196 protein-coding genes, 7 tRNA genes and 8 pseudogenes are annotated in these 228843 nt (G+C 71.6%); 90 read left to right on the top strand and 121 right to left on the bottom strand.

What is annotated here, in order from left to right; genetic code table 11:
* Positions 1–33 precede the first annotated feature (33 nt).
* The 4 genes from LIU39_RS05435 to LIU39_RS05420 form a co-directional block, all read right to left on the bottom strand.
* Positions 34–978 carry a trypsin-like serine peptidase gene (locus LIU39_RS05435; RefSeq protein WP_227045169.1) on the bottom strand — a complete coding sequence of 315 codons (945 nt, stop codon included), beginning with the start codon at positions 976–978 and terminating at the stop codon, positions 34–36.
* Positions 979–1948: 970 nt separating this feature from the next.
* A tRNA-Ile gene (locus LIU39_RS05430) sits at positions 1949–2022 on the bottom strand.
* 180 nt (positions 2023–2202) lie between these two features.
* A tRNA-Asn gene (locus LIU39_RS05425) sits at positions 2203–2275 on the bottom strand.
* A gap of 5 nt (positions 2276–2280) precedes the next feature.
* Positions 2281–2353 (bottom strand) — tRNA-Asn (locus LIU39_RS05420).
* Between the two features lie 271 nt (positions 2354–2624).
* Here LIU39_RS05420 and LIU39_RS05415 point away from each other — a divergent pair.
* Complete coding sequence (locus LIU39_RS05415) at positions 2625–2924, top strand: YtxH domain-containing protein (protein WP_227045167.1); 300 nt, start codon at positions 2625–2627, stop codon at positions 2922–2924.
* A gap of 80 nt (positions 2925–3004) precedes the next feature.
* The gene (locus LIU39_RS05410; RefSeq protein WP_227045165.1) at positions 3005–4459 is read left to right on the top strand and encodes an FGGY family carbohydrate kinase; all 1455 of its coding nucleotides are present in this window, start codon (positions 3005–3007) and stop codon (positions 4457–4459) included.
* 37 nt (positions 4460–4496) lie between these two features.
* On the opposite strand, the gene LIU39_RS05405 is transcribed toward LIU39_RS05410, so the two are convergent.
* The 5 genes from LIU39_RS05405 to LIU39_RS05385 all read right to left on the bottom strand — a co-directional run bounded on the left by LIU39_RS05405 (position 4497) and on the right by LIU39_RS05385 (position 11857).
* Positions 4497–5708 (bottom strand): RNA polymerase sigma factor, encoded by a 1212-nt coding sequence (locus LIU39_RS05405; RefSeq protein WP_372463811.1) that lies wholly within the window; start codon positions 5706–5708, stop codon positions 4497–4499.
* A 190-nt stretch (positions 5709–5898) separates the two neighbouring features.
* A complete protein-coding gene (dnaG, locus tag LIU39_RS05400) occupies positions 5899–7815 on the bottom strand; it encodes a DNA primase (protein ID WP_227045163.1) in 1917 nt (638 codons plus the stop codon).
* Positions 7816–7863: 48 nt separating this feature from the next.
* Positions 7864–8889, bottom strand: a complete 1026-nt coding sequence (locus tag LIU39_RS05395; protein ID WP_227045160.1) for a threo-3-hydroxy-L-aspartate ammonia-lyase — start codon at positions 8887–8889, stop codon at positions 7864–7866.
* A 9-nt stretch (positions 8890–8898) separates the two neighbouring features.
* Positions 8899–10161 (bottom strand): NAD(P)/FAD-dependent oxidoreductase, encoded by a 1263-nt coding sequence (locus tag LIU39_RS05390; protein ID WP_227045158.1) that lies wholly within the window; start codon positions 10159–10161, stop codon positions 8899–8901.
* Between the two features lie 265 nt (positions 10162–10426).
* Entirely contained in the window at positions 10427–11857 is a 1431-nt protein-coding gene (locus tag LIU39_RS05385) for a deoxyguanosinetriphosphate triphosphohydrolase (RefSeq protein ID WP_227045156.1), read from the bottom strand.
* A gap of 68 nt (positions 11858–11925) precedes the next feature.
* On the opposite strand from LIU39_RS05385, the gene LIU39_RS34805 reads away from it, so the two are divergent.
* On the top strand, positions 11926–12120 hold the full coding sequence (locus LIU39_RS34805) for a hypothetical protein (RefSeq protein ID WP_264482394.1): 195 nt from the start codon (positions 11926–11928) through the stop codon (positions 12118–12120).
* Between the two features lie 356 nt (positions 12121–12476).
* Here LIU39_RS34805 and LIU39_RS05375 read toward each other — a convergent pair whose 3' ends face one another.
* Together LIU39_RS05375 and LIU39_RS05370 are read right to left on the bottom strand one after the other, a co-directional pair.
* The gene (locus tag LIU39_RS05375) at positions 12477–13505 is read right to left on the bottom strand and encodes an adenosine deaminase (RefSeq protein ID WP_227045153.1); all 1029 of its coding nucleotides are present in this window, start codon (positions 13503–13505) and stop codon (positions 12477–12479) included.
* Positions 13506–13636: 131 nt separating this feature from the next.
* Positions 13637–14071 (bottom strand): annotated as a pseudogene (locus LIU39_RS05370) (gamma-glutamylcyclotransferase family protein); the annotation flags it as partial.
* Positions 14072–14249: 178 nt separating this feature from the next.
* On the opposite strand from LIU39_RS05370, the gene LIU39_RS05365 reads away from it, so the two are divergent.
* The gene (locus LIU39_RS05365) at positions 14250–14930 is read left to right on the top strand and encodes a SanA/YdcF family protein (protein WP_227045152.1); all 681 of its coding nucleotides are present in this window, start codon (positions 14250–14252) and stop codon (positions 14928–14930) included.
* 98 nt (positions 14931–15028) lie between these two features.
* Here the strand turns inward: LIU39_RS05365 and LIU39_RS05360 are convergent, their stop codons facing one another.
* Positions 15029–16135 carry a trypsin-like serine peptidase gene (locus tag LIU39_RS05360; RefSeq protein WP_227045149.1) on the bottom strand — a complete coding sequence of 369 codons (1107 nt, stop codon included), beginning with the start codon at positions 16133–16135 and terminating at the stop codon, positions 15029–15031.
* A 1-nt stretch (position 16136) separates the two neighbouring features.
* On the bottom strand, positions 16137–16508 hold the full coding sequence (cutA, locus tag LIU39_RS05355) for a divalent-cation tolerance protein CutA (protein ID WP_372463808.1): 372 nt from the start codon (positions 16506–16508) through the stop codon (positions 16137–16139).
* A 397-nt stretch (positions 16509–16905) separates the two neighbouring features.
* On the opposite strand from cutA, the gene LIU39_RS05350 reads away from it, so the two are divergent.
* Together LIU39_RS05350 and LIU39_RS05345 are read left to right on the top strand one after the other, a co-directional pair.
* On the top strand, positions 16906–17283 hold the full coding sequence (locus tag LIU39_RS05350) for a cupin domain-containing protein (protein ID WP_227045147.1): 378 nt from the start codon (positions 16906–16908) through the stop codon (positions 17281–17283).
* 158 nt (positions 17284–17441) lie between these two features.
* A complete protein-coding gene (locus LIU39_RS05345; RefSeq protein ID WP_227045144.1) occupies positions 17442–18134 on the top strand; it encodes a class I SAM-dependent methyltransferase in 693 nt (230 codons plus the stop codon).
* 73 nt (positions 18135–18207) lie between these two features.
* Here LIU39_RS05345 and LIU39_RS05340 read toward each other — a convergent pair whose 3' ends face one another.
* Entirely contained in the window at positions 18208–18996 is a 789-nt protein-coding gene (locus LIU39_RS05340; protein ID WP_227045143.1) for a sulfite exporter TauE/SafE family protein, read from the bottom strand.
* Positions 18997–19368: 372 nt separating this feature from the next.
* Here LIU39_RS05340 and LIU39_RS05335 point away from each other — a divergent pair, with 372 nt between their 5' ends.
* Both LIU39_RS05335 and LIU39_RS05330 read left to right on the top strand, forming a co-directional pair.
* The gene (locus LIU39_RS05335; protein WP_227045141.1) at positions 19369–20679 is read left to right on the top strand and encodes an MFS transporter; all 1311 of its coding nucleotides are present in this window, start codon (positions 19369–19371) and stop codon (positions 20677–20679) included.
* Positions 20680–20887: 208 nt separating this feature from the next.
* The gene (locus LIU39_RS05330) at positions 20888–22090 is read left to right on the top strand and encodes a M20 metallopeptidase family protein (RefSeq protein ID WP_227045139.1); all 1203 of its coding nucleotides are present in this window, start codon (positions 20888–20890) and stop codon (positions 22088–22090) included.
* A gap of 332 nt (positions 22091–22422) precedes the next feature.
* Here LIU39_RS05330 and LIU39_RS05325 read toward each other — a convergent pair.
* A protein-coding gene (locus LIU39_RS05325; protein ID WP_227045137.1) for an IS5 family transposase occupies positions 22423–23243 on the bottom strand; the annotation gives its coding sequence in 2 pieces (ribosomal slippage) (positions 22423–22883 and positions 22883–23243; 822 coding nt in all).
* A 101-nt stretch (positions 23244–23344) separates the two neighbouring features.
* On the opposite strand from LIU39_RS05325, the gene LIU39_RS05320 reads away from it, so the two are divergent.
* Entirely contained in the window at positions 23345–25423 is a 2079-nt protein-coding gene (locus LIU39_RS05320; protein WP_227045136.1) for a glycoside hydrolase, read from the top strand.
* Positions 25424–25544: 121 nt separating this feature from the next.
* Here the strand turns inward: LIU39_RS05320 and LIU39_RS35490 are convergent.
* Positions 25545–25667 (bottom strand): annotated as a pseudogene (locus LIU39_RS35490) (LuxR C-terminal-related transcriptional regulator); the annotation flags it as partial.
* An 8-nt stretch (positions 25668–25675) separates the two neighbouring features.
* Here LIU39_RS35490 and LIU39_RS05310 point away from each other — a divergent pair.
* The 11 genes and pseudogenes from LIU39_RS05310 to LIU39_RS05260 all read left to right on the top strand — a co-directional run.
* Positions 25676–26083: pseudogene (locus LIU39_RS05310) on the top strand (nitrite reductase (NAD(P)H)); the annotation flags it as partial.
* A gap of 1 nt (position 26084) precedes the next feature.
* Positions 26085–26204: pseudogene (locus LIU39_RS05305) on the top strand (nitrite reductase (NAD(P)H) small subunit); the annotation flags it as partial.
* A gap of 113 nt (positions 26205–26317) precedes the next feature.
* On the top strand, positions 26318–26776 hold the full coding sequence (locus tag LIU39_RS05300; RefSeq protein ID WP_227045223.1) for an SRPBCC family protein: 459 nt from the start codon (positions 26318–26320) through the stop codon (positions 26774–26776).
* Positions 26773–27171 carry an ArsR/SmtB family transcription factor gene (locus LIU39_RS05295; protein ID WP_227045133.1) on the top strand — a complete coding sequence of 133 codons (399 nt, stop codon included), beginning with the start codon at positions 26773–26775 and terminating at the stop codon, positions 27169–27171. The genes LIU39_RS05300 and LIU39_RS05295 overlap by 4 nt, the downstream gene beginning before the upstream one ends.
* A 109-nt stretch (positions 27172–27280) precedes the next feature.
* Complete coding sequence (locus tag LIU39_RS05290; protein WP_227045131.1) at positions 27281–28222, top strand: oxidoreductase; 942 nt, start codon at positions 27281–27283, stop codon at positions 28220–28222.
* Positions 28223–28504: 282 nt separating this feature from the next.
* Positions 28505–29383, top strand: a complete 879-nt coding sequence (locus tag LIU39_RS05285; protein WP_227045129.1) for a putative protein N(5)-glutamine methyltransferase — start codon at positions 28505–28507, stop codon at positions 29381–29383.
* Between the two features lie 124 nt (positions 29384–29507).
* Positions 29508–30782: an ABC transporter substrate-binding protein gene (locus LIU39_RS05280; RefSeq protein ID WP_227045126.1), complete on the top strand. Its 1275-nt coding sequence runs from the start codon at positions 29508–29510 to the stop codon at positions 30780–30782.
* Positions 30779–31768 carry a carbohydrate ABC transporter permease gene (locus LIU39_RS05275; RefSeq protein ID WP_372463807.1) on the top strand — a complete coding sequence of 330 codons (990 nt, stop codon included), beginning with the start codon at positions 30779–30781 and terminating at the stop codon, positions 31766–31768. Before LIU39_RS05280 ends, LIU39_RS05275 begins: the two co-directional genes overlap by 4 nt.
* A gap of 5 nt (positions 31769–31773) precedes the next feature.
* Positions 31774–32610 (top strand): carbohydrate ABC transporter permease, encoded by an 837-nt coding sequence (locus LIU39_RS05270; protein WP_227045124.1) that lies wholly within the window; start codon positions 31774–31776, stop codon positions 32608–32610.
* Positions 32611–32680: 70 nt separating this feature from the next.
* Complete coding sequence (locus tag LIU39_RS05265; RefSeq protein WP_227045123.1) at positions 32681–32818, top strand: hypothetical protein; 138 nt, start codon at positions 32681–32683, stop codon at positions 32816–32818.
* Positions 32819–32925: 107 nt separating this feature from the next.
* Entirely contained in the window at positions 32926–33876 is a 951-nt protein-coding gene (locus tag LIU39_RS05260) for a TauD/TfdA dioxygenase family protein (protein WP_227045120.1), read from the top strand.
* 54 nt (positions 33877–33930) lie between these two features.
* Here the strand turns inward: LIU39_RS05260 and LIU39_RS05255 are convergent, their stop codons facing one another.
* Entirely contained in the window at positions 33931–34776 is an 846-nt protein-coding gene (locus LIU39_RS05255) for an ArsR/SmtB family transcription factor (protein ID WP_227045118.1), read from the bottom strand.
* A 585-nt stretch (positions 34777–35361) separates the two neighbouring features.
* Positions 35362–38142: a pyruvate, phosphate dikinase gene (ppdK, locus tag LIU39_RS05250; protein WP_372463810.1), complete on the bottom strand. Its 2781-nt coding sequence runs from the start codon at positions 38140–38142 to the stop codon at positions 35362–35364.
* Between the two features lie 572 nt (positions 38143–38714).
* Between ppdK and LIU39_RS05245 the strand changes: the two genes are divergently transcribed.
* The gene (locus LIU39_RS05245) at positions 38715–39809 is read left to right on the top strand and encodes a glutathione S-transferase family protein (RefSeq protein ID WP_227045115.1); all 1095 of its coding nucleotides are present in this window, start codon (positions 38715–38717) and stop codon (positions 39807–39809) included.
* 20 nt (positions 39810–39829) lie between these two features.
* Here LIU39_RS05245 and dusB read toward each other — a convergent pair whose 3' ends face one another.
* Entirely contained in the window at positions 39830–40957 is a 1128-nt protein-coding gene (gene dusB, locus LIU39_RS05240) for a tRNA dihydrouridine synthase DusB (protein WP_227045111.1), read from the bottom strand.
* Between the two features lie 139 nt (positions 40958–41096).
* Here dusB and LIU39_RS05235 point away from each other — a divergent pair, with 139 nt between their 5' ends.
* Positions 41097–42572: an MFS transporter gene (locus LIU39_RS05235; protein ID WP_227045108.1), complete on the top strand. Its 1476-nt coding sequence runs from the start codon at positions 41097–41099 to the stop codon at positions 42570–42572.
* Positions 42573–42610: 38 nt separating this feature from the next.
* On the opposite strand, the gene LIU39_RS05230 is transcribed toward LIU39_RS05235, so the two are convergent.
* Positions 42611–43543, bottom strand: a complete 933-nt coding sequence (locus tag LIU39_RS05230; protein WP_227045106.1) for a helix-turn-helix transcriptional regulator — start codon at positions 43541–43543, stop codon at positions 42611–42613.
* Positions 43544–43644: 101 nt separating this feature from the next.
* On the opposite strand from LIU39_RS05230, the pseudogene LIU39_RS05225 reads away from it, so the two are divergent.
* The 3 genes and pseudogenes from LIU39_RS05225 (at position 43645) to LIU39_RS05215 (ending at position 47037) form a co-directional block, all read left to right on the top strand.
* A pseudogene (locus LIU39_RS05225) lies at positions 43645–45127 on the top strand (MFS transporter).
* A gap of 134 nt (positions 45128–45261) precedes the next feature.
* On the top strand, positions 45262–46266 hold the full coding sequence (locus LIU39_RS05220) for an aldo/keto reductase (protein WP_227045105.1): 1005 nt from the start codon (positions 45262–45264) through the stop codon (positions 46264–46266).
* Between the two features lie 189 nt (positions 46267–46455).
* Entirely contained in the window at positions 46456–47037 is a 582-nt protein-coding gene (locus tag LIU39_RS05215) for a TetR/AcrR family transcriptional regulator (RefSeq protein ID WP_227045103.1), read from the top strand.
* Between the two features lie 74 nt (positions 47038–47111).
* Here LIU39_RS05215 and LIU39_RS05210 read toward each other — a convergent pair whose 3' ends face one another.
* A complete protein-coding gene (locus LIU39_RS05210) occupies positions 47112–47747 on the bottom strand; it encodes a response regulator (RefSeq protein WP_227045101.1) in 636 nt (211 codons plus the stop codon).
* Positions 47748–47788: 41 nt separating this feature from the next.
* The gene (locus tag LIU39_RS05205; RefSeq protein WP_227045099.1) at positions 47789–49000 is read right to left on the bottom strand and encodes a sensor histidine kinase; all 1212 of its coding nucleotides are present in this window, start codon (positions 48998–49000) and stop codon (positions 47789–47791) included.
* Positions 49001–49177: 177 nt separating this feature from the next.
* Between LIU39_RS05205 and LIU39_RS05200 the strand changes: the two genes are divergently transcribed.
* Complete coding sequence (locus tag LIU39_RS05200; RefSeq protein WP_227045097.1) at positions 49178–49600, top strand: hypothetical protein; 423 nt, start codon at positions 49178–49180, stop codon at positions 49598–49600.
* A 130-nt stretch (positions 49601–49730) separates the two neighbouring features.
* On the opposite strand, the gene LIU39_RS05195 is transcribed toward LIU39_RS05200, so the two are convergent.
* Complete coding sequence (locus LIU39_RS05195; RefSeq protein WP_227045095.1) at positions 49731–51113, bottom strand: glycine--tRNA ligase; 1383 nt, start codon at positions 51111–51113, stop codon at positions 49731–49733.
* Between the two features lie 244 nt (positions 51114–51357).
* On the opposite strand from LIU39_RS05195, the gene LIU39_RS05190 reads away from it, so the two are divergent.
* The 4 genes from LIU39_RS05190 (at position 51358) to LIU39_RS05175 (ending at position 54710) form a co-directional block, all read left to right on the top strand.
* The gene (locus LIU39_RS05190; RefSeq protein ID WP_227045093.1) at positions 51358–52326 is read left to right on the top strand and encodes a metal ABC transporter substrate-binding protein; all 969 of its coding nucleotides are present in this window, start codon (positions 51358–51360) and stop codon (positions 52324–52326) included.
* Between the two features lie 50 nt (positions 52327–52376).
* A complete protein-coding gene (locus LIU39_RS05185; protein WP_227045219.1) occupies positions 52377–53213 on the top strand; it encodes a metal ABC transporter ATP-binding protein in 837 nt (278 codons plus the stop codon).
* 1 nt (position 53214) lies between these two features.
* Positions 53215–54123: a metal ABC transporter permease gene (locus LIU39_RS05180; protein WP_227045091.1), complete on the top strand. Its 909-nt coding sequence runs from the start codon at positions 53215–53217 to the stop codon at positions 54121–54123.
* Between the two features lie 152 nt (positions 54124–54275).
* Positions 54276–54710 (top strand): Fur family transcriptional regulator, encoded by a 435-nt coding sequence (locus LIU39_RS05175; protein ID WP_227045089.1) that lies wholly within the window; start codon positions 54276–54278, stop codon positions 54708–54710.
* A gap of 73 nt (positions 54711–54783) precedes the next feature.
* Here LIU39_RS05175 and LIU39_RS05170 read toward each other — a convergent pair whose 3' ends face one another.
* The 5 genes from LIU39_RS05170 to LIU39_RS05150 all read right to left on the bottom strand — a co-directional run bounded on the left by LIU39_RS05170 (position 54784) and on the right by LIU39_RS05150 (position 57693).
* Positions 54784–55602, bottom strand: a complete 819-nt coding sequence (locus LIU39_RS05170; RefSeq protein ID WP_227045088.1) for an isoprenyl transferase — start codon at positions 55600–55602, stop codon at positions 54784–54786.
* A 124-nt stretch (positions 55603–55726) separates the two neighbouring features.
* Positions 55727–56473 (bottom strand): DNA repair protein RecO, encoded by a 747-nt coding sequence (gene recO / locus LIU39_RS05165; protein ID WP_227045085.1) that lies wholly within the window; start codon positions 56471–56473, stop codon positions 55727–55729.
* Positions 56474–56521: 48 nt separating this feature from the next.
* Complete coding sequence (locus LIU39_RS05160) at positions 56522–57091, bottom strand: hypothetical protein (protein ID WP_227045084.1); 570 nt, start codon at positions 57089–57091, stop codon at positions 56522–56524.
* 183 nt (positions 57092–57274) lie between these two features.
* Positions 57275–57499, bottom strand: a complete 225-nt coding sequence (locus LIU39_RS05155) for a hypothetical protein (protein WP_227045081.1) — start codon at positions 57497–57499, stop codon at positions 57275–57277.
* Positions 57496–57693 carry a hypothetical protein gene (locus LIU39_RS05150; RefSeq protein ID WP_227045080.1) on the bottom strand — a complete coding sequence of 66 codons (198 nt, stop codon included), beginning with the start codon at positions 57691–57693 and terminating at the stop codon, positions 57496–57498. Before LIU39_RS05150 ends, LIU39_RS05155 begins: the two co-directional genes overlap by 4 nt.
* 119 nt (positions 57694–57812) lie before the next feature.
* On the opposite strand from LIU39_RS05150, the gene LIU39_RS05145 reads away from it, so the two are divergent.
* The 8 genes from LIU39_RS05145 (at position 57813) to LIU39_RS05110 (ending at position 64664) form a co-directional block, all read left to right on the top strand.
* Positions 57813–58658, top strand: coding sequence for a helix-turn-helix domain-containing protein (locus LIU39_RS05145; protein WP_227045078.1), 846 nt, complete (start codon positions 57813–57815; stop codon positions 58656–58658).
* Positions 58640–58852, top strand: a complete 213-nt coding sequence (locus tag LIU39_RS05140) for a DUF397 domain-containing protein (RefSeq protein WP_227045076.1) — start codon at positions 58640–58642, stop codon at positions 58850–58852. The genes LIU39_RS05145 and LIU39_RS05140 overlap by 19 nt, the downstream gene beginning before the upstream one ends.
* Positions 58853–59123: 271 nt before the next feature.
* Positions 59124–60659 carry an ATP-binding protein gene (locus LIU39_RS05135; RefSeq protein ID WP_227045074.1) on the top strand — a complete coding sequence of 512 codons (1536 nt, stop codon included), beginning with the start codon at positions 59124–59126 and terminating at the stop codon, positions 60657–60659.
* Positions 60656–61084, top strand: a complete 429-nt coding sequence (locus LIU39_RS05130; protein ID WP_227045071.1) for a roadblock/LC7 domain-containing protein — start codon at positions 60656–60658, stop codon at positions 61082–61084. Before LIU39_RS05135 ends, LIU39_RS05130 begins: the two co-directional genes overlap by 4 nt.
* A complete protein-coding gene (locus tag LIU39_RS05125; protein ID WP_227045069.1) occupies positions 61081–61440 on the top strand; it encodes a DUF742 domain-containing protein in 360 nt (119 codons plus the stop codon). The genes LIU39_RS05130 and LIU39_RS05125 overlap by 4 nt, the downstream gene beginning before the upstream one ends.
* 22 nt (positions 61441–61462) lie before the next feature.
* Positions 61463–62041, top strand: coding sequence for a GTP-binding protein (locus tag LIU39_RS05120; RefSeq protein WP_227045067.1), 579 nt, complete (start codon positions 61463–61465; stop codon positions 62039–62041).
* A complete protein-coding gene (locus tag LIU39_RS05115; protein ID WP_227045065.1) occupies positions 62038–63516 on the top strand; it encodes a cytochrome P450 in 1479 nt (492 codons plus the stop codon). The genes LIU39_RS05120 and LIU39_RS05115 overlap by 4 nt, the downstream gene beginning before the upstream one ends.
* Positions 63441–64664 (top strand): cytochrome P450 family protein, encoded by a 1224-nt coding sequence (locus LIU39_RS05110; RefSeq protein WP_227045062.1) that lies wholly within the window; start codon positions 63441–63443, stop codon positions 64662–64664. Before LIU39_RS05115 ends, LIU39_RS05110 begins: the two co-directional genes overlap by 76 nt.
* Positions 64665–64740: 76 nt before the next feature.
* On the opposite strand, the gene LIU39_RS05105 is transcribed toward LIU39_RS05110, so the two are convergent.
* The gene (locus LIU39_RS05105) at positions 64741–65442 is read right to left on the bottom strand and encodes a TerB family tellurite resistance protein (protein WP_227045217.1); all 702 of its coding nucleotides are present in this window, start codon (positions 65440–65442) and stop codon (positions 64741–64743) included.
* A 370-nt stretch (positions 65443–65812) separates the two neighbouring features.
* Positions 65813–67591 carry a 2-isopropylmalate synthase gene (gene leuA, locus LIU39_RS05100; protein ID WP_227045060.1) on the bottom strand — a complete coding sequence of 593 codons (1779 nt, stop codon included), beginning with the start codon at positions 67589–67591 and terminating at the stop codon, positions 65813–65815.
* Between the two features lie 296 nt (positions 67592–67887).
* On the opposite strand from leuA, the gene LIU39_RS05095 reads away from it, so the two are divergent.
* From LIU39_RS05095 to LIU39_RS05075, 5 genes are all read left to right on the top strand, one after another.
* Entirely contained in the window at positions 67888–68967 is a 1080-nt protein-coding gene (locus tag LIU39_RS05095) for a M4 family metallopeptidase (protein WP_227045058.1), read from the top strand.
* Between the two features lie 46 nt (positions 68968–69013).
* Positions 69014–69280 (top strand): protealysin inhibitor emfourin, encoded by a 267-nt coding sequence (locus LIU39_RS05090; protein WP_227045057.1) that lies wholly within the window; start codon positions 69014–69016, stop codon positions 69278–69280.
* 336 nt (positions 69281–69616) lie between these two features.
* Positions 69617–70996 carry a GH1 family beta-glucosidase gene (locus tag LIU39_RS05085; RefSeq protein ID WP_227045055.1) on the top strand — a complete coding sequence of 460 codons (1380 nt, stop codon included), beginning with the start codon at positions 69617–69619 and terminating at the stop codon, positions 70994–70996.
* Positions 70993–72246 (top strand): MFS transporter, encoded by a 1254-nt coding sequence (locus tag LIU39_RS05080; protein WP_227045052.1) that lies wholly within the window; start codon positions 70993–70995, stop codon positions 72244–72246. Before LIU39_RS05085 ends, LIU39_RS05080 begins: the two co-directional genes overlap by 4 nt.
* Before the next feature lie 139 nt (positions 72247–72385).
* Positions 72386–73375, top strand: coding sequence for a CPBP family intramembrane glutamic endopeptidase (locus LIU39_RS05075; RefSeq protein WP_227045050.1), 990 nt, complete (start codon positions 72386–72388; stop codon positions 73373–73375).
* Here LIU39_RS05075 and era read toward each other — a convergent pair.
* From era to LIU39_RS05040, 7 genes are all read right to left on the bottom strand, one after another.
* The gene (gene era, locus LIU39_RS05070) at positions 73372–74310 is read right to left on the bottom strand and encodes a GTPase Era (RefSeq protein WP_227045049.1); all 939 of its coding nucleotides are present in this window, start codon (positions 74308–74310) and stop codon (positions 73372–73374) included. The genes LIU39_RS05075 and era overlap by 4 nt on opposite strands.
* A 164-nt stretch (positions 74311–74474) precedes the next feature.
* On the bottom strand, positions 74475–74852 hold the full coding sequence (locus LIU39_RS05065) for a cytidine deaminase-like protein (RefSeq protein WP_227045045.1): 378 nt from the start codon (positions 74850–74852) through the stop codon (positions 74475–74477).
* A gap of 62 nt (positions 74853–74914) precedes the next feature.
* Positions 74915–75709, bottom strand: a complete 795-nt coding sequence (locus LIU39_RS05060) for an AAA family ATPase (RefSeq protein WP_227045043.1) — start codon at positions 75707–75709, stop codon at positions 74915–74917.
* Between the two features lie 108 nt (positions 75710–75817).
* Complete coding sequence (locus tag LIU39_RS05055) at positions 75818–77155, bottom strand: hemolysin family protein (RefSeq protein WP_227045041.1); 1338 nt, start codon at positions 77153–77155, stop codon at positions 75818–75820.
* 13 nt (positions 77156–77168) lie between these two features.
* On the bottom strand, positions 77169–77666 hold the full coding sequence (gene ybeY / locus LIU39_RS05050; protein ID WP_227045039.1) for an rRNA maturation RNase YbeY: 498 nt from the start codon (positions 77664–77666) through the stop codon (positions 77169–77171).
* 50 nt (positions 77667–77716) lie between these two features.
* Positions 77717–78724: a PhoH family protein gene (locus LIU39_RS05045; RefSeq protein ID WP_227045037.1), complete on the bottom strand. Its 1008-nt coding sequence runs from the start codon at positions 78722–78724 to the stop codon at positions 77717–77719.
* A gap of 152 nt (positions 78725–78876) precedes the next feature.
* Complete coding sequence (locus LIU39_RS05040) at positions 78877–80025, bottom strand: carbohydrate kinase family protein (protein WP_227045035.1); 1149 nt, start codon at positions 80023–80025, stop codon at positions 78877–78879.
* 66 nt (positions 80026–80091) lie between these two features.
* Here LIU39_RS05040 and LIU39_RS05035 point away from each other — a divergent pair, with 66 nt between their 5' ends.
* Positions 80092–81429: a 6-phospho-beta-glucosidase gene (locus LIU39_RS05035; RefSeq protein ID WP_227045032.1), complete on the top strand. Its 1338-nt coding sequence runs from the start codon at positions 80092–80094 to the stop codon at positions 81427–81429.
* 26 nt (positions 81430–81455) lie between these two features.
* Here LIU39_RS05035 and LIU39_RS05030 read toward each other — a convergent pair whose 3' ends face one another.
* The 4 genes from LIU39_RS05030 to bla all read right to left on the bottom strand — a co-directional run bounded on the left by LIU39_RS05030 (position 81456) and on the right by bla (position 85724).
* Positions 81456–82085 carry an MBL fold metallo-hydrolase gene (locus tag LIU39_RS05030; RefSeq protein ID WP_227045029.1) on the bottom strand — a complete coding sequence of 210 codons (630 nt, stop codon included), beginning with the start codon at positions 82083–82085 and terminating at the stop codon, positions 81456–81458.
* A complete protein-coding gene (locus LIU39_RS05025) occupies positions 82085–83170 on the bottom strand; it encodes an S-(hydroxymethyl)mycothiol dehydrogenase (RefSeq protein ID WP_227045027.1) in 1086 nt (361 codons plus the stop codon). Before LIU39_RS05025 ends, LIU39_RS05030 begins: the two co-directional genes overlap by 1 nt.
* A gap of 136 nt (positions 83171–83306) precedes the next feature.
* Positions 83307–84665 carry an enolase C-terminal domain-like protein gene (locus tag LIU39_RS05020; protein ID WP_227045026.1) on the bottom strand — a complete coding sequence of 453 codons (1359 nt, stop codon included), beginning with the start codon at positions 84663–84665 and terminating at the stop codon, positions 83307–83309.
* Positions 84666–84803: 138 nt separating this feature from the next.
* Entirely contained in the window at positions 84804–85724 is a 921-nt protein-coding gene (bla, locus tag LIU39_RS05015) for a class A beta-lactamase (protein ID WP_227045024.1), read from the bottom strand.
* 232 nt (positions 85725–85956) lie between these two features.
* Here bla and LIU39_RS05010 point away from each other — a divergent pair, with 232 nt between their 5' ends.
* Positions 85957–86799 carry an HAD family acid phosphatase gene (locus tag LIU39_RS05010; RefSeq protein ID WP_227045022.1) on the top strand — a complete coding sequence of 281 codons (843 nt, stop codon included), beginning with the start codon at positions 85957–85959 and terminating at the stop codon, positions 86797–86799.
* A 36-nt stretch (positions 86800–86835) separates the two neighbouring features.
* Here the strand turns inward: LIU39_RS05010 and LIU39_RS05005 are convergent, their stop codons facing one another.
* From LIU39_RS05005 to LIU39_RS04995, 3 genes are all read right to left on the bottom strand, one after another.
* Complete coding sequence (locus LIU39_RS05005) at positions 86836–87135, bottom strand: hypothetical protein (RefSeq protein WP_227045020.1); 300 nt, start codon at positions 87133–87135, stop codon at positions 86836–86838.
* 339 nt (positions 87136–87474) lie between these two features.
* Positions 87475–88380, bottom strand: a complete 906-nt coding sequence (locus LIU39_RS05000; protein ID WP_227045018.1) for a ribonuclease Z — start codon at positions 88378–88380, stop codon at positions 87475–87477.
* An 18-nt stretch (positions 88381–88398) separates the two neighbouring features.
* A complete protein-coding gene (locus LIU39_RS04995; protein WP_227045017.1) occupies positions 88399–88755 on the bottom strand; it encodes a histidine triad nucleotide-binding protein in 357 nt (118 codons plus the stop codon).
* A 221-nt stretch (positions 88756–88976) separates the two neighbouring features.
* Between LIU39_RS04995 and LIU39_RS04990 the strand changes: the two genes are divergently transcribed.
* A complete protein-coding gene (locus LIU39_RS04990; protein ID WP_227045015.1) occupies positions 88977–89405 on the top strand; it encodes an OsmC family protein in 429 nt (142 codons plus the stop codon).
* Positions 89406–89489: 84 nt separating this feature from the next.
* On the opposite strand, the gene LIU39_RS04985 is transcribed toward LIU39_RS04990, so the two are convergent.
* The 4 genes from LIU39_RS04985 to hrcA all read right to left on the bottom strand — a co-directional run bounded on the left by LIU39_RS04985 (position 89490) and on the right by hrcA (position 93555).
* Positions 89490–90233 (bottom strand): 16S rRNA (uracil(1498)-N(3))-methyltransferase, encoded by a 744-nt coding sequence (locus LIU39_RS04985; protein ID WP_227045013.1) that lies wholly within the window; start codon positions 90231–90233, stop codon positions 89490–89492.
* The gene (locus LIU39_RS04980; RefSeq protein WP_227045011.1) at positions 90230–91324 is read right to left on the bottom strand and encodes a nitronate monooxygenase; all 1095 of its coding nucleotides are present in this window, start codon (positions 91322–91324) and stop codon (positions 90230–90232) included. Before LIU39_RS04980 ends, LIU39_RS04985 begins: the two co-directional genes overlap by 4 nt.
* A 77-nt stretch (positions 91325–91401) precedes the next feature.
* Positions 91402–92538 carry a molecular chaperone DnaJ gene (dnaJ, locus tag LIU39_RS04975; RefSeq protein WP_227045010.1) on the bottom strand — a complete coding sequence of 379 codons (1137 nt, stop codon included), beginning with the start codon at positions 92536–92538 and terminating at the stop codon, positions 91402–91404.
* The gene (gene hrcA / locus LIU39_RS04970; protein WP_227045007.1) at positions 92539–93555 is read right to left on the bottom strand and encodes a heat-inducible transcriptional repressor HrcA; all 1017 of its coding nucleotides are present in this window, start codon (positions 93553–93555) and stop codon (positions 92539–92541) included.
* Positions 93556–93741: 186 nt separating this feature from the next.
* Between hrcA and LIU39_RS04965 the strand changes: the two genes are divergently transcribed.
* Together LIU39_RS04965 and LIU39_RS04960 are read left to right on the top strand one after the other, a co-directional pair.
* Positions 93742–94476 carry an MBL fold metallo-hydrolase gene (locus LIU39_RS04965; RefSeq protein ID WP_227045005.1) on the top strand — a complete coding sequence of 245 codons (735 nt, stop codon included), beginning with the start codon at positions 93742–93744 and terminating at the stop codon, positions 94474–94476.
* 118 nt (positions 94477–94594) lie between these two features.
* Positions 94595–95428 carry a DUF3097 domain-containing protein gene (locus LIU39_RS04960; protein ID WP_227045003.1) on the top strand — a complete coding sequence of 278 codons (834 nt, stop codon included), beginning with the start codon at positions 94595–94597 and terminating at the stop codon, positions 95426–95428.
* Here LIU39_RS04960 and LIU39_RS04955 read toward each other — a convergent pair.
* The 5 genes from LIU39_RS04955 to lepA all read right to left on the bottom strand — a co-directional run bounded on the left by LIU39_RS04955 (position 95406) and on the right by lepA (position 104097).
* A complete protein-coding gene (locus tag LIU39_RS04955; protein ID WP_227045001.1) occupies positions 95406–95993 on the bottom strand; it encodes a Uma2 family endonuclease in 588 nt (195 codons plus the stop codon). The genes LIU39_RS04960 and LIU39_RS04955 overlap by 23 nt on opposite strands.
* A gap of 110 nt (positions 95994–96103) precedes the next feature.
* Positions 96104–97336 (bottom strand): radical SAM family heme chaperone HemW, encoded by a 1233-nt coding sequence (gene hemW, locus LIU39_RS04950; RefSeq protein ID WP_227044999.1) that lies wholly within the window; start codon positions 97334–97336, stop codon positions 96104–96106.
* 57 nt (positions 97337–97393) lie between these two features.
* The gene (locus LIU39_RS04945) at positions 97394–99553 is read right to left on the bottom strand and encodes a SpoIIE family protein phosphatase (protein WP_227044997.1); all 2160 of its coding nucleotides are present in this window, start codon (positions 99551–99553) and stop codon (positions 97394–97396) included.
* Positions 99554–99920: 367 nt separating this feature from the next.
* Complete coding sequence (locus tag LIU39_RS04940; protein WP_227044996.1) at positions 99921–101810, bottom strand: AMP-dependent synthetase/ligase; 1890 nt, start codon at positions 101808–101810, stop codon at positions 99921–99923.
* 415 nt (positions 101811–102225) lie between these two features.
* On the bottom strand, positions 102226–104097 hold the full coding sequence (gene lepA / locus LIU39_RS04935; protein ID WP_227044993.1) for a translation elongation factor 4: 1872 nt from the start codon (positions 104095–104097) through the stop codon (positions 102226–102228).
* Positions 104098–104320: 223 nt separating this feature from the next.
* Here lepA and rpsT point away from each other — a divergent pair, with 223 nt between their 5' ends.
* Together rpsT and LIU39_RS04925 are read left to right on the top strand one after the other, a co-directional pair.
* Positions 104321–104587: a 30S ribosomal protein S20 gene (gene rpsT, locus LIU39_RS04930; protein ID WP_030283819.1), complete on the top strand. Its 267-nt coding sequence runs from the start codon at positions 104321–104323 to the stop codon at positions 104585–104587.
* A gap of 376 nt (positions 104588–104963) precedes the next feature.
* On the top strand, positions 104964–105812 hold the full coding sequence (locus LIU39_RS04925) for a hypothetical protein (RefSeq protein ID WP_227044991.1): 849 nt from the start codon (positions 104964–104966) through the stop codon (positions 105810–105812).
* Between the two features lie 105 nt (positions 105813–105917).
* Here the strand turns inward: LIU39_RS04925 and holA are convergent, their stop codons facing one another.
* Positions 105918–106901: a DNA polymerase III subunit delta gene (gene holA, locus LIU39_RS04920; protein WP_227044989.1), complete on the bottom strand. Its 984-nt coding sequence runs from the start codon at positions 106899–106901 to the stop codon at positions 105918–105920.
* Between the two features lie 129 nt (positions 106902–107030).
* Here holA and LIU39_RS04915 point away from each other — a divergent pair, with 129 nt between their 5' ends.
* Complete coding sequence (locus tag LIU39_RS04915; protein ID WP_227044987.1) at positions 107031–107276, top strand: hypothetical protein; 246 nt, start codon at positions 107031–107033, stop codon at positions 107274–107276.
* A 77-nt stretch (positions 107277–107353) separates the two neighbouring features.
* Here the strand turns inward: LIU39_RS04915 and LIU39_RS04910 are convergent.
* The 8 genes and pseudogenes from LIU39_RS04910 to LIU39_RS04875 form a co-directional block, all read right to left on the bottom strand.
* Positions 107354–108176: pseudogene (locus LIU39_RS04910) on the bottom strand (arylamine N-acetyltransferase family protein).
* A gap of 25 nt (positions 108177–108201) precedes the next feature.
* Positions 108202–111066, bottom strand: a complete 2865-nt coding sequence (locus LIU39_RS04905) for a ComEC/Rec2 family competence protein (protein ID WP_227044984.1) — start codon at positions 111064–111066, stop codon at positions 108202–108204.
* Positions 111063–111917, bottom strand: coding sequence for a ComEA family DNA-binding protein (locus LIU39_RS04900; protein WP_227044982.1), 855 nt, complete (start codon positions 111915–111917; stop codon positions 111063–111065). The genes LIU39_RS04905 and LIU39_RS04900 overlap by 4 nt, the downstream gene beginning before the upstream one ends.
* Positions 111918–112708: 791 nt before the next feature.
* Positions 112709–113554, bottom strand: a complete 846-nt coding sequence (locus LIU39_RS04895) for a DegV family protein (protein WP_227044980.1) — start codon at positions 113552–113554, stop codon at positions 112709–112711.
* Between the two features lie 99 nt (positions 113555–113653).
* The gene (locus LIU39_RS04890) at positions 113654–114406 is read right to left on the bottom strand and encodes a hypothetical protein (protein ID WP_227044978.1); all 753 of its coding nucleotides are present in this window, start codon (positions 114404–114406) and stop codon (positions 113654–113656) included.
* Between the two features lie 256 nt (positions 114407–114662).
* Complete coding sequence (gene leuS / locus LIU39_RS04885) at positions 114663–117578, bottom strand: leucine--tRNA ligase (RefSeq protein WP_227044976.1); 2916 nt, start codon at positions 117576–117578, stop codon at positions 114663–114665.
* 254 nt (positions 117579–117832) lie between these two features.
* Entirely contained in the window at positions 117833–119791 is a 1959-nt protein-coding gene (locus LIU39_RS04880) for a S53 family peptidase (RefSeq protein ID WP_227044973.1), read from the bottom strand.
* Between the two features lie 654 nt (positions 119792–120445).
* Positions 120446–120518 (bottom strand) — tRNA-Ala (locus LIU39_RS04875).
* 152 nt (positions 120519–120670) lie between these two features.
* Here LIU39_RS04875 and LIU39_RS04870 point away from each other — a divergent pair.
* Positions 120671–122038 carry a glycosyltransferase 87 family protein gene (locus LIU39_RS04870; RefSeq protein WP_227044971.1) on the top strand — a complete coding sequence of 456 codons (1368 nt, stop codon included), beginning with the start codon at positions 120671–120673 and terminating at the stop codon, positions 122036–122038.
* 382 nt (positions 122039–122420) lie between these two features.
* Here LIU39_RS04870 and LIU39_RS04865 read toward each other — a convergent pair whose 3' ends face one another.
* The 9 genes from LIU39_RS04865 to LIU39_RS04825 form a co-directional block, all read right to left on the bottom strand.
* Positions 122421–122654: a hypothetical protein gene (locus LIU39_RS04865; RefSeq protein ID WP_227044969.1), complete on the bottom strand. Its 234-nt coding sequence runs from the start codon at positions 122652–122654 to the stop codon at positions 122421–122423.
* A 3-nt stretch (positions 122655–122657) separates the two neighbouring features.
* Positions 122658–122903, bottom strand: a complete 246-nt coding sequence (locus LIU39_RS04860) for a hypothetical protein (protein ID WP_227044968.1) — start codon at positions 122901–122903, stop codon at positions 122658–122660.
* Between the two features lie 351 nt (positions 122904–123254).
* A tRNA-Ala gene (locus tag LIU39_RS04855) sits at positions 123255–123327 on the bottom strand.
* 112 nt (positions 123328–123439) lie between these two features.
* Positions 123440–124093: a histidine phosphatase family protein gene (locus LIU39_RS04850; RefSeq protein ID WP_227045214.1), complete on the bottom strand. Its 654-nt coding sequence runs from the start codon at positions 124091–124093 to the stop codon at positions 123440–123442.
* A complete protein-coding gene (gene rsfS, locus LIU39_RS04845; RefSeq protein ID WP_227044966.1) occupies positions 124090–124524 on the bottom strand; it encodes a ribosome silencing factor in 435 nt (144 codons plus the stop codon). The genes LIU39_RS04850 and rsfS overlap by 4 nt, the downstream gene beginning before the upstream one ends.
* A gap of 186 nt (positions 124525–124710) precedes the next feature.
* On the bottom strand, positions 124711–126564 hold the full coding sequence (locus LIU39_RS04840) for an LCP family protein (protein WP_227044964.1): 1854 nt from the start codon (positions 126562–126564) through the stop codon (positions 124711–124713).
* A 24-nt stretch (positions 126565–126588) separates the two neighbouring features.
* Entirely contained in the window at positions 126589–127200 is a 612-nt protein-coding gene (nadD, locus tag LIU39_RS04835; RefSeq protein ID WP_227044962.1) for a nicotinate-nucleotide adenylyltransferase, read from the bottom strand.
* A gap of 45 nt (positions 127201–127245) precedes the next feature.
* Positions 127246–127395 (bottom strand): hypothetical protein, encoded by a 150-nt coding sequence (locus tag LIU39_RS04830; protein ID WP_227044960.1) that lies wholly within the window; start codon positions 127393–127395, stop codon positions 127246–127248.
* A gap of 115 nt (positions 127396–127510) precedes the next feature.
* Complete coding sequence (locus tag LIU39_RS04825) at positions 127511–127654, bottom strand: hypothetical protein (RefSeq protein WP_227044957.1); 144 nt, start codon at positions 127652–127654, stop codon at positions 127511–127513.
* Positions 127655–127784: 130 nt separating this feature from the next.
* Here LIU39_RS04825 and LIU39_RS04820 point away from each other — a divergent pair, with 130 nt between their 5' ends.
* A complete protein-coding gene (locus tag LIU39_RS04820) occupies positions 127785–128900 on the top strand; it encodes a M48 family metallopeptidase (protein WP_227044955.1) in 1116 nt (371 codons plus the stop codon).
* Here the strand turns inward: LIU39_RS04820 and LIU39_RS04815 are convergent.
* The 5 genes from LIU39_RS04815 to proB all read right to left on the bottom strand — a co-directional run bounded on the left by LIU39_RS04815 (position 128863) and on the right by proB (position 134179).
* Positions 128863–129978: an SCO2583 family membrane protein gene (locus LIU39_RS04815; protein ID WP_227044951.1), complete on the bottom strand. Its 1116-nt coding sequence runs from the start codon at positions 129976–129978 to the stop codon at positions 128863–128865. The genes LIU39_RS04820 and LIU39_RS04815 overlap by 38 nt on opposite strands.
* A 156-nt stretch (positions 129979–130134) precedes the next feature.
* Complete coding sequence (locus tag LIU39_RS04810; RefSeq protein WP_227044950.1) at positions 130135–130785, bottom strand: SCO2584 family spore wall biosynthesis protein; 651 nt, start codon at positions 130783–130785, stop codon at positions 130135–130137.
* Between the two features lie 61 nt (positions 130786–130846).
* Entirely contained in the window at positions 130847–132115 is a 1269-nt protein-coding gene (locus LIU39_RS04805) for a glutamate-5-semialdehyde dehydrogenase (protein ID WP_227044948.1), read from the bottom strand.
* Positions 132116–132346: 231 nt separating this feature from the next.
* On the bottom strand, positions 132347–132844 hold the full coding sequence (locus tag LIU39_RS04800; protein WP_227044946.1) for a DUF8830 family protein: 498 nt from the start codon (positions 132842–132844) through the stop codon (positions 132347–132349).
* A 237-nt stretch (positions 132845–133081) separates the two neighbouring features.
* Complete coding sequence (gene proB, locus LIU39_RS04795; protein WP_227045213.1) at positions 133082–134179, bottom strand: glutamate 5-kinase; 1098 nt, start codon at positions 134177–134179, stop codon at positions 133082–133084.
* Between the two features lie 496 nt (positions 134180–134675).
* Here proB and LIU39_RS04790 point away from each other — a divergent pair, with 496 nt between their 5' ends.
* From LIU39_RS04790 to LIU39_RS04770, 5 genes are all read left to right on the top strand, one after another.
* Positions 134676–136754: a CDP-glycerol glycerophosphotransferase family protein gene (locus tag LIU39_RS04790; RefSeq protein WP_227044943.1), complete on the top strand. Its 2079-nt coding sequence runs from the start codon at positions 134676–134678 to the stop codon at positions 136752–136754.
* 180 nt (positions 136755–136934) lie between these two features.
* Complete coding sequence (locus LIU39_RS04785) at positions 136935–137678, top strand: FadR/GntR family transcriptional regulator (RefSeq protein WP_227044940.1); 744 nt, start codon at positions 136935–136937, stop codon at positions 137676–137678.
* A 185-nt stretch (positions 137679–137863) separates the two neighbouring features.
* Positions 137864–138631, top strand: coding sequence for a (Fe-S)-binding protein (locus LIU39_RS04780; RefSeq protein WP_227044939.1), 768 nt, complete (start codon positions 137864–137866; stop codon positions 138629–138631).
* The gene (locus tag LIU39_RS04775; protein WP_227044936.1) at positions 138628–140184 is read left to right on the top strand and encodes a lactate utilization protein B; all 1557 of its coding nucleotides are present in this window, start codon (positions 138628–138630) and stop codon (positions 140182–140184) included. Before LIU39_RS04780 ends, LIU39_RS04775 begins: the two co-directional genes overlap by 4 nt.
* Positions 140181–140822: a LutC/YkgG family protein gene (locus tag LIU39_RS04770; RefSeq protein WP_227044934.1), complete on the top strand. Its 642-nt coding sequence runs from the start codon at positions 140181–140183 to the stop codon at positions 140820–140822. Before LIU39_RS04775 ends, LIU39_RS04770 begins: the two co-directional genes overlap by 4 nt.
* A gap of 72 nt (positions 140823–140894) precedes the next feature.
* Here the strand turns inward: LIU39_RS04770 and obgE are convergent, their stop codons facing one another.
* The 9 genes from obgE to LIU39_RS04725 form a co-directional block, all read right to left on the bottom strand.
* Positions 140895–142331 carry a GTPase ObgE gene (gene obgE, locus LIU39_RS04765; protein WP_227044932.1) on the bottom strand — a complete coding sequence of 479 codons (1437 nt, stop codon included), beginning with the start codon at positions 142329–142331 and terminating at the stop codon, positions 140895–140897.
* Between the two features lie 136 nt (positions 142332–142467).
* Positions 142468–142725, bottom strand: coding sequence for a 50S ribosomal protein L27 (gene rpmA, locus LIU39_RS04760; protein WP_227044930.1), 258 nt, complete (start codon positions 142723–142725; stop codon positions 142468–142470).
* A gap of 14 nt (positions 142726–142739) precedes the next feature.
* On the bottom strand, positions 142740–143060 hold the full coding sequence (rplU, locus tag LIU39_RS04755) for a 50S ribosomal protein L21 (RefSeq protein ID WP_227044928.1): 321 nt from the start codon (positions 143058–143060) through the stop codon (positions 142740–142742).
* A 238-nt stretch (positions 143061–143298) separates the two neighbouring features.
* Positions 143299–147072 (bottom strand): Rne/Rng family ribonuclease, encoded by a 3774-nt coding sequence (locus LIU39_RS04750; protein WP_227044927.1) that lies wholly within the window; start codon positions 147070–147072, stop codon positions 143299–143301.
* Positions 147073–147291: 219 nt separating this feature from the next.
* Complete coding sequence (locus tag LIU39_RS04745; RefSeq protein WP_227044925.1) at positions 147292–148095, bottom strand: TIGR03936 family radical SAM-associated protein; 804 nt, start codon at positions 148093–148095, stop codon at positions 147292–147294.
* Positions 148096–148322: 227 nt separating this feature from the next.
* The gene (locus tag LIU39_RS04740) at positions 148323–149087 is read right to left on the bottom strand and encodes a hypothetical protein (protein ID WP_227044923.1); all 765 of its coding nucleotides are present in this window, start codon (positions 149085–149087) and stop codon (positions 148323–148325) included.
* 42 nt (positions 149088–149129) lie between these two features.
* The gene (locus LIU39_RS04735) at positions 149130–149693 is read right to left on the bottom strand and encodes a GNAT family N-acetyltransferase (protein WP_227044920.1); all 564 of its coding nucleotides are present in this window, start codon (positions 149691–149693) and stop codon (positions 149130–149132) included.
* Between the two features lie 104 nt (positions 149694–149797).
* A complete protein-coding gene (locus LIU39_RS04730; protein WP_227044918.1) occupies positions 149798–151720 on the bottom strand; it encodes a TIGR03960 family B12-binding radical SAM protein in 1923 nt (640 codons plus the stop codon).
* A 130-nt stretch (positions 151721–151850) separates the two neighbouring features.
* Positions 151851–153380, bottom strand: a complete 1530-nt coding sequence (locus tag LIU39_RS04725; protein WP_227044916.1) for a CYTH and CHAD domain-containing protein — start codon at positions 153378–153380, stop codon at positions 151851–151853.
* 199 nt (positions 153381–153579) lie between these two features.
* Here LIU39_RS04725 and LIU39_RS04720 point away from each other — a divergent pair, with 199 nt between their 5' ends.
* Positions 153580–154044: an ATP-binding protein gene (locus tag LIU39_RS04720; protein WP_227044914.1), complete on the top strand. Its 465-nt coding sequence runs from the start codon at positions 153580–153582 to the stop codon at positions 154042–154044.
* Between the two features lie 54 nt (positions 154045–154098).
* On the opposite strand, the gene rodA is transcribed toward LIU39_RS04720, so the two are convergent.
* The 9 genes from rodA to LIU39_RS04675 form a co-directional block, all read right to left on the bottom strand.
* A complete protein-coding gene (gene rodA, locus LIU39_RS04715; RefSeq protein WP_227045211.1) occupies positions 154099–155289 on the bottom strand; it encodes a rod shape-determining protein RodA in 1191 nt (396 codons plus the stop codon).
* 20 nt (positions 155290–155309) lie between these two features.
* Positions 155310–157454 carry a penicillin-binding protein 2 gene (gene mrdA, locus LIU39_RS04710; protein ID WP_227044912.1) on the bottom strand — a complete coding sequence of 715 codons (2145 nt, stop codon included), beginning with the start codon at positions 157452–157454 and terminating at the stop codon, positions 155310–155312.
* Positions 157455–157496: 42 nt separating this feature from the next.
* Positions 157497–158219 carry a rod shape-determining protein MreD gene (gene mreD / locus LIU39_RS04705; RefSeq protein ID WP_227044911.1) on the bottom strand — a complete coding sequence of 241 codons (723 nt, stop codon included), beginning with the start codon at positions 158217–158219 and terminating at the stop codon, positions 157497–157499.
* Between the two features lie 3 nt (positions 158220–158222).
* Positions 158223–159155 (bottom strand): rod shape-determining protein MreC, encoded by a 933-nt coding sequence (gene mreC, locus LIU39_RS04700; RefSeq protein ID WP_227044909.1) that lies wholly within the window; start codon positions 159153–159155, stop codon positions 158223–158225.
* A gap of 236 nt (positions 159156–159391) precedes the next feature.
* Complete coding sequence (locus LIU39_RS04695) at positions 159392–160411, bottom strand: rod shape-determining protein (RefSeq protein ID WP_227045210.1); 1020 nt, start codon at positions 160409–160411, stop codon at positions 159392–159394.
* A gap of 294 nt (positions 160412–160705) precedes the next feature.
* The gene (gene ndk, locus LIU39_RS04690) at positions 160706–161119 is read right to left on the bottom strand and encodes a nucleoside-diphosphate kinase (RefSeq protein ID WP_227044907.1); all 414 of its coding nucleotides are present in this window, start codon (positions 161117–161119) and stop codon (positions 160706–160708) included.
* A 102-nt stretch (positions 161120–161221) separates the two neighbouring features.
* Positions 161222–161569 (bottom strand): DUF4233 domain-containing protein, encoded by a 348-nt coding sequence (locus tag LIU39_RS04685; RefSeq protein WP_227044906.1) that lies wholly within the window; start codon positions 161567–161569, stop codon positions 161222–161224.
* A gap of 2 nt (positions 161570–161571) precedes the next feature.
* A complete protein-coding gene (gene folC, locus LIU39_RS04680; RefSeq protein WP_227044904.1) occupies positions 161572–163086 on the bottom strand; it encodes a bifunctional tetrahydrofolate synthase/dihydrofolate synthase in 1515 nt (504 codons plus the stop codon).
* Between the two features lie 125 nt (positions 163087–163211).
* Entirely contained in the window at positions 163212–164660 is a 1449-nt protein-coding gene (locus tag LIU39_RS04675; protein WP_227044903.1) for a peptidoglycan D,D-transpeptidase FtsI family protein, read from the bottom strand.
* Positions 164661–164886: 226 nt separating this feature from the next.
* Here LIU39_RS04675 and LIU39_RS04670 point away from each other — a divergent pair, with 226 nt between their 5' ends.
* Positions 164887–166083, top strand: coding sequence for a hypothetical protein (locus LIU39_RS04670; protein WP_227045208.1), 1197 nt, complete (start codon positions 164887–164889; stop codon positions 166081–166083).
* Here LIU39_RS04670 and LIU39_RS04665 read toward each other — a convergent pair.
* Positions 166049–168667 carry a valine--tRNA ligase gene (locus LIU39_RS04665; RefSeq protein ID WP_227044901.1) on the bottom strand — a complete coding sequence of 873 codons (2619 nt, stop codon included), beginning with the start codon at positions 168665–168667 and terminating at the stop codon, positions 166049–166051. The two genes, LIU39_RS04670 and LIU39_RS04665, sit on opposite strands and share 35 nt — an antisense overlap.
* A 139-nt stretch (positions 168668–168806) precedes the next feature.
* On the opposite strand from LIU39_RS04665, the gene LIU39_RS04660 reads away from it, so the two are divergent.
* A complete protein-coding gene (locus LIU39_RS04660) occupies positions 168807–169754 on the top strand; it encodes a hypothetical protein (RefSeq protein WP_227044899.1) in 948 nt (315 codons plus the stop codon).
* Between the two features lie 78 nt (positions 169755–169832).
* Here LIU39_RS04660 and clpX read toward each other — a convergent pair whose 3' ends face one another.
* The 5 genes from clpX to LIU39_RS04635 all read right to left on the bottom strand — a co-directional run bounded on the left by clpX (position 169833) and on the right by LIU39_RS04635 (position 174588).
* Positions 169833–171116 carry an ATP-dependent Clp protease ATP-binding subunit ClpX gene (gene clpX, locus LIU39_RS04655; protein ID WP_227044897.1) on the bottom strand — a complete coding sequence of 428 codons (1284 nt, stop codon included), beginning with the start codon at positions 171114–171116 and terminating at the stop codon, positions 169833–169835.
* Between the two features lie 160 nt (positions 171117–171276).
* Positions 171277–171954, bottom strand: coding sequence for an ATP-dependent Clp protease proteolytic subunit (locus LIU39_RS04650; RefSeq protein WP_227045206.1), 678 nt, complete (start codon positions 171952–171954; stop codon positions 171277–171279).
* A 64-nt stretch (positions 171955–172018) separates the two neighbouring features.
* The gene (locus tag LIU39_RS04645) at positions 172019–172621 is read right to left on the bottom strand and encodes an ATP-dependent Clp protease proteolytic subunit (RefSeq protein WP_227045204.1); all 603 of its coding nucleotides are present in this window, start codon (positions 172619–172621) and stop codon (positions 172019–172021) included.
* A gap of 283 nt (positions 172622–172904) precedes the next feature.
* Positions 172905–174293: a trigger factor gene (tig, locus tag LIU39_RS04640; RefSeq protein WP_227044895.1), complete on the bottom strand. Its 1389-nt coding sequence runs from the start codon at positions 174291–174293 to the stop codon at positions 172905–172907.
* A gap of 218 nt (positions 174294–174511) precedes the next feature.
* Positions 174512–174588: transfer RNA gene (locus tag LIU39_RS04635), tRNA-Pro, on the bottom strand.
* Between the two features lie 137 nt (positions 174589–174725).
* On the opposite strand from LIU39_RS04635, the gene LIU39_RS04630 reads away from it, so the two are divergent.
* A tRNA-Gly gene (locus LIU39_RS04630) sits at positions 174726–174796 on the top strand.
* A gap of 134 nt (positions 174797–174930) precedes the next feature.
* Complete coding sequence (locus LIU39_RS04625) at positions 174931–175317, top strand: arsenate reductase family protein (protein WP_227044892.1); 387 nt, start codon at positions 174931–174933, stop codon at positions 175315–175317.
* Between the two features lie 87 nt (positions 175318–175404).
* Here LIU39_RS04625 and LIU39_RS04620 read toward each other — a convergent pair whose 3' ends face one another.
* Complete coding sequence (locus LIU39_RS04620; protein ID WP_030283919.1) at positions 175405–175599, bottom strand: hypothetical protein; 195 nt, start codon at positions 175597–175599, stop codon at positions 175405–175407.
* Positions 175600–176298: 699 nt separating this feature from the next.
* Here LIU39_RS04620 and LIU39_RS04615 point away from each other — a divergent pair.
* The 3 genes from LIU39_RS04615 (at position 176299) to LIU39_RS04605 (ending at position 179550) form a co-directional block, all read left to right on the top strand.
* Positions 176299–177456 (top strand): acyltransferase family protein, encoded by a 1158-nt coding sequence (locus LIU39_RS04615; protein ID WP_227044891.1) that lies wholly within the window; start codon positions 176299–176301, stop codon positions 177454–177456.
* Positions 177457–177565: 109 nt separating this feature from the next.
* Positions 177566–178129, top strand: a complete 564-nt coding sequence (locus tag LIU39_RS04610) for an AAA family ATPase (RefSeq protein ID WP_227044889.1) — start codon at positions 177566–177568, stop codon at positions 178127–178129.
* Between the two features lie 197 nt (positions 178130–178326).
* Complete coding sequence (locus LIU39_RS04605; protein WP_227044887.1) at positions 178327–179550, top strand: cation:proton antiporter; 1224 nt, start codon at positions 178327–178329, stop codon at positions 179548–179550.
* A gap of 13 nt (positions 179551–179563) precedes the next feature.
* Here the strand turns inward: LIU39_RS04605 and LIU39_RS04600 are convergent, their stop codons facing one another.
* Complete coding sequence (locus LIU39_RS04600; RefSeq protein WP_227044881.1) at positions 179564–180709, bottom strand: PP2C family protein-serine/threonine phosphatase; 1146 nt, start codon at positions 180707–180709, stop codon at positions 179564–179566.
* Positions 180710–180837: 128 nt separating this feature from the next.
* Here LIU39_RS04600 and LIU39_RS04595 point away from each other — a divergent pair, with 128 nt between their 5' ends.
* Complete coding sequence (locus LIU39_RS04595) at positions 180838–182067, top strand: GNAT family N-acetyltransferase (protein ID WP_227044878.1); 1230 nt, start codon at positions 180838–180840, stop codon at positions 182065–182067.
* 36 nt (positions 182068–182103) lie between these two features.
* On the opposite strand, the gene LIU39_RS04590 is transcribed toward LIU39_RS04595, so the two are convergent.
* Positions 182104–182928 (bottom strand): Fpg/Nei family DNA glycosylase, encoded by an 825-nt coding sequence (locus LIU39_RS04590; RefSeq protein WP_227044876.1) that lies wholly within the window; start codon positions 182926–182928, stop codon positions 182104–182106.
* A 74-nt stretch (positions 182929–183002) separates the two neighbouring features.
* Positions 183003–183488: a ribose-5-phosphate isomerase gene (locus LIU39_RS04585; protein WP_227044874.1), complete on the bottom strand. Its 486-nt coding sequence runs from the start codon at positions 183486–183488 to the stop codon at positions 183003–183005.
* A 190-nt stretch (positions 183489–183678) separates the two neighbouring features.
* Between LIU39_RS04585 and LIU39_RS04580 the strand changes: the two genes are divergently transcribed.
* On the top strand, positions 183679–185157 hold the full coding sequence (locus tag LIU39_RS04580) for an amino acid permease (RefSeq protein ID WP_227044873.1): 1479 nt from the start codon (positions 183679–183681) through the stop codon (positions 185155–185157).
* Positions 185158–185276: 119 nt separating this feature from the next.
* On the opposite strand, the gene LIU39_RS04575 is transcribed toward LIU39_RS04580, so the two are convergent.
* Positions 185277–185873 (bottom strand): biotin transporter BioY, encoded by a 597-nt coding sequence (locus LIU39_RS04575; RefSeq protein WP_227044871.1) that lies wholly within the window; start codon positions 185871–185873, stop codon positions 185277–185279.
* Between the two features lie 323 nt (positions 185874–186196).
* Here LIU39_RS04575 and LIU39_RS04570 point away from each other — a divergent pair, with 323 nt between their 5' ends.
* The 3 genes from LIU39_RS04570 (at position 186197) to LIU39_RS04560 (ending at position 190142) form a co-directional block, all read left to right on the top strand.
* Positions 186197–187606, top strand: a complete 1410-nt coding sequence (locus LIU39_RS04570) for an amino acid permease (protein ID WP_227044870.1) — start codon at positions 186197–186199, stop codon at positions 187604–187606.
* Positions 187607–187890: 284 nt separating this feature from the next.
* Complete coding sequence (locus LIU39_RS04565; protein ID WP_227044868.1) at positions 187891–189339, top strand: amino acid permease; 1449 nt, start codon at positions 187891–187893, stop codon at positions 189337–189339.
* A 161-nt stretch (positions 189340–189500) separates the two neighbouring features.
* Positions 189501–190142 (top strand): superoxide dismutase, encoded by a 642-nt coding sequence (locus tag LIU39_RS04560; protein ID WP_227044867.1) that lies wholly within the window; start codon positions 189501–189503, stop codon positions 190140–190142.
* Between the two features lie 122 nt (positions 190143–190264).
* Here LIU39_RS04560 and LIU39_RS04555 read toward each other — a convergent pair whose 3' ends face one another.
* Entirely contained in the window at positions 190265–190909 is a 645-nt protein-coding gene (locus LIU39_RS04555; protein WP_227044865.1) for a DsbA family protein, read from the bottom strand.
* Positions 190910–191019: 110 nt separating this feature from the next.
* Between LIU39_RS04555 and pepN (LIU39_RS04550) the strand changes: the two genes are divergently transcribed.
* Together pepN (LIU39_RS04550) and LIU39_RS04545 are read left to right on the top strand one after the other, a co-directional pair.
* The gene (gene pepN / locus LIU39_RS04550; protein ID WP_227044863.1) at positions 191020–193644 is read left to right on the top strand and encodes an aminopeptidase N; all 2625 of its coding nucleotides are present in this window, start codon (positions 191020–191022) and stop codon (positions 193642–193644) included.
* A gap of 123 nt (positions 193645–193767) precedes the next feature.
* Positions 193768–194781 carry a hypothetical protein gene (locus tag LIU39_RS04545; RefSeq protein WP_227044861.1) on the top strand — a complete coding sequence of 338 codons (1014 nt, stop codon included), beginning with the start codon at positions 193768–193770 and terminating at the stop codon, positions 194779–194781.
* A gap of 25 nt (positions 194782–194806) precedes the next feature.
* Here LIU39_RS04545 and LIU39_RS04540 read toward each other — a convergent pair whose 3' ends face one another.
* The 3 genes from LIU39_RS04540 to LIU39_RS04530 form a co-directional block, all read right to left on the bottom strand.
* Complete coding sequence (locus LIU39_RS04540) at positions 194807–195334, bottom strand: GNAT family N-acetyltransferase (RefSeq protein ID WP_227044859.1); 528 nt, start codon at positions 195332–195334, stop codon at positions 194807–194809.
* A 77-nt stretch (positions 195335–195411) separates the two neighbouring features.
* Complete coding sequence (locus LIU39_RS04535; protein WP_227044857.1) at positions 195412–197154, bottom strand: TIGR03767 family metallophosphoesterase; 1743 nt, start codon at positions 197152–197154, stop codon at positions 195412–195414.
* A 270-nt stretch (positions 197155–197424) separates the two neighbouring features.
* On the bottom strand, positions 197425–198306 hold the full coding sequence (locus tag LIU39_RS04530) for a pyridoxamine 5'-phosphate oxidase family protein (RefSeq protein ID WP_227044854.1): 882 nt from the start codon (positions 198304–198306) through the stop codon (positions 197425–197427).
* A gap of 294 nt (positions 198307–198600) precedes the next feature.
* On the opposite strand from LIU39_RS04530, the gene LIU39_RS04525 reads away from it, so the two are divergent.
* Positions 198601–199632, top strand: coding sequence for an aspartate-semialdehyde dehydrogenase (locus LIU39_RS04525; RefSeq protein WP_227044853.1), 1032 nt, complete (start codon positions 198601–198603; stop codon positions 199630–199632).
* Positions 199633–199706: 74 nt separating this feature from the next.
* Here LIU39_RS04525 and LIU39_RS34800 read toward each other — a convergent pair whose 3' ends face one another.
* Together LIU39_RS34800 and LIU39_RS04520 are read right to left on the bottom strand one after the other, a co-directional pair.
* Positions 199707–199913 carry a type II toxin-antitoxin system PemK/MazF family toxin gene (locus LIU39_RS34800; protein ID WP_308409343.1) on the bottom strand — a complete coding sequence of 69 codons (207 nt, stop codon included), beginning with the start codon at positions 199911–199913 and terminating at the stop codon, positions 199707–199709.
* Entirely contained in the window at positions 199816–200055 is a 240-nt protein-coding gene (locus LIU39_RS04520) for a type II toxin-antitoxin system PemK/MazF family toxin (protein WP_264482389.1), read from the bottom strand. Before LIU39_RS04520 ends, LIU39_RS34800 begins: the two co-directional genes overlap by 98 nt.
* Before the next feature lie 100 nt (positions 200056–200155).
* Between LIU39_RS04520 and pepN (LIU39_RS04515) the strand changes: the two genes are divergently transcribed.
* Entirely contained in the window at positions 200156–202726 is a 2571-nt protein-coding gene (pepN, locus tag LIU39_RS04515; protein WP_227044851.1) for an aminopeptidase N, read from the top strand.
* Between the two features lie 127 nt (positions 202727–202853).
* Here pepN (LIU39_RS04515) and alc read toward each other — a convergent pair whose 3' ends face one another.
* The 8 genes from alc to LIU39_RS04475 form a co-directional block, all read right to left on the bottom strand.
* Positions 202854–203996, bottom strand: a complete 1143-nt coding sequence (gene alc / locus LIU39_RS04510; RefSeq protein WP_227044848.1) for an allantoicase — start codon at positions 203994–203996, stop codon at positions 202854–202856.
* 92 nt (positions 203997–204088) lie between these two features.
* On the bottom strand, positions 204089–205033 hold the full coding sequence (locus tag LIU39_RS04505; protein ID WP_227044846.1) for a LysR family transcriptional regulator: 945 nt from the start codon (positions 205031–205033) through the stop codon (positions 204089–204091).
* Positions 205034–205062: 29 nt separating this feature from the next.
* Positions 205063–206004 (bottom strand): DMT family transporter, encoded by a 942-nt coding sequence (locus LIU39_RS04500; RefSeq protein ID WP_372463806.1) that lies wholly within the window; start codon positions 206002–206004, stop codon positions 205063–205065.
* Positions 206005–206125: 121 nt separating this feature from the next.
* Positions 206126–207100 carry an acyl-ACP desaturase gene (locus LIU39_RS04495; protein WP_227044844.1) on the bottom strand — a complete coding sequence of 325 codons (975 nt, stop codon included), beginning with the start codon at positions 207098–207100 and terminating at the stop codon, positions 206126–206128.
* A gap of 211 nt (positions 207101–207311) precedes the next feature.
* Positions 207312–207560 carry a hypothetical protein gene (locus LIU39_RS04490; RefSeq protein ID WP_227044842.1) on the bottom strand — a complete coding sequence of 83 codons (249 nt, stop codon included), beginning with the start codon at positions 207558–207560 and terminating at the stop codon, positions 207312–207314.
* A 185-nt stretch (positions 207561–207745) separates the two neighbouring features.
* Positions 207746–208360: a nuclease/transposase family protein gene (locus tag LIU39_RS04485; protein ID WP_505016419.1), complete on the bottom strand. Its 615-nt coding sequence runs from the start codon at positions 208358–208360 to the stop codon at positions 207746–207748.
* Between the two features lie 373 nt (positions 208361–208733).
* Positions 208734–209006, bottom strand: a complete 273-nt coding sequence (locus LIU39_RS04480; RefSeq protein ID WP_227044840.1) for a hypothetical protein — start codon at positions 209004–209006, stop codon at positions 208734–208736.
* Positions 209007–209361: 355 nt separating this feature from the next.
* Positions 209362–209898, bottom strand: a complete 537-nt coding sequence (locus LIU39_RS04475) for an HNH endonuclease (RefSeq protein WP_227044839.1) — start codon at positions 209896–209898, stop codon at positions 209362–209364.
* Between the two features lie 300 nt (positions 209899–210198).
* Between LIU39_RS04475 and LIU39_RS04470 the strand changes: the two genes are divergently transcribed.
* From LIU39_RS04470 to LIU39_RS04430, 9 genes are all read left to right on the top strand, one after another.
* Positions 210199–211284, top strand: a complete 1086-nt coding sequence (locus LIU39_RS04470) for a mechanosensitive ion channel family protein (RefSeq protein ID WP_227044837.1) — start codon at positions 210199–210201, stop codon at positions 211282–211284.
* A 160-nt stretch (positions 211285–211444) separates the two neighbouring features.
* On the top strand, positions 211445–212275 hold the full coding sequence (locus tag LIU39_RS04465) for a helix-turn-helix domain-containing protein (protein ID WP_227044835.1): 831 nt from the start codon (positions 211445–211447) through the stop codon (positions 212273–212275).
* Positions 212272–212481 carry a DUF397 domain-containing protein gene (locus tag LIU39_RS04460; RefSeq protein ID WP_227044834.1) on the top strand — a complete coding sequence of 70 codons (210 nt, stop codon included), beginning with the start codon at positions 212272–212274 and terminating at the stop codon, positions 212479–212481. Before LIU39_RS04465 ends, LIU39_RS04460 begins: the two co-directional genes overlap by 4 nt.
* A gap of 267 nt (positions 212482–212748) precedes the next feature.
* Positions 212749–213885 carry an ROK family transcriptional regulator gene (locus tag LIU39_RS04455; protein ID WP_227045199.1) on the top strand — a complete coding sequence of 379 codons (1137 nt, stop codon included), beginning with the start codon at positions 212749–212751 and terminating at the stop codon, positions 213883–213885.
* Between the two features lie 116 nt (positions 213886–214001).
* Positions 214002–215342, top strand: a complete 1341-nt coding sequence (locus LIU39_RS04450) for an ABC transporter substrate-binding protein (RefSeq protein WP_227044831.1) — start codon at positions 214002–214004, stop codon at positions 215340–215342.
* Between the two features lie 12 nt (positions 215343–215354).
* Positions 215355–216305, top strand: coding sequence for a carbohydrate ABC transporter permease (locus LIU39_RS04445; RefSeq protein WP_227044830.1), 951 nt, complete (start codon positions 215355–215357; stop codon positions 216303–216305).
* 6 nt (positions 216306–216311) lie between these two features.
* Positions 216312–217217, top strand: coding sequence for a carbohydrate ABC transporter permease (locus LIU39_RS04440; RefSeq protein ID WP_227044827.1), 906 nt, complete (start codon positions 216312–216314; stop codon positions 217215–217217).
* 6 nt (positions 217218–217223) lie between these two features.
* Positions 217224–218477 (top strand): 6-phospho-beta-glucosidase, encoded by a 1254-nt coding sequence (locus tag LIU39_RS04435; protein WP_227044826.1) that lies wholly within the window; start codon positions 217224–217226, stop codon positions 218475–218477.
* Complete coding sequence (locus tag LIU39_RS04430) at positions 218468–219448, top strand: N-acetylglucosamine kinase (protein WP_227044823.1); 981 nt, start codon at positions 218468–218470, stop codon at positions 219446–219448. Before LIU39_RS04435 ends, LIU39_RS04430 begins: the two co-directional genes overlap by 10 nt.
* Before the next feature lie 80 nt (positions 219449–219528).
* Here LIU39_RS04430 and LIU39_RS35195 read toward each other — a convergent pair whose 3' ends face one another.
* Together LIU39_RS35195 and LIU39_RS35190 are read right to left on the bottom strand one after the other, a co-directional pair.
* The gene (locus tag LIU39_RS35195) at positions 219529–219741 is read right to left on the bottom strand and encodes a hypothetical protein (RefSeq protein ID WP_227045227.1); all 213 of its coding nucleotides are present in this window, start codon (positions 219739–219741) and stop codon (positions 219529–219531) included.
* An 83-nt stretch (positions 219742–219824) separates the two neighbouring features.
* Positions 219825–220148, bottom strand: a pseudogene (locus tag LIU39_RS35190) (FadR/GntR family transcriptional regulator); the annotation flags it as partial.
* Positions 220149–220339: 191 nt separating this feature from the next.
* Between LIU39_RS35190 and LIU39_RS04415 the strand changes: the two are divergent.
* The 6 genes and pseudogenes from LIU39_RS04415 to LIU39_RS04390 all read left to right on the top strand — a co-directional run.
* Positions 220340–221812 carry a GlnX family signal transduction membrane protein gene (locus tag LIU39_RS04415; protein WP_264482388.1) on the top strand — a complete coding sequence of 491 codons (1473 nt, stop codon included), beginning with the start codon at positions 220340–220342 and terminating at the stop codon, positions 221810–221812.
* Between the two features lie 20 nt (positions 221813–221832).
* On the top strand, positions 221833–222840 hold the full coding sequence (locus LIU39_RS04410; protein WP_227044819.1) for a glutamate ABC transporter substrate-binding protein: 1008 nt from the start codon (positions 221833–221835) through the stop codon (positions 222838–222840).
* Positions 222841–222958: 118 nt separating this feature from the next.
* Positions 222959–224248, top strand: coding sequence for a hypothetical protein (locus LIU39_RS04405; RefSeq protein WP_227044817.1), 1290 nt, complete (start codon positions 222959–222961; stop codon positions 224246–224248).
* Entirely contained in the window at positions 224245–226764 is a 2520-nt protein-coding gene (locus LIU39_RS04400; RefSeq protein ID WP_227044814.1) for a serine/threonine-protein kinase, read from the top strand. Before LIU39_RS04405 ends, LIU39_RS04400 begins: the two co-directional genes overlap by 4 nt.
* Before the next feature lies 1 nt (position 226765).
* A complete protein-coding gene (locus tag LIU39_RS04395; protein ID WP_227044811.1) occupies positions 226766–228148 on the top strand; it encodes a protein phosphatase 2C domain-containing protein in 1383 nt (460 codons plus the stop codon).
* A gap of 305 nt (positions 228149–228453) precedes the next feature.
* Positions 228454–228843, top strand: a pseudogene (locus LIU39_RS04390) (FHA domain-containing protein); the annotation flags it as partial.

Below are 228843 nucleotides of genomic sequence, written 5' to 3'. Positions count from 1 at the left end.
CCAGGACTGCGGGCTACCTCGCCCGGGGCCGGGTCACGGCGTCCGCTGGGCGCGTTCGTAGAGCGGCTTGGTGATGGCCGAGGTGAACTGCGGGCCGACGAGGTGACGAGTGCAGGCCGGGTCGTCGTGGCCGCAGGCATGGCCGGCGCTGTTGAGGTAGCCGCTCGTGGCGTTGTCGCCGACCACCGTGCCCAGCCCTGACTTGGGATCGACGTCAGCTATCCGCGGGCCTCCGCTGGAGCCGCCTCCCATCACACACGCGGTGCCCCACTGTCCCTTCGGCTCCGGCCAGTCCGGGGTGCCCGGGTACTCCTCGGCCTGACCGGTGCAGTACGCGAGCCGCGCTCCGGTGTACTCCGCGAGCCCTTCGCGCGCCGGGTCCGAGGCCGCGCGGGGATATCCGAACTGGTGGACCGGACGATCGCCGGGCTGGTCGAACCCGATCTGCTGAGCGGCACCGACCGCGCTCCGGAGTCGTCCGCCCTGCGCATCCGGATTCAGCACCACGAATGCCTGGTCGTACGCGTCGAACTTCTCGGAGTGCTGCGCGTCGTTCTTCAGCCAGGTGGCAGCCGCGACCCCGAGGCGGCCGACGAACTTCCCGTAGGGCGCCTCACCGTCGTGGTACCCGGGGACGAACATCACGTTCGCCGACCACTGGTTGTCCTCGCCGAGGAGGTTGCCGCTGTTCACGCAGTGCCCCGCCGTCACCACGGTGCTGCCGTTGGCACTGTCCACAACAGTGGCGGTGCAGCTGCTGTCCTCACCGTGGTCGGTGAAGAAGAGCCGGCCCACCGTCCGGGGCAGGGCGTTCTGGTTGGTCCACGGCGCACCGTCGGGCCCGCTCTTGGGCGGCTTGTCCGCCGACGGCCCGGTCAACGCCGCGATCCGCTGCGGAGTCCAGTAGTCGAGGACAGCCTTCTGCTCGGCCTTGCTGACCGCCTGCTGATGGACGGCCACTTCCGCGGGGGCGGTCAAGGGCCCAGCTCCCGAAGGCGCAGCCGAGGCGGGAGCCGACAGCGGGATCCCGATGGCGAACATCGCCGCGGCCAGGGCAACCGTGCCTCGTAGGCGCCTACCTGCCGGGCTCCGCGGACCGCCTGCGCGGTCGAATGATGTGGTCATGCCCGGAACCGTACGGAACGGAGGTCAGAAAGCTGTCAGACGACGATCAGCAAACCTTGAGCTACGGAACGGACTTGCGAAGAACGACCCCGGGGGAACGTCGGTACGGCCGGGTGCCCGTACCGGGTCGACGGGCGAGTGCGGACGGCGCACAGGGTCGAATCACGCAAGACAGGACGCGCATCTACGGCCGCCGAGAGGACGCTGAAGAGCAAGCCGTGAAAGTTGGCGATCAAGTCGGCAATCGCCTTCGGGGCGTATGGCCGACGCACGGTTCCCTGCCCATGGAGAGACCCGGGATTCCCCTTCTGAAGGTCGAGTGCCCACTGACCGACATGGTCGCGACCGAGCTTGCTTCCGCGGGCCGACACGGAAAGATCCCCGATCCAAGGTTTCATATGGTTATCGATGAACTTGGTATAGTTCGATCTTGCGTAATCCGATATGTCCGTTAGTGCCCTGGCGGAGTTGTGAGCGTAGGCCGTGAACTTCTCCGCGCCGGGACACTCAGGTTCGACCGGCTCAATAAAGCTCTCCCTCTTGACCCAGCCCGGCGGCCATTCCTATCCGTGACCGTTCACCAAGGCACGGAAGCGCTTCGCCGCAGCTTCCTCGACGCAGCTCTCCCGGCGCCACCGGCCATCTCGGGGGCCACCGACACGCCGGACGAGCCGCGCGGCATGGAGCCAGACTTGCTCGTGCAGGTCTTGATGGGTGCCGTGACAAGCACCGTAAAGGCGCCTTGCGCGGCAACGGTGAGGCGACGAACCTGACCGGAAGTCCGCCCTGTGGCGTTTTCGCAGGGCAGATCGAATTTCGTGAGTGGGGCGGGTGGGACTCGAACCCACGGCCGACGGATTATGAGTCCGCTGCTCTAACCGGCTGAGCTACCGCCCCCGTCACGGCGCGCCGCGCACATTTGTGCGCGCCGTCTGCCGCAGCATAGCCGCTCATACGATCTGTTGCCCGTGAGGGCCCTCGTCCGGTGACCATGCACGCCCAAGAGGACTTCGATCATGGGGTGTTCGGTTCCACGGCACACGAAAAAGGACCCCTTCCGGGGTCCTCTTCCTTCTGCTCCCCCGACTGGACTCGAACCAGTAACCCTCCGGTTAACAGCCGAATGCTCTGCCAATTGAGCTACAGGGGACCGAGCTCCCCCGACTGGACTCGAACCAGTAACCTGCCGGTTAACAGCCGGCTGCTCTGCCAATTGAGCTACAGGGGAATGCTCTGTGTGCCTCGAATGCGTCGCTGTCCGGGCTTCCGGACGGCGCGCGCTCGCTGCGACACATACATTAGCGCAAGCAGGGGGGTGCTCCGCCAATCGGTATCGCCATGGGTGATCACCAAGCCCGCAGGGCAGGCGCGGCACAGCCCGGTGATCCGGTGCACTCGGCACCGGACGGGATCGAGCGTTACCGGTACGCGGCGCGGCAGCAGGGATGACACGGGCCGACTGCGGCGGGTGCGCACCGGCGAGAGGAAAGGGTGGAGCGATGCGCTACCGGCTCACGTTCATCGCGGGACTGGCCGTCGGATACGTGCTCGGCACGCGGGCCGGCCGGGAGCGGTACGAGCAGCTGCGCAAGGGGGCCCGGCGGATCTCGCAGAATCCTGCGGTCCGTAACACCGCGGAGTCCGCGGCGATGGGCGGCAGGGAGGCGGCGACGAAGGCGTTCGACCGGGTTTCGGCCAAGGTCGGGGACCGGCTGCCGCACTCGGTCACCGACCGGGTCCGGTCGCTGCGTGAGCAGCGCACACCCGACCCTGACGACTGGGGCACCAGCAACACCTGAGGCGGCCGTGCGTCCCCGGCTGTCCCCGGGGTATGCCCTGACGCCCCCGCTGTCCGCCGGATGGGGCATCATCTGGGGCCATGGGGAAAGTCGCCGGATTGGACAGTTCGTCCGAGAGCACACGGATCGTCGTCTGCGATACGGACACAGGTGCCGTCATCAGGCAGGGGTACGCGCCACACCCTGCCGAGAAGGGGCCGGAGGTCGACCCGCAGGCGTGGCTGATGTCACTCGGCGAGGCGGCGGGCAACGGCCTGTTGGAGGGCGTGCAGGCGATCGGCGTTTCCGCGCAGCAGCACGGGCTGGTGCCGTTGGACGCCGAGGGCAATCTCGTACGGCCCGCGCTGCTCGGTAACGACAAGCGGGGGCAGAGTGCCGCGGCCGACCTGATCGACTCGCTGGGCGGGCGGAGCGCGTGGGCGCAGGCGATAGGGGCGGTGCCGCAGGCGACGCATCCGGTGACGAAGCTGCGCTGGCTGGCGCGCACCGAGCCGGCGAACGCGGCCCGGATCACCGAGGTCATGCAGCCCCACGACTGGCTGGCGTGGCAGCTGCTGGGGCGGCCTGCGCGGCGTACGACGGACCGCGGCGGTGCTTCGGCCACCGGGTTCTGGTCGGCGGCCGACGAGGCGTACCGGCCGGATCTGGTGGAGCTGGCGCTGGGCCATCAGGTGCGGCTGCCCGAGGTGCTCGGCCCGTCAGGGACGGCCGGGTTCACGCCCGAGGGGCTGCTGATCTCGGCCGGCACGGGCGACACGATGGCGGCGGCGTTCGGGCTCGGTGTCGGGGTCGGCGACGCGGTGGTGTCGCTGGGCGCGTCGGGGTCGGTGTTCGGCATCCATCACGAGGCGCTGGTCGATCCGGACGGCACGATCACCTCGTTCGCCGACGCGACGGGGCGCCATCTTCCGGTGGTGCACACCAGCAACGCGGTCCGGGTGCTGCGCGGTACGGCGGAGATGCTCGGCACGGATCTGGAGGGCCTGTCCGAGCTGGCGCTGAAGTCGTCGCCCGGCGCGTACGGCATGGTGATGCTGCCGTATCTGGAGGGCGAGCGGACCCCTCATCTGCCGCATACCGCCGGGTCGTTGCACGGGATGCGCCGGGAGAGCATGAAGCCTGAGCATCTGGCGCGGGCCGCGGTGGAGGGCATGCTCTGCGGGCTGGCCGACGCGCTGGACGTGCTGCGCGGGCGCGGTGTGGCGGTGCGCCGGGTGTTCCTGCTGGGCGGGGCGGCCGAGCTGGGTGCCGTGCAGGCGGCGGCGCCCGCGGTGTTCGGGGTGCAGGTCGTGGTGCCGCAGCCGGCCGAGTACGCGGCGCTGGGCGCGGCGCGGCAGGCGGCCTGGGCGCTGGGCGCTGCGCACGGCACGCTCGCGCCGAACGACGGCGGCTGGGTCGAGCCGCCGCAGTGGCCGTCGGCCGCGAGCCAGGTCTTCGAGCCGGGCGAGGAGCTGCCGGTGGGCCAGGCGGTGCGCCAGCAGTACACGGCGGTGCGCGATGAGGCGTATCCGGGGGTGTTCGGGCCTGAGGGCTGAGCCGGCGTGGCCGCGGGGTCCGGTGGGGTGTGCGGTTTCAGTCGAGGTAGCCGCGCAGTTGGTCGGCGAAGGCGTGGTCGCGGAGTTTGTTGAGGGTCTTGGATTCGATCTGCCGTATCCGTTCGCGGGTGACGCCGAAGATCCGGCCGATCTCCTCCAGGGTGCGGGGGCGGCCGTCGGCGAGGCCGTAGCGGAGCTGGACGACCTTGCGTTCGCGTTCGCCGAGGGTGGACAGGACGGTGTCGAGGTGTTCGCGCAGCAGCAGGAAGGCGGCGGATTCGGCGGGTGAGGCGGCGTCGCCGTCCTCGATGAGATCGCCGAACGCGACCTCGTCCTCCTCGCCGACGGGGGCGTGCAGCGAGACCGGTTCCTGGGCCAGGCGCAGTACCTCGCCGACGCGTTCCGGGGTGAGGCCGAGCTGGGCCGCCACCTCTTCGGGCGTCGGTTCGCAGCCGCGTTCCTGGAGCATCCGGCGCTGGACGCGGACCACGCGGTTGATGAGTTCGACGACGTGGACCGGGACGCGGATGGTGCGGGCCTGGTCGGCGAGGGCGCGGGACATCGCCTGGCGGATCCACCAGGTCGCGTAGGTGGAGAACTTGTAGCCACGGGCGTAGTCGAACTTCTCGACGGCGCGGATCAGTCCGAGGTTTCCCTCCTGGACGAGGTCGAGCATGGTCAGTCCGCGGCCGATGTAGCGCTTGGCGACGGAGACGACGAGGCGGAGGTTGGCCTCGATGAGCCGGCGCTTGGCCATCCGGCCGAGTACCACCAACTTGTCGAGGTCGAAGGCGAGTTGGGAGTCCAGGTCGGGGGTGCCGGAGAGTTTTTCCTCGGCGAAGAGGCCCGCTTCGACGCGGCGTGCGAGGTCGACCTCGTCGGCGGCGGTGAGCAGCGGGATCCGGCCGATCTCACGGAGGTACTGGCGGAAGAGGTCGGATGACGGGCCGCCGGTGTCGGGGCGGGGCGGCGGCTCGGGGGCGGGGTCGTCGGCGATCGTTTCGGCGGCCGGGGGTTCGGCCTGCTGCGGCACGGTGACCGGGCGGGCGCCTGCCGCTGCGTCCCCGGCCGGCTGGGGCAGGGCCTTCTCGGGCGCGGCCTGCGGGGCGCCGGCCGGCGCGTCGGGGAGCGTCTGGGTCTGCACGGGGCGACCTCCAGGGTGATCGCTGCGAAGGCGGCGGAAAGGCCGGGAGCGGCCGCGGCCGAGCCGCTGTCCGTCCCGTACATCGCGAGTGGCTGCGCGGGGGATGCACGATCCGGGTGACCGGGCGCGCCGCGCTCCGAACTCTCAGGCACCGCTTTCAGTGTGGGGTACGACACAGGCCCGCCACGAGGGGCGTGCGCCCACTTTTTGAGTCCGTTCCGTAACCGGGTGGCTACGTCGGGGTGCGGTGGGAGGGCGCGGCGCGGCGGCCGTATGCGCCCCCGGGAGGGGCGGCTCAGAGAGCGGCGTAGCCGCGTTCGCGGAGGGACTGACCGTACTGCTGGAGGACCCAGAGTTCGTTCTGGACGGCATTGAGGTGCTCGGGGTCGGCGCGTGGGCCGAGGCGCTGGAGGGTGCCGCGGATTTCGGTGACGCGTTGGTTGACGGCGGCCAGGCGGACGGCGACGAGCTGTACGCCGGCGTACGCCTCGTCGGGGTCGCGGCGGGTGTGGAGGGGTTCGACGAAGAGCTCGGTGACCATGGCGCGGACGGTGTCGTCGGGGGCGGCCTCGCGCACCCGCTGGACGTAGCCGTCGTCGGCCGCGCCTGCCGTGGCGCCGCCGGCGTCCTCGATGCAGCGGCGGACCGTGGCGTAGGGCGGGGCGGTGAACTCGTCGATGCCGTAGGCGTCGAAGGCCGGGGAGACGAGGTCGGGGCGTTGCAGGGCGAGCTTGAGCAGTTCGCGTTCGACGCGGTGGGCGGGGCTGCGGAGGTTGAGGGCGGGGCCGCGGGGGCCGGGGGCCGGGCGTTCCTGTTCGGCGGCCCGCTCCTGGCCGCGGGGGGGTCTGCGGCCCTGGTCCTGGCCGCCGTCCCGGCCGCGTTCGCGGGCCCAGCGGGCGAGCTGGCCGACACGGCGGACGACGAACTGGGTGTCCAGGATGCCGAGCATGCCGGCCAGCTGGACGGCCGATTCGTGCTGGATGGAGCTGTTCTTGATGTGCGCGACGATGGGCGCCGCTTCGTCGAGGGCGGCGGCGCGGCCGACGGTGGTGTCGAGGTTGTGCCGGGAGACGAGGTGCCGCAGGGCGAACTCGAAGAGCGGGGTGCGGGACTCGACGAGGTCGGTGACGGCCGTGTCCCCCTTGGCGAGGCGGAGGTCGCAGGGGTCCATGCCGCCGGGGGTGATGGCGATGGAGGTCTCGGCGGCGAATTTCTGGTCGTCCTCGAAGGCGCGCAGGGCGGCCTTCTGGCCTGCGGCGTCGCCGTCGAAGGTGAAGATGACCTCGGATCCGGAGTGGTCCATCAGCAGCCGGCGGAGGATCTTGATGTGGCCTTCGCCGAAGGACGTGCCGCAGGTGGCGATGGCGGTGGTGACGCCGGCCAGGTGGCAGGCCATGACGTCGGTGTAGCCCTCGACGACGACGGCCCGGCTGGTCTTGGCGATCTCCTTCTTGGCGAGGTCGATGCCGTAGAGGACCTGGGACTTGCGGTAGATGGGGGTTTCGGGGGTGTTGAGGTACTTGGGGCCGTTGTCGTCGTCGCGGAGCTTGCGGGCGCCGAAGCCGACGACTTCGCCGGAGATGTCGCGGATGGGCCACATCAGGCGGCCGCGGAAGCGGTCGATGGGGCCGCGGCGGCCGTCCTGGGAGAGGCCGGAGAGGATCAGTTCCTTGTCGGTGAAGCCGCGGCCGCGCAGGAAGCGGGTGAGGTGGTCCCAGCCGGCCGGGCTGTAGCCGACGCCGAAGTGCTGGGCCGCGGCCCGCTCGAAGCCGCGGTCGGCGAGGAAGGCGCGGCCGATCTCGGCCTCGGGGCCGTCCAGCTGCTCGGCGTAGAACTGGGCGGCGACTTTGTGGGCCTCCACCAGGCGGGTGCGTTCGCCCTGCTGGCGGCCGGGTGCGTAGCCGCCCTCTTCGTAGCGCAGGGTGATGCCCGCCTGGGAGGCGAGGCGTTCGATGGTTTCGGCGAAGGAGAGGTGGTCGATCTTCATGATGAAGTCGACGGTGTCGCCGCCCTCCTGGCAGCCGAAGCAGTGGTAGAGCCCCTTGGCGGTACTGACGTGGAAGGACGGGGACTTCTCGTCGTGGAAGGGGCACAGGCCCTTGAGATTGCCGCCGCCGGCGTTGCGGAGCTGGAGGTATTCGGACACAACGGCGTCGATCGGGACCGCGTCCCGAACCGCCTTCACGTCGTCATCGTTGATCCGTCCTGCCACGCGTGAATTCTACGGCCGGGGTCGGACAGTCCCCTCCACGCCTCCGGTTCAGCGGGCGTCGGGGGCGGTGGCCATCAGCTCCACGAAGCGGTCCTGGCCGATGTTGCCGCCGGAGATGATCACGCCGATCCGGGCCGGCAGCGGGTCGACGCGGCCTGCGGTCAGGGCGGCGAGGGCGCAGGCGCCGCTGGGCTCCGTGACGATCTTCAGCCGCTCGAAGGCGAACTTCATGGCGGTGCGGATCTCGTCGTCGCTGACCAGGACGACGGAGTCGAGCAGCTCGCGGTTGACCGCGAAGGTCAGTTCTCCGGGGGCTTCGGTGGCCTGTCCGTCGGCGATGGTCTGCGGGACGGGGATCGTGACGGGCCGGCCGGCCTCCAGGGAGCGGTGGGTGTCGTCGCCCGCCTCGGGCTCCACGCCGATCATGCGGATACCGGGGACGAGCGCGGTGGCGGCGGTGGCGCATCCGGCCATCAGGCCGCCGCCGCCGACCGGGGTGAGCAGCGCGTCCAGCGGTCCGGTCTCCTCGATCAGTTCCAGGGCCGCGGTGCCCTGTCCGGCCATCACGTCCGGGTGGTCGTAGGGCGGGATCAGGGTGAGCCCGCGGTCGGCGGCGAGCTGATCGGCGAGGGCGGTGCGGTCGCCGGTGTAGCGGTCGTAGGTGACGACCTCGGCGCCGTAGCCGAGCGTGGCGTCCCGCTTGGAGCGCGGGGCGTCCTCGGGCATGAGGATGACGGCGGTGGTGCCCAGTTCCCTGGCGGCGAGCGCGACGGCCTGGGCGTGGTTGCCCGAGGAGTACGCGGCGACCCCGCGGCGGCGCTGCTCGGGCGTCAGGCGGGAGAGGGCGTTGTAGGCGCCGCGGAACTTGAAGGCCCCCATGCGCTGGAAGGACTCGCACTTGAGGAAGACCTCGGCGCCCACCAGCGCGTCCAGGGTGCCCGAGCGCAGTACCGGTGTGCGGTGGGCGATGCCCGCCAGTCGCGCCGCGGCGGCACGGATGGTGTCGAGGGTGACGGCCGCGGCGGGGCCGGTGGGCTGGGCGGGGCCTGTGCGGCCACCGGGGCTGAGGCTCATGGCCTCACGCTACGGCAGCAGCGATTCCAGCGGAACCTCCGGATTCGCCAGCTTCTCGACGTCCAACTGGTGCCCGGCGCGGATCAGTTGCTGGACGGGGCCTGCGACGTCCCAGACGTTGACGTTCATCCCGGCGAGCAGCCGGCCTTCGGCGAGCCAGAAGGCGATGAATTCGCGTTTCGCGACATCGCCGCGGCAGACGACCTGGTCGTAGGAGCCGGGCGGGGCGTAGCCGGAGTACTCCATGCCGACGTCGTACTGGTCGGAGAAGAAGTACGGGACGCGGTCGTAGCTGACGTCCTGGCCGAGCATCGCGCGGGCCGCTGCGGGGCCGCCGTTGAGCGCGTTGGCCCAGTGCTCGACGCGTAGCCGGGCGTCCAGGAGGGGGTGGTCGGCGGCCGCGACGTCGCCGGCCGCGTAGATGTGCGGGTCGGAGGTGCGCAGCGCGGCGTCGACGGCGATGCCGCCGCCTGCCGAGCGGTCGGCGAGGGCCAGTCCTGCCTGTTCGGCGAGTGCGGTGCGCGGGGCGGCGCCGATCGCGGCGAGCACGTCGTGGGCGGGGTGTTCCTCGCCGTCGTCGGTGCGTACGGCCAGCACCATGCCGTCCTGGCCGACGATCTCGGTGAAGCGGGCGCCGAAGTGGAAGCGGACGCCGTGTTCTTGGTGCAGGTCGGTGAAGAGGCCGCCGAGTTCGGGGCCCAGCACGGCGTGCAGCGGCGTCGGTGCGGTCTCGACGACGGTGACCTCGGCACCGTAGGAGCGGGCGGCCGCGGCGACCTCCAGGCCGATCCAGCCGGCGCCGGCGATGACGAGGTGGCCGTTGTCCCGGCCGAGGGAGGCGAGGACGCCGCGCAGGCGTTCGGCGTGCGCGAGGCGGCGCAGGTGGTGGACGCCGGCGAGGCCGGTGCCGGGGATGTCGAGGCGGCGCGGTTCGGCGCCGGTGGCCAGCAGCAGCTTGTCGTAGACGATGAGGGTGCCGTCGCCCAGGCGTACGGTCCTGGCCTCGGGGTCCAGGTGGACGGCGGGCTGGCCGAGGTGCAGTTCGATGTCGGCCTGGGCGTACCAGCCGGGTTCGTGGACGAAGACGCTGTCGCGCTCCTCCTTGCCGAGCAGGTATCCCTTGGACAGCGGCGGGCGCTCGTACGGGTGGTCGCGCTCGTCGCAGATGAGGATCACCCGGCCGGTGAAGCCCTCCGCGCGGAGGGTCTCGGCGGCTTTTGCGCCGGCCAGTCCACCTCCGACGATGACGAACGTCTGGTGTGCTTCGACCACTTGCTTCCTCCTCGTTCTCGGTGCCGTACGTCCGCTCGTGCGGCCGTGCACGTCCCCGATCGTCCCCCGGTGATGTGTTCCCCCGGTATGCACTCCCCCGTTCCTCCCGTTTACCTTCCCTTCTGCTCCGGCGTCACGGGAGGTGTCGCCCGCGGCGACACCCGGAGCGTCCGGCGCCGCCCGGCGGCGTCGGATCCGCGGCACCCGTGGTGTCCGAGCGTCCCGCACGGAACGTGAGGACGGAAGAGGGTCCGTCCCTCCCGGATCACCCTCGGTTGTCCGGCGGTGTTCCGGGGGGCCGGGTGAGGCGGGTGTGCAGGCTACGGGCCGAGGCGTCGGTGAGGGCCGCGATCTGGTCGATGACGGCCCGCATCCTGGCGGTGTCGTCGTCCGCCGCGTCGAACAGCGACCGGAACTGCGGGTCGAGGCCGTCGGGGGCTCTGACCTGGAGGGCATCGGCCAGTTCGGCGATCACGATGCGCTGGTCGGCGCGGAGCGCTTCCTGGTCGGGCCGTTGCATGACGTAGCGGTCGGCGACGGCCTTGAGAACGGCACATTCCAGCCGGGTTTCGTCCGGAACCACCAGGGTGGCGCGGTAACGGGTGAGGCGCCCGGTGCCGTATGCGGCGCGGGTGGCCGATTCCGCGGCCAGGCAGAAGCGGCCGATCAGTTGGCTGGTGGCGTCCTTGAGGCGGGCCTGGGCGAGCGCGGAGCCGTCGTAGCCGTGCGGCCACCATTCCTGGTCCAGGAGGCGGTCGAGGGCGGCGGCCAGCTCGGCGGGGGCGGCGCCCGGTGCGTAGCGCGCGGCGGCGACGTCGAAGATCTCGGCGCGTTCGGCGTCGGCGAGCAGGAGGTTGGGGTCGAGGTGCCCGGCGTGCAGGCCGTCCTCGACGTCGTGCACGGAGTACGCGACGTCGTCGGACCAGTCCATGACCTGCGCTTCGAAGCTGCGTTCCGTCGCGGGGGCGCCCTGCCGGAACCATTCGAAGACCGGCAGGTCGTCCTCGTAGACGCCGAACTTCGAAGAGCCCGGGTCGGTGGGGTGCGCGCCGCGCGGCCAGGGGTACTTGGTGGCGGCGTCGAGGGCGGCGCGGGTGAGGTTGAGGCCGACGCTGACCGCGCTGCCGTCGGCCGCCGGGCAGAACCGCTTGGGTTCCAGGCGGGCCAGCAGCCGCAGCGACTGGGCGTTGCCCTCGAAGCCGCCCCAGGGCGCGGCGACTTGGTTGAGCGCCTGTTCGCCGTTGTGCCCGAAGGGCGGGTGGCCGAGATCGTGCGCCAGGCAGGCGGTCTCGACGAGGTCGGGGTCGCAGCCGAGTGCGGCGCCCAGTTCGCGGCCGACCTGGGCGCATTCCAGGGAGTGCGTGAGCCGGGTGCGCGGGCTGGCGTCCCAGAGGTGGCTGAGGCTGCCGGGGGTGACGACCTGGGTCTTGCCGGCGAGCCTGCGCAGCGCGGCGGAGTGCAGGACGCGGGCCCGGTCACGCTGGAAGGCGGTGCGGCCGGGTCGTTTGTCCGGTTCGTCGACCCAGCGTTCGGCGTCGGACGGTGTATAGCCGGGGACGTCGTGCCCGCCGGGCGGGCGGCCCGGCGGGGCGTCCCCGCGTGCACCGGGCCCTGCGGCGGCCGGCCCGCCGGTGGCGTCGGGGCCGGCGCCGCGGGTGTCCGCGTCCCGGCCGGTGCTCGATGGTGTGCCCGTCATGCTGCGACGGTAGCCGCCCCGGTGCCGAGCGGGCCGGAACCGCTACGCGCCAGGAGCACCTGGTCGTAGTGGTGCAGTACGAGGCGGGCCGGTGCGGGGTGGTCACCCGGGGCGCCGCCGCGGTCCCGGGGGCGTCGGCGGCGCACCGGGCGGCGAAGCGTCCGGGGGCGGTGAAGCGGGAGGCGACGGCGATCCTGTGGTGGGCGCGGGCGGTCAGCGCCCGCACCGTTCCGGCGACGGTGGGGCGGGCGGCCGACGCGTAGGCGGACAGGACGGGGATGCCGCCGCGCCGGGCCGGGAGCAGCTCCGCGAGGGCGGCCGTGCCGGAGGCGGAACGGGGGCACGGGAGCCGGCGGCGGCCAGGATGACGGCGGTGCGGCCCCGGGGCGGGGCGCCTGCGGAGTGCCGCCTTTGGGGCGGGGCGCGGGTGACCGGTCTCCGGGGTGAACCCGGCCTCCTCCAGGCGGCCGGGCAGCGCTTCGGCGAGCAGCGGGTGCGGGCCCAGGGGCGCGGCGGTCCTGCCGGTCAGGTGGGGAGGCGGCCGGTTACGCGCCACTGGGCGGGACAACCGTCCCACCCGGTGGCGCGCACCCTTCCGCGTACTCCGTCAGCGCCCGATCTACGCCTGGTGCGCATCCACTTCCTTGAGGTACTTCTCGCGGGTCACCTCGTCCAGGAAGGCCGCGCGGAACGAGTTGCGGGCCAGGGTGCGCAGCGTTTCCTCGTCCAGCCGGAGTGCGTCGCGTACGGCGGTGAAGTTGTCGTCGGCGTAGCCGCCGAAGTAGGCCGGGTCGTCGGAGTTGACGGTGACCAGCAGGCCGGCGTCCAGCATCGCGGGCAGCGGGTGGTCGGCGAGGTCGTCGATGACGCGGAGCCGGACGTTCGACAGCGGGCAGACGGTGAGCGGGATCTGCTCGGCCACCAGGCGGGCCACCAGCCGCTCGTCCTCCATGCAGCGCACGCCGTGGTCGATGCGGTCCACGCCGAGGAGGTCCAGGGCCTCCCAGACGTACGCGGGCGGGCCCTCCTCGCCCGCGTGCGCCACGCACTTGAGGCCGGCTTCCCGTGCCAGCGCGTAGACCTCCTGGAACTTCGACGGCGGGTGCCCGACCTCGGCCGAGTCCAGGCCGACGGCGGCGATCCGGTGGAGGTGCGGGCGGGCCGCCTCGAAGGTCGTCAGGGCCGATTCGGCGCTCTCGTCGCGCAGGAAGCACATGATCAGGCGGGTGCTGATGCCGTACGTCTCCTGGGCGGTGTCCAGGGCGCGGGACAGGCCGTCGATGACGGTGCCGATCGGGACGCCGCGCGCGGTGTGCGCCTGCGGGTCGAAGAAGATCTCGGCGTGCCGTACGCCCTGGGCCTGCGCGCGGGCCAGGTAGGCGTCCGCGAGGTCGGCGAAGTCGTCCTCGGTGCGCAGGACGGCCATCAGCGCGTAGTAGAGGTTCAGGAAGGACTGGAGGTCGGCGAAGGAGTAGGCGCGACGCAGCTCGTCCTCGGTGGCGTACGGCAGGGTCACGCCGTTCCGCTCGGCGAGGGCGAAGGCCAGCTCGGGCTCCAGGGTGCCCTCGATGTGCAGATGCAGCTCCGCTTTGGGGAGCGGGGTCTGGCGGGCGGGGGCTGCGGACGGGGAGGAAGGCACGCGGGTCACACCTGTTCTGCGGGTCGGGAAGGGTCCTCCGTACGCGAAGGGCCCTCCGTACGGGAAAGGTCATCGGTACCGGGAGGGTCCTCGCTGCGGGAGGAGTCGTCCAGGTTAGCCGGGGTGCGGGACGGGCCGCCGGCCGGCCAGTCGCCGCCTTCGACGGGGGTGCCGGAGGCGCGCAGCCGGGCGGCGAGCGGCTCGGCTGCGAAGTACACCCAGGCCCGTACGGTCCGGCCGTCGGAGCGGGCCGCCAGGGTTTCGACGCGCTCGTAGAGGTTGTCCCGGCCGCCGGGTGTGTAGCCCTCAAGGAGGTCGAGGGCGCAGCGCACGTCTTCGTAGTCGGCGGCGCGCGGGGTGATCAGGGCGCCGTGGATCCGGGCGTCCTCGGGGCCCGCGACGGCGTAGGGGTAGCCGGGGCCTTCGTAGAGCAGGGCGCCGGTGATCGTGGCGGGCTCATCCAATGCGGTCCTGCCGCGCAGTGTCCGCGCGTGATGGCGCCCGCCGGGGCGCAGCGTTCCGTAGACGAAGAACGGCAGGCGGTCGGGGCGCACCTTCACGGGCTCCACGGGCATGGGATCGGCCTCCTCTCGTTCGGGTACTCCCCCAGGGTGGGGTGCCTCCCTGGGACCGGTGCCTCCCCGGGGCAGACGGGGCTTCTCCTGCAACCATGCCGGCGTGTGCCGCGTCGCTGCTGGGGAGGCGGGGAGACCGCCGGCACGGGATGTGCCTGGGCGGGGCGGAGGAGCGGGGATGCGCGGGCGGGAGCTGGTGCGGCGGATGCGGCTGCCACGTACCCGGCGGGGATGGCGGCGTACGTACCAGGCCGTGGTGGTGCTGACGGTGCTCGCACTGGCGCCCGCGACGTGGCTGAACACCGCGGCGGGCCCGCGGGTGCGCACGGTCGCCGGGGCTCCGCACGCGCCGGTCGCCGTGGTGTTCGGGGCCGGGCTGTGGGACGGCGAGCCGTCGCCGTATCTCGCCGACCGGCTGGACGCCGCCGCCGAGTTGTACCGGCGCGGAACGGTGCGGGCGATCCTGGTGACCGGCGACAACAGCCGCGACGACTACGACGAGCCGGGCGCGATGCGCGGCTATCTGGAGCACCACGGCGTGCCCGCCCGCCGGATCGTCGGCGACCATGCGGGCTTCGACACCTGGGACTCGTGCAGCCGCGCCCACCGGATCTTCGGCGTGGACCGTGCGGTGCTGGTCAGCCAGGGCTTCCACATCCGGCGGGCGCTGGCGCTGTGCGATGCGGCCGGTATCGACGCGTACGGGGTCGGCGTCGCCACGCCGCGCGATGTGACCTGGGCGTACGGCGGCGTGCGGGAGATCTTCGCGGCGGGCAAGGCCGCGGCCGACGCGGCGCTGCGGCCCGATCCGCACTTCCTGGGCCCGCGCGAGGGGGGCCTCGCGGCGGCGGTGCGGTAACCGGAGCGACGGCTTCGGCGGCGCGTGCGCCCCGGGGGGGGCTTCGGTGACGCGTCCGCCCGGGGGACTCGGGCCACGTACGGCTTCCTCGTGCGCGTTCAGGCCATGGTGGCGCGGGTGTACAGGGTGAGGAGTTCGGTTCCGTAGTACGGGCTGTAGGAGATCCGGTCCGCGTGCGGGCCGCTCGGGCCGCCGCCGTTGAGGCCGCCGATGTTGCCGATGATGTGGCCGGTCCTGGTGTCCTCGTCGAAGTCGGTCATCCAGGGGCTCCCGGAGGTGCCGCCGTAGAACCCGCCGCATTCCATGCGCAGTTGACGGTGGCCGGCGAGGCGGACGGTGCGGGTTTCGCAGCGCACGGCCCGGTCCTTCGGGTCGTTGCGGACGGAGGGGTAGCCGATGACGGAGACGTCGTTGGTGTAACCCGGCGTCGGGGTGAGGGCGTTGCCGCCGGTCACCGCCTCGATCCGGCGGCCGCGCCGGTCGGGGGCGACGGTGGCGAACGCGAAGTCCAGGTCCGATCCGTCGCCTGCGGTGTCGTGTCCCGGATAGGTGAAGGAGCCGGTGATCGCCCACACGCCGTACGGCTGAGTGGCCGCCCCGGAGCGGTACTGCGGGACGAACGCGGCGTTCGTTCCCGGGTTGCAGTGGCCCGCGGTGAGGATGAGGTTGCGGTGCGGGCTGCGCACCACGCTCGCGGTGCAGTGGTGGGCGCGGGAGTTCTTGTCCACGGAAAACAGCACGCCGACGGACGGGATGCCGTCGAAGTGCCGGGCGGTCGGGGCGGCCGTGGCAGGGCGGAGGACGGATCCGTGCGTGACGGTGGTGGCAGCGGGCTCCCCGGTGGAGGGCTCACTCGCGGACGACTCCGGGGGGCGGCGGGGCTCGGCGCTCCCTCCGGGAACGGCGGCCGCCATCTTGCGGGGCGTCCAGAAGCCGGCGGCCGCGGTGGTGTTCCAGGCGGGGTCGGCGGTTTCGGCGGCTATGCGCGGTGTGATTTTGGTGTGGGGGCCGGTGGCCGCGCTGTCGTTGGTGCCGGTACCTGGGCCGTCGTTGGTGCCGGTGTGGTGTGAGGGCGTAGCCGTGGTGCCGGGGGGAGGTGAGTCGCCCGGGGTGGCGCCGGCCTGGTTCAGGGAAACGGCCGCCAGGCACAGTCCGAGCCCGGTGCCGAGTGCGGCAGCGGCCACCCTCATCCGTCGTCGCGTCATGTCAGCGCGTCTCCTCTGCGACCCAGGCCAGATAGCCGGCTGCTCCGCGGACCACCGGAGTGGCGATGATCTCGGGGGTGTCGTAGTCGTGCGCCGCCAGGATGTGGGCCTCCAGCGCGTCGTAGCGGTCGGCCGTGGTCTTGAACACCACCTGCCACTCCTGGCTGGTCTCCACGGCGTTCTGCCACCGGTACACCGAGGTCACCGGCGCACTGATCTGCGCGCAGGCCGCCACCTTGGCCTCGATGGCACCACGCGCCAGTTCCTCGGCCTTCGGCTCGCTGTCGGTGGTCGTCAGCACGGTCAGACAGCGGGGCGACCCCTCGTCGGGGCCTGGGATCACCGGATCGACGGGCTCGTACGGATCGGTCACGGGTGCGCACCCTTCGGGGTCGGGACGGCGGCACGAACCACGGCCTCGGCCGCAGCTTGGCTTGGCTTGGCTTGGCTTGGCTTGGCTTGGCTTGGCTTGGCTTGGCTTGGCTTGGCTTGGCTTGGCTTGGCGATGAAAACGATCATGCGCAGCGTACGGGCGGCAGCGTACGGAGGTCGACGCCTACTCGGGCCACCGGCCGCTCAGGATCGCCTGCTTGTGGTGATCGGCCCGGTGGCCGCCGGGAAGCGGAGCCGTGCGTGAGGCCGGGGCCGGGCGGGGCGGATCCGGTACCGACCGCGCGGTGCCGTCCGGGGCCCGGCTTGCGTCGGACGTGGCGCGGTCCACGATGGAATGGAAGGCCACGCTGCCGGCCCCGGATCGGAAAGGCCGCACCATGGACGATGACCGCAACGACCTGAACGCTCTCGTCCGCGATCAACTCGACGACGCCAGGGCCTCCGCGCACGGCCGCAGCGCACACTTCTTCCTGCACGACGGACCGCTGCGGCAGACCGTGATCGCGCTGACCGCCGGCTCCGCACTGGACGAGCACAACGCGCCGCCCGCGGCCAGCCTCCAGGTGCTGCGCGGCCGGGTACGGCTGACCGCGGCGGGCGGGAACCGGGAGCTGCGGGCGGGGGAGATCGTGCCGATCCCGCACGAGCGGCACGGGCTGCGCGCCGTCGAGGACTGTGCCGTGCTGCTCACGGCGGTCACCGCGGTAGCGGAACCGGCCCCCGCGACGACCGGCACGGCAACCGCACAGGGCTGACAGGACCGCCGCACCCCACCCCGGCACCGGCCGCTTACGTCACTCCGCACGTCCCCAGCAGGCCCAACCGCCCCAACCAAGCCAGCCAACCAACCCGCCGATCCAACCGACCCCTTTTCAGACTTCATATTTTTCTGAATGTTGCGTAGACTCCAGGCATGACCAGTTCGAAGGTGCACGCGAAGGTGCCGCTGACCGGGGCGCGGGGAACCCTGCTCGCCGCGCCCTACGGCAGGGCGACCGACAGCCGCTCGAAGCGGCCGATCCTCGGTGACCCGACGGCCGTGGACGCGGTGCGGCGCATCGACCACGACTTCTCCAGGGTGCGTATAAGCACCGGTGACGCGGCCGCCATCGCCCCGCGCGGCCGCCAGTTGGACGTGTGGACGGCACAGTTCCTCGCGACGCACCAGCGCGCCACGGTGGTCCATCTCGGCTGCGGCCTCGACAACCGCGTCCACCGCCTCGATCCGGGGCCCCGGGTGCGGTGGTTCGACATCGACGATCCCGAAGTGATCGATCTGCGGCGGCAGTTGCACCCGGAGCGGCCCGGCTGGACGGGCATACCGTCGTCCGTCACGGATCGACTGGACGGCGGGACTGCCGTCGGACCAGCCGACGATGATCGTGGCCGAGGGCCTGCTCATGTACCTGACCGAGGAAAGCGGCACGGCGCTGCTGCGGCGGCTGATGGCGCATGCGCCGAACGGGGAGCCGGCCCTCGGCGCCTTCAGCAGACACCCGGCCTGGAGAAGCCGCCGGCCGGCTACCGCCTGGCCGCCCGCATCGCCGCCCTGGTTCCCCCGATACGCAACATGGACCGGATGTATCACTGCCGGTTCCGCCCGTAGGCAGCAGGTGTCGCGGGGCAGCCCTCCGTGGGCATCCGGGGCGGCGCGGCGGGAGGTCACGAGATTACGGAGGTCAGGCCGCGAACCACTGGTCGAAGGCCAGCTTGCACAGCAGGGCGACGACCACGACCACGAGCACGCCCCGCACGAATCCGGCGCCCCGCTTGAGCGCCATCCTGGCGCCCACCATGCCGCCGACGAGGTTGAACAGCGCGAGCAGCCCGCCGAGTTGCCACATGACGGTGCCCTGGAAGGCGAACATCGTGAGCGCTCCGGCGTTGGTGCACACGTTGATGACCTTGGCGGTGGCGGATGAGGTGACCAGGTCCATGTGCAGGACGGCGGCGAGCGCGACGACGAGGAAGGCGCCGGTGCCGGGGCCGATCAGGCCGTCGTAGAAGCCGATACCCAGGCCGGCGATGAGGACGGCCGCCAGCACCCGCTGCCGGGTGACGGGCCCGGAGGGCGCGGGAGCGGTCCCGAAGGCGGGGCGCACGAGCACGAACACGAGCACGGCGAGGAGGACGACCATGATCACCGGCCGCAGCACATCACTGTTGATCCCGGCGGCGAAGAAGGCCCCCGCGAGCGAACCGGCAAGCGCGGCAAGGCCGATACGCAGGGCGATGCGTACGTCGATCGGGGTCTTGCGGAGGTAGGTCACGGTGGCTGCCGTCGTACCGACGATGGCGGTGGATTTGTTGGTGCCGAGGATGAAGGCGGCGGGGGTGTGCGGCAGTCCGACCAGCAGCGCGGGGAGCAACAGCAGTCCACCTCCCCCCACGACGGCATCGATCCAGCCGGCGGTGAGAGCCGCCAGACACAGCAGGGACAGGACGGTGAGTGATATGTCAGCGGGCACCAGGTGATCCTACGAACGCGGCCGGGCCGACCTGACCCGAACCGAAGAATGCGGAACACGAAACGGGTCACGACTCCGCACCCGGGCAGGGGCCGTGGCACGGCGGTGCGGCGGTGCGGCGGTGCGGGGAGAGCCACGGGCCCGTGAACACCCAAAGGCCGCACGGTGGCCGTCCGTTGGTGGATTTCCCACGCACCGCGGGTAGTTCGTAGGTCACGGTGTCCGCAGTCGTAGGTCACGGCGTCTGCGGCCGTAGGCCACGGTTTCCGCGCTCAGCAGCATGTCCGCCCCTCCAGGAACCGCTGGAATCCGGATGCTTTCCGGGCCCCATGGGAAGAGGTTGGTGATGACTTCAGGCGATGGCTTCAGGAGATGACTTCGGCGGCCGCGGGCAGCGCGGCGGACAGTGCGACGAAGCCGGGGCAGGACGGTGCAGCGGGCCGCAGGGCACTGCTGGCCGCCACGGTCGGCGGGATCGTCGACTCCTTCGACTGGACGCTCTACGCCGTCCTCGCGCCGTACTTCGCCGTGCAGCTGTTCCCCGGCGACGATCCGGTGACGGCGGTGCTGGGCGCGTATCTGGGCTTCGCGGTCGGCTTCATCGTCCGGCCCTTCGGCTCGTACGTGATGGGGCGGATCAGCGATGCGCGAGGGCGGCGTTTCGGGCTGACGCTCGGCATGGCGCTCACCGCGGCGGCGAGTGCGCTGGTCGCGGTGGTGCCGACAGCCGGGGCGATCGGGGCCGGTGCGCCGGTTCTGCTGATGCTGCTGCGGCTGGTGCAGGGCGTGTCGATGGGCGGCGCGAATCCGAGCGCCGCCGCGTACGTCGCCGAGACCGCGCCGCGCCGGATGCGCTTCGTCTACAGCTCGATTTCCTACTCCGGTGTCGTCGTCGGCAACATCCTCTCGTTCGGCGTGCTGGCGCTGCTGCTTGCGACTCTCGGCGCGGACGGCGTGACCGCCGGCGGCTGGCGGATCGGCTTCCTGGTGGCGGCGGTGCTGGGGCTGACGGCGCTGTGGATCCGGCGCAGCGCCGAGGAGAGCGGGGAGTTCGCCGAGCAGCGGGCGAGCGGTGCGGCCCGTACGGCTGCCGGGCGGCGCGCGTTGTACCGGGCGCATACGCGCGACAGCGCGGCGGTGTTCCTGATCACGTTCGGCATCACCGTCGGGTACTACTTCGGGACCACGTATCTGCCGCAGTACGCGCACCAGTTGGGGGTCGCGTCGGAGGCGGAGTCGGCGGCTTCGATGCTGTTACCGCTGCTGGTGCTGATCGGGGCGATGGTCGGTATCGGGCGGGTCGGCGACCGGGTGGGCGCGCTGCGCACCGTGCGCGCGGGGCTGGGGGTGCTGGCCCTGGGGACGGTGCCGCTGATGCTGGCGCTGGCGCACCGGGCGCTGCCGATGTGGCTGGTGACCGTCGTCTACCTGGTGCTGATCGCGGCGCCGTTGGGGCTGGCGAACGTGCTGTTCGCGCGGCTGTTCCCGGTGGCGGTGCGGGTGGTGGCGATGGGCGTGCCGTCCACGGTGGCGACGGGGTTGTTCGGCGGCACCTTTCCGCTGCTGGCGCAGGCGCTCGGCAGGGCCGGGCAGCTGTCGCTTGTCCCGGTGTGGGCTGCGGGCGCAGCGGCGGTGTCCTTCGGCGCGACGTTCCTGATCAGGTTGCCGAAGGGGCCGGTGTGAGGGGAGGGAAGGCAGAAGAGGGAGGGGTGCCTGGTGGCGGGGCGGACCCGGGGGCCGCCCCGGTGTGCGCACCCGCCTCCGCCCTCTCCCCCGCCCCGCCCAGCCGCCCCGTTCCTCGTACCGCGTCTGCACCACCCCACTCGTACCGCACCCCGCCAGCCTCCGCACCCCACCACCCGTTCCTCACCTCCCACCACAAGGAGCAGTGATGAATCTGCGTGACGACGCCCGTGCTCTCTCCGGCGATCTGGTGCGGCTGCGCCATGCGCTGCACCGCATCCCCGAGGTCGGGCTCCATCTGCCGCGTACTCAGGAGGCGGTGCTGGCCGAGCTGGACGCGCTGCCGCTCGAAGTACGTACCGGTGACGGGCTCAGCTCGGTGACCGCCGTGCTGCGGGGCGGGCTGCCGGGCCCGACGGTGCTGCTGCGGGGCGATATGGATGCGTTGCCGGTGTCCGAGCGGACCGGCCTGAACTTCGCGGCGGACACCGGCCGGATGCACGCCTGCGGCCACGACCTGCACACCACGATGCTCGCCGGGGCCGCCAAGCTGCTGTCCGCGCACCGCGAACGGCTGGCGGGCGATGTGCTGTTCATGTTCCAGCCGGGCGAGGAGGGCTTCGACGGCGCGCGGTACATGCTGGCCGAGGGGCTGCTGGATGCCGCGGGGCGGCGGCCGGAGGCGGCGTATGCGATCCATGTGATGTCGGCGGGCCATCCCAGCGGCGTCTTCGGTACCCGTGGCGGCCCGGCGCTGGCGGCGTCCAATGTGCTGCGGGTGACCGTACGCGGTGCGGGCGGGCACGGTTCGATGCCGCACCGTGCGAAGGATCCGGTGCAGGCGGCGTGCGCGATGGTGACGGCGTTGCAGGCGTGGATCACCCGTACTTTCGACGTCTTCGACCCGGTGATCCTCACGGTGGGCACGTTCCACGCCGGTACGCAGCAGAACGTCATCCCGGACACCGCGGAGTTCGAGGCGACGGTGCGGAGTTTCTCGCCGGTGGCCCAGGCCGCGGTGAAGGACGGCACGGTGGAGGTGTGCCGGGGGATCGCCGCGGCGTACGGGGTGGGGGTGGATGCGGAGTTCGCTGCGCAGTACCCGGTCACCGTCAACGATCACGCGGAGGCGGATTTCGTGGCCGGTGTGGTGCGTGAGGCGCTCGGTGAGGAGCGTTACGGTGCGCTGCCGCAGCCGCTGCACGGCTCGGAGGACTTCTCCCGCGTGCTGGCCGAAGTGCCTGGGGCGATGCTGACGCTGGGTGCGCCGCCCGCCGGAGCCGACCACGAGCGCAGCGCCAACAACCATTCTCCGCTGGCCGAGTTCGATGACGCGGTGCTGGCCGACGGGGCTGCGGTGTACGCGGAGCTGGCGGCGCGGCGGCTGGCGAAGGCGGCGGGTCCGGCGTAGCGGGGCGGGGGGGGCTGCGGTGCGGGATGCGGCCCGGCCGGCCGGCCGGCGCCTCCCGGCAGGTCCAGGCACGGCCTGCCGCGTTCCTTGGAGTTGGCGATCACGGCGAGGTCCACGCCGTGCGGCCCCTCGTGCGGATACGGGGTCGTCACGTCCCGCAGCTGGTTGTCGGCGGCCGAGGGGGTGCAGCGGGACCGGTCGCTGATTCCCGAGGTCCCGGGACCTTCGCCCGGCAGATCGGCGCACCTCCCCGTCGCGGCGTCCGGAGAGGGCCCGGGTCTGCGCGACTGTCCGGCCGCCAACCAGCCCTGCCGGGCGCCCTCTTAGAGGAGCTAACACAATGCTTGGACTCGTCTGTAGGTGATCACGCAGCAGGCGAGTTTGAGGAATGCCTCGTGGATGTCGTCTCGGATGTCCCAGCGGATCCGTAGCCGTCTGAAGCCGTGGATCCAGGCGTTCGTGCGCTCGACGACCCACCGGACGGCGCCCAGGCCGGATCCGTGGGGCACTCCCCGGCGGGCGATGACCGGCTTGATGCCGCGTTTCCGCAGCAGGCGGCGGTACTTGTCGTAGTCGTAGCCGCGGTCAGCGAACAGCTGCCGGGGGCGGTGGCGCGGTCGGCCGGTGGCTCCTCGGATTCGGGGGATCGCATCGAGCAGGGGCAGCAACTGCGTGACGTCGTGGCGGTTCCCGCCGGTCAGAGTGATGGCTAGTGGGGTGCCGTCGGCGTCGGTGACGATGTGGTGCTTCGAGCCGGGCCGGGCGCGGTCGACCGGGCTCGGCCCGGTTTTGGGCCGCCCCGACGGGCCTGCCGGTGCGAGCCGTCGATCACCGCCCGGGACCAGTCCAGCTTCCCCGCGCGGTGCAGCTCGGTCAGTAACACCTGGTGAAGCCGGTCCCAGACGCCGGCCTCGTGCCAGTCCCGAAGCCGACGCCAGCACGTCATGCCGGAGCCGAACCCGAGTTCCTGCGGCAGCCATTGCCATTGGATCCCGGTATGCAACACGAACAGGATGCCCTGCAGGCAGCCACGGTCGTCCAGGGGCAGCCGCCCCGGGTTGCACGACCGGCGCCGCCTGACCGGCAACAGCGGCTCAATACGTGCCCAAAGATCGTCCGACACCACCCACGGCGGACCATTGCCCTTCCCCATACCCGGCCCAACGACCCACCCAGGTACCAGACATGGCCTCCCCAGCTCTTTCTGTTAGCTCCTCTTAGAACTCTCTTAAGCCCGCCGACTATCCCTGCACCATGGATTCCGAGATCACCGACAGAGACGCCGCAGGCGCCGCCACCAGGCGCACCGGGCACACCGGGCACACCGGGCGCACCGACCTGACCCGGCGGCCAGGACCGCCCGTCGGCCACCGTCGTGCGACCCGCGGGCTGGCCGCGTCCCTCGCGCTGGCCGCCACCGCCTTCGGCGTCGCCGGCTGTGGCAGCGCGGCAGCGGGCACGGTCGAAGGGCGGCACGTCGAACTCCCGGTGAGCGGCGGCAGCGCCGTCGTCGACACCGGCACGCTCGCGGTCACCGCGCACGCCGACGACGGGCGGACGATGACGCTGTCCGGTCCTGCCGCCGGCGATCTGGGCGCGCCGGGGCCGGTGCGGCGTACGGCTTCGGGGGCGCGCTGGAGCTATCCGGCGAAGGGGCTGAGCGTGACCGCGCGCGCCGATCACGGGCGGCTGCGGATCGCGCTGCGCGCGGACCGCGACGGGTCGGTCACCTGGCCGGTGACCGGTACCGATCCGTCCGCTTCTTCCCTCCAGGTGGCGCGCGGTGAAGGGCTGGACATCCCGGTACGGGACGCGTTCTGGAACTCGTCCAAGGGCGGCCTGGCGGACAGCACGGTCGACATGGGTGCCGATCCGGCCCTCCCCCTGTGGGGCTACAGCCTGGGTGGCTCCGGTGGCCGGCACGGTGTCAGCTATCTGACCCCCACCGACATCGGCACGTCCCTGCGCTTCGCCTCCACCGGCGGCCGGCTGCGGACCACGGCGTCCCACGCCTTCGACGCCGGCGAGGGCACCCGTGCGTACGAGGTGTCCTTCGCGCTGACCGACGGCGACCCGGTGGCGCCCGCGGCCGACTACCGTTCGCTGCTCGCGCAGCAGGGGAAGCTGGGCAGCCTGCGCGAGAAGATCCGTAAGAATCCGGCCAACGGCAAGCTGCTGGGCGCCTTCCACGCGTACCTGTGGGGCGATGCGCGCACCGCGGACGGTGTCGGGCGGCTGAAGAAGCTCGGCGTCGACCGGATGTGGCTGGGGTACGACGCAGGTCCCGGGCCGATGGACGCGGCGGCGGTGCGGGCGGCGAAGGGCGCGGGGTATCTGGTCGGCCCGTACGACTCGTTCGCCAACGGGCAGGATCCGAAGAGCGCGGACAGTCCCACGTCCGTGTGGCCCGGCCGGGTCTATCCGGACTTCTGCGTGCGCCGGGCGGACGGCTCGCCGGAGAGCGGTTTCCACGGCCGTGGCTGCTACCTCAGCTCGCGCGCGTTCGAGAAGGCCGAGCCGCGCAAGCACTATCTCGCGGACCGTACCCGGACGATGGTCGCCAACGGCGCGGACAGTTACTTCCTCGATGTGGACGCGACCGGTGAGCTGTTCCGCGATCACGCCGCGGGCCACCGGATGACCAAGGAGGAGGACCGCGCGATGCGGCTCGCCCGGATGCGGCGGATTTCGCAGCATCTGGTGCTGGGCTCGGAGAGCGCGCAGCCGTGGGCCAACAAGGTGCTGGCCTTCGACCACGGTTCGGGCACGCCGGTCGCCGACGGGCTGTGGAAGCTGGAGCGCGACAAGGAGGCGTGGGGCGCGTACTACCCCGAGAAGGCCCCGAAGTTCTTCTTCAAGCCGGTGCGGCTGCCGGCGGATGTGGCCACGGCGATGTACGACCCGAGGTACCGGGTGCCGCTGTACGAGACGGCGCTGCACGGTTCGCTGGTGAACGCCGAGCGCTGGGAGCTGTCGTACGAGAAGCTGCCGGCGCAGAAGACCACCAGGGCGCTGCTCGCGATGCTCTACAACACCCCGCTGAACTATGTGCTCGACGGCCCTTCGCTCCAGCGTGACGGCGGCGAACTGGCGGCGTTGCAGCGCTACTTCTCGCCGCTGCACCGGGCGGCGGGCACCGAGCGGATGACGTCCTTCCGGTGGTTGACCGAGGACCGGAAGGTGCAGCGGACGGTGTTCGGTGACGGCGTGCTGACGGTGACCGCCAACTTCGGGGACTCGGCGCACCAGGGGCTGCCGGGCGGCTGCGTGGACGCGCGGCTGCGCGGGGACGAGGCGCCGCGCCGGCTGTGCCCGGCGCAGGCGGCCGGCTGAGGCGGGGCCGCGGGCCGGACGGTCGGGCGTCCGTCCGGCCGGCGGCCTCCAGGTAGCGCAGCACGGCGAGCACCCTGCGGTGTTCGGTGTCCGATGGCGACAGGTCGGGCTTGGTGAGGATGCCGGCGATGTGCTTCTCGACCGCGCGCTCCGTGACGGTCAGCGCGGCGGCGACGGACCGGTTGCTGCGGCCCTCGGCCATCAGCGTCAGCGCGTCGCGTTCGCGCGGGGTGAGGCGCTCCAGTGCCTGCGCCCGGCGGCGGGATCACCCCGGAGAAGCTGATCGTCATCGGCGAGGTGGCCCGCGGCTTCGGCCTCTACACGAAGATCACCGGCGGCCGGCGGATCGACCTGTTCGGCGCCCGCGTCGAGCAGTTCCCGCAGATCCGGGCGCGTCTGGTGGCGGCCGGCTTCGAGTCCGGGCACGCCTACGGCAAGGCGCTGCGCACCGTGAAGTCCTGCGTCGGGCAGACCTGGTGACGCTGCGGCGTCCAGGACTCCATCCGGATGGCGATCGGCCTGGAGCTGCGCTACCGGGGCCTGCGGTCGCCGCACAGGCTCAAGTCGGCGGTCTGCGGCTGCGCCCGCGAGTGCGCGGAGGCCCGCGGCAAGGACTTCGGCGTCATCGCCGCCTCGCACGGCTGGATCCTGTACGTCGGACGGCCGCCCGTTCGTCGCCTCCCCCCTGCTCAAGCAGTGCTTCGACCTGGCGACCTGGGCCTGCCTGGACGATCCGGAGGTCACGGTCCCGGTCTGCCGGGCGCGGATCGGGGAGGGGTGAACGGAAACCTGACATGCAACCGTCTGGTTGCGGGACTCTCCAGGACGTGCGACGCTCGTGATGCGCAACCAACAGGTTGCATATCGCGGAGAGCGGCGACCAGGAGGTACCTCATGACCCACAGCACCGACCGCATCGAACGGGAGATCAGCATCGCGGCGCCGGTGGAACGCGTCTGGGCGGTGCTCACCGAGCCCGAGCACGTCGGCAACTGGTTCGGGCAAGGCGCGCCCACCCCGATCGACCTGCGCCCCGGCGGCCTCATGCACCTCGACCACGGCCCCTACGGCCGGTTCACGACCACCATTGTGCGGGTCGAGCCGCCGCACCGCTTCGCCTACCGCTGGGCGAGCGCCTACCCGGGCGAGGTCGCGGTGGAGGGCAACTCCACCCTCGTGGAATTCGCCCTCACCCCAGAGGACGGCGGCACCCGGCTGCGGGTCGTGGAGTCCGGCTTCGACGCCCTGGACATCCCCGAGGAGCGCACGGGCGCCTCGTACGAGAGCCACGCCGAGGGCTGGAGCGGGCAGGCCGAGAACATCCGGCAGTACGCGGAGCGGCTCGCGGCATGAGCGCCGAATCCCCCCTGGACACCGTGGCGGACGTGCTGTCCGCCCTGGCGGATCCGACCCGCCGCCGGATACTCGACGCCCTCGCCGCCCGTGGCGAGGCGACCGCCACGACCCTGGCGGCACAGCTGCCGGTCAGCCGCCAGGCCATCGTCAAGCACCTCGCCGTCCTCGACCGCGCCGGTCTCGTCGCCGGCCACCGGGAGGGCCGCGAGGCGCGCTACACCGTCCTCCCCGCCCGCCTCGGCGCCACCGCCCGCCGGATGGGCCGCATCGCCGCCGACTGGGACGGCCGCCTGTCCGCCATCAAGCACCTGTCGGAGTCCGCACCCGGCACCGGCCCGGGGACGGCATCCGGCGTGGAGGAGCCCGGAACGGCGGACGGGCCCGGCGCTTAGCCGCGCGCTCCCAGCCGCCCCGGGGCGCGGCCGGTCCGGCACCCAACTCCCCCCGCCCCACGGCAGAACCCCCGGCGTACGCTGGGATTCCCCGACAGAGGAGCCAGGCGTGCCACGGTGGAACACCCGTCACATTCCGGACCAGACCGGCCGCTGCGCCGTCGTCACGGGCGCCAACAGCGGCATCGGCTATGTCACCGCCCGCGAGCTGGCCCGCCGCGGCGCCCGCGTCCTGCTGGCCTGCCGCAGCGAAGCGCGCGGCAGCGCGGCCCTGGACCGGCTGCGCACCGAAGTCCCGGCAGCCGAGGCCGAGTTCCGTATCCTCGACCTCGCCGACCTGTCATCCGTACGCGCCTTCGCCGCCGGGCTCGACACCTTCGACGGCAGCCGCCTCGACCTGCTCGTCAACAACGCCGGCGTGATGGCGCTGCCGTACCGCACCACGGCCGACGGCTTCGAGAGCCAGTTCGGCACGAACCACCTCGGCCACTTCGCCCTCACCGGCCTGCTGCTCCCCCGGCTGCTCGCCACCCCGGGCGCCCGGATCGTCACCGTCTCCAGCCAGCTCCACTTCCTCGCGAGCGTCGACCCGGACGACCTCAACAGCAGCCGCTCCTACCACCGTTGGATCGCCTACGCCCGGTCCAAGAGCGCCAACCTGCTGTTCGTCCACGAGCTGGCGAACCGGCTGGCCGCGGCCGGATCGCAGGTGGTCGCCGCGGCCGCGCACCCCGGCTACGCGTCGACCAACCTGCAGACCGCCGGCGTCAGGATGGAGGGCCGCAGGTCCGCCGAACGCGTGGTGGAGCTGGGCAACCGCCTCATCGGCCAGCCCCCGGAGGGCGGGGCGCTGCCCACCTTGTGCGCGGCCACCGCCCCGCACATGAAGCCGGACGCCTTCGTCGGCCCGCACGGCGGCCTGCGCGGCGCCCCGGCCCCGTCCGCGCGTGCCCCCTGGACCACGAACGACGTGCTCTCCGCCCGTCTGTGGGACGCGTCGGAACGCCTCACCGGCGTCCGCTACGACTTCTCCGCCCCGGCCCCGCTCTGAACCGCGGCTCCCCGGCCGAGCGCCCGATTCCGCGACCTGACGCCCTACGCGGACGAGGCCCCGGCCGTGCTCGACGGCCGGCTCGCGCCCGCGCCCCGTCGCCGCGGTCCGCCCTGCGCTTCCCGCTGCCCCCGGGGTAAAGTGGGCGACTTCAGCAGTGGACACGACCAGGAGGTGAGACCCATTACCGCTGTATCAGCTGGGTGCTCTCGCCTCGCGACCGTGCGGTTCACCAGGCAGAGGTGACCGGGAGAGCGCCCTTCGGTATCCCGAAAGGCCCTCATGTCCGCACATCCTTCCCCTGTTTCCCCCTTCTCGGCATCCCCCTCCCGCGCCCCCGCGTCTCCCGCCGCACCGCTTTCCTGCCCTGCCGTCGTCGCCCGGCTGCGCGCCGCCGGCTGCGTCTTCGCCGAGGACGAGGCGGAGCTGCTCCTGTCGGCCGCCCGCACCCCGGCGGAACTGGCCGCCATGGTGCGGCGCCGCGGGGACGGCCTGCCGCTCGAACACGTCCTGGGCTGGGCCGAGTTCTGCGGCCTGCGGATGGTCGTGGGCCCCGGCGTGTTCGTGCCCAGGCGCCGTAGCGAACTCCTCGTCCGGCAGGCCGCGGCGCTCGCCGCGCCCGGCGCCGTCGTCGTCGACCTGTGCTGCGGATCGGGGGCGCTGGGCGCGGCGCTGGCCGCACGGGTGGCGGGGGTCGAGCTGCACGCGGCCGACATCGACCCGGCCGCGGTGCGCTGCGCCCGCGCCAACGTCACCGCCGCCGGTGGCCGGGTCCACGAAGGCGACCTCTTCGCGGCGCTGCCGGCTGCGCTCCGCGGCCGGATCGGTGTGCTGCTGGCCAACGTGCCCTACGTCCCCACCGAAGAGGTCGGGCTGCTGCCCCCGGAAGCCCGCGAGCACGAGCCGCTGGTGGCGCTGGACGGCGGCACGGACGGGCTCGACGTCCTGAGGCGGGTGACGGCTTCGGCGTCGGCGTGGCTGACGCCCGGCGGAAGCCTGCTGGTCGAGACCAGCGAGCGCCAGGCCGACCGGGCCGCCGCCCTCTTCGCAGGCGGCGGCCTGAGTGCCCGCGCGGTGACCTCCGAAGAGCTGTACGCCACCGTCGTCATCGGCACCCGGCCCGGGGAATACCAGGCGACGGCGGGGCGCCCGCGCCCGTAGCGGCGTGTCACGGGGCGGATTTGCACGGTTGCCATGCGTTCTTCACGTGCGTACGGCACAGTGGTCGGGCACCGCACGTTGATCGACGATCACCGATGAGCCGTACGGCAGGGGACGAGGGGCCATGACGGGCACAGGCACCGGCAAGGGCATCGACAGACGACGGCTGCTGGCCGCCGGCGGCGGTCTCGCGCTGACCGGCGCCCTCGCCGCCTGCGGCTCCAACACCGGCCGGGGCGGCGGCGGTTCGGGCCTTGGGATAAGCCAGTGGTACCACCAGTACGGCGAGAGCGGCGTCGAGCAGGCCGTGAAGCGGTACGCCGCCGCGTACCGGAAGGCGCGGGTCACCGTGCAGTGGCGGCCGGGCGACTACGACCGGCAGACCTCGGCGGCGCTGCTGACCGCTTCGGGCCCCGACGTGTTCGAGGCCAACGGGCCGCTGCTGGACCAGATCCGCGGCGGCCAGGTCGTCGACCTGACCTCGGAGGTCGAGCCCGTCAAGGACGACTTCAACCAGGCGGTGCTCGCCCCGAAGATCTGGCAGGACAAGATCTGGGGCATCCCGCAGGCCATCGACATGCAGATGCTCTACTACCGCAAGAGCCTGCTGAGGGACGCCGGGCTGCAACCCCCGCAGACGCTCGACGCGTTGGTGGACGCGGCGAAGAAGCTGACGTCGAAGAAGACCAAGGGCCTGTTCCTGGGGAACGACGGCGGTGTCGGGGTGCTGAGCGGCACCCCGCTGTTCGCCGCCGGGCTGAGCCTGATCACCGAGGACGGCAAGGTCGGCTTCGACGATCCGGCGGCCGCCCGGACGCTCGGCAAGATCCGCCGGCTCTACGCCGACAAGTCACTGCTGCTGGGCGCGCCGACCGACTGGTCCGACCCGTCGGCGTTCCTCCAGGGGCTGACGGCGATGCAGTGGTCGGGGCTGTGGGCACTGCCGCAGGTCGAGAAGGCGTTCGGTGACGACTTCGGGATCCTGGCGTTCCCGAAGGACGGTCCGGACGGCCGGCCCTCCGTGCCGGTGGGCGCGTACGGCGCGGCGGTCAGCGCCCGCAGCGCGCACCAGGCACAGGCCAGGGCCTTCGCGAAGTGGCTGTGGGTGGAACGCACCGATTTCCAGCAGGACTTCGCGCTGTCGTACGGCTTCCACATCCCGGCCAGGACCTCGCTGGCGAAGAAGGCCGCGAAGCTGCGGAAGGGCGCCGCGGCGGACGCGGTCAGGTTCGCGACGGATTACGGCTACGCCGAGCCGCTCCTGTGGACGTCCGCGTCCCGTACCGCCTATCAGGACGCGCTGAGCCGCATCATCAAGGACGGGGCGTCCCCGGAGAGCGAGCTGAAGTCCGTGGTGCGCAAGGTCAACGCCGAGCTGGCGCGGGTCGGGAAGACGTGACCGTCAAGACGACGGATGCGGCGGGCGGGCCGGCCGCCGGGGCACAACCGGCAGGCGCCGCACAGCCCGCGCGCCCCTCCCGCTGGCTCGGCCCACAGCGCCGCACCCTCTGGTTCTGGGTGTTCGTCGGCCCGTTCGCCCTCGGGCTCGGCCTGTTCACGTACGTGCCGCTGGCGTGGAGCGTCTACCTCAGCTTCTTCGACGCGCACAACACCGTCAGCCCCACGGACTTCGTCGGCCTCGGCAACTACACGTCGATGCTGACCGATCGCGCGTTCCTGTCGAGCCTGGGCACGTTCCTGCTGTTCACTGCCTTCATCGTGCCGGCGACGTACGTCCTGTCGCTGTCCCTCGCCCTGATGGTCAACCGGCTGCGGTTCGCCCAGGCGTTCTTCCGCTCGGTGTTCTTCCTGCCGACCGCCTGCTCCTACGTCGTGGCGTCGCTGATCTGGAAGCTGTCGCTGTTCAACGGGGTGCGGTTCGGCCTGGCCAATACCGTCCTCGGCTGGTTCGGCGCCGACCAGACCGCCTGGCTCTCCACCACCGACCCGCCCTGGTACTGGCTGGTCATCGTGACCGTGCGGCTGTGGCTCCAGGCCGGTTTCTACATGATCCTGTTCCTGGCCGGGCTCCAGCGGATCTCCCCGCAGCTGTACGAGGCGGCCGCGGTGGACGGCGCGCGGCCCGGCTGGCAGGTCTTCAGGCACCTCACCTTCCCGCAGCTGCGCGCCACGTCCGTCGCGGTGGTGCTGCTGCTGGTGATCAACGCGTTCCAGGCGTTCGACGAGTTCTACAACCTGCTCAGCGATGCCCGCGGCTATCCGCCGTACGCCCGCCCGCCGCTGGTCTACCTCTACTACACGGCGCTCGGCCGGGAACAGAATCTGGGGCTCGGCAGCGCGGGCGCGGTGATCCTGGCACTGATCATCGCGGTGGCGACCGTCGTCCAGGCCCGCTGGTTCGGCCTCGGCCGCAAGGAGGACTGACCGCGATGCACGACGCTCTGACCCGGGCGGGCCGCGCGCTGCGGGTGGCGCTGCTGCTCGCGCTGGCCCTGCTGTTCCTGATCCCGTTCTACCTGCTGGTGCGCAACGGCCTGGCGACCGAGGCGGACATCACCGCGCCGGACTGGACGCTCTTCCCGCACACCCTCCAGTGGTCGAATCTCACCGAGGTCTTCGACGACCCGAACCTCCCCATGGGCCGGGCGCTGCTCAACTCCACGCTGATCGCCGTCTCCACGACCGTCGGCACGGTGCTGCTGGCCTCGCTCGCCGGCTACGGCCTGGCCAAGATCCCCTACCGCGGCGCGAACGTGGTCTTCTACGCGATCCTCGGCACCCTGATGGTCCCGGCGGCCGTCACCTTCGTCCCGAGCTTCGTGCTGGTCTCGACGCTCGGCTGGATCTCCACGCTGCGCGGCCTGGTCATCCCGACGCTGTTCAGCGCGTTCGCCTGCTTCATCTTCCGGCAGTACTTCCTCGGCTTCCCCAAGGAGCTGGAGGACGCGGCCCGGGTCGACGGCCTGGGGTACTGGCGGACGTACTGGCGGATCGTGGTGCCCAATGCCCGCCCGGTGTTCGCCGCGGTCTCCACCATCGTCTTCATCGGCGCCTGGAACGCCTTCCTGTGGCCGCTGGTGATCGGCCAGGACCAGCAGTCGTGGACGGTGCAGGTCGCCCTGTCGACGTTCACCACCGCGCAGAACCTCAACCTCCACGAGCTGTTCGTCGCCGCGGCCGTCTCGATCGCCCCGCTGGTCGTCGTGTTCCTGGTGCTCCAGCGGTACATCGTCGCGGGTGTGGAGCGGTCGGGTATCGACGACTGAAGCCGCGGCCGCCCGGAGCCGGATGCGGGCGGCGGCATCGGCGGCCGGGGGATGAGGTACGGTGCGAGGCATGAGCACGCACCCGATCGTCCGTGAGGCGGAGCCGCGACACCGCGGCCCCCACGGCGAGTGCGCGCTCCGCGGCCTGAGCTTCCTGCGCCGCCGCGGCCGGGTGGGCTCTCCCCCCGCCGCCCTCTGTACGTCCTGACGACGCCCCCGGCACCCGGCCGCGCCCGCGGCCTCCCGCCCCCGTCACGACGCTCTCTCCCCTCCCTTCCCCTCCCCTGCCCTCTTCTCCCCTACCAGGAGGATCAGTTGACGGCTCTCACCGACACCCCGCGCCCCGCCGCCGCCCCCGTTCTGCGCCCGCACCGCATTCCCGCCGACGGCCTGTACGAGGGCGACCGCGTTCTGCGCCGCACTCCCGACGGCTGGCAGGACCGGCCGTACGACCTGTTCGAGATCGTGCCGCAGGGACGGACCATCGGGGCCGAAATTCGCGGTCTCGACCTGTCCCGTCCGCTCTCCGCCGAGCTGCGCGCGGAGCTGAACCGGGCACTCATCGAATGGAAGGTGCTGTTCTTCAGGAGCCAGCATCTGACCTCTGCCGCTCAACGTGAATTCGCTGCCAACTGGGGGGAGTTGGAGACCAATCCACTCCTGGCGACGGGCTCGGAGAAGGACGTGGTGCGCTTCGACAAGGGCGCCGGCGCCGTACCGACGTTCGAAAATGTCTGGCATACGGACGTCACGTTCCGCGAACGGCCCGCGCTGGGCGCCGTGTTGCAGCTGCGGGAGGTGCCACCGGCCGGCGGGGACACCATGTGGGCCGATATGGCCGCGGCATACGACAACCTGACGTCGGACATCAAGGAACTCATCGACGGCGCACGGGCGGTGCACGACTACCTGCCGGGATTCGCGCGCTTCTATTCCGCGGAACGGCTCGCCCCGCTCCAGGAGGAATTCCCTCCGGTGGAACACCCGGTGGTCCGCCGCCATCCCGAGACCGGCCGCCGGATGCTGTTCGTCAACACGTCGTTCACCACCCACATCGCGGGCCTTCCGGAAGCCGAGAGCGACCGGCTGCTGCGCCTGCTCTTCCAGCAGGCGCACGTACCGGAGTTCCAGGTCCGCTTCCGCTGGCAGCCCGGCGACATCGCCTTCTGGGACAACCGCGCCACCCAGCACTACGCCGTCGCCGACTACGCCCCGCACCGCCGGGTCGCCGAACGCGTCGCCATCGCGGGCGACCGGCCGTACTGAGCGCCCGCGCCGAACGTGGCGGGCGGCGGGCCGACTTGGCGGGCCGCCGCCCCCTCAGCCGCACCCCGACCGCTCGTACGCCGCCTCCGCCGGGACGCCGCCGCGCAGCAGTGCGGCCCCCAGCGGCGTCAGCGTGTGCAGCACGGCGTTGCCCTGCCGGAGCGTGACGAGCAGGCCCGCGTCGCGCAGGACCGTCGCATGCTGGCTGGCCGAGGCGAGCGAGACGTCCACGCGGCGGGCGAGTTCGCTGGTGGTGCAGCCGACGCCGATGCCCTGGAGGATCGCCGAGCGGGTACGTCCGACGAGCCGTCCCAGGGAGCGTTCGGGCGGCAGCGCGGGGACGGCCCGCGGCACCGGGTGCTCCACGGGATAGACCAGGACGGGCGTGAGGTCCGGATTGTGGAAGGTGACCGGCGTGCGGCGGCAGAAGTACGAGGGCATCAACAGCAGGCCGCGGCCGTCGAGATGCAGATCGCGGTCGACGGGGTAGTCGGCCTCCAGAACCGGGGCGCGCCAGCGCAGCATCGGCGGGAGGCTCGCCAGCAGCCGGTCGGCGCCACCGTCCAGCAGGGCCCGGCCGCGGGCCGCACGGTCGGCCTCTATGCGGGCCTGGAGCCGTGGCCAGTAGGGCGCGACGGCGACGTCGTGGTAGCGATGGAGGGTGCCGGCGAGGCGGCCGATCTGGCGGACGTCGCCGTCCCCCATGGCCCGTATCCAGGACGGCAGCGGGCGGGCGTGGGAGAGCCGGGAAAGCTCGGTGTGCACCCGCGCGGGCGGCGTCTCGCGCAGTGCGCACAGCGCATTGTCGAGGCCCAGCAGCCCTTCGGGCGGGGTGAGGAAATCCGGGAAATAGCCCCGGGTGGGAACGAGCGGCGCCAGCAGACGCGTTTCGCCATTCAACTTTCCGCGTGTTTCTGCGCGCCATTTTCCGAACGCCGTGTCGTCACGTCGGTCGCGTAGTCGGTGAAAACTGAGGATCGTCTCCCACAGCACATCCGGACGCGCGGCTATCCGCACGCGGGCCAGATCGAGTCCACTGAAATGGACGCGTAACACCGAACCCCCACCCATGGCTTCCTCGGTTGCCCCCCGGCACGCCTGAGTATGCACGCCGACACACGCGGTCACCATGCCCTTTTGGCCAGAGTTGAAAAGGGTCGCGCGCCCCGGTGGTCAGCGGGAATGCTGTACTCAATTCAACGGCGGTACGTGCGGCTCGGATTGCTCGATCCCGTGGGGGGTGATGGGCAAAGACCCGGCCGTTCGGCATTCCCCGTTGAAGGCCGCCTTCCCACGCCGACATGGGAGGCGGCAGCTCCCGAGGGGGGAGTCCGGAAAAAGGCGAGGGCGGCACCTCCGCACAGGTGCCGCCCTCGTTGTGGTGCCGGAGCCGGCCGCGAGGCTGAGGGTCTGGGGGCCAGGCCGCCGGTCCGGTGGTCGCATCCCGGGTACCGCACGCGCCGGGCGCCCGCGGTACCCGTCGGTTCAGCGGCTGTCGCTCCCCTTCGACTCGGCGGCCGCGCGGCCCGCTTCCAGGCGGGCGACGGGGATGCGGAACGGCGAGCAGGAGACGTAGTCCAGGCCCACTTCGTGGAAGAAGTGCACCGACTCCGGGTCGCCGCCGTGCTCGCCGCAGACGCCGAGCTTGAGGTCGGGACGGGTGGCCCGGCCGGCCGCTGCGGCGTCCCGTACGAGCTTGCCCACGCCGTCCTTGTCGATGGTCTCGAACGGGCTGACGCCGAAGATGCCCTTCTCCAGGTAGGCGGTGAAGAAGCTGGCCTCGACGTCGTCGCGGGAGAAGCCCCAGACGGTCTGCGTGAGGTCGTTGGTGCCGAAGGAGAAGAAGTCGGCGGACTCGGCGATCTGGCCCGCCGTCAGGGCGGCGCGGGGCAGCTCGATCATGGTGCCGAGGGTGAGCTTGAGGCTGACTCCGCGGGCCTTTTCGACCTCGGCGATGACCTGCTCGGCCTCGTCGCGGACGATCTCCAGCTCCTGGACGGTACCTACCAGCGGAATCATGACCTCCGCACGCGGGTCGCCCTTGGCGTTCTTCCGCTCGGCCGCGGCCTCGGCGATGGCCCGCACCTGCATGGCGAACAGGCCGGGGATGACCAGACCGAGGCGCACACCGCGCAGACCCAGCATCGGGTTCTGCTCGTGCAGCTTGTGCACTGCCTGGAGGAGGCGCAGGTCGTTCTCGTTGGCGTCCTTGCGGGCCTCGGCGAGCGCGACCCGGACCGACAGCTCGGTGATGTCGGGCAGGAACTCGTGCAGCGGCGGGTCCAGCAGCCGTACGGTCACCGGCAGCCCGTCCATCGACTCGAACAGCTCGATGAAGTCGGCCTTCTGGAGCGGCAGCAGCTCGTGGAGCGCGGCCTCCCGGTCGGCATCGGTGTCGGCCAGGACGAGGCGCTCGACCATCTCGCGGCGCTCACCGAGGAACATGTGCTCGGTGCGGCACAGGCCGATGCCCTGGGCGCCGAACCGGCGGGCGCGGGCGGCGTCCTCGGCGTTGTCGGCGTTGGCACGCACCCGCAGCCGGCGCACCCGGTCCGCGTACGCCATGATCCGGTGAACGGCCTTGACCAGCTCGTCGGCGTCGTCGGCACCGGCGTGCATCCGGCCCTCGAAGTACTCGACGACGGGCGACGGCACGACCGGCACCTCGCCGATGTAGACCTTGCCCGACGAGCCGTCGATCGAGACGACGTCGCCCTCCTCGATGACGACGCCGCCCTTGGTCGTCATCCGGCGGGTCTTGGTGTCGACCTCCAGCTCCTCGGCGCCGCAGACGCAGGTCTTGCCCATGCCGCGGGCGACGACGGCGGCGTGCGAGGTCTTGCCGCCGCGGGAGGTGAGGATGCCCTCGGCGGCGATCATGCCGTTGAGGTCGTCGGGGTTGGTCTCGCGGCGGATGAGGATGACCTTCTCGCCCGAGCGGGACCACTTGACGGCGGTGTACGAGTCGAAGACGGCCTTGCCGACGGCGGCGCCGGGCGATGCGGCGATGCCGCGGCCGATGGTCTCGGACTTCGCGTCGATGTCGAAGCGCGGGAACATCAGCTGGGCGAGCTGCGCGCCGTTGACCCGCTGGAGGGCCTCGGCCTCGTCGATCAGGCCCTGGTCGACGAGCTGGGTGGCGATGCGGAAGGCGGCGCCCGCGGTGCGCTTGCCGACCCGGGTCTGGAGCATCCACAGCTTGCCGCGTTCGATGGTGAACTCGATGTCGCACAGGTCCTTGTAGTGCGTTTCGAGCGTTTCCATGATCTGCATCAGCTGGTCGTAGGAGGTCTTGTCGATGCCCTCCAGGTCGGCCAGCGGCACGGTGTTGCGGATACCGGCGACGACGTCCTCGCCCTGCGCGTTCTGCAGGTAGTCGCCGTAGACGCCCTGCTGGCCGCTGGCCGGGTCGCGGGTGAAGGCGACGCCGGTGCCGGAGTCGGGGCCGAGGTTGCCGAAGACCATGGAACAGACGTTGACCGCGGTGCCGAGGTCGCCGGGGATGCGCTCCTGGCGGCGGTAGAGCTTGGCGCGGTCGGTGTTCCAGGAGTCGAAGACCGCGCGGACCGCGAGGTCCATCTGCTCGCGCGGCTCCTGCGGGAAGTCGCGCCCCGTCTCCTCGGCGACGATGGCCTTGAACCGGTCGACCAGCGCCTTGAGGTCGGCGGCGTCCAGGTCGACGTCGACGGTGACGCCCTTGTCCTTCTTGGCCTCCTCCAGCGCCTCCTCGAAGAGGTCACCATCGACGTCCAGCACGGTCTTGCCGAACATCTGGATGAGGCGGCGGTAGGAGTCCCACGCGAACCGCTCGTCGCCGGCCTGTGCGGCGAGGCCGGAAACCGACGCATCGGAGAGTCCGATGTTGAGGACGGTGTCCATCATGCCGGGCATGGAGAACTTCGCCCCTGAACGCACCGATACGAGCAGGGGGTTGTCCGCCTGGCCGAGCTTCTTGCCCATCTGCCGCTCAAGGGCATCAAGGTGCTCCGACACCTCGGCACGCAGTGCCGCGGGCTCCTCGCCGCTGTCGAGGTACACCTTGCAGGCTTCGGTGGTGATGGTGAAGCCGGGCGGGACGGGGAGCCCCAGGTTGGTCATCTCGGCGAGGTTGGCGCCCTTGCCACCGAGGAGGTCCTTCAGGTCCTTGTTGCCTTCGGTGAAGTCGTAGACGAACTTCGCGGACGCAGGCTGGTTTACGTGGGGATTCTGTGTTTCCGACACGGGACTGGACTCCTCGCGGACGGCTGCCCTGACGGCGAGGAACATACCCAGATCGAAGGCGTCTGGGTACGTCCACTTGGTCGACATACGCGTGTAACCCGCCGTCCGCCACCAGATCGAAAGTTTCCCGTCGTTGGGGCGTAAATTCACTACCTGAATGCATCAATTCGCTGTGCAACGGGATGCATGCAGATCAGCTACGGAGAGTGCAACTTCCGTCGATCTATCGAACAGTGAATCCATGGCACCCAGTGCCATCGTTGGAGAGATGGAGCCCTCCCTGTAGTGCTCATCTGAGCGGACCCCCTATCAAGGGTGGCGAGAATCACGCGCTCTAGCGAGGCCCGAGCCACTCATTCGAGCGACAGGGGGCGCCGCGAGTGGCACGCAGCAGCAGCCCTTCCCGTCTCGATCCGGGCCTCCCCTCGGCCCGGGGGAGCCGGACGGCGGGATCCGGTCATAGTTCCGCGGAGCCGACGGCCGTCGGCTCCGCCTTCCGGGCCACAGCCGGCACGGCGCTGCGGCCGGTCGGCCGAGCGCGCGGGGATGGCACCCCACCCGGCGGGCAGGCTGGTGAGGACAGCACACCGAGCGCCGCACACGGCAAGGAGCCAACGTTGACCGGCCCCACCGACAGCCACCCGGGCGACGCCCGCCCCACCGCCGCAGCCGGCGAGGACCGTGAACAAGGCGGCTCCGCCGGAGAGTTCGGCAACGCGACGTACGGGCAGAAGCCGTTCCACCGGTCCCGGAGCCACTTCGCCGACCGCATCACGGCCGACGGCAGGGACGGCTGGCCGGTCGAGGCCGGCCGCTACCGGCTGCTGGCCAGCCGGGCCTGCCCGTGGGCGAGCCGGGTGCTGGTCTCCCGCCGGCTGCTCGGCCTGGAGGACGCCCTCTCGCTCGGCATCGCCGACCCGATCCAGGACGAGCGCAGCTGGCGCTTCACCCTGGACCCGGGCGGGCGCGACCCGGTCCTCGGCATCCGGTACCTCAGCGAGGCGTACGACGCGCGCGAATCCGGCTACCCGGGCGGTGTCAGCGTGCCGGCGATCGTGGACGTGCCCAGCGGGCAGCTGGTCACCAACGACTTCCAGCAGATCACCCTGGACCTGGCCACCGAGTGGACGGCGCTGCACCGGCCCGGCGCCCCCGACCTGTACCCGGAGCCGCTGCGCGCGGAGATCGACGAGGTCATGGAGGCGGTCTACCGCGACGTCAACAACGGCGTGTACAAGGCCGGGTTCGCCACCGGGCAGCGCGAGTACGACGAGGCGTGCGCGGCCCTGTTCGCGCGCCTGGAAGCGTTGTCCGAGCGGCTGTCGGAACAGCGCTACCTGGTGGGCCGTTCCGTCACGGAGGCCGACATCCGGCTGTTCACCACTCTGGTGCGGTTCGACGCCGTCTACCACGGCCACTTCAAGTGCAACCGCTTCAAGCTCGCCGAGGACCCGGTGCTGTGGGCGTACGTGAAGGACCTCTACCAGACACCCGGCTTTGGTGACACGGTCGATTTCCACCACATCAAGCAGCACTACTACCGGGTGCACACGGGCGTGAACCCGACCGGCATCGTGCCGCTCGGGCCTGACCTCGACGGCTGGCTCACGCCGCACCACCGCGAGGAGCTGGGCGGCACGCCGTTCGGGGACGGCACCCCGCCGGGGCCGGTCCCCACGGGCGAGGAGGTGCCGCCCGCGGGACGTCCCTGACAGCGGGCCGCCCGGGGCCGTCAGCCGCCGGAGGTGTCCAGCTCCGCTTCCGCGCCCACGCCCGTGCAGTCGTACGGGTCGTCCAGCCAGCCGTCGGGCAGGACCACGCGGTCACGGCCCGAGGTGCGGCCGCGCGGACCGTCGGCGCCGGCCGGCCAGGGCTGGTCGAGGTCCAGCTGCTGGAGCAGGCCGTCCAGCTCGTCCAGCGACGAGGTGACGGCCAGGCTCCGGCGCATCTCGGAGCCGATCGAGAAGCCCTTGGTGTACCAGGCGACGTGCTTGCGGAAGTCGATCACGCCGCGCGTCTCGTCTCCGATCCACTCGCCGAGCAGCGTCGCGTGCCGCACCATCACGGCCGCGACCTCCTTGAACGTCGGCTCGGTGTACGTCCCGGTGCCCTCGAACGCGGCCACCAGATCGCCGAACAGCCACGGCCGCCCCAGGCAGCCGCGCCCCACGACGACGCCGTCGCAGCCGGTCTCGCGCACCATCCGCAGCGCGTCGTCCGCCGACCAGATGTCGCCGTTGCCCAGCACCGGAAGCTCCGGGACGTGCTCCTTGAGGCGGGCGATGGCGTCCCAGTCGGCGGTGCCGCTGTAGTGCTGGGCCGCCGTCCGGCCGTGCAGCGCGATGGCGGTGATGCCTTCCTCCGCCGCGATCCGCCCGGCGTCGAGGTAGGTGAGGTGATCGTCGTCGATGCCCTTGCGCATCTTCATCGTCACCGGCAGCGCGCCCGCGTTAGCCACCGCGTCCCGCAGGATCGCGCGCAGCAGATTCCGCTTGTACGGCAGCGCGGAGCCGCCGCCCTTGCGGGTCACCTTCGGGACCGGGCAGCCGAAGTTCAGGTCGATGTGGTCGGCCAGGTCCTCCTCGGCGATCATGCGGACGGCCTTGCCGACGGTGTCCGGGTCGACGCCGTACAGCTGGATCGAGCGCGGCTTCTCGGTCGCGTCGAAGTGGATCAGCTGCATGGTCTTCTCGTTGCGCTCGACCAGCGCCCGCGTCGTGATCATCTCGCTGACGAACAGGCCCTTGCCGCCCGAGAACTCCCGGCACAGCGTCCGGAACGGGGCGTTGGTGATCCCGGCCATCGGTGCGAGCACCACCGGCGGCTGCACCGTGTGCGGTCCGATCTGGAGCAAGGTCATGGCAGCGGATTCCTTCGGCGGTCGGAGGACGGATGGCGGCGCGGCGCCGTGGCGGGCCGCCGTGCGACCTCCCATTGTCCCGCATCCGTCGACCGGGCCCGGCAGAGCCACCGGCCGCCGGTCGTTGTAGCGTTCAACCATGCCCGAGCTCAGTCACCGGCGGCGCCTGCTCGTGCTGGCCATCTGCTGTATGAGCCTGCTGATCGTCAGCCTCGACAACACCATCCTCAACGTCGCCCTGCCCTCCGTACAGCACGACCTGCACGCCTCGGTCTCCGGCATGCAGTGGACCATCGACGCGTACACGCTCGTCCTGGCCTCCTTGCTGATGCTGTCCGGCTCGACCGCCGACCGGCTCGGCAGACGCCGGGTCTTCCTGACCGGCCTGGTCGTCTTCTCTCTCGGGTCGCTGCTGTGCAGCCTGGCGCCCGGCCTGGAATGGCTGGTGGTCTTCCGGATGGTGCAGGCGATCGGCGGCTCGATGCTCAACCCCGTCGCGATGTCGATCATCACCAACACCTTCACCGAACCCCGCGAGCGGGCCCGCGCGATCGGCGTGTGGGGCGGCGTGGTCGGCATCAGCATGGCGGCCGGGCCGGTCATCGGCGGTCTGCTGGTGGAGTCCGTCGGCTGGCGCTCGATCTTCTGGATCAACGTCCCGATCGGCGCCCTGGCCCTCTTCCTGACCCTGCGCTACGTCCCCGAATCCCGCGCCCCGAGGCCGCGCCGGGTCGATCCGGTCGGCCAGCTGCTGATCATCGCCCTGCTCGGCTCGCTCACGTACGCGATCATCGAGGCGCCGGACGCCGGCTGGCACTCCCCCGAAATCCTCGCCCTCGCCGTGGTCACGCTGGCCTCGCTGGCCGGGCTGATCGGTTACGAACGGCGGCGCCGCGATCCGCTGATCGATCTGCGGTTCTTCCACAGCGCGCCGTTCAGCGGCGCCACCGTCGTCGCGGTCTGCGCGTTCGCCTCTCTCGGCGGCTTCCTCTTCATGAACACGCTCTACCTCCAGAACATCCGCGGCCTGTCCGCCCTGGAGGCCGGGCTCTACATGCTCCCGATGGCCGGCATGACGCTGCTGTTCGCCCCGTTGTCAGGGCGGCTGGTCGGCAGCCGCGGCCCCCGGCTTCCGCTGCTGCTCGCGGGCAGCGCGATGGGCGTCAGCGGGCTGCTGTTCGCGGGGTTCGACGCGGAGGCGGACAACGCGCTGCTGTTCACCGGCTATGTGCTCTTCGGCATCGGATTCGGCCTGGTCAACGCGCCGATCACCAATACCGCCGTATCCGGGATGCCGCGCGCCCAGGCGGGGGTCGCCGCGGCCGTCGCCTCGACCAGCAGGCAGGTCGGGCAGTCGCTGGGGGTCGCGGTGATCGGCGCGGTGCTGGCGGGCGGCGTGCACACCACCGTGCACCCGGTGCCCTCGGGAGCCGCCGCCGACTTCGTCGCGGCCGCCCGCCCCGCCTGGTGGATCCTCACCGGCTGCGGCACCGCCGTCCTCCTGCTCGGCGCGCTGACCACCGGCCGCTGGGCACGCGCCACCGCCCGGCACACCGCCGCCCTGTTCCACGAGGAGCCGGCCCGCGGGCAGTCGTCTGCGGCCACCGGCGCCTGACGTCGGCAAGCCGCCCGGGGCACGCCGGGCAGCCGGTGCTACTCCTGGCGGGCCAGGGCTTCCAGCCGCTCACGGGACGCGTCGTCGACCGGCGTGTACGTGAGCAGCTTGGGGCCGCGGTTGGGGCCCGTCCACAGCGACGTGACGGCGAGCTGGACGACGCCCACCTGCGGGTGCCGGAAGACCTTGGTCCGGCTCACCGGGCGGACGACTTCGTGCCGGGCCCAGATCTCGCGGAACTCCGGTGACGCGTCGGTCAGCCGCGCCAGCAGCGATTTCCAGTCGTGTTCGGCGACATGATCGGCCATCGCGGCCCGGAACTTCGCCGCCATCGTCCGCACCGTGGCGTCCAGGTCGACGAGCCGGGCCCGCCACTCCTCGTTGGTGAACGCCAGCCACAGGCAGTTGCGGTCCTCCTCCGGCAGCGCGTCCAGGTCGCACAGCAGCCGCCCGTAGGTGGCGTTGTACGCGAGGAGATCGAACCTGCTGTTCTGGATGACGGCGGGGAACGGCGACAGCTGGTCGACCACCTGCCGCAGCGCGTCGGGCACGCCCGTGCACTCCTTGCCGGGCTGCGGGTCGGCCTCACCGGCGAGCGCGAACAGATGGCTGCGCTCGGCACGGTCGAGCAGCAGGCCCTTGGCGATGGCGTCCAGCACCTGCGTCGAGACGTGGATGTCCCTGGCCTGCTCCAGCCACGTGTACCAAGTGACGCCGACGGCGGCGAGCTGCGCGACCTCCTCGCGGCGCAGCCCCGGAGTGCGGCGGCGCCTGCCACGGGGCAGGCTGACCTGTTCCGGGGTGATCCGCTCCCGGCGGCTGCGCAGGAAGCTCGCCAGCTCGGCCCGCCGGATCTCGGCGTCGGTGCGCGGCCCGGCCTGCCGGAGGGGCGCGGCACCGGCCTTGGCCAGGTCGGGGGGAGGGGCCTGGATCTGCGTCTGGGTCCGGGGGGTGGACACGGTCACCGTCATGTGTCCAGAGTGCAACAGGGCTCAGCCGGTTACCAGGTGGCAGTGGTACCAGGATAAAGACACTCTGGTACCAGGCTGAGCGGACGACGATCGTCGTCTCCGTGAGCGATACCCGAATACCCACCACCGTTTCCGCCGGTCCCGAGACCGTGGCGCCGACGGCCGTCCGCGGCGCCTCCGCAGCGCCCGCGCCCGGCGCCGCACCGTCCCTCCTGACCCCCGTCGGCCTGCTGACCGTCCTCCTGGGCGCGGCCCTGCCGATGATCGACTTCTTCATCGTCAACGTCGCCCTGCCGACCATCGACCGCGACCTGGCCGCGGGCCCGGCGATGCTGGAAATGGTGGTGGCGGGCTACGGCGTCGCGTACGCGATGCTGCTCGTCCTGGGCGGCAGGCTCGGCGACATGGCGGGCCGCAGGCGGCTGTTCCTGTGGGGCCTGGCCGCGTTCGGTGTGACCTCGCTGGCCTGCGGACTGGCGCCGGACGCCTGGACGCTGGTGGCCGCGCGGGTCGCCCAGGGCGCGGCCGCCGCACTGATGCTGCCGCAGGTGCTGGCCACCATCCAGGCCACGACGAGCGGCGCGCACCGGGCCAGGGCCGTCAGCCTGTACGGCGGCACGCCGGGGTCTCCAGCGCCGTCGGCCAGGTGCTCGGCGGGCTGCTGGTCTCCGCCGATCTGGCGGGCACCGGCTGGCGGGCGGTCTTCCTGGTGAACGTGCCGATCGCGGCCGCCGCCTGGCTGCTCGCCCTCCGCACCGTCCCCGAGACCCGCTCGCCGCACCCGGCACGGGTCGACGGTCCCGGCACCGCGCTGCTGGCCGCCGCCCTGATCTCGCTGCTGCTGCCGCTGACCGAGGGCCGGGCGGCCGGCTGGCCGCTGTGGTCCTGGGTGCTGCTCGCCGTGTTTCCGTTCTCCGCCGCCGCGTTCGTCACCGTCGAGCGCCGTGCCGAACGTACCGGGCGCAGCCCGCTCGTCCCGCCGTCCCTGCTCCGCATTCCGTCCGTGCGCAGCGGCCTCACCATGATCGTTCCGTTCTCGGTCGGCTTCGGCGGCTTCATGTTCGTGGTGGCCGTCGCCCTCCAGGACGGCCTGCGCTACGGGCCGTTCGCCGCCGGTCTTTCGCTGGTGCCGCTGTGCGTCACGTTCTTCCTGGCCTCGCTCGCCGGGCCGCGGCTGGTGGGGAGGTTCGGCCGACGGGTGGTGCTGGCCGGGTCGGTGATCCAGGCGGCCGGGCTGGTCGCCCTGACGCTGACCGTGCACGGTGGGTGGCCCGACATTTCGGTGGCCGGGCTGGCCCCGAGCATGGCGGTTCTCGGGCTGGGCCAGGGGCTGGTGCTGCCGGTGCTGCTGCGGATCGTGCTGAGTGAGCTGCCGGTGGCGCAGGCCGGGGCGGCGGCGGCGTCATGGTGACCACGCAGCAGTCCGGCCTGGCGCTGGGCGTGGCCACGCTCGGCACGCTCTTCCTGTCCCTGGTGCCGTCGGCCGGCATCCGTGACGCGCTGCTCGCGGCCCTGCTCACCCAGCTGGTGATCGTCATGGGCACCACCGTTCTGGGCTTCCGGCTGCCGCGCACGCTGCGCTGAGCGGGGCCGGGGCGGGGCGCGCGGCCCGTTCCGGCGCACATCCCACACATGACGACTGACAGATATTGAAATCTGTCAGTCGTCATGTCATGCTGGGTGCACGCCGCCTTCCCGTTCTCGTCAAGGAGCACATCGTGCGCACCCGCACCCTCGGCACCACAGGCCCCCGGACCTCCGCCCTCGGCCTCGGCTGCATGGGCATGTCCGCCCTCTACGGCGACGCCGACCGCGCCGAGTCCATCGCCACCCTGCACGCCGCCCTCGACGCCGGCATCACCCTGCTCGACACCGGCGACTTCTACGGCATGGGGCACAACGAACTCCTCATCGGCGAAGCCCTGCGCACCGCCCCGGCAGCCGCCCGCGAAAAGGCCCTGACCAGCGTCAAGTTCGGCGCCCTGCGCAGCGTCGAAGGCGCCTTCAACGGCTACGACGGCCGCCCCGCCGCGGTCAAGAACTTCGCCGCCTACTCCCTCCAGCGGCTGGGCGTCGACCACATCGACATCTACCGGATCGCCCGGATCGACGCGGACGTCCCGATCGAGGAGACGGTCGGCGCCATCGCCGAACTGGTCGAGGCCGGCCACGTCCGGCACATCGGCCTGTCCGAGGTCGGCGCGGACACGCTGCGCAGGGCCGCGGCCGTCGCCCCGATCTCCGACCTCCAGATCGAGTACTCCCTCATCTCCCGCGGCGTCGAGGACAGCATCCTGCCCACCGCCCGTGAACTGGGCATCGGCGTCACCGCGTACGGCGTCCTCGCCCGCGGCCTGATCAGCGGGCACTGGCAGCGCGACCGCAAGCTCGCGGCGAACGACTTCCGCGGGATGAGCCCGCGCTTCCAGGGCGAGAACCTCGATCACAATCTCGACCTGGTGGATGCGCTGCGCAAGATCGCCGAGCAGCGGGGTGTCTCGGTCGCCCAGACCGCCATCGCCTGGGTGCTCTCCCGTGGCGAGGACATCGTGCCGCTGGTCGGCGCCCGCCGCCGCGACCGGCTGGCCGAGGCCCTGGGCGCCGCCGACCTCGCGCGGGGCGCCGATGACCTCGCCGCGATCGAGGCCGCGGTCCCCGCCGGCGCGGCGTCCGGCGACCGCTACCCCAGCGAGGCGATGGCGGACCTGGACAGCGAGCGGTGACCCCCGGGGCGCGCGCCGCGGCCGCCGGGTACGGTCCCGTACGTACCCGGGGCAGGCGCCGGGTACGGTCCCGTATGTACCCGGCGTGCGTGTGCCCGCGCGTCCGCCTCATCCGGCGGGTGCCGGACGGGCACACCCGCCGGATGCGTCCGCACCCCGCCCCGTCCCTCCGAAAGGCCGGCCCGCGTCATGTCCTCCGAGACCCTGACCCCCGAGCGCATCCTCGAAGCCACCGAGGACGTGCTGCGCCGCTACGGCCCGGCGAAGGCCACGGTCGTCGATGTCGCGCGCGCCCTGGGAGTCAGCCACGGCAGCGTCTACCGCCACTTCCGTACGAAGGCGGCGCTGCGCGAGGCGGTCACGGCACGCTGGCTGGACCGCACCAGCGAGCAGTTGTCGGAGATCGTCACGGAAGGGGGCCCGGCCCCGGAGCGCCTGGACCGCTGGCTGACCGCCCTGTTCGAGGCCAAGCGCCACAAGGCGGGCGACGACCCCGAACTCTTCGCGACGTACATGACGCTGATAGGAGAGAGCGGCGGCGTCGTCGACCGGCACATCACCGACCTGGAATCCCAGCTCACCGCCATCATCGAAGCCGGTGTGACCCAGGGCGCCTTCGCCACCCGGTCCCCCGCCGTCACCGCCCGCGCCGTCTTCGACGCCACCGGCCGTTTCCACGACCCCGCCTACGCGCCCGAGTGGTCCCGCCCCGACATCGCCCCGGCCTTCGAAGCGGTACGCGACCTCGTCCTGCGCGGCCTGGGCGCCTGACGCCGGGGGCGGACGTCAGGCGGACGGCGACCGCCGGGCCCGGCCGCGGCCCGTTCCCCCGCGGGCCGGCCCCGTCAGCCCACGCCCAGAAAGCGGAGTACCGCCAGCACCCGCCGGTGGTCGGCGTCCGCCACCGGCAGGTCGAGCTTGGTCAGGATGCTGTTGATGTGCTTGGCGACCGCGCTCTCGCTCACCACGAGCTGCGCGGCGATCCCCGCGTTGGAGCGGCCCTCGGCCATCAGCGCCAGCACCTCGCGCTCGCGTCCGGTCAGCCGCTCCATCGGGTCGCTCGCCCTGCGCACCAGCAGCTGCGCGACGACCTGCGGGTCGAGCGCGGTGCCGCCGTCCGCGACCCGCCGCAGCGCCTCGATGAACTCCTCGACGTCCGCGACCCGTTGCTTGAGGAGGTAGCCCACCCCGCTGGTGTGGGTCGCGAGCAGATCGGCCGCGTAACGCTCCTCCACGTACTGGGACAGCATCAGCACCGCGGTCCCCGGCCGCTCCCGGCGGATGGACAGCGCGGCCCGCACCCCTTCGTCCGTGAAGCCCGGCGGCATCCGGACGTCCACCACCGCGAGGTCGGGCCGGTGTGCGGCGACGGCGGCCAGCAGTTCCTCCGCGTCGCCCGCTTCGGCCACCACCGTGAACCCGGCCATCTCCAGCACCTTCACCAGACCGATCCGCAGCAGGACGGAGTCCTCGGCGATCACGGCGGATCTCCCGGCGGTCCCCCCGGCAACCACGGCACTGCTCACATCGGGCACGGCAACTCCACTCTCATCATGGTCGGGCCTCCTACGGGGCTGCTCATCCGGAACGTCCCGTCCACCGAACGCACCCGCTGGGCAAGCCCCTTCAGTCCGCTCCCCCGGGACGCGTCGGCGCCGCCCGCCCCGTCGTCGGCTATCACCACCCGCAGTATTCCGCCGAGCCGGGTGACGGTCACCTCCGCCCGGGTCGCGTCCCGCGCGTGCTTGGCCACGTTGGTCAGCGCCTCCGAGACGACGAAGTACGCGACGGCCTCGACCGGCGCCGCGGCCCGCTCCGGCAGATCGACCCGCAGCCGCACCGGCAGCGGCGCGCGGGCCGCGAGCCCCGACAGCGCGGCGTCCAGGCCGAGTTCGTCGAGTACGGCGGGGTGCAGCCCGCGCACCAGGCTGTTCAGCTCCTCGATCGCGTCCTTCGCCTCGCGGTGCGCCGCGTCGATGACGTCCTTGACCTCGGGAGGCAGATCGGTGAGCGTCGCCTTCGCCAGCCCGAGGTTGAGCGCCAGCGAGACCAGGCGCTGCTGGGCGCCGTCGTGCAGGTCCCGTTCGATCCGGCGGCGTTCGGCGTCCGCCGCGTCCACCGCGCCCGCCCGGCTCTCGGTCAGGTCCTCGACCCTCCGCTCCAGTTCGTCGGACCGGCTGACCCCCAGCACCGCCCGACCGACGAGGTCCTCCAGCCGTACGAGCCCGGCGGCCAGCGGCGGCACCGCGGCCAGTGCGAGCAGGCCGAGCGCGGTGACGTAGGCGGCCTGGGTCGAATAGCCGGGGTGTCCGATGCGCCACTGCCAGGGCACGGTCCAGATCCATATCAGTACCGTCGATGCCGCGATGCCCGCCGACAGCAGGGCGAGCAGCAGGAGTTCGAGACCGCCGAGCAGCGGTCCGACCAGGAAGTGGTAGCCGAACTGCCGCCGTGCGCGCCGGAATCCGAGCCGCGGCAGCTCCACCCCGCACAGTGCACGGAACCGCCACCGCTGAGCCTCCGTCAGGCCGTATCCGGCGGCGACGAGCAGGGTCAGCGGGACGGACAGGATCACCGGGGCGTCGGACGAGGTGCCGGCCAGGGTCTGCCCGGTGAGCACCGCCGCCCAGAAGAACAGCGGGGCGGTCAGCAGATGCGGGAGCACACCTGCGGCGAGGTAGAGGAGGTCACGCCGCAGCCGCAGCAGGCGGCGCAACCGGGGCGGAATGGTCATGAGCCCACGCTATGCGGGGCGCTCGCGGCGCCGCACTGACGCCGGCTTCCGGATCGGGGGTGTAGCTGGTGCCACCCCAGGTCGGGCAGCCGGGCTACCGACGCGGGCGGCCCGGATCGGAAGAGTGGAAGCCGAGCCCGAGAGCCGGGTTCCTCCTCACCGAAAGCGGTCCGGACCATGGCCCTTGTCACTCTCAACTCCCCTGTTCCGAACGGTGGTTGGCGTCCTGCACAGGCCGGGTTCGGACACCGGTGGCAGGGCCGGGTACTGACCGGCGCGGGGCTCGCCCTGTTGCCGTGGTCGGTCTGCCTCGCCGCCACGCTGCCGCCCCGGCAGGCCGCCGCCTGGATCACCCTCGACCTCCTGGAGGCAGCGGCCCTGCTGACCGCCGGGGCCCGTCTGCGGCGCGGCACACCGGGCCACCGCGCGGCCGCGGCCGCCGCCGCTGCGCTGCTGGCCGTCGACGCCGTCGTGGACGTCGCCACCGCCACCGGCCAGGACCTGGCCACCGCCCTGGCGATGGCGCTCGCCGCGGAACTCCCGCTGGCGGCCCTGTGCACGCGGCTCGCGATACGCCCGGCCGCGGCGGACGGCCGCTGATCCGGCCCCGCCATCGCCCCCCCGCGCACGCGTCAGGCGCCGTCCCCCCGAGCGAACCCGGGCGGGACGGCGCCTGTTTGACGGGCGGACGGCGGGCCGGGGAAGAGCCCCAGCCCCCGAACGAGAGGCCCTAGCAGCCCAGCAGCCGCGCGCCCAGGTACGCCTGGATCTGGTCCAGGGAGACGCGCTCCTGCTTCATGGTGTCGCGCTCGCGCACGGTCACCGCGTTGTCGTCGAGGGTGTCGAAGTCGACGGTGACGCAGAACGGGGTGCCGATCTCGTCCTGGCGGCGGTAGCGGCGGCCGATGGCGCCCGCGTCGTCGAACTCGATGTTCCAGTTCTTGCGCAGGTCGGCGGCGAGGCCCTTGGCCTTCGGCGACAGCTGCGGGTTGCGGGACAGCGGCAGCACCGCGACCTTGACCGGCGCCAGGCGCGGGTCGAGGCGCATGACCGTGCGCTTCTCCATCTTGCCCTTGGCGTTCGGCGCCTCGTCCTCGATGTACGCGTCGAGCATGAAGGCGAGCATGGCGCGGTTCACGCCGGCCGCCGGCTCGATGACGTACGGAGTCCAGCGCTCGCCGGCCTCCTGGTCGAAGTACGACAGGTCCTGGCCGGATGCCTTGGAGTGCGCGGACAGGTCGAAGTCGGTGCGGTTGGCCACACCCTCCAGCTCGGAGAACTCGGTGCCGCCGAAGTTGAAGCGGTACTCGATGTCAGCGGTGCGCTTGGAGTAGTGGGAGAGCTTCTCCTTGGGGTGGTCGTACCACCGGATGTTCTCCTCACGGATACCGAGGTCGCGGTACCAGTTCCAGCGCTGCTCCATCCAGTACTCGTGCCACTGCTCGTCCTCGCCCGGCTTGACGAAGAACTCCATCTCCATCTGCTCGAACTCGCGGGTGCGGAAGATGAAGTTGCCCGGAGTGATCTCATTCCGGAAGGACTTGCCCATCTGCGCGATGCCGAACGGCGGCTTCTTGCGGGAGGTCTGCTGGACCTGGGCGAAGTTGGTGAAGATGCCCTGCGCGGTCTCGGGGCGCAGGTAGGCGACCGACGCGGTGTCCTGCGAGGGGCCGAGGTGGGTGGAGAGCAGGCCGGAGAACTGCTTGGGCTCGGTGAAGGAGCCCTTGTTGCCGCAGTGCGGGCAGTTCAGGTCGGCCAGGCCGTTCTCGGGCAGCCGTCCGTGCTTCGCCTCGTACGCCTCTTCCAGGTGGTCGGCGCGGAAGCGCTTGTGGCAGGAGGTGCACTCGGTGAGCGGGTCGGTGAAGGTGGCGACGTGACCGGAGGCCACCCAGACCTCGGGGGCCAGGATCACGGACGAGTCGAGGCCGACGACGTCGTCGCGCGAGGTGACCATGGAGCGCCACCACTGACGCTTGAGGTTCTCCTTGAGCTCGACACCCAGCGGACCGTAATCCCAGGCGGCCCGGGAACCGCCGTAGATCTCACTGCAGGGGTAGACGAAGCCACGGCGCTTGCTCAGGCTGACGATGCTATCGATCTTGTCGGCGGCCACGGTGCTCTCTTCATACGACGACGAACGATGGATGGGGGGTGGCGCACAGCGCCACGATGCGGGGTGGTGATCAAAAGACGGCGGGCGAATGCTTCAGGTTACCGGCGGCCGTACCCCCCGGGCCAAATCGGATTCCCGCCGCTTCCCGCTTCGTCCCGGAACCCGCCCTTCCCTGCCCCTTCGACGTTCTTCCGATCATCCGCTTTGTTGACAATCGTTTCCAACTTTGTTGAAAATGACTGTCATGAACATACGCCGCCTCATACCGACCACTGCCGTCGCCGGAGTCTCCGTCCTCGGCCTCCTGGCTCTGTCCGCCTGCTCCACGTCCGATGGAGCGGGCCGCGACAACGGCAAGCTGAAGGTGACGGCGTCGTTCTATCCGATGCAGTTCCTCGCCGAGCAGATCGGCGGCGACCACGTCGAGGTGTCCAACCTCACCAAGCCCGGCGTCGAACCGCACGACCTGGAGCTGTCCCCGCGGCAGACCGGCGCGCTCGGCGAGTCCGGCGCGATCGTCTACCTCAAGGGCCTCCAGCCGGCCGTCGACGAGGCGATCAAGCAGTCCGGCGTCAAGAACATCGCCGACGCCGCCGCGATGACCTCGATGGAGGAGCACGGTTCCGAGGTCGACGGCCACCACCACACCACCGGCGACAACCACTCGCACTCCGGGTCCGAGGCCGAGGCCGGCGACGACCCGCACATCTGGCTCGACCCCGTGAAGTACGCCGAGGTCGCCAAGGGCGTGAACAAGACCCTCGCCAAGGCCGACCCGGGCCACAGGGCCGACTACCAGAAGAACACCGACACTCTGGTCAAGAAGCTGGACGGGCTGAACACCGCCTTCGAGAACGGCCTGAAGAACCGCACGTCGGACACCTTCATCACCACCCACGCGGCCTTCGGCTACCTCGCCGAGCGCTACGGCCTGACCGAGGAGGCCATCAGCGGCCTCGACCCCGAGTCCGAGCCCAGCGCCAACCGCATCAAGGCCCTGCACACCCTCGCCGACAAGCACCACGTCTCCACGGTGTTCTTCGAGACCCTCGCCAACCCGGCCACCGCCAAGTCCCTGGCGGGCGACCTGCACCTGAAGACCGATGTCCTCGACCCGCTCGAAGGGATCACGGACAAGACCCGCGGCCGGGACTACTTCGAGGTGATGCAGTCCAACCTCGCCGCCCTCCAGAAGGCGCTCGGCAGCAAGTGACCCACCCCTCAACCACCCACCCCGGCCCGCACGCCGTGACGGAGGCCACCATGAACACACCGGCGCACCAGCCGGACCGGCAGCCGGTCATCGACCTGCGCGCGGCCACCGCGACCCTGGGCGCCCGCCCGGTCCTGCGCGGCGTCGACCTCACCGTCCACTCCGGCGAGGTCGTCGCGCTGCTCGGCGCCAACGGCTCGGGCAAGTCCACCGCCGTACGGTCGGTGATCGGCCAGGTGCCGCTCACCGGCGGCACGCTGTCGCTCTTCGGCACGGAGTTCCGCCGCTTCAAGGACTGGGCGCGGATCGGGTACGTGCCGCAGCGCACCACGGCCGCGGGCGGCGTCCCCGCCACCGTCAGCGAGATCGTCACGGCCGGACGGCTGGCCCGTACGAAGTTCGGCATCCTGCGCAAGGCCGACCGGGCCGCCGTGCACCACGCCCTGGAGCTGGTCGGGATGGCCGACCGCGCCAAGGACTCGGCGAGCGCGCTCTCCGGCGGCCAGCACCAGCGGGTGCTGATCGCCCGCGCGCTGGCCGTCGAGCCGGAACTGCTGATCATGGACGAGCCGATGGCCGGCGTCGACCTGGCCAGCCAGGAGGTGCTGGCCGGCGCGCTGCGCGAGCAGGTCGCCCGCGGCACCACCGTCCTGCTCGTGCTGCACGAACTGGGCCCGCTGGAGCCGCTGATCGACCGGGCCGTGGTGCTGCGGGACGGCTGCGTCGTGCACGACGGGCCGCCGCCGGAGGCCGTCGGCCAGCACGCCCTGCCCGGCCACGACCACGCCCACCCGTCGCCCGCCGCCGCCCCAAGTGGAGGCGCTTCGCACCACTGCATGGGATCGCACGCCGACCCGGCGCCGATCCGTACGGGACTGCTGAGCTGACATGGAAATCCTCGACTACACCTTCATGCAGCGGGCCCTGCTCGCCGCCCTGATCGTCGGCATCACCGCCCCCGCCATCGGCATCTATCTCGTCCAGCGGCGGCAGTCCCTGATGGGCGACGGCATCGGCCATGTCGCGCTGACCGGCGTCGGCCTCGGCTTCCTGATCAACAGCGGCTCGATCTGGGCCAGTCCGGTCTGGGTCGCCACCTTCGTCGCCATCGGCGGCTCCGTCGCGATGGAGCTGATCCGCTGGTACGGCAGGACCCGCGGCGATCTCGCGCTGGCCATGCTGTTCTACGGCGGCATGGCGGGCGGCGTGATGCTGATGAACCTGTCCGACGCGGGCTCCAACGCCAACCTCAGCACCTACCTCTTCGGTTCGATCACCACCGTCTCCTCGCAGGACATGACGACGATCTGTGTGCTGGCCGCCGTGGTCCTCGCGATCACCATCGGGCTGCGCCGCCAGCTCTTCGCGGTCTGCCAGGACGAGGAGTTCGCCCGGGTCACCGGACTGCCGGTCCGGCTGCTGAACCTGCTGGTCGCGGTCACCGCCGCGGTCACCGTCACGGTCGCCATGCGGGTCGTCGGCCTGCTGCTGGTCTCCGCGCTGATGGTGATCCCGGTCGCCGCCGCCCAACAGATCACCCGCAGCTTCGCGGTGACCTTCGTGCTGGCCGTGGCGATCGGCGTCGGCGTGACCCTGACCGGCACCGCCACCTCGTACTACGTAGACGTCCCGTCCGGCGCGACCATCGTGCTCTTCGCCATCGTCCTGTTCGTGCTCTTCACCGCGCTCGCCGCGCCGCTCGCGAAAAAACGCGCGCGGGCTGCCGCCGACGGCGCGCAGGGGTGCACCCTGGAAGTACCCGGCAGCCGGGCCGCGGCGGACGACGTGAGCGTCTGACCGTATGGGTAGGTACCTGGTGACGGGGCAGGTCAGGAGTGCGGGTGAGCCGCCCGGGGAAGCCGGTAAGTGTTCCCTCGGTGTACTGGTCATCACCTGGCACAATGGCCCCACCCGTCCAAGGGGGACGGCCACGACCTAGGGAGGCAACGGTGGCGACGAGCGCGGGATCTCCGGTACGCGGCCGGTCGACGCGACAGCGGACCGCGGTGTCGGCCGCACTCGACGAGGTCGACGAGTTCCGCAGTGCGCAGGAGCTGCACGACATGCTCAAGCACCGCGGCGACTCGGTCGGACTGACCACCGTGTACCGCACACTGCAGTCCCTCGCCGACGCCGGCGAAGTGGACGTGCTGCGCACCAGCGAGGGCGAGGCGGTCTACCGCCGGTGCAGCACCGACGACCATCACCACCACCTGGTGTGCCGGGCCTGCGGCAAGGCCGTCGAGGTCGAGGGCCCGGCGGTGGAGAAGTGGGCCGACCAGATCGCCGCGGAGCACGGCTTCCGCGACGTGGCGCACACCATCGAGATCTTCGGCACCTGCGGCGACTGCGCGGGCGAGCGGCCGGACGCGGCGCAGGCGTAGCCGCCGCAGCCGCGAGCGAACGGGCCGCCTCCCCCGGATTCGGGGAGGCGGCCCGTTCGGCATTCCGCCGCCGCTACGTCGCCGACTCGCCCTCGGCGACCGGTGCCGCGCCGAACCTGCGGTCCCGCTTCGCGTACTCCAGGCAGGCTTCCCAGAGGTTCCGGCGGTCGAAATCCGGCCAGAGAATGTCCTGGAACACCATCTCGGCGTAGGCGCTCTGCCAGATCAGGTAATTCGACGTGCGCTGCTCGCCGGACGGCCGCACGAAGAGGTCCACGTCCGGCATGTCCGGGTAGTACAGGTACTTCGCGAGGGTCTTCTCGTTGACCTTCGACGGGTCGAGCTTCCCGGCCCTCACATCCGCCGCGATACCGGCCGCCGCGTCGGCGATCTCCGCCCGGCCGCCGTAATTCACGCAGAAATACAGCGTCATCGCATCGTTGTCCTTGGTCTGCTCCTGCGCGACCTGGAGTTCCTGGACGACGGACTTCCACAGCTTCGGCATCCGCCCGACCCACCGGATACGGATACCCAGCGCATCCATCTCGTCACGCCGCCGCCGGATGACGTCCCGGTTGAAATTCATCAGGAAACGCACCTCGTCGGGTGACCGCTTCCAGTTCTCCGTCGAGAAGGCGTACAGCGAAAGGTTCTTCACACCCATTTCGATGCAGCCCTTGAGGACGTCCAGGACGACGCCTTCGCCGACCTTGTGCCCCTCGGTGCGCGGCAGCCCGCGCTCCTTGGCCCAGCGGCCGTTCCCGTCCATGACGACGGCGACGTGCTCCGGCACCAGCTCCCCGGGAATCTTCGGCGGACGCGCGCCGGAAGGATGCGGCTCGGGCGTCTCGTATTCACGCCGGTTACGGCCCAGAATCCCGCGTCGTGCCATGCGCCCCACGTCTCCCAAATATCTCAATCGCCCAGACCGGATCAGGCCGGACCGGGCCGGATTACGTCTCGTCCTGCGTCTCGTCGCTCACTGGACGCCGAGCCGCGCGCCACCCCGCCACGTGCTATTTCTCCACGTACCGGAGAGAGCGCAGGCCCCGCTCCAGATGCCAGTGCAGATACGCGGCGACGAGCCCGCTGCCCTCGCGGACATGCCGCGGCTCACTCGCGTCCGCCGTCTCCCAGTCGCCGGTCAGCAGCGCGCTGAGGAGCCCGATGGCCTCAGAGGAGGGTACGACGCTTCCCGGCACCCGGCAGTCGCCGCACACCACACCTCCCGAACCGACCGAGAAGAACCGGTTCGGTCCCGGCAGTCCGCATTTCGCGCAGTTGTCGAAGCTCGGCGCGTAGCCGTTGACGGCCAGCGAGCGCAGCAGGAACGCGTCCAGAACCAGATGCGGCTCGTGCTCCCCGCGCGCCAGCGTCCGCAGCCCGCCGACCAGCAGCAGATACTGCTGCACCGCCGGCTCGCCCTCGTGATCGGTGAACCGCTCCGCCGTCTCCAGCATCGCCGTGCCGGCCGTGTAGCGGCCGTAGTCGGTGACGATCCCGCCGCCGTACGCCGCGATCGTCTCGCTCTGCGTGCACAGCGGCAGCCCGCGCCCGATCAGCTCGCTGCCGCGCGCGAAGAACTGTACGTCGACGTGCGAGAACGGTTCGAGGCGCGCCCCGAACTTCGACTTCGTCCGCCGCACGCCCCGCGCCACCGCCCGTACCCGGCCGTGACCGCGGGTGAGCAGCGTGATGATCCGGTCCGCCTCACCCAGCTTCTGGGTGCGCAGCACGATGCCGTCGTCGCGGAACAGACTCATGGCGCCATTCTCGCGCATCGGCCGGACGGTTCCGTGACCGGACGGTGCTCAGTAGTCGCAGCCCTTGATGTCGTCGGGGCAGTCACGCACCTTGTCCGGGGCGACGGTGTTCAGCTCCCAAAGGATCAGCCCGGTGCCGTCCTTGACCGGATCGATGGTGGCCGTGAACGGTTCGCCCGGCGGAATATTGAACTGATCCGCCCGGTGATCCCCGCAGGTGATCCCGTAGGGCTGCTCGACATCGCCGCGGGACAGGGTGAGTGTGAGTTCACCGACGCCCTGGGTGTCACAGGTGGTATCGAGGCGATAGTTCCGTTTTCCCGTCGCCTTGAATTTCTTTGCCATACCCGTCGCGATATAGGGACCTTCGGTCGCCACGAGCACGGGATGGGACGCGTCATCGTCGTCGTAGCGCAATGCCCGGTTGGCCCGCTGCAACGCCCTCTTGGGGTTCCATTCGCGAACACGTCCGCCCGATGCCGTCCCCTCCTGATCGGAAAGCGCCGACGACTCCGCCGAAACGGAATCCGTTTCCTCGCTCTCGCGGGCCTCTCCCTGGGAACAACCGGCGGCGAGGACGGCGGCGGCACAGAGCGGAACGACGCATCGTACGCGCATATTGATCCTTGTACGGGTCCGTTCCGGCAGCGGAACCGAAGGGATTCCGCCGCCGGGAAAGTGGTGTCCGACGGTTGGCCTGTGGCGGTGCGGCGCAGAAGGCCAGGGCCGCATACGGTGCCACAACCGCCGCACACGGTCCCCCGCCGGGCATCGTCGTGCGGCAGCAACACCCACGTGACGTCAGGCCACCTCCCCCCTGCTGCGGGCGTTCAGGTATGCCGTGGTCGCGCTGAGGCGTTCGGCGACGGTTGCCTGGCGGGCGGCGTCGGCGGGGCAGTCCCACTCCCTGCCGCCGCCGATCGGCCGCAGGCAGAGGCGGGGCCCGTCGTACGCCATGACCTTGCCGACCCGCCCCGTACGGGTGTCCACCGCGAAGGTCCGCAGCGGCGGCCGGTCCGCCGTCACCGCCGCTCCCTCAGCACCGCCGCCAGCCGCCGCGCCACCTCGGTGCTGCAACGGCCCAATTCGACGAGCGGGGGCAGTGAGAAATGCGTGTAGGAGACGATGTCGGGACCGAGTGACGGCAGCACGATACCGACGCCTGCGAGCGCTTCCTCCAATTCCTTTGTGGCCTCTTCAACTTCTTTGGTGCGGTCCATCGGCCCTCCACGCTTTCGCTGAGATATTTCCGCGTTCGGATTCCCAGCGTGCCGGTACGGAACTAGGCTGCGCAACCAGCGGCAGACTGCAACTGCCGGGCAGACAAGGGGAGTAGGTCATGGCCAAAGGTCCACAGAGCGGTCAACGGCAGGCCGCCTGGGAGTTCTTCGGGGCGGAACTGAAACGGCGAAGGGAGAATGCGAGCCTCACCCAGGACGCCCTGGGAGCCCTGGTTTTCGTCTCCGGCGGCTATATCGGGCAGTTCGAGCAGGCGATTCGTAAGCCGCAGTTGGATGTGGCGATTCGGATCGATGAAATTCTACAAACCGAGGGCTTTTTCGAGCGGACCTGGCGACAACTGATCGACGACAAGCGGTATGCGGATTACTTCGCGGCAGCGGCTGACCTGGAACGACTGGCGACGAAGATCTGCGAGTTCGAGTCGATGGTCGTGCCGGGACTGCTACAGACCTCGGCGTACACACGGGCAGTCATGCGTGCAGGCAGCCCGTTCACGGCGGACGAGTTGATCGAAGAGGGCGTCCGCTCCCGAGCGGACCGGGCTGTCATCCTCGGGTGCGCTACACGCCCCACGTATTGGGCGGTGCTGCACGAAGCTGTGCTGCGGCTCCCCGTGGGCGGTCCAACCGTCATGGCCGCGCAGTTGGAGCACATCGTCCAAACCGCACGCGAGCACAAGATCCTCGTACAGGTCCTCCCGTTCGCCGCGGGCCCCTACCCATCCGTGGGCAAGATGCTGAGGCTCATGGAGTTCGACGACGCCCCGCCAACGGCCTATACGGAAGGCGTGTATTCGGGGAATCTGCTGGACGATCCAGCCATAGTGAAGCGCGCACAACAGGACTACGATCTGATCAGGGCCGCCGCGCTGTCGCCGGAGGCGTCCCTGGCCCTGATCGAATCGGCGGCGGAGGACTACAGACGATGCGCGAGTACGACCTGAGCACCGCCCAGTGGCGTAAGAGCAGCTACAGCGACCACAACAACGGCAACTGTGTCGAGGTCTCCGACCACCACCCCGGCATCGTCCCCGTCCGCGACAGCAAGAACCCCGCAGGCCCCGCGCTCGTCTTCGCCGCCACCGGCTGGTCGGCGTTCGTGGCGGCCGTGAAGGTGGACGGGTTCACGAGCGGCTGAGGTACGTCGTCGCCCCATCCCGGCCCCGTCCGGCTGCCCGTGACGGGGCCTCACCATGTCCGGATCGCGCCCACTTCGCGCAACGGGGACGGAACGTGACCTTCCGCACTTCTCCGACGACCGCAGGAACGGGCCCTCACGAAGCGCCGACACGCCGGTAGCATCCCGTCATGATCGGCCGCTCCACGCGATGCCACCGGAGGCCGCTCCGGCGGCTTCGGGTGCTCGACGCCGTGACGACCGGCCGCCCCCGTTCCCCACGAGGATCCCGATGACATCCATACCGGAGGCGCTGTTGTGGTGCCTCAGTGCAGGATCGGCCGCCGCCGTGGTGCTGGCGGTTTTCCTGTTCCGAGCACGGACGCAGCGGAACGGGCTCACCGAGCGCCTGACCGCGTCCGAGGAACAGGCCGCGGCCACGGTGCACAGCAACACCGAACTGACCGCCAGGCTGCGGGCCACCGAGGCGGAGATCCGGCATCTCGCCGGTGCCCGGATCCCGGATCTCACCACAGCGCTCGCCCACCCGCACGTGCCCGTACGCGGGCTGCTCGACCCCCGGTTCGCCGGTTCCGAGACCGACCACGCGCTGACCGCCGTTCTCGACCAGATCAGCGAAGCGGTCAACAAGGAGCGGCTGCGCGTCGACGCGGCCGCCCAGTCCACCCTGCGCGGTGCGACCACCACCATTCAGGCGCTGCTCTACCGCCTCCAGACGGCGCTCCAGGACATGCAGCACCGCTACGACGACCCGGACGTCGCGCAGGACCTGCTGAACGCGGACTTCCTCAACGAGCAGGCGCTGCGGCGCATTCAGGCCACCGGTGTCGTGTGCGGCGCCTGGCCCGGCCTCACCCGTGAGGACTCCTACCTCGCCGAACTGGTCGTCGGCTCCGCCTCCCGGCTGCGCGGCTACGAGCGCGTCCAGGTCAGCAACCAGCTGCGCGACCCGGTGGCGGTCGTCGCCCGTGCCGTCGAGCCGGTGGCGATCACCGTCACCGAGCTGCTGGCGAACGCGCTGCACCACTCGCACCGTGAACTGCCCGTCACCGTCACCCTCCAGCAGGGCAACCGCGGCGCCTCGGTGATCATCGACGACTACGGCGTCGGTATGCACGCCGACGAGGTCCAGCACGCGATGGCGCTGCTGTCCGGTGAGGACGACGTGATGCTGACCCAGCTCGGCGACCCGCCGCGCTCCGGTTTCGCGGCGGCCGGCCAGCTGGTGCGCCAGTACGGCTTCGGGGTACACGTCGAGTCGTCGCCGTACGGCGGGGTGCGGGCCGTGGTCTACGTCCCCGGCGATCCCCTTCTCACCGTCCTCGACGAGAGCCGACAGCCCATGTCCGTGATGGCCCCGCTGCCGCACAGGTCCGGCGCTACGGACCGGTCCGCCGTCCTGCCGACCGGTGCCTCATCGCCCGCCGCCTCGCACACCCCCGCGCACGCGGCGCCGAGCCACGCGGCTCCCTCGCACGCGGCTCCCGCGCACGCCGCGCCCGCGCACGCGGCACCGGCGCACGCCGCGCCCGCCCACGCCGCACCCGCACCCGCACCCGCACCCGCACAGCCAGGACTCTCCGACGCGCCCGCCGAGACGCCCGCCGAGGGCGAACTGCCGCGCAGGCGCCGCCGGAAGCCGGTATCGGAGCAGGAGCAGAGCCTGCCGCGCGCCGAGCCGGTCCACGAACGCACCCCGGAAGAGGCCGCCAACCGCTGGGGCGCCCTCCAGCAAGGCACCGAATCCGGCCGCGCCGCAGCCCAGTCAGAGCCCCCTCGCAGTCCCGAAGGGAACGCCCAGCCATGAACAGCCCCGCACGCCGCCGTGTCACCGAGGACAAGTCCTGGGTGCTGGCCCCCCTCCTGGAGCTGCCGCATGTTATCCACGCCGCCGTGATCTCCGGTGACGGATTCATCGAAGGGGCGTCGCCCGGCCTGAAGCGTGAGGCCGCCGAAGGTGTCGCCGCCATGATGTCCGCGCTCCAGGGAGCGGGGCGCGCGGTGACCGCGGCGTTCGCCGAACAGGACGATGCCAAGCTGCGGCAGACCGTCATCGAATCCGAACAGGGCTGGGTCTTCGCCATCCCCTCGGGCGAGAACACCTGCCTGGCCGTCTTCGCCGGTCCCGAGGTCAACATGGGAGTCGTCGCGCACCACATGCAGATCCAGGTCACGACCCTGGGCAACAAGGTCATGAACAGCCCGGCTCGGGATCTCGGCAGCCCCGCATGACCCCGCGCCAGAGCAACAGGCGCCTCGTACCGGCCTATCTGGCGACCGGCGGACGCGCCCAGCCCAGCCGCAACACGTTCGACCGGCTCACCCTGCTGCACAGCGGGGGGATGCCGATCACCAGTGAGGTACGACCGGAAGAGCACCGGATCCTGGAGCTGCTCCAGCCCGGTGCCCTGTCTCTGGCCGAGGTCGCAGCCCATCTCCACCTGCCCGTCAGCGTGGTGAAGGTGCTGGTGGCCGACCTCGTCGATGCCGGCCGCCTGCACGCCCGTGTCCCCATACCCGAAGCCGAGCAATTCGACCGGCAGATCCTGGAGAGGGTTCTCGATGGACTCCGCTCTCTCAAGTCCTAGCAGCGGCCCCGGAACCGACGGCATGTACCTTTCCGGGGCCGACCAGACCCTGGTCAAGCTCCTTGTCGCGGGGCCGTTCGGGGTCGGCAAGACCACCCTCATCCGTGCGCTGTCGGAGACGCCGCCGCTGCACACCGAAGAGGTGATGACGCAGTCCGGCGCGTTCGTCGACGATCTCGCCGGGGTGCGGGAGAAGACCACGACCACCGTCGCCATCGACTTCGGGCGGCTCACGCTCCCCGGCGACCTGGTCCTGTACCTGTTCGGCACGCCGGGCCAGAAGCGCTTCCGGCCGCTGTGGCAGGACATCGCCCGCGGCGCACTCGGGGCGCTGGTCCTCGCGGACACCCGCCGCCTGGCGGACTCGTTCGAGGTGATGGACATCATCGAGGAGGCGGGGCTGCGCTACGCCGTCGCGGTCAACACCTTCCCCGACGCGCCGCAGCACACCATCCACTCGCTGCGCGACGCCCTCGACCTGCACCCCGATACGCCGCTCGTGATGTGCGACGCCCGTGACCGTGACCAGTCCGTCGACGCGCTGATCTCGCTCGTCGGCCACGTTCTCGCCCATACGCCCCAGGAGAACCAGACCTCGTGACTTCCCCGTACCAGCCGGGCGCCACCCCGCCACCCGGCTGCCCCGCGCACGCCCACGGCGGCGCGGCCACCGGGCCGGCGGACGCCTTCGGCCAGGACGCCTACGCCCAGGGCTCCTACGTCCAGGACGGCTACGCCCAGGACGGCTATGCGCAGGAGGCCCCCGTGCAGGGCGGCCACCCGCTGGAGCGGACCGAGCAGAACGCGCTCGTGCGGCTCTACGACCCGGAGTTCGCGGCCGACCCGCACCGCTTCTACGCCTACCTGCGGCAGTACGGCGCCCTGGCGCCCGTCGAGATCGCCACCGGCGTGACCGCCATGCTGGTCACCGACTACCGGGCCGCGCTCGACCTGCTGAACGACGACACCACCTGGTCGAAGGACTCCCGCAGCTGGCAGGCGACCGTGCCGGCCGACTCGGCGGTGCTGCCGATGCTGGGCTGGCGGCCCAACGCCCTGTTCGCCGACGGTGACGTGCACCGGCGCCTGCGCCAGGTCATCACCGACAGCTTCCAGCTCGTCGAACCGCACGAACTGCGCGCCCGGGTGCGCCGCGCCGCGGACAGCCTCATCCGGAAGTTCGGCGCGCGCGGCGAGGTGGACCTCGTCCCGGAGTACGCCCAGCAGTTGCCGCTGCTGATGTTCAACACCCTCTTCGGTATGCCCGACGAGTACGGCGAGCAGCTGATCGCGGCCATGGGCGGGCTGATGGACGGCGCGACGCCCGAGGAGGCGGCGAGCGCCGACGCGGCGTTCTCGGCGTACATCATGGAGCTGGTCACCCGGAAGAAGAACCAGCGCGGTCCCGACCTCACCTCCTGGTTCCTCGACCACCTCAACGGCCTGTCCGACGACGAGGTCATCGCGCAGATCGTCGTGACCATGGCCGCGGGCAACGAGCCGCTGGCCAACCTCATCGGCAACGCGCTGTCCCGGATGCTCTCCGACGACCGTTACTACAGCACCCTGTCCGGCGGCGCGCTGACCGCGCAGGACGCCATCAACGAGGTGCTGTGGAACGACCCGCCGATGGCCAACTACTCCGCCCACTACCCGCGCCGCGACGTGTTCTTCCACGGCACGTGGGTGCGCGCGGGACAGCTGGTGCTGGTCTCGTACGCGGCCGCCAACACGCAGTTCGGCGAGGTCGCGCTGGACGACCGCTCGGGCAGCGGCGCGCACCTGGCCTGGGCGTCGGGTCCGCACTCCTGCCCCGTGCAGCGCCATGCGCTGGTGATCGCGACCACCGCGATCGAACGCCTCACCGCCTGGCTCTCCGACATCGAACTCTCTGTCCCGGCAGAAGAGTTGCAGTGGCGGCCCGGCGGGTTCCAACGGGCTCTCGCAGCTCTTCCGGCCCGCTTCACCCCCATCACCCCCGATCAGGCAGGAGCCACCCCGTGGGACAGCAGCTCATCGCCATCGACCCGACCGGATCCGATATCCACGCAGAGGCAGACCGCCTCCGCGAGCTAGGCCGCGCCACCCTGGTTCAGCTCCCCGACGGACCGGAGGCGTGGTCGATCAACAGCCACAAGCTCCTCAAGGAGCTGCTGACCGACCCGCGGGTCTCCAAGAACGCACGGGAGCACTGGCCCGCCTGGCAACGCGGCGAGTACCACGAGACCTGGCTGCAGACCTGGGTCGGCGTCAGCAACATGTTCACCGCGTACGGCGCCGACCACCGGCGGCTGCGCAAGCTGATCGCGCCGGCCTTCACCGCGCGCCGCACCGACGCCATGCTGCCGTCCGTCGAGCGCATCACCACGGCTCTGATCGACGACCTCGCGGCAGCCCAGGCCGGCGCCGTCACCGACCTGCGCGAGGGCTTCGCGCACCCGCTGCCCATGCAGGTCATCTGCGAGCTGTTCGGCATTCCCGAGGGCGAGACCCGCTCGGAGCTGGCCCGGCTCGCCGAGATCATCATGACCAGCGTCGACCCGGAAGAGGCCGGGATCACGCTGGTGGCGACCCAGGAACTGCTGGGCGGTCTGGTCGCGTCGAAGCGGCGGGAGCCCGGCGAGGACCTGACCAGCCTGCTGGTGTCCGAACGGGACGACGAGGGCCACACGATGAGCGAGCAGGAGCTGATCGACACGCTCCTGCTGGTCCTGATCGCCGGCCACGAGACCACCGTCAACCTCATCGGCAACGCGGTGCACAACCTGCTCACGCACCCGGACCAGCTCCAGCTGGTGCGCGACGGGAAGGCGTCCTGGAACGACGTCATCGAGGAGACCCTGCGCTGGACCCCCAGCGTCGCCAACCTCCCGCTCCGCTTCGCCGTCGAGGACATCGCCATCCCGGACGGCCCGACCATCCGCAAGGGCGAGGCGATCCTGGCCGCTATCGCGGCCACCGGACGCGACCCCGAGCAACACGGCCCCACCGCAGGCGAGTTCAACATCCTGCGGGCCGACGTGGAGCACCTCAGCTTCGGCCACGGCGTCCACCGCTGCCTGGGCTCCCCGCTGGCCCGCATGGAGGCCAGGGTCGCCCTCCCGGCGCTCTTCGAGCGTTTCCCCGACCTGGAGTTCGCCGCTCCCGCCGCGTCCCTGGAGCCGTCGGGCGGCTTCATCGTCGGCGGCTTCCGCACGCTGCCCGTTCGCCTGACGCGCGGCTGACCCGCTCGCACGGCCGCCGGCCCCGCCTCCCTCCACGGGCGGCGGGGCCGGCGGCGTATCCGGGCCGAGGCGCCGGTCAGGACGGGGTGCGGGCCGCCACCAGCAGACGGTCGGTGTCGGCGGGGCAGAGCATCAGGGCGGCGCCGACGGTGCCGAGCACCTCGCGTTCGGCGGGGGTGTAGGAGCCGTCGGCGAGGGCGATGCGGGCGCCCTGGAAGAGCAGCGATTCGCGGCCCGCCTGGGCGAGGTGCGGCGTCAGCGGCTCCAGGGACGCGTGCAGCTCGATGGCGAGGGCCGTGCCGCAGGGGTCGAGGCCGCCGCGGGGACGGCGGTCGCCCGCGCCGAGGGCCTCGGCCGTGCCGCTGAGGGCTCCGGTGTCGGCGGCGAGCGCGGCGAGGAGGGTGAGCAGCTGGTCCTCCGAGCAGTCCGCGAAGCCGGCCGCGCGGACGGTGCCGACGGCGGTGTCGCGCACCGCACGGGAGGACGTGCCGCCGGCCGCGAGTACGGCGAGGGTGACGGTGTGCACGGCGTCGCGGAGCATCGCGGAGAGCCGCACGGTGGTGGGGTGGTCCAGCACGTCAGGGCCGAAGTGGCCGCGGCAGGCGGAGCATTCGATGACCGGGTCGGCCGCGCCGCGCGAGAGCAGCGGGATGCCGAGGACGGTCAGGCGCCGGTGGCCGGTCCTGCGGAGGTAGTTGCGGTCGCCGCCGCAGTCGGGGCAGAAGAACTCACCATCGGCGACGGTACGCCAGGACGTGCACACGCCCAGCACACACATCTTGTGCCTCACGCCAGACCTCCGTAACTCCCCCGCAGCCTTCAGGACACGGGAAGTAACACCGTGGCCACGTCGCCGTATTGACGTGATGTTAGCCACATCCGTGATGTGGCGTCAGCACCTCGAACGGACAACTGGCCGAATGACGAAGGGTGTACCTCGCGCACAGGCCGCGGCTGACGGCCTGCCGACAGTGCCCGCCGGAAGCGAACTGCGGCCTTCCGTAAGCAGGTAAGAGCAGGTGGGAGCGGGAACGTGGCCAACTGACACGGTGCCCCGGCGCGGCGTACGGGCGGCGTACGCGGCGCCGGGGCACCGGGAAAGTGGCCGAAGGGCGGGCTCGCGCTCGGCGGCCCGCCCTCCGGAACGGTCAGCGGCCGGCGCGGTTGACCGCGGAGGCGACGGCCTTGATGGACGCGCGCACGATGTTCGCGTCGATGCCGACGCCCCACAGGACCTTGTCGCCGATCGCGCACTCGACGTAGGCGGCGGCCTGGGCGCCCGCGCCCTCGCTCATCGTGTGCTCGACGTAGTCCAGGACCCGGACGTCCGCGTCGATGGCGTGCAGCGAGTCGATGAACGCGGCCAGCGGGCCGTTGCCCGACCCGGTCAGGACCGTGTCGGCGCCGTCCACCACGGCTTCGACGGTCAGTGCGTCGGTGCCCTCACTGGTGGTCGAGGTCTGCGCGGAACGCAGCGCGATCCGGCCCCAGGCGTGGTCCGGGGTGGGCAGGTACTCGTCCTGGAAGGTGGCCCAGATCGCGGCCGGGGTGACCTCGCCGCCCTCCGAGTCGGTCTTCTCCTGGATGGTCCGGGAGAACTCGATCTGCATCCGGCGCGGCAGGTCCAGCTTGTGGTCGTTCTTCAGCACGTAGGCGATACCGCCCTTGCCGGACTGCGAGTTGACGCGGATGACGGCTTCGTAGGAGCGGCCGACGTCCTTGGGGTCGATGGGCAGGTACGGCACCGCCCACTCGATCTCGTCCACGGTCCTGCCCGCGGCGGCCGCCTCGGCCTCCATGGCGTCGAAGCCCTTCTTGATGGCGTCCTGGTGGGAGCCGGAGAAGGCGGTGTAGACCAGGTCGCCCGCGTAGGGGTGGCGCGGGTGGACCTCCATCTGGTTGCAGTACTCGCTGGTGCGGCGGATCTCGTCGATCTGCGAGAAGTCGATCTGCGGGTCGACGCCCTGCGAGAACAGGTTCATGCCCAGCGTGACCAGGTCGACGTTGCCGGTCCGCTCGCCCTGCCCGAACAGGCAGCCCTCGATACGGTCCGCGCCCGCCATGATCGCCAGCTCGGCGGCGGCCACCGCGGTGCCGCGGTCGTTGTGCGGGTGCACGGACAGGCATACGTGCTCGCGGCGGGACAGGTGGCGCGACATCCACTCGAAGCGGTCGGCGTGCGTGGACGGCGTCGAACGCTCCACGGTGGCCGGCAGGTTCAGGATGATCTCGCGGCCCTCCTCGGGCTGCCAGACGTCACAGACCGCCTCGCAGACCTCCAGCGCGAAGTCCAGCTCGGTGTCGGTGAAGATCTCCGGGCTGTACTGGTAGCCGAAGATCGTCTCGTCGCCCAGGATCTTGTCCGCGTACTCCATGACCAGCCGCGTACCGTCCACCGCGATCTGCTTGACCTGCTCCTTCGAACCGCGGAACACGACCCGGCGGAAGGTGGGCGCGGTGGCGTTGTAGAGGTGGACGGTGGCCCGGCGGGCGCCGCGCAGCGACTCCACGGTCCGCTCGATCAGCTCCTCACGCGCCTGCGTCAGCACGGAGATCGTCACGTCATCGGGGATCGCGCCCTCTTCGATGATCGAGCGGACGAACGCGAAGTCGGTCTCGCCGGACGACGGGAAGCCGACCTCGATCTCCTTGTAGCCCATCGACACCAGCAGATCGAACATCTCGCGCTTGCGGGCCGGCGACATCGGGTCGATCAGCGCCTGGTTGCCGTCCCGCAGGTCCGTCGACAGCCAGCGGGGGGCCTTGGTGATCCGGTTGTCGGGCCAGGTGCGGTCCGGGATCTCGACGGCCTCGTAGCGGCCGTACTTGTGCACCGGCATCCCGGAGGGCTTCTGCAGGGCGGTGGCGTTGGTGACCGGGGTGGGGCGGCCGACAGCGTTCTCGGCGTGGCTCGACGGATTCGTCATGATGCGTAGGCTCCTCGTGTGTCCGCTGGACCGGCCGACGGGGCGATGAATCGCAGCACCGAACTCCGCGGGGAGGGGGTCGGCCTACGACTACAGGCCCTCACCGCGGCAGCTAAGGAGAAGCAGCCCGAAACGCATGATGCACAGCACCCTAACCGAGGGCGGCGAGCTCCGGCGGCCCGTATCAGTATGCGGGACCGAGGGGACGTAACCGCCTGACTGCGATCAACCACACGTTTTCGGGAATCTCAGCAGCGGGCAGTGACAACCGCGTCACGCAATGCGACATTTGCAGGATGGACGTCACCTCAACGCCGGACACCCCGGCCACCCCGGTCTTCTGCACCATCGTGCCGCCCCACCTCCTCGACAAGCTGGCGCAATCCGACGATCCTGCCCGCAACGAGCCGGCCCGCCGCACCCTCGACCACGACGCGCGCCACCGCACCCGCCGTTACGAGAGCGCCCTCGCCACCACCGCCCGCGCCGTCCCCGAAGCCGCGTCCGACAAGCCCAACCGCACCATCTACGACGCCGGCCACACCGAGACGCTCCCCGGCACCAAGGTCCACAGCGAGGCCGACAGTCCGTCCAAGGACGCCTCGGTCAACCGCGCGCACGCCGGTCTCGGTGCGACCTTCAACCTCTATCTCAAGGTCTACGGCCGGCACTCCATCGACGGCGCCGACCTGCCGCTCAACGCCACCGTCCACTACGGCCAGAAGTACGACAACGCCTTCTGGGACGGCCAGCGGATGGTGTTCGGCGACGGCGACAACGACCTGTTCCTCGACTTCACCATCCCCGTCGACGTGATCGGGCACGAACTGACCCACGGCGTCACGCAGTACACCGCCAACCTCGACTACAGCGGCCAGTCCGGCGCACTCAACGAGTCCATCTCGGACGTCTTCGGTTCGCTGATCAAGCAGTACGCCCTCGGCCAGAGCGCCGCGCAGGCCGACTGGCTGATCGGCGCCGACCTCCTCGGCCCGAACGTCACCGGCAAGGCCCTGCGCTCCATGAAGGCACCGGGAACCGCGTACGACGACGACGTACTCGGCAAGGACCCGCAGCCCGCCAAGATGAAGAACTACGTCGAGACGCAGGACGACAACGGCGGCGTCCACCTCAACTCCGGCATCCCCAACCACGCGTTCTACGTCGCCGCGACCACCATCGGCGGCAACGCCTGGGAGCGCGCGGGCCAGGTCTGGTACGACGTGCTGACCGGCGGCCACCTCGCCAAGAACGCCAAGTTCGCCGACTTCGCGGCCCTCACCATCGCGGCGGCCCAGGCCCGCTACGGCGCGGGCGCCGAACACGAGGCCATGGTCAAGGCGTGGTCGCAGGTGGGCGTCACCCCCACCGAATAGCGCACCCCGGGGACGTCCGGCCCGTCCTCCTGGGTAGGAGCCACCCATGCGCATTCACATCCGACGCACCGGTGGCTTCGCCGGCATCGAGCGCCGCGCCGAGATCGACACCTCGGCGCGCCCCGACGCCGACGACTGGCACACCCTCGCCACCCAGTCCCTCGCCCAGGGCCACGACGAGCCCCCGGTCGGGGTTCCGGACGGCTTCAGCTACCAGATCACCGTCGACGGGCGGACTGTCTACTGCTCCGACCCCCGCCTGACCGAGGAACAGCGAAAGCTGATCACACGGGTTCTGAAGGAGGGGGCGTAGGGGTCATAGAGGCCACACCGAGCGCGTCCGAAAGGGCTCCGGGTCGCACCGGTGGAATCGCCTCCTGAAGCGGACTTTCCGGTTTGATCGATCAAGCGCCCGCGGAGGACGCCTCGTTGGAGCGGGCCGGGCGGGCCGGACACGACGTCGAGGGCTCCCCCTTGCGGGGCGATTCGACAGACGTCGTCGCCATGCGGGGTTTACTTCGGCAGGCGGAAGTGACACGGAGTGATCCAGCGCCACACTGCCGTCGGAAGCCCTCGGCACAGGTGGCCCCCGCCCGTATCCGCCCGCGACCCCTTGACGGGGTTACCGGCGGTTAAGAAGATCCGCCTCATGGATACGACATCGGCACGTCCGTCCTCCCTCCCCCGTTTCCCCCGCAACTTCCTCTGGGGGGTGTCCACTTCGGCGCAGCAGATCGAGGGGGCCGTGGGTGAGGGCGGGCGGGGGCGGTCGGCGTGGGATGTGTTTGCCGGGGAGGGTGGGCGGATCAAGGACGGGTCGGATCCGGGGGTGGCGGTCGATCACTACCACCGGTACCGGGAGGACGTGGGGCTGCTGCGGGAGCTGGGGGTCGGGGCGTACCGGTTCTCGGTGGCGTGGCCGCGGGTGGTGCCGGACGGGAGCGGGGCGGTCAACGCGGCCGGGCTCGACTTCTACGACCGGCTGGTGGACGCGTTGCTGGCGGCCGGGGTCGAGCCGCTGCCGACGCTGTTCCACTGGGACACGCCGCAGGCGCTGGAGGAGCACGGCGGGTGGCTCCGAAGGGAGACGGCCGAGCACTTCGCGGCGTACGCGGATGCCGTCGCGGCGCGGCTCGGGGACCGCGTGCGGCGGTGGATCACCCTCAACGAACCGGCCGAGCTGACGCTGCTCGGCTACGGCATCGGGCAGCACGCACCCGGCCGGCAGCTGGTCTTCGACGCGTTGCCCGCGGCGCATCACCAGTTGCTGGGCCACGGCCTCGCCGTCCAGGCCCTGCGTGCCCGGGGCGCCGAAAGCATCGGCATCGCCAACTCGCACGGGCCGACCTGGCGGGCCTCCGACGAGGAGGCGGATGCCGCGGCGGCCGATCTCTACGATCTGCTGCTCAACCGGCTGTTCGCGGAGCCGCTGCTGCTCGGCCGCTACCCGGACGAGGGCCTGGCGGCGATGCTGCCGGGGCCGGTGGCCGAGGACCTGAAGGTCATCTCCCAGCCGCTGGACTGGTACGGGATCAACTACTACCAGCCGACGGTGGTCGGCGCCCCGGAGCCGGGCGGCAGCGGCGGCCCCACGGACTTCGGCGGGGTCCGGATTCCGTCGGAACTCCCGTTCGCGCCACGGGAGATCGAGGGCTACCCGCGGACGGACTTCGGCTGGCCGGTGGTCCCCGAGGCCCTGACCGAGCTGCTGCTGACCTTCCGCGAACGGTACGGCGCGAGCCTGCCGCCTGTGATGATCACGGAGAACGGCTGCGCGTACAACGGGCTCGACGACCACGAGCGGATCGCGTTCCTCGACGGACATCTGCGGGCGCTGCACGAGGCGATGGCGGCCGGCGTCGACGTACGCGGCTATTTCGTCTGGTCGTTGATGGACAACTTCGAGTGGGCGGAGGGCTACGCGCGCCGCTTCGGTCTGGTGCACATCGACTACGCGACGCTGGCACGGACCCCGAAGGCGTCCTTCCGCTGGCTGCGCGACGCGCTCCGGGACCAGGCGCGGGGATGACCGCCCCGGCCGCGGACGCCGGGGCGCTCGCGGAGCCGGCCGAACCGGTGGGCGGCGGCTGGACGGCCGCGCTGTCGCTGGCGAACGGCGCGATCTGGGTCGGCTGGTACGGCCCGCTGCAGATCCTGCTCGCCCTGCAGGCCGCCGAGCTGGCGCCGCCCGGCACGTCCAAGGAAGCGGTCCTGGCCTGGGTGACGGGCGCCGGCGCCGTGGTCTCGCTGGTCGCCAATCCGCTGTTCGGCGCGCTGTCGGACCGTACGACCTCGCGGTACGGGCGGCGTACGCCGTGGATCGCCGCCGGGGTGCTGGGCGGGGCGGCGGCGCTGGCGCTGCTGGCCGGGGCGCGGACGGTGCCGGCGATGGCGGCCGGCTGGTGCCTGGTGCAGCTGGCGCTGAACGCCGCGTTCGCCGCGGTGACCGCGGCCGTGCCGGACCGGGTGCCGCGGCGGCAGCGGGGTGCGGTGGGCGGCTGGCTGGGCGCGGCGCAGATCCTGGGCGTGCTGGCCGGGACCGGTCTTGCGACGTCGGCCGGCGGGCTCGCGGCCGGCTACCTGGCCTGCGCCGCGTTCACCGTCCTGGCCACACTGCCGTATCTGCTGCTGCACCGGGACCTCGTGCTGCCCGCGGGCGCCCGGCCGCCGTTCACCTGGCGGTCCTTCCTCGCCGGCTTCGGGTTCGACCCACGCCGCCACCCGGACCTCGGCTGGGCCTGGCTGACCCGCTTCCTGATCAACCTCGGCAACGCGCTGGCCCTGCTGTATCTCCTGTACTTCCTGCGGGACGCGCTGCACCGGCCCGATCCGCAGGGCGGCGTGCTGATCCTGACGGCGGTCAACGGCGTGACGCTGCTGGGCACGGTCGTCGCGGGCGGCTTCTGGTCGGACCGGGTCGGGCGGCGGCTGCCGTTCGTGCTGTGGTCCGGCGTGATCATGGCGGTCGCCGCCGTGCTGCTGGCCTGCTGGCAGACCTGGCCCGGCGCGCTGGCCGCCGCCGCGCTGCTGGGCGTCGGCTTCGGCGTGTTCACGTCCGTCGACTTCGCACTGATGACGGACGTGCTGCCGGCCGCCGCGCACCGCGGCAAGGACCTCGGCGTCCTCAATATCGCCAACTCGCTGCCGCAGGTGGCGGCCCCGGCGCTGGCCGCCCCGATCGTCGCCCACCTCGGCGGCTACCGCGCGCTGTATCTCGTCGCGGCCGCGACCGGCCTGCTGGGTGCGCTGCTGGTCCGGCGGATCCGCGGGGTGGCGTGAGGCGGGGACGGGCGGTCCGGGCGCGGGCGGTCGGCCGGATGGCCGGCCGGTGGGGAAGCCCGGCCGGTGGGGAAGCCCCTACACCGGAGGGGGGACCAGCCGGATTCTGCGCCGTCCACCCGCGCCGTAGCGTCCCGGCATGATCCTCTCCACCGAGCCCTTACCGACCGCCCGCCGGCGCCGCAGCCTGCTTCTCTACCTCGGCCTGGCCTACGCCGGCATGTGGCTGGCCATGTCGCCGCTCCTGGCCGGCGGCTTCCAGCGGGGCGACGCCCGGCAGGACACCGGGGCGCTGGAGCAGACCTGCATCTCGGCCGCGATGCTCGCCCCCGCCCTCGCCGCGCTCGTCGCCGTCCGCTGGGCCGAGCGCAGCGGACGGGTACGGGAAACGCTCGCCCTGCGGTGGCCCCGGCCCTGGGGCCGTGCCGTAAGCGCCTGCCTGGCGGCCTTCGCGGTGCCCGCCGGACTCACCGTCGCCGCCCTCACCATCGGCACCCTCGCGGGCAGCTACCCCTTCGGCGGCGTGCACTGGAGCGGGCTCGGTGCGTGGGCGGCCGCGGCGGCGGGCCAGATGCTGCTGTCGCTTCCGCTGTTCTTCGGTGAGGAACTGGGCTGGCAGGGCTACCTCTTCCCCCGCCTGGCACGGGACGGCGGCCGCCTCGGCCTGGTGGGGGCGTACCTGGTCACCGGCACGGCCTTCGCCCTGTGGCACCTGCCCACGCTGCTGATGGGCGGCCAGTACCCGGGACGCCCCTGGTACGTGTCGGTGCCCGCGATGCTGGTGAGCTGCGTCCTCATCCTGCCGGTCTTCACCTGGCTGCGGCTGCGCTCGGGCTCGGTCGTGCCCGCCGTCATCGGCCATGCGTTCATCAGCTCGGTGAGCGTGGTGATGGTCAAGGAGTTCGCCGATCCCGCCGCCACGCTCGACCCCCTGCACATGGGGATCAACGGCTGGCCCGGCTGGATCGTGCTGGCCGCCTTCGTCGCCTTCCTGACGGTGACGGGCCGGCTCCGGCCGTCCTCCTACGTACGGCCAGGACCGGTACGGGCCGCGTGGCCCGTCCTCCGACGGACGGGCGGCCCCGCCCTGGACGAGCCGGCCCGGGGCGTGTCCGACGGGTCGCCCTAGAAGCCCAGCTTGCGCAGCTGCTTCGGGTCGCGCTGCCAGTCCTTGGCGACCTTGACGTGCAGGTCGAGGAAGACCGGCGTCCCGAGCAGCGCCTCGATGTGCTTGCGCGACTTGGTGCCGACTTCCTTGAGGCGCTTGCCCTTCGGGCCGATGATGATGCCCTTCTGGCTCGGGCGCTCGATGTAGACGTTGGCGTGGATGTCGAGGAGCGGCTTGTCGGCGGGCCGGTCGCCGCGCGGGATCATCTCCTCGACGACCACGGCGATGGAGTGCGGCAGCTCGTCGCGTACGCCTTCCAGGGCGGCCTCGCGGATCAGCTCGGCGACCATGACCTGCTCGGGCTCGTCGGTGAGGTCGCCCTCCGGGTAGAGCGGCGGGCTCTCCGGCAGCAGCGGCACGAGCAGGTCGGCGAGCAGGCCGACCTGCTTGTCGCCGACGGCGGAGACCGGGATGATCTCGGCCCACTCGATGCCCAGGTCCTGGCCGAGCCTGTCGATGGCCAGCAGCTGTTCGGCCAGCGCCTTGGAGTCGACCAGGTCGGTCTTGGTGACGACGGCGACCTTCGGGGTCTTCTTGATGCCGGCCAGTTCGGCGGCGATGTAGCGGTCGCCGGGGCCGAGCTTCTGGTCGGCGGGCAGGCAGAAGCCGATGACGTCGACCTCGGCCCAGGTGGTGCGCACCACGTCGTTGAGCCGCTCGCCGAGCAGGGTGCGCGGCTTGTGCAGGCCCGGGGTGTCGACGAGGACGAGCTGCGCCTCGGGCCGGTGCACGATGCCGCGGACGGTGTGGCGGGTGGTCTGCGGCCGGTTGGAGGTGATGGCCACCTTCGTGCCGACCAGAGCGTTCGTGAGGGTGGACTTGCCCGCGTTGGGGCGGCCGACGAAGCAGGCGAAGCCGGCGCGGTGCGGGGCTGAGGAGTCTGTACGAGCGCTCATGGCGCCCATTGTCCCCGATCCCCGGGGCCGCTCCGACCACCGGCGTACGCCCGGTCGCCGGGACGGCCGCCGTACGGGCGCCGGGGCATGGTCGTACGCGTACCGGCGGGCGGCCGGATCGGCCGGTGCGGGAGACCGGTCGGCGGCGGCCGCCCGGCCGTCGCTCAGAGCTGCCGGCCGCCCGCCGGGCTGCTGCCGCGCAGGGTGCCGTCGGGGCCCGCGACCAGGACCGGCGTGCCGGGGCCGCCGAGATCACGTACCGCCGCGCGGTCGGCATCAGCCGCGTCGTCGGCCTCGGTGACCACCGCGGCGGCCTCCAGGGACTGCGCGCCGCTGGCCACGGCCATCGCCACGGCCGTCTGCAGCGCGCTGAGCCGCAGCGAGTCCAGGGCCACGGTGCCGGCGACGTAGGTGCGTCCGGTCTCGTCGCGCACGGCGGCGCCCTCGGGCACGCCGTTGCGGGCCCGCGCCGAGCGCGCGAGCGTGATGATCTTGCGGTCTTCCGGGTCCAGTGCAGCGGCTTCACTCATACGGCCGAGCATATGCGGGGCGGCGCCGGCACGGCCCCGCGGGGCGCGGCACGAAGGACCGTGCCGACCGCGGGTCACGGACGCGGCGGCCCGGCGATGCGCACCGAATCCGGCGACGGCGGCACAGCGTCCCGGGACGGCTCCGGCGGCAGTACGGAGGACGCGGCCGCGGCGCCGACGCCCGGCTCCGGGAGCTGCCCCGCAGCGGCCGTGAACCGCACGGCCCGCACCTTCGCGCGCGACGCCTCGTCGAGCAGCACCACCGAGGCCACGCCGGCGAGCGCGGCGGGGAGCGCGGCGGCGGCCGGGGCGCCGGGCCGCGGCAGGGTGCCCAGCAGCCGGCCGAGGCCGCGGCAGTGCCGGGCGAAGACCCGGCGGCGGACCCAGCGGTCGCGGGCCCGCTGGCCCGACAGAGCGACGGCCGGCCCGACGTCCAGCACCACGAGATGCAGGCTCCGGCCCCGCCGCGCGGCACTGCGCGCCAGCAGGCGCCGCAGCCACGGCCGGCTGCCGCAGTCGTGCACCAGCAGCGGCCGGTCCCGGCCCAGCCCGGCGCGCAGCCACAGCAGGAGCCTGGCGCGCGCCCAGGGCCGGTAGACGGCGTACGGCAGCCAGTCCGGCATCACCGCCTCGCAGGCGACGTGGACCGTGCGCGGGTCGATCACCGCCGCCGCTGCCGCTGCCGCTGCCGACCAGCGGTGCAGCACCGTGCTCTTCCCGCTGCCCGGCAGCCCGGAGGCCACGACGACGGCGCCCGGCGGATAGCTGAGGGCGGCCGGGACGGTGTCCGTGGCACGCAGGTCCCACAGCCCCTGCGGGCGGGCCTCCGGCGCCGGGCCGGCCGCGCCCGCTCCTTCGGTGCCTGCCATCGAACTCCCCCCGCTCGCACTCCCCTTGCGCGCCTTCCGCCGCCGTCAGCTTGGCACAGGCGCACGGCCCCAGGCCCGCGGCCGCCGTGCTCCCCCGGCCGTGCCGGTTCAGCCGGCCGATGTCCCGCCGCCCGCGCCGGGGCCCGCCCCCGCGGTGGCACGGACCGGCTCGCACAGCACGGTCATGATCTTGTTGCGGCGGCCGGCCGGCGACTCGGCGGTCAGCCGCAGCGCGGTCAGGTCCGGGTCGTACCTGTCGTCGGAGAGGTCGACCTCGGCCGTCGCCCCGGCGATCGGCACCCGGCCCAGCAGCTTGGCGAGCAGCCCGCCGACCGTCTCGACGTCCTCGTCGTCCAGCTCGGCCAGGCCGTACAGCTCGCCGAGGTCGCCGATGTCCAGGCGGGCGGTGACACGGTAGCGGCCGTCGCCCAGCTCCTCGACCGGCGGCAGCTCCCTGTCGTACTCGTCGGTGATCTCGCCGACGATCTCCTCCAGGATGTCCTCGATGGTGACGATGCCCGCCGTGCCGCCGTACTCGTCGATGACCACGGCGACGTGGTTGCGGTCCTGCTGCATCTCGCGCAGCAGGTCACCGGCGTTCTTGGTGTCCGGCACGAAGACCGCCTGGCGCATCGCGGAGGAGACCAGCTCGGTCTCGGCGTCCCGGCTGACGTGCACCTTGCGGGCGAGGTCCTTGAGGTAGACCACGCCGACGATGTCGTCCTCGTTCTCGCCGGTCACCGGGATCCGCGAGAAGCCGGAGCGCAGCGCGAGGGTCAGCGCCTGGCGGATGGTCTTGTACCGCTCGACGGCCACCAGGTCCGTACGCGGCACCATCACCTCGCGCACGAGGGTGTCGCCGAGCTGGAAGACGGAGTGCACCATCCGGCGCTCCTCGTCCTCGATCAGCGACTCCTTCTCGGCGAGGTCGACCAGCGACCGCAGCTCCGCCTCGGAGGCGAACGGGCCCTTGCGGAAGCCCTTGCCGGGGGTGAGGGCATTGCCGAGGAGGATCAGCAGCTGCGGGACCGGGCCCATGATCCGGGCCAGCGGCAGCAGGACGTACGCGGCGGCGGTGGCGGTGTTCAGCGGGTGCTGGCGGCCGATGGTGCGCGGCGAGACGCCGACCGCGACGTACGAGACGAGCACCATCACGCCGATGGCGACCGTCAGCGCCTGCCACGTCGCCTCGAACGAGCGGAGGCAGGCGTACGTGACCAGGACGCCGGCCGCCATCTCGCAGCCGACGCGCACCAGCAGGGCGACGTTCAGGTAGCGGGTGGGGTCGGCGGCGACGGCGGCGAGCTTGGCGCTGCCGCGGCGGCCGGAGCGGACCGCTTCATCGGCGCGGAAGCTGGTGGTGCGGGCCAGGCCGGCCTCCGCGCAGGCGGCGAGCCAGGCGATCACGACGAGCAGTACCGCTACCGCGATCAGTTGGGTGGTCATGCGCGGCGTCCGGTCACGTCAGGGTGGGGGCCGGGGACGGGCCTTCCAGGCCCCGTTCGGCGCGCCAGCCGTCGATGATGGCCGCCTGGAGGCCGAACATCTCCGCCTTCTCGTCCGGCTCTTCGTGGTCGTACCCGAGGAGGTGCAGCAGGCCGTGGACGGTGAGGAGTTGGAGTTCCTCGTCCATGGAGTGCCCGGTCGGGGCCGCTTCGCCCTGCTGCTTGGCGACCTCGGGGCAGAGCACGATGTCACCGAGGAGCCCCTGCGGGGGCTCCTCGTCGTCCTTGGCCGGCGGACGGAGTTCGTCCATCGGGAAGGACATGACATCGGTCGGGCCCGGGAGGTCCATCCACTGGATGTGGAGCTGCTCCATGGCCTCGGCGTCCACGACGATCACGGACAGCTCGGAGAGCGGGTGGATACGCATCCGGGCGATGGCGTAGCGGGCGACGTCCAGGACGGCCTGCTCGTCGATGTCCGTTCCGGACTCGTTGTTGACGTCGATCGACATGAGGGGGCTGACTTCTCGCTTCTCGTCCGCGGGCCGGACCGGCCCTGGGGCTAGCCGCTGTTGCGGCTGTCGTACTTCTCGTATGCGTCGACGATACGGCCCACCAGTTTGTGCCGTACGACGTCCTGGCTGGTGAGGCGGGAGAAATGCACGTCGTCGACGTTCTCCAGGATCTCCTGGACCTGCCGCAGGCCGCTCTTGCCGCCGCCTCCGGGAAGGTCGATCTGGGTGATGTCGCCCGTGATGACGATCTTCGAATCGAAGCCGAGGCGGGTGAGGAACATCTTCATCTGCTCGCGGCTGGTGTTCTGCGCCTCGTCGAGAATGATGAAGGCGTCATTCAAGGTGCGGCCCCGCATATAAGCCAGCGGCGCGACCTCGATCGTGCCCGCCGCCATCAGGCGCGGAATCGAATCCGGGTCGAGCATGTCGTGCAGGGCGTCGTAGAGGGGGCGCAGGTACGGGTCGATCTTTTCGTAGAGGGTGCCGGGCAGGAAGCCCAGGCGTTCGCCCGCCTCGACGGCGGGGCGGGTCAGGATGATGCGGTTGACCTGCTTGGCCTGGAGTGCCTGGACCGCCTTGGCCATCGCGAGGTAGGTCTTGCCGGTGCCCGCGGGGCCGATGCCGAAGACGATGGTGTGCTGGTCGATGGCGTCGACGTAGCGCTTCTGGTTGAGGGTCTTGGGGCGGATGGTGCGGCCGCGGTTGGAGAGGATGTTCTGGGTGAGGACCTCGGCCGGTGTCTCGCCTTCGGTGCCCTCGCCGTTCTCCGCCGCGCGCAGCATCGCGATGGAGCGTTCCACGGCGTCCTCCGTCATCGGTTGTCCGGTGCGGAGCACCAGCATCATCTCGTCGAACAGGCGCTGGACGAGGGCGACTTCCCGGGCGTCGCCGACAGCGCTGACGTCATTGCCCCGGACATGGATGTCCGTCGCGGGGAACGCTTTCTCGATCACGCGCAGAAGCGAGTCTCCCGATCCCAGGACCGTCACCATGGGGTGCTTGGCCGGGACGGTGAACTGGGCGCTCGCCTGCGGTTGGCTGGGTGTCTGAGTCATGGGCCGGCGCTGTGGCCTGCTCAACCCCCGTCCTTTGCTGCTAAGAGGTGCCTGCGGCTCGACTCCTTGGATCTCCAGAGTACGACGGTGCACCGACAACCCCGAAAGTTTTTCCGGCCCGCAGGACGAAACCGGCCCCGGGCGCCCCGCGTTCAGGCCGGCCTGCGGAAACCGATGGTCGGGACGGCGCGGGCCAGCGGGGAGCAGCGGTCTGCCGCGGGCAGCACCGCGTCCAGGAAGGCGTACTGGCGGCGCAGGCCGGCCGGTGCGCCCGCGGTGCAGCGGCGCACCTGCTGCCACCAGGCGGCGATCTCCGCCCAGCCCGGCGCGGAGAGCGAGCCGCCGAATTCCTGCACGGACAGGGCGGCGGTCAGCCCGGCGAAGGCCAGCCGGTCGGTGAGCGGCCACTCGGCGAGGGTGCCGGTGACGAAGCCCGCGACGAACACGTCACCGGCGCCGGTCGGATCCAGCGCCTCGACGGCGATGGCGGGCACCTCGGCGCTCTCGCCGGTGCGTCCGTCGACGGCGCAGGCGCCCTCGGAACCCATGGTGACCACGGCGAGCGGCACCCGCTCGGCGAGCTTGCGGGCGGCGGCGCGCGGGTCGGACGTGCGGGTGTAGCGCATCGCTTCCTCGGCGTTGGGCAGGAACGCCTCGCAGTGTTCGATGCCTTCGAGGTCGGCGGGATCCCAGCGGCCGCTGTCGTCCCAGCCGACGTCGGCGAAGATGCGGCTGCCGCGGGCGGCGGCGCAGGCCAGCCAGCCCTCCCGCCTGCCGGGCACCAGCGAGGCGACGCAGGCGCGGGATGCGGGCGGGCAGCCAGGGGCGTGGCCGCCGTCGAAGACGTTCTCGGGCTGCGGCGCCTCGTGGCCGTGCGAGACCATCGTGCGTTCGCCCTCGTAGGCCATGGAGACGGTGACCGGGGAGTGCCAGCCGGGGACCGTGCGGGACAGGGTGAGGTCGATGCCTTCGCCCCGGTCGAGCGCGTCCCAGCAGTATTCGCCGTACATGTCGTCGCCGAACGCGGCGGCCAGCGAGGTGCGCAGTCCCAGCCGGGCCAGGGCGGTGGCCATGTTGGCGACGCCGCCGGGGCTGGAGCCCATGCCGCGGGCCCAGGATTCGGTGCCGCGTACCGGTGCGGAGTCCAGGCCGGTGAAGATGATGTCGAGGAAGACCGTACCGGTGAGATAGACGTCGGTGGCCGGGTCGCCTGGGGCTCTCAGCGCGGCCAGCGGGTCGAGTGCCGCCGCCGCGGCTCCCGGCCGCGTGGGCTGCTGGTCTTCTCGTCGGCCACCGATCACCGTGCTCGCCCCTCTCGTCCCGGCAGGTGCCGCCAGTCTGCCTGATGCTGAGGTACGTTCCGCCCCATGAGGCTCACGATTCTCGGCGGCGGCGGTTTCCGGGTGCCGCTGGTGCACCGCGCGCTGCTGGACGACCCGGAACACTCCGTATCCGAGCTGACGCTGTACGACACCGATCCGCGGCGGCTCTCGGTCATCGCCGAGGTGCTGGCGCGGCAGGCCGAAGGGCATCGGGCGCCGGTACGGGTCCGGCTCGCGGACGGCCTGGACGACGCGCTGACCGGGGCCGATTTCGTCTTCTCCGCGATCCGGGTGGGCGGCACCGCGGGGCGGGTGCGTGACGAGCGGATCCCGCTGGACGAGGGCGTGCTCGGGCAGGAGACGGTGGGCGCGGGCGGGGTGCTCTACGGGCTGCGGACGATCCCGGTGGCGCTGCACATCGCGGAGCGGGTCGCGGCCCTGGCGCCGCGGGCCTGGGTCATCAACTTCACCAACCCGGCGGGCATGGTGACCGAGGCGATGGCGCAGGTGCTGGGCGACCGGGTGGTGGGGATCTGCGATTCGCCGGTGGGCCTGGTGCACCGGGCGGCCCGCGCCGCGGGGGCGGACCCGTCGGCGTTCGGCACGCCGGGCCGGGTGACGTACGACTACGTCGGCCTCAACCACCTCGGCTGGCTGCGGTCGTTGGCGGTCGACGGGCGGGAGCTGCTGCCGGGGCTGCTGGGGGACGCGGCGGCGCTGGGGTCCTTCGAGGAGGGGCGGCTGTTCGGCGCGGACTGGCTGCGCGTCCTGGGGGCCCTGCCCAACGAGTACCTGCACTACTACTACTTCCGCCGGGAGACCCTGGCGTCGGTGCGCGGGGCGAGCGAGACCCGGGGCGAGTTCCTCGACCAGCAGCAGGGCGGCTTCTTCGAGCGGGCGGCGGCCGGCGGCCCCGGGGACGCGTATGCGCTGTGGGAGCGGACCCGGCTGGAGCGCGAGGAGACGTATCTGGCCGACAGCCGCAAGGCGAGCGGCGGTTGGCAGCGGGACAGCTGTGATCTGGAGGGCGGTGGCTACGACCGGGTGGCGCTCGCGCTGATGCGGGCCCTGGTGGACGGCGGCAGCACCCGGCTGATCCTCAACGTCCGCAATCGCACGACGGTGCCGCAGCTGGCGCCCGACGCGATCGTGGAGACGGTGTGCGAGGTGGGTGCAAACGGGCCGCGGCCGCTGCCCTGCGCGCCGCTGCGCGCGGACCAGTTGGGGCTGATGCTCCAGCTCAAGGCGGTGGAGCGGGCGGCGGTCGAGGCGGCGATGTTCAAGGACAGGGGCGCGGCGCTGCGCGCGCTGGCGCTGCATCCGCTGGTGGACTCCCCGGCGGTGGCCGCCCGCATTCTGGAGCGGGCGGCCAAGGAGGCGTAGGCGCCTGCGTACGGACCCCGGTCGGGTCAGTGGCCCCGCTTGATCCATTCCTCCAGGTGCGGAGCCTCGTCGCCGATGGTGGTGGGGTCGCCGTGCCCGGTGCGGACGACGGTGTGCGGGGGCAGGGACAGCAGCCGGTCGCGGATCGAGCCGACGAGGGTCGGGAAGTCCGAGAAGGACCTGCCGGTGGCGCCGGGGCCGCCCTGGAAGAGGGTGTCGCCGGTGAAGACCGTGTCCAGGGCGGGCGCGTGCAGGCAGACTCCGCCGGGCGCGTGGCCCGGTGTGTGCAGCACCGTCAGGTCCACGCCCGCGAGGGTCAGGACCTGCCCGTCGGCCAGTTCGCGGTCCGGCGGGGTGCCGGGGTGGGTCTGCTTCCACAGCGGCAGGTCGTCCGGGTGCAGGTGGATCAGGGCACCCGTACGGGCCGCGAGGGCGGGGGCCGCGTCGATGTGGTCGTTGTGCGCGTGGGTGCAGATGATCGCACGCAGGGTGCGGCCGCCGAGGGCTTCGAGGATGGCGTCGGCGTCGTGGGCGGCGTCGATGACGAGCGCTTCGTCGTCGTCGCCGACGATCCAGACGTTGTTGTCGACGTCCCAGGTGCCGCCGTCGAGCGAGAAGGTGCCGGAGGTGACGAGGTGGTCGATGCGGGCCGTCATCAGAGCGTCACCACCGAGCGCAGGACGTCGCCCGCGTGCATCCGCTCGAATGCCTGCTCCACGTCTTCGATGCCGATGGTCTCGGTGACGAACGCGCCGAGGTCGATGCGGCCCTGCTGGTGCAGGTCGACGAGCATCGGGAAGTCGCGGGACGGCAGGCAGTCGCCGTACCAGGAGGACTTGAGTGCGCCGCCGCGGCCGAAGACGTCCAGGAGGGGGAGTTCCAGGGTCATGTCGGGGGTGGGGACGCCGACCAGGACGACGGTGCCGGCCAGGTCGCGGGCGTAGAACGCCTGCTGGTACGTCTCGGGGCGGCCGACCGCCTCGATGACGACGTCCGCGCCGAAGCCTCCGGTCAGCTCCCGGATGGCCTCGACGGGGTCGGTGGTGCGGGAGTTGACGGTGTGGGTGGCGCCCATGGAGCGGGCGGTCGCCAGCTTCCGGTCGTCGACGTCCACCGCGATGATCTTCGCGGCGCCGGCCAGCCGGGCGCCGACCACGGCCGCGTCACCGACGCCGCCGCAGCCGATCACCGCCACGCTGTCGCCGCGGCCGACGTTGCCGGTGTTGATGGCGGCGCCGATGCCGGCCATCACGCCGCAGCCCAGCAGTCCGGCGACGGCGGGCGAGACCTCCGGGTCGACCTTGGTGCACTGTCCGGCGGCGACCAGCGTCTTGTCGGCGAACGCGCCGATGCCGAGGGCCGGGCTCAGCTCCGTGCCGTCCTTCAGCGTCATCTTCTGCTTGGCGTTGTGGGTGTCGAAGCAGTACTGCGGGCGGCCGCGCAGACACGCCCGGCACTGCCCGCACACCGCGCGCCAGTTGAGGACGACGAAGTCTCCCGGCGCGACGTCCGTGACGCCGGCGCCGACCGACTCCACCACACCCGCGGCCTCGTGGCCGAGCAGGAAGGGGAACTCGTCGTTGATGCCGCCCTGCTTGTAGTGCAGGTCGGTGTGGCACACCCCGCACGCCTGGATCGCCACCACGGCCTCGCCGGGGCCCGGGTCGGGCACCAGGATCGTCTCCAGCCGGACCGGCTCGTTCTTCCCCGGCGCAATGACGCCGCGCACTTCCTGTGCCATCGGTACAGCCCCTCTCAAAAGATCACGTACGGGACCACTGTGGCGTACCGCCACCGAGCCGCGCCACACCGTACGCGCGCGGCGCCACCGCGCGCGAAATCACGGCCGTATCCATGATCCCGTCCCCGGGCCGAGGTCACCAGCGCGGCACGGCCGGGGTGACCCAGCCGGGGTCCGCGACGCGCATCGCGGCGGCGTCGTCGCGGGAGCGCAGCCCGCCGTCGTCGGCCAGCCAGCGGCGGTGCAGCGCGGCCAGCCGGTCGCGGTCGACGGCGACGCCGAGGCCGGGTGCGTCGGACACGTCGAGGGCGCCGTCGCGGAAGGTGAGCCGCTCGGTGAGGACATCTTCGGACTGCCACGGGTAGTGGGTGTCGCAGGCGTGGCCGAGGCCGGGGACGGTCGCCGCGACGTGGGTCATGGCGGCGAGGCTGATGCCCAGGTGGGTGTTGGAGTGCATGGACAGGCCGACGCCGAAGGCGCGGCAGAGCGCGGCGAGTTCGCGGGTGGCGCGCAGCCCGCCCCAGTAGTGGTGGTCGCAGAGGACGATCTGCACGGCGCGGCGGGTGAAGGCCGCCTCGATCTCGTCGAAGGTCGTCACGCACATGTTGGTGGCCAGCGGGAGGGCGTGGCCGCCGGGCCCGGCCTCGCGGAGTGCGGCGGCCACCTCGGTCATCCGGTCGGTGCCGCTCGCCGGGTCCTCCAGGTATTCCAGGACGTCGTGCAGCTCGGCCGCGACCGCCAGCGAGGTCGGGACGCTCCAGGCGCCGTTGGGGTCCAGGCGCAGCGGCTGCCCGGGGAACGCGGCGGCCAGCGCCTTGACCGCCGCGATCTCCTGGTCGGGTGCGAAAACGCCGCCCTTGAGCTTGAAGGAAGCGAAGCCGTACGTGCCGGCGAAGCGGCGGGCCTGGGCGACGATGCCGGCCGGGTCGAGGGCCGCGCCCCAGTCGTCGGGCTCACCGCGGCCTTCGGGGTGCTGCGCCCAGCGGTAGAAGAGGTAGGCGCTGTAGTCGACGCGGTCGCGGACCTTGCCGCCGAGCAGCGCGTGGACGGGGAGCCGGGCCGCGTGGCCCCAGGCGTCCAGGCAGGCGACCTCGAAGCCGGAGAGTACGGAGAGCCGGAGCTTGTCGGCGGTCTGGACGCCGCGCAGCCCGCCGGCGTCGACCGCTGCGGCGTCGGTGGCGGCGGGCGATTCGCCGCAGACCCGGTCGGCGAGCGCGGGCAGCGTGTTCAGGTCGGTGACCAGGCGGCCGGTCAGGGCGTCGGCCAACGGGCGGGCCAGATCGAGGTACTTGGTGTCGCCGTAGGTCTCGCCGAGCCCGGTGGCGCCGCCCGCGGTGACCACTTCGATGATCAGCCGCGGGGTGTACGGCTGGTGCACGCCCTGGGTGTTGAGCAGCGGCGGGTCGGCGATCAGGATCGGGGTGAGCCGGACTTCGGTGATGGTGAGGCCCGTGGCGTCGGCGGCGGCCCGGCGCGCGGCGTCGGTGGTGACCAAGGTGACGCTCCTGTCTCCATATGAAGATGACCTCCATGGATGCAGAGGGAGGCTAGGAGGGCGGCACCCGGGCGTCAATACCGCCCAACGGGCCGGGACCTCCCCGGAGTTCGGGAAGATCCCGGCCCCGGTCCGGTCCTAGACGAGCGCCGCCGCCAGCAGTTCCGCGGTCCTGGCCACCAGCGGTTCGTCCACCGGGGCTTCGGCATCGGGCCGGGTGGACAGGACGGCGAGCACGACCGGCGCGCCGTCCGGCGTCCAGGCGATGCCGACGTCGTTGGCGGTGCCGTACTCGCCGGTGCCGGTCTTGTCCGCGACCGTCCAGTCACGCGGCAGGCCGGCGCGGAAGCGTGCCCCGCTGGTGGTGTTGGCGCGCAGCCAGGAGGTCAGCTGCCGACGGTCCCGGTGGTTCAGCGCGCTGCCGAGGGTGAGCTTCGCGTAGGTTCCCGCGATGGCGGCCGGGCTCGTGAGGTCCGTCGTACGCCACGGTTCGGCCGAGTTCAGCTCGGGCTCCCACCGGTCGAGCCGGGTGGTCCGGTCGCCGATCGAGCGGCAGAAGCGGGTGACGGCGGTGGGGCCGCCCAGCTCGCGCAGCATGAGGTTGGCCGCGGCGTTGTCGCTGTATTCGATGGCGGCCGCGCACAGTTCGGCGACGGTCATGCCGTTCGCGAGGTGCTCCGGTGTGCCGGTGACGGGGGCGTAGCCGGAGTCCGCTACGTCCTTTTCGGTGTACTTGATGCGCCGGGCGAGGAATTCGCCGTTCCTGTCGAGGTCTCTCAGGATGGCGGCTGCGGCGGCCGTCTTGATCACCGAGCAGACCGGAAAGGTCTCGTCCGCGCGGTGGCGCACGCTCCTGCCGGTGCCCAGGTGCCGCGCGAACACCCCGAGCCTGGCGCCGTGTTCCCGTTCCAGGTCGCGCAGCGCCTGCGCGATGCCGTCGTCGGCGCGCGGTGCGGCCGCCTGGGCCGGTCCGCCCGTGGACACGGCGGCGGCGAGCGCCGTCCCGGCACCCAGGGCGAGTACGGTGCGGCGGTTCGGACGGGTTTCGACGGTTCTCACAGTGGTTCCCTCTCTACGGCGGTTCCGGTGCGCAGGACGCACCCCTCCAGACCACCACCCGGCACGCCCTGGTTCCCCGCGCCCCTGCATCGGACGCAACGCACACCGGCCCGGCCGCCTACACCGCCTCACCTCTTCCTTTACCAACCGTTGAATCTTCGCGCGTAGAACCGGCACTGAGCCTCTGTTAGACCTACGGGAGTCCGCTCAGATTCCCCGAAGGAGCCGTGCCATGCCCCTCCCCGCCCTCTCCCGCCGCGCCCGTATAGGCGCCGCGACGGTCACCGCCCTCGTCGCCGGGACCGCGGTGTTCGGCGTAGGCCAGGCCACCGCCGAGCACGCGGTGCCCCGTACCGACAAGGAGATCCCGAACCTCACCCTGGTCCAGGACCGGATCAAGGCGTACTACGGCGACACGGTCACCGCGGACGGCGAGCACTACGCGTCCCCGCACAGCAACTACGCCCGCCAGGTCCGCGGCATCGAGGCGAAGGCCCGCGCCTACCTGACCCGCGCGCTCGACCGGCAGCACGGCCACACCGCGCAGGCCGCCGGTGCAAAGACCGGCAAGCCCGCGGGCAAGCACGCCAAGAAGCCCGCGATCGTCCTCGACATGGACGACACCACCCTGCTCACCTACAACTACGAGCTCCAGGTCGGCTTCCACTACACCGAAGAGACCCAGGACAAGTACCTCGAATCGACCGACATGGGCGCGGTCTTCGGCATGGACCGGCTGGTCAACTGGGCGCACTCGCAGGGCGCCGAGGTCTTCTTCCTCACCGGCCGCAAGGAGGCGCAGCGGGACTGGAGCGTGCGCAACCTCAAGAACGTCGGCTACGGCGTCCCGCTGGACCGCTCGCACGTCTACCTGAAGAACAAGGAGCACCCGCCGGCCTACCTGCCCTGCGGCGCCACCTGCTCGACCATCGAGTACAAGTCGGGCACCCGCAAGCACATCGAGTCGCTCGGCTACAACATCGTCGCCAACTTCGGGGACCAGTACAGCGATCTGAGCGGCGGCGCGTCCGACCGCACCTTCAAGCTGCCGAACCCGATGTACTACCTGCCGTAGGGCCAACCCACGTCCCCGGCCCGCACCCCGGCCCGCTCAGTGCGGCCGGGTGACCGCGCGGGCCGGGCCGTCGGGGACCTGCCGGGCGGCGCGCTGCCAGGCCGCCACGTGCCGGCGGCTGATCCGGCGCAGCAGCGGGTCGGGCGGCAGCCCGTACAGCGGGATGCCGCCTTCGCCCGGCGCGCGTCCCAGGGCGGCGGTGGTGCCCGCGTCGAGGGTGAAGCGGTGCACGCAGGCGTCGTCGACCAGCAGCTTGAGCTGGGCGATGCCGGTGCGCGGGCCGTCGTCGGCGAGCGGGGTGCGGTGCAGCTCGCGCAGCGGCACCCCGCGGCGCATGGACGGCAGGCGTACGGCGGTGCCGCGGCGGGTGTCGTAGAGCGTGCAGCCGCGCTCTGCGCGACGGCGTCCTGCGGGGTGGGGCCCGGCGGGCGGCCTGCGCCTCCCGCTCGAAGCGGAGCCGGAACCCCTCGTCCCGCCGGTACCGGGACAGGACCAGCTTGAGCGCCATCGGCTGCCCGCCGCGGGTCCTTGAGAGGGAGACGGTGCCCATGCCGCCCTCGCCGATCCGGCCGAGCAGCCGGTATCCGGCGGTCTCCCGCGGATCTTCGGGCAGCAGCGGGCCGATCCCCGCGCCGTCGCCGACAACGATGACGGCCGCACCGAAGTGCCGTGCGTTCAGCGCCGCTTGGGGACCGGAACCCGCATCAGGTCGCGGGCGACGGTGAGTTCGCCGGTGAACCCGGCGGCCCGCGCCTGCCGTTCGAACTCGCCGGGGTCGGCATAGCGCTGCGAGAAGTGCGTCAGCACCAGATGCCGCACCCCGGCCCGCACCGCCACCGCGGCCGCCTGGCCCGCCGTCAGATGGCCGTGGTCGGTGGCCAGCTGCACGTCCTCGTCGAGGAAGGTCGACTCGATCACCAGCAGGTCGGCGCCGTCGGCGAGGACGTGCACGCCGTCGCACAGCCGGGTGTCCATGACGAACGCGAACCGCTGTCCCGGCCGCATCTCGCTCACCTCGTCCAGCGTCACACCGTTCAGCTCCCCCGCACGCTGGAGCCGCCCGACGTCAGGACCTGCGATGCCGCGCGCCGCCAGCAGCTCGGGCAGCATCCGCCGGGTGTCCGGCTCCACCAGCCGGTAGCCGTACGACTCGACGGGGTGCGAGAGCCGGTGCGCCTGAAGGCTGTACGCATCCGAGCGCTCCAGCTCGCCGTCGGTGGCCACCGGCCGCTCCACCAGCCGGACCGTCTCGCGGTACGCGGTGGAGTACCGCAGTCGGTCGAAGAAGTGCTGCCCGCCGGCCGGGTAGTGCGCGGTGACGGGATGCGGCACCCGGTCGAGGTTGATCCGCTGGATCACCCCGGCGAGGCCCAGCGAATGGTCGCCGTGGAAGTGCGTGACGCAGATCCGGTTGAGGTCGTGCGCGGCGACCCCGGCGCGCAGCATCTGCCGCTGGGTGCCCTCGCCGGGGTCGAACAGCAGCCCCTGGCCGTCCCAGCGCAGGAGGTAGCCGTTGTGGTTGCGGTGCCGGGTCGGCACCTGGCTCGCGGTGCCGAGGACGACCAGTTCGCGTACGGACAACTCGCTTCCCCGGTCCCGTCAGACCAGGCGCTGGAGGTCGCGGCCGCCCAGTACGTGCGCATGGGCGTGGAAGACCGTCTGCCCCGCGCCGGGACCGGTGTTGAACACGATGCGGTAGCCGGTCGCGTCGACCTTCTCGTCACCGGCCACCTTGCCCGCCTCGCGCAGCACGTCACCGGCGATGACCGGCTCAGCGGCGGCCAGTTCCAGGGCGTTCGCGTAGTGGACCTTGGGGATCACCAGGACATGGGTCGGGGCCTGGGGGTTGATGTCGCGGAAGGCGACGGTGGTCTCGGTCTCCCGGACGATGGTCGCCGGCACCTCCCCCGCCACGATCTTGCAGAACAGGCAGTCGGCCTGCGGTTCTCCCGCCACCGGTGGACTCCTCCCGGGTCTTCGCCCGCCGCTGCGCCGGACGGACCGTGGCGAGCCGCGTCGTGGCCGCACCGGGTCGCGTCACGGCGTACGCGGCAGGCGCCGTACGCACCGTGCGTACGCACTCGGATGCTACCGGGCCGATCAGGCGCCCCTTGTGCGCGCACCCCTAAGCTGGCCTCGCAGACCGCATACCGCCCACAACCGGGAGTCAGTGCACCATGGCAACCACGCGCACCGCGAAGACCCACTGGGAAGGCAACCTCCTGGAGGGCAAGGGCTCCGTCGCCCTGGACTCCTCCAAGGTCGGCACGTACGACGTGAACTGGCCGGCCCGCTCGGAGCAGCCGAACGGCGTCACCAGCCCCGAGGAGCTGATCGCCGCCGCCCACTCCTCCTGCTACTCCATGGCCTTCTCGCACGGCCTGGCGGGCAAGGGCTACACCGTCGAGGCCGTCGACACCCAGGCCGACGTGACGTTCCAGCCCGGCGAGGGCATCACCGGCATCGCACTGTCCGTCAGGGCCCGCGTCCCCGGCCTGTCGGAAGAGGAGTTCCAGGCCGCGGCCCAGGACGCCAAGGCCAACTGCCCGGTGAGCCAGGCGCTGGCCGGCGTCAAGAACATCACCCTCGACGCGAAGCTGGTCTGATCCGGCCGCCCTCGCGGCGGTGAACTGCGGTGCGCCGACGGGCCCTCGGGCCGGCCGGCGCACCGTTCGCGTGCGGGCGCGAGGTCAGCTCCAGCGGCCGGTGCGCCCCAGCAGCAGCGCGGTGGCCGCGGTGCCCGCGGTGGAGGTGCGCAGGACGGTCGGGCCGAGGCGGTAGGGCCGGGCGCCCGCGTCGGCGAACGCGGCCAGCTCGTCCGGCGCCACCCCGCCCTCGGGGCCGACGACGAGCACGATGCTGCCGCTTGCCGGCAGCGCGGCGGTGGCCAGCGGGGTGCTGCCCTCCTCGTGCAGCACCGCGGCGAGGTCCGCCTCCGCGAGCAGCGCCGCGACCTGCCGGGTCGTGCACGCCTCCGCGACCTCGGGGAAGACCAGCCGACGCGACTGCTTGCCGGCCTCACGGGCCGTGGCCCGCCACTTGGCCAGCGACTTCGCGGCCCGCTCGCCCTTCCACTGGGTGACGCAACGCGACGCCGCCCAGGGGACGATGGCGTCCACGCCGGTCTCCGTCATGGTCTCCACGGCCAGCTCGCCGCGGTCGCCCTTGGGCAGCGCCTGCACGACGGTGATCCGCACCGGGGGCTCCGGCTCACTGCGCAGCTCCGTCACCGCGACCGTCAGCCGGTCCTTGCCCTCGACGGCGGCGACCGTGCCCCCGGCGCCGGACCCGGTGCCGTCCGTCAGCACGACCTCCTCGCCGACCCGCAGCCGGCGCACCGACACCGCATGCCGCCCCTCGGGGCCTTCCAGCGTCAGCGTGCCGCCGGCCCGCACGTCCGCCAGGGACTCGACCAGAAAAACCGGCGCCGTCATGCCGCGTCCCCCGCACTCTCGTGGCTCAACCCGCCGCGTGCCGCGTCCAGTTCGGACACCAGCAGCTCCACCAGCTCACCGGCCGGCAGCTCGCGCGCCATCCGGTGGCCCTGCCCGGCCCACAGCGACATGCCCTGCGCGTCCCCGGTCTTCGCCGCGGCCTTGCGCAGCCCCGAGGTGAGCTGGTGGACGGCCGGGTAGGCGGCCGGCGCGTACGGGCCGTGCTCCCGCAGGAAGCGGTTGACCAGGCCGCGGGCCGGGCGCCCGGTGAACGCCCGGGTCAGCTCGGTGCGGGTGAACAGCGGATTGGTCAGCGCCCGCTTGTGCAGCTCGTGCGCGCCGGACTCCGGGGTGATCAGGAAGGCGGTGCCGAGCTGCGCCAGGGTGGCGCCCGCGGTCAGCACGGCGGCGATCTGCGCCCCGCGCATCAGCCCGCCCGCCGCGACGACGGGAATCTGCACGGCCTCGCGGACCTGCGTGATCAGCGAGAGCAGCCCGATACCGGCGCCCGTCCCGTCGGCCTGCGGGTCGTCGCGGTGGGTGCCCTGGTGGCCGCCGGCCTCGATGCCCTGGACACAGACCGCGTCCGCGCCCGACCACTGCGCGGCCTGCGCCTCGGCGGGGGTGGTGGCCGTGACGATGGTGTACGTGCCGACCGCGGCGAACGCGTCCAGCACGGCGCGGGAGGGGCAGCCGAAGACGAACGAGACGACCGGCACCGGATCCTCGCGCAGGATCGCCAGCTTGGCCTCGTATCCGTCGTCGGCACCGCCGCACGCGTCGACCTCGCCGAGCGGCGTCTCGTACCAGCCGGCCTCGCCGGCGAGCTGGTCGCGGTAGACGTCGACGGCCGCGGTGTCGGCGAGCGCGGGCTGCGGCATGAAGAGGTTCACGCCGAACGGCCGGCCGGTCAGTCCGCGCAGCCGTTTGATCTCCTGGTACATGCCGTCGGCGGTTTTGTAGCCGGCGGCGAGGAATCCGAGGCCGCCGGCGTCACTGACGGCGGCGGCCAGCTCAGGCCCGGAGATGCCGCCTGCCATCGGGGCCTGCACGATCGGATGGCGGCAGAAATCGGTCAGCGCGGTGGACATGACCACATCGTGCCACGCCCACCGCGCTGTCCCGCACCGGGCCGGGCACACCGTGCCCGGCCCTACGAGCCGTTCACCTACCGCCCGTTGAACGCATCCTTCAACCGCGAGAAGAGCCCTTGCTGTCCGGGTTGAAACTGGCCCGTGGGGCGCTCTTCACCACGGAGCTTGGCCAGCCGCCGGAGCAGCTCTTCCTGCTCGGCATCGAGCTTGGAGGGCGTCAGCACCTCGACGTGGACGATCAGGTCGCCGCGGCCGCCGCCGCGCAGATGGGTCACGCCGCGCTGGTGCAGCGGGATCGACTGGCCGGACTGGGTGCCGGGCCGTACGTCGATCTCCTCCATCCCGTCGAGCGTCTCCAGCGGACACTTCGTGCCCAGGGACGCCGCGGTCATCGGGATGGTGACCGTGCAGTGCAGGTCGTCGCCGCGCCGCTGGAAGACGGAGTGGGCCAGCTCGTGGATCTCGACGTAGAGGTCACCGGCCGGGCCGCCACCGGGACCGACCTCACCCTCGCCGGCGAGCTGGATCCGGGTGCCGTTGTCGACACCCGCCGGGATCTTCACCGTGAGGGTGCGGCGCGAGCGGATCCGCCCGTCGCCCGCGCACTCGGGGCACGGCGTCGGCACGACCGTGCCGAAGCCCTGGCACTGCGGGCACGGCCTGGACGTCATGACCTGGCCGAGGAAGGAGCGGGTGACCTGCGAGACCTCACCGCGGCCGCGGCACATGTCGCAGGTCTGCGCCGAGGTGCCGGGCGCCGCGCCCTCGCCGGTGCACGTGGTGCACACGATGGCGGTGTCGACCTGGATGTCCTTGGTCGTGCCGAAGGCCGCTTCGTTCAGCTCGATGTCGAGCCGGATCATCGCGTCCTGGCCGCGCCGGGTCCGCGAGCGCGGGCCGCGCTGCGAGGAAGCACCGAAGAACGCATCCATGATGTCGGAGAAGTTGCCGAAGCCCGCGCCGAAGCCGCCGGCCCCGCCACCGCCGCCCGCCTGCGAGAGCGGGTCGCCGCCGAGGTCGTAGACCTGCTTCTTCTGCGGGTCCGACAGCACCTCGTAAGCGGCGTTGATCTCCTTGAACCGCTCCTGGGTCTTGGGATCCGGGTTCACATCCGGGTGCAGCTCGCGGGCCAGCCGCCGGAATGCCTTCTTGATCTGGTCCTGCGAGGCGTCGCGGCCGACACCGAGGACCGTGTAATAGTCCGTGGCCACTTACGACTCCGCCAGGATCTGTCCGACGTAACGTGCCACTGCGCGTACCGCTCCCATCGTTCCGGGGTAGTCCATGCGGGTCGGTCCGACCACGCCGAGTTTGGCGACTGCCTCGTCGCCCGAACCGTAGCCGACCGCGACCACCGATGTGGCCGCCAGCCCTTCGTGGGCATTCTCATGCCCGATACGTACGGTCATGCCCGAGTCTTTGGCCTCCCCGAGCAGCTTGAGCAGCACCACGTGCTCCTCAAGGGCTTCCAGCACCGGCCGGATGGTCAGTGGGAAATCGTGCCCGAAGCGCGTGAGATTGGCGGTTCCGCCGATCACCAGACGCTCCTCGGTCTCCTCCACCAAAGTCTCCAACAGCACCGAGAGCACCATCGAGACGGTGCCGCGGTCCTCCTGCTCGAAGGAGTCCGGAAGATCCTGCACCAATTGCGGCACATCCGCGAACCGGCGGCCCACGACCCGGCTGTTGAGCCGGGCCCGCAGATCGGCCAGGGACGTTTCGCCGAACGGCGCCTGGCAGTCGATCAGCCGCTGCTCGACCCGGCCGGTGTCCGTGATCAGGACGAGCATCAGCCGGGCGGGCGCCAGCGACAGCAACTCCACGTGCCGGACCGTTGACCGGGTCAGCGAGGGGTACTGCACGACCGCGACCTGCCGGGTCAGCTGCGCCAGGAGCCGGACCGTGCGGCCCACCACGTCGTCGAGATCGACCGCGCCGTCCAGGAAGTTCTGGATGGCCCGGCGCTCCGGGCTGGACAGCGGCTTGACGCCGGCCAGCCTGTCGACGAACAGGCGGTAGCCCTTGTCGGTGGGGATCCGGCCCGCGCTGGTGTGCGGCTGGGCGATGAATCCCTCGTCCTCCAGGAAGGCCATGTCGTTGCGGACCGTCGCCGGGGAGACGCCGAGCTGATGGCGCTCGGTCAGCGCCTTCGAGCCGACCGGCTCCTCGGTGCCGACATAGTCCTGGACGATGGCACGCAGCACCTCAAGCCTGCGTTCACTGAGCATGGCGCACACCTCCAGTCCTGCCGTCCGGGCCGCTGCGTCCGCCTGGCACTCACCCGGGCCGAGTGCCAAACACCGATCCAGTGTACGGCCGGGTAGCACGGCCGGGGCAAGGGCGCCCGCCAGGAACACCGTCCGCGACCCCTGATCCGCCGGGCAACGCTATCGCGATACCGATAGCGTCTCGGCATGCGCACGACTTGGGAAGAGGCCGGGTGGGAACGGCTCGGTGAGCACATCGCCAGACGCCGGATGCCGGGCTGGGACGAGACCGTCGGCGTCATCGCGGGAACGGATGGCGTCCTGCTGGTGGACACCGGCGCGACCCTGCGCGACGGCGCCGGCCTGCGCCGCTCCGTCCTCACGGTGCTCGGCCGCGACGTGACGCATCTCGCGCTGACCCATCCCCACTTCGACCACGTGCTGGGCGCCGCGGCCTTCGCCGGGGTGCAGGTGTTCGCCGCGGCCGGGATGGACGAGCTGCTGGCGCGCGGGGGCGACGCCCTGCGGCTCGACGCGGTGCGGCACGGCGTCGATCCGGACGCGGCCGCGGACGCCGCCGACCTGCTGGTGCGCCCGCACCGTCTCGTGCACGGCGAGCTGACCGTGGACCTCGGCGGCCGGCAGGTGCTGCTCGCCAACGTCGGCCCCGGCCACACCGCGCACGACCTGGCGGTACTCGCCGCGGACCGGCCCGGCGCACCCGAAGTCGTCTTCTGCGGCGACCTGGTCGAGGAGTCCGGCGAACCGTCCGCAGGGCCGGACGCGCTGGTACGGCAGTGGCCCGCCGCGCTGGACCGGCTGCTGGCCCTGGGCGGTGAGGACGCCGTGTACGTGCCGGGGCACGGTGCTGTTGTGGATGCCCGTTTCGTCCGTGAGCAGCGCGACACGCTCGCCGCCCGCTTCGGCGTGTCCCCCGCCTGACCGGCGCCTTCCCCGTATCTTCCGCACCGCCCCGCCGCGGTGCCGACACCTTTGCACCGCCCTTCCGTGCCCACCGAGCGCCCCGCGCCCTTCGCCACAGAACAGGTCCGCAGACCCCATGCAGAGCAAGCGCTACAACGCCGACCTCACCCCGCCCTGGAAGAAGCAGCGCCCCGCCCCCGAAGTGGCGGCCGAGCCCGATCTGGTGGTCGAGGAGGTCACCACGGGCTTCTGCGGCGCGGTGATCCGCTGCGAGAAGTCGGCGCAGGGCCCGACGGTCACCCTGGAGGACCGCTTCGGCAAGCACCGCGTCTTCCCGATGGAACCGCGCGGCTTCCTCCTGGAGGGCAAGGTCGTCACCCTCGTACGCCCCGCGGGCCGCCCCGCGCCGAGCGCCCCGGCCCGTACGGCGTCCGGCTCGGTCGCGGTCCCCGGCGCCCGCGCCCGCGTCGCGCGGGCCGGCCGTATCTATGTGGAGGGCCGGCACGACGCGGAGCTGGTGGAGCGGGTGTGGGGCGACGACCTGCGCATCGAGGGGGTCGTCGTGGAGTACCTGGAGGGCATCGACGACCTCCCGGCGATCGTCCGCTCCTTCTCGCCCGGCCCCGACGCCAGGCTCGGCGTCCTCGTCGACCACCTCGTGCCCGGCTCGAAGGAGTCCCGGATCGCGGCGGAGGTGACGGATGTGAACACGCTGGTCGTCGGCCACCCCCACATCGACGTCTGGGAGGCCGTGAAGCCGTCGTCCGTGGGCATCCCCGCCTGGCCTTCCGTGCCGCGTGGCCAGGACTGGAAGACGGGCGTCTGCCGGGCTCTGGGCTGGCCGGAGAACACCGGCGCGGCCTGGCAGCGGATCCTGTCCGGCGTCCGCTCCTACCGCGACCTCGAACCGGCGCTGCTCGGGCGGGTGGAGGAGCTGATCGACTTCGTTACGGGCGGCGGTGACGCTTGACCGGGGGGAGGGTCTCGAACTCCGTGGTGTCCAGCTCGACGCCGAGCGGTTCCAGCGGCACCGGCCGGCCGAACTTCGTGGCCACGTCCACCTCGTAGTCAGCCTCCGGGCCGCTTCCCGACGGCTTGCTGAGCAGGACGCACTGGGCCTCCATGGGGTCGATGATCAGGTACAGGGGAACCCCGCCCGCTGCGTAGAGAGCACGCTTCTCGCCGTAGTCACGATCGACGCTGCTCTTCGACACGACCTCCACAAGAAGCGTCACCGCCTCCACGGGGACAAGGCGTCCCGGCCCCTCGAACGCGCCGCGTTCGAGCACGACGAGGTCGGGCTGAGGCTCGCTGACCTCCTGCGGAATGGCGATGTCCTGTGTCTGCTTGCGGTGCCATCGGGCCCGCGGAATCTGGTCCGCCACCCGCTCGATGATGTCGTTGTGGACCCAGTCGGGCCCGGCCATCATCACAATGTCCCCCCACAGGAGTTCCGCCTTGTAACCCTCGGGAACCTCCAGGTTCTCGAAGATTTCGGTGGCGTCGGTCGTCATCCGTTCATCCACAGCGGTCATCTCCGTGGCCCTCCACATCACGCCGCGTGCATTTAGCGGCAGCCAAGGGAGAGCGTAGGCGGGGGCGCAGCGCACCCGCATCGGTTCACTCGTCCGAGTCCTGACGCCTCCTAGTCCACCAGATCCCGCACCACCGCGTCGGCCAGCAGCCGCCCGCGGAGCGTCAGGACGGCCCGGCCGGCTTCGTACGGGGCCGCTTCCAGCAGGCCGTCGGCCAGTGCGCGGGCGGCGGCGCGGGCGCCCTGTGGGGCGAGCAGGTTCAGGGGGCAGCCGTCGGAGAGCCGCAGTTCCAGGAGGATGCGTTCGACGCGGCGGTCCTCGGCGGGCAGGATCTCGCGCCCGGCGCCCGGGGAGCGGCCTTCGGCGAGTGCCTGGGCGTAGGCGCCGGGGTGCTTGACGTTCCACCAGCGGACGCCGCCGACGTGGCTGTGGGCGCCGGGGCCCGCGCCCCACCAGTCGGCGCCGGTCCAGTACAGCTCGTTGTGGCGGCAGCGGGCGGCGTCCGTGGTGGCCCAGTTGGAGACCTCGTACCAGCGGAAGCCGGCCGCGGCGAGGCGTTCGTCGGCGATCAGGTACCGGTCGGCGTGCACGTCGTCGTCGGTCATCGGGACCTCGCCGCGGCGGATCCGGCGGGCCAGCTGGGTGCCTTCCTCGACGATCAGGGCGTACGCGGAGACGTGGTCGGGTCCTGCGGCGAGCGCGGCGTCCAGGGTGGCGCGCCAGTCGTCGTCGCTCTCGCCCGGGGTGCCGTAGATCAGGTCGAGGTTGACGTGCTCAAAACCGGCCGCGCGGGCCTCCGCGACGCACGCCTCGGGGCGGCCCGGGGTGTGCGTGCGGTCGAGGATCTTCAGGACGTGCTGCCGGGCGCTCTGCATGCCGAAGGAGACGCGGTTGAAGCCGCCTTCGCGCAGCCCGGCGAGGTAGCGCGGGTCGACGGATTCCGGGTTGGCCTCGGTGGTGATCTCGGCGTGCGGGGCGAGGCCGAATTCCTCGCGGATGGCGGCGAGCATCTTCGCGAGGTCGGCGGCGGGCAGCAGGGTCGGGGTGCCGCCGCCGACGAAGACCGTCTCGACCGGGCGCGGGTCGTCGCCCAGCACCTTGCGGGCCAGCCGGATCTCCTCGACGACGTGGTCGGCGTAGTTGTCGCGGGAGGCCAGGGCGCCGCCGGAGCCGCGCAGCTCGCTCGCGGTGTAGGTGTTGAAGTCGCAGTAGCCGCAGCGGGTCGCGCAGTACGGCACGTGCAGATAGAAGCCGAGGGGACGGTCGGCGGCCTGGGCCAGTGCGTGACCGGGCAGCGCCCCGTCCTCGGGCATCGGCTCACCGTCGGGCAGTGCGGAAGGCATGGGATCCATTGTCCGTCATGCGGGGACGCGGTCGCTCCCGTCCGCCCGGAGACCGGGCTACGGCGTTCCGTCCGCCGCCGCCTGGAGGACGAGGAGGGCCAGGTCGTCGTCGGGCGGGGTCGGCGAGAAGCCGTGGACGGCGCGGCGGATGCGTTCGGCAATCGCGCTCGCGTCCAGGCCCGCGCAGGCGGCCAGGGCGGTGGCCAGGCCGTCATCGTCGTCGAACTGGTTGCGTCCTGAGCGGCGCTCGGTGACGCCGTCGGTGACGCACAGCAGCGTCTCGCCGGGGGCGAGGTCGAAGGACTCGCTCTCGTACGTCGCGTCGCCGACCACCCCCAGCAGCATCTGCGGCGCGGCGGCGACCCGGACCGTGCCGTCGGTGCCCAGCACCAGCGGCAGCGGGTGGCCGGCGCTGGCGAGGGTGCAGCGGGCGCCGCCGGTGCCGCCGGGGCGGGGCACGATCTCGCCGTAGAGGAGGGAGAGGAAGCGGGCCTGTTCGCCCTCGTCGCGGATCTCGACCGGGGCCTGGACGCCGGCTCCGGCGGCGACCGCTGCGGCCACGGCCGCGACGGAGTCGGCCGCCTCCCGCGCCATGGTCTTGTTGAGCCGGTCCAGCACCTCCGCGACGCCGAAGCCGTCGCGGGCCAGCAGCCGCAGCACCGGCCTGGCCAGTCCGGTGACCGCCGCCGCTTCCGGGCCGCTGCCGCAGACGTCGCCCAGGGCGAAGCACCAGCGGCCGTCGCCCGCCTCGAAGAGGTCCCAGAAGTCGCCGCCCGCCCAGGCGCCTGCCCGCGGTTCGTAGACCACCGCCGATGCGACGCCGGGGACCTGCGCGCGGCCGTGGGGCAGCAGCCGGCGCTGGAGCACCTGGCTGATGCGCTCCTGTTTGCTGTAGGCGCGGGCGGTGGCCACCGCGCGGGCGACCCGGCGGCACAGGTCCTCGATCAGGCCGGTCAGCCCGGCGGGGAATCGCAGCAGTCCGGCCCGGCCGATCAGGACAGTGCCGAGCCTGCGGCCGCCGCTGACCAGCGGGCAGGCCAGCGCGGCGCCGCCGTAGCCGCCCGGTTCGTCGGGCCACGGCCAGGGGACGGCCGAGCCTTCGGTGCCGCGGTCGGCGGCCGGTGGCGGGGCCTTCTCCAGGACGAGCCGCAGGGCATCGATCCGGGCCTCGCAGGAGTGCCAGACGCCGGACAGCCGCGGCGGCCCGTCGTCCCCTGCGGCGCCGGGTACCGGCCCGCCGGCTTCCCCGTCGTACAGCCACACCGCGCACCAGTCGGCGAGCCGGGGCACGGTCAACTGGGCGGCGAGGGAGGCTACTTGGTCGGCGTCGAGGTGGCCGGACAGCAGGTCGGACGCCTCGGCGAGGAAGGTCGGTGCGCCGTGCGTGAGCCAGTCGGCCGCGGGCCTGGGCGGGGCACCGTAGGCCGCGCCGTAGCCGTATCCGTAGCCGTAGGTGTACGGGGCGTCGGACCGGCCGTCGTCGGCGTCGTAGCGGTCGGTGTCGTAAGGGGCCGGCTCGTAGCGGTCGGCGCCGTAGGGAGCCGGCTGGTAGCGGTCGGTGGCGCAGGGGTCCGGCTCGTGCCCGGCCGCGCCGTAGCCGATCGCGGCGTCCGGGGCGGGGCGGGCCGCAGGGACGCCGGTCAGCGGGGCGGCCGGGGCCCGTGCGCCGGGTACCGCGTCGCCGGGATCCGGGCCGTCGTCCGCGGTGCCCGGGGCGAGCCGGAACCATACGGTCTTCATCGCGCGGCGGTAGGTGATGCCCCAGGATTCGGCGACCGCGCCGACCAGTTGCAGGCCGTGGCCCGCCCCGTCCGGCAGACCGGAGTGCCGGTGGCCGCGCACCGGGCGGGTGGGGTGGTGGTCGGACACCTCGACGACGAGGCCTGGGCCGTCCGGTGCGGTGTCCGCTTCGAGGCGGCAGTGCAGTTCCACGTCGGTGCCCGCGTGCACCACGGCGTTCGTGACCAGCTCACTGACCAGCAATAACGCTTCCTCCGCCAGCCGTTCGGTGAGCGCTTCGGCGCCCGGGAGCCGCTGCGCCGTCCAGTCGGCGAGCGTGCCGCGGACGAACCGGCGGGCGTCGGACGCGGCGCGCGGCGTGCCGGTCAGCGCGGCGCTGCGGGAGCCCGTGCCGTCCCGGCCCGTGCCGGTCGCGACCCCGCCCACCGCGTCGGTGTCCCGCTGGAATCCAGTTGCAGTCGCAGTACTCGTCCTCATTCAGCAACTCCCGAGCAGCTCCGCCATCTCGCCGAATGCACCACCGACAGAGTGACAGACCGAGCGCGGGCATAAGCACCGAGTCACTGAAGAAGGTGGTCAGACGGGGTGCTCCGTCGCTGCGGACGGTGAAGATGTATGGACAACCGGGGGGAGCGCGGCGTCCCGGCACGCGCCCGCGCACAGCAGCGCGGGGTGGCGCGGACGACGCCGGGACGGCTCCCCGACGGCCGCGGCACCACTGCCGCCACTGCCGTCCCGTCCGCCCCACGCCGTTCCGTACCGCCCCGCCGTGACATCCGTGCGCCGGGATGGGCGCCGCGCCCCGGCTGCTCCGTGCGCGTCCCGTCGCGCCCCGTACGCCCCGCTATGCCTCGCGCGTCCCGGCGTACATCTCGTCCAACAGATCCTTGAACGCCCGCTCCACGACCGGCCGTTTGACCTTGAGGCTGGGGGTGACCTCGCCGTGCTCGATGTCCAGATCGCGCGGCAGCAGCCGGAACTTGCGGATCTGCTGCCAGCGCTGGAGCCCTTCGTTGAGCCGCTCGACATAGCCGTCGATCAGATGGCGGACCTGGTCGGTGGCGACGAGGTCCGCGTACGCCGTGCCCTTCAGGCCGTGTTCCTCCGCCCAGACCATGAGGGTCGGCTCGTCGAGCGCGATCAGCGCGGTGCAGAAGTTCCGGTTGGCGCCGTGCACCAGGATGTTGGAGACGAACGGACAGACCGCCTTGAACTGCCCCTCGACCTCGGCAGGGGCGATGTACTTCCCGCCGGACGTCTTGATCAGGTCCTTCTTGCGGTCGGTGATCCGCAGGAAGCCGTCCGCGGACAGCTCGCCGATGTCGCCGGTGTGGAACCAGCCGTCGGACTCCAGGACTTCGGCGGTCTTCTCCGGCAGACCGTGGTAGCCCTGCATGATGCCGGGGCCGCGCAGCAGGATCTCGCCGTCCTCGGCGATCCGCACCTCGGTGCCGGGCAGCGGCTTGCCGACCGTCCCGGTGCGGTACGCCTCGCCGGGGTTGACGAAGCTGGCGGCGCTGGACTCCGTCAGGCCGTAGCCCTCCAGGATGTGGATGCCGGCGCCGGCAAAGAAGTAGCCGATCTCCGGCGCAAGGGCGGCGGAGCCGGAGATCGCGGCGCGCAGGCGGCCGCCGAAGGCGTCCCGCAGCTTGGCGTAGACGAGGGCGTCGGCGGCCTTGTGCTTGGCGGCGAGCGCGAACGGCACCGAGGCGTTGCCGGTGCGCCGGAAGTTCTCCTGCGAGACCTTGGCGTACTCGCGGGCCACCCCGGCCGCCCACTGGAAGATCTTGTACTTCGCGCCGCCGCCCTCCCTCGCCTTGGCCGCGACGCCGTTGTAGACCTTCTCGAAGATCCGCGGGACGGCCGCCATGTACGTGGGCCGCACCACCGGCAGGTTCTCGATGATCTTGTCGACCCGGCCGTCGACGGCGATGACGTGGCCGACCGAGATCTGGCCCGCGGTGAGCACCTTGCCGAAGACGTGCGCGAGCGGCAGCCAGAGGTACTGCACGTCGTCCTCGGTGACCATGCCGGTGGCCTGGATGGCGCGCGCCATGTACGACCAGCAGTCGTGCGCAAGACGTACGCCCTTGGGGCGGCCGGTGGTGCCGGAGGTGTAGATGAGGGTGGCGAGCTGGTCAGCACGCAGGGCGGCGACCCGCTCGGTGACGCAGTCGGGGTTGTCCTCCAGGTGGGCGGCGCCGCGCTTCTCCAGGTCGGCGAGGGAGAGCACCCAGCCCTCCGGGTCGCCGTCGGCGGGCTGCGCGTCCGCCTCCTCGATGACCACGACGTGGGCGAGGTCCGGCAGTTCGGCACGCTTCTCGCGGGCCTTGGCCAGCTGCGCGGCGTCCTCCGCGATCAGCACCCGGCTTCCGGAGTCGGCGAGGATGTACGCGGTCTCGTCCGCGTTGGTGCTGGGGTAGACCGTGGTGGTCGCGGCGCCGGAGCAGAGCACGCCGAGGTCGGCGATGATCCATTCGACGCGGGTGGCGGCGGCCAGCGCCACCCGCTCCTCGGGCCGGACGCCGAGCGCGATCAGCCCCGCCGCCGCCGCAATCACCCGCTGGGCGGCATCTCCCCAGGTCAGCGACTTCCAGTCGTCCGGCCCCTGGCCCGAGGCAGGCGGCACGGGATAGCGATACGCCTCCTTGTCGGGGGTCGCCGCGACCCGCTCCAGAAAGAGGCTCGCCACCGAAGGCGGCCGGTTGTCGATCAGCGTGTGGGTGTCCGTCACGGCATCCTCCGGGGCCCGCTTCGTTGCTGGTGACTCGCGAGTAACCTTTGAGCAGTGATCAGAGTAGGCCCCGTTGCGCCGCCACGTAAGGGTCTGCGGCCGACTGGTTCACGCGGCGCCTCCCGCCGTGCGTGCAGGGTGCGAGCGCCCCGTCACCCCGCGCTCCGGCCACCCCTACGACGGCACACTCCGGGACTCCCGCCAAAAGCGGAATGCACCCCTCCGACTGCCTGTCCCGCACCTCCCGGCCGCCCTGCCACGCCCCGGGAAACGGCAAGGGCGCCGGCCCCCTGAGAGGGACCGGCGCCCTGCCCGGCACGTGACCGGACTCACCCGGAACGCACGGCATACCAGGCGCGAGGAGCACCCGCCGGACGGCGCTCACGCGGGCCGCCCGGGAGCCGCCCGCCCGAGGTCACTTCTTCGACTTGTCCCCGTCGGAGTCCGAGGACAGCACCGCGATGAATGCCTCCTGGGGCACCTCCACGCTGCCGACCATCTTCATCCGCTTCTTGCCTTCCTTCTGCTTCTCCAGCAGCTTCCGCTTACGCGAGATGTCGCCGCCGTAGCACTTGGCGAGGACGTCCTTGCGGATCGCGCGGACCGTCTCACGGGCGATGACCCGGCTGCCGATGGCGGCCTGGATCGGCACCTCGAAGCCCTGCCGCGGGATCAGCTCGCGCAGCTTGGCGACCAGCCGCACACCGTAGGCGTACGCCTTGTCCTTGTGGCAGATCGCGGAGAACGCGTCGACCTTGTCGCCGTGCAGCAGGATGTCGACCTTGACCAGGTCGGCGACCTGCTCGCCGGTGGGCTCGTAGTCCAGTGAGGCGTAGCCGCGGGTCTTGGACTTGAGCTGGTCGAAGAAGTCGAAGACGACCTCGGCGAGCGGCAGGGTGTAGCGGATCTCGACGCGGTCCTCGGAGAGGTAGTCCATGCCGAGCAGCGCGCCGCGGCGGTTCTGGCACAGCTCCATGATCGCGCCGATGAACTCGCTGGGCGCGAGGACCGTGGCCCGCACGACCGGTTCGTGCACCTTGTCGATCTTGCCCGTGGGGAACTCGCTGGGGTTGGTCACCTCGTACTCGGTGCCGTCCTCCATGTCCACCTGGTAGACGACGTTGGGCGCGGTGGCGATCAGTTCGAGGCCGAACTCGCGCTCCAGTCGCTCGCGGATGACCTCCAGGTGCAGCAGGCCGAGGAAGCCCACGCGGAAGCCGAAGCCGAGGGCCGCCGAGGTCTCCGGCTCATAAACCAGCGCGGCGTCGTTGAGCTGGAGCTTGTCCAGGGCCTCGCGCAGCTCCGGGTAGTCCGAGCCGTCCAGCGGGTAGAGCCCGGAGAACACCATCGGCTTGGGGTCCTTGTAGCCGCCCAGCGGCTCGGTCGCCCCCTTGCTGAGCTGCGTGATGGTGTCGCCGACCTTGGACTGGCGGACGTCCTTCACGCCGGTGATCAGATAGCCCACCTCGCCCACGGACAGGCCGTCGGCGGCCTTCATCTCGGGCGAGTTGGTGCCGATCTCCAGCAGTTCGTGGGCGGCGCCGGTGGACATCATCCGGATGCGCTCGCGCTTGTTGAGCGTGCCGTCGACGACCTTCACGTAGGTCACCACGCCGCGGTAGGCGTCGTAGACCGAGTCGAAGATCATCGCGCGGGCGGGCGCGTCCTTGACGCCGACCGGGGCCGGAACCTCGCGGACCACCTTGTTCAGCAGCTCGGCCACGCCGACACCGGTCTTGGCGGAGACCCGCAGGACGTCGTCGGGCTCGCAGCCGACGAGGTTCGCCAGCTCGGCGGCGAACTTCTCGGGCTGCGCGGCCGGCAGGTCGATCTTGTTGAGGACCGGGATGATCGTGAGGTCGTTCTCCATCGCCAGGTAGAGGTTGGCGAGGGTCTGCGCCTCGATCCCCTGGGCGGCGTCGACGAGGAGGACGCAGCCCTCGCACGCCGCGAGCGAGCGGGAGACCTCGTAGGTGAAGTCGACGTGACCGGGGGTGTCGATCATGTTGAGGATGTGGGTCGTCCCACTCCGCTCCTCGCCCTCGGAAGGCGACCAGGGGAGCCGCACCGCCTGGGACTTGATCGTGATGCCGCGCTCGCGCTCGATGTCCATGCGGTCGAGGTACTGCGCGCGCATCTGCCGCTGGTCGACGACACCGGTGATCTGGAGCATCCGGTCGGCGAGCGTCGACTTGCCGTGGTCGATGTGCGCGATGATGCAGAAGTTACGGAGGAGGGCCGGGTCGGTACGGCTCGGCTCCGGCACGTTCGTAGGGGTCGCGGGCACGCAGGGTCCATTCAGTGAACGCGGGTAGGCGGGACTCGGGTGTGACGTCCTCCCCATCGTCCCATGAGCGGCGCCGTCGGTCCGTTTTGGGCGGTGCTCCCGGGCGACCCCGGACCGGATTGGGACGCCGTGGGCGCGGCTGGTAGCCTGGTCCACTGTGCTTCGTGCCCTCTCAAGCGCGCGGCGCAACTCGAAACTCCAACGAACCTGAAAAGGCTCTTTCGTGGCGAACATCAAGTCCCAGATGAAGCGGATCAAGACCAACGAGAAGGCTCGTCAGCGCAACAAGGCTGTCAAGTCCACTCTGAAGACCGCGATCCGTCGCACCCGCGAGGCCGTGGAGGCCGGTGACCTGCAGAAGGCCACCACCGCCCAGGCCGAGGCTGCCAAGAAGCTCGACAAGGCCGTCAGCAAGGGTGTCATCCACAAGAACGCCGCCGCCAACAAGAAGTCGGCGCTGGCCAAGAAGGTCGCCGGCCTCAAGGGCTGAACGATCTCCGTCTGACCTGCAAAACCCCCGCCGTCGGGGATCCAGCGGCCCCTCTCTCCGCTCCCTGAACGGTGCACCACCGCGCCGCACACGGCCTGCGTTCGCCACGCGGGTGCGGCGCCCCCGGCTCGACCGGCGACTTCCGCCGGACGACCCGAAGACTGACGGGAAACCCCGCCGCTGCCCTTCCCCAGGGCCGGCGGGGTTTTTTGCGTGGCAGGGGGGACGGGGCGGGCACTGGGTGGTGCGGGTGGGCCGGGCTTCGTCGCTCGGCGTGCGGCGCACCGTCCCACTTGGGGGGAGGCTTCGTCCTGCCCGGCGTGAGGCCCCGTCTCGACCAACATGCGGCTCCGGCCGGTTCCGCTACGCTGCCGCCATGTCGTTCTCGGGGGATCTCTCGGGGGATCCGAACCGTCCCTACCCGCAACCGCAGCCGTACGGCCAGGTGCCCGCGCCCCAGAATCCGGTGCCGGCCCAGCAGAACCCGTACGCACAGCAGCCCCCGCCGCCGGCCCCGGGCGGCTACGGCTACCCCTCCGCGGGCCCGCAGCCTCCGGGTGGCGGCGGCCGGGGCGCGTCCGGCTGGCCGTGGGCGATCGGCGGCGCGGTCGCGGCGTCCGCGATCTGGGCCTCGGTGATGTTCGCCACCGGCAGCTTCGGCAGCTCGGAACCCCGCCCCGATCTGGCCGGCTACTCCTACACGTCGGATCTGTGCGCGGACACCTCCCTGACACCGTTCGAGAGCGCCCGGTACCGGACGAAGGACAGCTCGTCGAGCGCCCCGAACCCGCAGCACAGCGGCGCCCGGCAGCCCGCCATCGACTCGATGTGGTGCAACATCTCGTTGGAGAAGGAAGGCGAGAGCAGCTCGGACTACGCGTCGAACTTCCTCTACAACTCCGTCACCCTGCACAAAAAGGCCGACCCCGCCCCGGAGTTCGCCGACGGCTACCGCGCCTACGAGAAGCAGGACACCTCCGTCGACTACACGGTCGAGCCGGTGACGGGCATCGGTGACGAGGCGTACCTGGTGATGCGGAAGGACTCCGGCAACAACAGCGGCTCGTACGTGATCCTGGGGGTCAGGGACGGCTGGCTGACGTATCAGTCGACGTGGTCCAGCTACGCGTCCGGCCGCGGTTCCGGCACCCAGCCGCGCGCGGACGAGATCGCCGACATGCTGAAGAGCAGCGCCCGGGAGACCTTGGGGAAACTGCGGGGGTAGTGCCGGCCTGGTGCGGCGGAGTCGGATGCCCGGGGTGGAGGCCGTCCGGTCGGGCGCCCGTGAGACGGGCGTCCCGGCGCCGGACGCCCGTCGTCGCTCAGCGGTTCAACGGGAGCGGGCCGCGCGGGCGATGGCCACCACGGCCTTCTCCAGGGCGTATTCAGGGTCGTCGCCGCCGCCCTTGACACCCGCGTCGGCGGCGGCCACGGCCAGCAGTGCCGTCGCCACGCCGTCCGCCGACCAGCCGCGCATCTGCTGCCGCACCCGGTCGATCTTCCACGGCGGCATGCCCAGGTCGCGGGCGAGGTCGCCGGGGCGCGCGCCGCGCGGGGCGGACGCCAGCTTGCCGATGGCGCGTACGCCCTGGGCCAGCGCGCTGGTGATCATGACGGGCGCGACGCCCGTCGACATCGCCCAGCGCAGCGCCTCCAGTGCCTCGGCCGCCCGGCCCTCGACCGCGCGGTCCGCGACGGTGAAGCTCGACGCCTCGGCCCGGCCGGTGTAGTAGCGCGCCACAATCGCTTCGTCGATCGTGCCCTCGATGTCGGCGGTCAGCTGCGAACAGGCCGAGGCCAGCTCGCGCAGATCGCTGCCGATCGCGTCGACCAGCGCCTGGCATGCCTCCGGCGTCGCCGAACGCCCCACCGCGCGGAACTCGCCCCGGACGAACGACAGCCGGTCGGCCGGCTTCGTCATCTTGGGACAGGCCACCTCGCGCGCCCCGGCCTTACGGGCCGCGTCCAGCAGCCCCTTGCCCTTGGCGCCGCCTGCGTGCAGCAGGACGAGGGTGATCTCCTCCGCGGGGGATCCGAGATAGCCCTTGACGTCCTTGATCGAATCCGCCGACAGGTCCTGGGAGTTGCGCACCACCACGACCTTGCGCTCGGCGAACAGCGAAGGGCTGGTCAGCTCGGCGAGGGTGCCCGGCTGGAGCTGATCGGAGCTGAGGTCGCGCACATCGGTGTCCTCGTCCGCGGCGCGGGCAGCCTTCACCACCTGCTGCACGGCACGGTCGAGCAGCAGGTCTTCCTGGCCCACCGCGAGCGTGACGGGGGCGAGCGGATCGTCGTTTGCAGTCTTCCTGGCCATCGCGCTCCAGCATCCCACGCCCCACTGACAGTCCCGTCCTGGCGGGCGGCCGACCGCTTTGCGGGGCCGCGGCCCGTCCGTCCTGCCGCCCGCCCGTCGGCCGCTGCTCCGTTGCCGGACAATGGTCCGGTGAGCGATGCACGACACGTACTGGTACTGCCCGACCGCGACGCCGCGGAGGAGGTCGCCGAGACCCTGACCGAGCGGTTCGGTCTCGCCGAGGAACCGCAGCTCGTACGCGACGCCCTGGCCGGCGAGGACGACGCCGAGGACGCCCAGTGGCTGGTGGTCGTCGAGGACCCGGACGGCGCCTATGACGCTCACCAGCTGGACAGCCTCGCGGCGGAGCACGAGGGCTGGCGCGAGGCGGAGTGACGGCGGCTTCCTTGGCGTACGGGAAGGGGGCGCCGTGGGCGGTCCCCCTGCCCCTGCGCCGCCATGGTCTCGGGTGTTCAGGGGGCTTCGTCCGGTGGGAGCGGTCTTGGGCCGGTCGGCCGGTCCGGGGCGGGTGTGCGGGCCACGGTGGGCTCTCGGTCCAGGGTGATGCCGAAGTGGATGCGGTAGGCCGCGAGTACCTCGTCCTCCAACAGCTCGCACTCCTCACGCGCCCCGTCCGTACCGGTGATCACGAGCGTGCGGTCCGAGAGGGTGACCCGGCCGGTCGGAGTCAGCAGGGAGCAGACCAGCGAGCGGGCGAAGCGGGACGCCGGTGAGGTGCGATGCCACCAGCAGCCCACCTCGAAGTCGGCCAGGGCGCGCGGGCGTTGTTCGACGCGGTACGGGGGAATCCCGTCCCGCGACACGTCGAGATCCCCCTCGGGCGTCTCCTCGATGCGGAAGACTCCCCCGGGGTGGGGCTGATCGGCGCGGCTGTCCATCCGCAGCGGGAAATGGCTGTGCCGGCCGAGCCCGACATCGGCGAGCCACGGCCCGGTAGGCGTCTGCACCCGCAGCGCCAGGTGGTCGTACGGGATCCTCGGACCCGCCGGCCGAACACCCGGGCGGCGAGCGGCCGAACGTCGTAACCGAGGGCGCCGAGCAACCCGGCGAAGGCCCCGTTGAGTTCGTAGCAGATCCCGCCACGGCGCGCACCGACGACCTTGTCGAACAACGACCGCGGCCAGCACGGTCTCCTCGCCGGGATGGAGAGAGATTCTCGAAGGGAACGCTGCGCAGATGCCGCAGCTGTGGCGCACCCAGCTCCTCGGCAGAGGCCGTCGCGGGCCGGACCGCGCCGATACGGGCGAGATGTGCGTCGACCTCGGTGGTGTTCATTCCGGTGGTTCCCTCCCGGTGGCGTTCATCGTCCGTGGCGGAGGCGTTCGCGGTGGGGGCGTTCGCGGTGGGGGCATTCGCGGTGGGGGCATTCATCGTGGGATGTCCATTGCGGGGCTTGCTTCGCAGGGGGGCGAGGGATGCGAGGCCGGGATTTCCGAGGCGCGGCCGGTGCGGCGGTCCGGGCCCGTGCTCGGCCCTCCGGCGGATGAGGCGCGCAGCCCGTCGCCCGTCTCGTGACCTCTTTCGTGAGGCGTCTTCGTCGGCGTCGACGAGCCACCGTGGTGGGGGAGCGGTGCCGGGTGGTGCGGCGGCCCTGGACCGTTGCGGAGAGCTGAGCCCGGGTACCCAGTACGGCAATCGCGCCGTCCGTATCGGTGCGCAGCACCTTGGCGCCCAGTCGCCGCAGCGCGTCGACAGTGCGGGGCGCCGGGTGCCCGTACGGGTTGTCCGCCCCCACGGAGATCACCGCGAGCCGTGGTGCCACTCGGCGCATCAACTCGGGGTCCTGGTGCGCCGAACCATGGTGGGCCACCTTGAGGACGTCGATGCCGGGCAGCTCCGGGTGCCCCGTCAACAGGGCCTGCTGAGCGGGAGGTTCGAGGTCACCGAGGAGCAGCAGGGTCAGCCCTGCGCTGCGGACGAGCAGCGTCACACTGGCGTCGTTGGGCCCGTCCGACGCGGCCCCGGAAGTGTCCGCAGGCGGCCAGAGGACCTCCCAGGCCAAAGGGCCCAGCCGACGCCGTTCCCCCGGCGCCGCACGGGTCACCGGCACCCCGGCCGCCGCGGCGGTGCGCCGGACGAACTCCGCCTGCCCCGGAGGATCCTGGAGCGTCGTCGTCTCGATCAGCCCGACCGAGCGGCCGTGCAGCACCCCGGGCAGGCCGTCGACGTGGTCGGCATGAAAGTGCGTCAGCACGATCACCGGGATGCGGCGGACACCCAGGTCCGTCAGACACCGGTCGATGGCGCGGGGTTCGGGGCCCGCGTCCACCACCAGGGCCGTGCCGTCACCGGCCGCCAGTACGAGCCCGTCGCCCTGCCCGACATCGCAGACCACCGCGCGCCACCCCGGTGGCGGCCAGCCCGTCAGGACGCGGGTCAACGGCGCCGGCCGCCACACCACCAGGATCAGAGCCAGGGCGCACAGCACACACAGCCACCGGCGGCGCAGCATCCGGCGTCCCACCGCCGCCAGGACGACGGTGGCCACGGCGAGCGCCGAACCACCCACCCAGCCGCCCGGCCAGCCGAACTCCGCGCCCGGCAGGGCGGCCCCGGCGCGCGCCACCCCGGCGATCCAGGTGGCGGGCCAGCCCGCGCACCAGGCCAGTGCCTGGGCGGCCGACGGTACGAGCGGGCCGGCGGCGAGCGCGGCGAAGCCCAGGACGGTCGCCGGGGCGACGGCCAGTTCGGCGAGCAGGTTGCACGGCACGGCGAGCAGGCCGACCCGGGCCGCGAGTACCACGATCACGGGGGCGCAGACCGCCTGGGCGGCGGCAGCGGCGGCGATCACCTCGGCGAGCCTGGGCGGCACCCGGCGCCGCTGGAGTGCCGCGCTCCAGCGCGGGGCGAGCAGCAGCAGCGCGCCGGTGGCCAGGACGGAGAGCAGGAAGCCGTAACTGCGGGCCAGCCATGGGTCGTAGAGGATCAGCAGCAGGACGGCGGTCCCGAGCGCGGGGAGCAGGGAGCGGCGGCGTCCGGTCCCGATCGCCAGCAGGGTGATCAGCCCGCAGGCCGCCGCCCGCAGCACGCTGGGGTCGGGGCGGCACACCACGACGAAGGTGAGGGCGAGGGCGCCGCCGACGACTGCGGTACCGCGCAGGGACAGCCCGAGGCGGGGCGCCAGGCCACGGCGTTCGGCTCGCGAGGCGAGGTGCGGCGGGCCGACCAGCAGGGCGAGCACGATCGTCAGGTTGCTTCCGGATACGGCGAGCAGATGCGTCAGGTCCGTGGCCCGGAACGCATCATCGAGATCCGGCGGCACCCGCGAGGTGTCCCCCACGACGAGTCCGGGCAACAGGGCACGGGCATCGGGTGACAGGCCGTCGGTGGCGTCGCGGAGCCCGGCCCGCAGGCTGCCCGCCATCCGTTGCAACGCGGACGGCTCGGCCACCCGGCGGGGCGGCGTATCGGCGGAGACCCGCAGCACGGCGGCGATCTGCACGTCAGGCGGCATCGGCGGTGCGGCACGGGCTGCGACCCGGATACGCGTCGAGGGCAGCAGGCCGAGCCACCGGCCGCGCTGCGTCGCCGGGGAATCCTGCCCGCCGTGCTTTTCCGCATTCTGCTGCTGCGCGATGACCAGGGCGGGTGTGCGGGTGGCCGTCACCGAGCCGTCCGGTCCGGTGATGCGCACGACGTCCGCGGTGAACACCAGGGAAGGCGGCATGCGTTGGGAGCCTCGCACCTTGGGCCGGGTCATCCGCGGATCTCCGGTCACCTCCAGCTCAACGGTGAGATGCGCATAGCGCTGCGCCCAGGAGGGCAGCGGTCCGCGCCGCGCGTCCGCCGCATGCAGCGCCGCGGAGGCCGCCCCCGCCACCGCGCACAGCAGCACCGCCGCCGCAGCCACCAGCGACCCGGCGGACCATGGACGCGGGGCGAGGCGGTGGTGCCCCGATGACGTGGGCGAGGTCTCCGGCGCAGGCTCGGGCTCGGCCCGGCGCCGTCCCGCTGCCCTGCGCAGGGCCACCGCGGCAAGGACAACGGCCACCGCGCAGGCTGACGCCACCACTGCACCGGGCGCCCCCAGGGCAACTGCCGCCGCGACCCAGGCCGCCAGCGCCGGGGCGACGATTCGCAGGTCGGCCGGTCCCTCCTGGCGCGGGTCCGAGGCGCCGTGCGGCGATGCCGCCGCCGCGTGCACCGTGGCGCGCTCGGTGGTCATGGCTGGACCAGAGGGCGCAGGTCGGCGAAGCGACGCTCGCCGATACCGGTCACCTCGCGCAGTTGGTCCACCGACCTGAACCCGCCGTGCCGGGTGCGGAATTCGATGATGTGCCGGGCCAGTACGGGCCCTACGCCGGGCAACGTGTCGAGCTGCTGCTCGGTGGCCGTACCGAGGCTGACCGGCTGACCCGGTGCCCCTGGGCCGCCACCCGACGCGCCTGCTTCGGACGGCGGCCCGTTCGCAGCCGCCTCGGCCGCCGCTCCGCCGCCGCCCGCGCCCACCCCGGCACCGGCACCGCCGACGACGATCTGCTCCCCGTCGGCCAGCAGCCGGGCGCGGTTCAGCCCCTGGGTGCTCGCCCCGTGCAGCACACCGCCCGCCGCGTCCAACGCGTCGGTCACCCGCGACCCGGCCGGCAGGCGGTGGATTCCCGGGTGCCTGACCTTCCCCTCCACATCGATCACCAGCCGTTTCCCGGAGCCACCGTCCGCGCCCGACGAGGCCGACGCAGCCGGCCCGGCCGATGGCGTACCGGAGGACGACAGACCGGACTGGCGCGACGGCACGGACACGGCACGCTCGGCCGCCGGCGCCCGCACCGGCTCGGGGCCGGCCGCCCAGAAGTGCTGAACGGCGATGACCACGGCCACGACCAGCACAAGCGCCAGCGCGGCCAGCGCCTTCGGATCGGTCGCGCAACGTAACTGCACCCACAGCGGCAGCCGTTCCCGTACCGCCAGCCGCGCTCGCTCCCAACGCCCCGGCCCGGATCCGCCTGGCCTCGGGCCCGACGCCATCTCCGCCCCGGCAGCGACACCCGCCCCCGGCCCGTCCGTCTCCCGCCTCACGTCGCGCCCTCCCCCTCGCTGCCCGACCGACTCGCCCTGTGGCCTCTCAACAGACGGCGGATCGCGACGCCGCCGGGCATGCGGACGGCGCGGAGCCCGAAGCTGGGAACGGACGCGGGAAGGAACGCGGGGACGGACACGAGGGCGGACGCGGAGATGGGCTTGGGGAAAGACTCGGGCAAGAACCGGGGAAGGGCCTCGGGAAGAGGAATCCCGAGGGGAGTTGAGCGCATCGTCCGCACCGTTCGCGCCAGCCCCATCATCCGCACCGGCCGCGTCGCCCACACTGCCCGCACCGGCCTCCCCTACCGCACCACGCATACGCAGCGAACGCGGCCCGCTTGCAGCCACCGGCGCACCCACAGCCACTGCCCCGCCCGCCACCCGTGGCTCGCCCGGCATCCGCGGCCCGCCCGTCGGCACGTCCCCCTCCAATGGGCTGCTGAAGAGCGCCGCGGCTCTCGCCCGGACCAGGGCCATGGTCTCGGTCCGGTGGGCGACCCGCCTCCGCACCGGGGATCGTGCGTGGCGGGAACGGCCGGGCCGCCTGCCGCGCTCGGGCTCGCGCGCTTCGGCGCCGGAGGCCGCGTCCGGGCCTGGGCCCGACCCCATGATTACGGACGGTGATTGAGTGCTCATGCCGACCGACGGTAGGCACTCTTCGCCGATCGCGCCGAGCAGGCTCAATTTCCGTGGATAACTGCCCAGTTGTGGATAACTGCGTCACCCGAAGGGGAGCTTCCGCCCACGCCGCCCGGCGAAGATGGCCGCTCCCGCCCGCGCCGCACGCCTCACCGTGGTGAGATCACGGCCCCCAGCAACCCCGGCCCCGTGTGCGCGCCGATCACCGCGCCGACCTCGCTGACGTGGAGTTCGCACAGGCCCGGCACCCGCTCCCGCAGGCGGTCGGCGAGGGCTTCCGCGCGTTCCGCCGCCGCGAGGTGGTGGACGGCGATGTCGACCTCGCCCTGGCCCGCACGCTCCGCCGCGATCTCCTCCAGCCGTGCGATGGCCTTCGAAGCCGTACGGACCTTTTCGAGGAGTTCGATGCGCCCTTCGGCCAGTTGCAGGATCGGCTTGACGGCGAGCGCGGAGCCCAGCAGCGCCTGGGCCGTACCGATCCGGCCACCGCGCCGGAGGTAGTCGAGGGTGTCGACGTAGAAGTAGGCCGAGGTCCCGGCGGCGCGCTTCTCCGCCGCGGCGACCGCTTCGTCGGCGTCCCCGCCGGCGTCGGCGGTCTCCGCGGCCGCCAGGGCACAGAAGCCGAGGGCCATCGCGACCATGCCGGTGTCCACGACCCTTACGGGTACGGGCGCTTCCTTCGCGGCGAGTACCGCCGCGTCGTAGGTCCCGGAGAATTCCGAGGAGAGGTGGAGCGAGACGATGGCGGAGGCGCCGGACGCGGCGACCTTGCGATAGGTGTCGGCGAAGGTGCTCGGGCTGGGGCGGGACGTCGTCACCGGCCCGCGCTTCTGGAGGGCCTGGGCGACGGATCTCGCCGAGATCTCGGTGCCCTCTTCCAGGGCCTGGTCCCCCAGGACGACGGTCAGCGGGACGGCCGTGATGCGGTGGCGCTCCAGTGCCACCGGCGGCAGGTAGGCCGTGGAATCGGTGACGATGGCGACATGGCGGGACATGACTGGGAGGCTATCCGGGGAGCCCGGCACCCGACAGTGCGGCCCCTCTCACGATCTTCCCGGTTCGGTAAGGGCTGTGCCAAATGCCGCCCGCCCTCGTCAGGTCGTGCCTTCGCCGTGCCGGGCCTTCTGCCACGGGTAGGACGGCCGAACGCGCGGATCCTTGGCCGCTATCGCCTGGGGTTCGCCCGCCTCCGGGCCCCAAGAGCCCCCGGGGGCTCCGGAAGCGCTGCCGGTCCCGGCGGCCTGCCGGCCTGCACCGGCGCCGCCGTCCGGTGCGTTACCGGCCGCCGGATCCCGCAGCGGCTCCCGGGTCCAGTGCCGCAGCGCGCCCGCCTCGACGTCGATCTGGTCGTTCAGCGCGGCCAGGTCGTCGTCGGAGAACTTCCGCGCGCGGTCCAGCGCCGCCCAGCGCAGCGAATCGGCGGCCTGGGTGATGCGCTGCGTACGCTCCCGCAGCTCCGGCATCCTGGCGGAGGTGGCGGCCCGGTCGGGCTCGCGCTCCAGCCGCCTCAGCTCGTCGTCCAGTTCGTGGCCGTGCGCGCTGAGCCGTTCGAAGAGGCCGAGTGCCTCGCTGAGCGAGGCGTCGTCGGCCACGCCGCCGCGCAGTGCGTCCTGGGTGGCGCGCATCGAGGTGCGCAGCGACAGCCGGAGCTGCGCCAGTTCGCCGGTGACGCCGGGCTGGGTGAACTTCCTCGCCCGGAGACCGGTGTCCTCGACGCTTCTCCGGGCCTGCGCGACCGTGCGGTCCACGCCGCGCTTGGTCGCCTGTACGGCCTTGACCGTCACGAATACTCCGGCGGCGATGAAGAGCAGGAAGAGCAGCCCGATGATGGCAATCGCGGCTTCCATGAACTCCCCCAGAGGATTCGGCGGCGCCGGTTCGGTAGCCCGCGCCCTGTCCCTCCACGGTAAACGGCTCGGGCAGGTCGCGGGTTCCATCGGAGCCCCCAACCTGCCCGTAGGGGAAAGCACCCATGCCCCGCCCTGAGCGGCCTGATCACCCGCCCGAAGCTGCCGCACACTCCCCGCAACGACGCCGCCGCAAGGCGCGAGCCGACCGGCTCAAGCCCTGCGGCGGCGTCGTACGAACACCCGCCGACCGAGGTCAGGCGGGCACGATGTTGACCAGCTTCGGCGCCCGGACGATCACCTTGCGGATGCCCGCGCCGCCCAGTGCGGCAACCACCGCGGGCTCGGCCAGCGCGGCCGCCTCCAGGTCGGCGTCGGAGACCGAAGGGGCGACCTCCAGCCGGGCCTTGACCTTGCCCTTGATCTGCACCACGCAGGTCACCGTCTCGTCCACGACGTACGCCGGGTCGGCCACCGGGAAGTCCGCGTGCACCACGGTGTCGGCGTGGCCCAGCTTGCGCCACAGTTCCTCGGCGATGTGCGGGGCCAGCGGGGCGACCAGCAGCACCAGGCGCTCCGCGACCGTGCGCGACACCGGTCCTGTCGTCTTGGTCAGGTGGTTGTTCAGCTCGGTGACCTTGGCAATCGCGGTGTTGAAGCGCAGGTTCGCCATGTCCTGGGTGACACCGTCGATAGCCTTGTGCAGGGCCCGCAGGGTCGCCTCGTCCGGCTCCGTGTCGACGACGGTGACCTCGCCGGTCGCCTCGTCCACGACGTTGCGCCACAGGCGCTGCAGCAGGCGGTACTGGCCGACGACCGCCCGGGTGTCCCAGGGGCGGGACACGTCCAGCGGGCCCATCGCCATCTCGTACAGGCGCAGCGTGTCGGCGCCGTACTCGACACAGATCTCGTCGGGCGTGACGGCGTTCTTCAGGGACTTGCCCATCTTGCCCAGGACGCGGCTGACCTTCTCACCCTGGTAGTAGTACGCGCCGTCGCGCTCCTCGACCTCGGCGGCCGCGACGGCGATGCCGCGGCTGTCCCGGTAGACGAACGCCTGGATCATGCCCTGGTTGTACAGCTTGTGGAACGGCTCGGAGGACGAGATGTGCCCCAGGTCGTGCAGGACCTTGGACCAGAAGCGGGCGTACAGCAGGTGCAGCACGGCGTGCTCGGCGCCGCCGACGTACAGGTCGACGCCACCGGACGGCTGCCCCTCGCGCGGCCCCATCCAGTACTGCTCGATGCCCGGGTCGACCATGGCGTCGGCGTTGGTCGGGTCCAGGTAGCGCATCTCGTACCAGCACGAACCGGCCCAGTTGGGCATGGTGTTGGTCTCGCGGCGGTAGCGCTTGACGCCGTTGCCGTCGCCCAGGTCCAGCTCGACGTCGACCCAGTCCTCGTTGCGGGACAGCGGGGTCTCCGGCCGGGTGTCCGCGTCGTCCGGGTCGAAGGTGCGCGGGGAGTAGTCCTCGACCTCCGGCAGCTCCAGGGGCAGCATCGAGGCGGGCAGCGCGTGCGCGACGCCGTCCTCGTCGTAGACGATCGGGAACGGCTCGCCCCAGTAGCGCTGGCGGCTGAACAGCCAGTCGCGCAGCCGGAAGTTGACGGTGCCCTCGCCGATGCCGCGGTCCGCCAGCCAGTCGGTGATCTTCGCCTTGGCCTCGACGACACCCAGGCCGTCCAGGGAGATCTCCGCACCGGAGGAGTTGACCAGCTTCGCGTCGTACGAGGCGAAGGCATCGTCCCAGGTCGCGGGGTCGGTGCCGCGGTCGTCGGACGGCTGGACGACGCAGCGCATGGGCAGCTCGAAGGCGCGCGCGAAGGCGAAGTCGCGGCTGTCGTGCGCCGGGACGGCCATGATCGCGCCGGTGCCGTAGCCCATCAGAACGTAGTCGGCGATGAAGACCGGGACCTGTGCGCCGCTGACCGGGTTGGTGGCGAACGCGCCGGTGAAGACGCCGGTCTTGTCCTTGGCCTCGGCCTGCCGCTCGACGTCCGACTTGGCCGCGGCCTGCTTGCGGTACGCGGCGACGGCGTCGCCCGGGGTGGCGTGGCCGCCGGTCCACACCTCGTGGGTGCCCTCGGGCCAGGCGGCCGGGACGATGGAGCCGTTGCCGTTCCCTGCCACCAGCTCGTGCTCCGGGGCCAGCACCATGTAGGTGGCGCCGAACAGGGTGTCCTGGCGGGTGGTGAAGACGGTGATCTTGTCGTCGCCTACGGGGAAGTCGACCCGGGCGCCCTCGGAGCGGCCGATCCAGTTGCGCTGCTGCAGCTTGATGGCCTCGGGCCAGTCCAGCGCGTCCAGGTCGTCCAGCAGGCGGTCCGCGTAGGCGGTGATCCGCATGTTCCACTGGCGCAGCTTGGACTTGAAGACGGGAAAGTTGCCGCGCTCGGAGCGTCCCTCGGCGGTGACCTCCTCGTTCGCCAGCACGGTGCCCAGCCCCGGACACCAGTTGACGGGGGCGTCGGAGGCGTAGGCCAGCCGGTACTCGCCCAGGACGCCGGCCTTCTCGGCCGCGTCCAGCTCGCCCCAGGGGCGGCCGTCAGGGGTCGGGCGGGTGCCGGCCTCGAACTGGGCGACCAGGGTGTCGATCGGCCGTGCGGCGTCCGCCTCCGGGTCGTACCAGGAGTTGAAGATCTGCAGGAAGATCCACTGGGTCCACTTGTAGTACGCCGGGTCGATCGTCTCGACCGACCGGCGCTGGTCGTGGCCCAGGCCCAGGCGGCGCAGCTGGCGCCGCATGTTGACGATGTTGGCCTCGGTGGAGACCCGAGGGTGGGTGCCGGTCTGCACGGCGTACTGCTCGGCGGGCAGGCCGAAGGCGTCGAAGCCCAGGGTGTGCAGGACGTTGTGGCCCGTCATGCGCTGGTGGCGTGCGTAGACGTCGGTGGCGATGAAGCCCAGCGGGTGGCCGACGTGCAGGCCCGCACCGGAGGGGTACGGGAACATGTCCATGATGAACTTCTTGGGGCGGGCCGTCAGCGCGGAGTCACCGGCCAGGTCGCCGCTCGGGTTCGGGGCCTCGTAGGTCCCGGCCGACTCCCAGAAGTCCTGCCAGCGTGCCTCGATGTCGGCGGCCAGCGCGGCCGTGTAACGGTGCGGCGCTGCCACCTCGGAGGGGGGGCCGCCCGCGCCCTCAGCAGCGGGGGAGGTAGTCGTCTCGCTCATCGTCCTCAAAGCTCCATCGATCGTCTCTGCCTGCGGCTGCTGCGGACACGGATTCTGCGGAAACAAAAATGCCCCTCGCACAGGAGGGGATGCCGCGCCGATGCCGACCCGGGCGGCCACAGCGGATGGCCCGGTCGGAACTGATCAGCGCGGCCCGCTAAGCAGAAGGCGTACGGCACACATGGCGCCAGGGTACCGCAGGGGCCACAGGGCCCGCGCCGGGGATTCCCCCGACGCGGCCCCTACGGGAACGGTCAGGGACGGTACGAGCTGACGTAGTCCGCGCCCGGACTGCCGACGCCGGTGACGTCGTCGTAGCCGACACCCGCGTGCAGCGAGCTGTCCTTGCCCAGGCTGCGCAACGTGGTCGTGGTGCCCTTGGCACCGTCGATGCCGTTGACGTAGTCGACCCGGATGACGGCCAGGTCACGGCCCGCGCCCAGCGGGTGGTCGGTGACGTCGTGGTAGGCGGGGGTGCCGTACCGCTGGTAGATGCCGGGGTTGGCGAAGCCGATGGGGACGCCGTGCCTGGCCTGCTGTGCCAGCGCCTGGACGCCCGCGATCACCGGTGCGGCGAGCGAGGTTCCGCCGATGCGGTACTCGTCGTAGCCGAGCTTCCCGCCCGGCAGCGTCTGGGTCTGACCGACCAGGAAGCCGGTGTTGGGGTCGGCGACCGCCGCGATGTCGGGGACGGTGCGCATGGCGCCACCGCCGTTCGCCTTGGCCAGCCCGTCCGGGACGACGCCGCGCTGGTAGAAGGGCTGCGCGATGGTCTTGCTGGTGCCACCGCCCGCACCGCCGTTGAACTCACCGGGGAAGCCGGTCCAGTCGCTGCCGTCCTTGGAGAGCACGGCCTTCTGGGTGCCCCAGCCGGTCTCCCACTGGTACGTGCCGTTCTTGCCGACGGCGAGCGCGGTGCCGCCGACCGCGGTGACCCAGGCGGAGTTCGCCGGGGTGTCCACCTGCTTCGTACCGGTGTTGGCCACTTCATCGCCGTTGTCGCCGGAGGAGAAGTAGAAGCCGATGCCCTGGACCGCACCCTGCTGGAACAGCTGGTCGTACGCGGCCGCCACATCGGGGGTCTCATTCGCCTCGATGTCGCCCCACGAGTTGGAGACGATGTCGGCGAGGTGCCCGTCGACGATCTTGCCGAGCGAGTCGAGCAGGTCGTCGTCGTTGCAGGAGGCGGCACCGACGTAGACGACATCGGAGTCGGGAGCCACCGCGTGCAGGGCCTCGACGTCGAGCGTCTCCTCCCCGTACCAGCCGGCCGCGCCGCAGTCCTCGATGTGCGAGTAGTCCTTGGGCAGCACCTGGGACAGCTGCCCGCGGCGGTAGCGCGGATCGCCGTTACGGGAGGCGTACTTCTGCGCGTCCGCGGCGATGGTCGGCGAGGCGTAGGCGTCGGTGATCGCGACGGTGACGCCCTTGCCGGTCCACTTCTTCGCCCCGTAGGCGGCACGCAATTCCTTGCCCGTGTACCCCTTGACCGCGTACGACGCCTTGGCCCCGTAGGCGGACGGCAGGTGCTTGTCGGTCTTGGAGCCGTAGTACGAGGAGAACGGGCCCGCGTTGCGGTAGACGTTGGAGGGCGGCGGCAGCTCGGTGGAGTGGTGCCGGGCGAGCCGCGGCGCGTTGTCCAGGCCGGTGACGGTCAGGACGGCATCGGACAGCGCTCCGGGCGCGGAGGCGGTGGCCGACGGCGCGTGGTAAGTGTGGCCGTCCTTGCGGTAGTTGTGCAGATCGGTGGCGAAGGCGCGCTCGGCGGCCGACGCGTCGCCCTTGACCGTCAGATAGCGGCTGCCGGTGCCGGTGATCTTCAGACCCGACGTTTTCAGCCAGTCGGTCACCTTGGTGATCTGATCCTGCGTGGCGCCGTAACGGGCCTTCACCTGGTCAGGGCTCAGGTACTTCCCGTACGAAGCGGAGTGCGGGTCGGACACGGCCCTGGCGTACGCGGCCAGTCCCTTGGCGTCCCGGCCCGCGAGGTAGACGCGCGCGGTGACGTCCGTGGAACCGGCGGTGGCGCCCTGGTCCGCCTGTTGGGTGGCCCAGGCGGGCTTGGTGCCCTGGAACGCGTGCCGGCCGCCGTCGTGACCCGCGGCGTCGGCGGCGGGTGCGCCGAGCGCGAGCGCCCCGGCGACCAGCGGCAGCGTCGCCGCCCAGGCCAGTCCGGCACGCGCGCGCAGTGCTCTGGTTCGGCTCGATCTCATGTAACCCCCTGCTGTGGCGATGCGATGCGGTGCGTAGTGGCGCGACGCACGGTGCCTCATGAGCGGTGAATGCGATGGATATGACATTCACGCGATGCGCCACTCTTTCGGTGAACGATTCATGTCAGGGGCATGCGATCACCAAGAAGAGCCCAAGGAACGACAAGATAGCGCCAGAAATAGAGGGATTGGTGGGGTATTGGGCACCCAACACGGCAGGCAACGCTAATTTTTGATCAGGAGTCAGCGAACGGAGGACAGGAACTGGGCACAGGAGCACCGCATTTCGCCCCGCTCCGACCCGGCAGAGCCGCGGACTCCGGGACACCGGGATCCCGGAACGAGGCGGCTACGGGCCGACGGACCGAGGCGGGGTCACCCACGTCACGGCGCACCCGTCATGGCGCGCCACAAGATCCTCGTCCCCGACGGCACACACCGCCCCCCAGGGCCGATACGGCACCCTTGACACTCGGCGCCGCCTCTGAGACAGACGCCACTCCGCACCACCTGTGACGCCTCTCACGCGAGCCACCGCACTCTCCCAAGACCGCACCGGCACAGCCGCTCCCAGCGCAGGCCCTGCCCCTCACTCCCCACCCGCAACGCACAACAAAGCGGGCCGTCCGATCGGACGGCCCGCTCTGAATTCTGTGGAGCTAAGGAGAATTGAACTCCTGACCTCCTGCATGCCATGCAGGCGCTCTACCAACTGAGCTATAGCCCCAGGTCTTGCTCCGCTGCGGTCTCCCGCGGCGACATCGACTACATTACACGGCCCTCCCGGGCTTCTGCCAAATCGCTTCTCGCAGAGCTCTCACCGGGGCGCGCGGTACTGTCGGCGAGCCGTGCCCGATTCGTCCTGGGGAGCCGTACGCCGTGACCACGCTGGAGCTGGAGCAGTCCACCGACCCTGGTGACCCCGGCCCCCGCACGGGTTTCCTCCGCCGCCGCCCAACCCTGTCGGCCGCGGTCGGCTGCGCCCTCTCCTTCACCGTCTTCTGGATCGTGCAGCGCCTCGCGCACGTGACCATGATCGACCTGATGGTCTACCGCGCCGAGGGCTGGACGGCCCGCAGCGGCGGCAGCCTCTACGACATGGTGGCCACATCGGCGCACCTGCCCAACACCTATCCGCCCTTCGCCGCGCTGCTGTTCACCCCCCTGACGCTGGTCGGCGTGCCGACGATGCGCACCCTCGCCACGCTCGGCAACCTCCTGCTGCTGGTGTCCGTCGTCCACCTTTCGCTGCGCCTGGTCGGCCGGCCGCAGCACATGCCGCGTCCGGCGGCGGCGCTCGCGCTCTCCGCGCTGCTGGTCTGGTGCGAGCCGGTGTGGACGACGCTGCGCTACGGCCAGATCAACCTGCTGCTCGCCGCGCTGGTGCTGTGGGACCTGACCCGCAAGGACACCAACCGCTGGGCCGGTGTCGGCATCGGCATCGCGGCGGGCATCAAGCTCACCCCCGCGCTCTTCGCGGTCTTCCTCGCGGTCGCCGGCACCGTACGCGCCGTGCAGCAGCTGCGCTCCGGCGCCGGGCTGCGCGGGATCCGGAACCCCTGGCTGCGGCAGGCGGCCGTCGCCACCGCGACCTTCCTCGCCAGCGCCCTCCTCTCCGCGCTCGTGCTGCCGCGCGACTCGCAGCGCTTCTGGACCGAGACCGTCTTCGCCGCCGACCGGGTCGGTGAGGTGGAGATCACCGCGAACCAGTCGCTGCGCGGCGCACTCGCCCGGCTGCTGCACACCCACGATCCGGGTTCCGCCTGGCTGGTGGCGGCCGTCCTGGCCACCCTGCTCGGACTGGCGCTCGCGGTGTGGGCCCTGCTGCGCGGGGACCGCGCCTGGGCCGCCGTCACCTGTGCGGCGACCGCGCTGCTGGTCAGCCCGGTCTCCTGGTCACACCACTGGGTGTGGTGCGTGCCGATGCTGATCCTGGCCGGATCCGAGGCCCTGCGGCGCACCGGCGGCAGCGCCCGCCGCGGCTGGGCGGCGACCGCGGTACTGGGCCTGCTGTTCTGCAGCTATGCGCTGTGGTGGGTGCCGCACCGCTGGCACCACCACGAGGAACTGCACCAGAACACCCTCCAGCTCCTGCTGTCCGACGTCTATCCGCTCGCCGGGCTCGCGCTGTTCGTGGCCGCGGCGGTCCGGCTGTGGCGGCGCTGCGGGCCGGGCGGCCGCGGGGCCCGTGGCCATGGCCGCCGCCCCGCCGCCACCGAGGGCACGGCAGCGTCTTCGAGAGCGTGACGCCGAAGGGCCGCAGCGTGTGGGGGTTGCGGCCGCGCGGCCCGCGGCGGTGGGGCGCAGGAGACGGGCCGTCAGGCAGGCGCTCCCACCGGCTTCCAGGGCGCAGACGATGCGTAAACCCCCGGCGGGCGGCGCCGGTTCGGCGGTGGACTCCCGCGCGTCCGGTTTCCACCGCGCCGCACGTCCGGCACCCTCGGGTGGTGTGGTGCGGTCAGGTGTGACGTCCGTATCGCTCACGATGCGACCCCCGTGTCGCGTCCCCGTGCCGCCTGCCGCTTGCGGCGGCGGCTCCTGTCCACGACAACGCCCGGGAAAGACCGGGTAGTTCCGCCCTGGCCGGAAAATCCCGGACGCGTGGGCGGGCGGCGCACGCGAGCGGCGGTCAGGCCGTGGCGAAGGAGTAGAAACGCTTCAGCGTGCAGTGCTCGTCCAGGAGGCGCCCGTAGATCGGCTCCCCCTCCAACTCGCGGTAGGTCTCGATCGGGTCGCCCTTTATGACCAGCGCGCGGGCGCATTCCTCGCACCAGTACTGGTAGTCGGCGTTGAGCGGTTCCATGTCACGGACGATGGGCGTACCGCTGCCGCACCAGTCGCATTTCCTGCTGTGAGCCCCCATCAGTCAGCTCCAACTGTGGCCGCAGGCCGTGCAGACGAACGAGATGCCGCCGTTGTCGCCCAGCATCTGGGCGACATGGGCCGAGCCGCAGGCGGGGCACTGGAGGGCGGGACCGTGGCCGCGGCGGGTGACGCCGGGGCGGTCAACGGGGCAGGTGAAGCGGAGCGCGTATTCCGGCAGCCAGTCATAGCCCTGCGCCTCGGCCACATCGAGCAGGTCATTGACCTCCTCAAGGATGCTCGTGGGCATCGCGTGTTCTCCTCCCCTGCCGGCGCCGTCCGATTCTGCCACGGACCGCCGAGCGGGACAGTCCCGTCGTCGTCCGCGCCCACCGCCCCTCGGCGGCCTCGCGCCCACCGGGGCGGGCACCCTCATCGAACCTGCCCGCGCCGCCGCTCCCGAACCGCCCGCGGACGACCCTTTTCGGGAACTGCATCCCGAAAAGTGCTGCCTGAAGAGTGATGCCGTTCCGGGTGGGCGCGGACTCTCATCCAGCGCAGGAGGCCGGACGGAAGCAAAGTCTCCGCATAGCAATGATCCCGCCTTCTCGTGAACCAGTGCCGGGCACTGGATCCGCGAGAGACGGGATCATCCGGGTTGTGGAGCTAAGGAGAATTGAACTCCTGACCTCCTGCATGCCATGCAGGCGCTCTACCAACTGAGCTATAGCCCCGGGTCTTGTTCCGCCCCTCCGGGTTTCCCCCGGCGGCGCCGCGAACAAGAAGAACTTTAGCCTGCGACCTGCCCAGATGTGAAATCCGGGTGTCCGGCCCCGGCCCCGGGGCTCAGTCGTCGTCGCCCAGGACCGGCTCCGGCAGGGTGCCGGCGTTGTGCTCCAGCAGGCGCCAGCCGCGCGCGCCTTCGCCGAGGACGGACCAGCAGCAGTTGGACAGCCCGCCAAGGCCCTCCCAGTGGTGGGATTCCAGGCCGAGCAGCCGCCCGATGGTGGTGCGGATCGTGCCGCCGTGGCTGACCACGACGAGGGTGCCGCCGTCGGGCAGCTTCCCGGCATGTTCGAGGACCACAGGGGCGGCCCGGTCGGCGACCTCGGTCTCCAGTTCGCCGCCACCGCGCCGCACCGGCTCGCCGCGCTTCCAGGCGGCGTACTGCTCGCCGTACCTGGTGACGATCTCCTCGTGCGTCAGCCCCTGCCAGGAGCCCGCGTAGGTCTCCCGGAGGGCGGCGTCGTGCGCCACGTCGAGCTGGGTGAGTTCGGCCAGCTCACCGGCGGTCGCGGCGGCCCGCTGAAGGTCCGACGCGACGATGGCGTCCGGCTTCAGGGCAGCGAGCAGCCGGGCCGCGCGCCGGGCCTGGCCGATGCCGGTCTCCGTCAGCGCGATGTCCGTCGAACCCTGGAAGCGACGCTCCAGATTCCAGGCTGTCTGGCCGTGCCGCCACAGGACGACGCGGCGGCCGCGGCCCGCAGTGGTGCCGTTCAGCTGAACTCTCCTTCTCCCTCGTCCCCCGTGGCCTCGGCGTGCGCCGCGGCCTTGCCGCGGGTCTCCTTGGCGTCCTCGGGGAGGTCGATCTCGGGGCAGTCCTTCCAGAGGCGTTCGAGCGCGTAGAACACCCGCTCCTCGCTGTGCTGGACGTGAACGACGATGTCGACGTAGTCGAGCAGCACCCAGCGGGCCTCGCGGTCGCCCTCACGGCGCACCGGCTTGGCGCCGAGGTCCTTGTTGAGGCGTTCCTCGATCTCGTCGACGATCGACTTGACCTGACGGTCGTTGGGCGCCGAGGCCAGCAGGAAGGCGTCGGTGATCGAGAGGACGTCGCTGACGTCGTACGCGATGATGTCGTGCGCGAGCTTGTCGGCCGCTGCCTGAGCGGCGGCGTTGATGAGCTCGATGGAGCGGTCCGTGGCGGTCACAAGCGGCTTTCGGGTCGAGGGCACGCCGTCCGGCCGGGGCCCGGGGCCCGCGGCGACGCCGCCCCGGAGGGCGGCCGGATCGGCTTCGTATACCCCTCAAGGGTCTCACGGCCCACCGACACTCCCGCCGGTGTTTTCGATTACCCCGGCCGGCTCCCCGCGCGGGAGCCGCCCGTCCGCCGGCCGTCAGCCCTTGAAGTCCTTGCCCAGGACGACGGTGATGTCCGCGTTCTCCGCGCCCTTGGCCTTGGTGACGGCGCCGGCCGGCAGCCCCAGCGTCTTGGCGACCTCTGCGGCCTTCTCCTTGTCGGCGGCGTTCGCGTAGGTCACCGCCGATGCGCTGCCCGGGGCCGCGGCCGTGCCGCCGTCGACGAAGGTGTAGCCGCCGTTGACCAGCGCGACCTGCGCCTTGCCCGTGGCCCTGGTGTCCCCGGTGGCGTTGCGCACCGAGACCCGCGGGGTCGCGTCCGGGTCGGTCTTCTTGACCGTGCCGCCGAGCACATCCTTGACGACGGTATTCGCCGCCTCCGGGCTGAGCGTGCCGTTCTGCTGCACGGGCAGCAGCGTGGTGCCGTACGCGCCGGTCTTCGCCAGTTCGGCCCGCTGCGCGAGGGAGCTGCCCAACTGGGCCTCGGTGAGCGGCGGGTCCAGTACCTGGAGGAGCGATTTCACGGTGGCGGTGGCCCCGTCGGCATCGCTGGAGACCTTCTTCAGGGTGGCCTGCATGACCTGCCCGAAGCGCTCCAGCTGCTTGCCCTGGCTCTCCCCCGGCCCCTGGTACGTGGCGTACGCGACCGCGGACTGGCCGTTGAGCAGCCGGTCACTGCCCGGCTTGACCAGCGGCGAATCGCCCTTCTTGGCGCCCGGGACGGTGGCGTTCGTGTCGACGCTGATGCCGCCGACGGTCTCGACGAGGTTCTCCAGATACGGGGTGTCCAGCCGCCAGCTGGCCTTGAGGTCGGCGCCCAGCAGGGTGTTGAGGGAGTCCCTGGTGGGCTCCGTTCCCTCGTCCTTGACGGACTTGCCGAGCGTGGTGGTGGTGCCGTCGTCCTTGGAGACGATCAGGTTGTTGGGCAGCAGGACGGTGGTGCCCTTGTCGGTGGTTTCGTTGTCCACCAGGAGGGCGGTCGAACTGTTGCCGGTCTTGGTGTCGCGCAGGTGGACGACGAGGACGTCACGCTTCTGCCCGGCGCCCGTGGCCGTCCCGCCGCCGGCGGCGCCGTTCAGTCCGGGCAGTTTGCCCGCCCACCAGAGGTAGCCGAGACCGCCGACCACCAGGAGGGCCAGCACCACCGTCAGCGCGACGATGCGGCTGCGCCCGCGGCGCTTGGCCTCCTCGCGCCGCTCGGTGCGGCTCTCGGTGAACTTCAGCCAGTCGATGACGTCTTCGGAGTCCTCGTCCGGCTCCTCGATGAACGAGAACTGCTCGGTGCGGTACTCAGGGCCGGAGGAATCGGATGAGCCGGAGGGTTCGGCGGGGGCCGGCGGGGCGTGTGTCCCGGGGCCTGCGGTCTCCGGGGCACGCCGCTGTTCCGGAGGCCGCGGCCGCGTCTCCTGGTGCGCCTGCTCGTAGCCCGTCCCCTGGTAGCCGGCCGCCTCGTCCTGGTGCGGCCCGCTGTAGCCCTGCTGCGGGTACCCCTGGCCCCCGTAGGGCTGCTGCTCGTACGGGGGCGGCGGGGGCTGCTGGGGGATCCACTCCTGCTGCTGTTGCTGCTGTTGTGGCGGAGCCTGTTGCTGCTGGGGACGGCCGTAGGGGTCGTACCCCTGAGGGTGACCCGGCTGCGGCTGCCCGCCGCCGTACGGGTCGTAGCCGTACTCCTGCCGGCCGCCATAGGGGTCGTAGCCGTACTCCTGCGGGGGCGCGGAGGCGGGCGCGACGGGCTGCCCGTACTGGTCGTAGCGCTGTTCGTAGGGCTGCTGCGTGGCGTCGTGGTACACGGGCCGCCCGTAGGCGTCGTACGTGTACGCCTGCTGCCCCTGGGCGTAGGGATCCTGGGCATACGGGTCCTGCGGCCCGTACGGATCCTGTCGGTCGCTCACCGGTGCCCCTTTCCGTCCGCCCCGTCAGCTGTCGTTGCGGTAGAGCTGCTTCTTGTCGATGTAGCGCACCACACCGTCGGGCACGAGATACCAGACCGGTTCGCCCTGGGCGACGCGCGCCCGGCAGTCGGTCGACGAGATGGCCAGCGCGGGCACCTCGATGAGGGACACCGCGCCCTCGGGCAGCCCGGGGTCGGCCAGTATGTGGCCGGGCCTGGTCACCCCGATGAAATGCGCGAGCGAGACCAGTTCCTCGGCGTCGTGCCAGGTGAGGATCTGGCCGAGCGCATCGGCGCCGGTGATGAAGAACAGGTCGGCGTCGCGGTGCAGTTCCCGCAGATCGCGCAGGGTGTCGATGGTGTACGTCTTGCCGCCGCGGTCGATGTCGATGCGGCTGACGGAGAACTGCGGGTTCGACGCGGTCGCGATGACCGTCATCAGATACCGGTCCTCGGCCGGGGACACCAGCTTGTGGCTCTTCTGCCACGGCTGTCCCGTCGGGACGAATATGACCTCATCGAGGTGGAATTGGCTGGCCACCTCGCTGGCGGCGACCAGGTGTCCGTGATGGATCGGGTCGAACGTGCCGCCCATCACTCCGAGTCGCCGCTTCACGGGCCCTGTGTGCTCTCCCATGCGTGCAGACCCTACTGGGCGGCGCACGATGCCGGGTGCCGGGGCTCAGCGGTCCCGGTTGAAGCGGGTGGTGATCCACAGCAGGAGAATCAGGACAACCAGGGCACCGCCGCCGGTGACGAACGGGCTGAGGCTCTGGTGCTGGCCACCCTCGGCGAGGGGAACCAGGGACTGTGCGGTGCTGTGCAGGGTCATCGTCGGCGGACCAATCCGGGCTGGGGGCGGGCAGAGACTTCCGCCACATCGTATGCGGCGGGCCCGCGCGACCTCACGCCGACTCCGCTCCGGAGCCGGCGGACCGCCGCAGAGGTCAGTCCTGGTTGCCGTAGCCGCGCAGCAGGAACCAGGCCAGCAGGGCCGCGCCCACGACGCCGACGACGATCACGGTGCGCAGCAGCCACCCGGGGCCGTCGGTGTGCGAGGAGACGGCGAGCAAAACGCTCGGAATCGGCATGGCGGGTCGCTCCCCTTTGTGCGGGCCTGTCGGTCGTTGGTGCGCTCGTCAGCGTACGCCCGAGCATACAATCGAGTGTCAGCGGCGTCCTCTAGTCTGAAACCACGCAGTCGAACAGGGGGAGGCCCCAATGACGGAGAGCCCAGACGGCGGCAGCGAACGCGTACCGAGCAGGGACCGCAGGCGGTTCCCCGGCATCTCGTCGCGGTCGTACGAGCACCCGGCGGACCGCTCGGCGCTGGTGGCGCTGCGCAAGCTGAGCGGGTTCGACACCGTCTTCAAAACGCTCAGCGGCTTGTTGCCGGAGCGCAGCCTGCGGCTGCTCTTCCTGTCGGACTCGGTGCGGGTGAGCGAGCAGCAGTTCACGCACCTGAACGACATGCTGCGCGACGCCTGTTACATCCTGGACCTGGAGAAGGTCCCGCCGATGTACGTCAATCAGGACCCGCAGCCCAACGCCATGTGCATCGGCCTGGACGAGCCGATCATCGTGGTGACCACCGGCCTGGTCGAGCTGCTCGACGAGGAGGAGATGCGGGCGGTGATCGGCCATGAGGTCGGCCACGCCCTGTCCGGCCATGCCGTCTACCGCACCCTGCTGCTCTTCCTGACGAAGTTCGCGCTGCGCGTCGCCTGGATCCCGCTCGGCAACGTCGCGGTGATGGCGATCGTGACGGCGCTGCGCGAGTGGTTCCGCAAGTCGGAGCTGTCCGCGGACCGCGCGGGCCTGCTGGTCGGGCAGGACGTCCAGGCGTCCATGCGCGGCCTGATGAAGCTGGCCGGCGGCAATCACCTGCACGAGATGAACGTCGACGCGTTCCTGGCGCAGGCGGAGGAGTACGAGTCCGGCGGCGACCTGCGCGACTCCGTGCTGAAGATCCTGAACGTCCTGCCGCGCAGCCACCCCTTCACCACGGTGCGTGCCGCCGAGCTGAAGAAGTGGGCGGCCAGCCGCGACTACCAGCGGATCATGGACGGTCACTACCCGCGACGCGACGAGGACAAGGACGCCTCCGTCTCCGGCTCGTTCCGCGATTCCGCTTCGCATTACGCCGACTCGGTGCGGCACAGCAAGGACCCGCTGATGGGCCTGGTGCGTGACATCGCGGGCGGCGCGGGCGACCTCGGCGGCAAGCTGCGGGACACGGTCTTCCGCAGCGGCTCCCGGCCCGGTGAGTCCGGCAACGGTGCCGACGGCGCGGACGGCGCTAACGGATCGGGTGGCTCGGGGCCGGCAGGGAAGTAGCGTCCAGGCGGCCGCAGAGTGCGGGGTTCGCCCGCTGGTGGGAGTAGGGGTCGGTGCCCGCCGGCCGGGCGTTGCCCGCGTCCTGGCCGGCCAGCAGCGGGCGCAGCACACCGGCCTGGGCGGTGCAGGCCATCGGCCCCGCCTGCGTGCTGCTCTGCACGACCTCCAGGCGGTGGTCGTCGAGGTCTGCGCGGCTGAGGCGGAAGTGCAGCTCACGCCGGACGGTGAAGAGCGAGGCGGCGGCGGGGATGGGCCGGCCGGTGCCGTTGTCCGCCCGCCGGGCGCCCTCGTGGGTGGCGCGCACGGCGTAGACGAAGGTGTAGTCGGCGGTGACGTCCAGCGCGTCCGGGCCGCTTTCCGAGGCGGCGAGGGTGCCGTTGACGCGTACGTCCCGGTCGGCGAGCGCGGTCGTGCGGGGATCGAAGCGCACCAGCCAGCCGGTCGCGGCGTGGTGCCCGTCGTCGGACGGGCGTGCCAGGCTCCGGTCGAACTGGTCGAGCTGGCCGGTGTCCAGGAGGAGCCGCACGGGCCGTACGGATCCGCCGGTGAGGGTGGCCGGGTCGATCGATGAGCGGACGAGGTAGTCCTTGGCGATGCTCAGCGCGGTGACGATCTGGCCGTCGGAGAAGTGCCGGGTGCGCTCGACGGACGGCAGGTTGACCCCCGCTGCGCCGATCCGGAAGTGTGCCGCCGGGCTGTGCGCGATGAGGTCGTCAGGGCCGGCGCCCGGGACCTTGCCCGGCGGCGTCAGCGGGATGACGGCGGACCGCAGGGCCTGCACCTTGACCGGCTCCGGCGTCTTGTACGGGTGGCGTACGCCCATGTAGATGGCGGTGCCGAAGGCGAGCACGATCAGCAGCACCAGCAGCAGGGCCTGCCGGGATCCGGCCCGCACCCAGGGATGCCGGGGCCGGACAGCGGGCGAGTGGTGCTCGCCCAGTCGCTCGTCGGCGGAGAACTCCTGGAGTCGGGCCGCCCGCACGAACGACTCGTCGAAGACAACGGATCGGTATTCGTCCTCACCGCCTCCCGGGGCGCCGTTGGGCGTCCCCTCGGGAGGGTCACCTCGCCCGGTCATACAACTAGGGTAGGTCGGCGAGGCGCCGGGTAAACGCTCCGGGGCCCGGCAACTTCGGCGGACGGTGCGCCGCTGCCTGCCGTACACGGTGCCCACAGGGCGACCTGCGCACCGGGGTACGGTGCCGGACGGGCCGCTCGCCGGGCGGGCGGCCGTTCAGTGCGGCCGGGGCACGGCGGAAGCGGACGGCGGGGCGGATCCGGCTGTCTCCGAAGGCGGCAGTCCCGGGCGGCCACTGGCCGTTGTGCCCCCGCCCTGTGTGCTGTCCACGCCGCTGGACGCGGGCCGCGGCGCCGGGTTCGAGGCCTTGCCCGAGGCTCCGCGGTAGACGGCGGCGAAGGCCAGCGCGACCAGGCCGACGCCCATGACCAGCGCGAGCACCCAGGCCACCGGGCGGTGCCAGCGGACGGTGCGGTAGGGGCGCAGCGCACCGCCGTAGGGGCCATACGGGTCGTAGGGCCCGTATTCGTCGTAGGTGTCGTGGTCGTCGATTTCCGGATCGAAGCCGTCCGGATCGCGGCGGGCGCGGCGGCGGGCGCGGGGGCCCGGTCCGCCGTCCAGGTCCTCGGGGCCTTCGTGGTCGGGGCCGAGGCCGGGCCCTGAGCGGGCTTCGGCTTCGGCGCGGGCCTCGGCGGCCGCGAGGATCCGCTCGACGGCCGAGGGTTCATGGATCTGCGCGGAACGGACGAAAGCCTCGTCGAAGACCACGGAGGCGAATTCTTCGTCCGCGCTTCCGTGGCTCCCGTGGTCGTGCTCGTCAGGCTGATCACCGTCCGGGAACGGCTTGCCCCCCACGTCATCCGGCACCTGCCCAGGGTAGCCCCGGCCGGTCGTTTTGGGCAGGGATCGCGCGGAATCCGGCGGGCGGTCAGCGGGTGTGGCCGTCGCCGGTGATGATGTACTTGGTGGAGGTCAGCTCGGGCAGGCCCATGGGGCCGCGGGCGTGCAGCTTCTGGGTGGAAATGCCGATTTCGGCGCCGAAGCCGAACTGGCTGCCGTCGGTGAAGCGGGTGGAGGCGTTGACGGCGACGGTCGTCGCATCCACCAACTGGGTGAAGCGGCGGGCGGCGGCCTGCGAGGTGGTGACGATGGCCTCGGTGTGGCCGGACGTCCAGCGGCGGATGTGTGCGACCGCGGCGTCGAGGTCGGGCACCACGGCGGCGGCGATGTCGTACGAGAGGTATTCGGTCGCCCAGTCCTCGTCGGTTGCGGGGGCGACCAGGCCGGGGCCCGCCTGCTGCCAGGCGGCGTCGCCGTGCACGATCACGCCGGCCTGGGTGAGCGCTTCGAGGGCACGCGGCAGGAACGCGTCGGCGATCCCGGCGTGCACCAGGACCGTCTCGGCGGCGTTGCAGACGCTGGGCCGCTGGGCCTTGGAGTTGATCAGGATGTCGATCGCCATGTCGATGTCGGCCGCTTCGTCGACATAGACGTGGCAGTTGCCGGTGCCGGTCTCGATGACCGGCACGGTGGATTCCTCGACGACGGTGCGGATCAGCGAGGCGCCGCCGCGCGGGATCAGCACGTCGACCAGGCCGCGGGCGCGCATCAGCTCGCGCACCGATTCGCGGCTCTCACCGGGGACCAGTTGGACGGCGTCGGCGGGCAGCCCGGCGCTCTCGACGGCGTCGCGGAGCACGTCGACCAGGGCGCTGTTGGAGGCGTAGGCGGAGGACGAGCCGCGCAGCAGAACGGCGTTGCCGGACTTGAGGCAGAGGGCGGCGGCGTCCACGGTCACGTTGGGCCTGGCCTCGTAGATGATGCCGATGACGCCGAGGGGGACGCGGACCTGCCGCAGGTCGAGGCCGTTGGGAAGGGTCGAGCCGCGGACCACCTCGCCGACCGGGTCGGGCAGGGCGACGACGTCGCGGACGTCGGCGGCGATGGCGGCGATCCGCTCGGGGGTGAGGGTGAGCCGGTCGACGAGCGATTCGGCGGTGCCCGCGGCCCGCGCCTTGGCGACGTCCTCGGCGTTGGCGGCGACGATCGTCTGCGTACGGGAGACGAGGGCGTCGGCGATGGCGAGCAGCGCGCCGTCACGGGCGGTACGCGGCAGCGGCGCCAGGACGGCGGCTGCCTCCTTGGCGCGGGTTGCGGTCTCGATGACGGGCGAGGTGGGTGATGCGCTGCTGGTCATGGGCGGCAGCCTAGCGAAACGGCGGCCTGCGGCCGGGGGCGGTTCACGGAGCGGGACGGTTGCGGGACGGCTGTGGAACGGCTCCGGGATGCGCGCGGGGCGGCGAGAGCTGCGGGAGACGGCCCGCAGTGAGCAGCGGGACGCTCGTGGAACGGCTGCGGAAGATCCACGGGATGCCCGTGGGACGCCCGTGGGACGCCCGCGGGATGCCGATGGGGCGTCCGATCCGCCTCAGTACGGATGGACCCCGACCGGTGAAGCGGGCGGCGGGCCGTAACCCTCGGAGATGCGCTGGTGGTAGGTCTCGCGGTCGATGACCTCCAGGCCGACGATCTCCCACGGCGGCAGCTTGGCCGTCGAGCGGTGTTCGCCCCACAGCCGCAGCGCGACCGCTGCGGCGTCGTGCAGATCCCGCGCCTCCTCCCAGTACCGGATCTCGGCATGGTCATTGGCGTAGCGGCTGGTCAGCAGGAAGGGGTGGTCGTGGGCGAGCTGTTCCAGTGCCCGCCGTACGTCCTGCAAGGGGGCTTCGGCCCCGGAGACGCTGAGTGTGATGTGCCACAGCCGGGACACCTCCTGGCGCTCGGGGCGCGGTGCTTCCTGCGGTGTGCCGTGCCATTGCGCGCTGGTGTCGTCCTGCGGCCGGGCGGCGGTGCTGCCGGTCCCGACGCTGGTCAGTGCGCGCTCCGCCGTCCCTCGGAGCTGTGCCCCTGGGCGCCCTCGTACCACCGGCGGCCTCCTGTGATGCGAATCGCGCTCCGCGCTCGGGGTGCGGAGCCGATCGGTGCGGTCTTTCCTCGGCGTGCTGCGGGCGCCGCTCATCTGCGACGCCCCCGCAACAAAGTTGACCAGTCCGCGGGCCCTCGCGGGGGCGTTTTTACGAAGGTCCCCGCGGAAAGGCGGACCGGCGGGCTCCGGTGGGCCGTCCAATCCTGTTGCGTGCAAAGCCTGTTGGGGCTTCGGGGGTCAGTGGTGCAGGAGAACCAGGTCGTCCCGGTGCACGACCTCGCGCTCGTAGGCGGGGCCCAGTTCGCGCGCGAGGTCGCGGGTCGAGCGGCCTATCAAACGGGGGATTTCCCTGGCGTCGAAGTTGACGAGGCCCCGGGCGACGGCCCGGCCGGCGCCGTCCCGCAGCTCGACCGGGTCGCCGGCCGTGAACTCCCCCTCGACCGAGGCGATTCCGGCGGGCAGCAGCGAGGAGTGGCGTTCGACGACGGCCTGGACCGCACCGTCGTCGAGCACCAGCGCGCCGCGCGGGGTGGAGGCGTGCGCCAGCCAGAGCAGCCGGTCGGCCGAGCGCCGTCCGGTGCGCAGGAAGTGGGTGCCGGTCGGACCGCCGGCCAGGGCGTCGGCGGCGTGCACGGCGGAGGTGAGGACGACGGGGACGCCGGCCGCCGTGGCGATCCTGGCGGCCTCCACCTTGGTGACCATGCCGCCGGTGCCCACGCCGGCCCGGCCTGCGCTGCCGATGACGATGCCTTCGAGGTCCTTGGGCCCGCTGACCTGAGGTATCCGGGAGGTGCCGGGGGTGGCCGGGTCACCGTCGTAGAGGCCGTCGACGTCGGAGAGCAGGACGAGCAGGTCGGCGCGGACGAGGTGGGCGACGAGCGCGGCCAGCCGGTCGTTGTCGCCGAACCTGATCTCGTCGGTGGCGACCGTGTCGTTCTCGTTGACGATCGGTACGGCGCCCATGGCCAGCAGTTGGTCGAGGGTGCGGCAGGCGTTGCGGTAGTGGGCGCGGCGGCTGGTGTCGTCGCTGGTCAGCAGGACCTGGCCGACCCGGCGGCCGTAGCGCGCGAAGGAGGCGGTGTAGCGGGCGACGAGCAGGCCCTGCCCGACGCTGGCGGCGGCCTGCTGGCGGGCGAGGTCGCGGGGGCGCTTGTCGAATCCGAGGGGGGCGAGGCCGGCCGCGATGGCGCCGGACGAGACCAGCACGATCTCCTTGTCCTGGTACTTGGCCAGGACGTCCACCAGGGCGTCCACCCGGTCCGCGTCCAGGCCGCCGGATGCCGTGGTCAGCGAGGAGGAGCCGACCTTCACCACGATCCGGCGGGCGTCCGCCACGCCTTCCCGCCGCCCGTGTCCCTCGTCGGCCGAGGCCCTGCGTGCCGCCCCTGCGTCCTGACTTGCGCCTGCCACCTGCTACCCCTGTGCTCGCCATCGTCCGCCGTACGGTCCGTCCCGTACCGCGTCCCTCCCCCGCAAATCTACGGCAGGGCGGCATCCGGCTGCGCGGGCATATCGACCGGCGGACGGCCGCGAGCGGCGTCGGACGAGGCGGCGGAGGGTGCCCCGCGGCCCCCGCGCTCCGTGTGGGCACCGTCACGTACGCCGGCCTCGCGGTGATTCTTCATAAGACGGAGGTAACGCCCCGGAGGTTGCGTTCGATTGGTCCGCTTTCGCGGTGATGAGAGCCACAGCAGATTGTCACCGGAGCCAACAAGGTCATACGGTCGGGTGTCCATCGGTCCCGTTTCGCCGCTCCGGCGGCGTCGCAGCGCGGGACTCGGCCGCCCCCTCGGCCTCCCCTGACCTTCTTGCTGCCAGGAGCCCTCCCCTCGTGCCTTCCCCCGGAATCGCCCCCCGTCGAGCCGTACAGCTCGTGGCGCTGCTCGCGATGATGGTCGCGTTCATCGCCCAGCTCCTCGGTGCGTTGCTGCCCGTCATTCCGTTGTTCATCGCCGCGTCCGTGGTCAACCTGGCTCTCGATCTGATCCTCCAGCACAAGCAGCCGGGGCTGCTCGCCGTGCTCGGCCGGATCCGTTTCGACGTCACGGTCCGCCAACTGCTGCGCGACATGCTGATCCTGGTCGGCCTGCTGCACATCGACGGCATCAACCCGCTCGTCGAGCAGGCCCCGCTGACCATCGCCCTGCTGGCCTTCTACGGCACGCACTTCGTGTGCCAGGCCGTCGCCGTGCTGGTCCGCAGGGGCCGCGCGCTGCCGTTCGTGACCCGGAACATCGACGCGAGCGCGCTGGGCCTGTCCGACGCGCCGCCGCGTCTCCTCTCCCGCCAGACCGGCCGGCGGCTGCTGCGCTTCTCGGTCCCCACCACCGTCGGCATGATGGTGACCGCCCTCACCACGGACGCGTTCTGGGGCGGCGTCGGCCTGGCCGTCTCGCTGGTCCTCTCCATCGGCGGCGGCCTCTACCTCAGCACCTGGCTGCTCCCCAAGAAGCGGGTGATCGGCGAGGCGCGTGCCCTGGAGTGGCTGGACAACTGGCTGGCCGCGTACCGGCCGACGGTCGGCATGTACTTCTCCGGCGGCGCCTCCTCCGCCTACCAGGCCAACATGTGGCTCGGCACCCTCGCCGGCCTGGACGGCAACCCGATCGTCGTGCTCCGTGAACGCTTCATGGTGCAGAAGATCGAGGCGACGGACATCCCGATCGTCTGCATCCCCAAGGTCGCCAACCTGATGCGCCTGGAGCACACCACGCTCCAGCTGCTGCTGCACCCGGCGAACTCCGGCAAGACCTCGCAGATCCTGCGCATCCCGTCCATCAAGCACGCCTTCACCAACCACGGCGAGAGCGACAAGCTGTCCTCCTGCAACCCGTACGCGAAGGCGTACGACGAGGTGTGGGTGGCGGGCCCGGCGGCCCGCGACCGCTACCAGCTCGCCGACATCGGCGTGGAGGACAAGGACGTCGTCGAGGTCGGCCGCCCGCAGCTGGCCCCGATCCTGCCGTACGAGGGCGCGCCCGCAGGCCGCCTGACGACCGTGCTGTACGCCCCGACCTGGGAGGGCTGGGACGGCAACCCGGGCAACACCTCGGTGATCCTGGCCGGCGAGAACATCGTCCGCGAGCTGCTGGCCGACCCGTCGGTGCGGCTGCTGTACAAGCCGCACCCGATGACGGGTTCCGTGGACCTGCGGGCGGGCGCCGCCAACTCCCGTATCCAGGCGATGATCGCCGAGGCGAACGGCAAGCGCAGCGGCGCGCGCCCCGGCCCGGAGGCCGCCGCCGAACTGGCCCGCCGCAGCGACACCCTGACCGCGCTCACCACCTCCGCGTTCCGCGCCAGCTCGGACGAACTGGAGCGGATGCGGCTCCAGGGCACGCCTCCGCAGGGCCGCGCCGCCGCGGTGGAGGACGCGGCCGACGCCTGGGAAAAGGCGTACTGGGCGTCCTTCCCCGAGTGGGAACACCTCGTCATCACCACCGCGAGGCCCGGCATCTTCGGCTGCTTCAACCAGGCCGACGTGCTGATCACCGACGTCTCCAGCGTGGTCTCCGACTACCTCTCCAGCGAGAAGCCGTACGCGGTCGCCAACACCTCAGGGATGACCGAGGACGACTTCCGTACGCACTTCCCGACGGTGCGCGCGGCGACGATCCTCACGCCGGAGGCCGACGGTGTCGCCGGTCTCCTCGACACGGTCCGCAACCCCGGCAAGGACACCCTCGCGGGCGAGCGTGCGGCCCTCAAGGAGCACCTGCTCGGACCCTCCGACCCGCCCTCGCCGGTCCGCTTCAACCAGGCGGCGCTCGACCTCTGCGCGAAGGCCGAGGCCCGCCGGGTCCGGATGGAACACCGGCTGGCCGGCATTCCCGTGCAGCGCTCCCAGGAGGAGGCGGAGGCCGCCGACCGCGAGCCGAACGGCGCTCCGGACGCTCCCGCGGCCGTGTAGCCGCAGCTTTCCGTACGACAGCGGGGCCCGTTCCGGCGGGCCCCGCTCGCGTTTTCCGCGACCGTACGGGCACCCCGCCGGCCGACCGGAGCCCGTACGGTCGGACCATAGAATGGGAAGGACACGGCCGGGCCCTGGCGGGTGCCGGCCCGATCCGTAGAGCGAGCCAAGAGGTGTGCGATGGCGGCCGAGTGGCGCCCCGTGCGGCAGTCCCGTACGCACGAACTCGTGCTGGAGAGCATCGAGGCGCAGGTACTCGCCGGTGAGCTGAAGGCGGGCGACCGGCTGCCGCCCGAACGCGAACTGGCGCCCGCGCTCGGCGTCAGCAGGTCCGCGCTGCGCGAGGCGCTGCGGGTGCTGGAGACGATCGGGGTACTGGTCGCGCACGCCGGCCGGGGCGCCGACGCCGGGGCCCGGATCGTGCGCCATCCCGACGACGCCCTCGGCCGGCTGCTGCGGCTGCACTTCGCACTCGGCAGCTACAGCCTGGAGAACGTGCTGGAGGCCCGGGTCACCCTGGAGCGCTCCAGCTTCGAGGCGGCGGCCCGCAGCGCGACGGACAAGGACCTGGCCGAGGCCGAGGAGATCCTCACCCGGCTCCGCGAACCGGGCCTGGCCGCCGCCGAGTTCAACGATCTGGACACCCGCTTCCACGTCCAGGTGGCGCGCGGCTCCGGCAACGACCTGACCTCCACCCTCACCGCCGCCGTCCGCGAGTCGGTGCGCCCGCTGATCCTGCGGGCACTGGAGGCGGCCGATGACTGGCCGGCCACCGCGGCGGCGCTCAACGACGACCACACCGAGCTGCTGCGCCTGGTGCGCGCGGGCGAGGGCGCGGCCGCTGCGGATCTCGTCGAGCGGCACATCCGCGGCATCCACGGCACCCTGGTCGACGAGGCCGCGGCGGGCGACGGGGCGGCCTGATCCCCGTCTGATCCCCGCCTCATCCGCTTGCCCCGGACGGCCCGGCCCCTCGACCGGGCGCCGGGCCGTCCGTCATCCCGCACACCTCCCCTCACCTCCGGATACCCCGGCAAGGGCCGCTCTCTCGAAATGCAAAGGACCGAGGCTAGAATGGTCGGACCGTAAATTGATGGGGAGGCACTCCCATGCGTATCGGACTCTTCGCCACCTGCCTGGGGGACACCCTCTTCCCCGACGCGGTGAAGGCAACCGCCGTCCTGCTGGCCCGCCTGGGCCACGAAGTGGTGTTCCCGCCGGAGCAGACCTGCTGCGGCCAGATGCACGTCAACACCGGCTACCAGCGCGAACCCGTCCCCCTGGTGCGCGGCTTCGCCGAGCAGTTCGGGGACGCGGCGATCGACGCCGTGGTCATGCCGTCCGGCTCCTGCGCCGGCTCCGTACGCCACCAGCACGAGATCATCGCCGAGCGGTACGGGGACCGGGCGCTGCGCGCCGCCGTCACCACCGTCAAGGCCAAGACCTACGAACTCTCCGAGTTCCTCGTCGACGTCCTCGGCGTCACCGATGTCGGCGCCCATTTCCCGCACCGCGTCACCTACCACCCCACCTGCCACTCGCTGCGGATGCTGCGGGTCGGCGACAAGCCGCTGCGGCTGCTGCGCGCCGTCGACGGCATCGACCTGGTCGAACTGCCCGAAGCGGACTCCTGCTGCGGCTTCGGCGGCACCTTCGCCGTCAAGAACGCCGCGACCTCGTCGGCGATGCTGCACGACAAGGTCGGCCACATCACCGGCACCGGAGCCGACATCTGCACCGCGGGCGACTCGTCCTGCCTGATGCACATCGGCGGGGGCCTGACCCGCATCAAGGCCGGCACCCGCACCCTGCACCTCGCGCAGATCCTCGCCGCCACCCGCACCGCGCCCTACGCCCCGACGGAGGCCGTCCGATGAGCCGCACCTTCCTCGGCATGCCCGCCACCCCGCCCCGCGCCCCGTACGGCGAGGGCAATCTGCGCGGCGACGCCGCCTTCCCCCGGGCCGCCGAAGGCGAACTGCGCAACGAGCAGCTGCGCCGCAACCTCGGCAGGGCCACGCACACCATCCGCGCGAAGCGGCTGGCCGTCACCGGCGAACTGCCGGACTGGGAGCAGCTGCGCGACGCCGGCTCCGCCCTCAAGACGGACACCATGAACCGGCTGCCCGAGCTGCTGGAGGAGCTGGAGCGCAAGGTCACCGAACGCGGCGGCACCGTCCACTGGGCCCGCGACGGCGTCGAGGCCAACGCCATCGTCGCCCGGCTGATCGAGGCGACCGGCAGCGACGAGGTCATCAAGGTCAAGTCGATGGCCACCCAGGAGATCGGCCTCAACGAACACCTGGAAAGCCGCGGCATCACCCCGTACGAGACGGACCTGGCCGAGCTGATCGTGCAGCTCGCGCACGACAAGCCGTCGCACATCCTGGTCCCCGCCATCCACCGCAACCGCGACGAGATCCGGCAGATCTTCCTCAAGGAGATCCCCGGCGTCGACCCGTCCCTGGACGCGGTGCCCGCCCATCTCGCGGCCGCCGCGCGCGCCTACCTGCGCGAGAAGTTCATGACGACGAAGGTCGCGGTCTCCGGCGCCAACTTCGGCGTCGCCGAGACCGGCACCCTCTCGGTCGTCGAGTCCGAGGGCAACGGCCGGATGTGCCTGACCCTGCCCGAGACGCTGATCACCGTCATGGGCATCGAGAAGGTCATCCCCCGCTACCAGGACCTGGAGGTCTTCCTCCAGCTCCTCCCCCGCTCCTCCACCGGCGAGCGGATGAACCCGTACACGTCGATGTGGACCGGCGTCACGCCGGGCGACGGGCCGCAGGAGTTCCACCTCGTGCTGCTCGACAACGGCCGCACCGCCGCACTCGCCGACAAGGTCGGCCGCGCGGCACTGCACTGCATCCGCTGCTCGGCCTGCCTCAATGTCTGCCCGGTGTACGAACGGGCCGGCGGCCACGCCTACGGATCGACGTACCCCGGCCCGATCGGCGCGGTGCTCACCCCGCAGCTCGCCGGGATGCACGCCGCCAAGGACGACCCCAACAGCTCGCTGCCGTACGCCTCCAGCCTCTGCGGCGCCTGCTTCGACGCCTGCCCCGTGAAGATCGACATCCCGTCGCTGCTGGTCGAACTGCGCCACCAGAAGACCGAGCAGTCCGGCACGACGCCGGAGAAGCTGGCGATGAAGGCCGCGGCCGGCGTCATGAAGCGCCCGAAGCTCTACACCGCCGCGCAGAAGGCCGCGGGCCTGGGCCGGGTGCTGGGCGGCCGGGACGGCACCATCTCGCACCTGCCGCCGCCGTTCAGCGGCTGGAGCGACAGCCGGGACACCCCCGCCCCGCCCCGGCAGAGCTTCCGCGCCTGGCTCGCGTCCGACGAAGGCGCGGCCACCCTGCAAGGCGCGGCGGACGAAGGGGCCCGGCAGCGGGCCGCGGCACACGACGACCCCGAGGAGCAGCGATGAGCGCACCGGCGACCGCACGAGAGACGGTGCTCGGACGCATCCGGGACGCCCTCGCCCTGGCCCCCGCCCAGGACGTGACCGTCCCGCGCGCCTACCGCACCGGCCGCACCCTGCCCGACGACCAGCGCCTCGCCCTGCTCATCGACCGGCTGGTCGACTACAAGGCGCACGTCCACACCTGCACCGCCGACGGCACGGCCGCGACCGTCGCCGCGGTCCTGCACGACCGCGCGGCCCGCCGGATCGGCGTACCCGCGGGCCTCGACCGCGCCTGGCTGGCCGAGTACGACGGCGAGATCCAGGAGGACACGGCGGAGCTCCCCGCGCCCCGCCTCGACGCGCTGGACGGCGTCGTCACCGCCTCCGCCGTCAGCTGCGCCGAGACCGGCACGATCTTCCTCGACGGCTCGCAGGACCAGGGCAGGCGCGCCCTCTCCCTCGTCCCCGACCTGCACGTCTGCGTGGTCGACCTGTCGACGGTGGTGACCGGCGTCCCGGAGGCCGTCGCCCGGCTGACCCCCAGCCGCCCGACGACGCTGATCAGCGGCCCCTCGGCCACCTCCGACATCGAACTGGAGCGGGTCGAGGGCGTGCACGGCCCGCGCACCCTGGACGTGGTGATCCGCACCGACGCCTAGGAAGTGCGCCGGGCAACGGGACGGCCCCCGGGAGGAGTTCACCTCCCGGGGGCCGTCCCGTGCCGCGTCGGATCAGAACGGGCGGAAGCCGTCGTACTCCTCGTCGGCCTCGTCGCGCGCCGCGTCACGGTCCCTGCGGCGCTGGGCCGCGGGCCGGGGCGCCTCCATGCGGTGGTCCTCGCCACGCCGGCCGAGCATCTCCGCGCCGGCCGCCATCGTCGGCTCCCAGTCGAAGACCACGGCGTTGTCCTCGGGGCCGATCGCCACGCCGTCGCCGGTCCGCGCACCGGCCTTGAGCAGCGCGTCCTCGATGCCGAGGCGGTTGAGCCGGTCCGCGAGGTAGCCGACGGCCTCGTCATTGCTGAAGTCGGTCTGCCGCACCCAGCGCTCGGGCTTCTCGCCGCGCACGCGGTAGAGGTTCTCGGCCTCTTCGGTGACCGTGAAGCCGGTGTCGTCCACGGCCTGCGGGCGGATCACGATCCGGGTGGCCTCCTGCACCGGCTTGGCGGCACGGGCCGTGGCCACGATCTCGGCCAGCGCGAAGGACAGTTCCTTCAGGCCCAGGCGGGCGACGGCCGAGACCTCGAAGACGCGGTAGCCGCGCTCCTCCAGGTCACCGCGGATCATGTCGGCGAGGTCCTTGCCGTCGGGGATGTCGACCTTGTTCAGGACGACCACCCGCGGCCGGTTCTCCAGACCGCCGTACAGCGCCAGCTCGGCCTCGATGGTGTCGAGGTCGGACACCGGGTCGCGCTCGGACTCCAGGGTCGCGGTGTCCAGGACGTGCACGAGCACCTCGCAGCGCTCGACGTGCCGCAGGAACTCCAGGCCCAGGCCCTTGCCCTGGCTGGCACCCGGGATCAGACCCGGCACGTCGGCGATGGTGTAGACGGTCGAACCCGCCGTCACCACACCGAGGTTGGGCACCAGGGTCGTGAACGGGTAGTCGGCGATCTTCGGCTTGGCCGCGGAGAGCACCGAGATCAGCGACGACTTGCCCGCGCTCGGGTAGCCGACCAGCGCGACATCCGCGACGGTCTTCAGCTCCAGGACGATGTCCCGCGCCTCGCCCGGCTCACCGAGCAGCGCGAAACCGGGCGCCTTGCGGCGGGCGGAGGCCAGCGCGGCGTTGCCGAGCCCGCCGCGGCCGCCCTGTCCCGCGATGAAGGTGGTGCCCTGGCCGACGAGGTCGGCGAGCACATTGCCCGCACGGTCCAGGATGACGGTGCCGTCGGGCACCGGCAGGACCAGGTCCTGGCCGTTCTTGCCCGAACGGTGGTCGCCCGCGCCGGGCTGGCCGTTGGTGGCCTTGCGGTGCGGGTGGTGGTGGTATTCGAGAAGCGTGGTGACGTCCTGGTCGACGACCAGGATCACGTCGCCGCCGCGGCCGCCGTTGCCGCCGTCCGGGCCGCCGAGCGGCTTGAACTTCTCCCGCATCACGGAGGCCACGCCGTGGCCTCCGTTACCCGCGGCGACGTGCAGCTCGACGCGGTCCACGAAGGTGGTCATGGTGGGGTGCCTCCAGATAACTACGGGAATGTCTCTGTACTAACACGCCGAGGGCGGACCGGCCTTCCCGCTCGCACGGGAAAAGGCGGTCCGCCCTCGGAGTGGTGCTACTGCTGAGCTCTCGCCCGGTGGCTGATTACTCGCCGGCCGGAACGATGTTCACGACCTTGCGACCACGGTGGGTGCCGAACTGCACCGCGCCCGCAGCCAGGGCGAACAGGGTGTCGTCGCCGCCGCGGCCGACGCCCGTGCCCGGGTGGAAGTGGGTGCCGCGCTGGCGGACCAGGATCTCACCGGCGTTGACGGCCTGACCGCCGAAGCGCTTCACGCCGAGCCGCTGAGCATTGGAATCGCGACCGTTCCGAGTGGACGATGCGCCCTTCTTGTGTGCCATGTCTCCTCAGTCCCTTACTTCGCCGGAGCGTCGATGCCGGTGATCTTCAGCGCCGTGTGGAGCTGGCGGTGGCCGATCCGCTTCTTGTAACCGGTCTTGTTCTTGTACTTCTGGATCCGGATCTTGTTGCCCTTGTGGTGGTCCACAACCTCGGTCTGGACCTTCACGCCGGCCAGGACCCAGGGGTCACTGGTGACCGAGTCGCCGTCGACGACCAGCAGCGTCGAGAGCTCGACGGTGTCGCCGACCTTGCTGGTGGAAATACGGTCAACTTCGATGACGTCGCCGACAGCAACCTTCTGCTGACGGCCGCCGGTGCGCACGATCGCGTACACGCGGAACTCTCTCTCGCTAGGTTTCGATCCTCTGATGCCAGCCGCTCACACGGGCTAGGGAAAGGCCCGTGGAATCCGAGTGGACGAGCGGCCTCCCTCGGCGAACCGAGAGGTGTTTGCTCAGGGGTTTGGCGTCACAGACACCGACGGTCAAGGTTACGGGGCCTTGACCAGGGGGTCAAACCGGCCCCGGGTCACCCGACCCGGGGCGCGGTCCGCCCGGCACCCGCAGGGGTGCTCAGTCCTCCGCGGCGGCCGAAACCGACGGCAGCGAGGGCTGCTCGGCGGCAGCGGTCTTCTTGGCCGCCGCCTTCGTCGTCTTCTTGGCTGCGGTCTTCTTGGCCGTCGTCGTCTTCTTCGCGGCGGCCTTCTTGGCGGTGGTGGTCTTCTTCGCCGCCGTCTTCTTGGCCGTCGCCGTCTTCGCTGCGGTCTTCTTCGCCGCGGTCTTGGTGGCGGCGCTCTTGGCGGCCGTCTTGCGGACCGCCTTCTTCGCCGTCTTCTTCGCCGCGGGCTGTGCCGCCTCCTCGGGGGCGGCCTCGGCGCTCTCGGCCGGCGCCTCGGCGGCCGGCTCAGGAGCGGGCTCGGCGGCCGGCTCCGTGGCCACCACGACCGTCGCCGCGGTGGCATCGGCGACCTGCGGCGAGCCCGCGGGAGCGGTCGCCTTACGGGTCGCACGGCGGCGCGGACGGGCCGGTGCGGGCTCCGCCACGACGGGCGCCTCGGCGGGCTCCGGCTCCGACGCCTGCTCGGCCACCGGCTCGGCGGTCGGCACCACGATCGCCGCGGCCTCGGCGGCCTTCGGCGCGCCCGCCGGAGCGGACGCCTTCCGGCTCGCACGGCGACGGCCACGGACCCGTCCGGCGGCCGCCTCGGCCTCCGCCGGGCTGCCGAACCACTCGTCGGCGTCGGCCACCGCGGGCTGCAGCTCCGCCTCGGTCACCGGCGCGGGCTCCAGCTCCTGCGCCTCCTCGGCCACCGGCTGCTCGACGGCCGGCTCGTGCCGCTCACCGTTGCCGCCCTTGCCCTTCTTCTTGCGCTTGCCGCCGCCACCGACGGACGTCGGCTGGTCCATGTGGACGATGACGCCGCGGCCGTTGCAGTGCACGCAGGGCTCGGAGAACGACTCCAGCAGGCCCTGGCCGACCCGCTTACGGGTCATCTGCACCAGACCCAGCGAGGTCACCTCGGCCACCTGGTGCTTCGTCCGGTCCCGGCCCAGGCACTCCAGCATCCGCCGCAGCACGAGGTCCCTGTTGGACTCCAGCACCATGTCGATGAAGTCGATGACGACGATGCCGCCGAGGTCCCGCAGCCGCAGCTGCCGCACGATCTCCTCGGCCGCCTCCAGGTTGTTCCTGGTGACGGTCTCCTCAAGATTTCCGCCCTGACCGGTGAACTTCCCGGTGTTGACGTCGATCACGACCATCGCTTCGGTCTTGTCGATCACCAGCGAACCGCCGCTGGGCAGCCAGACCTTGCGGTCCAGCGCCTTCATCAGCTGCTCGTCGATGCGGTACGTCGCGAAGACGTCGACGTCCGAAGTCCACTTCTGCAGACGGTCGGTGAGATCCGGCGCGACGTGCGCGACATAGCCGTGGATGGTCTCCCAGGCGTCCCCGCCGCTGACGATGACCTTGGAGAAGTCCTCGTTGAAGATGTCGCGGACGACCCGGACGGTCATGTCCGGCTCGCCGTAGAGCAGCGTCGGCGCGTTGGAGCTGCTGCTCTTGGCCTTCTTCTGGATCTCTTCCCACTGCGCCTGGAGCCGCTGGACGTCCCGCGCCAGCTCGTCCTCGCTCGCGCCCTCTGCCGCGGTGCGCACGATGACACCCGCGTCCTCGGGAACGATCTTCTTGAGGATCTGCTTCAGCCGGGCCCGCTCGGTGTCCGGCAGCTTGCGGCTGATGCCCGTCATCGAGCCCTCGGGCACGTAGACGAGGTAGCGGCCGGGCAGCGATACCTGGCTGGTGAGCCGGGCGCCCTTGTGGCCGATCGGGTCCTTGGTGACCTGCACCAGCACGGACTGGCCGGACTTCAGCGCGGTCTCGATGCGGCGCGGCCCGTTGGCCATGCCCAGCGCCTCGAAGTTGACCTCGCCCGCGTACAGGACGGCGTTGCGGCCCTTGCCGATGTCGACGAAGGCGGCCTCCATCGACGGCAGGACGTTCTGCACCTTGCCGAGGTAGACGTTGCCGACGTACGAGGTCGACTGCTCCTTGTTGACGAAGTGCTCGACGAGGACGTCGTCCTCCAGCACGCCGATCTGGGTGCGCTCGCCGCTCTGGCGGACCACCATCACCCGCTCGACGGCCTCGCGGCGCGCCAGGAACTCCGCCTCGGTGATGATCGGCACCCGCCTGCGGCCCTGCTCGCGCCCCTCACGGCGACGCTGCTTCTTGGCCTCCAGACGCGTCGAGCCCTTGATCGACTGCACCTCGTCGGCGCTGGTCGACTCGTCCTTCTTGCGCGGCTCGCGGACCTTGACGACGGTGCGCTCGGGGTCGTCGCCGTTCGCGGCGCCCTCGGCCTCACCGGCGTCACCGCTGCGACGGCGGCGGCGACGGCGACGGCGGCTGCTGCTGGACCCGCCACCGGTGTGGTCGTCGTCCTCGCCATCCTGCTCGTCGGCGGCCGCTTCGTCCTCGGCCTCGGCCTCGACGTCGGCGGTGTCCCGCACCTCGGCGGTACGGCCGTCGGCTGCCTGCTCGTCCGCGTCGGCGGACTCACCGCGGCGGCGACGGCGGCCACCACGGCGACGGCGGCGCGAGGGGCGGTCGCCGGACTCGTCGTCGGTCCCGCTCTCGCGCTGCTCGGCCTCCTCCTCGGGCTCCTCGTCCTCGGCGACGGCCACGGCCTCGGGCTCGACCGGCGCCGGGGCGGCAGCCACCGGCTCGGGCTCGGCCCGCTCACCACGGCGGCGGCGCTTGCGCGCTGCGGCCTGCGGCTGCTCCTCGCGGACCTGCTCGGGCTCGGCCGTCTCCGCTTCCTGACGCGCCGCGGCGGCGGCCGCGGCCGCGCTCTCCGGGGTCTGGAACATCGGCTCGGTGAAGACCGGCGCCTGGAAGACGGCGGTCGGCGGACGCTGCGCGCGGCGGCGACCACGGACCGGCGCCTCCTTCGCGGGCTGCTCATCGGCGGCCGGCGCCTCGGCAACAGGCTCCGCGGCCCGCTCGCCCCGGCGGCGCGCACGCCGCTTGGGCGCCTCGGCGGCCTCGACGGTCTCCTCCTGCGCGCGCTCCTCCGCGTCCTGCGGCGCACCGGCCGGAGCGGTCACCTTGCGGGTCGCACGACGGCGGCCGCGTGCGGGCTTGGCGTCCTCGGCGGGCGCCTGGCTCTCCTCGGCGTCCTGCCGCGGCGCGGCCTCGTCGGCGGGCGCGACGGCCACGGCCTCATCGGCACCACCACGCGGCGCACCGGCCGGGGCAGTGGCCTTACGGGTGGCACGGCGACGGGGCCGGGCGGGCGCCTCATCGGCAACGACGGGCGCCTCGGCGGCCTCCGCCTCGGGAGCGGCGGCCGGAGTCTCGACGGCGGCCGGTGCCTCGGCTGCGGTCTGCGGCGCACCGGCCGGCGCGGTGGCCTTACGGGTGGCACGGCGGCGGGTACGGCCGCGCGGCGCCTCCTCATCGGCCGGTGCCGCGTCCGCGGCCGGAGCCTGTGCGGCGGGCGCAGCGGCGGCCGGTGCCTGCTCCGCGTCGGCCTGCGGGGGGCCGGCCGGAGCCGACACCTTGCGGGTGGCACGGCGGCGCGGGCGGGCCGGTGCCGCGTCTTCGCCGGAGGTGACGGCGGCAGCGGTCGCCTCGGCGGCCGCCTCCTGCCGTACCGCGGGCTCGGCCGCGGCCTCGGCGCTCACGACCGTGGGCGCAGCGGCGTCACCGGTCGGCGGGCCCGCGGGCCGGGATGCCGCACGGCGCCTGCGGCGCGGCGGCAGTGTGTCGCTGGGGGAATTGTTGTCGTCGGCACCACGGTCCGCGGACTGCGTGGATTCGGTGGGCTCAATAGATTCGAGCATGCGGGCGGTTCTCCCGTCACGCTCCCGGGCGCCGGGCCTGATTCCGGCCGCGGACCGCGTAATGAGCGCGGTTCCGCAGTCCGGGGCGTGGGCGCCGCACGGGAGCTGTCGTCTCGCTCGCCGGGCCCGTAGGTCGGGGACCGGCGAAAGTCTCCTGGTCAGTGCGTCTGCCGCACCGGGGTGGCTCCCTGGTTGATCGGCGACGCGACGACGGCGCTCCTACGCAGTACCTTCCCCGGAATTCGCCGGGGAGGCCCCACTCGGCGCCTTCGCGGCACTCTGCCCGGCGGCCGTGGGTGGGGCGGTCGTGGCAGCGTCGCGGTCGGGCGCTAGCGGGTCGGTCACCGCGCCGGTCTCCTCATCGAGCAGCCCCTGCGCCAGCCTGGTCACCGCTGCGGGGACCGGCGGCGCCAGGTCGGCCGTAGCTCGGAGGCCGGACAGGACGTCGTCGGGTCGTACGGCAGGTGTCAAATGCCGAACAACCAGCCGCAGTATCGCACAGGCATTGCCGTCGGGCCTATCGCCCTCTCCTGCGGAAGCTTCCAGGCGGGCCACCGCCGCACGTGCGTCGAAAGCCCGCATGCCGTTTTTCGTACGGCGCTCGACCTGCACTTCGCCGGCCGCGAGGAACGCCTCGACGGCCTGTCCTGCCGCCGCCGGGTCGACTCCTTCGAGCCGCAGCTCCCACACCGATGCCTGCAACCGGTCGGCCAGCCCGCTGGTCCGCGCCTCGACGGCGTCGGTCACATCGAGCCCGGCCGGCAGCGAGGCGTCCAGCAGCTCGCGCACCTGCTGCGGGTCACGGTGCTGGGCCAGCTGGATCTCCAGGTATTCGGCCTCGCTTCCGGTACCCGTCGGGGCGGCGTTGGCGTACGACACCTTGGGGTGCGGCGAGAAGCCCGCCGAGTAGGCCATGGGGATCCCGGCGCGGCGCAGCGCCCGCTCGAAAGCGCGCTGGAAGTCGCGGTGGCTGGTGAACCGGAGGCGGCCGCGCTTGGTGTAGCGCAGACGAATGCGCTGCACCGCCGGTGCGGGCGGCGGGCCTTCGGGCTGTCGCTTGCCCAGTGCTACTTCTCCTTGTATCAAGCGGCCGATGTGGCCACCCCCGCACGCGCGGGGAACGTTCGGACCGGCGCTTTCACCGCGCCGTCCGGCCCGGATCGCCGCCGCCGGAACGGCGGCGGTTCACAACCGGACCGTCTCCCAGAGTACGCGTCCTGTGGCGCTGCGGTTCCCGCCCCTCCCGCGCGCTACGCCCCGAAGAGCGCCCTGCCGACCTCCCGGGCCGCGTCCCGGGCCGCCCGCAACGGGGGCCCGCACGCCGCCCGGATCGCGTGGCCCACCGGAGTGCACACCCAGCGGTACGTCCAGCGCAGCGGCGCGACGACCAGCCACCGCCACAGCGCCCCCAGGCACCGGCCGACCGCCCGCGCCACTTGCCCGGCGATCTGCCGACAGGACGCGAGCACCGAGCCGACGGCACCGAGGGCGGGCCACAGCACGTACTGCCACAGTGCGACGGCCGGGATCACCACGAGCCGGCGGAACAGCGCCGCCAGCGCGTGCCCGAGGGGCGTCAGGATCCACCGGTAGGCCCACTGGGCGGGTACGAGGAGCAGGTAGCGCACGAGGAACGCGGCCGGCACCACGACGAGGTGGTGCACCAGCCGGGCGACCGCCCGTCCCACCGGGGTGAGGATCCACCGGTGGATCCAGAGCACGGGCACCACCAGCAGGTACCGGACCAGGAACGCCACCGGCACGACGACGAGGTGGTGCGCCAGCCAGGCGACCGCCCGTCCCAGGGGTGCCAGGATCCACCGGTGGATCCAGAGCGCCACCGGTGCGACCACGGCCCGGCCGGTCCAGCACAGCGCCTCCCACAGCAGGCGCAGCGGTACCAGGACGATCAGCACCGGGATCTTGATCACCTGGGCGAGGCAGCAGCCCTCCGCGCCCGCAGGAGGCCCGTGCCCGGCCGCCGGCCCTCGTGTGTGGTCGCCCCCGTATGCCATGCGCCGTTCCCCCGGTCCTTCACTTCCTGACGATCACGTGCCTCACCTGCGCGGGCGCTCCGCCGGGGCACCCGTGGGCACCCAGTAGCGGAGCTTGGCCCCGCGACGGTCGTCGAACGCGCCGCCGCACGCCTCGATGACCTTACGGGAGGGCTCGTTGGCGGCATCGCAGGTGACCAGCACCTGGTCGAGGCCGCGCGTGCGGGCCCACGGCAGTGCCGCGCGGAGCATCGCGGTGGCGTGGCCGCGGCGGCGGGCGGTGGGGCGTACGTCGTAGCCGATGTGGCCGCCGTACTCGCAGAGGAAGTCGTTGAGCCGGTGGCGCAGACCGAGGCGGCCCAGGTAGGTGTCGCCTTCGACGTACCAGAGGTTGTCGCAGGGGACGTACCCGAGCGCCACGGCGGTCTTCTCCTCGGTCATGGAGCGCAGCCAGGCGGCGTATTCGGCGAAGACGGCGGGGTCGTGCCACCGGTCGGCGTACGCCCTGATCTCGCGGGCCACCGCCGAGCCGTCGCCTTCCTCGCCCCGGCCCTCGGCGCGGAACTCCGCCATGGCCTGGAGGAAGGACGCCTGTACGCGGACCGTGGGTGCGATGAGCTGCGGCATCGCACCAGTGTCTCCGCACAGCCGTCGGCCCGGCCACCGCATTTCCGGTGGCCGGGCCGAACTGCCTTTCCGACAGGGCTACTTGACGCCCGCCCTGCTCGCGATCACTTCACCGACAGCGGCAGCAGCTTCTTGCCGGTCGGCCCGATTTGAATGTCGAGGTCGAGTTGCGGACACACGCCGCAGTCGAAGCACGGGGTCCAGCGGCAGTCCTCGACCTCGGTCTCGTCGAGCGCGTCCTGCCAGTCCTCCCAGAGCCAGTCCTTGTCGAGGCCGGAGTCGAGGTGATCCCAGGGCAGGACCTCCTCGTACGTGCGCTCGCGGGTGGTGTACCAGGCGACGTCGACGCCGAAGGCGGGCAGCGTCTCGTCGGCGGCCTTCATCCAGCGGTCGTAGGAGAAGTGCTCGCGCCAGCCGTCGAAGCGGCCGCCGCCTTCGTAGACGGCGCGGATGACCGAGCCGATGCGGCGGTCACCGCGGGAGAGCAGGCCCTCGACGATGCCGGGCTTGCCGTCGTGGTAGCGGAAGCCGATGGAGCGGCCGTACTTCTTGTCGCCGCGGATCTTGTCGCGCAGCTTGGTCAGCCGGGCGTCGGTCTCCTCGGCGGAGAGCTGCGGGGCCCACTGGAACGGCGTGTGCGGCTTGGGCACGAAACCGCCGATGGAGACCGTGCAGCGGATGTCGTTCTGACCGGATACCTTGCGGCCCTCGGCGATGACGTTGACCGCCATGTCGCCGATCTGGAGGACGTCCTCGTCGGTCTCGGTGGGCAGGCCGCACATGAAGTACAGCTTCACCTGCCGCCAGCCGTTGCCGTAGGCGGTGGAGACGGTCCTGATCAGGTCCTCTTCCGAGACCATCTTGTTGATGACCTTGCGGATGCGCTCCGAGCCGCCCTCGGGGGCGAAGGTCAGTCCCGAGCGACGGCCGTTGCGCGTCAGCTCGTTGGCAAGATCGATGTTGAAGGCGTCGACGCGGGTCGACGGCAGCGACAGACCGATCTTGTCCTCTTCGTACCGGTCGGCGAGGCCCTTGGCCACCTCGCCGATCTCGGTGTGGTCCGCGGAGGACAGCGACAACAGGCCGACCTCCTCGAATCCCGTGGCCTTCAGCCCCTTGTCCACCATCTCGCCGATGCCGGTGATGCTTCGCTCCCGTACGGGGCGCGTGATCATGCCGGCCTGGCAGAAACGACAGCCGCGGGTGCAGCCACGGAAGATTTCGACCGACATCCGTTCGTGGACGGTCTCGGCCAGGGGGACGAGCGGCTGCTTGGGGTAGGGCCACTCGTCCAGGTCCATGACGGTGTGCTTGGACACCCGCCACGGGACGCCGGAGCGGTTCGGCACGACGCGCGAGATGCGCCCGTCGGCGAGGTACTCCACGTCGTAGAACTTGGGGACGTAGACGCTGCCGGTCTTCGCGAGGCGGAACAGCAGCTCGTCGCGCCCGCCCGGACGGCCCTCGGCCTTCCAGGCACGGATGATGTCGGTGATCTCCAGCACCGCCTGCTCGCCGTCGCCGACGACCGCGCAGTCCAGGAAGTCCGCGATCGGCTCCGGGTTGAAGGCCGCGTGGCCGCCCGCGAGGATCAGCGGGTGGTCGTCCGTGCGGTCCTTGGCCTCGATCGGGATGCCCGCGAGGTCCAGGGCGGTGAGCAGGTTGGTGTAACCCAGCTCGGTGGAGAAGGAGACACCGAGCACGTCGAAGGCGCTGACCGGGCGGTGCGCGTCGACGGTGAACTGCGGCACGCCGTGCTCGCGCATCAGCGCTTCGAGGTCCGGCCACACGCTGTACGTGCGCTCGGCGAGCACGCCCTCGCGCTCGTTGAGGACCTCGTAAAGGATCATGACGCCCTGATTGGGGAGGCCGACCTCGTACGCGTCCGGGTACATCAGCGACCAGCGGACGTCGCAGTCGTCCCACTCCTTGACGGTGGAGTTCAGCTCGCCGCCGACGTATTGAATCGGCTTCTGGACGTGCGGGAGGAGGGCCTCCAGGCGTGGGAAGACCGACTCGACAGGCATCGTGGGATCTTTCGTCAGCGGGCGGGGGGTGACCCTCAAGCCTAACGTGCCCGAGGGGGCGGCCCTGACGTGTGCCCGGGGTGATCAATGGTGCGCTCCGGGTCACGACGGGCGGCGCGCCGGCCGCCCGTCAGCCCGTCAGGCCCAGGCGGCGGGCGGACCGTGCGGCCTTCGCCCACCGGCCGGGCAGCTCCCGCTCCCGGTCCGCCGCCACCGCCTCCTCGCGGCCGTGGAGCACCCCGAACGCGAATCCGCTCTCCCCTGCTTCCTGCGCCGCACCGGCCAGTTCACGCAGTGCCTCGCGCGCCACCACGCTGTCGTGGTGGTCGCCCAGCAACTGCTGCAGGTCGGCGATCCGGCGGGCGAACCGCTCGGCCCGCCCGCCCAGGGCCGGGCGCGCCGCCTCCGCCGCGTACCGCGCCCGCTTGGCCGCCTTGCGCGCCTCGTGCAGTGCCAGGTCCCGCTGCGGCCCGGCCGGCGCGGCAGGCACATCGGCCATCCGGCGGGCCAGCCGCGCGAAGTCCTTGCGGACGGCCTTCGTCAGCACCTTGCACGGGGCCCGGCCCGCCGCCTTGCACAGCGGCGGGTCGGCGAGCAGACCGTCCAGGGTGTCCAGGAGCGCCAGGTAGCGCCGCCCGTCGAGGGCCACGGCGACCTGCCGTCGCGAGCCGCTCCTGCGGGCCCGGGACCACGCGCGGACCCGGGCGCGTGCCGGTTCGGCGCACGGCGGCACGGGCGGCGCCGCCAGCCCGTCCTGGATCCGCGCGGCGAGCACCTCGCGGTCCCGGTCCGCGCCCAACTCCCCTGCCAGCCACTTCAGTTCGACGGCTACCGGGTCGGTCACCGTCCGGTCGAGCACCGCCCGGCAGGAGCGCAACGTGCTGCGCAGGCGGCGCGTCGCGACCCGCATCCGGTGCACCGCGTCGGGCAGCTCCCGCCGCACCGCCGGATCCAGCGCGACGATGACCCGCGCCTGCTCGCGCGCGTAGGTCAGGACGACGTCACCGGCGGTCGCGGTGGAGCGCTTCCGCTCGGGGGGCCGCTCGACCCGGCGCGCCACGGGGGCGGTGGCGGCCAGGGCGCGGGCGAGCTTGGAAGGGGCGTCGCTGCGCCGGATTCCGCCCGCAACCAGGCAGGCGTCCAGTGCGTCCAGCAGGCCGGGACCGCCGCCGGCCGTCACCTCCGCCTCGATCTCGGCCCAGGTGACGGCCCCGCCCGCACCGCCCGGCCGCTCCGCACGCACCGCGTCCACCGCGATCTCCGCCAGCACCGCGCCGTCGGCGCCGACGAGCTGCCGCCGCACGCGCCGGGTCCGCAGCCGCATGACCGGCACCAGTGCCGCGCCGCGTACCCGCGAGCGGACGAGTCCGGCCAGGTCACCGGGCAGTTCGACGGCGGGCGGCGCCTGGATCTCGTCACGCGCGTGCGGCCCCGCCGGCAGCTTCAGGTGCCAGCCGGGGTCGTGGCCACCGGTCCGCCGCCGCAGCGTGATGCCGTGCGCGGTGAGGCGCAGGGCGACGGTGTCGTAGTAGGTGGCGTCGAGGATCTCAGGCTCCTTCTCCACCACGGCGGCGACCCCGTGCACCGCGGTCAGGTCGGGGAGCCGGGTGCGGTCCGTGGCCGCATACTTCCGTTCGATTTCTCGCACGGTGTCCGCCATGCATCGAATCTAGCCATATGTGCCGATATCTGCCAGGGACCGTCCGGGCCACTCGCCAGGGGTGGCCACCCCCGAGGGATGACGCGTCCAGGAGAACGAATGGCACGCACCGCACACGGTGAATTACCGTGTGTCACCGGTCACCCACGCAGGGTGGCATTTCGGCGCTCACTCGACCCCTCCTGGGAGGGAGACACCCGTGCACCCACGCACCGCAGCCACCGGCCGGACACCCGTCCGCGTCTCGGCCGGCGCCCGCCCGCATCTGCTGCTCGCACCGAGCGCTCCCGCCACGGCGAAACTCGCCCGCGATTTCGTCCGCGCCACGCTGCGCCGCACCGGCCTCGCACCGCTCCTGGACACCGCGGTGCTGCTCACATCGGAGGCGGTCACCCGCTCGCTGCTCGTCCCCGGCTCCGACGGCCTGCTGCTGCGCGTCCTGACCTGCGCCCACGGCGTACGGATCAGTGTGCACGGCGAGCCCGGCAGAACCGTTCCGCGGCCGGCTGCTGCCGTCTCGCCGGTGTGGCTGTCCGCCGCCGACGACCGCCCCACCGACCTCGGCCCGCTGCTGCTCGGCCGCCTCGCCGACGCCTGGGGCACCACCTCATCGCGGGACGCCTCGCCGACCACACGGCTGTGGTTCGAGCTGCACACCCATTGAGACGGGCCCGGACCCGGCAAGCGGATCCGGGCCCGAGCCCGAGCGGAAGCGGTGTCAGCGCGAGGCCGACACCGGCCGTTGCACGCGGATCGACTGCAACAGCCCTATGGCGATCCACACCGCGAACATGGACGTACCGCCGTAGGACACGAACGGCAGCGGGAGGCCGGTGACCGGCATGATCCCGAGGGTCATCCCGATGTTCTCGAAAGCCTGGAAGGAGAACCACGCGATGATGCCGGCGGCGACGATCGTGCCGTACAGCTCGCCCGTCTCCCGGGCGATCCGGCAGGCCCGCCACAGCACGACGCCGAGCAGGACGATGATCAGGCCCGCACCGAGAAAGCCCAGCTCCTCGCCCGCGACCGTGAAGATGAAGTCGGTCTGCTGCTCGGGAACGAACTGGCCGGTGGTCTGGCTGCCGTGGAAGAGGCCGGAGCCGGTGAGTCCGCCGCCGCCGATGGCGATCCTGGCCTGGTTGGTGTTGTAGCCGACGCCCGCCGGGTCGAGGCTCGGGTTGGCGAAGGCGGCGAAGCGGGCGATCTGGTACTCGTCGAGCAGCTGGAACTGCCAGATGGCGAGGCAGCCGACGACGCCGGTGCCGAGAAGGCCGAGGATCCAGCGGTTGGAGGCGCCCGAGGCGAGCAGCACGCCGAGGATGATGGCCCCCAGCACCATGACCGAGCCGAGGTCGGGCATCAGCAGGATGACGCCGACGGGGACGGCCGCGAGGCCGAGTGCCTGGACGACGGTGCGGTGGTCGGGGTGCGGGCGGTCACCCGCGTCGACCCTGGCGGCCAGGATCATCGCCATCCCCAGCGCGATGGTGATCTTGACGAATTCGGCGGGCTGGAGCGAGAAGCCGCCGGGGATCGCCAGCCAGGAGCGCGAGCCGTTGATGGTGGAGCCGAGCGGGGTCAGGACGAGCAGCGCCAGCACGATCGACAGGCCGTAGAGGACCGGGATCGCGCCGCGCAGCGTGCGGTGGCCGAGCCAGATGGTGCAGGCCGCGAGGGCGATGCCGATGCCGGTGTTCAGCAGGTGGCGCAGGAGGAAGTAGTACGGGTCACCGTGGTTCAGCTCGGTGCGGTTGCGGGTCGCGGAGAAAACCAGGAGTGCGCCGATCAGGGACAGCACCACGCACGACAGCAGCAGTATCCAGTCCAGCTTGCGGACCACCGAGTCGCGCGCGGTGATCTTTCCCCAGGTGCCGAGTTCGGGGGTGTAGCGCCGGATGTTGAACATCCGGGAGGTGGGGCTGGTCGTCACTGCTCTCGCCTCCCCGCCGCGGCCGGCGGCGGCGTCTCGTCCACCGGCTTGATGGGCTGGGCCTCGATCGTGCCGTCCCGCTCGATCTTGGGGAGCCCGGCCTGCGGGACGGGCAGCAGGGCGGCCTTCTTATCGATCTCGCCCTTGTCGTTGACGCCGTAGAGCGCGTTGTAGATCTTGCGTACGGCCGGGCCCGATGCGCCGGAGCCGGTACCACCCTGGGAGATGGTCATGACGACGGTGTAGTCCTTGGTGTACGTCGCGAACCAGGAGGTCGTCTGCTTGCCGTAGACCTCCGCGGTACCGGTCTTGGCGTGCATCGGGATCTTGTTCTGCGGCCAGCCCTGGAAGCGCCAGGCCGCGGTGCCCCGGGTGGCCACACCAGCGAGCGCCGAGTCGATCTGCCGGAGCGTCTTGGGGGTGTCGGGGAGCTTGCCGTGCGCCCTGGGCTTGATCTCCTGGACGCTCTTGCCGTCGGGGCTGATGACGGCCTTGCCGAGGGTCGGGTCGTGGAGGGTGCCGCCGTTGGCGATGGCTCCGTAGATGGTCGCCATCTGGATCGGGGTGACGAGGGTGTCGCCCTGGCCGATGGAGTAGTTGACGGAGTCACCGGCGCGCATCTTCATGCCGGACTCGCAGTTCTCCTTGGCGATCTTGGAGACGTAGTCGTTGCCGTGCTTGCCCTGCGCGCACCAGCCGTCCTTGTTGGCCTTCCAGTAGTTCTTCTTCCATTTGCGGTCCGGCACCCGGCCGCTGACCTCGTCGGGGAGGTCGATGCCGGTCTTCTTGCCGAGGCCGAACTGGTGGGCGGTCTTGTAGAACCAGTCGGCGGCGTTGTTCTTGGGCTTGTTGCCGCCGTCCTTCTGCCACTGCTGGTAGGCGAGGCCGTAGAAGACGGTGTCGCAGGAGACCTCCAGCGCCCGGCCGAGGCTGATCGGGCCGAAGTTCTCGGACTCGAAGTTCTTGAAGGTCTGGCCGCCGATGTTCATGGAACTGGTGCAGGGATAGTGGCCGTTGAACGGGTAACCGGCGTTGACGGCCGCCGAGGTCGAGATGACCTTGAAGATGGAGCCGGGTGCGGACTGCCCCTGCGTCGCGCGGTTGAGCAGCGGGTAGTTGGAATTCTTGCCGGTCAGGTGGGCGTAGTCCTTGCCGCTGATCCCGCCGACCCAGGCGTTGGGGTCGTAGGCCGGGCTGGAGGCCATCGCCACCACCCTGCCGGTCTTCGCCTCCATGACGACCGCGGCCCCGGAGTCGGCCTTGTAGTTACGGCCGGTGATCTTGTCGAACTCCTTGCGGGAGTCCTTCATCGCCTGGTCGAGTTCCTTCTCCGTTATGGCCTGCACCCGGGCGTCGATGCTGGTGACGACGTTGGAGCCCGGTACGGCCGGATCGTTCTCGGCCTTGCCGATGACCCGGCCGAGGTTGTCGACCTCGTAGCGGGTGACGCCTGCCTTGCCGCGCAGCGCGCTGTCGTATGTCCGCTCCAGGCCCGAGCGGCCGATCTGGTCGGAGCGCAGCAGCGGTGAGTTGCTGTGCTCGGCCTTCTTGATCTCCTCGTCGGTGACCGGCGAGAGGTAGCCGAGCACCTGGGCGGACCTGGCGTTGCCGGGGGCGGCGTAGCGGCGGACGGCGGTGGGTTCGGCGCTGATGCCGGGGAAGTCCTCGGTCCGCTCGCGGATCTGGAGTGCCTGCTGGGTGGTGGCCTCGTCCGTGATCGGGATGGGCTGGTACGGGGAGCCGTTCCAGCAGGGCTGCGGGGTCTTGGCGTCGCAGAGCCTGACCTTGTTGCGGATCTCCTGCTCGGACATGCCCAGGACCTTCGAGAGGCGACCCAGGACGGCCTTCCCGTCGTCCTTCATCTTCAGCAGTTCGGTGCGGCTGGCCGAGACGACCAGGCGGGTCTGGTTGTCGGCGAGCGGCACACCGCGGGCGTCGAGGATGGCGCCGCGGGTGGCGGGGTCGACGACCTGCTGGACGTGGTTGCGCTTCGCCTTGTTCGCGTACTCCTCGCCGTTGCGGATCTGGAGGTACCAGAGCCGGCCGCCCAGGGTGAGCAGCAGGGAGAAGACCAGGATCTGGATCGCGACGAGGCGGACCGTGACGCGGGAGGTCCGGCCGGTCTCAGGAATGTTGCTCATGGCCCCTCCGCTGCTTGCCTCGGCCGTGCGGCAGTCGGTCGCTCACAGCCGCTTGACCCCCTTGATGCGCGCGGCCTTGTTCCGGGCGGATCTGCCGAGCACGCCGCCGCGGCCGCCCATCCGGGCCTGCTTCGGTGCCCGCCCCGCCTTCATGCTGTTGCGGCTCGCCTTGAAGCCGGTCCCGGTGGTCAGCCATCCGTACGCGGCCTCCCGCCCGGCGACCGAGGTGCCCGACGCACCCGACCCGTCACCGGTCAGCGGATCGCCTTCCAGACGGCGGGCCAGGGCCATCACCACGGGGACGGTGAACGGCGCGAGCAGCAGGTCGTAGACGGTGGCGCTGAGCACCAGGCCGCCGACGCCGACGTGCCGGGCCGCGGTGTCGCCGACGAGGGCGCCGACACCCGCGTAGAGCAGCGTCGAGCCGATCGCGGCACCGAGGACCGCCAGCAGCGGGACGGTCGCCGAGCGGTGCCGGCCGTGCTCGGGGCGGGTCAGGCCGACGGCGTAGCCGACGATGCAGAGCACCAGGGCGTAGCGGCCGATGGCGTGGTCGGACGGGGGCGCCAGGTCGGCGAGGAGCCCGGCGGCGAAACCGACCAGGGCGCCGCCGACGTGGCCGTAGACCAGGGCCAGGCCGACGACCACCAGGAGGAGCAGATCCGGGACGGCGCCGGGCAGTTGGAGCCTGGCGAGAATACTGACCTGGATGACCAGGGCGACGACCACCAGCGGGGTGGCGAGCAGGATCCGGTTGATGCGCATCGGTCAGCTCCTGGGAGGGACGCTCGCGGAGGGCGTGGCGGTGACGGTGACCGTCGGCGTCGGCTTGGGCTTTTCCGGCTTGGGCGGCAGGACGGTGTCGCGCGGATCCTCACGGGGCGGCTGGACGACCACGCCGACGACGTCGAGCTGGGAGAAGGTGACGTAGGGGCGGACCTGGACGGTGCGGGTCAGGTCTCCGTTGGACGGCTCGACCTTGACGACCTGGCCGACCGGTACGCCGGGCACGAACGGCTTGTCCTGGCTGGAGCCGAAGGTGACCAGCCGGTCGCCCTTCTTCACGGACGCCTTGCCGTTGAGGAGCTGGACGCGCAGCGCGCGGCCGCCCTGGCCGTTGGCGAAACCGATCTCGTTGGTCTTCTCCATGCGGGTGCCGACGGTGAAGTCCGGGTCGTTGGCCAGCAGGATGGTGGCGGTCGAGGTGCCGACGGTGGTGACCCGCCCGACCAGCCCGTCGCCGTTGATCACGGTCATGTCGCGGGCGATGCCGTCGCGGCTGCCGGCGTCGATGGTGACCGTCCAGGAGAAGCCCTGGGTGGCGCCGATCGCGATGACCTGGGCGCCCTTGATGCCGTACTGGCCGGCGCCGGCGGTCCTGAGCATCTTGTCCAGCTCGGCGGCGCGGTTGCGGTTGTGGTCGGAGGAGCCGAGCTTCGCCCTCAGGGCGGCGTTCTCCTGCTCCAGCGCGCTGATCCGGCTGTGCCGCGCGCCGGAGTCGCGTACGGCCCCTATGGCGTTGCCCACCGGGTTGACGGCGCTGGCGACACCGCTCTCGACGGGGCCGAAGGCGGAAGCTGCGGTCTGGCGGGCACCGTCGAGCGGGGACTGTTCGCCGCCGCGGATGTCCACCGTGATCAACGCGAACGCGATCGCGACCAGCAGCACAAGTAGCAGCCGGCTCTCTCGTGTGTCCCTCACGTGCGGCGGCCGTGTCCTTCCTCGTAGGACCGGCCGGCTGCGGGCCCGCGCCGGTCTCGTTCGGGAGTTGAGCGTTGTGCCTGTGTGTGCGGTGACTGGTGGTGAAGAGTCAGCTCACCGGTTTTTTCGAGGTGTTGTGCCTGTATATCAGCGATCCGCCGCGCGAAGCGGCGGACACCTGTAGGGTGCCTGCCCGCCGCGGACGTTGCAGGACGTCCGCGGCGCGGGAGGCGCCGCTACCTGCGCGGCTGGGAGTCGAGGACCTGCTGGAGCGCCTCGAACTCCTCGACGCACTTGCCGGAGCCGAGCGCGACGGAGTCGAGCGGGTCCTCGGCGATGTGGATGGGCATGCCGGTCTCGCGGCGCAGCCGCTCGTCGAGGCCGCGGAGCAGGGCGCCGCCTCCGGTGAGCACGATGCCGCGGTCCATGACGTCGCCGGACAGCTCCGGCGGGCACTTGTCGAGGGTCGTCTTGACCGCGTCGACAATGGAGTTGACCGGCTCCTCGATGGCCTTGCGGACCTCGGCCGCGGAGATCACGACGGTCTTCGGCAGGCCGGAAACCAGGTCGCGGCCGCGGATCTCGGTGTGCTCGTCCTGTTCGAGGTCGTGCGCCGAACCGATGGTGATCTTGATGCTCTCGGCGGTGCGCTCGCCCAGCAGAAGGCTGTACTCCTTCTTGATGTGCTGGATGATCGCGTTGTCGAGTTCATCGCCCGCGACGCGGATCGACTGGGCCGTGACGATGCCGCCGAGCGAGATGACGGCGACCTCGGTCGTACCGCCGCCGATGTCGACGACCATGTTGCCGGTGGCCTCGTGGACCGGCAGCCCGGACCCGATCGCGGCGGCCATCGGCTCCTCGATGATGTGCACCTGCCGCGCGCCGGCCTGCGTCGACGCCTCGATGACGGCGCGGCGTTCGACGCCGGTGATGCCGGAGGGGACGCAGACGACGACCCGCGGGCGGGCCAGATAGCGCCGCTTGTGGATCTTCAGGATGAAGTAGCGGAGCATCCGCTCGGTGATTTCGAAGTCGGCGATGACGCCGTCCTTCAGGGGGCGTACGGCGACGATGTTGCCGGGCGTGCGCCCGATCATCTTCTTCGCCTCGGCGCCCACGGCGAGGATGCCGCCGGTATTGGTGTTGATGGCCACGACCGAGGGCTCGTTGAGGACGATCCCGCGACCCCTGACGTACACCAGCGTGTTGGCGGTCCCGAGGTCGACAGCCATGTCACGGCCGATGAACGACATGTTGTTCCCCATGAGGATACGTCTGGCCTTCCCAACTGGAGCGAATGCTTACTGGAGGTCGGCAGGAGGTGATGCGCTGTGCGGCGCGGAAGCTTCCATCGTAGTTCGTTGTGCTGCCCACTCGAACACGGTGGGCGGTACTTCCGCCATTGTCAGCGGTACACGCACCCGGCCCCATCAATGGTGACGTCGTGTCGCGGTGATGCGTTCCCCCGAACGTCCCGCATATGCCGAGGGGCGACCGATGCTTTAACGGTCGCCCCTGGTCACAAGGGGGATACAGGTGATGATGTATCAAGAAAGTCCGGGAAAGAAAATCTTGATCTCCCGTTCGGCGGACTCTTCGGAATCCGAGGCATGGATCAGATTCTCCCGGGTGATCGTGCCGAAGTCCCCACGAATGGACCCGCTCGGTGCGGTAATCGGGTCGGTGGGACCGGCCAGCGCGCGCACACCCTCGATCACCCGCTCCCCCTCGACGACGAGCGAGACGACCGGGCCGGAGGACATGAACGTCATCAGCGGCTCGTAGAACGGCTTGCCCACGTGCTCGGCGTAGTGCTGCTCCAGCACCTCGCGGTCCAGGGTGCGCAGCTCCAGGGCACCGAGGGTCCAGCCGGCCTTCTTCTCGATCCGGCCGATGATCTCGCCGACAAGACCGCGCCTGACAGCGTCGGGCTTGAGAAGGACGAGGGTGCGCTGGCTCATGGATTCGGCTCCTTGCAAACAATCGACTGCGGTGAGCCGAGGCTACAGGGAGTCGCGGCAGGGGCGGCGCCCGGACCTCGTACGGGCGACACCCCCAGAGCGCTACGCCGCCTCCGCCTCCGCCATCGCCGCCCAGCGGGCCTTCGCCTCGTCGATCTTGCGGCCGAAATGGACCGATGCCCACCACAGGGCGGCGAACACCGCGCCCAGGAAGAACATCGTCGGGACGACGAAGCCGCTGGCGATCAGGGCGGCCTGGAGCGCCCAGCCGAGCTGGATGCCGCCGGGGCGGGTCAGCATGCCGCAGAGCAGCACGCTCAGCAGCATGGCCGTGCCGCTGACGATCCAGATCGTGGCCGTCGGCAGGTCACTCATCTGCATCGCGACCAGGCCCGCGAAGCCGATCACGAAGAACTCGCCGATCAGGGTGCTCGCACACAGGGTGCGCATGGTCAGTTCCTCCCCAGAAGCAGCCGGGCCTCGCCGACCGTGATCACGGAGCCGGTGACCAGCACACCCGCTCCGGAGTACTCGCCCTCTTCCTCGGCGAGGGTGATCGCCGCCTCCAGGGCGTCGTCGAGCCGCGGCTCGACCTGGACCCGCTCGCTGCCGAACACCTCGACGGCGACGGCCGCCAGCTCATCGGCATCCATGGCACGCTGGCTGGAATTACGCGTCACCACGATCTCGGCGAAGATCGGCTCGAACGCCTCCAGCAGGCCCCGGACGTCCTTGTCGTCACTGGCGCCGACGACACCCACCAGACGGCTGAAGCCGAACGCCTCGGTGACCCCCTCCGCTGCCGCCCGCGCGCCCGCGGGGTTGTGCGCGGCGTCCAGCACGATGGTCGGGCTGCGCCGTACGACCTCCATCCGGCCGGGCGACGAGACCGCGGCGAAGGCCGAGCGGATGGTGTCGATGTCGAGGCTGCGGGCGTGCTCGGAGCCGATGCCGAAGAACGCCTCGACCGCGGCGAGCGCCACCGCGGCGTTGTGCGCCTGATGGGCGCCGTACAGCGGAAGGAAGATCTCCGGGTACTCGCCGCCGAGCCCCCGCAGGGTCAGCATCTGGCCGCCGACCGCGACCTCGCGGCTGAGCACCCCGAACTCCATGCCCTCACGGGCGACCGTGGCGTCCACCTCGACCGCGCGCTTGAGCATCACCGACGCGGCGTCGACCGGCTGCTGGGCCAGCACGACCGTCGCGTCCTTCTTGATGATCCCGGACTTCTCGACGGCGATCTGCTCGGGCGTCTCGCCCAGCCGGTCGGTGTGGTCCAGCGCGATCGGGGTGACCACGGCGACATCGGCGTCGATGACGTTCGTCGCGTCCCAGGTGCCGCCCATGCCGACCTCGACGACGGCGATGTCCACCGGCGCATCGGCGAACGCGGCGTACGCCATCGCCGTCAGCACCTCGAAGAACGACAGGCGGAACTCCTGCTGTGCGTCGACCATCTCGATGTACGGCGCGATGTCGCGGTACGTCTCGATGAAGCGCTCGGCGGAGATCGGGCTGCCGTCCAGGCTGATCCGCTCGGTGACGGACTGGATGTGCGGGCTGGTGTACCGGCCGGTGCGCAGGTCGAAGGCGCCGAGCAGGGCCTCGATCATCCGGGCCGTGCTGGTCTTGCCGTTCGTGCCGGTGATGTGGATGGCCGGGTAGGCGCGCTGCGGGGAGCCGAGGATGTCGAGCAGCGCCTCGATGCGCTGCACCGACGGGTCGAGCTTGGTCTCACCCCAGCGGCCGGCCAGTTCGTCCTCGACCGCGCGCAGCGCGCGGTCGACCTCGGGGTCGGCGGGACGGGCCGGGACGCCGTCTCCCTGCGGGGGGCCTGCCTGCGCGCGCAGGGTCCGGCTGCCGGCCTCGATCACCGCGAGGTCGGGGTCGCGCTGGGTCTCGGCCTCGACCATGTCGTCGAAGGCGTCGGTCGGGTCGGGGTCGTCGTTCTGGGGGCGCTCGCTCACGCCGTCCAGTCTACGAGGCACCCCTGACAACGGTCGCGCCCACACCGGCACCCGGGCACCGTCCGGGGCAGGTCACCCGCGGGCCCGCGCCCACGGGCGCCGGGCCCGCCCCGCGGCCGCCGGGTCTACGTCAGCGCCGCCTTCATCATCGCGCGGGCGATCGGTGCGGCGAGGCCGTTGCCGGAGACCTCGTTGCGGGCGGCGTGGCCGTCCTCGACCATCACGGCCACCGCCACCTGGTTCCCCTTGGCGTCCTGCGCGTACGACACGAACCACGCGTAGGGCGTACCGCTGTTGTCGACGCCGTGCTGGGCGGTGCCGGTCTTGCCGCCGACGGTCAGCCCGTCGATCTTCGCGTTGCTGCCGGTGCCCTTGTCGACGACCGTGCGCATCGCCGACTGCAGCTGCTCGGCGGTGCGGGACGACATCGCCTTGCCGTAGGTCTTGGGAGCCGTCTTCTCCAGGGTGTTGCCGCCGCCGTCGGTGATCTGGTCCACCATCTGCGGGGTCTTCAGCTCGCCGCCGTTGGAGATCGCCGCGGTGATCATCGCCATCTGCATCGGGGTGGCCTGGTCGTTGAACTGCCCGATGCCGGAGAGCGCGGTCTGCGCCTCGTCCATGTCCTTGGGGTAGACGCTCTTGTCGGCCCGCACCGGGGTGTCGACCTTGGCGTCGTTGAAGCCGAACTTCTCGGCCTGCGCCCTGACCTTGTCCTTGCCCAGGTCGACGGCCATCTTCCCGAAGACGGTGTTGCAGGAGTACTGGAGGGCGGTGCGGATGTCCGCGTTCTCGCAGGGTGCCGACGCGCTCTCGTTGGTGAGCTTGGTGGTGGTGTGCGGCAGTGTGTACGGGTTGGGGCTCTTGGTCGGCTCGTCCACCGAGGAGTACAGGCCGTCCTCCAGCGCGGCGGCGGCCACCACCAGCTTGAAGGTGGAGCCCGGCGGCAGCGGCTGCCGCAGCGCGCGGTTCACGTCCGGCTGCCGCTCGTCCTCGCTCATCGCCTGCCACGCCTTGCGGTCCGAGCTGCCGGACCCGGCGAACTTGCCGGGGTCGTACGAGGGCGTGCTGACCATCCCGAGGACGTGTCCTGTGGCCGGGTCGAGGGCGACAGCGGCGCCCGTCTTGTCGCCGAGCGCTTCGTAACCCGCCTTCTGGACGGAGGAGTCGATGGTGGTCGCGACGTCGCCGCCCTTGGCCCGCTCGTGCGACAGCGCGTCCAAGGGGCTCTGGAGCCGACTGTCGGAGCCGTCGAGCAGGTCGCCGTAGAGGCTCTCCAGCCGGTTGCTGCCGAAGATCTGCGAGGCGAAGCCGGTGACCGGCGCGTAGAGCTTGCCGTCCGTGTAGGTGCGCTTGTACTTGAGGTCGGACGGGGTGGCGGCGGAGCCGGTGACCGGGCGCCCGTCGACGAGGATGTTGCCCAGCGGCGCCGCGTACTTCCCGATGGTGACCCGGGCGTTCTTCGGGTCGGCCCTGTATTCGTTCGCCTTGGCCCCTTGGATCCAGGTGACCCAGGCCATCAGCGCGAGTATCAGGGTGAGGCAGAAGACCGAGACCCGGCGCAGTGGTTTGTTCATGATCGGGCGCGGCTCCTCGCTCGGTTCGTGCGCTTTCCCCGGAAACTCCGGCGCGCGGCCCCAGGGTTCCTCGGATTCATGAGAGCGCGATGAGAATGCCCGTTCAGCCCGTGAGGCAACTTTTGGCCGCTTTCCCTCCTCTTCGTCGGCGGGCTCTGTAACCCTCCTTTCGGTGTGATCGAACGGAAAGCGGGAGCTGAGGACGGTGCCGGCAATTGGTCAGCGGATGCATTTGGTGCTGCTCACTGGTTGGACGGTGGTGTGGTTCGCGGTGGTGGAGCCGCACGGCGGCTTTTCCTGGCACTATCTGCGGGCCGGCGGCGAGCTGATCTACCAGGGCGCGGCCGGCGACGGCACCGGCGGGCTCAATCTCTACGCGCACCATCCGGAGCTGCAGATGGGCCCGGTCAGCTTCCTGGCGGCCGGCCTCTTCAACCCGTTCCCCGAGGCCACCGGGCAGTTCCTGGCGGCGGCGCTGATGTCGCTGCTCGGGCTGGTCATCACGGTGCTGGCCGGCCGCAGCGCCGCCTGGCACTTCCTCGGCGCCGGCATCAATCACCAGCGGCTGCGGCAGCGGGTGCTGATCGCCGGGCTCGCGTTCATCCCGATGTGGATCGAAGTGGCCGTGCGTTTCGGCCATCTCGACGACGTCCTCGCCCTGTTCTTCACCGCCCTCGCGGTACGGTCCCTGACCCGCGGCAACGCGGCGATGACCGGCGTCTGCCTGGCCCTGGCGATGGATTCCAAGCCCACCGCGCTCGCCTTCGTGCCGCTGCTGCTGGCGCTGCCACGGCAGCAGTGGCTGCGGGCCGGGCTGTGGTGCGCGGGCCTGGTCGCCGTCGCCTGGCTGCCGTTCTTCGTCGGCGACTCGCAGTCCTTCGCCGCCGCGACCTTCACCATCCCCAACCACCCGGCGTCCGCGCTGCGTTGGCTGGGTGTGGGCGACCCGGAGACCCCCGGCTGGGACCGTCCCGCGCAGGCCGCCCTGGGGCTGGTCCTGGGCGTCCTCGCGGTCTGGCGCGGCCGCTGGGCCGCCGTGGTCCTGCTCGGTGCGAACGCCCGGATCGTCCTGGACCCGAGCGTCTACACGTACTACACCGCGTCCGTACTGCTGGGCACCCTGCTCTGGGACGTCATCGGCCAGCGGTGGCTGGTGCCATGGTGGAGCTGGCTGGCGCTGCTCACCCTCTACGGCAGCGTCTTCCTCGTCCACGACGACGCGGCGCGCGGGCTGATCCGGCTGGGCTTCGTGGCCCTCTCGACCCTGTACGTCCTGCTGTGGCCGGTCCGCGAGCGGGGGCGGCGGGGACGGCGCAGGCCCCCCGCCCGTACGGACGAGGGGCCTGCGGTGCTGCACGAGGGCGCCGCCGGGGCGGGCCCGGGGCGGGCTACGCCGTGGGCAGGGCCGCCAGCTGGGCGCTGATCCGGACGATGTCCGCCTCCGCGGTCTCCAGGCGGCCGCGGATCTTGTCCACGACCTTCTCGGGCGCCTTGGCGAGGAACGCTTCGTTGCCGAGCTTTCCGAGGGCCTGCGCCTTCTCCTTCTCCGCCGCCGACAAATCCTTCGTCAGCCGCTTCCGCTCCGCCTCGACGTCGATCGCGCCGGAGAGGTCCAGGGCGACCGTGGCCCCGGCGACCGGCAGCGACGCGGTGGCGCTGAAGTCCTCGCCGGCCGGCTGGAGGCGCAGCAGTGACCGCACCGCGGCTTCGTGCGCGGCGAGCGCCGTACCGGACAGGTCGAGCCGGGCCGGAACCTTCTGGCCGGGCTGGAGGCCCTGGTCGGAGCGGAACCTGCGGACCTCGGTGACGACCTGCTGGACCAGGACGATCTCCTGCTCGGCCGCCGCGTCCCGGAAGCCGGAGTCGGCCGGCCAGTCGGCGACGACGACCGACTCGCGGCCGGTCAGCGTCGTCCACAGGGTCTCGGTGACGAACGGCACGACCGGGTGCAGCAGCCGCAGCGTGACATCCAGGACCTCGCCCAGCACCCGCCGGGAGACCTCGGCGGCCGGACCGCCTGCGAAGAACGTGGTCTTCGACAGCTCGACGTACCAGTCGAAGACCTCGTCCCAGGCGAAGTGGTAGAGCGTGTCGGAGAGCTTGGCGAACTGGAAGTCGTCGTAGAGCGCGTTGACTTCGGCGACGGTGGCGTTGAGCCGGGAGAGGATCCAGCGGTCCGTCGCCGACAGCTCGGACGGCTCGGGCAGCGGGCCCTCGGTGGTCGCGCCGTTCATCATCGCGAACCGGGTGGCGTTCCAGATCTTGTTGGCGAAGTTCCGGGACGCCTGGACCCAGTCCTCGCCGATCGGGACGTCCGCGCCGGGGTTGGCGCCGCGGGCCAGGGTGAAGCGGACGGCGTCGGAGCCGTAGGCGTCCATCCAGTCCAGCGGGTCCACGGCGTTCGGGTTCGACTTCGACATCTTCTTGCCGAACTCGTCCCGCACCAGGCCGGTGAGGGCCACGGTCTTGAAGGGGATCTCGTCCATGGAGTACAGGCCGAACATCATCATCCGGACGACCCAGAAGAAGATGATGTCGTGCCCGGTGACCAGGACGTCCGTCGGATAGAACTTCGCGAGATCCGGGGTGCGTTCGGGCCAGCCGAGGGTGGAGAACGGCCAGAGGCCGGAGGAGAACCAGGTGTCGAGGACGTCCTCGTCCTGCGTCCAGCCCTCGCCCGACGGCGGCTCCTCGTCAGGGCCGACGCAGACGACCTCGCCGCCCGGGCCGTACCAGACGGGGATGCGGTGGCCCCACCACAACTGCCGTGAGATGCACCAGTCGTTGAGGTTGTCGACCCAGTCGAAGTACCGCTTCTCCATGTCCTTCGGGTGCAGCGCGACCCGCTCGTCGCGGACCGCGTCACCGGCGGCCTTGGCCAGGGTGTCGACCTTGACCCACCACTGGAGCGACAGGCGCGGCTCGACGGTCGTCTTGCAGCGCGAGCAGTGGCCCACGGAGTGGACGTAGGGGCGCTTCTCCGCGACGACGCGGCCCGCTTCCCGCAGGGCGGCGACGATCGCCGAGCGCGCCTCGAAGCGGTCCAGGCCCTGGAAGGGGCCGGAGGCGGTGATGACGCCCCGCTCGTCCATCACCGTCAGCGTGTCCAGGCCGTGCCGCTGGCCGATCGCGAAGTCGTTCGGGTCGTGGGCGGGGGTGACCTTCACGGCGCCGGTCCCGAACTCCGGGTCGACGTGTGCGTCGGCGACGACCGGGATCGTACGGTTCGTCAGCGGCAGCTTGATGCGCTTGCCGATGAGGTGCGCGTACCGCTCGTCCTCCGGGTGGACCGCGACGGCGGTGTCGCCGAGCATGGTCTCGACACGGGTGGTGGCGACGACGACCGTCTCGTCGCCCTCGCCGTACTTCAGCGAGACCAGCTCACCGTCGTCGTCCTGGTAGTCCACCTCGATGTCCGAGATGGCGGTCAGGCAGCGCGGGCACCAGTTGATGATGCGCTCGGCGCGGTAGATCAGCTCGTCGTCGTAGAGGTTCTTGAAGATCGTCTGGACCGCGCGGGACAGGCCCTCGTCCATGGTGAACCGCTCGCGGGACCAGTCGAGACCGGCGCCGAGGCGGCGCAGCTGGCCGAGGATCCGGCCGCCGTACTCGTCCTTCCACTGCCACACACGCTCGGTGAACGCCTCGCGCCCGAGGTCGTAGCGGGACTTGCCCTCCTCGGCGAGCTGCTGCTCGACCTTGTTCTGGGTCGCGATGCCCGCGTGGTCCATGCCGGGCAGCCACAGCGTCTCGAAGCCCTGCATGCGCTTGCGGCGCGTCAGGGCGTCCATCAAGGTCACCTGGAACGCATGGCCCAGGTGGAGGGCGCCGGTGACGTTCGGCGGCGGGATGACGATCGCGTACGGGGGCTTCTCGCTCTTCGCGTCGGCGGTGAAGTAGCCCCGCTCTACCCAGCGCTCGTACAGCGGCCCCTCTACGTCGGCCGGCGTGTACTGAGTCGGCAGTTCGGGGGCGCTGTGGTTGCTCTGCTGAGTGTTCTCGGTCACGACGCACAGTGTACGGGCGCGGATGTCGCAGTCTCGAACCGGTTTCGCCCCCGGAGCAGCGGCTGTCGGTGGCGTCGTACAGGATGTGCGGAGCGTATAAACATCAACTGCCGCCAGTTGTCACGAGGGGAACCGCTTCATGAGCTACAACCAGCCGCCGCCCGGCCCGTACGGCCAGCAGCCGCAGCAGCCCGGCCCGTACGGCCAGCCGCAGCAGCCGCAGGCCCCGCAGCCGGGTTACGGCTACCCGCAGCAAGGCGGCCAGGTGCCCCCGCAGCAGGGTTACGGCTACCCGCAGCAAGGCGCTCCGCAGCAGGGCTACGGCTACCCCCAGCAGGGCGCACCCTACGGCCAGCAGCCGCAGGCCCCGTACGGCCAGCAGACTCCGTACGGCGCGATCCCGCAGGGCCCGCCGGAGTCCGGCGGCAGCGGCAAGAAGGCCGGCCTCATCATCGGCGCGGTGGCCGTCGTCGCGGCGATCGGTGTGGGCGCCTACTTCGCGTTCGGCTCGGGCGGCGGCAGCGTCCCCCCTTACACGATCGTGCTCCAGGACAAGCTGCTCAACGGCGAGTACAGCAAGGCGCCCGGCTCCGAATCCTCCGGCGCCAAGGACTTCTCCGACGAGAAGGAAATGAAGGCCATGGGGATCGCCAACGGCAAGGTGGTGCAGGGCTCCTACCTCAACGCCAGCAAGCTGGGCCTGGCGGTCGTCGGCGTCTACGGCGACGTGTCCGACCCGGAGTCCGCGGTGGACGCCACGTTCGCCAAGATCGACGAGAACCAGAAGAAGGCCGCGAGCAGCCGGGGCGCCAAGATCGAGACGGTCACGCCGCTCACGAAGTACTCGCCCGACGACTTCGACGGTGCCGTGATGAAGTGCCGGACGCGGAAGGCCAGCGCGTCGGTCAGCGGCGTCACCGCGTCCTCCACGGTCTCCGTGTGCATCTGGGGCGACAGCAGCGCCGTCGGCATCGTGCAGTCCCAGGCCACGCCCGACCCGTCGGGTAGCGGCCCGCAGGCGCTCGGCGCCGAGGCGCTGTCCGAGAAGGCGGCCGCGGTCCGCACCGAGGTCCGCAAGGAGAAGTAGCGGACAGCGTGTGCAGACGCGAACCGCCCGGCAGCGCATCGGCTGCCGGGCGGTTCTTCGTCTGTGTGCGCTGCGGCGCTACGCGCTCTTCTCGTGCGGCTCGCCCGACTCGCCGCGGCTGCGCGGCACGAGGGTCGGGTTGACGTTGGAGTGGACGACGTCCTCGGTGATGACGACCCGGGCCACATCCTTGCGGGACGGGACCTCGTACATCACGGACTGGAGGACTTCCTCCATGATGGCGCGCAGGCCACGGGCGCCGGTGCCGCGCAGGATCGCCTGATCGGCGATGGCCTCCAGGGCCGGACGGTCGAAGTCCAGCTCCACGCCGTCGAGTTCGAAGAGCCGCTTGTACTGCTTGACGAGCGCGTTCCGCGGCTCGACCAGGATCTGCAGCAGGGTCTCGCGGTCGAGGTTGTGGACCGAGGTGAGGACGGGCAGCCGGCCGATGAACTCGGGGATCATCCCGAACTTCACCAGGTCTTCCGGCATGACGTCCTGGAGCTGGTCCTTGGACTCGATCTCGCGCTTGGAGCGGATCGTGGCGCCGAAACCGATGCCCTTGGCACCGGACCTGGCCTCGATGATCTTGTCGAGTCCGGCGAACGCGCCGCCCACGATGAACAGCACGTTCGTCGTGTCGATCTGGATGAACTCCTGGTGCGGGTGCTTCCGGCCGCCCTGCGGCGGTACGGATGCGGTGGTGCCCTCCAGGATCTTCAGCAGGGCCTGCTGGACGCCCTCGCCCGAGACGTCGCGGGTGATCGACGGGTTCTCGCTCTTGCGGGCGACCTTGTCGATCTCGTCGATGTAGATGATCCCCGTCTCGGCCTTCTTCACGTCGAAGTCCGCGGCCTGGATCAGCTTGAGCAGGATGTTCTCGACGTCCTCACCGACGTAGCCGGCCTCCGTCAGCGCCGTCGCGTCGGCGAAGGCGAACGGGACGTTCAGCATCCTGGCGAGGGTTTGCGCGAGCAGCGTCTTGCCGGAGCCCGTGGGGCCGAGCAGCAGGATGTTGGACTTGGCCAGCTCGATGCCCTCGTCGCCGCGGCCACCGCCGTTCTCGCCCGCCTGCACCCGCTTGTAGTGGTTGTAGACGGCGACCGAAAGCGCCTTCTTGGCGGGGTCCTGGCCGACGACGTAGCCGTTGAGGAACTCGTAGATCTCCCGCGGCTTGGGGAGTTCCTCCCAGCGCACCTCGGAGGTCTCGGCCAGCTCCTCCTCGATGATTTCGTTGCAGAGGTCGATGCACTCGTCGCAGATGTACACACCAGGTCCCGCGATGAGCTTCTTCACCTGCTTCTGACTCTTTCCGCAGAACGAGCACTTGAGCAGGTCGCCGCCGTCACCGATGCGTGCCACGAGGTGCTTCCCCTTCGCCTGGGATCCGCATTGCTCCTACGGACCCGGGTGCTTGCCTATCGACGGTACCTTGCCGGGCCCCCCGTACGGGCCCCCCTTGGACCGACTGAAGTTCACTCGGTCCAAGGGGGCGGAGATCCGGCTCGCTTCGCGAGGACCGCTAGCCGATCGAAACCGACGACTTGCGCGTCGACACGATCTGGTCGACCAGACCGTACGCCAGGGACTCCTCGGCGGTCAGGATCTTGTCACGTTCGATATCGTCGCGGATCTTCTCGATCGGCGTGGAGGAGTGCTTGGCCAGCAGGTCTTCCAGCTGCGAGCGCATCCGGAGGATCTCGTTGGCGGCGATCTCCAGGTCGGAGACCTGGCCGCGGCCGGTCTCGCTGTACGGCTGGTGGATCAGCACGCGGGCGTTCGGCAGCGCCATCCGCTTGCCGGGGGTGCCGGCCGCCAGCAGCACGGCGGCGGCGGAGGCCGCCTGGCCCATGCAGACCGTCTGGATGTCGGGCTTCACGAACTGCATCGTGTCGTAGATCGCGGTGAGCGCCGTGAAGGAGCCACCGGGCGAGTTGATGTAGATCGAGATGTCGCGGTCCGGGTCCATCGACTCCAGGCACAGCAGCTGCGCCATGACGTCGTTGGCCGACGCGTCGTCGATCTGCACGCCGAGGAAGATCACCCGCTCCTCGAAGAGCTTCGCGTACGGGTCGTACTCGCGCACGCCCTGCGAGGTGCGCTCGACGAAGCGCGGAACGATGTAGCGGGACTCGGCGCGAGGACCGGAAAACTCGGACTCCGCGCCCTGGTTCAGGCCGCTGCCGGGGAAGTTGTTCATCTGGGTGTTCACCGTCCTGGTGGCGATCAAGGGGCTGGGGTGGCTGGGGCGAGTGGTACGGGGCTCAGGCCCCGGTGCCGCCCCCGCCCGGAACGCCTGCGGCGGAGGTCATGACGTCGTCGATGAGGCCGTACTCCTTGGCCTCGTCCGCCGAGAACCAGCGGTCGCGGTCGGAGTCGTGGGTGATCCGCTCGACGGTCTGACCGGTGTGGAAGGCGGTCAGCTCCGCCATCCGCTTCTTGGTGTGCAGCAGCCGCTCGGCGTGGATCTTGATGTCCGACGCGGAACCCGCCAGGCCGGCGGAGGGCTGGTGGATGAGGATCTCGGCGTTGGGCAGCGCGAAACGCTTGCCCGGGGTGCCGGCGCTCAGCAGGAACTGCCCCATCGAAGCGGCCAGGCCCATGGCGATCGTCACCACATCGTTCTTGATGTACTGCATGGTGTCGTAGATCGCCAGGCCGGCCGAGATCGAGCCGCCCGGGGAGTTGATGTAGAGGAAGATGTCCTTGTCCGGGTCCGCGGCCAGGAGAAGCAGCTGCGCGGTGATCTTGTTGGCGATGTCGTCGTCGACCGGCTGGCCGAGGAAGATGATCCGCTCGCCGAGCAGCCGGTTGTAGACCTGGTCGCCGAGGCCACCGAAGGTCGGCTCAGCGGCGGCGGAAGGCATCGGGATCGTCACGTGTCCACCTGCTCGTTGTCGGACGGTACGAGACCGTCTCAGCGTCGTCTGCCGGGGCCTGGGGATCTGCGCCGTGTCGTTGCCCCGGCGCGTTCAGCAACTCCCCTGCCCTCGTATCTACGGACCCTAACGCGCAGGTCGGACAACGCCATCCCGCTTTGAGAACTGTTCGCTGTGAGCGCAGGCTCACGGGCCGGTACCACCACGGGCCCGAACACGCAGACGTGCGCGTTCGGGCCCGTGGTCAGGGAGTGCGGGAGCGAGCCTGGGCTCAGCCCTCGTTCTTCTGCTCGGCCTCGGCCACCTCGGTGCCCTCGGCCTCGGCGACGACGGTCTCGGCCGTCTCGTCCTCGTCGTCGAGGTCCAGGACCTCGCCGTTGGTGTCCTTGACCGTGGCGGCCTCGACGACCACCGCGAGCGCCTTGCCGCGGGCGACCTCGCCGACGAGCATCGGCACCTGGCCACCCTCGACGACGGCCTGCGCGAACTGGTCGGGGGACATGCCGGAGGACTGCGCGCGGCGCATGAGGTGCTCGGTGAGCTCCTCCTGGCTGACGTTCAGCTTCTCCTTGTTGACCAGCTCATCCAGGATGAACTGGGTCTTGATGCCCTTCTCCGCCTGCTCCTTGGTCTCGGCGTCGAACTCTTCCTCGGTCTTGCCCTGGATCTCCAGGTACTTGGCGAGGTCGAGGCCCATCTGGCCGAGCTGGTGGTTCACCAGGTTGTGCTTGCGGGTCTCGATCTCGTCCGCGAGCAGCTTCTCGGGGATCGGCACCTCGACGAGCTTGAGCAGCTCGTCGAGGACCTTCTCCTGAGCCTGGGTGGCCTGGTCGTACTTCTTCATCTGCGCGAGGCGCTTGCTGCTGTCCGCACGCAGCTCATCAAGCGTGTCGAACTCGCTGGCCAGCTGCGCGAACTCGTCGTCAAGCTCGGGCAGTTCGCGGGCCGCGACGGCGGTGACGGCGACCGTGACCTCGGCTTCCTTGCCCTGGGCGGAGCCGCCCTTGAGCTCGGAGGTGAAGGTGGCGGTGCCGCCGGCCTCGACGCCCTTGACGGCCTCGTCGATGCCGTCCAGCAGCTCGCCGGAACCGACGGTGTAGCTGACGCCCTGGGCGACGCCGTCCTCCAGGACCTCGCCGTCCACCTTGGCTTCGAGGTCCAGCGTCAGGACGTCGCCGTCCTGGGCCGCGCGCTCGACCGGGGTGGTCGAGGCGAAGCGCTCACGCAGCTGCTCGACGGACTTGTCGATGTCCTCGTCCGACACCTCGGTGGCGTCGACCTCGACCTCGATACCGGAGTAGTCCGGGATCTCCAGGGCGGGGCGGATGTCGACCTCGGCGGTGAAGGCCAGCAGTTCGCCGTCCTTCAGCTCGGTGATGTCGACCTCGGGCTGGCCGAGGACGTTCAGCTCACCCTCGTTGACCGCCTCGGTGTAGAACTTCGGGAGCGCGTCGTTGACGGCCTCCTCCAGCACGGCGCCGCGGCCGAACCGCTGGTCGATGACGCGGGCAGGGATCTTGCCCTTGCGGAAGCCCTTCACCGTGACCTGCTGGTTGATCTTCTTGTACGCCGCGTCGAGGCTGTCCTTGAGCTCCTCGAAGGGCACCTCGACAGTGAGCCGAACCCGGGTCGGGTTCAGGGTCTCCACGGCGCTCTTCACGGTTCGGTCTCCTTGGGGCTGACTTCTGGGGTTCTGCTTGAGATCTTCCGATACCCGATGATGCGGGCCCCGGTCGATCGCGCCCGGTACAGAGACACACGGGCACGCAGCTTGCATAGTAACCGCAAGCAGGATGGCAGCCATAACGTGATCTTGCGCGGCCGTCCGGCGGTGGCCGGCTCCTGGGGAACCGGCCCTGCGAACGTACGCGGTACTGCTGGTCGGGGTGGCCGGATTCGAACCGACGACCTTCCGCTCCCAAAGCGGACGCGCTACCAAGCTGCGCCACACCCCGTCGGTGCGACACGTAGGGTACATGGCCGATGGCGCTCTGGCTGCCAGTTATCGGGGCGCCGGTATCCGGTGTGCGGGAGGCCGCCCCGACCCGCTACGATGCACTGCGTGCCGCGGTCCGAGTGATCTGTGGCGCTCGCGGGCGTAGCTCAATGGTAGAGCCCCAGTCTTCCAAACTGGCTACGCGGGTTCGATTCCCGTCGCCCGCTCCCACGAAAGGAACCCCAGGCCGGACGGTCTGGGGTTCTTCGGTTTTCCGGGGCTCGGCGTCAGGCCGTGGCCCGCCGTTTCACGGTGTGCGCGGAGCCGTCCGGGGCGGGCCGGGCTCATTAGGGTGACCGGCATGGAGATCTGGATCAATCCCGCGTGTTCCAAGTGCCGTTCCGCCGTGGACCTCCTCGACGAGGCGGGCGCGCAGTACACCGTGCGCCGCTACCTGGAGGAGTCGCCGAGCGCTGCGGAACTGCGCGGCGTACTGGGGCGCCTGGGGCTCGAACCGTGGGACATCACGCGGACGCAGGAGGCCGAGGCGAAGCAGCTGGGGCTCGGGACGTGGGAGCGCACGGATGCCGGGCGGGAGCGGTGGATCGAGGCGCTGGCCACGCATCCCCGGCTGATCCAGCGGCCGATCATCACCGCGGACGACGGCTCGGCGGTGGTCGGCCGCAGCGCCGATGCCGTGCGGGACGCGCTGACCAGGGGTGCGGACGGCGGACCCGCCGGGGGCTGACCGTCGGCCGGGGCCGGGCCGCGAGCGGGGTCCGGCCCCGAAGGCCGGCGACGGGCCTCGGGGTGCGGGCGGCCCATCGGGCACGCCCTAGAAGGTGATGTGGTTGATGGTGTCCGCAAGGGAGTTGAAGAACCGGTTTATCGAGGGCGCCATGCCGGTGGAGGCCAGGAAGAAGCCGAAGAGGATGGCGACGATCGCCGGACCCGGCTTGATCGTTTTCCCGCGGATCAGCACGATCAGCACGATCCCCAACAGCAGCACCACTGACAGCGAAAGAGCCACAACTGATCACACCCTCGGTCGGAACGCCTCACCGGCCCGGGAAGCGTGCAACCGCGCACCCCCCGCTGGCACCATCGTGCCACCAAGTGACTTCCCACTGCATACGGGTGACGAATCATCGGCCAACGCTTTGCCCGCTTCATGCCGTTGACGGACGAAGCGGACGAACGAAGCGGGCGGGCGGCGGGTTCGGCGGGGTCCGACAAGGTGCCAGCAAGGGGGCAGTGCGGCGGCCGGACGGGCACCGTACGGCGCGGCCGGGGCGGAAGGAACGCCGGCAACCACAGCGCGGATAAATCGGCCTGATCATTTCGCTTCAGGTGGCCGATAAGTGACGTACCTCGCCGCGCGGTTCAGACCGCGCACCCACCGGGCCGATCCGGTACAGGCGGCGGCGCATTCCCTTTCGTGGCGCGGATCACGGCCACGGCGGAACTTTGAGGCATAGCCGCGGCCCGCCGAGAAGGGGACATTCCTTCCCCGCCACCCGCAGGGCATATGACCCATTTAAGCCGGATGAAGTGGCGCAAAAGGGCGCATCTGATGGAGAGTTACGGACACATGCGGCAGGCGGTTTCGTAGGTAATACGAATCGATCATGATTCAAGTCCGCAGGGATTCCCGGCCGCACCTGGGGAAATAGCGAATAACCAGAAGACGGTTTTACGCATTCGACGGTTCACCGCTATGGTGCCTCAAATGTTTCACGCTGCCCCGACACCTCGACGTGAACTCCCTGCGGCCAGGGAGCCGGCGGGCACGGACCGGGCGGTGCGCACGGCGCAGCCACCGGGCGCGCCGGAAGCCACACCGAAGCCCGCACCGACCGCAGGCCGGGACGCCTTCTTCGACAACGCGAAGTATCTGGCCATCGTCCTGGTGGCGATGGGGCACGCGTGGGAGCCGCTGACCGACGGCAGTCGCGCCGCCGAGGCGCTCTACATGGCCGTCTACGCCTTCCACATGCCGGCGTTCATCATCATCTCCGGCTATTTCTCGCGCAGTTTCGACATGCGCAAGGACCGCCTCCAGCGGCTGATCACCGGCGTCGCCGTCCCGTACATCCTCTTCGAGACGGCGTACGCCTTCTTCAAGCGCTGGGCCGACAACGATCCGGGACATCCGATCAGCCTGCTCGATCCCTGGTTCCTGACGTGGTTCCTGGTCGCCCTGTTCATCTGGCGGCTGACCACACCGCTGTGGAAGATCGTGCGCTGGCCGGTCCCGCTGGCGCTGACCATCGCCGTGCTGGCCTCCGTCTCACCGGAGATCGGCGACGACCTGGACCTCCAACGGGTCCTGCAGTTCCTGCCGTTCTTCGTGCTGGGTCTGCATCTGCGTCCTGAGCACTTCCAGATGGTGCGGCGGCGCGCGGTCCGCATCGCCGCGGTGCCGGTCTTCGCCGCCGCGCTGGTCATCGCGTACTGGGCCGCTCCCCGGATGGCGTCCGCGTGGTTCTACCACCGGGACAGCGCGCAGGAACTGGGCACCACCTGGTGGGCCGGTGTGGTGATGACCCTCGCGCTCTTCGGCTGCTCGCTGGTGCTCGTGGCGTGCTTCTACTCCTGGGTGCCCACGCGGCACATGTGGTTCACGGTGCTGGGCGCCGGCACCCTGTACGGCTACCTGCTGCACGGCTTCCTCGCCAAGGGCTCCCGCTTCTGGGGCTGGTTCGACAACGCCTGGGTGCACACCCCGCTCGGCGAGATCGCGGTCACCCTGATCGCCGGCGCCGTGGTGACGGCGCTGTGCACCCCGCCGGTCCGCAAGGTCTTCCGCTTCGCGATGGAGCCGACGATGGCCTGGGCCTTCCGCAAGGACCCGGTGGACCCGGCCCGGCAGCGGGTCACCACGTAGCGCCGTCGGCCCGAAGGCCCGCCCCGGGACGTCGAGTTCTCCACTGGGGGCCGGCGGACGGGCCGATATCGGGTCGCACGGGGCGGGTGCCCGCTGACACGCTTCCGCCATGGATAACGCAGAGGTGCTGCTCATCGGCGGACGTGCCGGTGCCGGCAAGACGACGGTGGGCTGGGAGGTTTCGGCACGGCTGCGCGCCGGTGCGGTGGCCCACGCGGTCATCGAGGGCGACTTCATGGGCCAGGCGCATCCGGCGCCGGAGGGGGATCCGCACCGCACGGGGATCACCGAGAGCAATCTGACGGCGGTGTGGGCGAACTTCGCCCGGCGCGGGTACCGCCGCCTGATCTATACGAACACCGTGAGCGTGCTGTCCGAGACGGCCGGCATGTTCGAGCGGGCCATGGGGGCGGACGTACGGATCGTGCGGGTCCTGCTCACCGCGTCCGATGCCACGGCCGGGGAGCGGCTGTCCGGCCGGGAACGCGGCTCGGAACTGGCACAGGAGCTGCGGAACAGTGCCCGCAAAGCGCGCCTCCTGGATGAGCGGGCGCCCGCGGACACCGTGCGGATCGTGACGGACGGGCGGTCCGTCACGGACATCGCGCGGGAGGTGGTGGCAGCCACGGGATGGTCGGGTGGCGCTCCGGCTGCCGACGCTCCGCGCCCGTAGCGCCGCCGCGCGCCGTGGTTCGTCCGGTGCGCGGCCCGCCCCGTACCCCTCCCGCTCCCCCACCCCCGGCTCGGTCGCGTCCCGATTTCCCTTTGGTAAACTAATTACTGACGCTTTCTTGACTCCCCCTTGACCTTTTGCTTGTCGCAGGCCACACCATTGGAGGAGCCATCGGACACGCACAGACCCTCATCGCCATGGGCGGGGCCTTTCTGGCCGCCGCCGTGCTCGCCCGGATCGGCGGCCGTATCGGTCTGCCGACCATCCCCCTCTTCATCCTGGCCGGGATCCTGCTCGGCCCGAACACCCCCGGCATCGTGCTGGTCGCCGATCCGCACGACCTGGAGATGCTCTCCCTGCTCGGCCTGGTGCTGCTGCTCTTCTACCTGGGCCTCGAATTCCATGTGGACGACCTCAAGACCGGCGGCCGGAAGATGGCGCTGGCCGGCGGCGTGTATCTGCTGCTGAACGTCGGCGCCGGGCTCGGCTTCGGCTTCGCACTCGGCTGGGGCACGTCGGAGGCGCTGGTGCTGGCCGGCGTGCTGGGCATCTCGTCGTCGGCGATCGTCACCAAGGTGCTGGTCGACACCGGGCGCCTCGGCAACCCCGAGACCAAGCCGATCCTCGGCATCATCGTCGTCGAGGACATTTTCCTGGCCCTCTATCTGGCCGCGTTGCAGCCGGTGCTCTCCGGTGCCGATTCGCTCGGCGCCGCCGCGCTGGATGCGGGCAAGGCGTTCGGCTTCCTGTTGCTGCTCGCCGCGGCGGCCCGGTGGGGCACCCGCGTCATCGGCAAGCTCATCGACACCAAGGACAACGAACTCCTGGTGATCTCCTTCCTGGGCGCGGCCGTCCTGGTCGCCGGGGTCTCCGAGTGGTTCGGGGTGGCCGACGCCATCGGCGCGTTCATGGTCGGGCTGATGCTCGGCAGTACGCAGTCGGGGCCGCGGATCCGTGAGCTGGTGCATCCGCTGCGGGACGCGTTCGGCGCGATCTTCTTCTTCGCCTTCGGCCTGTCCATCGACCCCGGCGATCTGCCGTCGGTCGTGTGGCCGGTGCTGGCCGCGGTCGCGGTGACCTTGCTGATGAACGTCTTCGCCGGTCTGGTGGCCGCGCGGGTGTACGGCTTCGGGCCCCGGCCGGCCGCCAATATCGCCACCGCGCTGCTGGCCCGCGGCGAGTTCGCGCTGATTCTGGCGACGATGGCGGCGGGCGCCGGGCTCGACGAGCGGCTCGCGCCGTTCATCGCGGGCTATGTGCTGATCCTCGCCGTGCTCGGACCGCTGGCCGCCGGGCGTTCGGGCCTGCTGGCGCGGGTGCTGCCGGGCGGGCGCGCGGAGGCCGTGGCCGTGCCTGCCCGTCAGGAGACCGCGGACCCGGCCCTCCAGGAGGCGGGCGCTGCGGGCGGCGCTTCCCGGTGAGCCGTCAACGGCGCTACGCGTCCCGGCAGATGAGGAGCAGCGCCCGGTCGTCGTTGACGTCCTTGGCGACCGCCTCGATCAGATGCCAGGCGGCTCCGGTGAAGCCGCCCGCGACATAGCGGTCGGCCTCGCCGGTCAGCCGGTCGATGCCCTCGGCGATGTCCCGGTCGGCGGACTCGACCAGGCCGTCGGTGAACATCATCAGCACGTCGCCGGGGCGCAGCCGGCCCTTCACCGGGTCGAACTGCGCCCCGTCGTAGACCCCGAGGAGCGGGCCCGTCCCCGTTTTCTCCTCCCAGCGGCCGGTGCCCGCGCTGAGCTGGAGGGCGGGGAGGTGTCCCGCGGAGAGCAGTTCGTAGTCGCCGGATTCCAGGTCGAGGACGAGATGGATGGAGGTGGCGAAGCCCTCGTCCCAGTCCTGGCGCAGCAGGTAGCCGTTGGCCGCGGGCAGGAAGCCGTGCGGCGGGAGCGAGCCGAGCAGCCCGCCGAACGCGCCGGAGAGCAGCAGCGAACGGGAGGCCGCGTCCATGCCCTTGCCCGAGACGTCGGTCAGCACGACTTCCAGGATGTTGCCGCCCTGGGTGCGTGAGGCGACGACGAAGTCGCCGGAGAAGGACTGTCCGCCGGCCGGGCGCAGCGCCATCTCGCGGTGCCAGCCCTGTGGGAGCCGGGGCAGTTTGCTCTGCACCCGGATCCGCTCGCGCAGGTCGAAGAGCATGGTGCCGCCGCGCCGCCAGGGCACTCCGACCCGGCTGCGGAACTGCGCGATCAGCAGCCCGAAGAGCCCGACGGCGGCGACCACCAGGACCGTGCCGGGGGTGATCCGGTCGGGCCCCTCGTCGTACGGTCCGAAGAGGGCGGCCTCGACGATCAGGGCGGCGGCCGAAGTGCCGTACAGGGCAAGGAGGTTGGCGGGCCGCAGCAGCAGTCCGCCGGCGATCACCGGCAGGACCAGGGCGGTCGGGCCGACCCACTGCGGGTGCCAGAGGGTGGCCGCGGCGATGGCGGGGACGGAGATCAGCAGCGCGACCAGCGCGAGCCAGTCGGAGCCGTCGCCCCGGAAGTAGTCGACCCCGGCCTTGCGCACGCCGATGCGGGCCCGGTGCAGCGCCTTGTGCAGCCGGGCCGTCAGGGGTTCTGCTCCCGGGCGGCGTGCCATTGCTCTGGGACCTTATCCACCCGTTCGGCGGCGCGTCGATTCGTCGGACGCCACCAAGGGCGAATGCCGGGAAATGCCGTTCGAAATACGGTCGCGCGGCCGGAGAGCGTCCTGCTAGGGATGGGCTCATGACGACAGAGTTGCGGATGTTGCGGCCGGAGGAATGGGACGGCTGGTTCGGGAAGGTGGAGCTGGCCTTCGGGGGCCCCGGGGAGGCGCCGGAGGAGCGGTCCTTGTGGCAGGAGCTGACCGAGGCCGAGCGCTCGATCGCCGCCTGGGACGACGGCGAGGTCGTGGGGACGGCCGGCGCCTTCTCGTTCGGGATGACCGTGCCGGGCGGCGCTTCGGTGCCGGCGGCCGGGGTGACGATGGTCAGCGTGCAGCCGACGCACCGCAGGCGCGGGGTGCTGCGCTCGATGATGCGGCGGCAGCTGGACGACGTACGGGAGCGCGGTGAGGCGCTGGCGGTGCTGACCGCGTCGGAAGGGGCGATCTACGGGCGCTTCGGCTACGGCGCGGCGACCCTGGAGATGCGTCTGGAGGTCGACACGGTACGGCTGGCGCCCCCGGAGCTGCCGGGCGCGGACGGCGTGCGGCTGCGGTTGGCCGATCCGGTCAAGGCGCTGGCGGACTGCGAGCGGGTCTACGCGCGTACGGTGCCCGCCAGGCCCGGGATGCTCGCCCGGCAGCCGGGCTGGGAGCGGCTCGCGGTCCTCGATCCGGAGCGCGACCGGGGTGGGAAGGGCAAGCTCCAGTGCGTGCTGGCCGAGGTGGACGGCGAGGTCAGGGGCTATGCGCGCTACGCCGTCGAGCCGCGCTGGAACAATGAAGGGCCGCACGGCGCGGTGCGGCTGCGGCACATCGTCGCCCCGGATCCTGAGGTGTACGTCGCACTGTGGCGCTACCTGTTCGGGATCGACCTGACCTCGTCGGTGGCGGTGCCGGACCTCCCGGCGGACGATCCGGTGCTGCACCTGGTCGCGGACATGCGGCGGTGCGGGATCCGGCTCCGGGAGTCGGCGTACGTCCGACCGGTGGAGGTCGGCGCGGCGCTGGCGGCGCGGACGTATCAGCGCCCGGTGGACGTGGTGCTCGATGTCGCCGACGCGTTCTGTCCGTGGAACGAGGGCCGGTGGCGGCTGACCGGCGACGAGGCCGGCGCGGTCTGCGAGCGGACCACGGACGCGCCCGATCTGGCGCTGTCCGTACGGGAGTTGGGCTCGGCATATCTGGGCGGGTTCACGCTGTCGTCGCTGGCGGCTGCGGGCCGGGTGCGCGAGCTGCGGTCCGGGGCGCTGCGGGCGGCGTCGGTGGCGTTCGCCTCGGACACCGCGCCGTGGCTGCCGCACGGGTTCTGACGGGGTGCGGGCCTGCGCCGTGGGACGCGGGCGGGCTCAGCCGTGTCCGGCGGCGGCCGGCTGACAGGTGGGGCACCAGAAGAGGTTGCGGGCGGCGAGGCCGGCCGTCCGGATCTCGCTGCCGCAGAGGTGACAGTGCTGGCGGGCGCGGCGGTAGACGTACACCTCGCCGCCGTGGTCGTCGACCCGCGGCGGGCGGCCCATCGCCTCGGGCAGGTGCTCGGGGCGCACGGTGTCGATCCGGTTGTGGCGGACTCCTTCGCCCATCAGGAAGACCAGGTCGGACCAGATGGCGTCCCAGGCGGCGCGGGTGAGGTCGCGGCCGGGGAGGTAGGGGTCGATGCCGTGCCGGAAGAGGACCTCGGCGCGGTAGACGTTGCCGACGCCGGCGATGATCTTCTGGTCGAGCAGCAGCGCGGCGATCGTCGTGCGGCTGCGCGTGATCCGGCGCCAGGCGCGCTCCCCGTCGTCGTCGGGGCGCAGCGGGTCGGGCCCGAGCCGGTCGTGTATCGCCTGCTTCTCGGCGTCGGTGATCAGGGCGCAGGTGGTGGGGCCGCGCAGGTCGGCGTGGTGGGCCCGGTTGGCCAGGCGCAGCCGGACGGTGTCGGTGGGCGGCGGCGCGGGGGCGGTCCCGAAGCCGAGCTTGCCGAAGAGGCCGAGGTGGATGTGGATCCAGCCGACCGGTCCGAAGCCGAGGAAGAGGTGTTTGCCGTGCGCCTGGGCGGTTTCCAGGGTCTGTCCGTCGACGAGCGCGGCGCCGTCGGCGAACTTTCCCTGCGGGCTGCCGGCCCGTACGGGGCCGCCCTCGAAGCGGTCGAGGTGGTCCAGCGCGAGGCGGTGGATCGTGTGCCCCTCGGGCATCGGGGTGTCCTCCGGTGAGCGCGCCCGCTCCCCCGGCGGCCGGGGGAGCGGGCGGATGACGGTGGGCGGGTGGCTCAGCCCTGCGGGTGGTGGGCCGGGATCGGGGGGAGTTCGCCGGTGGTCTCGTAGGCCGAGAGCATCTCGATGCGGCGGGTGTGCCGCGCCTCGCCGGAGTACGGGGTGGCGAGGAAGATCTCGATGAACTTCGTCGCCTCCTCGACCGTGTGCATCCGGCCGCCGACGGAGATGACGTTGGCGTTGTTGTGCTCGCGGCCGAGCTTGGCGGTCTCCTCGCTCCAGGCCAGTGCGGCCCTCACGCCCTTGACCTTGTTGGCGGCGATCTGTTCGCCGTTGCCGGAGCCGCCGATCACGATGCCGAGGCTGTCCGGGTCGGCGGCCGTCTTCTCCGCGGCACGGAGGCAGAACGGGGGGTAGTCGTCCTGGGCGTCGTAGAGGTGCGGACCGCAGTCGACGGGCTCGTGGCCCTGGGCCTTGAGCCACTCGACGAGGTGGTTCTTGAGATCAAAACCTGCATGGTCGGAGCCGAGATACACGCGCATGGCATGAGTGTGGCACGAGGAATGCGACTGTGTGGCGCCGGGGCTTCGTACAAATGACAGGGGAGTTTCAGCCAGTCTTCATACAGCTGAACAGGAACGACAACGATCCGGATTCGGATCTTCCTAAGCAGTCGCCCCCGCGGGTCTAATGCGGGGACTCGAAACCGAGAACCACTGAAGGACGGTGCATATGGGCACGCACCCGCCTACCACGGACGGGCTTCAGGCAGGACTCAAGAATCGACATCTGTCGATGATCGCCATCGGCGGTGTCATCGGCGCAGGCTTGTTCGTCGGCTCAGGCGCCGGTATCCACGCCGCAGGACCCGGCATCCTGCTCTCTTACGCACTGACCGGATTGCTGGTCGTGCTCGTCATGCGGATGCTGGGTGAGATGGCTGCGGCCTCCCCCACTTCCGGTTCGTTCTCCGCTTACGCGGACAAGGCGCTCGGCCGCTGGGCCGGGTTCACCATCGGCTGGCTGTACTGGTTCTTCTGGTCGGTCGTGCTGGCCGTCGAGGCGACCGCGGCCGCCTCCATTCTCACCAACTGGGTGCCGGCCGTCCCGCAGTGGGCCTGGGCTCTGCTGGTGATGATGGTGCTGACCGGCACGAACCTGATCTCGGTCGGCTCGTTCGGCGAGTTCGAGTTCTGGTTCGCCGGCATCAAGGTCGTCGCCATCGTCGTCTTCATAGTCGTCGGCGCGCTGGCGATCTTCGGGCTGCCGCCGGGCGACAAGGCGGTCGGTCTGTCGAATCTGACCGGGCACGGCGGGTTCCTGCCGAACGGGCCAGGGGCGATCCTCTCCGGCATGCTGCTGGTGGTCTTCTCCTTCATGGGCAGCGAGATCGTCACCCTGGCGGCCAGCGAGTCGCCGAACCCGGTGAAGGCCGTCCGCAAGGCCGTCAACAGCGTCATCTGGCGGATCGCGATCTTCTACCTCGGCTCGATCGCGGTCATCGTGACGCTGCTGCCGTGGAACGACCCGAAGCTGGACGCCAGCCCGTACGTCGCGGTGCTGGAGTCGCTGAAGATTCCGTACGCCGGGACCGTGATGGACGTCGTGGTGCTGACCGCGGTGCTGTCCTGTCTGAATTCCGGCCTTTACACCGCTTCCCGGATGGCTTTCTCGCTGGGCGAGCGCGGGGACGCGCCGAAGTCCTTCGCCAAGGTGAACAAGGGCGGTGTGCCGGCCGTCGCGATCTGGGCGTCCGTCGCCTTCGGCTTCATCGCGACGATCTTCAGCTACACCTCGAAGGACACCATCTTCCAGTTCCTGCTGAACTCCTCGGGCGCGGTCGCCCTGTTCGTGTGGCTGGTCATCTGCTTCTCGCAGCTGCGGATGCGCAAGGTCATCGAGCGGGACATGCCGGAGCGGCTGACGGTGCGGATGTGGCTGTACCCGTGGCTGACGTACGCGACGATCGCGCTGATCCTGTTCGTCGTCGGCTACATGTTCTACGACCCCGACGGCCGCAAGCAGATGGTGCTGTCCGTCGTCGCCGCCGTGGTGGTGCTGGCCGTCGGCCTGATCCTGGACCGGCGCCGGCCGCGGGAGAGCGCGGTGACGGCCGGCGGCGGTGCGGCGATCGGGCCCCAGGGCGGCGCGGCCGCCACGGAGGCCGTACCCGCAGCGGACACGGAGGCCAAGGCCGCCGACCGGGCATGACCGTCGCGGTGCGCCACGCACGGCGCACCGCGACGCACACAGCACCAACGGGCCGGGCCCCGCAGTCACCGAGTGGTGAGTGCGGGGCCCGGCCCGTGCGTGCGCGGGAAGGCGGCGGGTCAGCCGCGGCGGCCGGCCAGCTTCCACGCGGTGGGCAGCGCGCCCATCGCCAGCGCGGCCTTGAGCGCGTCGCCGATGAGGAACGGCACCAGGCCGGCGGCCAGCGCCTGGCCGAAGGACATGCCCGTGCTGAGCGCGAGGTAGGGGACGCCGATGCCGTAGACCAGCGCGAGGCCGGCCACCATCGTGCCGGCCGTGCGCAGCGCGCCGCGGTCGCCGCCGCGGCGGGCCAGCGCGCCCACGACGGTGGCGGCCAGCAGCATGCCCAGGACGTAGCCGAACGTGGCGCCGCCGGGGCCGGACTTGGCCTCGGCGAACCACGGCATGCCCGCCATGCCCACCAGCGCGTACAGCGCCATGGACGCGAAGCCGCGGCGCGCGCCGAGCGAGGCGCCGACGAGGAGGGCGGCGAAGGTCTGCCCGGTCACCGGGACCGGGGAGCCGGGGACCGGGACGGCGATCTGCGCCGCGATGCCGGTGAGCGCGGCACCGCCGACCACCAGCGCGGCGTCACGGACGCGGGCGCGGGAGGCGGTGGCGGCGGGCAGGAGATCGGCGAGGACCGCACCGGGACGAGAGAGAGCGGCAGTGCTCATCAGGACTCCGCGAAGTGTGAGAGGGATCCGGGACAGGACAGGACCCGATGGACGTTAGTCCAGCGGGCCACCGGCGATCATCATGTGGCGGTGACAAAGCGGCACCGGCCGGCTTGGAGCTTGTGAACATCCTCCAGACTGCCGGGCCCGGCCGGCTCCGGGGGGCGTCTTCACAGGTCGCGTGATGCTCGTCACGGCGCGGGCGGCGGATGCCGGGGCGTTTTGTGGTAGCCGCGGGCTTGCGGGGAAACTGGGTGCAGCTGTAACGGCCCCGCAGCGTCCTGCGGGGTGTGTGCCGAACCACCTTGCGAGAGTACGAGCCCATGCATGACGCACCGACCACCGCCGGGAACCCTCCTCTCGGCGGCGGACCCGGCGAGCGAGAACCGCTGTCGGCGGGGCTCAAGCAGCGCCACCTGACCATGCTCGGCCTGGGCGGGGTGATCGGCGCGGGCCTGTTCGTGGGCTCCGGCGCGGGCATCTCGGTGGCCGGGCCCGGCATCGTGCTCTCGTATCTGATCGCCGGTGCGCTGGCGATGCTGATCATGCGGATGCTGGGTGAGATGTCGGCGGCGATGCCGGCGTCCGGCGCGTTCTCGGTGCACGCGGAGCGGGCGCTGGGCCGCTGGGCGGGGTTCAGCGTCGGCTGGCTGTACTGGTTCCTGCTGGTCGTGGTGCTCGCCGTGGAGGCGACCGGGGCCGCGCAGATCGCCAACGGCTGGCTGCCGGCGGTGCCGCAGTGGAGCTGGGTGCTGATCTTCATGGTCGTCTTCACGGTGGCGAACCTCGCCGCGGTGAAGAACTTCGGCGAGTTCGAGTTCTGGTTCGCGACGCTCAAGGTCACCGCGATCGTGCTGTTCCTCGTGCTCAGCCTGCTGGCGGTCTTCGGCGTGCTGCCGGACACCGAACCGATCGGCCTGGCCAACCTCACCGGGCAGGGCGGCTTCCTGCCGCACGGCTGGTCCGGGGTGGTCTCCGGCGTGCTGGCCGTGGTCTTCGCGTTCGGCGGCCTGGAGGTGGTCACCATCGCGGCGGCCGAGTCGGACGACCCGGCGCGCGCGGTGGGCCGTGCGGTGCGCAGCGCGGTGTGGCGCATCCTCTTCTTCTACGTCGGCTCGATGCTGGTGATCGTCACGCTGCTGCCGTGGTCGTCGATGCAGCCGGGCAAGAGCCCGTACGTCGCGGTGCTGGAGCACATCGGGATTCCCGGCGCCGGGCAGATCATGAACATCGTGGTGTTCGTCGCGCTGCTGTCGGCGCTGAACGCCAATCTCTACGGCTCGTCGCGGATGGTGTTCTCGCTCGCCGAGCGCGGGGAGGCCCCGCGCTCGCTGCTGAAGGTGTCGGGCGGCGGGGTGCCGCGCCGGGCCGTGCTGGCTTCGGTGGCCTTCGGATTCGTCTCCGTGCTGCTGAATCTGAAGTGGCCGGATTCGGTCTTCCTGTACATGCTCAACGCGGTCGGCGCGGTGCTGCTGTTCGTGTGGGGGCTGATCGCGGTCTCGCAGCTGCGGCTGCGTCCGCGTATCGAACGCGAGGCGCCGCAGACGCTCACCCTGCGGATGTGGGCCTTCCCCTGGCTGACCTGGGCGGCGCTGGTCGCGATGGCGGCGGTGCTGGTGCTGATGCTGACCGATGACGCGGCCCGCCCGCAGTTGCTGTGGTCGGCGGGGGCCACCGCCGCGGTGCTGATCGTCGCCGGGGTACGGGAGTTGCGGGGGCGGGCGGAACGGTAAGAGGCGGCTTGTCGTGGCATTTCACGACGAGCCGGATACGCACGGTCACGATCGCGTCTGAATACCGAACATTCGCTGCACGCCTGTTGCCCTCAGCGGACACCGCCACTCAAACTGAGCGCGCTTCGCCGAGGACCCTCGGTGTTCACGGCGCCGGCAGGGCCTTGCCGACCTGCCGTTGCGGCAGGGGTCCAGGGGGCCAGGCGGCGGATCCGTACCGGTCGCAGCCCCGGGAGCACGCACCAATTGCCCGCTCCGCTCTCACCTACTGGGACAGGTACGACATGAATCGGACACCCTCGTCCGCCTCGCCCGCGCGCGAGCGGACCGACGCGGTCCCGGACAGCGACGGCGGCACTCCGCTGTCCAACGGACTCAAGCAGCGCCACCTGTCGATGATCGCCCTGGGCGGCGTGATCGGCGCCGGGCTGTTCGTCGGCTCCCGCGAAGGCATCGCCGCCGCGGGCCCCTCGATCGTGCTCGCCTACGCGGTGTCCGGCGCCCTGGTGATGCTCGTGATGCGGATGCTCGGCGAGATGGCCGCGGCCAACCCGGCGTCCGGCTCCTTCTCCGTGCACGCAGGACGCTCGATCGGCTCCTGGGCCGGCTTCACGGCGGGCTGGATGTTCACCGCACTGCTGTGCGTGGCGGTGGCCGCCGAGGCGATCGGCGCCGCCGACATCATGACCCAGTGGTTCCCGGGCACCGAGCCGTGGATGTGGGTCCTGCTGTTCATGCTGGTCTTCTGCGGGGCGAACCTCGCGGCGGTCAGCAACTTCGGTGAGTTCGAGTTCTGGTTCGCGGCGCTCAAGGTCGCCGCGATCGGCATCTTCCTGATCCTGGGCCTGCTCGCCATCTTCGGCGTCCTGCCGGGCACCGAAGCGCCGGGCGCCTCCCATCTGACCGGCGACGGCGGCTTCCTGCCCAAGGGCGTCGACGGCCTGATGGTCGGCCTGCTGGCCTCGGTGTTCGCGTACGGCGGCCTGGAGACGGTGACCATCGCGGCCGCCGAGTCCAAGGACCCGGTCCGCGGTGTCGCCCGCGCGGTGCGCACCGCGATGTGGCGGATCGCCCTCTTCTACGTCGGCTCAATGGCGATCATCGTCACCGTCATCCCCTGGAACGACGCCTCGATAGCCAAGAGCGGTCCGTACGTCGCGGTCCTGGACTACCTGAAGATCCCGGCCGCCGGGCAGATCATGAACGTCGTCATCCTGGTGGCGCTGCTGTCCGCGATGAACGCCAACATCTACGGCTCGTCCCGGATGGCGTACTCGCTGACCGTGCGCGGCCAGGGGCCGAAGTTCCTGGGCAAGGTCGGCGGCGGCGTGCCGCGCCGTGCGGTGGTGCTGTGCTCCGCGTTCGGCTTCCTCGCCGTGCTCTTCAGCTTCTGGTGGCCCACCACCGTCTTCCAGTGGCTGCTCAACATGGTCGGCGCTGCCGTCCTGGTGGTCTGGGGCTTCATCGCCGTCGCCCAGCTGCGGATGCGCCGCCGGCTGGAGCGGGAGGCGCCGGAGAAGCTGGTCGTCAAGATGTGGGCCTTCCCGTATCTGACGTGGGTGGCGCTGGCCGGTGTCGTGGTGGTGCTGCTGCTGATGCTGCGGGACGAGAACCAGCGCATCCAGCTGCTGTTCACCGGCGGGTTCGCGGTGGTGCTCGCGGTGACCGGGCTGCTGCGGGCGCGGGTGGGGCGGTCGTCGGGGACGCCGGCCGAGCCGCCGGCCGCCGGATAGCCGCGGCCCTTCGCGCCCCGCCTCGGTCTTTGGGACCGGACAGGCTGCCCTTACCCGGTGAGTGATCACCGCTGCTGGTAGCGTGGCGAGCGTTCTTGCACATCTATTGCAATAAAAATCAGTTGCAATAGGACGGCGTAAGCAGTTGGAGAGGCTCGGGCATGGCGACCTACACACTTCCGGAACTTCCTTACGACTACTCGGCGCTGGCCCCGGTCATCAGCCCCGAGATCATCGAACTGCACCACGACAAGCACCACGCGGCGTACGTCAAGGGCGCGAACGACACCCTTGAGCAGCTCGCCGAGGCGCGCGACAAGGAGCAGTGGGGCGGCATCAACGGCCTGCAGAAGAACCTCGCGTTCCACCTCTCCGGCCACATCCTCCACAGCATCTACTGGCACAACATGAGCGGTGACGGCGGCGGCGAGCCGGACGCGAAGGACGGCGTGGGCGAGCTGGCCGATGCCATCGCGGAGAGCTTCGGCTCGTACGCCGGCTTCAAGGCGCAGCTCACGAAGGCCGCGGCCACCACGCAGGGCTCCGGCTGGGGCGTGCTGGCCTACGAGCCGGTCACCGGCCGCCTGATCGTCGAGCAGGTCTACGACCACCAGGGCAACATCGGCCAGGGCTCCGTGCCGATCCTGGTCTTCGACGCCTGGGAGCACGCCTTCTACCTCCAGTACAAGAACCAGAAGGTCGACTTCATCGAGGCCATGTGGCAGGTCGTCAACTGGCAGGACGTGGCCCAGCGGTTCGCGTCCGCGAAGCAGCGGGCGAACACCCTGCTGCTGGCGCCGTAACGGCGCACCCTGCGTCCTGCCTCGTGATCGTCTTCTCAACCTTCACCCGGCAGGCGGAATAACGGCAAGGCCCCACGAGGACGTGACTCGTGGGGCCTTGCCCATGTGCGGGGCCCGCGGCGTCAGTCGAAGACCGGGCCGACCGTCCGCGTCCGCTTGATCTCGTAGAAGCCGGGGATGGACGCGACCATCAACGTGCCGTCCCAGAGCCTGGCGGCTTCCTCACCCTTGGGGGCGGGGGTGACAACGGGGCCGAAGAAGGCGATCCGGCCGCCGTCGGCGCCGGGGACGGCGATGACGGGGGTGCCGACCTCCTGGCCGACGAGGTCGATGCCCTCCTTGTGGGAGGCGCGCAGCTGCTTGTCGTACGCGTCGGTGTCCGCGGCGTCGGCGAGAGATACCGGCAGCCCGACGTTCTCCAGGGCCGCCAGGACCGCCTCGCGGCTCCGGCCGAGGCCCTGGTTGTGCATGCGGGTGCCGAGCGCGGTGTAGAGGGGGCCGAGCACCTCGCTGCCGTACTGCTGCTCGGCGGCGATGCACACCCGGACCGGGCCCCAGGAGCTGCCGCCGGGGCGCATCTTCTCGCGGTACTCCTCCGGCAGCTGGTCGAGCTTGTTCTCGTTCAGCACCGCCAGGCTCATGACGTGCCAGCGGACCTCGACCGGGCGGACCTTCTCCACCTCCAGCATCCAGCGGGAGGTCATCCAGGCCCAGGGGCACAGCGGGTCGAACCAGAAGTCGGCGGGGGTCTTCGCGGTCTCGGGCACGTGATCTCCTGTGGTGACGGCTGCAACAGATCGGTCACGGCTTCAACAGACGGCCGCCGTGCCATGATTCCCGTGTTCGATATTCGAGACGAGGGCAAAGGAGTCACGTCGTGCCAGGTGAGAATCTGTCCCGGGACGAGGCACGGGATCGGGGCCGGCTGCTGAGCGTCGACGGGTACGACGTGACGCTGGACGTCCGGTCGGCGGTGCAGGCCGAGGACACGTTCAGGTCCCTGACCACCATCCGGTTCCGGTGCGCCGAGCCGGGCGCGAGCAGCTTCGCCGACCTGCTGGCGCCGTCGGTGACGTCCGTGACGCTCAACGGCCGGGTGCTCGACCCGTCGGCGGTGTTCGACGGGTCGCGGATCGCGCTGGACGGGCTGGCCGCCGAGAACACCCTGGTCGTCGACGCGCAGTGCGCCTACAGCCGTACGGGAGAGGGCCTGCACCGGTTCATCGACCCGGAGGACGGCGAGGTCTACCTCTACACGCAGTACGAGCCGGCCGACGCGCGGCGGGTCTTCACCACCTTCGAACAGCCCGACCTGAAGGCCCCGTTCACCTTCGAGGTGACGGCGCCGGAGGGCTGGGTGGTGCTCAGCAACGGCGTGGAGGAGGGCGAAGCCGAAGAGGGGCGCGAAGCGCTTCCCGTGGAGGGTGGTGGCGGGCGAGGGGCGGGCCGGCACCGGTTCGCGACGACGCAGCCGATCTCGACGTACATCACCGCGGTGGTGGCCGGTCCTTACCACTACGTTGCCGACACCTACCGGCGGACGTTCGACGACGGTACGGAGCTGGAGATTCCGCTGGGTGCGCTGTGCCGCAAGGGGCTTGCGCGGCACTTCGACGCGGACGACGTCTTCACCGTCACCAAGCAGGGCCTGGACTTCTTCCACGACCACTTCGACTACCCGTACCCGTTCGGGAAGTACGACCAGGCGTTCGTGCCGGAGTACAACCTCGGCGCGATGGAGAACCCTGGCTGTGTGACGTTCCGCGAGGAGTTCATCTTCCGCGGGAAGGTGACCGAGGCGGCGTACGAGCACCGGGCCAACGTCATCCTGCACGAGATGGCGCACATGTGGTTCGGCGACCTCGTCACCATGCAGTGGTGGGACGACCTGTGGCTCAAGGAGTCGTTCGCGGACTTCATGGGAGCCCTGTCGCAGGTGGAGGCGACCCGCTTCCGCAACGGCTGGATCACCTTCGCCAACCGCCGCAAGTCCTGGGCCTACCGCGCGGACCAGCTGCCGTCCACGCACCCGGTGACGGCGGACATCCGTGACCTGGAGGACGCCAAGCTCAACTTCGACGGCATCACCTACGCCAAGGGCGCGGCGGTGCTCAAGCAGCTCGTGGCGTACGCCGGGCGGGACGCCTTCCTGGAGGGCGCGCGCCGGTACTTCAAGCGGCACGCCTACGGCAACACCCGCCTGACGGACCTGCTGTCGGTGCTGGAGGAGACCTCCGGGCGGGACATGGCGGCCTGGTCGCGTGCCTGGCTGGAGACCGCGGGGGTCAACTCCCTGACGCCGCAGGCCACTTACGACGCGCAGGACCGGATCACCGAGCTGAGCATCCTCCAGGAGGCGCCCGCCGCGCACCCGGAACTGCGGCCGCACCGGGTCGCGGTGGGCCTCTACCGGCGGCAGGACGCCGACGGCACGCTGGTGCGCTACGCGCGCGCCGAGGTGGACGTGTCCGGACCGCGGACGGTGGTGACGGAGCTGGCCGGCGCCGAGCGGCCCGAGCTGATCCTCGTCAACGACGAGGACCTGACGTACTGCAAGATCCGGTTCGACGAGGGATCGCTGGCCACGCTGCGCAGCCGGCTCGGCGAGCTGACCGACCCGCTGGCCCGCGCCCTGTGCTGGGCCGCGCTGTGGGGCCTGACCCGGGACGGTCTGATGCCGGCCCGTGACTACCTGGACCTGGTGCTGCGGTTCGCCGGCCGGGAGACCGACATCGGCGTCCTCCAGTCGCTGCACAGCCAGGCGCAGACGGCACTGGACCTCTACACGGCGCCCGAGCACCGGGACACCGCGGCCCGCGCCCTGGCCGAAGGCGCGCTCGGCGAGCTGCGGCAGGCCGAACCGGGCAGCGGCCACCAGCTGGCCTGGGCCCGCCACTTCGCCGCCGTCGCCTCGACCGCCGCCGATCTCCAGCTGCTCCAGGGCCTGCTGGACGGCACCGCGAAGATCGACGGCCTCGACGTGGACCAGGAGCTGCGCTGGTCGTTCCTCCAGCCGCTGGCCGCGCACGACGCCGCCGACGCGACGGCCGTCGACGCCGAGCTGGCGCGCGACGACACCGCGTCCGGCAAGCGGCACCAGGTGCGCTGCCTGGCCTCCCGCCCCGCCGCCGACGTCAAGGCGCGGGCCTGGGCGGACGTGGTGGAGTCCGACGCGCTGTCCAACGCGCTGGTGGAGGCGACGATCAGCGGGTTCGCGCAGCCGGGCCAGCGGGAGCTGCTGGCGCCGTACGCGGCGCGGTACTTCGAGGCGATCGAGCGGGTGTGGCAGGAGCGCTCGATCGAGATCGGGATGGACGTGGTGCGCGGCCTCTTCCCGTCCTGGGAGGTGACGCAGGAGACGCTGGACGCGGCGGACGCCTGGCTGACCGGGCACGCCGGTGCCGCGCCCGCGCTGCGCCGGATCGTGTCGGAACAGCGGGACGATCTGGCGCGGGCGCTGCGCGCGCGGGCCTGCGACGCGGCGGCCGGCGGCCGGCCCTGACCGGGCCCGTACCGGCCCCTTTCGGCATCCGAACACCCGTACTCAAGAACAGAGTTGTCCTGGTCCTGCCACGGGTGTGTAACAACGGTTAGCGGACGGAGCGGGGGCGGGAAGGTGCGGGTCATGACCGACGAAAGCCCGCGCTCCCCGCTCCCCCTCACCGACGCCCCGTGCCGGGTGCTGACCACGCGCCAGCTGCGTGAGCGGGGCGTATCGGCCGCCGAGGCCACCGAGCACTGCCGGCCCGGCGGCCCCTGGCAGCAGGTCCTGCCCGGCGTCCATCTGCTGCATCAGGGGCCACCGACCTCCGAAGAGCGGCTGCGCGCGGTGCTGCTGTACGCGGCGCAGCGCGGGCCTTCCGTGCCCTGCCAGGGCGGCGGTGAGCGCCCGGCGCCCGAGGTGATGATCACCGGTTTCGCGGCGCTCGCCCTGCACGGCCTGACGGTCGCTCCCCCGCTGTCGGCCCTGGAGCGCATCGATGTCCTGGTGGCCCGCACCCGGCGGCTGCGCTCGGCGGGCTTCGCGCGGGTCGTACGGTCCGCCGAGCTGCCGGTCCCCGACGAGGTCACCGGGCTGCCGGTGGCGCCGGTCCCGCGGGCGCTGGCGGACGCCGTGGGGCAGCTGTCCGACGCGGCGTCGGTCCGGCGGCTGCTGACCTGCGCGGTGCGCGAAGGGCACGGCGAAGCGGCCGCGGTACTGGAGGAGTTGGAGCGGGCCGGGCTGACGGCCAAGCCACAGGTGGCGGACGCGGTGGACGCGCTGCTGGCCGAGGGGCGGGCGGTGGCCGAGCAGCAGCTCTACGCGATGGTGGCCGCCCACGGGCTGCCCGACCCGGTGTGGAACGTCGATCTGCGGATGCCGGGCGGCCCGCACCTGGGCAGCGTGGACGCGTACTGGCCTGAGCACTCGGTGGCCCTGGAGATCGACACCGTGGCGCCGCACGGGGACGACGATCCGCCGGGCGAGGACCGGGACCGCATGCGCGAGCATCTCGACCGGCTGGGCATCACGGTCGTGTGCTGCGCACCGCGCGCGCTGCGCGAGTCACCGCGGGAGCAGGCCGTGGTGGTGCGGACGGCGCTGATGGCGGCGGCCGACCGGGAGCCCGGCGCCTATGTGGTGGTGCTGCCGCGTTAGGGCGTACGGCTCCGGGCGCGCCGGGTCAGGCCCGGATGCGGTACAGCACGTTCCGGCGCAGCGGGCCCTCGGGGGCGTCGGGGTCGTCGAAGTCCTCGGCCGGATCCCGGGTCATGCCGAGCCGTTGCATCACCGCCTGGGAGCGGTGGTTGTCGGCGGTGGTCACCGCAAGGATTTCGGGGAGTCCGAGGGTCTCGAAGCCGAAGGCCAGGCCGGCGCGTCCGGCCTCGGTGGCGTAGCCGTGGCCCCAGGCCGTCCGGGCCAGCCGCCAGCCGGCCTCCACGCCGGCGAACGGCAGCCCTTCGTCCACCCGGTCCAGGCCGGCGAAGCCGATGAACTCGCCGGTGGCGCGCACTTCGACGGCCCACCAGCCGTAGCCCCGTGCGTCGAACCCGGCCTGGAAGCGCGCCACCGAGGCGTCGCTCTGCTCCCGGGTGAGGAGGCCGCCGAGGTGGGCGCGGACGTCGGGGTCGGCGTTCAGCGCCGCCCAGGGTGCGAGGTCGCTCTCCCGCCAGCGGCGGAGTACGAGGCGCTCGGTGTGCAGTTCTGGCATACGGCCACTCAACGCGGGGTCCGGCCGCTGCGTCGATCCCTTTTCCCGCCGTGGCGCCCGGCCGGTGGAGCGGCGGGTCAGCCACGCCGGAGCAGAAGTTCCACGTTGCGGTCGGCCGGGGCGCCCGCCAGGTCCGTGCGGGCCCCAGGGGTGTTGCAGGACAGCTCGCGGTAGAGGGCGGCCAGGCCGGTCTGGGAGAGGTCGGCGAAGTCGGTCCTGGCCGGTGCGGCCGACTCGATCAGGGTGGTGAACAGGGACAGGGTGCCGTCGTGGTTGTCCGTCAGCTCGATGACGCGGGCGAGTTGGGGGAAGTCGATGTGCGAGGCGGTGGAGATCTCCCAGAAGCCGGGGTGCGGGACGATCTCGTTCTTGTGGCTGTGGCCGTTGATCCAGGCCACGACGGAGGGGTGGGCACAGAGCAGGTCGACCAGCTCGGCGCCGGTGTGCCGCCGTTCGTCCGGGCGGGACGGGTCGGGGCGGGTGTTGTCCATGCTCCTGCCGGTGTGGTGGCTGAAGATCATGACGTGCGCGTTCGCGTGCCGCTCGTTGTCCTGCAACGTCCGCTTCAGCCAGGCGAGTTGGCCGGCGCCGACGGATCCGGTGTAGTGGCCCGCCGGGTCGGTGGTGTCCAGGCTGATGCCGAGGACGTCGTCGGAGATCCGGAAGGCGTAGTACAGCCGGTCGCCGTCGAGGTGGGCGGCGGTGTAGCCGTGGCCGTGCGGCCCGGGGCCGGTGTGCGCGGGGTCGAGGTGGGCGGTGAGGTACTCGGCGCGGGTGAAGGGGGCGCGCCGCTCGTCGGGGGTGACCTGCCTGGCCTTCTTCGCCTGCGAGGCCAGCAGCGCCTTGAAGTCCGCGCCCTTGGGGTCGAGGCCCTTCCTGACGGCCTTCCAGACCTGTGCGGCCCGGTCGGCGGGGAGCGTCTCCAGTTTGCGTTCGCCGGTGGCGACGGAGGTGAAGAAGGGGTCGCCGGGGGCGTAGCAGCCGCCGGGCAGCGAGTCGTGGTTGCCGACGGTGGAGTACCAGGGCATCCGCAGTCCCGGGCTGTGCAGGGTGCGGATCGCGGCGTCGAGGAAGCCGTCCAGGTGCGGGAAGCCGCGCTGCTTGTCGGCGTCGCGCAGCGCGCGGTCCGGCTGCCAGTAGAGGGGCAGGCCGCTGTCCTGGACGCCTTCGTAGCGGCGCGGGTCGCCGGAGTTGGGGGTGATCCGGCCGCCGCTCATGGCGGTGAGGAACCAGCCGAGTTCGAGGCGGGAGTTGTTGTCGGTGTTGTCGCCCGTGGTCATCACGAACGACAGCGGGGCGCCGGTGGCCGGGCCGCCGGGCAGCGCGTTGACCCGCTCGATCAGCGAGACCACCCCGGCGACGGACAGCGCCTCCTGCGGCCGCCAGGCGCTCGCGGTCTCGGAGCGCAGGTATTCGTAGCGCAGCGGGCTCTGCACGTCGACCAGGTGCAGGTCGGTGAACTGGACGAAGGAGGCCAGCGCGGTGCGCCGGTCCTGGCGGCCCCGGTGCGCGCCGGCCAGGTCGGCGCGGACCAGCCGCTGCCAGGCCGGGCCTTCGGCGAGCCGGCGGTAGCCCGTGCCGCGCGGGGTGGCCACACCGGCGAGGGTGGTGCCCCGGGTGTACGGGACGCCGGGGACGGCGGGCGCGTCGACCGGTACGGGCGCGGCGGGGGCCGGGCCCGGCGCCGGTGTGGCGGCGGCGGCCGGCCGTTCGCCGCCGCCGAAGGCGAGGCCGAGGCCGGCGGCGGCCCCGGCGGCTCCGGTGGCGGCGAGGAAGGCACGGCGGTCGAGAGCGGAGGCGGCGGACCGTATACGGGACATGCGCGAACTCCCCGAGTGCGTACGCGAAGGCGGCCGGCAGCACAACTGCCTTGTCACTGGGGATCGTTGGCAGCGGGGATGACCTGGACGTGAACGCCACCGCAACGCCCGTGGCCCATCACCGCACAGGGATCACGGAGCCACCGGGCGGTCACGGGGTGCTGCGCCGGCCGGTGGGCGCGGGTCACCGGGAGTTCATCTGCCGGGGTAGCGGGGCACCCATCCGGCGCGGGCCGCTACGAGCCGGGCCGGGCCTGCGCTGCCCGTGTCCTACGAACCGGGCCGGGCCTGCGGCACCGGATCGCTCCAGCGCAGCGGGCTGCCCGCGGCGGTCGCCACCACCGCCGTCACGTCGAAGTCGATGACCCGCCGGGCGCCGGGGAAGGCGGCCAGCCGTGCGGCCGACCAGTCGGTGCGGGCCCGGCCGGTCAGCTGGAGCAGATCGCCGGTGGCCCAGTCGGCGAACAGCAGCCCGGCCTGCGGGCGCACCTCCAGGTTGCCCAGCGCGGCGAACATCGCGTTCCCGGGACGGTCGGGCCAGGTCAGCCGGGTGGGAGAGGCGGTGATGACGAAGCCGGGCGGGCCGCCGCGGTGGCCCGCGTCGGCGGCGCCCGCGGGGTCGGCGGTGGCGAGGTAGAAGGTGTCGGCGGCGGCGACCGTACGCCGCTGCGCCTCGGTCAGCGCCGTCCCCCGCCGGGTACGTGCCGTACGGGCGCCGGGCTCCTCGGGGGCCGCGGGCGGCAGCGGTCTGCGGGGGCTCAGCCGGGCCGGGCAGTTGGGGAAGACCTGGCCGGTGTCCAGCGCGAGGCCGCGCGGGGTGGGCCCGGCCGTTCCGTTGAGCCGGAGTCTGCGGCGGGTGCGCGGGTCAAGGGCGAGGGTGCCGAGCGGCAGCGGTCCTGCGGTGAGCGCCGCCGCGAGCGGGTCGCCTTCGGGCGGGCGGGCCGCGACGGACAGGGAGTGCGGGCCGGTGGCCCGCAGGAAGCCGGGCGGGCCGGTGAGCTGCGAGCACCACAGCCGGCCCGCGCCGTCGGCCGCGGCGATCACCAACTGGGTCTGGAGGCCGAGGAAGACGGCGGCGATGTCGCCGAGGCCGCTGCCGATGGTGCGCCCGATGCGCTCGGCCCGCTCCGTCTCCCCGGCGCGGCGCTGCACCGCCCGCTCCCCCTCGTGGTATGGCCCGCTCCCCGTCATGACTCTCCCCGTCCCCTGGGGCGGTTCCGCGCCGCCGCGGATACGGCCGCGCCGCCCCTCGGGAACGTAGGGGCCCTCCGGACACCGGTCAAGCCGCGGTCCGGCCTTCCCTGCCGATCTTCGCGGGCTGCGGTCGTGCCGTCCGCCAAGGGGAATGGATTGGACAAAGCGACGTGCTTCACACACATGATGGGTGCGCTTCTGAGCAGGTGTTCCCAGGAAGCACCCATGTCAGGATGAGGAAGAAGGAGTCCCATGAGGATCGGAATCGTCGGAGCCACCGGACAGGTCGGCGGCGTGATGCGGGGCATTCTCGCCGAGCGGAACTTCCCGGTCGAGCAGCTGCGCCTGTTCGCTTCGGCCCGGTCCGCCGGCCGCACGCTGCCCTGGCAGGACACCGAGATCACGATCGAGGACGCGGCCACCGCCGACTTCTCAGGACTGGACATCGTGCTGTTCTCGGCCGGCGGCTCGACCTCCAAGGCGCTGGCGCCCAAGGTCGCCGCCGCGGGCCCCGTCGTGATCGACAACTCCTCCGCCTGGCGCCGTGACCCCGAGGTCCCGCTGGTCGTCTCCGAGGTGAACCCCGCCGCGATCACCGAGCGCCCCAAGGGCATCATCGCCAACCCGAACTGCACGACGATGGCCGCGATGCCGGTGCTGCGTCCGCTGCACGACGCGGCCGGCCTGCTCTCGCTGGTCGTCTCCACCTACCAGGCGGTGTCCGGCAGCGGTCTGGCCGGCGTCGAGGAGCTGGACGGGCAGGCCCGCAAGGCGATCGAGCAGGACGCCGCCAAGCTGACGCACGACGGCGCGGCCGTGGAGTTCCCCGAGCCCGACAAGTACGTCCGCCCGATCGCGTTCAACGTGCTGCCGATGGCCGGCTCGATCGTCGACGACGGCCTGAACGAGACCGACGAGGAGCAGAAGCTCCGCCACGAGAGCCGCAAGATCCTCGACATCCCCGGCCTGAAGGTCTCCGGCACCTGCGTGCGGGTACCGGTCTTCACCGGTCACTCGCTCCAGATCAACGCCCGTTTCGCGCGCCCCCTCAGCGCAGCCCGTGCCCAGGAGCTGCTGGCCGGCGCCCCCGGCGTCACCCTCTCCGACGTGCCGACCCCGCTCCAGGCCGCGGGCCAGGACGCGGCGTTCGTGGGCCGCATCCGCGAGGACGAGACGGCCGAGAACGGTCTCGCGCTGTTCGTCTCCAACGACAACCTCCGCAAGGGCGCGGCGCTGAACGCCGTCCAGATCGCGGAGCTGGTCGCGGCGGAGCTGCGGGGCTGATCGGCGCCGCATCCCGGCACAGGGCGGGCGGAACCGGTAGGCACCGGTTCCGCCCGCCCTGTCGTAGGAGGCGCTCAGAGCGCCGGATGGCGGCGCAGCGCCACGTCGATCTCCGCCATGCGCTGCCGGGGGACCGCGCCGATGCGTCGCACCAGCCGCTCCAGGCTCAGCGCCCGCACCTGCTCACCCTGCACTTTGGAGTCCTTCACCAGACCGCACTCGGCAGCGGGGAGCAGCACCTGGAAGGGATGGACGCGGGACACGTTCATCGTCAGGGGCACCAAGGGTGACCACACCTCGCCCGGTCCGGTCCACGACCGCGTCGGCGCCGTCATTGGAGACGATCACCGCCGGACGGGCCTTGTTGACCTCGCTCCCCCGCGCCGGCTCGTGATCGACCAGGAAGATTTCACCGCGCCTCATTGGTGAGCCCGTCTCCCGAGAACTGGTCCGCGCCGGAACTGCCCACCGTGGAAGACTGGCGTAACGCCGCATACAAGGACGCTTACGAGGAGATGACCTGGTGCCTGGCACGAACCTGACCCGCGACGAGGCGCAGCAGCGGGCGCGGCTGCTGACCGTGGACGCGTATGAGATCGACCTCGACCTCTCCGGCGCGCAGGAGGGGGGCACCTACCGGTCCGCGACCACGGTGCGCTTCGACTCCGCCGATGCGGGTGCCGACTCGTTCATCGACCTGGTGGCCCCGGCCGTGCACGAGGTGCAGCTCAACGGTGTGGCGCTGGATCCGGCCGAGGTCTTCCAGGACTCGCGGATCGCGCTGACCGGCCTGCGGGCCGGCCGCAACGAGCTGCGGGTCATCGCGGACTGCGCGTACACCAACACCGGTGAGGGGCTGCACCGCTTCGTCGACCCGGTCGACGAACAGGCGTATCTCTACACGCAGTTCGAGGTGCCGGACGCCCGCCGGGTGTTCGCCAGCTTCGAGCAGCCGGACCTGAAGGCGACGTTCGAGTTCACCGTCAAGGCCCCGGAGGGCTGGACGGTGATCTCCAACTCGCCGACGCCCGAGCCGCGCGACAACATCTGGCACTTCGCGCCGACGCCGCGGATCTCGACGTACGTCACGGCGCTGATCGTCGGCCCGTACCACAGCGTGCACAGCGCCTGGGAAGGCACGGACGGAAGGTCGGTGCCGCTGGGCATCTACTGCCGTCCCTCGCTGGCCGAGCACCTGGACGCGGAGGAGATCTTCGCGGTCACCCGGCAGGGCTTCGACTGGTTCCAGGAGAAGTTCGACTACGCCTACCCGTTCGCCAAGTACGACCAGCTCTTCGTGCCGGAGTTCAACGCCGGTGCGATGGAGAACGCGGGCGCGGTGACCATCCGCGACCAGTACGTCTTCCGCTCGAAGGTGACGGACGCGGCGTACGAGGTGCGCGCGGAGACGATCCTGCACGAGCTGGCGCACATGTGGTTCGGCGACCTGGTCACCATGGAGTGGTGGAACGACCTGTGGCTGAACGAGTCGTTCGCCACCTACACCTCGATCGCCTGCCAGGCGTACGCGCCGGGCAGCAAGTGGCCGCACTCCTGGACCACGTTCGCCAACTCCATGAAGACCTGGGCCTACCGGCAGGACCAGCTGCCGTCGACGCACCCGATCATGGCCGAGATCCGTGACCTGGACGACGTGCTCGTCAACTTCGACGGGATCACCTACGCCAAGGGCGCTTCGGTGCTCAAGCAGCTGGTGGCCTACGTCGGCATGGACGCCTTCTTCCAGGGCGTCCAGGCGTACTTCAAGGCGCACGCCTACGGGAACACCCGGCTCAGCGACCTGCTGGGCGCGCTGGAGGAGACCAGCGGCCGTGACCTGAAGACCTGGTCGAAGAAGTGGCTCCAGACCGCGGGCATCAACATCCTGCGCCCGGAGATCGAGGTCGACGCGGCCGGCCACGTCACCTCGTTCGCGGTCCGCCAGGAGGCGCCCGCGCTGCCGACCGGCGCGACCGGCGAACCGGTGCTGCGGCCGCACCGCATCGCGATCGGCTGCTACGACCACCAGGACGGCAAGCTCGTCCGCACCAGCCGCATCGAGCTGGACGTGGACGGCGAGCTGACCGAGGTGCCGTTCCCGAAGGACACCGCGCGGCCCGCGGTGATCCTGCTGAACGACGACGACCTGTCGTACGCCAAGGTCCGCCTCGACGAGGAGTCGCTGAAGACCGTCACCGCGCACCTCGGCGACTTCACCGAGTCGCTGCCGCGCGCCCTGTCGTGGGCGTCCGCGTGGGACATGACGCGCGACGGCGAACTGGCCACCCGTGACTACCTGTCGCTGGTGCTGTCCGGCATCGGCAAGGAGTCGGACATCGGCGTCGTGCAGTCGCTGCACCGCCAGGTGAAGCTGGCGCTCGACCTGTTCGCGGCGCCCGACTGGCGTGACACCGGCCTGGCGCTGTGGACCGACGCGGCACTTGAGCACCTGCGGGCCGCGGCCCCGGGCAGCGACCACCAGCTGGCGTGGGCCCGCGCGTTCGCCGCCGTGGCCCGTACCGGCGAGCAGCTCGACGTGCTCCAGGGGCTGCTGGACGGCACCGAGTCGGTGGACGGGCTCGCGGTCGACACCGAGCTGCGCTGGACGCTGTTCCAGCGGCTCGCGGCCACCGGCCGGGCGGACGAGAAGGCCATCGCCGCCGAGCTGGAGCGGGACAAGACCTCGGCGGGCGAGCGGCATGCGGCCACGGCGCGGGCGGCGCGGCCGACGGCGGAGGCGAAGGCCGAGGCGTGGGCGTCCGTCGTCACGTCGGACACGCTGCCCAACGCCGTGCAGGAGGCCGTCATCGGCGGCTTCGTGCAGTCCGACCAGCGGGAGCTGCTGGCGCCTTACACCGCGCGGTACTTCGACGTGGTCAAGGGCGTCTGGGACGCGCGCAGCCACGAGATGGCGCAGCAGATCGCGGTGGGCCTGTACCCGGCGGTGCAGGTCGCGCAGGAAACGCTGGACGCGACGGACGGGTGGCTGGCGGCGGCCCAGCCGAGTGCGGCGCTGCGGCGGCTGGTCACCGAGTCGCGCGCGAGCATCGAGCGGGCGCTCAAGGCGCAGGCGGCGGACGCGGCAGCGGGCTGACGTCCGGCGGGTTCGTCAACGCGGGGGCGCCCGTGGCCGGTTGGCCGCGGGCGCCCTTCGCAGGTGAAGCCGCCCGGCGGGTGGGCGTCAGGCGCGGCCGCCCGCCGGGCGGGTCGGTGGCCCGGGGTCAGCCGCCGAGCGCGGTGAAGCGGCGGCCGAGGGCGGCGCGGCCCGCCTCGGTGAGACTGCCGTGCACCCGCATCCGGGCGAGGCCGCCGTCGGGGAAGACGTCGAGCCTGATGTGGGTGGCGGTGACGGCAGCGGGCAGCGTGAAGCGGTGCGGGGTGTCGGGCTGGAGCTTGGTGCGGGGCAGGATCTCGAACCAGGAGCCGGCGTCGTCCGGGGTGCCGTCGCAGCCGTAAAGGGCGGCCCAGCCCGCGGAGTTGCCCTTGAGGTAGGCGGTGTCGATCTCGACGGCGCGGATCTCGCCCTGGGCGGCGAGGCGGAAGCGGACCCAGTCGTTGGTGCCCTTGACGCGGCGGCGGCGGTTCTCCCATCCGTCGTCCATCTTGCGGGACAGGCCGGGCTGGATGATCTGGGTGGGCGAGGAGTAGAAGCGGTCGGACGCGTCCTCGACGGCGCCGCCGTGCATCACGGATGCCAGGTCGAGGGTGCCGAGCACGTCCAGCCACGCCGGGTCCGGCACGACCTCGCCGTGGACCCGCAGGCGGGCTGTGCCGCCGTCGGGGTGCTGCTTGAGGCGCAGGTGCGTGAAGCGGCGCTCGGCGGTGACCTCGAAGCCGTTGGCGGCATGGCCGCGTACGGGGGTGCGCGGGACGATTTCCTCCCACTTCACGCCGTCGGCGAGCAGGTCGTCGGGGCCGGGGCTGCCGGGCAGCGCGGTGGCTTCGACGGTGATCTGCTGCGGGTAGTTGCCGCGGAAGTGGGCGGTGTCGACGATGATGCCGCGGATGACGCCGGGGGCGGCGAGGCGGATCAGGGCCCAGTCGTGCTCGTCGTCGGTGGGGAAGGGGTGCTCGCCGTCGGCGCCGCGGCGGCGGCGGGTCTCCCAGCCGTCCATGATCTTGCCCTTGTGGCCGAAGTGCTCGGGGTCGAAGACCGCGGGGCCCGGCTTCAGCAGGTTCTCGCGCTCGGCGAAGAACTCGTCGTTCGCGGCGATCACGCCGGCGCCGAAGCGGCGGTCGGCGAGGTCGACGAGCGAGGTGAAGGGGAAGTCCCCGCCGCGGTAGTCGGCGTACGGGTCGCCGCCGCCGTACGGGTCGGCGTCGTTGGCGTGCGGATCGGTGGAGTCGGCCGGGGTGGTGGTCATTTCTGCCTTTCGCCGTGATCTGCGTGCTGGGGACCACTCCACGGTCGCAGCCGCCATCCCGCAGGTCCATCGAAAGTTCTTGAGGTGGATGTTCAGCTGGACTGAACGGTTTCGGCGGCCTGCCGGAGCGCGGCCAGCACCCGGGCCGGTCCCGGCGCCCCTTCGGAGCCGCGCCGCGCGGCGGCCACCACGTGGCGGCGCGGCTGGTCCGCGTGCAGCACCCGCAGCACGACCCGGGAGCCGTCGCGCTCACCCCGGCCGAGCGCGGCGCCGATGCCGCCCGCCATCGCCATCCGCGGCACCAGCGCGACGCCCATGCCCGCCGCGACCATCGCCAGGATCGCGCTCCAGTCGGCCGCCGCGTGCGCCTGCTCGGGGACGAATCCGGCGCTCTCGCAGGCGGTGGTGGTGATGTGCGACCACGGGCCGCTGCTGCCGAAGATCCAGGGTTCGCCCGACAGGTCGGCGAGCCGCAGGCCCGGCTCGGCGGCCAGCGGATGGCCGGCCGGCAGCGCCACGTCCAGCGGGTCGGCGAGCAGTGAGATCCGGCTGAATCTGGGGTCGCGGGGCGTCGGGGCGTGCGCGGCGAGCGACAGCGCCAGGTCGACGCTGCCCTCGGCCAGCAGCTCGTACGCCGCCTCCGCCTCCGCCTCCCGCACCACGACCGAAAGCCCCGGATGGCTGCGGCGCAGCTCCTGCACGGCCGGGACGACCAGCGCGGGGATCGCGGTGGAGAACGCGCCGACCCGGACCCGGCCCGCCTCGCCCTGGAGGTAGCCGAGGAGTTCGGCGTCGGCCCGCTCCAGCTGTGCGAAGACCGCGTCGGCGTGCCGCAGCACCAGCTGCGCGGCGTCGGTCAGCCGGACCCGCCGCCCGTGGGCCTCCAGGAGCGGCACGCCGAGCGCCTTGGCGAGGCCGGTCAGCTGCTGCGAGACGGCCGACGGCGTCATGTGCAGCGCCTCGGCGGTCGCGGTGACCGTGCCCAGCTCGTGGAGAGTGCGCAGGATGCGCAGCTTTTTGATGTCCCAGTCGGCCATGCGGGCAGCGTACGCACCCGGTGGCGGCCTCACCGCCGGCCGCCCGCGGCCCCCAGCGCCACCCCGGCCACGATCAGCGCCGTGCACACCGCCTGGACGGTGCCGATGGATTCGCCCAGGACGGCCGCCGACAGCAGCGCCACGCAGACCGGCTGGAGGTAGTAGACGACACCGGCCCGCGCGGCGCCCACCAGCGCGATGGCCTTGTTCCACGTGAAGAAGGCGACGGCGGATGAGAGCACGCCGATGTAGAGGAGCGGCCCGACGGTGCCTGCGGTGGGCGTGAAGCCGCCTTCGACGGCGAGGCTGACCCCGTAGACGGGCAGCAGCATCGCGGCGCCGAGCGCGAAGGTCGTGAAGAGGAAGGCGAGTTGGCCGATGCCGTCGGGGCGGCGGCGCAGCAGGGCGCTGTAGCCGGCGAAGGCGGCGGTGGCCGCGAGCATCCACAGGTCGCCTGCGGCGAAGTCGAGGTGCAGGATCGCGGTGGGTGAGCCGTTGCCGACGAGGGTGAGCACGCCGGCCAGGGCGAGCACCATGCCGGCGATCCGGCGGCGGCCGAGCGGCTCGGCGGCGGTGCCGCGGCGGCGTCCGACGAGGTCGAAGAGGGCGATCAGCATGGGGGAAGCGGCCGCGATCATGGCCATGTTGGTGGCCGATGTGCTGCGTCCGGCTTGGTAGATCAGCGTGTTGAAGAGGGCGACGCCCAACAGGGCGGCGGCCGCGAGGTATCCGAGGTGCCGGCGGACGGCCGGCCACTGCCTGCGGACCTGCGGGAGGGTGAACGGCGCGACGGCGAGCAGCGCGATGACCCAGCGCCAGAACGCGGTCTGGACGGGCGGCACGGTGTCGTGCAGGGCGCGGGCGATGACGAAGTTGCCCGACCAGACGACGGTCGCGGTCAGGGCGAGCGCGAGCCCTGCGCCCTGCGCCGATGAACTGCGGTGTGTGCGGGCCCGCTCCAGGACTGCCACGGTTTCCTCTCGGTCGGTGGGGTGTCCACCCACCGTGGCAGTCCTCGACCCATCAGGTCCATCGAAAAATTCCGGCGATTCCGTTCAGTAGAAATGAACAGTCACGGTCGCCGGAGGGGGATCAGCTCCGGGCGGCGCGGCGGGCGAGCAGGGCCGCACGCCGCTCGTCGAACTTGCGCGCCTGGTCGTCCAGGCCGCCCATGAACAGCCCCAGCTCCTCCTGGGCCGCGAGCCCGGCCGGGCCGAGGCCGCCGATCTCCAGCACCTTGAGGTAGCGCAGCACCGGCTGGAGCACGTCGTCGTGGTGGATCCGCAGGTTGTAGATCCCGCCGATGGCCATCCGCGCCGCGGCCCGCTCGAAGCCGGGCATACCGTGGCCCGGCATCCGGAAGCCGGTGACGACGTCGCGTACGGCGCACATGGTCTGGTCGGGCGCCAGCTCGAAGGCCGCGCCCAGGAGGTTGCGGTAGAAGACCATGTGGAGGTTCTCGTCGGTGGCGATCCGGGACAGCATCCGGTCGCAGACCGGGTCGCCGGAGTGGTGGCCGGTGTTGCGGTGCGAGATCCGGGTGGCCAGCTCCTGGAAGGCGACGTACGCGACCGAGTGCAGCATGCTGTGGCTGTTGTCGGACTCGAACCCCTCCGACATGTGTGCCATGCGGAAGCGCTCCAGCTCGACGGGGTCCACCGCGCGGCTGGTGAGGAGGTAGTCGCGCATCACGATGCCGTGCCGGCCCTCCTCGGCGGTCCAGCGGTGCACCCAGGTGCCCCAGGCGCCGTCGCGGCCGAAGAGGCTGGCGATCTCGTGGTGGTAGCTGGGGAGGTTGTCCTCGGTGAGGAGGTTGACCACGAGAGCGGTGCGGCCGATGTCGGTGACCTTGGACTGCTCGGGCGCCCAGGCTTCGCCGCCCATGACGCCGTCGAAGTTCCGGCCGTCGCTCCACGGCACGTACTCGTGGGGCATCCATTCCTTGGCGACCTTCAGGTGCCGGTTCAGTTCCTTCTCGACGACCTCTTCGAGCGCGTAGAGGAGATGGGCGTCACTCCATGCGGTCTGGCCGCGCTCTCCGTCAAGGCGGGCGGTGGCGATGGTCACGGGGGGTACTCCAGGGGACGACGATGACCTACGGGACCGTAAGTACGACCTACGGCTCCGTAGGTTACGGCATCGTAGGTTAGAGCGGGTTAAACGTCTGGACCCCACAAAACCCCTGATAGCGCCCCTTTTACGGGCGGGGAACGACAAAGGGCGCCTATCGGTTCGATCGAACCGATAGGCGCCCTGAAGGCGTCGCGTGTGCCCGGTGTCAGCCCTTGGACTTGGTCTGCTTGCGGGACTTGTCGCCCGCCATGACCAGCCCGGCGATGACCAGGAAAAGAACGATGGGCGCAGCGACATAGAGGCCGAGCGTCTGGATCACACTCAGACCCGGACCCGGGTCGTCACCATCGTCGCGGGTGAGCGCAAACGCGGGGGACGACATCAGCAGCATCAGCGCGGTGCCGGCCGTGATGGTTCCGGCGCGCAGGGCATTCTTCTTGACCTTGTTGCTCACGAAGTCAACGTATCGGACGCCCCGCCGGGCCGCGCGCCCGGGGTCTGTCAACGGCCCCTGTCCGCGGCCGCAGTCCGGCTCAGACGCAGCGAAGGCGGCTGGACGTGCGGACGCCCGCGGGCGGCGAGCACGGTGACCCCGCGCACGCGTACCGGGTGAACAGCTCTTGAAGCGCTCTCCTCCCTTCACTGGGCGCCGCGCCGCTCCAGTCGCAAGAGCGCGGACTGCTCCCGCTTGGTCAGCCACTCGCCGTGGTTCTTGGTGCTGCCGTCCGACAAGGCGATGGGCACGGTGACGCCCACGTCGATGCCGGCTTCCGGCCCCTGATGAGGATCGGGCTTCGCTTCGAGGGTCTGGACGCGGAATGCGATGTGCCGGCCGAGCGCGTCTTCTACCAGCCGCGCGCCGGTGATGCGGTTCTCTTTGCTGGAGTGCCTGCCCACGGGGAGGTCTTGGGTCCAGCGGAACCTGACGCGGCCCACCTTGGGGATGCCGGTCATGCCCCAGCGGCGGTGCCAGCAGTTCTTCCACGCCTGGAAATACGTCTTCAACACGGCTTGCGCGGCCTGGGCCGGGAGCACTGCGAGGAAGTCGATGTCCTTACGGGCCCGGCGGATCGCGGCATCCGCGCTCGCGAGCGTCCGCTCTTCCTTCGGCGTCATCCGCCACCACGCGTGGAGGGGATTCCGCATCGTACGGACGGCGTGCGCCTGAGCGTCGACCTTGAACTGACACACAGGGGACAGTTCCAGGCGGGCGCGATGCCCGAACCACCGCTTCCCCAGGCCGTGTTCGCTCACAACCGCCACGCTGCTGCCTTTGGCTCATGGCACCGCGCTGGAATCCGAATCCCGATGTACGCACCGGCCGTCACGTCGCCCATAAGCTGCACGTCCACTTGGCTTCGTCACCAAGTACCGACGAAAGGCATTCACCGACATCGTGCCGGCCAACAGCCCCAAGGGCGTCAGCTCGCGAAGACTCCGCCAGAAGTACGACGTACACGGACGGTGCGGCGGACCGGAGCGGATGCGGGGGCGTGGCGGCGGATGCGGCACGGGCGCGAGGGCCCTGCGGCGTCACCCGGGGGCGCGGAGCGGCCCGGCGCGGGTGCCCGCGATGGCGGCACGCCGTGCGGCCCGGCGGCCTCGCGGGCCACGCAGGCCGGGGGCGTCAGACCTGCATGGACTCCGTGCCCAGGCCCGCGGCGGTGGGCTCGCTGGTCAGCGGCAGCTCGGCGGAGATGGGCACCTCGCTGGTCAGCGGGGCGGCGTCGGCGAGCGGGGGCTCGCTGGTCAGGGGAGGCTCGACGAAGCTGAAGGACCCGGAGCCTTCCATGCCGGAATCGGGGTCGGAGACCCCGTCGAACAGATCGGGCTCCAGCGGCCCGCCGTCCTCCGGTTTGGAGGACAGGGCGTCGAGGAGCAACTGAGCGGATGCGGCCACGGGGGCCTCCCGTTCATCGGTAGTGGGACACGTCTGGCCTACCCATTGGACCCGGACGCAGACGCAATCACCCACCAAGCGTGACCCACATCACATTAGCTCGCGGCAGGCGATTTCGCTGCCCGGCCCCATGACCGACGGAGAGAGTACCGGCAAAACGGACATCGGACGGCAAGTCCTGCGGGGACTCGCCCGCCCCTCCCCCGCCCGCCGCGCACCCGAACCGCGCCCCCGCGCCGACCACTTGACAGGCCGCGGAAACACGAAACGGGGGTGGGCCGCCCCATGAGGAGCTGCCCACCCCCGTCCAGGCGGTGACCTGCGGATACACGTCCGGATATGCGAAAGCCCGGATCTATGCCGATACGGCGTTGATCCGGGCCAGGGCGTCATCCGCGCCGTACGGCTGCAAATACGGCAACCAGCGCGGATCCCGGTGCCCCGTGCCGATGATCCGCCACGCGAGACCGGACGGCGGGGCGGGTTGGTGCCGCAGCCGCCAGCCGATCTCGGCGACATGGCGGTCGGCCTTGACGTGGTTGCAGCGGCGGCAGGCGGCGACGACGTTCTCCCAGGTGTGCTGGCCTCCGCGGCTGCGCGGGATGACGTGGTCGACGCTGGTTGCGACGCCACCGCAGTACATACAGCGCCCGCCGTCACGGGCGAAGAGCGCCCGGCGGGTCAGCGGAACGGGGCCGCGAAAGGGCACCCGCACAAACCGCTTCAGGCGGACCACGCTCGGAGCCGGAATGACATGGGTCGCGCTGTGCATCAGGGCGCCGGACTCCTCAAGGCTCACAGCCTTCTCATTGAGTACGAGGATGAGCGCGCGGCGGAGCGGTACGACGCCGAGCGGCTCGTACGACGCGTTGAGGACCAGGACGTGCGGCACGGGTGCCTCCTTGTACGCCGGCGGCGCGTGGCTCGCGCCGGGACGATCTCTCCACAGTGTCCCCCGGTGCCTGGTCACGGCGCCACCATGACCGGGTAACGGCCTTGAGGTGTTTTCCACCACACCCCTTCAGTTCCCGCCACGTGGTGTTACTTCCCCCTCTTTCAGGCCGTCATAGGACCGCCCGGCTCGAACAGGGGCGCGAGTCACACCCGTTGCCCCGTTAGTGTGGTGGGTCTGCCCGGCCCCCGGGGGCATCACCACGGTCCGGGCCGATCTCCCGACACGGAAGGTTCTGCTGTGTACTGGTCCGCCTCGCCGGTCGCCGCCGCGCCGTACAGCGCCGCAACTCCCGGCTCATCCGGCCCGACCTCGCTCGACGACGCCACGGAGAAGGCCACCAACGCCGCCGGCTGGGTGCAGGACAACTGGGGGACGTGGCTCACGTCCGGGCTCCAGATCGTGCTGATCATCGTGATCGCGGTGGTGCTCCGGCATGTGATACGCCGCACCATCACCCGCCTCATCGACCGCATGAACCGCACCGCGACCGCCGCCCAGGGCACCGCGCTCGGCGGCCTCCTGGTGAACGCCGAGCGGCGCCGCCAGCGATCCGAGGCGATCGGTTCGGTGCTGCGCAGCGTCGCCTCCTTCGTCATCATGGGGACGGCCGCGCTGACCGTGCTGTCGGTACTCAAGATCAACCTGGCGCCGCTGCTGGCGAGCGCGGGTGTGGCGGGTGTGGCCATCGGCTTCGGCGCCCGCAACCTCGTCACGGACTTCCTCTCCGGCGTCTTCATGATCCTGGAGGACCAGTACGGCGTCGGAGACGAGATCGACGCCGGGGTGGCCACCGGCACGGTCATCGAGGTCGGCCTGCGGGTGACCAAGCTGCGCGGCCCCAACGGCGCCATCTGGTACATCCGCAACGGCGAGGTCAAGCGGATCGGGAACCTCAGCCAGGGCTGGTCCACCGCCCATGTCGACGTGCTGCTCGCCGCCGACCAGGACCTGGACCGCGCCCGCGAGATCATCACCGCGACCGGCGACGAGATGTCCAAGGCCGAGCCGTGGAACGAGCAGCTGTGGGAGCCGGTCGAGGTCCTCGGCCTGAGCGAGGTGCACCTCGACACGGTCACCATCAGCGTCTCGGGCAAGACCATGCCGGGCAAGGCACCCGGCATCGAGCGCGAGCTGCGCTGGCGGATCAAGCGGGCGCTGGACGGCGCCGACATCCGCCTCGCCCCGCGCCCGGCCCCCGGGGACGAGCCCGAGGAAATCCCCGACCCGGCCGCCTCGATGTCCGCCCCGTCCGCACTCAACAATCCGGATTCCCCCCAGTCCAAGGCGTCGCAACCGATAGCGCCGCCGCAGTTGGGCAAATAGCCGCCGGGAAGCCGGAAAAGGCCCTCACGTCACGGAGTTCGTGGCGTGGGGGCCTTTTCGTGTGTCCGGTCCCCGTTCGCATGCGCAGCGCGCCCGTACGGAACTAGGCTCTGCGACGAGCGGCACACCGCAACTGCCGTACGGAGAAAGGGAGTAGGCCATGGCCAAAGGTCCACGGAGCAGCCAACAACAGGCCGCCTGGGAGTTCTTCGGCACGGAATTGAAGCGGCGGAGAGAGAACGCGGGCCTCACCCAGGACGGCCTGGGGCTCCTGGTATTCGTATCCGGCGGCTACATCGGCCAGTTCGAGCAGGCGATTCGCCGCCCGCAGTTGGACGTGGCGATCCGGATCGATGAAGTTCTACAAACCGAGGGCTTTTTCGAACGGACCTGGCGCAAGCTGATCGACGACAAGCGGTATGCGGATTACTTTGCGCAGATGGCGGAGTTGGAGACGCTGGCGACCAAGATCTGCGAGTTCGCACCCACCGTGGTTCCGGGGCTCCTGCAAACCGCCGCGTACGCGCGAGCCGTCACGATCGCGGCGAACCCGTTCGTCACCGACGCGTACGTGAAGGGGATGGTGACGGCACGGCTGGAGCGGGCGACCATACTGCAGGACGCTGCACGCCCCGAGTATTGGGTGGTCCTGCACGAGAACACGATTCGTACGCCAGCTGGCGGGCGTGCCGCGATGGCAGAGCAGTTGGAGCACATCGCCACGCTGGTGCGGGAACGCAACGTCGTGGTGGTAGTACTCCCGCACGCGGCAGGAGCCCATGCGTCCATGAGCGGGATGCTGACGCTCCTGGAGTTCGACGATGCGCCGCCAACTGCCTATACAGAGACCTCGTTTTCGGGAACGCTGCTGGATGATCCGGCTGTGGTGAAGCGGGCCCAGCGTGCCTACGATCTGCTCAGGGTCGCCGCACTATCGCCGGAGGCGTCCCTGGCCCTGATCGAATCGGCGGCGGAGGACTACAGACGATGAACCAGAACGAGCTGAGCACCGCGCGCTGGCGCAAGAGCAGCTACAGCAACGGCGAAGGCGGCAGCTGCATCGAGGTGGCCGACGGCCACCCCGGCATCGTCCCCGTCCGCGACAGCAAGAACCCGGCAGGTCCCGCGCTCGTCTTCGCCGCCGCCGGCTGGTCGGCGTTCGTGACGGTCGTCAAGGGGGACGGGTTCACGAGCTGAGCCCACCCGGAACAGGCCCGAAGGCCCGCGCGCCACGTACCCCGTGGCGCGCGGGCCTTTTGCGGGGGGCGCACGCGCAAAGTCGACCCGCCGAAACCATTGACGGCTCACCGGCCCACGACCTACCTTCCTGTCACCGATTGGAAAGTTTCCTAACAGACGGCGCGGCGGTCCGGGAGGAACGCCGGGGACGGGGCGTGGGCGGTCATGGCAGGAGCGGGGCAGGGAGTACAGGGGATGCCCGGGACGCCCCGGGTGTTGCGGGCCATGAACGACCGGGCCGCCCTCGATCTCCTCGTCTCGCAGGGGCCGTTGACCCGCACCCAGGTCGGCGAGCTGACCGGCCTTTCGAAGCCGACCGCCTCGCAGTTGCTGGCCAGGCTGGAGGCCGTCGGCCTTGTGCGTACGACCGGGAACGTGACCGGGCGGCCGGGGCCCAACGCCCAGCTGTACGAGGTCGATCCGTGCGCGGCACAGGTCGTCGCGCTCGCCGTGGATCAGGAGGGGATCACGGCGGCCGTGGCCGACATCGCCGGGGAGGTGCGCGGTCGGGCGCGGGTCGGTACGGACGCGGTGGCCGAGAACGTGCCGCACCGGACCGCGCAACTGGTGGCGGCTGCCGTCGACGGCGCGCTCGTCGAGGCAGGGCTTGGGCGGGAGGCGCTGCACGGCGCGGTGATCGGCACGCCGGGCGCGCTGGATCCGCAGACCGGAGTGCTGCGCTACGCGCCCCATCTGCCGGGCTGGCACTCCAGGGCGCTCCAGGAGGAGCTGGCCGAGGTGCTGGGCACGCCGATCGTGATCGAGAACGACGTGAATCTGGCGGCCGTCGCCGAGCAACACGACGGCGCCGCACAGGACTTCGACGACTTCGTGCTGCTGTGGGCCGACGAGGGGGTCGGCGCCGCCATCGTGCTGGACGGCCAGCTGCTGCGCGGCGCCACCGGCGGCGCGGGCGAGGTCGGCTACATGCCGCTGCCCGGCGCGCCGCTGGCCCGCGGCGGCGACCGCAGCGCGGCGCAGCCGGACGGCGGCGGCGGCTTCCAGCGGCTGGTCGGCTCGCCGAGCGTGGTGGAACTGGCGCGGCAGTACGGATCCGCCGACGTGCACACCGTCGCGGAGGCGCTGCGTCACGAGGACGTACGGGCCGAGGTGGCGCGCCGGCTCGCCACCGGCATCGCCGCCGTGGTGGCCGTCGTCGACCCGCGTCTCGTGGTGCTGTCGGGCGAGGTCGCGCAGGCGGGCGGGGAAGCGCTGCGGCAGCTGGTCGAGGAGGAGTTCACCGGGCTCGCGCTGCCACGGCCCGAGCTGCGCATCAGCCGTCTCGACGGAAACCCGATCCTCACGGGCGCGCTGCGCACGGCGCTCGCCGCCGCCCGCGATGTCGTCTTCGACACGGCTTGACGGCCGCATCCCCGTACCTGCCCGCCCCGCCTTCCGGGTCGGGCACGCCCCCGCACGTCCGCACCTCCGCTCTTGCCGCACCACGTCAACTCCCCCTGCCGTAAAGGAAGTACGCCATGCCGCTGCCGCGCATGCGCATCTGCCTGTCCGTGGCGCTGGCCGGCGCCGGGCTGCTGGTCTCGGGCTGCGCCAATCCGAGTGTCGGCAGCGACCGTGACGATCCGACGAAGCCGGTCACGCTGAAGTTCTGGCACGGCTGGTCGGATCGGGCGGAGGTGAAGGCGGTCAACGACAGCATCGCCCGCTTCGAGAAACTTCACCCCAACATCAAGGTGAAGTCCGTCGGTAATGTCACCGACGAGACGATGAACCAGTCGCTGCGGGCCGGCGGGGACGACGCGCCCGACGTGGTGTCGTCGTTCACCACCAACAATGTCGGGCAGTACTGCTCGTCGGGGACGTGGGCGGATCTCGACCCGTTCATGAAGAAGACGGGTGTGCAGAAGGAGAAGGTCTTCCCGAAGACCTTTCTCGACTACACGCAGTACGAGGGAAAGCAGTGTGCGCTGCCGCTGCTGGCCGACTCCTTCGGCCTGTACTACAACAAGGACGCGTTCGAGGAAGCCGGGATCAAGCGGCCGCCGCGGACGATGTCGGAATTCCGGCGGGACGCGGCCAAGCTCACCGATCGGCACCAGGACGGCTCGTACAAGCGGGTCGGATTCATGCCCAACTTCCGTCTGTACGAGAACAGTCCGGACCGGTTCTTCGGGCAGTGGGGCCCGAAATACTTCGACAGCAAGGGCAAAGCCGCGCTGGCGAAGGACCCGCGCAGCAAGCAGTTCTACGAGACCCAGCTGGCGCTGATCAAGGAGCAGGGCGGTTATGCAGCGCTTGAGAAGTTCCGCTCCCAATTCGGTGAGGAAATGTCCTCGCAGAGCGCGTTTCTGACGCAGCGGGTGGCGATGCATCTGGACGGGGAATGGCGTGGCCTGATGCTCAAGGACGACAAGGCGAAGTTCCACTGGGGGACGGCGCCGCTGCCGGTACCCGACGACCAGGAGGACACGTACGGGCGCGGCTATCTCACCGGCACGGTCGCCGGCATCGCGCACAGCAGCCGGCACCAGAACGCGGCCTGGGAATTCGTGAAGTTCCTGACGGTGGACACCGATCAGGTGGTGCGTTTCGCCAACGACATCCACAACGTGCCGTCGACGTTCGCGGCCCTCAAGTCGCCGAAGCTGCACGCCGATCCGGCGTTCCGCACCTTCATCGACATCGCGCAGGACCCGCACAGCACCGCGATGCCGCCCTCCAACAACGGCGGCCAGTACGTCACCACCTTTCAGGACTTCTCGTACGACGTGGAGGCGGGCAAGGTCCCCGACCTCGACAAGGGACTGCGCCGGCTCGACGCGCAGATAGACGCCGACAATCTCCAGTCCGAGAACTGACGGAGCCTCGCCATGGCACTCCCTCCCGCGCCCGCGCTGCGCCGCAAGCACACCCGCGAACGGCTGCGCACACTCGGCTTCCTCTCCCCCTGGCTGGTCGGCTTCACGGTCTTCTTCGGCTATCCGCTGATCGCCACCGTCTATTTCTCGTTCATGCACTACAACCAGATCGAGCAGCCCGATTTCGTCGGGCTCAAGAACTGGAAATACGTGCTGACGCAGATGCCGCTCTTCGGTCCTGCCCTGTGGAACACGCTGTGGCTGGTCGTGGTGATGGTCGCGCTGCGGGTGGTGTTCGGGCTCGGCATCGGCATGCTGGTCACCAAGATCAAGTCGGGGGTCGGCTTCTTCCGCACGGCGTTCTACCTGCCGTATCTGGCCCCGCCGGTCGCCGCGACCGTCGCCTTCGTCTTCCTGCTCAACCCCGGCACCGGGCCGGTCAACGAGATCCTGGGCGCCATCGGCATCCACGCGCCCTCCTGGTTCAACGATCCCGACTGGGCCAAACCGTCACTGGTCATGCTCTCGCTGTGGGGCATCGGCGACCTGATGGTGATCTTCATGGCGGCGCTGCTCGACGTGCCCAAGGAGCAGTACGAGGCGGCGGAGCTGGACGGAGCCGGCGCGTGGGGGAAGTTCCGCTACGTCACCTGGCCCGCCATCACGCCCATCGTGATGTTCGCCGTGGTCACCGGCGTCGTGCAGACCATGCAGTACTACACGCAGGCGCTGGTCGCCGGGAAGCTCGCCTCCGGCATCACCTTCGGCCCCGGCACGGTGATCCAGCCCGGCTACCCGGACCACTCCACCCTCACCGTCCCCCAGCTCGTCTACTCCCTGGGCTTCCAGAACTTCAACACCGGCGCGGCGTGCGTGCTCTCGCTCGTGCTCTTCGTCATCGCCATGGGCGTCACCACCCTGCTGATGCGCAAGCGCGCCGGCCTGCTTGCGGCGGAGGACTGATCCGACATGACCACCACGACCCTGCGCCCCCGCACCGCACCCGCCCCCGCACCGGCGGGCGACCGCGGCCCCGCCCTGCGCGCCAGGCGCCGCCGGCTGCTGCACTGGATCGCCGTGCACGCCGTGTCCGTCGCCGCCGCGCTCTTCTTCGTGCTGCCGTTCGTCTTCGTCTTCCTGACGTCCGTGATGAGCGACGGCCAGGCGATGAGCGGCGAGCTGTGGCCGCACGAATGGAACTGGTCCAACTACGCGACGGTCTTCCACACCCCCGGCTTCCTGGACTGGTGGAAGAACTCGCTGATGTACGCGGGCCTGGGCACGCTGTTCACGGTCTGCTCGGCGGTCCCGGTGGCGTACGCGCTGGCCAAGTTCCGCTTCCGCGGCCGCCGAACGGCGATGATCCTGGTGATCTCCACGATGATGCTGCCGCCGCAGGTCATCGTGATCCCGATGTACCTGGTGTGGGCCCAGCAGCTGCATTTGTCGGGCTCACTGTGGCCGCTAATCATCCCGATGGCGTTCGGCGACGCGTACTCGATCTTCCTGCTGCGGCAGTTCCTGCTGACCATCCCGCAGGAGTACATCGAGTCGGCGAAGGTGGACGGCTGCGGCGAGCTGCGCACCCTGCTGAAGATCATCGTCCCGATGGCCAAGCCCGGCATCGCGGCCGTCGCGCTCTTCCAGTTCTTCTACTGCTGGAACGACTATTTCGGCCCGCAGATCTACGCGGCACAGAATCCCGGCGCCTGGACGCTTTCCTACGGGCTCGAATCGTTCAAGAGCGCGCACAGCGTCGACTGGAATCTGACCATGGCGGCGACGCTGCTGGTCATGGCGCCGGTCATCATCGTTTTCTTTTTCGCTCAGAAGGTCTTCGTCGAAGGCGTCACTCTCACCGGAGTAAAGGGCTGATTTATCGTGAAGCTCGCAGTGGTCGGCGGAGGTTCGACCTACACCCCAGAACTCATCGACGGATTCGCGCGGTTGCGTGATGTCCTGCCGCTGGAGGAACTGGTCCTCATCGACCCGGCGACCGACCGTCTTGAACTGGTCGGCGGCCTCGCCCGGCGGATCTTCGCCAAGCAGGGCCACCCGGGCCGCATTTCGTGGACCTCGGACCTGGATGCCGGGGTGGACGGCGCGGACGCGGTCCTGCTCCAGCTGCGGGTCGGCGGGCAGGCGGCCCGCAACCAGGACGAGACCTGGCCGCTGGAGTGCGGCTGCGTCGGCCAGGAGACGACCGGCGCGGGCGGCCTCGCCAAGGCGCTGCGCACGGTCCCCGCGGTGCTGGACATCGCCGAGCGGGTGCGCCGCCGCAACCCCGACGCCTGGATCGTGGACTTCACCAACCCGGTCGGGATCGTCACCCGGGCGCTGCTCACCCACGGGCACAAGGCCGTCGGCCTCTGCAACGTCGCCATCGGCTTCCAGCGCAAGTTCGCCCGGCTGCTGGGCGTACGCCCCGACCAGGTCGAGCTGGAGCACGTCGGCCTCAACCATCTGACCTGGGAGCGGGCGGTACGGGTCGGCGGCGAGGACGTGCTGCCCCGGCTGCTCGCCGAGCACGGCGACGCGGTCGCCGACGACCTGCACATGCCGCGCGCGCTGGTGGACCGCCTTGGCGTCGTGCCGTCGTACTACCTGCGCTACTACTACCAGCACGACGAGGTCGTACGGGAGCTGCGCAGCAAGCCGTCGCGGGCGGCCGAGGTCGCGGCCATCGAGAAGCAGCTCCTCGACATGTACGGCGACCCGGCGCTGGACGAGAAGCCGGAGCTGCTGGGCAAGCGCGGCGGGGCGTTCTACTCGGAGGCGGCGGTGGCGCTGACGTCCTCGCTGCTGCGCGGCACCGGCGACGTGCAGGTGGTGAACACCCTGAACAACGGGACGCTGCCGTTCCTCCCCGACGACGCGGTGATCGAGGTGCCGGCCGCAGTGGACGGCTCCGGTGCCACGCCGCTGCCGGTACGGCCGCTGGAGCCGCTGTACTCCGGGCTGGTCGCGAACGTCACGGCCTATGAACACCTGGCGCTGGACGCGGCGTTGAAGGGCGGCAGGGGCCGGGTCTTCGAGGCCCTGCTCGCCCATCCCCTCATCGGCCAGATCGCGTACGCGGACCAGCTGACCGACGACCTGATCGCACACAATCGGGAGCACCTCACGTGGGCCTGACCGGCACGGCGCTCGCCATCGACGCGGGCAACAGCAAGACCGACGTGGCCCTGGTGGGCGCGGACGGCAGCGTGCTCGGCACGGCGCGCGGCGGCGGCTTCCAGCCGCAGACGGTGGGGGCGGGGCGGGCGGTCGACGTGCTGGCACCCCTGGTCGCTTCGGCGCTGGCGCAGGCCGGCACCGAGGGACCGGTCGACCATGTCACGGCCTACCTCGCCAACGCCGACCTGCCGGTCGAGGAGGCCGCGCTCGCCGCGGAGATCGGCGACCGGGGGTGGGCGCGGTCGGTGACCGTCGGCAACGACACCTTCGCGCTGCTGCGGGCCGGCCTGCCGGACACCGGGGAGCCGCCGGTGGGGGTCGCCGTGGTGTGCGGGGCCGGCATCAACGCGGTGGGACTCGGCCGGGCCGGGGCGAGCGCGCGATTCCCTTCCGTCGGCCGGCTCTCCGGCGACTGGGGCGGCGGCGGCTTCCTCGCCGACGAGGCCCTCTGGTACGCGGCACGGGCCGAGGACGGCCGCGGCGAGCCGAGCGAGCTGGCACGGGCGCTGCCCGCCCACTTCGGTCTTGCCACGATGCTGGAGCTGATCGAGGGGCTGCACCTGCGCGGCATCCCCGACCGGCGGCACGAGCTGGCGCCGCTGCTGTTCGACGTGGCCGCCGCGGGCGACCCGGTGGCGCGGGCGATCATCGCCCGGCAGGCCGACGAGGTGGTGCTGCTGGCCTCGGTCGCGCTGGAGCGGCTCGACCTGCTCGGCGAGGAGACCCGGGTGGTGCTCGGCGGCGGGGTGCTGGCGGCCCGGCATCCGCTGCTGCACGACCGGATCGTGCGGCTGCTCGCGGAGCGCGCGCCGAAGGCGGTGGCGCACGTCGTCACCGCGCCCCCGGTCCTGGGCGCCGCACTGCACGCGCTGGACCGGGCGGAGGCTCCGGCCGATGCCTATGCGCGGCTGCGGGGGTCCTGGGCGTAGGAGGCGTGCCGCAGGGGCGTGGGCGGTCCGGCCCGCGCCCTGCGGCGTCCCGTCGGCCGTCAGCCGTCAGCCGTCAGCCGTCAGCCGTCCAACGGCAGGGCGAGGTCGCGGACATGGCCCGCGAGCGGCTGGACGGCGGCGTCCACCGCCGCCTGCGGGTCCTGGGCGCGGATCGCGTCGGCGAGCCGGGAGTGCGGGTCGGTGCGGGCGGCGGTGGCGGTGTCCAGGCAGGCGGCGCGACGCGGTTCCTCGCGCAGCGCGGCGCTGAGCGAGCGGTAGAGGTCGGCGAGCACCGGGGTGGCGCCCGCTTCGGCACCAGGATGTGGAACTCGGCGTCGGCCGCGGTGAAGGCGTCGCCGTCGTGCGCGGCGAGTGCGGCACCGCGGCGGGCCAACGCCTCCTCGATACCGGCAAGTTGGGCTGCTGTACGGCGCTTCGCGGCCTGCCGGGCGGCTACCACGTCGAGGCCCCGGCGTACCTGGGTGACGTGGGTGAGTTCGGCGCGCTCCAGGCGGCGGAGCGCGAGGGCACTGCCGTCGTCGGAGATCACGAACGTGCCGTCGCCCTGCCGGGGCTCCAGCAGTCCCGCATGCACCAGGGAACGGACGGCCTCGCGCAGCGAGGCCCGGCTGACGCCGACGGTCTCGGACAGCGCGCTCTCCGGCGGAATCCGGCTGCCGACCGGCCAGGAGCCGGTCACGTCTGCCCGCGGCTCTCGTCCGTCGCGGACTCGACCAGCGACACCCTGCCCCTGCCGACCGTCCGCACCCGGACCTCCCCGCGACCCCGTGACACGTCCCGCGCCGTGGTCCTCCGATGTCCGGCAAATCCTGCGGCAACTCTACGTCCGGTCACACAAGATCAGGTCAATACCGGTGTGCCCGCCGGTGCATGCGGACATACTGCTGCCCGTGTCCCCGTTCCGGGGGCGGACCCGTCGTCAGCACTCCAGGGGGAGGTTGTGTGCCGTCCGTGACGTCCGTGCCGCAGGCGAAGCCCGGCAGCGCGCCGCCGCCACCGGCCGCGCGCCGTACGGCATGGGCCGACGGCCTCGACGAACTGCGCGGTGCCACGCGGACCGAGCCGGGCAGGCTGCGGGCGATCGGCGCCGTACTGGCCCTGCTGGTCCTGCTGTTCGGGGCGGTCACGGCCTGGCAGGTCACCGACCGTGCGGACGCCGCCCGCGAGGTCGCCGAGAGCAGCCAGCCGCTCAGCGCGGACGCCGCCGACCTCTACCGCTCCCTGGCCGACGCCGACACGACGGCCGCGAGCGGCTTCCTGGCCGGCGGCGACGAGCCCCGCGACACCCGCGCACGCTACGCGGCCGACCTCGCCACCGCGTCGGAACTGCTGGTCAAGGCGGCCGGATCGACGCGTATGACGGACGCGGCCGGCCACCACATCAGCACCATCAACCGCCTGCTCCCCCGCTACACGGGCCTGGTCGAGACGGCCCGCGCCGACAACCGGCAGGGCCTGCCGCTCGGCGGCGCCTACCTGCGCTACGCCAACGAACGGATGCGCGGGGAACTCCTCCCGGCGGCCCGCGCCTGGTACGACACCGAGACCGGGCGGCTGGCCGCCGACCATGCCGCGGCGACGGCGTGGCCGTGGGCCTCGCTCACCGCAGGAGCCGCCGCGATCTGCGCGCTCGGCTGGGCGCAGCGGCGCAGCTACCTGCGGACCAACCGGGTGTTCAACCGCGGCCTGGTGACGGCCACCGCCGCGTCGGTGATGCTGCTGCTGTGGCTGGTGGTGGGGCACACGACGGCGCGCGCCGGGCTCGGCGAGGCATTCGACAACGGCGCCCGTTCGCTGCGGGTGCTCAACGAAGCGCGGATCGACACCCTCCGGGCCCGCGGCGACGAGAATCTGACGCTGGTGGCCAGGGGCGCGCGGCTCACCGGCGACCAACAGGACTTCTACGAGGCCGGTTTCCGCTCCGGCATGAAGGACCTGGCGGGCGGCGCAGCGCACGGTCCCGCGGCGCCGGGCAGCGCGCTGGGGACCGCGCTGGCGATGGCCGACGACGAGGCGGGCCGGCAGCCGGTGCGCCGGGCGGTGGCGCAGCTGCGCGAGTGGCAGCAGCGGCACGCACAGGCGCGCGCCGCGGACGACAAGGGCGACTACGACCAGGCGCTGCGCCGGGTGATCGGCACGGACCGGCCGACCCGGGAGTCCTTCGACCGGGTCGACGCGGCGCTGCGCGGTGCGGTGGCGCACGAGCAGGACCAGTTCCGGCAAGCGGCCGACGACGGGCGCGGCGCGTTCGGCGGGCTGGCGGCCGGGGCCTGTGCCCTGGCCGTCGTGGGCGCGGCGGGCGCGGTGCTGGGCATCGGGCGCAGGCTGTCGGAGTACCGGTGAGGGGGCAGGGTGCGGACCACATGACGCGGCGGGCGCGCGGCCTGCGGAATCTGCGGGCGGCCCTGTCGCCGGTCGTCGCCGGTGCGGGGGTGATGGCGGTGGCGGCCGCGGTGCTGGTGCCCGCGCTGAGCACCGGCACGCCACACCCGCAGGCCGGTCGCCGGGCGGCGCACGGGGCGTACGCACCCGGCACGGCGCAGGCGTCGCCCGCAGCGGAGCGGTGCACGAAGGAGACGGCGGCGCGCAGCCTGCGGCCGTCGCCCGCGGACGGTCCGGCCGTGCGGCGGATCAAGAAGAAGGGCCAACTGGTCGTCGGCGTCGACCAGAACACCTACCGCTGGGGGTTCCGCGACCCGGACTCCGGCGAGCTGGAGGGCTTCGACATCGACCTGGCGCGGGCCCTCGCCAAGGACATCCTGGGCCCGCACCCGAAGGTGGTCTTCCTGGCGGTGCCGACCAACCAGCGGATCCCCGCCCTGCGGCACCGCCGGGTCGACATGGTGGTGCGCACGATGACGATCAACTGCGCGCGCAAGCGCCAAGTGGCGTTCTCCACCGCGTACTTCCAGGCCGGTCAGCAGGTGCTTGCGCCCAAGGAATCGAAGATCACCGCGTTCGACGGCTCGCTGCGCGGCAAGCGGGTCTGCACGGCCGCGGGGTCGACGGGCGAGACGGAGCTGGCGCGGCAGCCGCACGGCGCGAAGGTGCTGCTGGTGCCGAGCCAGCTCGACTGCCTGGTGCGGCTCCAGCTCGGCGAGGCGGACGCGGTGGTGACCGACAGTGCGCTGGCCGCGGCGCAGGCGGCGCAGGATCCGACGGTGGAGCTGAAGGGGAAGCCGTTCACGGACGAGGCGTACGGCGTCGCGATGAACAGGGACGACCCGGATCTGGTGCGGCGGGTGAACAAGGTGCTCGACGACTACCGCGGCAAGGGCGCCGACAGCCCCTGGATGCGGGCGTATCACACCTGGCTGAAAGCCGACATGCCTGGCATATCCGGACCACCGACGCCGGAATACACCGACTGACCGCCCCACGGAAGGCCGGCTGGCGGCAGTATGGAGGAAACCCGGAAGGGGCAGCACCCGAGAGGCGGCCGAAGCGCACCAACCACCGCGCACCGTACGCAGTTTGGAGAGGTGATCGATGGGGGTCTCTGGACCCTTCCCCGGTTCTGCGGGGAGGCCGGAAGGCCAGGCGCTGGACCGCGACGAGGCCGACCGCGCGCTGGCGCGGCTGGGCGCCGAGTACGACGCGATCGAGTCCTCGCTGCTGGCGCTGCAGGACCACGCAGGGCGCCGGCTTCTGGAGGGCGCCGACCTGACCGGTGTCACCAAAGAACGGTGGGCGGCCACCGAGCGGTCCATCGCCGTGCTGTGGTCGCACTTCGACGCGTACACGGCGGCCCTGACCCGCGCCCGTGAGGTGCGGGCGCGCCGACGCTGGTCCTCGCCCGACGACCTGGCGGAGCTGACCGCGCTGCTGGACAGCACGGGGGCGGAGGTCACGACGGACGGCGCCGTACAGCGGTGCACCCTGCGGGAGCTGGTCGAGCGGATGAACGGCCGCTACGCGCGGGCGCTTGACGTCATCGTCGCCGCCGACTCCGTGTGGTCCGCGCTGCCCGCCCGGATCGACCTGCTCGCGGCGGAGTTGCAGCGCACCCGCTCGCTGGCGCACTCGGTGGGCGTCAGGCCGGGCGAGCATCCGTCGGGCGACGATCTGGAGGACATCACCGAGGAGTTGGGGCGGCTGCGCGCGGAGGTGATCGCGGACCCGCTGGCGTTCTGGGTGTCGTCGTCGACCGGCAGTTCGGCGCCGGGCGGCGGGCGCCCCGACACCGAGCGCTACGACCGTGCGGCCCGCGCGCTGGAGGACGTCCGGCGGGAGATCGAGGCGGTGCTGGACGTCCGGCAGGACGCCGAGCAGCGGCTGATGCACCTGCGGGACGTGCTGTCCCGGGCCGACCGGACGCTGACCGAGGCCAGGCAGGCGCGCGGCGAGGTGCTGGCGAAGATCGCCGCGTCCGAGGTGCCCGCGGTCAGCAGCCCGTCGGCGGCGCTGCACGAACAGCTGGCGGCCGCCGTCGACTACCGCAGGCACGCGCAGTGGCACCGTCTCTCGCCGCTCCTGGAACGCCTGGAGGAGCGCGCCGAGGACGAACTGCTGCGGGCCCGCGAGTCGTTGACCGCGGTCACCGCGCCGCTCGCGGTCCGCGCCGAGCTGCGCGGTCGGCTGGACGCGTACAAGGCGAAGGTCGCCCGGCACGGCCTGGCCGACGACCCGCTCCTTGCCGAGCGCTACGACGCGGCCCGCCGGATGCTGTGGAGCGCGCCCTGCGACCTGCGGGCGGCCGCGGCGGCGGTGCTGCGCTATCAGCAGGCGGCGACGGAGGCGATGGTTCCGGATCAGTGGGACCGGGAGGGCGGCGCGTGACGGAGCGGGCGGCTGCCGCGTGCCAGCGAAGGGAGTGCACGGGCCGCTACGAAGACGCCGGCGGCGAACGGTACTGCGACGTCTGCGGCCGCGCGCCGGTGGTCTCACCGGTCGGCCTGCTCGCCTCACCGCCGACGGGTGTCACCGAACGGACCGTCGCGGCCCCGGGCACCCCGGTCGCGCCCGCAGGACCCGCGCCCGCCGCGACCCGCCTCGCGGCCGGCCCCGCCCCCTCCGCCGCAGGGCGCGGCCCGGCCCGCGCCCTGCCCGCGGTGCCCGCCCCCGGCACGGGCGGCGGCACCGGCTCCGGATCGGCACGCGGGCGGCTGGGCGCAGGTCTGGTGACGGTGCCCGAAGTGCCGCGACCCGATCCGCGGGCCGCGGTGCTCGACGATCCCGAGGTGCCCGAGCGGAAGCGGTTCTGCAGCCGCAGCGACTGCGGGGCGCCGGTGGGCAGGACCCGCGGCGGCGTTCGGGGCACCACGGAAGGGTTCTGCACGGCGTGCGGCCACCCGTACAGCTTCGTGCCCAAGCTGCGGGCCGGTGACGTGGTGCGCGGCCAGTACGAGGTGGCGGGCTGCCTGGCGCACGGCGGCCTCGGCTGGATCTACCTGGCCGTCGACCGCGCGGTCTCCGACCGCTGGGTGGTGCTCAAGGGCCTGCTGGACACCGGCGACGAAGAGGCGCTGGCGGTCGCCCTGTCCGAGCGCCGCTTCCTCGCCGAGATCGAGCACGCCAACATCGTGCGGATCTACAACTTCGTCGAGCACCTGGATCCCGCGACGGGCAGCCGGGACGGCTACCTCGTCATGGAGTACGTCGGCGGCACCTCGCTCAAGGACCTCGCCAACGCCCGCCGCACGCCCCAGGGACGGCGCGACCCGCTGCCCGTCGAGGTGGCCTGCGCCTACGGCATCGAGGCGCTGGAGGCACTCGGCCACCTCCACAGCCGCCAGCTCCTCTACTGCGACTTCAAGGTCGACAACGCCATCCAGCAGGGCGACCAGCTCAAGCTCATCGACATGGGCGCGGTGCGCCGGATGGACGACGAGGAGAGCGCGATCTACGGCACGGTCGGCTACCAGGCTCCCGAAGTCGCCGCCCTCGGCCCGTCCGTCGCCTCCGACCTCTACACCGTCGCCCGCACCCTCGCCGTGCTCACCTTCGACTTCCAGGGCTACACGAACGTCTTCGCCGACTCGCTGCCCGACCCCGAGCACATCGAGGTCTTCCGGGCGTACGAGTCCTTCTACCGGCTGCTGGTACGCGCCACGGACCCGGACCGCGACCGCAGGTTCAGCTCGGCCGAGGAGATGGCCGCACAGCTGACCGGCGTCCTGCGCGAGGTGGTGGCGCTGCGGTCCGGCACGCCGCGGCCCGCACTGTCGCAGCTGTTCGGGCCCGAACTGCGGGTGGCGGACACCGCGTTGCCCGCGACGGCCGACGGCGGCGGTTCGCTGCTCGGGGCGCGCGGGCGGGTGCGGCCCCGGGCCCGCGGGCGTACCGCGGTCGAGACCGTGGGCACGGACCGGCCCGGTGCGGACGAGGGCCCCGGGCTGCGTCCTGTGGACGTACCGGCCGCGGTGCTCGCGCTGCCGGTGCCCCACGTGGCTCCGGCCGACCCCAACGCCGGATTCCTGGCCGGTCTTGTGGCCGCGGACCCCGCCGAACTCGCCGCCGCGCTGCCCTCCGCACCGGCCGACTCGCTCGAACTGCGGCTGCGCGCGCTGCGGGCCCGCCTGGAGGCGGGCGACGGCGCGGCGGCGCTCAAGGCGCTGGCCGCGCTGACCGAGGAGGACGGCGCCGAGCGGTGGGCCGGGGACTGGCGGCCGGTGTGGCACCGCGGCCTGGTGACACTGGCGACCGGGGACCTGGAGAGCGCCGCGGCGGCCTTCGACGCCGTCTACGACGCCTTTCCCGGCGAGCCCGCGCCGAAGCTGGCGCTGGCCCTGTGCGCGGCGCAACTGGGGCAGTGGGACACCGCCGATGAGTACTACCGGCTGGTGTGGACGACCGACCGCAGCTTCGTCAGCGCGGCGTTCGGGCTGGCCCGGGTACGGCTGGCGGCGGGCGACCGGGAGGGGGCGGTGACCGCCCTGGAGTCGGTCCCCGAGACCTCCATCCACTACACGGCGGCCCGCATCGCGGCGGTCCGCGCACGGCTGTGGCGGCGCTCCGCACACGAGGCCCGCCCGGCGGAGCTGCGGGCCGCCGCCGAACAGGTCGAGCACCTCGCGGACTTCGGCCTGGACGACCGGCGCCGCGAGCAACTGACCACCGAGGTACTGGGAAGCGCCCTGGACTGGGTACTCTCCGTGAGCCACGGTGCCCGGCCGGACGGCGGGCACAGCCCGCCCGAGCGGCCGGTGCTGCTCGGCAGCACGCTGGACGAACGCGGGCTGCGGTTCGGTCTGGAACGGTCGTACCGCCTGCTCGCGCGGATGGCGCAGCGTGGCGAGGAAAGGATCGAGCTGGTGGAACGGGCCAACCGCTTCCGCCCCAGGACGTGGGTGTGACATGGGTGTGACTGGGCCGTCCAGGTGTCCGAGCTGCGGCAAGCCGCTCGACCGGGGGGACAGATTCTGTGGACGCTGCGGCGCCGGACCCGCGGCTGCCGCGGCCCCCGGCGGCCGCCCGGCGGACGGCACGGGCCGCCCGCCCGGCTACGGCCCGCCGCCCCCGGTCACGTACGCGCCGCCGGACACCGTCCTGCCGCCCGCGCCCGGGATGCCGCTGCCCGACCCGTACGCGGTGCCGCCGCAGGTCGCCCCGTGGCAGCCGGGCCTGACGGCGCCCCAGGGAGCGCAGGCCGCCGCGAGCGGCCCCGAGGGCGAGGTGCCGGGCGCCGTGCCGCCGCCGCAGGCCCCGCCCGCGGACGAAGACCCCGCCACTCCCCCGGCGCCGCCCGCTCCCGCCGACCCCCGGGTAGCCGGGTACGAGGCCGTCGCGGACGCCGCCGGGCAGCCGCAGACGCCGGTGCGCGGCACCCGGGTGTGCGCGGTCTGCCGGGCCGCGGCCGTGGACATCGACGGGTACTGCACGCGGTGCGGCCAGGCCCAGCCACGTGAACGCGACCATCTGGAGCGGGAGTTGGCAGGCTCGGCGGCGGTCAGCGACCGCGGGCACCGCCACCACCGCAACGAAGACTTCTTCGCCCTGACCGCCACCGCGCTGCCGGACGGCGCGCCCGCCGTGGTCGCCGTGGTCTGCGACGGCGTCTCCTCGGCGACCCGCCCCGACGAGGCGTCCGAGGCGGCGTCAGGGGCCGCGAGCGATTCCCTGCTGGCTTCGCTGCCGCGCGGCGTCCATCCGCAGCAGGCCCTGCACGAGGCGATCGTGACGGCGGCGGCCGCGGTCAACGCCCTCGCGGTACAGGACGAGGCCGGCCAGGAGGAGCACCGCAGGCAGAACGCCCCGGCCTGCACCCTCGTCGGCGCGGTGGTCGGCGGCGGCCTGCTGACCGTCGGCTGGGTCGGCGACAGCCGCGCCTACTGGATCCCCGACGACCGCACGGTGCCCCCCGCCCGGCTCACCGAGGACGACTCCTGGGCGGCGCAGATGGTCGCCAACAACCTGATGTCCGAGGCCGAGGCGATGGCGGACGAACGCGCGCACGCCATCACCGGCTGGCTCGGCGCCGACGCGTACGAGGTCGAGCCGCACACCCAGCACTTCCAGCCGGACGGCCCCGGCGTGGTGGTGGTCTGCACGGACGGCCTGTGGAACTACGCCGAGACCGCCGCGCAGCTGGCCGCCGTGCTGCCGGCCGACACCCGGGAACGGCCGCTGGACAGCGCCAGGACGCTGGTCACGCACGCGCTCGACGGTGGCGGCCACGACAACGTCACGGTGGCGGTGGTGCCGTTCCCCGTCCCCTCGGGAGGCACGTCTCCGGCCTGAGCAGGACAGGTGAAACCGGCGCAATCCGTTCAGTGCGGATGGGATGCCCGCAAGCCGGGTGGCATGGGCGGAACGGCACGGCCGGCGAGGGGGGCCGTTGCGGGGAGACTGCGAAACTGCTTGCGAAGGTGATGGGCGTCGCCGGTACCGCGACCGGTACTGTGCGACGGAAAGCGGCGGTCGCCGCGGCGTACGGGGTGCCCTCGTAGCGCGCTCGGCGACCACCGTCCGCGTCACGAAATGACCAACGAGCAATGCCACCGGAATCAACGCCGGACCAACGGTACGGAGGGGGAAGAACCGACATGCCGACCTGCCCGAACGGACACCAGTCGGTGGCCGAAGACTGGTGCGAGGTGTGCGGCCAGCGGATGGCGGGCGCTGTCCCCCCGCCGCCCTCCCTGCCTGCGGGGTTCCTGAACGCACCGCCCGGCCAGCCGACCGGCCAGCCGGGACCGCCGCCCCCGCCGCCCGGCCAGATGGGCCCGCCTCCGAGCCGGCCGCCCGGCCCGCCCCCCGGTCAGATGGGCCCGCCGCCCGGCGGCCCCGGCCCCCAGGGCGACCAGGGCGGCTACGGCTTCCCGCCCGCTCCGGCACCCGGCCCCGGCACCCAGGGCGGCTACGACTTCCCGCCGCCGGCCCCAGGCCCGGGACAGCCTCCCGGCCCCGGCACCCAGGGCGGCCAGGGCGGTTAC

It is taken from the genome of Streptomyces pinistramenti, from assembly GCF_020564935.1.
Classification (GTDB): Bacteria; Actinomycetota; Actinomycetes; order Streptomycetales; family Streptomycetaceae; genus Streptomyces; species Streptomyces pinistramenti.
This window is presented reverse-complemented; position numbering and strand designations above follow the sequence as displayed.

What these genes read in the sequence shown, in the direction of transcription:
- LIU39_RS05415 (WP_227045167.1), top strand. Translation starts at nt 2,625, where the DNA reads ATGCGCTACCGGCTCACGTTCATCGCGGGACTGGCCGTCGGATACGTG.
- LIU39_RS05410 (WP_227045165.1), top strand. Translation starts at nt 3,005, where the DNA reads ATGGGGAAAGTCGCCGGATTGGACAGTTCGTCCGAGAGCACACGGATC.
- LIU39_RS05395 (WP_227045160.1), bottom strand. Translation starts at nt 8,889, where the DNA reads ATGAGCCTCAGCCCCGGTGGCCGCACAGGCCCCGCCCAGCCCACCGGC.
- LIU39_RS05385 (WP_227045156.1), bottom strand. Translation starts at nt 11,857, where the DNA reads ATGACGGGCACACCATCGAGCACCGGCCGGGACGCGGACACCCGCGGC.
- LIU39_RS05365 (WP_227045152.1), top strand. Translation starts at nt 14,250, where the DNA reads ATGCGCGGGCGGGAGCTGGTGCGGCGGATGCGGCTGCCACGTACCCGG.
- LIU39_RS05360 (WP_227045149.1), bottom strand. Translation starts at nt 16,135, where the DNA reads ATGACGCGACGACGGATGAGGGTGGCCGCTGCCGCACTCGGCACCGGG.
- LIU39_RS05350 (WP_227045147.1), top strand. Translation starts at nt 16,906, where the DNA reads ATGGACGATGACCGCAACGACCTGAACGCTCTCGTCCGCGATCAACTC.
- LIU39_RS05345 (WP_227045144.1), top strand. Translation starts at nt 17,442, where the DNA reads ATGACCAGTTCGAAGGTGCACGCGAAGGTGCCGCTGACCGGGGCGCGG.
- LIU39_RS05335 (WP_227045141.1), top strand. Translation starts at nt 19,369, where the DNA reads ATGACTTCGGCGGCCGCGGGCAGCGCGGCGGACAGTGCGACGAAGCCG.
- LIU39_RS05330 (WP_227045139.1), top strand. Translation starts at nt 20,888, where the DNA reads ATGAATCTGCGTGACGACGCCCGTGCTCTCTCCGGCGATCTGGTGCGG.
- LIU39_RS05320 (WP_227045136.1), top strand. Translation starts at nt 23,345, where the DNA reads ATGGATTCCGAGATCACCGACAGAGACGCCGCAGGCGCCGCCACCAGG.
- LIU39_RS05300 (WP_227045223.1), top strand. Translation starts at nt 26,318, where the DNA reads ATGACCCACAGCACCGACCGCATCGAACGGGAGATCAGCATCGCGGCG.
- LIU39_RS05295 (WP_227045133.1), top strand. Translation starts at nt 26,773, where the DNA reads ATGAGCGCCGAATCCCCCCTGGACACCGTGGCGGACGTGCTGTCCGCC.
- LIU39_RS05285 (WP_227045129.1), top strand. Translation starts at nt 28,505, where the DNA reads ATGTCCGCACATCCTTCCCCTGTTTCCCCCTTCTCGGCATCCCCCTCC.
- LIU39_RS05280 (WP_227045126.1), top strand. Translation starts at nt 29,508, where the DNA reads ATGACGGGCACAGGCACCGGCAAGGGCATCGACAGACGACGGCTGCTG.
- LIU39_RS05270 (WP_227045124.1), top strand. Translation starts at nt 31,774, where the DNA reads ATGCACGACGCTCTGACCCGGGCGGGCCGCGCGCTGCGGGTGGCGCTG.
- LIU39_RS05265 (WP_227045123.1), top strand. Translation starts at nt 32,681, where the DNA reads ATGAGCACGCACCCGATCGTCCGTGAGGCGGAGCCGCGACACCGCGGC.
- ppdK (WP_372463810.1), bottom strand. Translation starts at nt 38,142, where the DNA reads ATGTTCCTCGCCGTCAGGGCAGCCGTCCGCGAGGAGTCCAGTCCCGTG.
- dusB (WP_227045111.1), bottom strand. Translation starts at nt 40,957, where the DNA reads ATGACCTTGCTCCAGATCGGACCGCACACGGTGCAGCCGCCGGTGGTG.
- LIU39_RS05235 (WP_227045108.1), top strand. Translation starts at nt 41,097, where the DNA reads ATGCCCGAGCTCAGTCACCGGCGGCGCCTGCTCGTGCTGGCCATCTGC.
- LIU39_RS05230 (WP_227045106.1), bottom strand. Translation starts at nt 43,543, where the DNA reads ATGACGGTGACCGTGTCCACCCCCCGGACCCAGACGCAGATCCAGGCC.
- LIU39_RS05215 (WP_227045103.1), top strand. Translation starts at nt 46,456, where the DNA reads ATGTCCTCCGAGACCCTGACCCCCGAGCGCATCCTCGAAGCCACCGAG.
- LIU39_RS05205 (WP_227045099.1), bottom strand. Translation starts at nt 49,000, where the DNA reads ATGACCATTCCGCCCCGGTTGCGCCGCCTGCTGCGGCTGCGGCGTGAC.
- LIU39_RS05200 (WP_227045097.1), top strand. Translation starts at nt 49,178, where the DNA reads ATGGCCCTTGTCACTCTCAACTCCCCTGTTCCGAACGGTGGTTGGCGT.
- LIU39_RS05190 (WP_227045093.1), top strand. Translation starts at nt 51,358, where the DNA reads ATGAACATACGCCGCCTCATACCGACCACTGCCGTCGCCGGAGTCTCC.
- LIU39_RS05185 (WP_227045219.1), top strand. Translation starts at nt 52,377, where the DNA reads ATGAACACACCGGCGCACCAGCCGGACCGGCAGCCGGTCATCGACCTG.
- LIU39_RS05180 (WP_227045091.1), top strand. Translation starts at nt 53,215, where the DNA reads ATGGAAATCCTCGACTACACCTTCATGCAGCGGGCCCTGCTCGCCGCC.
- LIU39_RS05170 (WP_227045088.1), bottom strand. Translation starts at nt 55,602, where the DNA reads ATGGCACGACGCGGGATTCTGGGCCGTAACCGGCGTGAATACGAGACG.
- recO (WP_227045085.1), bottom strand. Translation starts at nt 56,473, where the DNA reads ATGAGTCTGTTCCGCGACGACGGCATCGTGCTGCGCACCCAGAAGCTG.
- LIU39_RS05160 (WP_227045084.1), bottom strand. Translation starts at nt 57,091, where the DNA reads ATGCGCGTACGATGCGTCGTTCCGCTCTGTGCCGCCGCCGTCCTCGCC.
- LIU39_RS05150 (WP_227045080.1), bottom strand. Translation starts at nt 57,693, where the DNA reads ATGGACCGCACCAAAGAAGTTGAAGAGGCCACAAAGGAATTGGAGGAA.
- LIU39_RS05145 (WP_227045078.1), top strand. Translation starts at nt 57,813, where the DNA reads ATGGCCAAAGGTCCACAGAGCGGTCAACGGCAGGCCGCCTGGGAGTTC.
- LIU39_RS05140 (WP_227045076.1), top strand. Translation starts at nt 58,640, where the DNA reads ATGCGCGAGTACGACCTGAGCACCGCCCAGTGGCGTAAGAGCAGCTAC.
- LIU39_RS05135 (WP_227045074.1), top strand. Translation starts at nt 59,124, where the DNA reads ATGACATCCATACCGGAGGCGCTGTTGTGGTGCCTCAGTGCAGGATCG.
- LIU39_RS05130 (WP_227045071.1), top strand. Translation starts at nt 60,656, where the DNA reads ATGAACAGCCCCGCACGCCGCCGTGTCACCGAGGACAAGTCCTGGGTG.
- LIU39_RS05125 (WP_227045069.1), top strand. Translation starts at nt 61,081, where the DNA reads ATGACCCCGCGCCAGAGCAACAGGCGCCTCGTACCGGCCTATCTGGCG.
- LIU39_RS05120 (WP_227045067.1), top strand. Translation starts at nt 61,463, where the DNA reads ATGTACCTTTCCGGGGCCGACCAGACCCTGGTCAAGCTCCTTGTCGCG.
- LIU39_RS05105 (WP_227045217.1), bottom strand. Translation starts at nt 65,442, where the DNA reads ATGTGTGTGCTGGGCGTGTGCACGTCCTGGCGTACCGTCGCCGATGGT.
- leuA (WP_227045060.1), bottom strand. Translation starts at nt 67,591, where the DNA reads ATGACGAATCCGTCGAGCCACGCCGAGAACGCTGTCGGCCGCCCCACC.
- LIU39_RS05095 (WP_227045058.1), top strand. Translation starts at nt 67,888, where the DNA reads ATGGACGTCACCTCAACGCCGGACACCCCGGCCACCCCGGTCTTCTGC.
- LIU39_RS05090 (WP_227045057.1), top strand. Translation starts at nt 69,014, where the DNA reads ATGCGCATTCACATCCGACGCACCGGTGGCTTCGCCGGCATCGAGCGC.
- LIU39_RS05085 (WP_227045055.1), top strand. Translation starts at nt 69,617, where the DNA reads ATGGATACGACATCGGCACGTCCGTCCTCCCTCCCCCGTTTCCCCCGC.
- LIU39_RS05080 (WP_227045052.1), top strand. Translation starts at nt 70,993, where the DNA reads ATGACCGCCCCGGCCGCGGACGCCGGGGCGCTCGCGGAGCCGGCCGAA.
- LIU39_RS05075 (WP_227045050.1), top strand. Translation starts at nt 72,386, where the DNA reads ATGATCCTCTCCACCGAGCCCTTACCGACCGCCCGCCGGCGCCGCAGC.
- era (WP_227045049.1), bottom strand. Translation starts at nt 74,310, where the DNA reads ATGAGCGCTCGTACAGACTCCTCAGCCCCGCACCGCGCCGGCTTCGCC.
- LIU39_RS05065 (WP_227045045.1), bottom strand. Translation starts at nt 74,852, where the DNA reads ATGCTCGGCCGTATGAGTGAAGCCGCTGCACTGGACCCGGAAGACCGC.
- LIU39_RS05060 (WP_227045043.1), bottom strand. Translation starts at nt 75,709, where the DNA reads ATGGCAGGCACCGAAGGAGCGGGCGCGGCCGGCCCGGCGCCGGAGGCC.
- LIU39_RS05055 (WP_227045041.1), bottom strand. Translation starts at nt 77,155, where the DNA reads ATGACCACCCAACTGATCGCGGTAGCGGTACTGCTCGTCGTGATCGCC.
- ybeY (WP_227045039.1), bottom strand. Translation starts at nt 77,666, where the DNA reads ATGTCGATCGACGTCAACAACGAGTCCGGAACGGACATCGACGAGCAG.
- LIU39_RS05045 (WP_227045037.1), bottom strand. Translation starts at nt 78,724, where the DNA reads ATGACTCAGACACCCAGCCAACCGCAGGCGAGCGCCCAGTTCACCGTC.
- LIU39_RS05035 (WP_227045032.1), top strand. Translation starts at nt 80,092, where the DNA reads ATGAGGCTCACGATTCTCGGCGGCGGCGGTTTCCGGGTGCCGCTGGTG.
- LIU39_RS05030 (WP_227045029.1), bottom strand. Translation starts at nt 82,085, where the DNA reads ATGACGGCCCGCATCGACCACCTCGTCACCTCCGGCACCTTCTCGCTC.
- LIU39_RS05025 (WP_227045027.1), bottom strand. Translation starts at nt 83,170, where the DNA reads ATGGCACAGGAAGTGCGCGGCGTCATTGCGCCGGGGAAGAACGAGCCG.
- LIU39_RS05010 (WP_227045022.1), top strand. Translation starts at nt 85,957, where the DNA reads ATGCCCCTCCCCGCCCTCTCCCGCCGCGCCCGTATAGGCGCCGCGACG.
- LIU39_RS05005 (WP_227045020.1), bottom strand. Translation starts at nt 87,135, where the DNA reads ATGCGCCGCGGGGTGCCGCTGCGCGAGCTGCACCGCACCCCGCTCGCC.
- LIU39_RS04990 (WP_227045015.1), top strand. Translation starts at nt 88,977, where the DNA reads ATGGCAACCACGCGCACCGCGAAGACCCACTGGGAAGGCAACCTCCTG.
- LIU39_RS04985 (WP_227045013.1), bottom strand. Translation starts at nt 90,233, where the DNA reads ATGACGGCGCCGGTTTTTCTGGTCGAGTCCCTGGCGGACGTGCGGGCC.
- LIU39_RS04980 (WP_227045011.1), bottom strand. Translation starts at nt 91,324, where the DNA reads ATGTCCACCGCGCTGACCGATTTCTGCCGCCATCCGATCGTGCAGGCC.
- hrcA (WP_227045007.1), bottom strand. Translation starts at nt 93,555, where the DNA reads ATGCTCAGTGAACGCAGGCTTGAGGTGCTGCGTGCCATCGTCCAGGAC.
- LIU39_RS04965 (WP_227045005.1), top strand. Translation starts at nt 93,742, where the DNA reads ATGCGCACGACTTGGGAAGAGGCCGGGTGGGAACGGCTCGGTGAGCAC.
- LIU39_RS04960 (WP_227045003.1), top strand. Translation starts at nt 94,595, where the DNA reads ATGCAGAGCAAGCGCTACAACGCCGACCTCACCCCGCCCTGGAAGAAG.
- LIU39_RS04955 (WP_227045001.1), bottom strand. Translation starts at nt 95,993, where the DNA reads ATGACCGCTGTGGATGAACGGATGACGACCGACGCCACCGAAATCTTC.
- hemW (WP_227044999.1), bottom strand. Translation starts at nt 97,336, where the DNA reads ATGCCTTCCGCACTGCCCGACGGTGAGCCGATGCCCGAGGACGGGGCG.
- LIU39_RS04945 (WP_227044997.1), bottom strand. Translation starts at nt 99,553, where the DNA reads ATGAGGACGAGTACTGCGACTGCAACTGGATTCCAGCGGGACACCGAC.
- LIU39_RS04925 (WP_227044991.1), top strand. Translation starts at nt 104,964, where the DNA reads ATGTCGTTCTCGGGGGATCTCTCGGGGGATCCGAACCGTCCCTACCCG.
- holA (WP_227044989.1), bottom strand. Translation starts at nt 106,901, where the DNA reads ATGGCCAGGAAGACTGCAAACGACGATCCGCTCGCCCCCGTCACGCTC.
- LIU39_RS04905 (WP_227044984.1), bottom strand. Translation starts at nt 111,066, where the DNA reads ATGACCACCGAGCGCGCCACGGTGCACGCGGCGGCGGCATCGCCGCAC.
- LIU39_RS04895 (WP_227044980.1), bottom strand. Translation starts at nt 113,554, where the DNA reads ATGTCCCGCCATGTCGCCATCGTCACCGATTCCACGGCCTACCTGCCG.
- LIU39_RS04890 (WP_227044978.1), bottom strand. Translation starts at nt 114,406, where the DNA reads ATGGAAGCCGCGATTGCCATCATCGGGCTGCTCTTCCTGCTCTTCATC.
- leuS (WP_227044976.1), bottom strand. Translation starts at nt 117,578, where the DNA reads ATGAGCGAGACGACTACCTCCCCCGCTGCTGAGGGCGCGGGCGGCCCC.
- LIU39_RS04880 (WP_227044973.1), bottom strand. Translation starts at nt 119,791, where the DNA reads ATGAGATCGAGCCGAACCAGAGCACTGCGCGCGCGTGCCGGACTGGCC.
- LIU39_RS04865 (WP_227044969.1), bottom strand. Translation starts at nt 122,654, where the DNA reads ATGGGGGCTCACAGCAGGAAATGCGACTGGTGCGGCAGCGGTACGCCC.
- LIU39_RS04860 (WP_227044968.1), bottom strand. Translation starts at nt 122,903, where the DNA reads ATGCCCACGAGCATCCTTGAGGAGGTCAATGACCTGCTCGATGTGGCC.
- nadD (WP_227044962.1), bottom strand. Translation starts at nt 127,200, where the DNA reads ATGGGAGAGCACACAGGGCCCGTGAAGCGGCGACTCGGAGTGATGGGC.
- LIU39_RS04830 (WP_227044960.1), bottom strand. Translation starts at nt 127,395, where the DNA reads ATGACCCTGCACAGCACCGCACAGTCCCTGGTTCCCCTCGCCGAGGGT.
- LIU39_RS04825 (WP_227044957.1), bottom strand. Translation starts at nt 127,654, where the DNA reads ATGCCGATTCCGAGCGTTTTGCTCGCCGTCTCCTCGCACACCGACGGC.
- LIU39_RS04820 (WP_227044955.1), top strand. Translation starts at nt 127,785, where the DNA reads ATGACGGAGAGCCCAGACGGCGGCAGCGAACGCGTACCGAGCAGGGAC.
- LIU39_RS04815 (WP_227044951.1), bottom strand. Translation starts at nt 129,978, where the DNA reads ATGACCGGGCGAGGTGACCCTCCCGAGGGGACGCCCAACGGCGCCCCG.
- LIU39_RS04805 (WP_227044948.1), bottom strand. Translation starts at nt 132,115, where the DNA reads ATGACCAGCAGCGCATCACCCACCTCGCCCGTCATCGAGACCGCAACC.
- LIU39_RS04785 (WP_227044940.1), top strand. Translation starts at nt 136,935, where the DNA reads ATGGCGGCCGAGTGGCGCCCCGTGCGGCAGTCCCGTACGCACGAACTC.
- LIU39_RS04780 (WP_227044939.1), top strand. Translation starts at nt 137,864, where the DNA reads ATGCGTATCGGACTCTTCGCCACCTGCCTGGGGGACACCCTCTTCCCC.
- LIU39_RS04775 (WP_227044936.1), top strand. Translation starts at nt 138,628, where the DNA reads ATGAGCCGCACCTTCCTCGGCATGCCCGCCACCCCGCCCCGCGCCCCG.
- LIU39_RS04770 (WP_227044934.1), top strand. Translation starts at nt 140,181, where the DNA reads ATGAGCGCACCGGCGACCGCACGAGAGACGGTGCTCGGACGCATCCGG.
- obgE (WP_227044932.1), bottom strand. Translation starts at nt 142,331, where the DNA reads ATGACCACCTTCGTGGACCGCGTCGAGCTGCACGTCGCCGCGGGTAAC.
- rpmA (WP_227044930.1), bottom strand. Translation starts at nt 142,725, where the DNA reads ATGGCACACAAGAAGGGCGCATCGTCCACTCGGAACGGTCGCGATTCC.
- LIU39_RS04750 (WP_227044927.1), bottom strand. Translation starts at nt 147,072, where the DNA reads ATGCTCGAATCTATTGAGCCCACCGAATCCACGCAGTCCGCGGACCGT.
- LIU39_RS04740 (WP_227044923.1), bottom strand. Translation starts at nt 149,087, where the DNA reads ATGGCATACGGGGGCGACCACACACGAGGGCCGGCGGCCGGGCACGGG.
- LIU39_RS04735 (WP_227044920.1), bottom strand. Translation starts at nt 149,693, where the DNA reads ATGCCGCAGCTCATCGCACCCACGGTCCGCGTACAGGCGTCCTTCCTC.
- LIU39_RS04730 (WP_227044918.1), bottom strand. Translation starts at nt 151,720, where the DNA reads ATGCCTGTCGAGTCGGTCTTCCCACGCCTGGAGGCCCTCCTCCCGCAC.
- LIU39_RS04725 (WP_227044916.1), bottom strand. Translation starts at nt 153,380, where the DNA reads ATGGCGGACACCGTGCGAGAAATCGAACGGAAGTATGCGGCCACGGAC.
- rodA (WP_227045211.1), bottom strand. Translation starts at nt 155,289, where the DNA reads ATGTTCAACATCCGGCGCTACACCCCCGAACTCGGCACCTGGGGAAAG.
- mrdA (WP_227044912.1), bottom strand. Translation starts at nt 157,454, where the DNA reads ATGAGCAACATTCCTGAGACCGGCCGGACCTCCCGCGTCACGGTCCGC.
- mreD (WP_227044911.1), bottom strand. Translation starts at nt 158,219, where the DNA reads ATGCGCATCAACCGGATCCTGCTCGCCACCCCGCTGGTGGTCGTCGCC.
- LIU39_RS04695 (WP_227045210.1), bottom strand. Translation starts at nt 160,411, where the DNA reads ATGTCGTTCATCGGCCGTGACATGGCTGTCGACCTCGGGACCGCCAAC.
- ndk (WP_227044907.1), bottom strand. Translation starts at nt 161,119, where the DNA reads ATGAGCCAGCGCACCCTCGTCCTTCTCAAGCCCGACGCTGTCAGGCGC.
- LIU39_RS04685 (WP_227044906.1), bottom strand. Translation starts at nt 161,569, where the DNA reads ATGCGCACCCTGTGTGCGAGCACCCTGATCGGCGAGTTCTTCGTGATC.
- LIU39_RS04675 (WP_227044903.1), bottom strand. Translation starts at nt 164,660, where the DNA reads ATGAACAAACCACTGCGCCGGGTCTCGGTCTTCTGCCTCACCCTGATA.
- LIU39_RS04670 (WP_227045208.1), top strand. Translation starts at nt 164,887, where the DNA reads ATGCATTTGGTGCTGCTCACTGGTTGGACGGTGGTGTGGTTCGCGGTG.
- LIU39_RS04660 (WP_227044899.1), top strand. Translation starts at nt 168,807, where the DNA reads ATGAGCTACAACCAGCCGCCGCCCGGCCCGTACGGCCAGCAGCCGCAG.
- LIU39_RS04650 (WP_227045206.1), bottom strand. Translation starts at nt 171,954, where the DNA reads ATGAACAACTTCCCCGGCAGCGGCCTGAACCAGGGCGCGGAGTCCGAG.
- LIU39_RS04645 (WP_227045204.1), bottom strand. Translation starts at nt 172,621, where the DNA reads ATGCCTTCCGCCGCCGCTGAGCCGACCTTCGGTGGCCTCGGCGACCAG.
- LIU39_RS04625 (WP_227044892.1), top strand. Translation starts at nt 174,931, where the DNA reads ATGGAGATCTGGATCAATCCCGCGTGTTCCAAGTGCCGTTCCGCCGTG.
- LIU39_RS04615 (WP_227044891.1), top strand. Translation starts at nt 176,299, where the DNA reads ATGTTTCACGCTGCCCCGACACCTCGACGTGAACTCCCTGCGGCCAGG.
- LIU39_RS04610 (WP_227044889.1), top strand. Translation starts at nt 177,566, where the DNA reads ATGGATAACGCAGAGGTGCTGCTCATCGGCGGACGTGCCGGTGCCGGC.
- LIU39_RS04605 (WP_227044887.1), top strand. Translation starts at nt 178,327, where the DNA reads ATGGGCGGGGCCTTTCTGGCCGCCGCCGTGCTCGCCCGGATCGGCGGC.
- LIU39_RS04600 (WP_227044881.1), bottom strand. Translation starts at nt 180,709, where the DNA reads ATGGCACGCCGCCCGGGAGCAGAACCCCTGACGGCCCGGCTGCACAAG.
- LIU39_RS04595 (WP_227044878.1), top strand. Translation starts at nt 180,838, where the DNA reads ATGACGACAGAGTTGCGGATGTTGCGGCCGGAGGAATGGGACGGCTGG.
- LIU39_RS04590 (WP_227044876.1), bottom strand. Translation starts at nt 182,928, where the DNA reads ATGCCCGAGGGGCACACGATCCACCGCCTCGCGCTGGACCACCTCGAC.
- LIU39_RS04585 (WP_227044874.1), bottom strand. Translation starts at nt 183,488, where the DNA reads ATGCGCGTGTATCTCGGCTCCGACCATGCAGGTTTTGATCTCAAGAAC.
- LIU39_RS04580 (WP_227044873.1), top strand. Translation starts at nt 183,679, where the DNA reads ATGGGCACGCACCCGCCTACCACGGACGGGCTTCAGGCAGGACTCAAG.
- LIU39_RS04575 (WP_227044871.1), bottom strand. Translation starts at nt 185,873, where the DNA reads ATGAGCACTGCCGCTCTCTCTCGTCCCGGTGCGGTCCTCGCCGATCTC.
- LIU39_RS04570 (WP_227044870.1), top strand. Translation starts at nt 186,197, where the DNA reads ATGCATGACGCACCGACCACCGCCGGGAACCCTCCTCTCGGCGGCGGA.
- LIU39_RS04565 (WP_227044868.1), top strand. Translation starts at nt 187,891, where the DNA reads ATGAATCGGACACCCTCGTCCGCCTCGCCCGCGCGCGAGCGGACCGAC.
- LIU39_RS04560 (WP_227044867.1), top strand. Translation starts at nt 189,501, where the DNA reads ATGGCGACCTACACACTTCCGGAACTTCCTTACGACTACTCGGCGCTG.
- LIU39_RS04545 (WP_227044861.1), top strand. Translation starts at nt 193,768, where the DNA reads ATGACCGACGAAAGCCCGCGCTCCCCGCTCCCCCTCACCGACGCCCCG.
- LIU39_RS04540 (WP_227044859.1), bottom strand. Translation starts at nt 195,334, where the DNA reads ATGCCAGAACTGCACACCGAGCGCCTCGTACTCCGCCGCTGGCGGGAG.
- LIU39_RS04535 (WP_227044857.1), bottom strand. Translation starts at nt 197,154, where the DNA reads ATGTCCCGTATACGGTCCGCCGCCTCCGCTCTCGACCGCCGTGCCTTC.
- LIU39_RS04525 (WP_227044853.1), top strand. Translation starts at nt 198,601, where the DNA reads ATGAGGATCGGAATCGTCGGAGCCACCGGACAGGTCGGCGGCGTGATG.
- LIU39_RS04520 (WP_264482389.1), bottom strand. Translation starts at nt 200,055, where the DNA reads ATGAGGCGCGGTGAAATCTTCCTGGTCGATCACGAGCCGGCGCGGGGG.
- alc (WP_227044848.1), bottom strand. Translation starts at nt 203,996, where the DNA reads ATGACCACCACCCCGGCCGACTCCACCGATCCGCACGCCAACGACGCC.
- LIU39_RS04505 (WP_227044846.1), bottom strand. Translation starts at nt 205,033, where the DNA reads ATGGCCGACTGGGACATCAAAAAGCTGCGCATCCTGCGCACTCTCCAC.
- LIU39_RS04465 (WP_227044835.1), top strand. Translation starts at nt 211,445, where the DNA reads ATGGCCAAAGGTCCACGGAGCAGCCAACAACAGGCCGCCTGGGAGTTC.
- LIU39_RS04460 (WP_227044834.1), top strand. Translation starts at nt 212,272, where the DNA reads ATGAACCAGAACGAGCTGAGCACCGCGCGCTGGCGCAAGAGCAGCTAC.
- LIU39_RS04455 (WP_227045199.1), top strand. Translation starts at nt 212,749, where the DNA reads ATGAACGACCGGGCCGCCCTCGATCTCCTCGTCTCGCAGGGGCCGTTG.
- LIU39_RS04450 (WP_227044831.1), top strand. Translation starts at nt 214,002, where the DNA reads ATGCCGCTGCCGCGCATGCGCATCTGCCTGTCCGTGGCGCTGGCCGGC.
- LIU39_RS04445 (WP_227044830.1), top strand. Translation starts at nt 215,355, where the DNA reads ATGGCACTCCCTCCCGCGCCCGCGCTGCGCCGCAAGCACACCCGCGAA.
- LIU39_RS04440 (WP_227044827.1), top strand. Translation starts at nt 216,312, where the DNA reads ATGACCACCACGACCCTGCGCCCCCGCACCGCACCCGCCCCCGCACCG.
- LIU39_RS04415 (WP_264482388.1), top strand. Translation starts at nt 220,340, where the DNA reads ATGCGGACATACTGCTGCCCGTGTCCCCGTTCCGGGGGCGGACCCGTC.
- LIU39_RS04410 (WP_227044819.1), top strand. Translation starts at nt 221,833, where the DNA reads ATGACGCGGCGGGCGCGCGGCCTGCGGAATCTGCGGGCGGCCCTGTCG.
- LIU39_RS04405 (WP_227044817.1), top strand. Translation starts at nt 222,959, where the DNA reads ATGGGGGTCTCTGGACCCTTCCCCGGTTCTGCGGGGAGGCCGGAAGGC.
- LIU39_RS04395 (WP_227044811.1), top strand. Translation starts at nt 226,766, where the DNA reads ATGGGTGTGACTGGGCCGTCCAGGTGTCCGAGCTGCGGCAAGCCGCTC.